Origin of the sequence: Larsenimonas salina (assembly GCF_023736155.1) — a bacterium.
Taxonomy (GTDB): domain Bacteria; phylum Pseudomonadota; class Gammaproteobacteria; order Pseudomonadales; family Halomonadaceae; genus Larsenimonas; species Larsenimonas salina.
In genome coordinates, this window is record NZ_JAMLJJ010000002.1 from 57672 (window position 1) to 288357 (window position 230686).

The window sequence follows — 230686 nt, forward strand, 5'->3', positions numbered from 1 at the left end:
CGAATAAGGCTCTGATCGAGCGTGTCGCCCAGATACAGTGTTTTGGTGGCCTCATCGAATGCCAGCCCGAACGCCTGGCCCGGCAGCGCCCAGCGTTTTTGAACCTCGAGCGAGTCCGGGTCGAGCTGATAGACCACCCCCTTGGCGTCGTCCTCGAACCCGCCGGCACTGGCCACGAACAGCGCGTCCATGGACGGACTGTAGGCAAGCTCATAAAGCGCCTGGGCCAATGCCCGGTCCGTTCGCACCTGCCAGTTGGCGGCGGGCAGGGTTTGCGTGTCGACCGCGCTCGATGCGGTGGCCGTGTCGGCCGCGCTTGCGGGCAGCGCCCAGAGCGGCAGAGTCGAAAGGGCCCCGATGAGTAGCGCGCGCGAGCGTTTGATAACCATGATGATTCCCTGCAGTTGTGTCGATGTGTGGCGTGTCGAGGTAATTCGTTGGTATGTAACTCGGCGGTTATGCCGATGCTAACGATTATGATAGTCATTGCTAAATTGTAATGATTCTCATGAGCCTATATGATCGGCGCGCGCTTTTCATCCGCAACACTTAAAAAATAAATGCAGGTACGCAGGGTCATCTCTCATGTCGACTACTTTTCCTCGCCGGCTGGGCTTCGGGACCGGCCTGCTCATGCTTGGCGTCACGCCGGCGCTCGCGCTCGAAACCGATGACACCGTAACCGTCACCTCGACCGCGCTTGCCATCCAGGGCGACACGCCGGTGCCGGTTTACGCGGGCGCTCAGGTGGCCAATGGCGCTCGAGTAGGTCTTTTGGGTGAAAAACGGGCTCAGGAGGTGCCGTTCAGTGTGATCGGCTTTACCGAGACACTGATCGAGAATCAACAGGCCGATACCCTCGGCGATGTGCTTCGAAACGATGCCGCCGTGCAGGTCGGTACCGGCTTTGGTAACTACTCGGAATCGTTCAAGGTGCGCGGCTTTGATCTCTATGGGGACGATATTTCCTACGGCGGGCTCTACGGCGTACTCCCCCGTCAGTTGATCGATACCCGCCTCATGGGGCGGGTCGAGCTGTTCCGAGGTGCGAGTGCGTTTGCCAACGGCGTGCCGGCGGCGGGCACTGGCGTGGGCGGGGCGGTCAATATCGAGCCTCGGCGCGCGAAGGATGAGCCCATCACGCGCATTACCACCGGCTATTCAGTAGACAGCACGATCGACACCACGCTGGATGTCGGGCGTCGGTTCGGCGAAGACAACGAGTACGGCGTGCGAGCGACGGCGACACGCTCACGCGGTGACGGGGCCATCGACGATGAGGCTCGCCGAAACACCGCAGCCGTGGTCGGCCTCGATTATCGCGGCCAGCGCGGGCGCGTCTCACTGGATGTGGGGCATCAGAAAACCATCATTGAAGGTGGCCGGCTCAACGTGAGTCTGGCCGGCTATGGCGGGCGTGACGTCCCAAGCGTTCCCGATGCGAGTGCCAATTACGTGCCTGCGTGGAACCGCGCAAGCCTCGAGACCAACTTCGCCATGCTTCGTGGCGAATACGACCTGAGCCCCCAGTGGACCGGATTTGCCGCCCTCGGCGGTAACCGAACGCACGAGCGAAGCCTCAGCGGATCACTGACCGTGAGCGACGAGGCCGGCAACGCCACGGTCTCTCAGATGGATACGGCCTATCAGTCGGAATCGTTTGCACATCAGCTCGGGCTTCGCGGCGAGCTCGACACCGGGCCGGTTTCCCACCAGCTCACGCTTGGTTATTCGGGCGTGTACGCCCGCAAGGACGTGGCCTACGCCGGCAATTTCGCTGGCGTAGCGACAACGCTCCATGACCCGGCGGACATTCCTGAGCGTGAGACGACCTTGAGTGCGGGCGACATGAGTGACCCCGAAACCACCGGGCGTACCCGCACCAGCGGCGTTTCGATGTCGGATACACTAGGCCTTTTCGAGGACCGCCTGTTGGTGACCTTCGGCGCGCGCTATCAGGAACTCGAGGTGACCAACTACGCATACGATGGCGGGTTTTCCAATCGGTTTCGCGCCGCGCGTGTCACGCCGGTCTATGGCGTGGTGATCAAGCCCACCGACACGCTGTCACTCTACGCCAACCACATCGAGGCGCTGCAGCCGGGGGGCAGTGCGCCTATTAATAACGGGAATGACACCGTCGAAAACGGAGGCGAGATTCTCGGCATCGTCCGCTCGACGCAGGACGAGGTGGGCGTCAAGGTCGATTACGGCACCCTCGGTGGCGGCATCAGCCTGTTCCAAATCAAACAGCCCCAGGTCGCGATCACTGACAACGTTGCCGGCTACGACGGCGAACAGCGTAACCGCGGCCTCGAACTCAATGTCTTTGGCGAGCCGATCGAGGGGGTGCGTGTTCTGGCAAGCGCAAGCTGGATGGACCCCGAGCTTCGAGGGACCACTGGCGGTGCCAACGACGGGAATGACGCCCCTGGCGTGCCCGGCTATCGCTATGTGCTTGGCGGGGAGTGGGACCTGCCGGCGCTCGATGGCCTGACCGCCACCGGGCGTGTGACCCGGACAGGGTCGCAGTACGTCGACGCCGCCAACGAGCTCAGTGTTGATGCCTGGACCCGGCTCGATCTCGGCCTTCGCTATCGCATGCCGATGAACGGCTCGGCCCTGATCTGGCGGCTCAACGTCGATAACGTGACCGATGCGGCGTACTGGGCCTCGGCCTCGACCACCGGATCGCAGACGCTGCTGCAGGGGCGGCCACGGACGGTCAAGCTTTCGGCCACGCTCGATTTCTAGCAAGTAGAGCGTTGCGCTGTTGACTATCCCCCCGCCGGCTCTGCAAGCGGGGAGGGGCTTGGCCTGGCTCAGGCCGGGTGGAGCAGCCGCCGGGTGAACAGCACCGTGCCCGAAAGACGATGCAGCCGCTTGGCCGCGGTCAGAACGCCCAGGTCGATCAAGGGTTCGAGCAGGACGACCGACAGATAGGCCACACCGAACGTCACGATGGTCTCCGCATGTTCAAGTCCCTGACCGTAGACCGCCCAGAACGCCACCCAGGCAACGATACCGCCCTGATAGGCGGTTGAGAGCGTGAGTGCCTGAGCGTAGGTCAGATCAACGTAGCGCGTCCCTTTCGAAATCACGCGCCGGGCGAGGGCGTGGATGCCCAGAAGCGGTACCAGAAGCGTGGTCACGTTCATGCCGTACTGAGGAAGATCGAACGGCGCGAACAAAAGCCCCTGTACCAACAGGCCTCCGGCCAGGCCGACGGCGGCGGGGCCGGCACCGAACAGCAGTAAAAGCGTCGAGCCTAAAATCAGGTGCACCTCCGAGACGCCGACCGGGTGATGCGGCAGCACCTGAAAGAAGCCGAACACCAAAAGCGTCGACAGCATGCTTTTGAGTATGGCGCCCGTAAGGCCGCCCCGGGAAACGCTTTTCCAGACAAGACGGGCCGAAAGCGCAAGCGCCCCTGCCGCGGTTGCGTAACTCAACAGCAGTTTGGCGCCGGTCACGACGCCCGGTTCGATATGCATGGGACTCACTCCATGGGCTGCACCCACCGCGCAGCGGTTGATAGACAGTGTCCGGTCGGTCTCCTGGCTTGCGCGTCATGGCGACCTTCGGTCTTCCCAACCGCATTGGTCAGTGGCACATCGAGGGCGCTCGTCGCTTACAGTTGCGGGGGCAGCTTCGGCGTTGCACCGAATTCCCGGGAACGCCTGAGAGGCGTTCGTACCGAACGGCCACAGCATACGCTGTTCGAAGGCCGTTACGTGTCGCCTTTTGGTACAAGAGCCGCGGGGGCCGCGTGCGGCTTACTGCGGCGCGTCTCATTCGGTTGTCAAGAGCGCGGCAATGCGGTGTTCAAGAAAGGCCCGGTGGTCGCGCACGGTGCAATCGGCGTAGGCAAAGGCCTGGGTGATGACGACCTGCCTGAAGCGCTCCGGGCGGGCGTCGATTTGGCTGCATACGCTTGTCGCAAAGCGGCCGGGGGAGTCTGGCCAGAGCGCGTGAGCCCCGCGAATATGGCTGTGCGCCAGAATGCGCCCCCACGCGGCGGCGAGTTTTCGATAGGTCTTGGCCTTTTTGACCTTGTGGGTGGGGTAATCCTTCTTGAACGGGGAGCGCTCGCGCACCGAGAACACCTGGCCGTCCATGTCGAGCCAGCCAAGCCAGCAATCGGGGTGTTCGGCAAGCGCGCGAAAGGCGGCGGCGTGACGCTCGCCCTCGTGCGCGAAGGTCTCGTGCCAGAGCGCCCGGTTTTCATCGCTCATGCGCTGATAGGCGGTGGGGGGCGTCTGCGCCTTGACGTCCAGGATGACGTCATCGTCGACATTGCCGTTGCCGAGCAGTACGTAGAAGCGGTCGATGCCGAGCGACCCGGTGCCCGCGCCGATGCGTCGGGCGGTGTCGAGCACCTTGAACGCTTCATCGCCGTCTCGTGGCTGGGTCCTCGTGGCCGGGTAGGTGTGGGTAATGGCATGGGTAAGCTGGCTTGCAAGGTGCGCCGGCAGTCGCTTGAGCTTGCCGGGGCGGTCGGCAAGACGGCGCTGGCCGTTTTCCTGTGCGGTCCATTTGGCCAGCAGGGCCGCACGGCTATTCTTGCGCGTGGTCTTTTCAAGAAACGGCAGCAGCCGCTTCGGTGCGTTCTCAAGGCTTACGGCCTCGGGCACGCCGCCCTGCTTGAAGCGGGCAAGTTCATTCTGATACGCCGCAATCAGGTGGGTGAGCGCTTTCGTGGTCGCGTCCGGGCCAAGGCCTGCATTTTCGCGCGCATCGAGCACGACGCTGATGGTCAGCCGCCAAAGATCGTACTGGTAATCGCCGATGAGGGCGTCGTCGAAGTCATCGAGGCCGTAGCGTACGGCGTCGTCATGATGGCCGTAGGCGCCAAAGTTGTAGACGTGGGCGTCGCCCTGCAGCCAGCTCTGGGTGTATTCGGTGCCCCCGAACAGCGCAAAGCGCCAGTCGTGCCACACGTCAGCCCAATAAAGGGCGTTGGCCCCTCGAAAGAACGCATACGGCGAGGCGCTCATCTTCAAAAAGCGGGCGCGTCGATCAGACTCACTCAACCAGGCCGTGTCGGCATCGAGAATATCCAGCACGCGTCGGGCGCGGTTGTGGTGCTCAAGCAGTCGGGTCATGCGGTGGCTCCTGAGGCGGCGAAACCGGCCCGAGTGGCAAGCCACAAGGGCGCGGCGGTCGACGTCAAGGGTAGCCGATCCGACGCGTGAGAAAAGCGCTTTCGGGGAAGGCCACAGACCTAACGCGTGAGGCGGTGCTCGATAAGCCCGGGTGTGTCGACGCGCATCGAAAAAAGCGACCCGGAGAGCGGCGCCTGCGCAAGTGCCGCCTCGCTCAAGCCCTGGCGGGCCGAGGTGACAAAGAGCGTTTTTCGATCCGCCCCGCCAAAGGCGACCCGGGTGGGCTGAGGCACCGGCAGGGAGTGGGTTTCGCGCAGTACGCCGTTCTCGCTGAACCGGGCAATGGCGCTGCCGCCGTAGAGCGCGACCCAGTAATCGCCGGCCTCATCGACGGCGGCGCCGTCGGCCACTCCGGCAAGGCCCAGCGCCTTGAGATCGACAAACGTTTCCCGGGGCCCCAGTTGGCCCGTTGCCGGGTCGAGCGCGAACCGCTCGATGCGTCGTGACGGGCTGTCGGTGTGATAAAGCGTCCTGCCGTCGGGGCTCAATGCCAGCCCGTTGGCGACGGTAATGCCGTCAAGGTGGGGCGTCAGTCGGCCACCGTCGAAACAGAAAAGCCCCGCTCTGGCCTCGGCCTCCCCGGCGTGCTTGGTGCCGATCCAGAAGCGGCCGGCCGCGTCGCAGCGCCCGTCGTTGCACCAGCTTATATCGGGCGCCTGTGGCCCCGCAGCCAGAAGGGCCTCCTTCGCGCCGTGCGCGTCGAGCCGCCAAAGACCTGAGCGAAATGCCCCGACAAAGCCATCTTCGGTGAGCGCCACGCACGCCAGCGGCTCGTCAAAGACGCGGACTCGGTGCGCGCCGGTGGCGGGGTCAAAGGCGTGTAGCTCGCCGCCGTTGATATCAACGAAGTACAGCGTGGCCGCGCGGTCGTCCCAGAGCGCGGCTTCGCCCAGTGAGAGCGTCAGGGTCAGGCATGTGCTTAGACAAGGGCTTGAGTCTGGATAAGAGCTTGGCATGACGGCCTCCTCAGGTGCCGATGTGCTTGAGTTTTTCGCCACGCATCAGCCGCTGCTCGATCTTCTCGAGCGAAATGCCCTTGGTCTCCGGCACCAGAAACAGCGTCAGTACGATGAAAAACAGGTTCAGACCGGCGTAGAGCCAGAAGGTATGGGCGTTGCCGAGGGTATTGAGCAGCGTCAAGAACGTCGCGCCGATGATCATGTTGGCCACCCAGTTGGTGACCGTTGAGCAGGCCACCCCGAAATCGCGCGCCTTCAGCGGCTGAATTTCCGAGCACAGCACCCACACCATCGGCGCTGCCGACATCGCGTAGCTGACAACGAACGCACCGAGCAGACCAAGGGCTGCGTACTTGGCAAACGCGCTTTCAAGCCCGTACTCATACAGCGCCCCCAGCAGGATCATGCAAATTCCCATCACGGTAAAACCGATGTAGAGAAGCGGCTTGCGTCCGGCGCGGTCGACAAAGCCGATGGCGATGAAGGTGGCAAGCGTCATCACAAGTCCGATCATGACCGTGCCCCAGAGCTGCTCGGTGGCGCTGCCGTAGCCGGCCAGTTCCAGAATGCGCGGGGCGTAATAAAGAATGACATTGGCACCGGTGAACTGCTGCATAAACTGCAAGAGCATGCCAAGCCCGACCGAGCGTCGCACGTTCGAATTGCGTCGGAACAGGCGCCAGCCGGCGTGATCGACCTTGAGGCTTTCCTCGATGCGGGCCATCTCCTCGTCGACCTCTTCTTTATTGTGGCCGCGAAGACGCATCAATACGCGCCGCGCTTCCTCCGGGCGGTTGGCACTTGCAAGCCAGCGGGGGCTTTTGGGCAGAAAGATCATGCCAATGACCAACAGGGACGCCGGAATCGCGATCACGCCGAGCATCCAGCGCCAGCCCCCCGAGTAGCTGAACGCCGCGTTGGTCAGGTAGGCCAGCAGAATGCCGCCCATGATCATCAACTGATAGAACGCGATCAGCGTGCCTCGAATGCGCTCCGGCGCGATTTCCGACAGATACATCGGCGCGATGTAGGAGGAAATACCGACCGCGACGCCAAGCAGAATGCGCGCGCCGATCAGGGCATCGGTCGACCACGCCTGCGCCGACAGCAGGGCGCCTGCCACAAATACCACCCCGCTGACCGCAAGAGTGATCTTGCGCCCCGCTTTTCGAGACAGATACCCGCCGCTGGCGGCGCCGAAGGCAGCGCCGAACATCATCGAGCTGACGATGATCTCCTGGGTGTGGTCGCTTGCGTTGAACTCATGCTCGATAAACGGCAGCGCGCCTGAAATAACGCCGATATCCATACCGAACAGCAGGCCGGCAAGCGCTGCGATGGCGCCGATTACGTACATCACAGGCAGACTCTGACGCTGCGCGGGCTCTGATGACGTCGTGGTTGTCATGACCATCTCCTCAAGGGCAAGGCTCAGTCCGAGCGCATATGTTGAACATAAGATTTAAATGTTCAACATATACCTTGGTGGCTTACACCAAAGACCAATAGGGCAGCCGCGCTGTTCGAACGGACATGGCCGCGCCGGGCCGAACAGGCGTAACGGCGTTAGGCACGTGCGGGAGAGGGCGCGCGCGAGGGGGCGTAGGAGAGGGGGCGTAGGAGAGTGGGGCGTGGGAGAGGGGGAGAGGGCGCGTGGGATAAAGCGCGCCCCGGGGTCGAAACGCGGCGGCTTAGCCTGCCGTGAATCCGGGCGTAAGCGGTGTAGCGGCCGCCTCGCTCATCTCGAAGCCAAGGGCGGTGGCGGTGGCGCTGAGTACGGTCTGTGCGGCTTGAAACGCCAAGGCCGGATCGCGGACGCGAATGGCCTCCATCAGGCACCGATGCTGCTCTAGGCTCTCTGCGGGGCTTCGAGTGCTGAGGTTCGATTCCTGCACCAGCAGTGTGATCGAGGGGCGGAGCACATGAGACAGCCGTGACCACACCACGTTGTGGGTCGCCTTGTAGATCGCGACGTGGAAGGCCACATCGTGTTCGCTGTGCAGGTGATGATCGGTCTCGCCTTCGGTGCGTTTGAAGTGGTCGGACAGTGCCTGCCACGCATCCTCGATCGCGACCAGATCGTGCGCGTTGGCCTCGCGGGCCGCCGTCATCGCAACAAATGGCTCCACCGACAGGCGAAAGGTCAGGATCTCGCGCAGAAGCTCCTGGTTGGGGCCTGCGTAGCGGGCGATCCACTGTGTGACCGTCGGGTCGAGGATGTTCCATTCGTGCCAGGGCTGAACCCGCGAGCCGTGGCCTGAAATGCGGGCGATGATGCCGTTGTCGGCAAGCAACGTCAGATGCTTTCGCACCACGGTGCGCCCAAGGCCATAGCGGCTACACAGATCAAGCTCACGCGGAATGAACGCGCCCGGCTGAAACCGGCCTGCAAAGATCTCGCTGACCAGCCATTCGGCGATATCTGGGAAATCGGGTGTGTCCGGCATGGCGGGCATGCGACCTCGCGTGAATGAATCAAGTGCACTAACAGCATGATGGGGCAACCTGTTCGAGGCAAGCGCTTCGGCGTGAGCCAGAAGCGGCAGGGGCCGGTCTGCATTTAATCAATCGTTATTAATGTAATAGGGTGCGATATTCGGCGGATTTGCCTCCGTTTCCTTTCTGAGCTGCCCTTTGGCCTCGCGCGCAAACTACCGCTCTCTGCCGTACAGGCAGTGTGTAACCAATCGCAGAGGGGCGTGCTCAGGGCCGGCCGCGACTGCGTATTTCGACAGCCGGCGTCGAAGAGGTAGAGACGCCCCAAATGCATGGGGCGCTCGATATTACGGCGATGTGGAGTAGGTGGTGGCGCTCTTGGGCGCGCTTTCCTGGCCCTCAGGGCAGGTTCGGTTGGTGGTCGAGAGCGTGCGCCCGCTTTGGCCTGAGCAGACGGTGGCCCGGTCGGGCTTACCGTCGTAATCCTCGAGCCGGTAGTTGTCGGGCACGTAATTGGAACGGCTGTGCTCGGTCTCGGGCGCGATCAGGACATTGGCGTCGAGTCGGTCGACGCGTTGGTTGTCGTGTCGTTCATTGTAACGGTGGTCGCGGCGGTGCTCGGGCGCACGCTCGATACCCTGATTGCTGACGCTGTGATCGCGCTGGATGATCACGGTCTCGGCGGTGGCCGTGAGTGAGGTGGCCATCAACGCGATCAAGAGCGGCGTGTTTAAACTACGCATGGAAAACCTCCGGTGGGGCGTTTTCTCAGTATCGGCCGAACGCGCCGGTTGTCGAGCGCATCCGCGGCCACTCTTATTACCACCCCCAGAACATCAGCCACCAGGCGGCGAGCACCGGCACCATTGACAGCATGAGACCTGCAAGTGCAAAGCCTCGCCGGCCGGTGGAGACGGTGTGGCGGGCGATGATGCGCGCCCCCAGATAAAGGCTCCAGAGCGTGCCGGCCGCGAGCAGTGCCGCGCGGGCGTCATTGAGCCAGAAAAGCGTCAGGCCATCGCCTCGAAGCAGGGTGACAGTGGTGGCGGTAAGCCCCAGAAACACCCCAAGCCCACCGAGCGGGATCAGCGCGTGTGAAAGATGCCACAGCCGCTGCCACGACCAGCGCCCGATCAGGCGATTGGTCAGCGCAAGTGCTGTGCTGATGAGCAGGCCCATGACCAGGGCGGTCGTCAGGATGTAGCCGATCAGGAGCGCGCCATCGAGCAGGTTGAACACATCGTTTTGCGCGGGGTAGTTGGTCAGAAGCCACCAGGGCGCGTGGGTGGTCAGCGGCCATAGAATGTCGTGCTCGACCAGCCACACGGCGACCGCCTGTTTGACGACCACGAACCAGGGGCTTGCCGACCAGTGAAACGCGCCGATCGCCACGCCAAACAGCCCGAACGCCAGCAGGATGAAGTCGGCTCGAGTGGCGCGGGTGGCGCTTTCGAACACGACTTCATCGGCCGATGAGCGGGCGGTCAGCGTAATGGCGCCCTTGTGGCCACTGCACTTGCCGCACATGTGGCACGGGCTTGCACTCTGGAGCTGCTTGAGCGGCACCAGCGGCGGACAGTGCACGGCTTCATGACGAATCGCCTCGCCCGAGTGCTCGCGGTTGAACGCGGCCCACTGGGTCTTGTCGGCGCGAAAGTGCACCGGCGCGAGCTTTGAAAGCAGCATGAACACGCCGTTGACCGGGCAGAGGTGGCGACACCACACCCTCGTGCCCCGGCCGTAGATCAGCCCGACTGCCACCGCCGCGACGGTCGAGCCGCCGAGCACGGCGAGCGCCCCGGTCGGGTACTGATAGACGCTTGCCATCTGACCGTAGAGCGTGGTGCCAAGAAAGCCGATGAAGGGCCAGCCCTCCCAGCGGAGCCATTTCGGAATCGCGCGGCCAAGGCCTACGCGGCTGGCGGCCTCGGTCAGGGTGCCTTCGGGGCAGAATACGCCGCACCAGACGCGCCCGAGCAGCACCATGCTGATGAGTACGAACGGCCACCAGAGGCCCCAGAACACGAACGCCGCGAACACCGTCAGATTGGTGAGAATGTGGTCCTGATAGCTCGGCAGCGGCAGCAGCGCCGGCACGATCAATAAAAACGCGTACACACCGACCACGACCCACTGCACGGCCTGAATCGGGGCTCGGTTGCGCCGCATCCAGTGGCCGAACGCCTCAAGGCGTGGCGCGCGGGGCGCGCTCTGGGCACAGCCGCCCATCAGCGTGGGCTCCCGGCCGGCTCGACCGGCGCCTGCACCCGGCGCGACTGCCAGCGAAGCAGCGCAATGACGGTGAGCCCGTAAAGCCCATAGGCGATGACCATGGTCTCGGCCGGAAAGGCCCGGTAGCCGGCAAACGTCGCCAGCAGCCCGCCAAGGCCCGTGCTGTCATCGAGCCAGGCGCTGGTGTCCCAGAGCGGGTCGATGCCCGCCGGCAGCCAGCCAAGGCCGATCAGTTTCTCGACCCCGCTGACCAGAAGCGACGAGGCCAGCAGAAGCAGCATCACTTCGGTCACGCGGAAAAACCACGTCCAGGAAAAGAGCCTGGAGCCGAGCTGCATCGCGTAGAACGTCAAAAGCGCCAGCGCAAAGCCTGCGGCCGCGGCGGTGAGAAAGCCCGCAAAGCCGCCCATCTGAAGCTGGGCCATGCCCATGCCGTAGAGAAACACCACGGTTTCGCTGCCCTCACGCGCCACTGCAATGGCGACCAGCACCGCAATGCCCCAGTAGCGTGCGCGGTCGACGCTTTTCTCGAGCCCCGCGTGAAGTTCCCGCTTGAGCGTGCGCGCATGACGTCGCATCCAAAGCACCATCTGCGTGATCAGAGCGCACGCCAGAAGCACCATCACGGCCTGAAACACATCCTGGGCTTCCCCTGCGAGGAAGCTGTCGGCGCTCATCAGGGCAACACCGAAAAGACCTGCAAGGCCGAGGCCTGCGGCCACACCGAGCCACAGATACAAAAGCCCGGTGCGGGCGCCACTTTGTGTGAGCCAGGCGTAGACGATGCCGATGATCAAGATCGCTTCGACGCTTTCACGCCAGACCACGAACAACACTTGCTGCCACATGGGTAAGACTCCTGCACGGTCGAGTGCCTATGGGGCGGTCTTGGTGCCGCCTGGGTCGGTTGGTAACGACGATTGGGTCGTTTTAAAACGAGGGCTGGGCGCTTCGGCTGGCGAGTTATTTTGCGATGAGCGTGCCGCGGGCGTCCGGCAGATGAAATTCATCGAAAAAGTCGTAGTGACCGGGCTTCAAGGGATGCACGACCACGAACGAGCTGACGCCCGGGCCCATCACCTTTTCCTTGCGCATCGAGGTGCTCTCGAACTCAACCGGCGTGTTGCCGGTGTTGTGCAGTTCAATCTTGAAACGCTCACCGGCCTTGACGTGCAGCGTTTCGGGCTCGAGCGTGCCGTTATTGAGGGTCAGCGTATAAGCGGGGAGCTTGGCTGCGTGGGCGGTGCCCACACCAAGGCCCAGAAGAAGCACGGCTAGCAGTAGAGGGTTCATCAGCGGTATCCGGTGGATGTCTTGACGTCATGCGATGTAAGCAGGGCGTCGGGACACCGCCCTGCCTGCCTGAAACTCAGTAGCCGCCTTTCTTGCCGACGCCTGCGTAGGTGAAGTCGTAGTCGACCGAAAGCGGCTCGTACCACGCACTGACGCCGGTTTCCTTGTCGACGTGGCGCTGCATCTCGGGGTGTTTGATGGTGAAGGTGAGGTGATACTTGCCGGGGCCATCGAGCTTGACGTTGGCGCCGTAGTGCGGCCCGTCGCTTGCCACCATCGGCATGAAGTCGCCTTCGATCGGCGTGTCGCTGCCGTTTTTGGTCAGCCGGTAGTGCACGCTGAGTGCCGGGATCCAGCTGCCGGGCTCGAAGCCGTTGGTGTTATCCTCCAGCGCGTGAATGTCGGCCTCGAGGTGAATGTCGGCGTCCTTGGCGGGCAGTTTCCCGGCCGGCTCCATCGTGACCGGCTGCAGATACACCGCCGCGATTTCCATGCCGTGCTCGTGCTTGGGTTTGCCGATGGGGTACTCGAGCGCGAGCGCGGAGGTTGAAATCAGGGTCAGGGCGGGCAGGGCCCAAAGCGTACGGCGAGAAATCATGGTCGGTATTCCTGCGTGAACGGCGTTATACGAAAGACCCTATCGGGTGCGAATACGCCTATGGGGCGTTAGCAAATGAGAATCATGTGCAGGGCGAATATAGCGCGCTTAGTCAAACCTTAAAAGATCAACGTTTGGCGTAGACGCGCCATCGTGCAATCGCGCCGAACGTGTCGATCAGACCGTGCATTCAAGAGGAGAGGGTATGGCGCAGGCAGAGGCCATGACGCGGGCCGACGTTCGGACCCTACAGGACAAACTCCGCGCGCGACGCCACCGGGCGCTGCTTTGGTGGTCGGGTGACCCTGACGTCCTTCGGGCGCGGGCGTGGCAATGCCTTCCAGACGCGGGGGAGGTGCTGTGGGTCGGCGCGCCGCCGGAGACGGCCGCCCATGTGCACCCGGTGACGGTGAAAGCGGCGCGCCAGTGGCTTGGGCGCGAGACCGACATGGTGGTGCTGGAGGCGTTCGAGGGCATGGACCCCGATGCGCTTGGCGCGCTTTCCGGCACGGTGCGCCCGGGCGGCGTCATGCTGCTGTTGCTGTCGGAGCAATCCGCGCAGGCCTCGCGCGTCGACGGCCGTATTCGGCGACTTCTTGCCGAGTTGCCGGCGCTTCCCACTGACGCGGTGCCGACCGGGCCTGCCGGTGAGACGCCCCTCAATGACCCGAGTTACGGCGCCGTGACGTCTGATCAGGTGCGCGCGGTCGAGGCGCTTCTGGCCTTGAAGCGTCGCCGGCCGCTGGTGATTACCGCCGATCGCGGCCGGGGCAAGAGTGCGGCGCTGGGGCTTGCCGCCGCCGAGCTGCTGCGCCGAGGGCAGACAACGCTCTACGTCAGCGCCCCCCGAAAGGCCGCGGTTGCGCCGCTCTTTGCCCGGCTCGAGGCGCAGCTTCCGGGCGGCACGCTCGAGGGCGGCGTATTTCGCTATCAAGATCAGAGCGTGCGCTTCGTGCCGCCGGATCAGCTCGGTGAGGTCGGCGGCTCTGGCACGACGCTTTTGATCGATGAGGCTGCGGCGCTGCCGGTTCAGTACCTCTCTACCGCCCTCGAGCGATTTCCCCGCATCGCCTTCGCGTCCACCGTGCACGGCTACGAAGGCGCCGGGCGCGGGTTCGAGCTGCGCTTTCGGGCCCGGCTCGATGCCCGCACCCCGGACTGGCGCGCGCTTGAGCTCACCACGCCCATCCGCTGGGCGGACGGCGACCCGCTCGAAGACGCCACCGACCGTTTGTTGTGTCTGTCCGCGCGGCCCACGCCGCTTGACCCCCATGTGACGCCCGCGACCCCATCCCCTTGGATTGAACGGCTTGACCGAGCGCGTCTGGCCTCGGACGACGCGTTGCTCGAGGCCGTGTTCGGCCTTTTGGTGCAGGCGCATTACCGCACCTCCCCCAGGGATCTGGTGCAGCTGCTTGACGGCGAGGGGGTGGCGGTGTGGGCGGCGTTTGATGGTGAGGTGGTCGTCGGCGTTGCGTTGAGCGTTGATGAGGGTGGCTTTTCCGAGGCGCTTTCCCGCGCCGTGGCTGACGGCCATCGTCGGCCCAGGGGGCACCTGATGGCGCAGTCGCTTGCCCTGCACCTTGGGCTCGAGGCCGCGGCGCAGTGCCGGCATCGGCGTGTCATGCGCGTCGCGGTTCATGAGGCGCGACGGCGCCTCGGGATCGGGGCCCGGTTGATCGAGGCGCTGGCGGCCGAGGGTCGTCGAGACGGCATCGATGCGCTGGCGGTGAGCTTCGGACTCGATGACCACCTGCCTGCGTTCTGGGCCGCGCAGGCCTTTTCGGTGGTGCGTGTGGGGCTTGGCCGGGAAACCGCCAGCGGCGAACATGCGCTGATGATGCTGCGCCCGCTGACGGACGACGGCCAGGCGTTGACGCGTCAGGCGCACGCGCGGCTGGCATCGCTCTGGTCCGAGTGGCTTAGCGTTGAACTTCAGACGTTGCCCGCGGCGCAGATGGCGTGGGTCACCGCGCATTTGACGCCCCCGGCGCTTGCACCGGATGACGATGCGCTTATCGACCGGTTTGCGCATGCCAACGCGCCCTGGGCACTCAGCCGAGCGAGCCTCAGGCGGTGGCTGTGGCAGACCGCGTTTGAGCGTTTAGCCGATGAGCGTTTGGCTGATGAGGGGATGCCAGCGGCGCTGGCGCTGTCGTTTCAGGGGCTTGAGTGCGTAACCGATTCCGCGCAGGTGCCCGAGGGTCGCGAGGCGCGCATCGGCTGGCTTCGACGCTGGGTTTCTTCCAGGCGGGGCTGAGGGCTATGCTTTGGAAACGATCAAGGAGCTTCAATCATGAATGACCATCTGGATACGCTGGCGCCCGAGCCGCTGTGGCGCCACTTTCGCACGCTGTGCAACACCCCGCGCCCGTCCGGCCGGGAGCAGGCCATCCTCAAGAAGATCACGGACTGGGCCGACGCGCGCGGGCTTGAGTACGAGTTCGATGAGACCGGCAACCTGTTGATACGAAAGGCCGCTACTCCCGGCCATGAGGACGCGCCCGGCGTGGTGCTTCAGTCCCACGTCGATATGGTGAGTCAGGCCGACAGTGACATCGATCACGACTTCGAGCGCGACCCGATCGAGACCTTTGTTGAGGGCGGCTGGCTCCACGCGCGCGGCACGACCCTAGGCGCCGACAACGGCGTCGGTGCGGCCGCGGCGCTTGCGATTCTTGAAGACGACGCGCTCACCCACGGACCGCTTGAGGCGCTCTTTACCATCGAGGAAGAGGCGTCTCTTGTCGGTGCGCGCCATCTGGCGCCGAACTGGCTGCGCGGTGAGTATCTCTTGAACCTCGACTCCGAGTTCCGCGGTGAGGTCTACATCGGCTGCGCCGGTGGCAACGACGTCAAGGTCGATCACGACTTCAAACAGGTCGAGGTCGAGTCAAACCAGCAGGTGCTCGAGGTCAGCGTCAGCGGGCTGGTCGGCGGCCACTCGGGCATGGACATCGACAAGGGGCGTGCTAACGCCAACGTGCTGCTGGCCAGCGCGCTGTGGGCGCTGCGCGATACCGGCGTGCAGCTGGTGAGCTGGAGCGGTGGCACCATGCGCAACGCCATTACCCGAGACGCCAGCGCAACCATCGTGGTGCCGGCCGAAGCCGAGACGCTGGTGGGCGAAACCCTTCGGGCGTTCGAGCAGCGTGAGCGCGGGCTGTATCAGGGCATCGACGACGGCCTTCGCATCGAGGTCACTCAGGCCGCGACGCCTGCCCGTCAGGCGCTGTCGCAAGACGACAGCCGGCGGCTGCTGGCGGTGCTCGCGGCCATGCCCTACGGGATCGATCGCATGAGCGTGGCGGTGCCGGGCGTGGCGGAAAGCTCCAACAACATTGGTGTGCTGCGCCTCGAGCACGGTCATCTGCACCTGGGCGCGATGGTGCGGGCGTTGAATCTTGACAGCGCTGAGGCGCTCAACGAGCGGTTCAGAGCGCTCTTTTCGCTGATCGACGTTGAGGCGATTGCCGGCGAGGGCTACCCCGGTTGGGCGCCGAACGCGCAGTCGCCGCTGTTGGCGCGGTTCATCGAGCTGCATGAGCGTGAAGTCGGTGCACCTGCCGAGGTCAAGGTCATTCATGCAGGCCTTGAGTGCGGCATCATCGGGGCGAAATACCCGGGGCTCGACATGATTTCCTTCGGCCCGACCATTCTCGGGGCGCATTCGCCCACCGAGCGGGTGGAGCTCGAGGCGGTCGAGGAGTTCTATCGCCTGCTTCAGGCGATGATCGAAGAGCTTGCCTGAGTGCGCGTAACTCCCTTGAACAACGCCGGCATCATGCCGGCGTTTTCGGGTCGGGCGCTTGTCGGGAGCGGGCTTCTGTGAAATACTAAGCACCCTTACTAATTAACGCTCGTGTTCGCGCCGTCTGCTGTCGGCGCTTTTTTCGTTTATTCAACGAACACTTTTGGAGTCCCCATGAACGCGCTTTGGGCTGACCGGCTGATCATGGCCTTGAAGACCGCCATTGCCGTGGTCATCAGTCTCTACATTGCCATTCGGTGCGATCTGGTGCAGCCGGCCTGGGCGATTCTCGGGGTGCTCCTGGTGACCGTGCAGCCGATGATGTTCACGGGCGCCACGCCGCCGGTGGGTGTCATGGTGCGTCGGGGTATCGCTCGGCTTATCGGCACCGTGGTCGGTGCGCTCGCGGGGGTGGTGCTGATTGCGCAGTTCGGTCAGCAGCCGATGCTGTTCGTTGTGGCGGCCGGGGCCTGGCTCGCGTTTTGCACCTATTGCGTGATGCTTTTGCAGGATGAGCCGTTGAGCTACACCATGATGCTCTGCGGCTACACCGCCACCATGGTGTCGCTGTCGGCGATCGGCCACGACCCGACGCAGGTGATCAATTACGCCATTGGCCGAACCGAGGAAACCGGGCTCGGCATCGTGGTGGGGCTTTTGGTCAATATCGTGTTTCTGCCGAAGTTCGGCAGTGACCGCCTGCCCGGTGCCATTACGGCGTTTTTGAAAGACGCCGCGCTTCAAACCCGGGACGTGCTCGATGGCCGGGTTGGAAATGACAGCCTCGAGCGCTATCGGGCACTGCTCGAGCGTCAGCGCCAGATGGATCAGACCCAGGGCATGGCGCGTTTCGAGCACTGGCGCTACCGAGTCTATCGTCAGCCGCTGGCGCGGTTTTCAAGCGAGAGCCTGACGCTTTTGTCCTCGATTCGTGATCTTGAAGGCGCGCTCGAGCGGCTTAGGCGTCAGCCCGGCGGGGATGCGCCCGCGGATCAACTGGCCGAGCGACTGGTTGCCCGGCTCGAGGCCTGGCAGAGTCTGGATGAAAACGGCCGGCTCGATGAGGCAGCGCTCGAGCGAATCGAGCCGCCTGAGCTTTCAGGGCTTGCCCCGCCGACGCAGGCGTGTCTGACGCTTGCGCTGTCCCGGCTTGAGGATATTTTGAACCGGCTGCGCCACGGGCAGAAGCTGCTGGCGACGCTTCATACCGGCAAGGCCCCGCGGGAGCTGCCGCGCCGGGTGCGCGGCACCTACCTTCATCTCGAGCATGGCGTTGCCCGCTTCAACGCGTTTCGCGTCTTTGCAGGGTTCGTGGCGCTGGGGCTTTTCTGGGTGCACAGCGGCTGGCACTCAGGGTATTTCGCCATGATGATGATGGCGGTCTTTTGCGTGCTGTTTGCCAAGGCGCCCAACCCGCACAAGATCGTCTTCCAGTTTCTGATCGGTACGGCGCTCTCGGTGCCGGTGGCGATGTTCTATTCCTTTATCCTGTTTCCGGCCTTGAACGGGTTCTGGCTGATGGCGATCAGCCTGGCCGTGCCGGTGGGGCTGACGGCGCTGATGCTGCCGTATCCGGCGCTTGCGGCCTCGCTGCCGGCGATCATTAATCTGTCGATGACGCTTAACCTGAAGCGTGAGCTTGTGATTGCGCCGGAAACGCTGATGAACTCGTCGATGGCTTCCATCGTTGGCACCGCCGCGGCTGTGGTGGTGTTCCTGCTGTTTCGTCAGCGCCCGGCCGCCGCGCGGCTCGAGGATCTCTTCAACGGGTTCTGGGAAGAAATTGCCCGGTTGGGCAATCCACGCGACGCGCTGCCCAATCTGGGGCGGCTTGAAATCCGGCTGCACGACCGGCTCGGGCGCATGCTCGCGCTTGGGGACAGCGAGCACCGCCTGCGGTTTGCAACGCTTTTGCACGGGTTGGGGCTCGGGGTCTGGCGGCTTCGCCGTCATCGCCGGGCGCTGGATGAGCGCGACGCGCGCCTCGAGGCATTCGACGCCTGGCTCAAGCGTCTGACCGAGGAGCTCAACGACGCCGAGGATCTCCAGGGCATCGATGTGGCCCGTGCGCGCAAGGGCGCCACCGAGGCCATCGACTGGGCGCGGCATTTCTATCATGAGCGTGTCTCGGGCATCGAGGTCGCCGCCGAGCTCGAAATGCTCAGCCATTTATTGAGCGAACTGGGCACGCGTGCCCCCGACGACACCCAAGGAGGCCTCGCGCATGCTCACTGACTGGTCGATGCTCGGGTTCTTGCTGCCGCCGATCGTGGTGCCGGTGATCGTGGCGCTGGTGGTGCACTATCTGACCCGGCGCCTGTGGTCCCGGCTCGGGATCTATCGGTGGTTCTGGCACCCAAACCTTGTGGACATTGCCTTTTTTGCCTTGTGGTTCTGGGTCGTCATGGCGATATGGCCCGGTCAGGCCCCGGCGCCTTTTTAATCAGTAGGGAGTAACGGATGCCGCGTATCAATCGAAAACCGTTGAGGCTGTTGTTGACCTGCGCCCTGCTGGTGCTTGCAACGATCGCCGTGGTGCAGATCTGGCAGCACTACATGCACGACCCCTGGACACGTGACGGGCGCGTGCGGGCGGACGTGGTGCGTGTAGGCGCCGACGTCTCGGGGCTGGTCGACGGCCTGTCGGTACACGACAACGAGTACGTCGAGAAGGGTCAGGTGCTCTATACCATCGACAAGGCGCGCTATCAGCTGGCGCTCGATCAGGCCAAGGCCAACCTCGATCAGCTCAAGGTGGATCTGGACAACATGCGACAGCGCTATCAGCGCCGCAGGCGGCTGAAGCAGTTTGTCTCCGCCGAAGAACGTGACGACGCCGAATTCAGCTACCGGGCGGCCCAGGCCTCGGTCAATCAGGCCAACGTCGAGGTTCGAAAGGCCGAACTTGATCTTGACCGTGCAATCGTTCGCGCGCCGGTGGACGGCTACGTCACCAACCTCCTGCTGCGCCCGGGGCAATACGTAAGCTCTGGCACCGAGACGCTGACAGTGGTCGATGCCCACAGCTTCTATGTACTGGGCTACTTCGAGGAAACCAAACTCGCACGCATCCAGCCCGGCATGCACGCGCGCATCAAGCTGATGAGCTGGGAGACGCCGATCACGGGGCACGTGCAAAGCATCGCCCGCGGCATTGCCGACAACAGCCTGACCAGCCACGCCGAGGGCCTTCAAAGCGTTGACCCGACGTTTGACTGGGTGCGTCTGGCCCAGCGTATTCCGGTGCGCATTGCCATCGACCACGTGCCGGAGGGGGTGACGCTGGCCGCAGGGCTCTCGGCCACGGTTTACATCGGAGATCCGCTGCCGGCGGATGAATCTAAGTGGCAGGCCGGGCTTCGGCGCTGGCTTGAAGGGTTTTTCAACGTCTGAGCCGGCCCGCAGCGGCGCAACGAACGCGGGACGGGCCAGAACCTGGACAGCACGGCGGCCCTGGGCCGCCTTTTTTGTGCCTCGGCGTCTATTCTATGAGGCTTATCCCAGGGCTTATCAAAATCGGCGTGAGTGCCAAGGCGAGGAGTGAGCGAGTGACATCGAGAACGCGTACGTGGCGGGAGTACCGGTGGGGCGTCGGGGTGCTATCGATGCTTTCGGTGTTGGTGGCGCTGTTGGTTGCTGCGCCTTCACAGGCGGACAATGACGCCCTCTGGCAGGCGTTTCTGGCAAAGCGCGAGGGCGTTCAGGTCGCGGGTGCAGGTACGGTGACACGGGTGCTGAAAGATGACACCCGCGGTCGTCGCCATCAGCGCTTCATCCTCGAGCTCGACCACGATCAGACCGTTTTGATCGCGCACAACATCGACCTGGCGCCCCGAGTCGAGGGGCTTGAACGCGGCGACCGGGTCGAGTTCTACGGCGAATACGCCTGGAACGCCAGGGGCGGTGTGGTGCACTGGACCCACCGCGATCCCGGCAGGCGCCACATCAATGGCTATCTGATCGTCGACGGTCAGCGCTACTGGTAATGCGGTCGTCGCCGATTCAGGCGCCGCAGCAGCGCTTGTTCTTCTTGCCGCTGCCGCACGGGCAGGGCGCATTGCGCGAGACCGGCTCAGGCGTTGGGTTTTGAACGCCGTCGAGGTAGTACCAGAGCCCATCCTCGCGCACGAACCGTGAGCGTTCGTGCATCACCTGCTCGACGCCTTCAGCCAGAAAATGAGCCTTGAATTCGACCTCGCCCCGTCGGCGCTTTTCGGTATGAGACAGCACCTCAAGGCCCGTCCAGGCCACCTCGGGGCGCGACAGGGTGTCGGCGTCGAGTGTCTTGCGCTCAAGGCTCTGGGGCGCCCAGGTCTCGAGCAGGTACGCGCCGAGTCCGCCGAGGGCGAAGGCGCTGTAGCGCGAGCGCATTAGCGCCTCGCAGGTCGGTGCCGGGCGCACGCGGTCATGAAAGATCTGGCAGCAACGGTTGTAGGGCAGGCCGGACTGGCAGGGGCAGGACGTGGTCATAACGCTCTCGTCAGGGTGTTTCGGAACTAGCCTATCAAGAATTGATCCGGGGTGCCGTTGACCCTCCCATAACATCGGTCTTAGTTCACAACGTCAACGACGAGTTCGAGCGTATCCCCGGGGAAAACGATATGGATCAATTGTTCGAAAAAATTCATCAACTGCCCAATGTGCCCGAAGTGGTCATGGAGCTTCTGGAAAACTTCAATAACCGCAACATCAGCGTCGATGAAGTCTCCTCGAGCATCAAGAAGGATCCGAACCTATCGCTCAAGGTGCTGCGCATGGCAAACTCCGCCCGCTATGGCGCCGGGCGCAACGTGGCCTCGATCGATGACGCGGTGATGCTGCTTGGCTTCGATTGCGTGAAGACGCTGGTCATCGCCTCAGGCGTCACCTGTGCGTTCAAGGAACTGCCTGGGCTTGACCGGCGAGAGTTCTGGCGGGAATCGTTCATGGTGGCCAACATCGCCAAGACCATCCTTCGCAACAGCAAGCTTAAAGGCACGCTGCCTGAAACCGCGTTTACCTGCGGCATTTTGCACAACATCGGTCTGACGCTCATGCACATCGGCGAGCCTGAAAAGATGCTTCGCATCGACAAGCTGGTCGAGCAGGGCGCGATTCGAAGTGAGCTGGAGCAGAACCAGTTCGGGTATGACTACACCCAGGTCGGCGCGGAGCTTGCCCGGCGCTGGCGCTTCCCGGAAACCATCCGCACGGCGCTCGAGTATCAGAACGCGCCCTTGAGCGCCGAGCCGTTCTCGCCCTACGCCGCGTCGGTGCATCTGGCGTCCTACCTCTACCGCTGCATCGTCAACGGCAAGACCGAGGAAGAGGCGTTGAGCCAGTTCCCGGCCGACGTTCGAAAGCCGCTGTCGCTGGATCTATTGACGCTTTATGAAGAAATCGTCGAACTGATGCGCCACGACGACGACATCGACGCCATTCTCGCCTGATTCCGGGCCGATCCTGATCCTTGAAACGAGGGCCGCCGATGCGGCGGCCCTTACTCTGAAGACGCCGCCTGTGGGCCCAACACCTTTCTCAGGAAGTTTCTCGTCCGCGGGTCCTTCGGAGCACTGAACAGCGCTTCCGGCGGCCCCTGCTCGACGATGTTGCCACCGGACATGAAAATCACCCGGTCGGCCACATCGCGGGCGAACTGCATTTCGTGGGTGACCACCAGCATGGTCTGACGCTCCTGAGCGAGCTGTTTCATGACGGAGAGCACTTCGTCGACCCACTCAGGGTCAAGCGCGGAGGTGGGCTCATCGAAGAGAATCAGATCCGAGTTCGCCGCCATGGCCCGGGCAATGCCGACGCGCTGCTGCTGTCCGCCGGACAGCGCCGCCGGGTAGGCCGTGTGCTTGTCGTTAAGCCCCACACGGTCGAGCAGCTCGCCGGCGCGGGCGTGCGCCTTCGCCTTCGGCCAGCCATCCACCACGATCAGCCGTTCGGCCACGTTCTCGAGCGCGTTCTTGTTGGCAAACAGGGCGTAGTTCTGAAACACGAACGCCGTCTTGCGTCTGAGCGTCAGTCGGTCATCGTTCGAGACGCGGTCAAAATCGACGTGATGCCCGCCCAGCGTGATATGGCCCTGATCCGGGGATTCCAGCATGTTGATGCAGCGTAAAAGGGTGGATTTCCCCGTACCGCTTGGCCCGATGACCACGATGATCTCGCCTTGCTCGATGTCGAGGTCGATGCCATTGAGCACCGGCGTATCGCCGAAAAACTTGGTGAGTCCGCGCACGGTGATCATCGTTGATAGGCCTTGTTGAGTTTGCGTTCCATCAGTTTCTGAATCCGCGACAACAGCTCGACCACTACCCAATAGATCACCGCCACCGTCAGAAACGCCTCGAAGTAGAGAAAGCTGCTGGAGGCTTCCTTCTGAGTGGCGCCCATCAGTTCGGTCACCCCAAGGGTAAAGGCAAGCGAGGTCGACTTGATCATGTCGATGAAGTAGTTCATGAGCGTCGGCACCGCGATGCGGGTGGCCTGAGGCAGCACGATCCGGCGCATCAGCTGCGACTGGGTCATGCCGATCGATAGCGCCGCCTCGGTCTGGCTGCGGTCAATCCCGACGATGGCCGCACGGATCGACTCCGCCATATAGGCACTGAAATGCAGCGTCAGCCCTAAAATGGTGGCGGTCACGCCGTCGATCTTGACCAGCGATTCGATCAGCTGGGGCAGGCCGTAATAGAACAGAAACAGCTGCACCAGAAGGGGCGTTCCGCGAAAGAAGGAAATGAACAGTTTTGCCGCGCCGTTTATAAGCGGTGGTTGAACGACGCGGACAATGGCCAGCCCCGAGGCCAGCACCAGCGCACACAGCATGCCGGCGCTGGCCATGCCGAGCGTGATGGGAAGCTTGCCGAGCAGGTAGGGAAACAGCTCGGCCATGTAGCCAAAATCAAGAATCTGCACGATCGGCCTCGTATTTACTGCTTAGGGAGAGGTGATGTCGGCGTCGAACCATTTTTCTGAAATGGTCTTCAGCGTGCCATCCTGCCTGAGCTCGGTCAGCGCCTCATCGACGCGGTCTCTGAGCGCAAGGCCGTCCTTGGTGTCACGAAACGGCAGGGCGTTTTCGATCTTGGAAAACGGCTGGCCTGCCAGTTGCAGTGGCATCGGGGTTTGCTTGATGACCTGAGTGGCGCTGACCCGGTCCATCACGAACGCGTCCGACCGGCCAAGCGCCACGTCCTGTTCGACGTTGCTGTCGTAGGTCTTGATCGTGATCTTGTCGGCGTTGGGCAGCTGTTCGAGAAGCTGTTCGTAGTTGGTGCCAAGGTTCACGGCAACGGTCTTGCCCGAAAGATCTTCCGGCCCATGGATCGAGTCGTTGCCTTTTTTGACCACGACCTGAGCGCCGTCATAGACATAGGGCTGGGTGAAGGCGTACTTGGCCTTGCGCGCGTCGGTGATGGTGATCTGGTTGGCGATGGTATCGACCCGGCCTGAATCCAGCATGCCGGCAAGGCCCGAGAAGCTTGCTGTCACGAAGGTCACGTCTTCACCGATGCGCTTGCCGACGGCGTTCATCACGTCGATCTCGAAGCCTTGAAGTTCACCGTGTTTCGAGAACGTGAACGGGAAATAGTTGCCGGACATGCCGACCTTGATGTCGGCGTGGGCCGGGAGGGCACCCAGCGTCAGTACGGTCAGGGCAAGGGTGGATGCCAGTCGTTTGAATGTCATTTGAGCACTCTCCAATTGCAAATCGGTCTAGGGAACATGGTACGACAAACATGTAATACCGTCATAAGAGAATAAATTCATATGCGATTTTGTTTTATTTGATCGGTTCTGGCTTGTCCGAAACGGATGTTTATCAAATAGGCTCCCGGTGGTTACTGAATAGAGCTTGGGTGTTTATTGAATAGAGCTTGGGTGTTTATTAAATGGTGTCGTGGTGTTTAAAATAAGAAACATCGCGTGGTTCGGCCTCCCTGCGTGTTGCGGTGGGCCGGGCCATGAACAGACAGGAGTGCTTCATGTATTGCGATACCCAGCTTTTCATTGACGGCCAATGGCGTCCGTCGGCGACGGGCGCCACCCTCGACATTGAAAACCCCGCGACCGAAACGGTTATCGGCCACGTGGCCAAAGCCTGTGAGGCTGATCTCGAGCAGGCCGTCACAGCTGCATCAAACGTCTTCAAGACCTGGAAGACGCGCTCGCCGCTCGAGCGCGCCAAGATCATGCGTCGCGCCGCCGAGCTTCTTCGTGAGCGTGTCGAGCGCATCGCCGAGCTGATGACGCAGGAGCAGGGCAAGCCGCTTGCCCAGTCGCGCGCAGAGCTTTTAGGTGCGGCGGAGACCATCGACTGGTTCGCCGGCGAAGCGCAGCGCGGCTACGGCCAGGTCATCCCGGCCCGCGCTGATGACGTGCAGCAGCTTGCGATCAAGCATCCGGTTGGCGTGGTGGCCGCGTTCACGCCGTGGAATTTTCCGGTCAATCAGGTGGTGCGAAAGCTGTCTGCAGCGCTTGCCACCGGCTGTACCATTATCGTCAAGGGCCCGGAGGAAACCCCGGCCTCGCCGGCTGAGCTTGTACGCGCCTTCAGTGATGCAGGCGTCCCTGCCGGTGTGATCAATCTGGTCTATGGCGTGCCGGCCGAGGTCTCCGAGTATCTGGTGCCGCACCCAAACGTTGCGAAGATTTCCTTTACCGGCTCGACGCCGGTCGGCAAGCACCTGGCCTCGCTCGCCGGTCAGCACATGAAGCGAGCCACCATGGAGCTGGGTGGCCATGCGCCGGTATTGATCTTTGACGATGCCGACCTTGACGCTGCCGCAAAGGAAATGGCGCAGGCGAAATTTCGCAACGCAGGTCAGGTCTGCATTGCCCCGACCCGGTTTCTGGTGCAGGCCTCGGTCTATGAGGCGTTTCTCGACAAGTTCGTTTCCGAGGTGCGCGGGCTGACCCAGGGCAACGGCATGAGCGATGGCGTGACCATCGGCCCGATGGTGCATGCGCGCGCCCGCGACAATGTGGAGGCGTTTGTCGAAGACGCCGTCGAGCGCGGCGCGACCGTGCTTGCCGGGGGCGCCCGCGGCGACGGTGCCGGCTATTTCTTCCAGCCGACCGTCTTGAAGGACGTGCCGACGGACGCCCGCGCCTGGAGCGAAGAGCCCTTCGGGCCGGTGGCGCTATTTAATCGATTCGAGACCTATGATGAGGCGGTCGCCGAGGCCAACCGGTTGCCGTTTGGACTTGCGGCCTACGCCTACGCCCGTGATCACCGCACGGTATCGAACCTCACGCGGGACATCGAAAGCGGCATGCTGACCATCAATCACAATGGCATCGGCCTTCAGGAGACGCCGTTTGGTGGCATCAAGGAATCCGGCTATGGCACCGAAGGCGGCAGCGAGGCGATCGAGAGCTACCTCGAGACCCGTTACGTCTCTCAGGGAGCGCGCTGAGTTCACGCCCGCGCCGTGCTAGACTCCACCAACGCCGGCCTTGCCGGCGTTTTTTGTTGATACAGGTGTGTCGGCGTGGATGTGGCGTACCGTCACGCCCACGTCGGCGCGTTGGTTCACGTCCGGTTCAATGGCGACTTTTTCATGCCCGAATTACCCGAAGTGGAAACCACCCGTCGAGGCATCAAGCCCTACGTCGAGGGCTTCGAGATCACCGAGGTGCGCGTGCGCTTTCCGACCCTGCGCATTCCGGTGCCATCCGGGCTTTACGAGGCGCTCGTCGGGCAGACCGTCGAGCGGGTTGGCCGCCGCGCCAAGTACCTGTGCATCGAGGCTGGACCGGCCAAGGTGCTGTGGCATCTGGGCATGTCGGGCAGCCTCCGGCTGGTCGAACTTGGCACGCCGCCGAAAAAGCACGATCACATCGACTGGGTGATGTCCTCGAACTGGGTGCTTCGCTACCACGACCCGCGCCGGTTCGGGCTGATCGATCTGGTCGATGACTGGGCAACCGATACACGCCTTGCCTCGCTCGGGCCGGAGCCCCTGTCGGAGGCGTTTGACGGCGATCATCTGTTCGAGCGCACCCGAGCTCGCCGCGCGGCGATCAAGAACGTCATCATGGATAACGCAATCGTTGTGGGCGTGGGCAACATCTACGCCAACGAGGCGCTCTTCATGGCGCACATCGATCCGCGCCGCGAGGCAGGCACTCTCGACATCGCCGAGTGCCTGAGTCTTGTCGCGGCGATCAAGAAGGTGCTTGCCGCCGCGATCGAGCAGGGCGGCACCACACTTCGCGATTTCGTAAGCGGCCAGGGTGAACCCGGCTACTTTGCCCAGCGCTTGAACGTCTATGGCCGCCGCGGCGAGCCGTGCCGCGTCTGCGGCCATGAGCTTACCGGTGAAGTGATCGGTCAGCGCGCGACGGTCTTTTGCACCTGGTGCCAGCGCTGACCGCCCGGGCACGCGCCGCTGGGTGGCCGAGCGGGTGCGCCGGGGTGGCTTACGTCGGCGGCGCAGCCGTGTATCATTTGCTCATACGCCACTGACGGCGCGTTTCGTCGTCAGGTCATACTCTGGCCTCTGGCCCCAAGGATGCGAGTGTTTCCATGTCCGATGTTTCCGTGACGCAACATTTAAGGCTCAAGAAAAACGCGGACAAGCGTTTGAAAGCCGGCCACCTCTGGCTGTATTCCAACGAGATCGACAACGATCAGTCGCCGCTCAAGGCGTTCGAGCCAGGGGCGCAGGCGATTGTTGAAGCCGCCGGCGGCAAGGCGCTCGGTGTGGCCTACATCAATCCGCACTCTCTGATCTGCGGACGCGTGGTCTCGCGTGACCCCAATGTCCGGCTCGACCGGTCGCTTTTAGTGCACCGATTCAAGCAGGCGCTGGCGCTGCGTGAGAGTCTGTTCGACAAGCCGTTCTATCGTCTGGTCTACGGCGAGGGCGATCTGTTGCCTGGGCTTGTGATTGACCGCTTTGGCGATGTGGTCGTGGTTCAGATCAATACGCTCGGAATGGAAAAGGTCAGGGACCAGATCATCGATGCGCTCAACAAGGTGATCGAGCCGTCGGTCATCGTGTTCAAGGGCAACACCACCGGGCGCCAGCTCGAGTCGATGGCGCCTGAGATCGAAGTGGTGCAGGGCACCTTGCCCGAGCGCGTGCTGCTCGAGGAAAACAGCACCCAGTTCGAAGCCCGGGTGATCGACGGTCAGAAAACCGGCTGGTTCTATGACCACCGCATCAACCGCGCGCGTCTCAATGAGATGGTCGAAGGCCGGCGCGTGCTGGACGTGTTCAGCTACACCGGCGGCTGGGGCATTCAGGCCGCAACCCACGGTGCACGCGAGGTGATGTGCGTCGACGCCTCTGCCAGCGCGCTCGAACAGGTTAAAAGCAACGCCGCACTCAACGGGGTCGAGGACAAGGTGTCGACCCTGATGGGGGATGCATTCGATGTCTTGTCGGACCTGAAGGCCGAAGGCGAGAAATTCGATGTGGTCGTGCTCGATCCGCCCGCGTTCATCAAAAAGCGCAAGGACATCGCCAACGGCGAGCGGGCCTATGGTCGGCTCAACCGCGAAGCGATGCGGCTGCTGGGCCGTGACGGCATTCTGGTCTCGGCGTCCTGCTCGATGCACCTGGCCGACGACCGGCACATCGACCTTGTGCGCGGCGCGGCGCGTCATCAGGACCGCAACGCCCAGATCGTTCACCAGGGCCACCAGGGGCCGGATCACCCGATTCACCCCGCCATTCCCGAGACCGCCTATCTGAAGGCGCTCGGTGTGCGCGTGTTCAGAGACTGAGCCGCGCTCCTGCCCGCAGGCCGTCCTCTCGATGGCGGCTCGGGCAGCGCGGTTACGTACGACTCATTCGGCCGAACGGCGTCTATCAAGGGCGCCCTTCGGCCGAATCGATTTTTAACCCTCACTCTCAGGCGATAACCACGCGCCATTAACGTGTTCGAACAGGAGGTGGGCATGGCTCGCTTGAACGTGGTGGACGGGGCCAGCCGGCGCCCCATGATGCAAAAAGGGCCGGGCGTTATGGCACTTGCTGTGCTGGCCGTCGGGCTCTTGTGGCTTGCAGGGACGGTGAGCCCTGCACAGGCCGGGCTACTTCTGACCGGCGCCGGGCTTGGCGTGGTGCTCTATCACGCCGCGTTCGGGTTTACCTCGGCCTGGCGTCGGGTGATCGTCGAGCGGCGCGGGCGCGGCCTTCGCGCTCAGATGGTGTTGCTTTCGGTGGCGGTGGTGCTGTTTTTCCCGCCGCTTGCCAGCGGGACGCTCTTTGGTCACGCCGCAGAAGGCTTTGTTGCCCCCATTGGCGTCTCGGTCGCGGTCGGTGCGTTCATGTTCGGGCTTGGCATGCAGCTCGGCGGCGGCTGCGCCTCGGGTACCCTCTTCACGGCCGGCGGCGGCAGTGCGCGCATGATGGTCACGCTTTTGTTCTTCATCCTAGGTTCGGTGCTTGCGACCGTGCATTTTGACTGGTGGATGGCGCTGCCCGCCTTTGCGCCGGTGTCGCTTCCGAAAATCCTTGGCCCAACCAACGGCATCTTTCTGAGCCTTGCGCTGTTCGGTGCGATCGCGCTGGGAACGGTCTGGCTCGAAAAACGCCGTCATGGTGGGCTGGAGGCGGTGTCTTCGCCGAAGACTCAGGGGTGGGCACGTCTACTGCGTGGACCATGGCCGCTTTTGGCCGGGGCGGTGGCGCTTGCCGTGTTGAACTTTGTCACGCTGTCTCTGGCCGGGCGCCCCTGGGGGATCACCTCGGCCTTCGCGCTATGGGGTGCCAAGGGGGCAAGCCTTGTTGGAATCGACCCGTCGAGCTGGGCCTACTGGCAGGCGCCTGATCGAGCTGCGGCGCTTGATGCGCCGGTATGGCAGGACATCACCACGGTCATGAACGTCGGTATTATTGCAGGGGCAATGCTGGCGGCGGCCCTTGCCGGGCGATTCGCGCCAAATATTCGCATTCCTGCCCGCTCGCTGATTGCGGCGGTTCTTGGTGGGCTGCTGCTGGGCTACGGCGCGCGCATTGCCTTCGGGTGCAATATCGGGGCGTACTTCAGCGGGATTGCCTCGGGAAGCCTTCACGGCTGGCTCTGGCTGGTGTTCGCGTTTGCCGGCAATATGCTGGGCGTTCGTCTGCGGCCCTTTTTCTTTCGTGCGCCCTACACGCCGTCGGTGAAGGGATGCTGATAGACGTTGACTCCAGGCGCGGCGCTTACTCGGTTAGGGCGTGATGTGACAGACAGACTCGGTTGCGCCCTGCGTGTTTCGCTTGATAAAGCGCGGCGTCGGCTGCGTTGACGGTGGTGTCAAACTGCTGAACGAGCGTGTGACTGACGGCCACTCCGATGCTGACGGTGACGTCGAGTGCGCCGCGGGAGAGCTGAAACGGGAGCTTGGCGATCGCCAGTCGAACCGCTTCAGCGCGCTGCCGCGCTGTTTCCAGGGAGACACCTGGCAGCACGACCAGAAATTCCTCGCCGCCCCAGCGGGCGATCAAATCATTGTCACGAAGCGTCTGACGAAGGCGGCTGGCGAATTCGCTCAGTACCGTATCGCCATCGTCATGGCCGTAGCAGTCGTTGACGCTTTTGAAGTGGTCGATATCAAGCAGCAAAACGGCATTGACGCGTTCATCGCTCGTGCAGGTGGCGTCGAGGCGCGTGGCCACACCGCGCCGGTTGATCAGCCCGGTCAGCGGGTCCGTTTCGGCTTGCTCGATCAACTGTTGATTGGCCCACTCGCTGGTCATCGCGATCAGACCGAAATAGACCATGATGCTTGAGACCTGATCGAAAATCATCGGCCCCTGGCCGGCGCTTGTCATGGTCACGACCTTGTCGCTCAGGGCAATCTGCACAAGGCCCAGCATGAAACTCAGTAGATAGCTTGTGAAGGCGGCGCCCACGACGTATTGCGACCAGAGGCGCTTATGTCGGGCCCGATAGATTTCGACCACGACCAGCGCCGACCCCATGCCTGCCAGTGCATAAATCAGTGCTACCTCAAGCGCCATCGACCCCGAAAGCGCCGGAAGAATCGGATAGCTGATGCCGGTCAGCATGATCAGTAAAAGCGCCCACGCAAGCTTTCCGGGCCTTTCATAGAAAAGGCGCAGCCCGCTCCAGGATAGGGCCATGCTGGCCACGTAGGCGCCGAACATGATGGCGCCTAGCGCGGGGGCGGGCATGGTGTTCTGGGGCACTGACAGCGCGATGAGCGAGCCAAGGGTCGATGCTGCAATCGCGCCGCCCCAGCACCAGAGGTAACGTGTGCCGGGGCTCTTGGCGATCATGACCGCGAAGACGATCATAAAGCCCACTCGGCTGAGCACACTCGAGAAATGAAATGTGGTGATATCAAGCTCCATACGGCGTGTGCTCTTGTCGGTGGGCCAGTCGGCAGATAATGAGCAAAGACATCACCTCAAAATCGGTAACCGATGCCTGCGCCGAGCGCCAACTGGTCCAGATCGACCTCGACGTCGAATCCGTCTCCACTGTAGCGCTGTACAGGTACGAACAGATAGGTGGCGGAGAGTCCCACGGACCAGGCCACACCGAGGTGGTAGTCGAGTCCGAGTTGTGCCACTGGAATCAATAGAGTGTTGACCTTGAACGCCCCGATACCCTCACTGGGTGATACATCAAGCGGCCAGGCGTAGGCCGCTCCTGCCCCCAGGTATGGCCGCAGGGGGCTGGATGTCGGCAGGTAATACTGAAGGCTTGCCATTACGGCGGCGGTTGTAACCTCGCCGGCATCGATGTCTCCGAAAAAGGTGTCTTTGAGGTGGACCGCAGTGGTCGAGACGCCACCCGAGAGTTGAATGGCCCACGAAGGGCTTAAAAGGCGGGTCAGACTCAGCGTCGGGGAGAGTGTTGGTGGTGCGTAGTAGTCGCCTCCCAGCTGCCCGGCGTCGGTGTCGACATCAAGTGAGCGTGACGTGACGATCTCGGCCCGAAGGAGCCAGGCTCTGGTGCTTGTCGGGTCGGTGGCGGCCTGAGCCGGCAGGCTGAAACCTCCGACAATCAGGAGGACGGCAAGCACCAGGTGTCGATTGGGCGATATCAGTCCAGCGCAAGCATTCATTGGGACGAATCACTGTTTAAGGCGGTACTTATTCTTATCGGCGAGGCAGGTTCAGGTGTTTAGCGCAAGTTGACGGTGGCGGAGGAAACGCCCGGCGTAAGCAAGTGACCGGAGAGGTGCCCAGGCAGTGGAAAAGCGAGACCGCGCCAAAAAAAAGGCGCCCGAGGGCGCCTTTGGAGGCGGGATAAGCGTTCGGGGATCAGGCCTTCAGGGCCGTCTCGAGGCCGGGCGCGTATTCGGCGCCGTGCGGGACCGTGATCGAGGAAGTCTCGAGTGCGTCGCCGATCGGCTCGAAGCGCCCGCCGAGTACGTCGGCCAGAAACGCCTCGGTGACGGCGTTGAAGGCGATGTTGTTGACCGGGCGGGCAAAACCGTGGCCTTCGTCCGGGAACAGCACGTAGGTGACCGGGATGTCGTTGGCACGCATGGCCTCGACGATCTGATCGCTCTCGGCCTGCTTGACGCGGGGGTCGTTGGCGCCCTGGCCGATCAGAAGCGGCCGCGTGATGTGCTCGGCATGCGTCAGCGGTGAGCGGTCCTTGAGCCAGGCCTGGCCGTCTTCCGTGCCGGGGTCGGCCATGCGGCGATACATCTGCTGGCGGCCGGCTTCCCAGTACGCCGGAATACTTTCAAGCAGCGTTTCAAGATTGGAGGGGCCGACGATGTCGACGCCGCAGGCAAAAACGTCCGGGGTCATGGTAAGCCCTGCAAGCGTTGCGTAGCCGCCGTAGGAGCCGCCCATGATCGCCACGCGCGTCGTGTCGGCCACGCCTTCGCTGACGGCCCAGTCGACGGCGTCAAGCAGGTCGGTGTGCATGGCGGTGCCCCATTCGCCGTCGCCTGCGCTGGTGAAGCGCTTGCCGAAGCCTGTGGAGCCGCGGAAGTTGACCGAGAGCACCGCGTAGCCCCGGTTGGCAAGCCACTGGTGGTAGCCGTTGCTGCCGTAGCTGTCCCGCGCCCAGGGCCCGCCGTGGACTAAAAGCACCATCGGAAGCGGTGCGGCCGGGCGCGAGAAGCCGCCTGAGTCACTCAGCCCGTCGGGCAGCGTCAGGTAGCTGGTCAGTGTCAGGCCATCACGGGCGGTGAGCTCCAGCGGTGTCATGCCCTGAAGCGGAGCGCCTTCAAGCTCGGGGCGGCTGACGAACAGCGAAGTGAGTGCGTTTGCGTCGCGGTCGAACAACCACGTATGCGACGGCGCGGTGATCGGGTCGTTGACCACGACCCAGTAGCGGTCGTCACGTGAGCGCGAGGTGACATGGACATCGCCTTTGAGCTCATTGTCGAGCCACGTCATGCTCGCCTCGATCGCGTCGCTCTTGAAGTGCCAGCGCTCACGCAGGTATTCCACCGACCACGCTTCGACCTCGCGGGTCTCGCGGCTCAACATCACGTCGGTGGTGTCGGCGCGGTCGTCGTGGGCGATCAGCGTCATTTCGCCGCTCGCCCAGTCCTGGGCCATGAGGGCGGCGGTGTCACGCTCGCGGCTGTCGATCCAGTAAAGGGTCTTGCCGTCGCGGGTGAAGCCTGCCGGGCCGGTGTTGCTGCTGTCTTCAAAGCCGATCGAGGCGAAGGGCTCCTTGTCGATGTCGGTGCCCTCGACCTTAAAGAAATCCTCGCCGCCATCCGGGCGGGGGCGCATGGCCAGGCGCAGGTTCAGGTTGTCGTCGGCCATGAAGCCGCCATAGCCTTCGTTTTCGAGCACGTTTTCCAGTCGGCCATCGGCAAGATACAGCCGGTAGACGTCGTGCCAGCGCGGGTCGCGGTCGTTGAGCCCGATCAGGATGTGATCACTGACATCGGCGCTGACGCCGATGACCATCACACGGATCTCGTCCTGCGGGGTCAGAAGCGTGGTGTCAGCGCTTTCCACGTCCACTGCGAACAGGCGGAAGTTTTCATCGCCGCCCTGGTCGTTGACGTAGAGAAGCTGGCGACTGTCGGGGGACCAGAAATAGCTTCGAATCGGGCGCTCGATTTCAGAGGTGAGTGCCCGTATATCGTCGGGCTGCGTTCTGGGAGCAACCCAGAGATTGAGTACGCCGTCATTGGGGGCGATCCAGGAGAGCCAGTTGCCGTCCGGGCTTAGCTGGGCACCGATGCGGGTCGGGTTGCCGAAGAGCGTCTCGCGGGGGATCAGCGGCGTCGCACCGCTTGATCCGTCATCGGTGGACGCGGCGCGCGGCGTGGTGAAAAGGGGCGTGTTCATCCAGCGCATGGCAAGACTCCTGATGGGTAGGGCGAAAAAAGCCGATCTGGGTATTCAATGATGGTGGGGGCGCGCGATCTCAAGGGCAGGGTTCGCGTCGCTTGGCAGGCTTCGGTTAAGATTGCCGGATTCACACGGCCTCGGTGTGCCTTTCGGGCCGTAGGCGTTCATGTATTGTAGACACTTTTCGAGACCCTCTTTCGATGACTAAGACACGTGTTCTGACCGGTATCACCACCACCGGCACCCCTCATCTCGGTAACTACGTCGGGGCGATCCGTCCGGCCATCGAGGCCAGTCAGGATACGTCGGTCGAGGCGTTCTATTTTCTGGCCGACTTCCACGCCCTGATCAAGGCGCAGGATCCAAAACTGGTCGAACAGTCCCGGCGCGAGATCGCCGCGACCTGGCTGGCACTCGGGCTCGATACCGATAACGCCACGTTCTATCGACAGTCCGATATTCCGGAAATTCCCGAGCTGAGCTGGTTGCTGTCGTGCGTGTGTGCCAAGGGCCTGATGAACCGGGCCCACGCCTACAAGGCGGCGGTGCACGACAATGAAGAAAACGGCAGCCCCGACCCGGACCGTGGCGTCACCATGGGGCTTTACGGCTACCCGGTACTGATGGCGGCCGATATATTGATGTTCAACGCCAACAAGGTGCCGGTCGGACGGGATCAGATCCAGCACATCGAAATGGCCCGTGATATGGCCGGGCGGTTCAACCACCTCTACAAGGGGCAGTATTTCACTCTGCCCGAGGCGGTGGTCGATGAGCGTGTCGAGGTATTGAACGGCCTCGATGGTCGCAAGATGTCCAAGAGCTACAACAACACGATTCCGCTGTTCGTGTCCGAGAAGAAGCTTTTGAAGCTGATTCGCAAGATCAAGACCAACTCGCTCGAGCCGGGTGAGCCCAAATCGACCGAGGGCTGCACGCTGTTTCAGATCTATTCGGCCTTTGCATCGACTGATCAGACCGAGGCCATGCGCACGCGCTACGCCGAGGGCATCGGCTGGGGCGAGGTCAAAAACGAGCTGTTTGAGTTGCTCAATGGGCAGCTGAGTGCGCCGCGCGAGCGCTATCAGGCGCTTCTGGAAGACCCCGGGCATATCGAAGCCGTGCTGCAGCAGGGCGCGGAAAAGGCGCGCGAGGAAACCACGCGCACACTCGAGCGGCTGCGCTCGGCAGTCGGTCTCGGTCGGTTCGTCTGATCGGTCTTTTTATAATTAAAAAAACCGCCGGGGAGCCGTGTAGGCACTGATAAAATGTCGACACACCGGCCCTCCGGCCTGACGACCGGTCGGGACTTGCTACACTGAAACGGTGCCTGTCCCCGACGCCAAGGCAACCGTTCGTCGCGTAAACGACGCCGGTACGGATTCAGCCCGGCGGCGCAGTCATCTCGTCGTACCGCCGGGGCCAATTTGTTCAACCTGGTATGCGAGAGCTCATGAGCGAACCGTCGAAACGTCCTCTGTATGTCCCCTACGCGGGCCCCACGCTTCTTGAAATGCCGCTGCTCAACAAGGGCAGTGCCTTTACGCTCGAAGAACGCATCAGTTTCAATCTGATCGGTCTGTTGCCCCATAACGTCGAGACCATCGAAGAACAGGTCGAGCGCGCCTATCACCAGTACAGCCAGTGTGCGACCAACCTCGACAAGCACATCTACCTGCGCGCGATTCAGGACGACAACGAAACGTTGTTCTTCCGTCTGATCGAGGAAAACCTCGAGGAGATGCTGCCGATCATCTATACGCCGACGGTCGGCCAGGCCTGTGAGAAATTCTCGGAAATCTACCGCAACCATCGCGGCCTGTTCATTGCCTACCCGGACCGCCACCGGATGGATGACATTCTAAGAAGCGCGACCAAGGACAACGTCAAGGTGATTGTCGTCACCGACGGCGGCCGGATTCTGGGGCTTGGGGATCAGGGTATCGGCGGCATGGGTATTCCGATCGGCAAGCTCTCGCTCTACACCGCCTGTGGCGGCATCAGCCCGGCCTATACGCTGCCGCTGGTACTGGACGTGGGCACTGATAACCAGGAGCTTCTGGACGACCCGATGTACATGGGCTGGCGTCATCCGCGTATTGGGGATGAGGAATACGCCGAGTTCATCGAGCTGTTCATTCAGGCGGTCAAGCGCCGATGGCCGAACGTGTTGCTTCAGTTCGAGGATTTCGCGCAGAAAAACGCCAATCCGCTGCTCGAGAAATACCGCAACGACATCTGCAGCTTCAACGACGATATTCAAGGCACGGCCTCGGTCGCGCTCGGCACATTGATGGCGGCCTGCAAGGCCAAGAATGAGCCGCTCAAAGATCAGGTCGTGGCGTTTGTCGGCGCAGGCTCGGCCGGCTGCGGCATTGCCGAGCACATCGTGGTGGCGATGATCGATGAGGGCCTTTCCGAGCGTGAGGCGCGAAAGCGCGTGTTCATGATCGACAAGGACGGTCTGGTGACCGACGATGCCAAGGGGCTCTATCCCTTCCAGCAGCGTCTGGCGCAATCGCGCGACGCGCTCTCTGACTGGGGGCTTGGCAACGGCAGTATCTCGCTGACCGAGGTGCTCTCCCACGCAGGCGCCACCATCTTGATCGGTGTTTCCGGTCAGAAGGGGTTGTTCTCGGAAGAGGTGATCAAGACACTTCACAAGAACTGCGCCAACCCGCTGGTGATGCCGCTGTCGAACCCGACCTCCAAGGTCGAGGCCACGCCCGAGCAGATCATCAAGTGGACCAATGGGCAGGCGCTGGTGTGCACCGGCAGCCCGTTCGACCCGGTCGAGTTCGAGGGACGGACGATTCCGATTGCCCAGTGCAACAATTCCTACATCTTCCCGGGCATTGGTCTGGGGGCGGTCGCGGCCAAGGCCTCAAAGATTACCGATGAGATGCTGATGGCGGCCTCACGGGCGCTCTCTGACAGCGCACCGATCGTCAAGCACGGCGAGGGGGCACTCTTGCCGTCAATCAAGGACGTGCAGACGCTCAGTCAGGACATCGCCTTTGCCGTGGCCAAGCAGGCCCAGAAGGAAGGGGTGGCGCTCGAGACCAGCGATGAGCGGCTCTGGGGTGAAATCACGAAGAACTTCTGGCACCCGCGCTATCGCCACTATCGCCGCGCGGCGTTCTAGTCGTTAAGCCGTTCTGGTGACGATGCAGGCGCCAGGCATGAAAAAGCCCCGACCATCGGTCGGGGCTTTTTTTGTACCGGATCGGACGCCGCATAAGGCGGCGTCCGACAGGCTCACTTGCTCAGCATGCTGCGAAGTACGTAGTGCAGGATGCCGCCGTGACGGTAGTACTCCATCTCGTTGGCAGTGTCGATGCGGCACTTGGCCGAGATGGTTTTCTCATTGCCGTCCTCGAACGTGATCGAGACGTCGACGGTGCCGCCGGGCTCGAGCTTGCCAAGTCCCTTGATCGAGATCACTTCCTCGCCGGTCATGTTCAGCGAATTGCGATCCTCACCTTCGGGGAACTGCAGCGGCAATACGCCCATGCCGATCAGGTTGGAGCGGTGGATGCGCTCGTAGGATTCGGCCAGTACCGCGCGCACGCCGAGCAGGCGTGTGCCCTTGGCTGCCCAGTCACGCGAGGAGCCGGTGCCGTATTCCTTGCCGGCGATGACGACCAGCGGTGTATCGTCTTCCTGATACTTCATGGCCGCATCGTAAATGGACATCTGCTCGCCAGAGGGAATATGGCGTGTGAAGCCGCCTTCGACGTTATCGAGCATCTCGTTTTTGATGCGCACGTTGGCGAAGGTACCGCGCATCATCACTTCGTGGTTGCCGCGACGCGAGCCGTAGGAGTTGAAGTCCTTGACCTCGACCCCGTTGTCCTTCAGGTACTTGCCTGCAGGGCTGTCGGGCTTGATCGCACCCGCCGGTGAGATGTGGTCGGTAGTAACCGAGTCGCCGAGCTTGGCGAGCACGCGGGCCTCGACCACGTCTTCGATCTTCTCGGGCTCACGGCCCATGCCTTCGAAGAACGGCGGGTTCTGAATGTAGGTCGAGTCGCTTGACCAGTTGTAGACTTCGCTGGCCTCGACATCGATGGACTGCCAGGTTTCGTCGCCGTCGAAGACTTCGGCGTACTCCTTGCGGTACATGTCCGTCTTGACCCGCTCGACGGCCTCGGCGATCTCGGCCTGTGACGGCCAGATGTCCTTCAGGAAGACGTCGTTGCCGTCCTTGTCCTGACCGAGCGGATCTTCGGTGATGTTGATCCGCATGTTGCCGGCGAGTGCAAAGGCGACGACCAGGGGCGGTGACGCCAGCCAGTTGGTCTTGACCAGCGGATGGATGCGCCCTTCGAAGTTACGGTTGCCCGAAAGCACCGAGGCCACGGTCAGGTTTTCATCCTGCACGGCCTTTTCGATGGGCTCGGGCAGCGGGCCTGAGTTGCCGATGCACGTGGTGCAACCGTAGCCCACAAGGTTGAAGCCGAGCGTGTTGAGCGGCTCCTGGAAACCTGCGGTCGCAAGGTAGTCGGTCACGACCTTGGAACCCGGTGCCAGGGAGGTCTTGACCCAGGGCTTGGACATCATGCCTTTTTCGACGGCTTTCTTGGCCAGAAGGCCTGCCGCCATCAGCACGCTCGGGTTGGAGGTGTTAGTGCAGGAGGTGATCGCTGCAATGACCACGGCGCCCTCGTCGAGGCGGAACTTGTCGCCTTTCCATTCGACGTTGGGGTTGTCGCGGTAGCTGTTGCCGACGTAAGGCGCGGTCTGGCCGCCTTCGCTCAGCCACTTGCCGTCTTCGGTGTCCTGCTCGTCACCGGACTGCTCGTCGAGCAGTTTGAGGAAAGTGGACTTCATGTCTTTCAGCGAGACACGGTCCTGCGGGCGTTTCGGGCCGGCAAGGCTCGATTCGACCTCATTCATGTCGAGTTCGAGGGTGTCGCTGAAGCGCGGCTCATGGCCGGGCTCGCGCCAGAGACCCTGTGTTTTCGCGTACTCCTCGACCAGTTCGGTCTGCTCCTGGCTACGGCCGGTGAGCTTCATGTAGGTCAGGGTTTCATCATCAAGCGGGAAGAAACCACAGGTCGCGCCGTACTCGGGCGCCATGTTGGCGATCGTCGCGCGATCGGCCAGCGGCAGATCCTTCAGGCCATCGCCGTAGAATTCGACGAACTTGCCGACCACACCGTGCTTCCTGAGCATCTGGGTGACGGTCAGCACCAGATCGGTTGCGGTAATGCCTTCGTTGAGCTTGCCGGTCAGCTTGAAGCCGACCACTTCGGGAATCAGCATCGACACCGGCTGACCGAGCATTGCAGCTTCGGCTTCGATGCCGCCGACGCCCCAGCCAAGCACGCCAAGGCCATTGATCATGGTGGTATGGGAGTCGGTGCCGACCAGCGTGTCGGGGAAGGCAAAGGTCTTGCCGTCGATGTCCTTGGTCCAGACCGACTTGCCGAGGTACTCCAGATTGACCTGGTGGCAGATGCCGGTGCCCGGCGGAACGACGCTGAAGTTGTTGAAGGCCTGCTGGCCCCAGCGCAGAAACTCGTAACGCTCGCGGTTACGCTCCATCTCGATCTTGACGTTGTCCTCGAACGCGTCGTCGTCACCGAAGTGATCGACCATGACCGAGTGGTCGATGACCAGATCGACCGGGGAGAGCGGGTTGATGCGCTCGGGCGATTCCCCCAGATTCTTGACGGCGTCACGCATGGCGGCAAGATCGACCACGCCGGGCACGCCCGTAAAGTCCTGCATCAGTACGCGGGCGGGGCGGTAGCCGATTTCGCGGGTGGACTTGCCTTCTTTCTGCCAATCGACCAGCGCCTGGATGTCATCGGCGGTGGCGGCCTCGCCGTCCTGATAGCGCAGCTGGTTCTCGAGAAGGACTTTCAGTGTGAAGGGCAGCTTCGAAATATCGCCGTACTGTTTTTCGGCTTCGGCAAGGCTGTAATAGTGGTAGGTCGCATCACCCACCTTGAGTTCGGAAATCATGTCACTTGCATCCTGGGCGCTCATGGGCCTCCTCCTCATCGTATTAAGAGGGTCAGTGTCGACGGCTCGGGCATGTTTATAGGCTACGGTCATTCCCATCGCGTCTACTTCGACGGGTGCCCGAGGTAAAGCGTAGGTGCTCTTTGGGAAATATGCGCGATTTAAGCGCGCCGCCAACTGTCGACAATCATGGTGCCAGCTCATGCAGATATCGTGAAGGGCGCGTTAGCGCGAGAAGCTTTAACAGGAAAGGTGAAATCAGGGCGGGGGAAATGCGCATCGCTCGCTACACTTCACTTTATGAATACGCCAAAAAATTGATCCCGCCGGGCGCTCAAGTGTCTGGTTGAATGAGGGCGATACCATGAACGAAGAGCTGCTTGAACCGCGTGATGTTCAATGCCCGTATTGCGGCACGATGTGCACACTCTTGATCGACGCAAGCCAGGGCTCGATCTCAACCGTTGAGGACTGCCAGCGCTGCTGTAGCCCGATGCAGGTCGCCATCGAGGTCGATGCGCTCGATGACACGGTGCTGTCGGTCACGGTGCATCGGGATGATGCCAGCGATTGGTAGCTGGGGTAGGTCGTTTGTCGTACTATCAATCCTATAGATCACGGCTATTTTGGCTATTGCCCTAATCGAATTGGCAAACTGCTTCCGGTTTAATACGATTGAGCCAGTCTTTAAATCCGATAGTTAATTCAAGATTGCAAAAGGAAAGGTTAATGAGCGTACTTGTAGGCCGTCAGGCTCCCGAATTTGACGCACCGGCGGTTCTCGGCGATGGCAGCATCGTCGACAGTTACAAGCTGTCTGAAAGCGACGGCAAATACCGCGTGGTCTTTTTCTGGCCGCTGGACTTCACCTTCGTATGCCCGTCGGAAATCATCGCCCACGACAACCGCCTGGCCAAGTTCAAGGAGCTCGGTGTCGAGGTGATCGGTGTGTCCATCGATTCTCAGTTCACTCACCACGCGTGGCGCAAGACCTCGCGCGACGCTGGCGGCATCGGCAATGTCGAATTTCCGATGGTCGCGGACGTGAAGCACGAAATCGCCCAGGCGTACGGCATCGAGCATCCGGAAGAAGGCGTTGCACTTCGCGCTTCGTTTCTGATCGACAAGAACGGCGTTGTTCAGCATCAGGTCGTCAACAACCTGCCGCTGGGACGTAACGTCGACGAAATGATCCGCATGGTTCAAGCGCTTCAGTATCACGAGAACCATGGCGAAGTCTGCCCGGCAGGCTGGGAAGAGGGCAAAGAAGGTATGAAGGACACCGCCGAAGGCGTGGCCAAGTACCTGTCCATGAACTCGTCCAACCTGTAAGGGGCGTCGGCGGACACCTTGAAGGTGGCCGCCATCGTAACCATATACCGCGTAATGCGGGCAAATGGCCTGATGGTGCGAAAGCGCTTTCAGGCCATTTTGTTATGACATGAACACGGGCAGGGCCCATTGGCTCTGCCGGGTAACGAGAGGTCTTCATGAGTGACGTTCACCACCGGTCGTTGATTATTCTAGGGTCCGGTCCTGCCGGCTATTCCGCGGCCGTTTACGCAGCACGAGCCAACCTGAAGCCCATGTTGATCACCGGCATGGAAATGGGAGGGCAGTTGACCACCACCACCGACGTGGACAACTGGCCAGGCGACGATATCGGCGTACAAGGCCCTGAGCTGATGGAGCGCATGCGCCGTCACGCTGAGCGGTTCGAGACCGAAATCGTCATGGATCACATCCAGGAGGTCTCCGTCAACGAGCGCCCGTTTACGCTCAAGGGCGGCAGTGACACCTATACCTGCGACGCCTTGATCATCGCCACCGGGGCCAGCGCGCTGTATCTGGGGCTCGAGTCGGAAGACCGCTTCAAGGGCCAGGGCGTGTCGGCCTGCGCAACCTGCGACGGATTTTTCTACCGCAATCAGGACGTCGTGGTGGTTGGTGGCGGCAACACCGCCGTGGAAGAGGCGCTTTACCTGTCCAATATCGCCAAGAACGTGACTCTGGTGCATCGGCGCGATCACCTGCGGGCGGAAAAGATTCTGCAGGACAAGCTCTATGACAAGGTCGAAAACGGCAATATTACCCTTGAGTGGAACCACGTCGTCGACGAGGTTCTGGGTGATAACTCCGGTGTCACCGGCGTTCGCCTGAAGGCGTTCAACGGCGAGGCCACCAAGGAGCTTTCTGCAACGGGGCTGTTCGTCGCGATCGGGCACAAGCCGAATACGGATCTGTTCACCGGCCAGCTCGACATGAAGGATGGCTATCTGGTGGTGAAATCAGGTCTTGAAGGCAATGCGACCGTCACCAGCGTACCGGGTGTGTTCGCGGCAGGGGACGTCGCCGATCATGTCTACCGTCAGGCCATTACCTCAGCGGGCAGTGGCTGCATGGCGGCGCTCGATGCCGAACGTTATCTCGATGGGCTGGATCCGTCGGTACCACACTCTGCCTGGTAAGCGGGACGGGTGTCGGTCGGTATCAAAAAGGAGCTTCGGCTCCTTTTTTCTTGGCGTCGTTCATGATAAAGAACGAATGTGGTTTGGGCGCGACGGTCTCAGTAATGGGATGGCCTAAGTAATGGGATGGCCTCAGTAATGCGGCGGCACATCATCTTCCGGGCGCCATGAGGGTGCGTCGTCGTCCTGAGAGGTGCGGGTGTTTTCAACGCGCTGATTCAAAATCAAGAGCTGCCGCTCGAGTCGCTCGATGTGACGCTGTTGATCGACCAGGGTGCGATCGAGCAGTTCGAGCCAATCTTCCTGGTGGGCCAGTCTGCTTTCAACTTCGGTTAAGCGGTCTACCACCTCACCGAGCGAGCTGTCAATCGGCATGTTACACTTTGTTGAGTCGCCTGAAGTGCTCATGAAGTAGAGAATTTCCGGTGAAGTGATGAGTGAGTCATGACGTAATTCCAATAAATGTAGAGATATTCAAGTATATGAATCGACAATCTTTTTTGCGCTGCAGCTTGATCAGTGCCGTACTGGCGCTGCTCTTGCCGTTTCTGATTCTTGGCCTGCTGATGCTGTTCGGCAGCGCATCGCCCGCGGGTGAGCTCATGAGCGCGCCTGCCTATCTGGCGACCGCGATTGCAGGGTTTATTGTACTGATCATTGCCACCGCCAGCATGTCTCGTCCCGCCCCGCGGTCCGTGACGTCGACAGCTATCGAGGCCGATGACGATGACCGGGAAAGCGGTATCGTCAAATGGTTCAACGTCAACAAGGGTTACGGGTTCATCACGCGCGATGTCGGCGGTGATGAAGACGTCTTTGTTCATTTCAGGGCGTTGAGGGGCAAGGGCAATCGAACGCTTGCCGAAGGGCAGCGGGTCAAATATTACGCGGTTCGAAACGATCGCGGTCTGCAGGCCGAAGATGTGACCGTGATCACCTGATCGATGTGAAAGGCGCCGAAAGGCGCCTTTCTTGAATCGACGCCAGCCATATCAGCGCCTGAACACCAAAAGCGCTTGCCTCAAAGGCCTGAATCGGGCCAGTGAAATACTTCCTCTTCGCCTCCCGCCTTGACGCGATAGAACCGGTCCGGCTCATCGCCTGGCTGCCAGCCGCCGAGTGAGCAGCGCACCTCGACGCCGAGCGCGGCTTGTGCAGCCCTTGCGCAGTCCACATCCCGCGGCCAGGGGGTGGCGCTCGAATCGAGCCAGAGGCTCGAGAAACGGTCCGCCGCATTTTCGATCAACAGCACCGGCAGTTCGCCTTCGGCCATCGTGAACAGGGTACGCCATTTGCCCTTGCCGCTTGGCTGCCAGTCGCGCGTCTGCGAGAAGGTCTCGTTCAGCCAGGCAAGGATGGTGTCCTTGTCGATCGGGGCGAGGTAAATCTCGATATCGGGAAACCGCTCCATGCTCATGATCCTAGAAGTCGTTTGAAAATCGCCAGGTAGCAGTCGCTCAGGACATCAAGATCGAGTGCACGAATGCGCTCATCGACCTGATGAATCGTCGCGTTGCAGGGGCCGAGCTCGATGACGTGCGTGCCGAGCGTGGCGATGAAGCGACCATCGGAGGTGCCGCCGCTGGTGGACAGCTGTGGCGGTGTGCCGGTCGCGTCGGTGATGCCGTCGGTCACGCTGGTCAGCAGGGCACTTTCAGGCGTCAGAAAGGGCTCGCCGAACAGCGTCCATTCGATGTCGTACTCAAGCCCGTGCTCATCGAGAATCGCCTCGGTGCGGACCTTGAGGAGCTCGGCGGTGACCTCGGTCGAGAAACGGAAGTTGAACACGACCTCGAGCGTTCCGGGAACCACGTTGGTCGCACCGGTGCCGGCGTTGATGTTCGAGATCTGAAAGCTGGTGGCCGGGAAAAACGCATTGCCTTCGTCCCAGTGTGCGCGTGCGAGCGCATCGAGCGCCGGCGCGGCCTGATGAATGGGATTACGCGCCAGATGCGGGTAGGCCACGTGGCCCTGAATGCCCTTGACCGTAAGCACAGCGCCGAGTGAGCCACGGCGGCCGTTCTTGACGACGTCGCCGACCCGCTCGGTCGAGGAGGGTTCGCCGACGATGCAGTACTCGGGGGCTTCTCCGCGCGCGCGCAACGCCTCGACCACGGCGCGTGTTCCATGTATTGCCGGCCCTTCCTCGTCGCTTGTCAGCAAAAAGGCCAGTCGGCCCGGGTGGTCCGGCTGTTGGTCGATGAAGCGCTCGACCGCCGTGACCATCGCGGCCAGGCTCCCTTTCATATCGGCCGCGCCGCGGGCGCGCAGGTAGCCCTGATCGTCGATGGACGGTGAAAAGGGCGGTTGCTGCCATTGGGCTTCGGGGCCGGTCGGGACCACATCGGTGTGGCCGGCAAGCACGAGCGTGGGCCCTTCCCCGCGGGTGGCCCACATGTTGGTGACGCCGTGGGCATCCATGGGCTCGATCGTGAACCCGAGCGCTGCAAGGCGTTCGGCAATCAGGGCCTGGCAGCCTGCATCATCGGGGGTCACCGACGGTCGAGCCAGCAGGTCGCAGGCAAGCGTCAGCGTGTCGGAAAGGGTATCGGGCATGGTATATCCGTAAACATGGCCGGCGCAGGGCCGGCCACCGATCAAGTATCAGTTGTGAGCGTGCAGGGCATCGTTCAGGGCGATGGCACTCTTGTTGGTGCGGCATTCAAGTCGCCCAGTGGTCGAGTTGCGCAGGAACAGCAGGTCGCTCTGGCCGGCAAGCTGTCGCGCTGCGACGGTTTCAGCCACCTCACCGTTTTCATCCAGTACCGCGACCTTGGCACCTGCGGTGATGTAGAGCCCGGCCTCGACGGTGCAGCGATCGCCCAGCGGAATGCCGATGCCGGCATTGGCGCCGATCAGGCAATTTTCGCCGGTACCGATGACGATGTTGCCACCGCCGGACAGCGTGCCCATGGTCGAGGCGCCGCCGCCGAGATCCGTGCCTTTCTTGAGCATGACGCCTGCAGAAATGCGGCCTTCAACCATACCCGGGCCTTCGGTGCCGGCGTTGAAATTGCAAAAGCCTTCGTGCATGACGGTGGTGCCTTCACCCAGGTGCGCGCCGAGGCGAACGCGGGCGGTATCGGCGATGCGTACGCCTTTCGGTACGACGTAGTCGGTCATTTTCGGGAACTTGTCGACGCAGTCGACCGACAGGGTGCGGCCTTCCAGGCGCGCCTTGAGCTGACGAACGGAGAGCTCGTCGATGTCGATGGCGCCTTCGCTGCTCCAGGCGATGTTCTTGAGCAGGCCGAACATGCCGGTCAGGTTGATGCCGTGCGGCTTGACCAGACGGTGTGACAGCAGATGCAGCTTGAGGTAGACCTCAGGCACGCTTGCCGGGGCGTCGTCGGTGTCGATGAGCGTCGCCACCAGCGGTCGCTGGCTCTGTGTCAGCGCCTCGGCCAGTTCGGCCTGTTCGGTGAAGCCGGCTTCGCTGAAGGCGTCGCCCAGTTTTCCGGCATCTTCCGGTAGAAAGCTTACGGCCTGATTGCCTTCGGGCAGCGTCAGTACGCGGCGGGCAGCCTCGATCAGTTTGGCGCTCGGCTCGAACTGAGGAGCCGGGTAATAGACTTCCAGCCATTCGCCCTGGGTGTTTTGTGTACCGATGCCTAGTGCAAAGCTCAGCATGTTTGATCCTCTAGAAGTGATAAAAGCGCGTGAGGGCGCCTGTTATGGGATGTGATCGATAAGCGTGTCGTAGTCGTCCGCAAGATACCCTGCTCGCGCGTCCACGTTCGGCCCGGTGAGTACGGGGCGTTTCATGAGCGAGGGGTGCGTGCTCAAGAGCTCGATTGCGGCCTGAGTGTCGTTGTCAGCGAGGCGCGCCTTTTCGGTATCGTCGAGCTGGCGCCAGGTGGTGCTGCGGCGATTGATCAGCGTGTCCACGCCCAGTGCCTCGATCAATTGAGTCAGCGTGGCGGTGTCTAGACCGTCGGCCTTTACATCGATGTAGCGGTACTCGAGTCCGGCGTTATCGAGGTGGCGGCGTGCCTTGCGGCAGGTGTCGCAGCTTTTTAGACCGATAAAGGTGAGCATGGTCGGGTCCGTGATGATGGCCTGGGGTGCAGTGTGTGCTGATGTGTAAGGCGGTCGATTATAGGCAGCCCGGGGGCTGCGCTCAAACCCCCGCCTCGGCATCGAGTACATCGCACAGGCGCTGGCTCAGGCCGTCGAGTCGGCGGCTGTCGGTAATCGCCTGGCCATCAAGGTCCATGATGAAGAATACGTCTTCGACGCGCTCGCCAAGCGTTGCGATCTTGGCGCCGGACAGGGCGATGTCACATTCCATGAAAATACGGCCCACGCGGGCAAGAAGGCCCGGGCGGTCCGCCGCGATCAGTTCGAGCACGGTGCGGTCGTTGGTGTCGTCCTGCTCGATGCGCACCCGGGTCGGGACCCGAAAGTGCTTGAGCTGGCGCGGTGTGTGGCGCGCGACGATGCGGGGGTAGTCGTCCGGGTCGTCGAGCTCATCGACCAGCTGTTGGTGAATGGCGCGAAGCCGCTCGGGGTCGCGAATCGGTTCACCGTCGTCGTCGAGCAGGATGAAGGTGTTCAGCGTCCAGAGATTACTTGATGTCGCGATGCGGGCGTCGTGGATCGACAGTCCAAGCTGTTCGATCGCTGCCGCCGTTGCCGCGAACAGGTTGTTGACCGAGCGGGTATGAATAAAGACCTTGGTGCCGCCATCGGCCATGTCCTCGGTCGGCGCGCTGATCAGGATTAACGGGGTGACCTGATAGTTGGCCTCCAGAATGCCCTGGGTATGCCAGGCGATTTCGCTGGGGGCGTACTGCAGAAAATACTCATCGCCAAGGGTTTGCCACAGCTGGTCAACGCTCTCGTCGCGGGTGCCCATGCCCGTCAGCAGTGCCCGCGCCTCGGCACGGGTCTCGTTGACCCATTCCTGACGGTCCAGCGGGTTTTCGAGCCCGCGTCTGAGCGCGCGTCGAGCTTCGGTATGGAGCTGGCGCATGAGGGAGGCCCGCCAACCATTCCAGAGGGAGGCGTTGGTGGCGCTGATGTCGGCCACGGTCAGCACGTAAAGATAATCGAGGTGGCGCTCATCGTGCATGGCGGTGGCGAATTCGCTGATGACGTCGGGGTCACTGATGTCTCTTTTCTGAGCGGTTTTCGACATCAACAGGTGATGCTCGACCAGCCAGCAGATCAGCTCGGTATCGCGGCGGCTGACGCCATGGCGTTCGCAGAAGGCGCGGGCGTCGATGGCGCCGAGGGTTGAGTGGTCGCCCCCACGGCCCTTGGCGATGTCGTGGTAGAGCCCGGCGATCCAGAGAATATCGTGGCGGGGGAGCTGCTGCATCAGTGTGCAGGCAAGCGGCGATTGTTCGTCGCTTTCACCCTTGAAGCACTGCATGCCATCGAGCAGGCGCAGCGTGTGGGCGTCCACCGTATAAATGTGGAACAGGTCGTGCTGCATCAGGCCGATCACGTCGCCGAACTCGGGCAGGTACTTTCCGAGAATGCCGTAGCGGGCCATTCGGGCAAGCTGCTGGGCGACATTGCCATCGGAGCGCAAGAGCTCCATGAACAGGCTCTTGTGGCGCACGTCCTGTCGAAAGGCGTCATCGATCAGGTGGCGGTGGTCACGAATCAGGCGAATGGTTTCCGCGCGTACGCCACCAATGCTTGGGTGCTGGGCCATCAACAGAAATAGCTCCAGCAGCGCACCCGGGCGTCTTAGAAAAACAGTGGGGTAGCGCGTCTGGATATAACCGTCTCGAATCTCGAAGCGGTTGTTGATGGGCGTGATGGTCGGGGTTTCCGAGTCGCGCAGAATCCGCTCCTCGAAATTCTGCAACAGCATGTCGTTGAGTTCGACCAGCGTTGTTACCACTCGGTAGTAACGGCGCATGAACTGCTCGACAGCAAGCCGCTTTTCCGAGTCCTGGTAGCCGAAAAGCTCCGCCACGGCGCGCTGGTGGTCGAACAGGAGCCGATCCTCGGCGCGCCCGGTCAGCATGTGCAGCGCGTAACGCACCTGCCACAGAAAGGCGCGGCCCTGGCTCAGAATGCGCAGGTCGGTGTCGGACATGAAACCCTGATCGATCACATCTTTGTAGGTGCGCACGTCGAAATGCCGCTTGGCTACCCAGCCGACCATCTGAATATCTCGAAGGCCACCGGGCGAGCTTTTGATGTTCGGCTCCAAGTGGTACTCGGAGTTATTGAACTTGTGGTGACGCGCGATCTGTTCCTGCCACTTGGCTTCGAAAAACGCAGCGCTCTGCCACATGCGCTCAGGACTTATGCGTGCGTACATCGCATCGCGCAGGCGTTCGGGGCCGGAAAGCGTTCGGCTTTCCAGCAAATTGGTGATGACGGTGATGTCATTGCGGCATTCACGCTCGCAGTCGCTCAGCGAGCGAACGCTGTGCCCGATATCGAGTCCGATGTCCCATAAAAACGTGATGAACGCGGTCAGCGCCTCGCGAAACGGCGTGTCATCGTCGTCTTCAAGCAGCAGCAGCAAGTCGATGTCGGAGCCGGGGTGAAGCTCGCCGCGCCCGTAGCCACCGACGGCGAGAAGGGTGATGCCATCGCTTGGCCAGTCAAGCCGCTCCCAGGCGATCTTCAGGAGCTGGTCAAGGCACCAGGCGCGCCCATAGATCAGGTCGCGAATGTCGTGGCCGGCCATGAAACGCCGATCCAGGCGTTCTCCGATCTCTTTCAATGCGATCTTGTACAGCGGAATCGGCGGACGGCCAGTATCGAGTGAGGCCTTGAAGGCGCTCACGTCGAACAGGTCGGTGTCGGGCACGAAGCGATAGTGGTGCAATAGCATGATCAGGTCTCAGCGTGACATCGTTCTGTAAGTGCCCGACGGGGGTGGCCGCCCGGTTGTATGGCGTCGAGGCGCGGGGTCACTCGGTCAGAAACGAGAGGTCTTCGTCCTGGCGGGTCGTGGTCACGATGCAGCCCGTATCGGTCACGATCAGCGTATGCTCCCACTGGGCGGAAAGGCTCTTGTCGCGAGTGACTGCGGTCCAGCCGTCTTTCAATACCTTGGTCGCGTACTTGCCGGCGTTGATCATTGGCTCGATGGTCAGGCACATGCCGCTTTTGAGCACGGCGTCGTTATGTCGGTCATAGCCATCATAGTGCAACACCTGGGGCTCTTCGTGGAAATTTTTCCCGATGCCATGACCGCAGAAGTCGCGCACGACACTGTAGCCGTTCTTTTCGGCGTGGGACTGGATGACCCGGCCGATGTCGGAGAGTCGAGTGCCCTCCTTGACGATCTCGAGTGACTTGTAGAGACACTCCTGAGTCACGGTAGACAGCCGTTCGCCCTTGAGGTTGTCGCCGACGATGAACATGCGGCTGGTGTCGCCGTAGTAGCCGTTCTTGATCACGGTCACGTCGATGTTGAAGATATCGCCGTTCTTGAGCTTCTTGCTGAAGTCGGGGATGCCATGACAGACCACGTGATTGAGCGAAATGCAGGTGGCGTGCTGGTAGCCGTGATAGCCGATGGTGGCCGAGGTGCAGCCCAGTTCGTTTTCAAGGTATTCCTGACACAACCTGTCGAGCTCACCGGTGGTGACGCCTGCACGGACGTGCTCGCTGATCATTTCAAGGACCTGGGCGGCGCAGCGGCCTGCAACCCTTAGATGTTCGATGTCTTCCGGTGTATTGATCGGGATGGTCATGTCGGTCTTCAACTCGGTGCTGATCGGTGCGCAGAAACGGCCCGATGGGGATGGAGAATGCCCGCTGGCGCGGGGCTCGGGCTAAGTTCGGCTTCATATTTCAAGTGTTATATGGTATAAAGCCGCGCGCTTTCCTGCAAACCATTGCCACGCCGACCTTCATGCGTCGACGGGCTCGGGAAGGTGTGTAATCAATCCTTAACGACACACACGTACCGTCACATCGTCCAGGGTGCCGCTTTGCGGTCGGATGCATGGGGTACGTGGAGGCATAACCCGATTCTGGAGAATCCTATGTCAGTTTCCATGCGTGATCTGTTGAAAGCCGGTGCCCACTTCGGTCACCAGACCAAATATTGGAACCCGAAGATGGGCAAGTACATCTTCGGTGCGCGCAACAAGATCCACATCATCAACCTCGAGCACACTCTGCCGGCGTTGAATGAAGCAACTTCCGTGATCGAGAAACTTGTTTCCAACAACAACAAGATTCTCTTTGTCGGCACCAAGCGTGCGGCAAGCAAGATCGTCAAGGAAGAAGCCAACCGCGTTTCCCAGCCGTTCGTCAACCATCGCTGGCTCGGCGGCATGCTGACCAACTTCAAGACGATTCGTCAGTCCATCAAGCGTCTGCGCGAACTCGAAGCGATGCATGAAGACGGCACCTTCGCAAAGCTGACCAAGAAAGAAGTTCTGATGGCCACGCGCGAGCAGGAAAAACTCGAGCGTTCCATCGGCGGTATCAAGAACATGGGCGGCCTGCCGGACGCGATGTTCGTCATCGACGTTGATCATGAGCGCATCGCGATCAACGAAGCGAACAAGCTGGGCATTCCGGTCATCGGCGTTGTCGACACCAACTCCAATCCGGATGGCGTCGACTACGTGATCCCGGGTAACGACGACTCCATTCGTGCGATCCAGATCTACGTTCAGGCGATCGCGAACGCATGTGGCAAGGCGAACGAAGCCTCTGCCGATGAGTTCGTCGAAGTGGTTGACGAAGAAGCCCCGACCACTTCCGAGTGATGCGTGTGACGCTATCGCGCATGCGGCAGCGTTTCACGACTGTAGTGTAAATTGTCGAGGCTCCGGTGAATGAGTGTGCCGGAGCCTCGCGTCATATTGATGATCATTGCGATCAACGAGAGGATCTAGACATGGCAGCTATCAGCGCATCTCTGGTCAAGGAACTGCGTGAACGCACCGGTCTTGGCATGATGGAATGTAAGAAGGCTCTGACCGAGGCCGACGGTGATATCGAGCAGGCGATCGAGAATCTGCGTAAGAACGCAGGTCTTAAGTCCGCCAAGAAGGCTGGGCGTGTCGCGGCTGAAGGCGGTATCATCACGCGCGTTTCTGACGATGCGAAACTTGCCGTAATGCTTGAAGTCAACTCCGAGACTGACTTTGTCGCTCGTGACGAAAACTTCCAGGCGTTCGCGTCCAAAGTGGTCGATCGTGCGTTTGAAACCAAGCAAAGCGACGTTGCCACGCTGATGGAAGGCGAGCTCGAAGACGCGCGTACACAGCTGGTTCAAAAAATCGGTGAGAACATCTCCGTACGTCGTGTCGCGATCGTCGAAGCGCAGGACGGCGGCGTGCTGGGTGCCTACGTACACGGCAGCCGCATCGGTGCGATCGTCAAGCTCAACGGTGGCGAGCAGCAGGCTGCACACGACATCGCTATGCACGTTGCCGCGATCAACCCGTCGGTCTCTCACCCGGAAAACATGCCGCAGGACGAGCTGGACAAGGAAAAAGCAATTATCCTGTCTCAGCCTGACATGGCAGGCAAGCCGGAAGAGATCGCCGAGAAAATGGTTCAGGGCCGTCTGAAGAAGTACCTGGCTGAAAACAGCCTGGTCAATCAGCCGTTCGTCAAGGACCAGAACCAGACGGTCGCCGAGTACGCCAAGGCCAGCGGCAATGGTGAAGTCGATTCCTTCGTTCGCTTTGAAGTTGGTGAAGGCATCGAGAAAGAAGAAGTCGATTTCGCCCAGGAAGTTATGGAACAGGCGCGTCGCAGCTAAGCGCGTCTCCGTTCCTGAAAGCCGCGAGGTGGTCTTGCCCGCTCGCGGCTTTCGTATATCCAGATGATAGTGATGGTGGCCCAGCCGGTGTGTGATCTGTAGGCTTGTTTCCATAAGGAAATGCCGTACGCTCGGTCAGGCCGTAGTTGTTGTCGCGATTTCATCGCCAAGATGGCAGTCATTTGCTATTGATCAGGTGCTGCGAAAGCGGACCTCAAGTTTTTAGCCCTCCAGGAGTAGTGCATGCCCCCCAATGAGCGTAGAGCCAAGTACAAACGCGTCCTTTTGAAACTGTCTGGCGAGGCCCTGACGGGCGACCAGGAGTTCGGGATCGATCCCAAGGTGCTGGATCGCATGGCGCTTGAAGTCGGTCAGTTGGTCGGTATCGGTGTTCAGGTAGGGCTGGTCATCGGCGGTGGCAACCTGTTTCGTGGCGCAGCGCTGCACGCCGCTGGCATGGAGCGCGTGACAGGCGATCACATGGGCATGCTTGCAACAGTCATGAATGCACTGGCCATGCGCGATGCGCTCGAGCGCTCCAACATTCGTTCACGCGTTATGTCGGCGATTCCGATGAGCGGCGTGGTCGAACATTATGACCGACGTACAGCTATCCGCTATCTTACCGGTGGCGACGTCGTGATTTTTTCCGCCGGTACCGGCAACCCGTTCTTCACAACCGATTCCGCTGCCTGCCTGCGTGGCATCGAGATCGACGCTGACGTGGTCGTGAAGGCAACCAAGGTCGATGGTGTTTACGACAAAGATCCGTTCACCCACGATGACGCAGTGAAATACGACCGGCTGAGTTACGATCAGGTTCTGGATCAAAAGCTCGGTGTCATGGACCTCACCGCGATTTGCATGGTGCGCGATCACAACATGCCGGTGCGGGTTTTCGATACGACCAAGGCAGGCGCGCTTTTGAATCTGGTTGTCGGTTCCAATGAAGGCACTTTGATAGACAGAGGGTAAGACGGTGATCAACGAGATCAAGAAAGACGCACAGGTGCGCATGCAAAAGAGCGCAGAATCGCTGAAGGGTGCGTTCCAACGTATTCGTACCGGGCGCGCTCATCCGACGATCCTTGAGTCGGTTATGGTCGATTATTATGGCTCTACCATGCCGATCAACCAGGTCGCCAACGTCAATGTCGAGGACGCGCGGACACTTGCGGTACTGCCGTGGGAAAAATCAATGGTGCCGGTTATCGAAAAGGCGATCATGACGTCGGATCTTGGGCTCAACCCGTCCAACAACGGCTCGATCATTCGTGTGCCGATGCCGCCCTTGACTGAAGAGACGCGCAAGAACTACATCAAGCAGGCCCGTTCCGAAGCCGAGGGCGCCCGTGTTGCGGTGCGCAACGTACGGCGCGATGCCAACAGTGAGATCAAGGCGCTTTTGAAGCAGAAAGAAATTTCTGAAGATGAAGAGCGTGAAGCCGAAGATGATATTCAGAAGCTGACCGACAAGTTCATCGCCGAGATCGACACTCAGCTTGAGCATAAAGAACACGACCTGATGCAGGTCTGAATGAAATCGGCAGACATCGGTCTGCCGATGCAGCAATGTGAGTTCTCATGACGTCATCGCCTATGCACCCAAACATGCCGAACCATGTTGCCATCATCATGGATGGCAATAACCGGTGGGCAAAGGCCCACGGCTTGTCAGGCATCCGAGGTCACCATGCCGGGGTGGAATCCGTTCGCCACGTTATAAAACGTGCCAGTGAGCGGGGTATCAAGGCTGTTACCCTGTTCGCGTTTTCGAGCGAAAACTGGCGCCGTCCGCCGGACGAGGTTCGAGGGTTGATGGAGCTGTTCATCCTGGCGCTTCGTCGCGAGATCGGAAAGCTGCATCGTAATAACGTGCGGCTGACCATTATCGGTGAGCGAAGCAAACTGCCTGAATCGCTCCAAAAGGCGATTGAGCGTGGTGAGCGGAAGACGCGCAACAATACGGGGCTCAATCTGGTCGTTGCAGCCAACTACGGTGGTCGTTGGGACATCGCCCAGGCGGCCAAGGCGCTGGCGCGTCAGGTTGAGGCCGGAACGCTCAAGGCTGAGGATATCGATGAGCATCGCCTCGATGAGCAGATCAACCTGAGCGGCCTGCCCGAGGTCGACCTGTGTATTCGTACCAGTGGCGAGCAGCGCATCAGTAACTTCCTGCTTTGGCAGCTTGCCTACGCCGAGTTCTATTTTTCTCCCCTGTTCTGGCCCGATTTCGGGGCAGAGGCCTTCGATGAAGCCGTCGATGCGTTCGCACACCGGCATCGCCGCTTCGGCATGACAGACGATCAACTAGAGGTCGAGCGTGCTTAAACAACGAGTAATCACGGCATTGGCCATCGGGCCCACGTCTCTGGTGTTGCTTTTCAGCCTTGGGGGCGGTGCGTTTGCCTGCTTTATCGGCCTGATCCTGCTGGGTGCAGGGTGGGAATGGGCTAATCTTTCCGGCGCCACGACGACTCGCGAAAAAGCGAGTTTCGTGGCGCTCTTGTTTGTGACGCTGGTCAGTTTCTGGCTGACGGGTGCCGCCTATGCCGTATGGCCGCTGGTGCTTGCATTGCTTGGGTGGTGTCTGGCGCTTTACTGGGTAGCACGTTACCCCTCGGCGACCGATCAGTGGCAGGCTTCCCTGCGACGCTATCTAATGGGTATCTGCGTTCTGGTGCCCTGCTGGGTCGGTTTTTTGCACCTGCGCGAGACCCCGTGGTGGCTGCTGTATGTACTGTTCGTGGTCTGGGGGGCGGATATCGGCGCCTATTTTGCCGGCCGCGCGTTCGGCAATCGGAAGCTGGCGCCGCGCGTTAGCCCCGGAAAATCCTGGGCAGGCGTATATGGTGGGCTGGGTGTCACCGGCGTTTTTGCCATCATCATGGGGCTTTGTCAGCAGTTGAGCTTTGCAGGTGGCTTGTGGCTGATCGTGATTTCACTGGTGGTTACTCTGGCCTCAGTACTGGGCGATCTGTTCGAGAGCATGCTGAAGCGCCACCGTGGCATCAAGGACTCGGGGAATCTGTTGCCCGGTCACGGCGGTCTTCTTGACCGTCTCGATAGCCTGACGGCGGCCGTTCCTCTGTTTGCGCTGCTTGCGCCCTGGGTCGCCTGAGATGACACGTCAACGCGTTACCGTGTTGGGTGCGACCGGCTCGATCGGCACCAGCACCCTTGATGTCATCGCGCGCCACCCCGAGCGTTATGACGTATTCGCGCTCTCGGCCGGAACGCAGAAAGAGGCGCTGTTGGCGCTTTGCGAGACCCATCGGCCAGCCGTTGCTGTGCTCTCTAGAAGTGAGGACGCCCATTGGCTTGCCGGTGAGCTGCGCAGAGCGGGCCTTGCGACCGAGGCGCGCTACGGCGAGGAGGCGCTGTGCGATATCGCCGCCGATGCTCAGGTCGATGTGGTCATGGCTGCAATCGTCGGCGGTGCCGGGCTGATGCCGGCGCTTGCAGGCGTTCGGGCCGGCAAGCGGATGCTTCTGGCCAACAAGGAAGCTCTTGTGATGTCCGGGGCGCTCTTCATGGCCGAAGTGGCGCGCTCCGGGGCGACGCTTCTGCCGATCGACTCCGAACACAACGCGATTTATCAGTGTCTGCCACCGACCCATCGCGATGGGCTCGACGCCCACGGTGTGCATCAACTGCTGCTGACCGCCTCCGGTGGCCCTTTCAGAGAGTGGTCTCGCGAGGCGCTCGGCTCTGTCACCGTTGAGCAAGCGTGTGCGCACCCGAACTGGTCGATGGGGCGAAAGATCTCGGTCGACAGCGCCACCCTCATGAACAAGGGGCTCGAGTTGATCGAGGCCTGTTGGCTGTTCAATGCGTCGGTGGACCAGGTTCAGGTGGTGATTCACCCACAAAGTGTCATTCACTCCATGGTCGCCTATAAGGACGGCTCCGTGCTCGCGCAGCTTGGCAATCCTGATATGCGAACCCCTATCGCCTACGGGCTGGCCTGGCCCGAGCGCATCGATGCCGGCGTGAAACCGTTGGATCTTTTCGACGTGGCTCGGCTCGATTTCCAGGCGCCGGATGCTGATCGTTTTCCCTGCCTGGCGCTTGCCTCACAGGCCATGCGCGAGGGCGGAACGGCACCGGCCATTCTTAATGCGGCCAATGAAGTTGCGGTTGCCGCTTTCCTCGATAAACGCCTGTCGTTCACCGGCATCGGCGAGTTGGTCGCTCGAGTGCTCGAGCAGGGCCATGTCTGTCCGGCCAGCGAGCTCGAAGCGATTGCTGAGGCCGATCGTCGATCGCGCGCGCTGGCAAATGAGTTGCTCTCCGGGTCTTTCAGCTGAAATGAGGTGACGCCATGGGCGTGCTGGAAAATGTTCTGGCCGTGATCGTCGTGCTCGGCTTATTGATCACGATTCACGAGTATGGCCATTTCTGGGCGGCGCGTCGGTGCGGTGTCCGTGTGCTTAGATTTTCCGTCGGGTTCGGTAAGCCGCTTCTGATGCGCCGTGACCGCCATGGAACCGAGTATGTGCTGGCCGCGATTCCTCTTGGTGGGTATGTGCGCATGCTCGATGAGCGTGAGTCGGACGTCCCCACAAGCGAGCAGGCTCACGCGTTCAATCGGCAGTCGGTTTACAAGCGTATGTTCATTGCCGCTGCCGGGCCGCTTGCCAATTTCCTGCTGGCCTTCATTGCCTATTGGGTGCTTTTTGTTTCAGGCACGACCGTGATCGCGCCGGTGATTGGCGGGGTTGCGCCGGATTCTCCTGCCGCCAGGGCAGGCCTCGGGGCGGGTCAGGAGATCACGCAGGTGGCCGGACGTGACACGCCGTCATGGTCGGCGGTCAATCTTCAGTTGCTGTCTGAAATCGGCCATACCGGAGAGCTTGAGGTTCAAACGCGCCCCTTTGAGGGTGATGCCCGAGCAACCACGCACGCGCTGCCTGTCACACGGTTTCTTGCCGAGCAGAAAACGCCGGACCCCTTGTCCAGTATGGGCATCACGCCCTGGCAGCCTCCCGTTCCGGCGCTGATCGGCAAGGTGCTGGATGATTCTCCTGCCGCCCGCGCAGGGCTTGAGGCGGGCGATCGTATCGAGCGCGTCGATGGGCGTACGGTTGAAAGCTGGCAGTCACTGGTCGGCACGATTCAGGCATCGGCCGGTACGCCGATGGCGCTGACGGTTGTCCGCGATGGTCAGGAGCAAACACTTACGCTCACGCCTGAAACTAAATCGCTCGAACGTGGTCGGGAGGTGGGGTACATCGGCGCCGCCGCGGCACCGTTCAGCTGGCCTGAGTCCCATCAACGCCAGATCAGCTATTCGCCGCTTGCAGCGATTGGTCAGGCGGTGCACAAGACAGGTGAAATGACCCAGCTTACGCTTGCCTCCATTGGCAAGATGATTGTCGGGCTCATTTCGCCGTCCAATCTGTCGGGCCCGATCACCATTGCCCGCGTTGCGGGGGATTCGGCCCGCTCGGGGCTTGAAACCTTCATCGGGTTTCTGGCGTACCTGTCCATCAGCCTTGGCGTGCTGAACCTGTTGCCGGTGCCGGTGCTCGATGGCGGTCATCTGCTGTTCTATCTCGCCGAGGCGATTCGCGGCAAGCCACTGCCGGAGCGGGTGCAGACGTTTGGTTTGAAGGTCGGCTTTGCCCTCATCGGCGTACTGATGGTGATGGCGTTTTACTTTGACCTGATGCGGCTTTGATCGGGAAGCGCCACTCCATGGCAGTGCTTGTCAGTAGGGGGGCGATGTGTATAAGGTGCCTGTTCACGAAGCGGTCTCGACCGGATGGGCCAGCGGTTTCAATACGTGATAAACCGTTGTAAAAGTCAATAACCTGGCTGGCCTTCAATGGCGGGCGGAATTCAGTTAAAGCGAAATGACGGCATGAAGATAAAAACCTTGGGTTTGGTAGCATGTTTGCTGGGCGGCACCCAGACGGCTTTTGCCGACAGTTTTAAGGTCTCCGATATACGAGTCGAAGGGCTCCAGCGTGTGTCGGCCGGCACCGTGTTCAATGCGCTTCCTATTTCCGCCCATGAAACCGTCGATGACCAGGAGCTTTCCGAGGCCGGCCATGACCTGTTCGAGACCGGTCTGTTCGATGACGTCAGTTTCTCGCGCGATGGTGATGTACTGATCGTCAATGTGTCGGAGCGCCCGACCATTGCCTCGATCGACATCGAGGGCAATTCGAAGATTTCAACCGACGATCTCAAGAAGGGCCTGACCGACTCCGGTATTTCGGAAGGCCAGGTGCTTCAGCGTTCGACCCTCGATGAGATGGAGCGCGAGCTCGAGCGGGTCTATCAGGCTCAGGGACGCTACAGCGCGCGCATCTCAACCTCGGTCAAGAAACAGCCCAATAACCGTGTCGAAGTCGACATCAATGTCAACGAAGGCACCACAGCGACCATCAAACAGATCAATATCGTTGGTAACGACGCCTTCGATGACGATCAGCTTCGCGACCTGTTCCAGCTTGAAGACCATCCGGGCTGGTTCCTGGGATGGTTCTCGGGGGATAAATACTCCCGTCAGAAACTCGGCGCCGATCTGGATGCGCTCAGGAATTATTACCTCGACCGTGGTTTCGTGAACTTCCGGATTACATCGACTCAGGTGTCGATCAGCCCGGACAAGGAAAGCATCTACATCACGGTGAACGTGGATGAAGGCAAGCGCTACAAGATCGGCGACATCAAGTTTGCCGGCGAGCTTCACATGGATGAAGCCGACGCGCGCAAACTCGTGAGCGCCAAGGAAGGCGAGACCTTCTCCCAGTCGGACCTGACCGCATCGAGCGAAGCGCTTCGTCAAAAGCTCGGCGCGATGGGCTTTGCCTTCGCCAAGGTCGATAGCGTCCCGCAGGTCGATGAAGACGGCGACACGGTGGATGTGACCTTTACCGTCGATGCCGGAAAACGCTCCTATGTGCGCCGCATCAACTTCAAGGGCAACACCACCACCGCCGATGAAGTGCTGCGGCGTGAACTGGTTCAGCTCGAAGGCGCGCCGGCGTCGACCGACAACATCAAGCAGTCGCAGCAGCGTCTTCAACGTCTTGGCTTCTTCAAGCAGGTTGATGTTGAAACGCGCCCGGTGCCAAACCATCCCGATCAACTGGATGTGACCTACAACGTTCAGGAACAGCCCTCCGGCAGCATCTCGGCAAGCGTCGGGTTTTCCCAGTCCGCGGGCGTGATCTACGGGGCGTCGCTTTCTCAGAAAAACTTCCTCGGTACCGGTAACCGCGTCGATATCGGTGCGCAGAAAAGCGACTACTACACCAACCTCAACTTCAGCTTTACCGATCCGTACTGGACGCTCGACGGAATTTCGCGCGGGTATAACCTGTATTACCGCAAGACCGACTACGAAGATTCCGACATTTCCACCTATTCGACCGACGCAATCGGTGGTGGCATCAACTTCGGTTATCCGATCAGCGACCTGTCCCGTCTGAACTTCGGTCTGGGCGTCGAGCATCTGGAAGTCGATTCCTACGATGACTCGCCCTTTGAGATCGTTCAGTATCTGGAAGACGAAGGCGACAGCTTCGATAACTTCAAGCTGACCGGCAGTTGGACGCGCAATAGCCTCAACCGGGGCGTACTGCCGACGGCCGGCAGCTACCAGCGCTTCTCCGTCGAGGCCTCGACCCCAGGCAGCGACGCCGAGTACTACAAGCTTCGCTACCGCGGTCAGAAGCTCTTCCCGTTGACCACCAGCGAGGAGTGGGCAATCAGGCTGCGCTCCGAGTTGGGCTATGCGGGAAGCTATGGCGACACCGACGTCTACCCCTTCTACGAAAACTTCTACTCGGGCGGTCTGGGCTCGGTGCGCGGCTTCAAGAGCAACACGCTGGGACCGAAGACCACTGAGCGCGGCAATGGTGACGACGATACGCTCGGCGGTAACGCCCTGGTCGAAGGCTCGGTTGAAATGATCTTCCCGTTCCCGTTTATCGAAGACCGTCGCCAACTCCAGAGTTCACTGTTCCTCGATGCCGGTAATACCTACCAGCGAGAGTGCATGTCGGTGCCGGCAAGAGCGCCTGCGTCGCAGTGCGAGTCGGGCATCGATCTCAGTGATCTTCGTTACTCGTTCGGTGTAGGATTGTCCTGGATTACGCCGGTTGGTCCGCTGACGTTCAGCGTGGCCAAGCCGCTTAGCGACCATGACGGCGACGATACCCAAGTGTTCCAGTTCTCGCTGGGCCAGACATTCTGATAGGTTAGCAAGACACGTATTAAGGAGAGCAGGATGCGTAAATTGACAATGGCCATGTGTCTGACAGGGCTGATCGGAAGCGTCGGCATGACCGAGCAGGCACAGGCTGCGGATGTGGCCGTACTGGATTGGCAGCAGGCCCTTCTGAACACTCAATCGGCCCAGCGCTCGATGAATCAGATGAAAAACCAGCTCGGCGGCCAGCAGCAGCAGGTCAAGGCGCTGGGTGAGCAGGTCCAGTCGCTGCAGGAAAAGCTTCAGAAAAACGGCGATGTCATGTCTGATAGCGAGCGCAATAATCTGATGCAGCAGCTGCGCCAGAAGGGCACGCAGTTCCAGCAGCAGCGCGCCGAGCTTCAGAAAAAACGCAATCAGCAGGAACAGGCGTTTCTCAAGCAGGCCAAGCCCAAGCTCGACAAGGCGATCGAGCAGGTGGTTCAGCGTCACGACGTCAAGGTACTGGTCGATCGCAACAGCGTCATCTATTCCGATGACTCGCTGGATCTGACCAAGGAAGTCACCAACGCCTTCAACTCACAGAACTGAGTACGGCGCACCTGCCGGGATCAATGACAAAGAACGCCTCTCCTTCGTATACGCTGGCCGAACTGGCCAGCCTCTTGAACGCGACGCTCATTGGTGACGGTGAGCGTCGTGTGTGTGGTTTGTCGACGTTGACTGATGCAGGTCCCGACGATATCGCCTTTCTTGCCAACAAGGCGTATGCCAAGCACCTGGCAACCACCAACGCCGCCGCCATTCTACTGCGTCCGGAGTACGCCGAGGAGTGCCCGACGCCGGCGCTTTTGCTGGACAACCCCTATCTGGCCTACGCCAAGCTGTCGCACTGCTTCGACCCGCTCAAGCGCGATGAGGCCTCAGTCACTGAAGTGCATCCTACTGCGGTCATCTCAAGTGATGTGACGATCGGTGAGGGCGTGTTTGTCGGGGCCAACGCCGTGATCGAATCAGGGGTCTGTCTGGCCGATGGCGTTCATGTCGGCGCGGGCAGTTTTGTCGGTGCGGACGTGAGTCTTGGCGCGCGCACCTACCTTCATCCCAACGTGGTGCTGTATCACGGGGTGGTTATCGGGGCGTCTTCGGTTATTCATAGCGGGGCAGTAATCGGCGGCGACGGCTTTGGTTTTGCCCACGACGGTGCTCAGTGGCACAAGATTGCCCAGCTCGGCGGTGTCGTGATCGGTGATAACGTGGAGGTCGGCAGCTGCAGCAGCATTGATCGCGGCGCGCTTGGCGACACCGTAATCGGCAACGATGTGAAGATCGACAGTCAGGTACAGATCGCGCACAACGTACACATCGGTGAGCACTCGGCGCTCGCCGGCTGCGTTGGCATCGCAGGCTCGACGCGGGTCGGGCGGCACTGCCTGCTTGGCGGCGGCGTCGGCCTTGCCGGCCATCTCGAGATCGCGGATGGGGTGCAGATTACCGGCATGAGCCTGGTCACCAACTCGATCAGTGAAGCGGGCGTGTATTCGTCGGGCACCGGTTCCATGCCAAATGGGCTGTGGCGACGCAACGCCGTTCGCTTCAAGCAGCTCGATGAGCTGTCGCGCCGCGTCACCCGGCTTGAACGCCACCGCGACTGACGCAAGGACACTGGCTGGTCGTTGCGTTTAAGACGCGTATAATGTGCGGCCAGTCACTCGGGGATCGCCCCGCAGCATGCCTGCCAGCAATGGCAGGCATTTCGTTATTTCAGAGGTTGTGCGCCAATGGTCATGGACATCAATGAGATCCGAGAGTATCTCCCCCACCGTTACCCCTTTCTGCTGATCGACCGGGTTACAGAGCTGACAACCGGCGAGTCCATCGTTGGGTACAAGAACGTCAGCATCAATGAGCCGTTTTTCAACGGGCATTTTCCAGAGCATCCGATCATGCCGGGTGTCTTGATCATTGAGGCATTGGCCCAGGCTGCGGGTATTCTCGGGTTCAAGACCGTCAACAAGCTGCCCCGCGACGGCTACATCTATTATCTTGTCGGCAGCGACAATGTGCGCTTCAAGCGCCCGGTACTGCCGGGTGATCGCCTGCGTCTCGAGGCCACCATGATCAAGGCGCGCCGGGGTATCTGGAAGTTCTCATGCCAGGCGCACGTCGACGACGAGCTGGTCTGTGAAGCTGACATCATTTGTGCCGAGAGGAAGGTCGCTTGATTCATTCTACCGCTATCATCGATCCGTCGGCGGTCATCGCCGATGACGTTGACATCGGGCCGTTCTGCATCGTCGGGCCGGATGTCGAAATAGGCCCCGGCAATGTGATCGGCCCGCACAGCGTCATTAAAGGGCCGACCCGCATCGGCGCACGCAACCGTATCTTCCAGTTCACCTCGATCGGCGAGGAGTGCCAGGACAAGAAATACGCCGGTGAACCCACGCGCCTCGAGATCGGCGATGACAACGTCTTTCGCGAAGGGGTCACGGTCCACCGGGGCACCACGCAGGATGAGGGGATCACCCGGATCGGTAGCCGAGGGTTGTTCATGGCCTACGCCCACATCGCGCATGATTGTCAGATCGGCAACGATGTGATCATGGCCAATCAGGCAACGCTTGGCGGTCACGTTGATCTTGGTGATCATGCGATTCTTGGCGGGCTGTCAGCGGTGCATCAGTTTGCGCACGTCGGCGCCCACGCCATGTGCGGTGGCGGTGCGATCGTGACCAAGGATGTGCCGGCCTACACCATGGTCAACGGCCATCCGGCGCATGCCCATGGGCTCAATCTGGTTGGGCTCAAGCGTCGCGGGTTCGAACGCAGCGTGCTTTCCAAGCTCTCTACCGCCTACAAGTGCGTTTACCGACAAGGTCTGACGCTTGAGCAGGCGCTCGAGCGCATCGAGCAGGATGAAACGCTGGCCTGCCCGGAAATGACCGTGTTCATTCAGTCGTTGAAAGCGTCCGAACGCGGCATCACGCGCTGATGGTCAAGGTGTACCTTGTGGCCGGTGAACTCTCCGGCGACTTGCTCGGTGCGGGATTGATGCGCTCGCTCAAGGCGCGCCATTCCGACATCGAGTTTCGCGGTGTGGGCGGGCCCCGCATGGAGGCCGAAGGGCTTTCCAGTCAGATCCCGCTCGAGCGGCTGGCGATCATGGGGCTTGCCGAAGTCGTTCGCCACCTCCCGGAGCTCTTTCGATTTCGCCGTCAGCTCAGAGAAGACGCGCTTGCCTGGCAGGCGGACATCATGGTCGGCATCGACTACCCCGATTTCAATTTGCGCCTGGCGCGCCAGCTGCACGATGTGGGCATGCCGACGGTGCACTACGTCAGCCCCTCCGTCTGGGCCTGGCGACAGGGTCGGGTCAAGGGCATTCGTGCGTCTATCGACCGTATGCTGACGCTGTTGCCTTTCGAGGCATCGTTTTACAAGGCGCATCAGGTGCCGGTCAGCTTCGTCGGGCACCCGTTGGCTGAGGAGTTGCCGGTCAATGATGACATGCGTGCGGCCCGTGAGGCGCTCGAGCTTTCGCCGAACGCGCGCGTGCTGGCCGTACTTCCGGGCTCGCGTCGACAGGAAATCGCCTTCAACGCCCCGGCATTTCGTGACACGGTCGAACGCCTGCGGGAGCGTGACCCGCTACTGAACGTGGTTGTGCCTGCGGCCAATGCGACCCGGGCCAGCGAACTCGATGGGCTTGGTATCAACGCGCGCTCAGGCTTTCAAGTGCTGGATGGCAAGGCGTGGCAGGCCATGACCGCCGCTGACGCAGTGCTTTTGACCTCCGGGACGGCCGCGCTCGAGGCAATGCTTTGCCATCGGCCCATGGTTGTGGCCTACCGGCATTCTAACGCCTCGCACTGGCTCGCCAAGCGGTTGGTCAAGACGCCCTGGATCTCACTGCCCAACTTGATCGCGCAAAAGGCGCTGGTGCCTGAATTGATTCAGGATCAGGCCACGCCTGACCGACTTGCAGAGACGCTGTGGCCGCTTTTAAGTGACAGTGAACAGCAGCAGGGCATTCAGGCGCGGTTCAAAACGCTTCACCAAGAGCTTCAGCGCGGGGCCAGTGACCGAGCGGCCGAGGCGGTTCTCGAGGTGCTCGATGAACGCACCTGACTGGCCGCCTATCGAGATTCCCTACCAGGGCCTTTACCTGGCTGGTGTGGATGAAGTCGGCCGCGGGCCACTGGTTGGGAGTGTGGTGGCTGCGGCCGTCATTTTAGACCCGGCCCGCCCGATCGAGGGGCTTACCGATTCCAAGAAGCTCAGTGATCGCAAGCGCCGGGCGCTGGATCTATTGATCCGGGAGCGGGCGTGCGCGTTCGCGCTCGGCGAAGCCAGCCCCCGCGAGATCGACGAGCTCAACGTCTATCACGCAACGCATCTTGCCATGCGCCGCGCGGTCGATGGCCTGACGCCTTCCGCTGAATATCTGCTGGTCGATGGCAATCGCCTGCCCGAGCATGCGCTGCCGGGACAGGCGGTGGTCAAGGGTGATCTGCGTCATCAGGCCATCGCGGCGGCCTCGATCATTGCCAAGGTGGCTCGAGACGATCAAATGCTCGAGCTCGATCGACGCTACCCCGACTACGGCTTCGCTCAGCACAAGGGCTATCCGACCAAGGCCCACCTTGAGGCCATTGATCGCCTCGGGCCGATAGCCGATCATCGTCGAAGCTTTTCCCCATTCAAGGGGCAGGTAGACCTGTTTTAAATCGAGCGGACAGAATCGGTCGTTCGCCGTTCTCTTTCTCACGAATTACGAGTGATTCAAGCGATGTCCTTCGTTCATCTTCGCGTTCACAGCGAGTATTCGCTGGTCGATGGCCTCATTCGCCTAAAGCCACTGATCAAGCACGCCAGTGCCGAGCAGCTGCCCGCACTGGCGCTGACCGATGAAACCAACCTGTTCGGCCTGGTCAAGATGTACACCTCGGCGCAGGGCGCGGGGCTCAAGCCGATCATCGGATCGGATGTCTGGATGGACAACCCGTTCGACGAGGATCATCCGTATCGGCTGACCCTAATCGCGATGGATAACGAGGGGTACCGTAACCTCACCGAGCTCATTTCCCGCGGGTGGCAGCACGGTCAACGCGATGACCGTGCGCAGCTCAAGAAGGAGTGGATCTTCGAGCAAAGTGACGGCTTGATCGCGTTGTCCGGTGCGCGTGAAGGGGAAATCGGACGCTTTCTGCTTTCCGAGCACCATGAGACCGCGCGTCAGGTGCTCACCGAGTGGCAGCGTTTCTTCCCGGACCGATTCTACCTCGAGCTCCAGCGCACTAAGCGTCCGTTCGATGAAGCCTGCGTCAAGGCAAGCGTTGAGCTTGCGATCGCAACCGATACTCCGGTCGTTGCCACCAACGACGTTCGGTTCATGACCCGAGAGGACTACTGGGCTCATGAAACCCGAGTCTCGATCGGTGAGGGCAAGGCGCTGGATGACCCGCGCCGGGAAAGCCGCTACAGCGAAGAGCAGTACTTCAAGTCGGCCGGGGAGATGGCCGAGCTTTTTGCAGACCTTCCCGAGGCGATCGAAAACTCGGTCATGATCGCGGCGCGCTGCAACGTCGATGTGCGCCTGGGCGAGTACTTTCTGCCTGAATACCCGGTGCCGGACGGTATGACCATGGAGGAGTTCTTCTGCAAGCTCTCCCATGATGGCCTCTCAGAGCGGCTTTACCGGCTTTTCGACGCCGAGCACGCCACCTATCAGGGCCGCGACCGGGCCGAGTTCGAACCGGCGTATCGTGAGCGGCTCGATTTCGAGCTTGGCATCATCAATCAGATGGGCTTTCCCGGCTACTTCCTGATCGTGATGGACTTCATTCGCTGGGCGAAGCAGAACGACGTGCCGGTGGGGCCCGGTCGTGGCTCCGGTGCCGGGTCGCTGGTGGCCTATGCGCTTGAGATCACCGACCTCGACCCGCTTGAATACGACCTGCTGTTCGAACGCTTTCTGAACCCCGAACGTGTCTCGATGCCCGACTTCGACGTCGATTTCTGCATGGAAAAGCGCGACCGGGTCATCGACTACGTGGCCGACCGCTACGGCCGCGACGCCGTATCCCAGATCGTTACCTTCGGCACCATGGCGGCCAAGGCGGTGGTGCGCGATGTGGCGCGCGCCCAGGGCAAGCCGTATTCGCTCGGCGATAAGCTTTCAAAGCTCATTCCTTTTGAGGTCGGCATGACGCTTGCCAAGGCCTGGGATCAGGAATCGGCGCTGCGTGAGTTTGTCGAGGGCGATGATGAAGCCGGCGAAATCTGGGAAATGGCTCAGAAACTCGAGGGCATTACCCGCGGCACCGGCAAGCACGCGGGTGGCGTTGTCATCGCGCCGACCAAGCTGACCGACTTCTCACCGCTTCTGTGTGACGAGGACGGCTCCGGTCTGATGGTTCAGTTCGACAAGAACGACGTCGAGGAAGCGGGGCTGGTCAAGTTCGACTTTCTGGGCCTTCGAACGCTCACGATCATCGACTGGGCGCTCGAGATGGTCGATGTGGTTCGCGCCCGCGAGGGGCAGGGGCCGCTCGACATCGCGACCATACCGCTGGACGACACGCCCACCTTCGACATGCTCAAGAAGGCTGAAACCACGGCGGTGTTCCAGCTTGAATCCCGCGGCATGAAAGAGCTGATCAAGCGCCTCCAGCCCGATTCCCTTGAAGACATGATCGCCCTTGTGGCGCTGTTCCGCCCGGGCCCGCTGCAGTCCGGCATGGTGGATGACTTCATCAACCGTAAGCACGGCCGGGCAGAAGTATCTTATCCACACCCGGATTATCAGCACGATCTGTTGAAACCGGTGCTGGAGTCGACCTACGGCATCATTCTGTATCAGGAGCAGGTGATGCAGATCGCTCAGGTGCTGGCCGGCTATACGCTCGGTCAGGCCGACATGCTTCGCCGCGCCATGGGCAAGAAAAAGCCCGAGGAAATGGCCAAGCAGCGCGCCGGATTCATGGAAGGGTGCGCCCAGAAAGGCATCGACAAGGATCTGGCCGGCAACATCTTTGACCTGGTTGAAAAGTTCGCCGGCTATGGCTTCAACAAGTCTCACTCGGCCGCCTATGGGTTGGTCTCCTATCAGACGGCCTGGTTGAAAGCGCATTATCCGGCGCCGTTCATGGCAGCGGTCCTCTCGACCGAAATGCACACCATCGAGAAAGTGGTGCCGCTGATCGAGGAGTGCCGGCGCATGGGGCTTTCGGTTACGCCCCCCAACGTCAACGTCGGCGGCTACAAGTTTACGGTCAACGACGACAACGAAGTCGTCTACGGTCTGGGGGCGATCCGGGGGGTCGGTGAGGGCCCGATTGGCGCGATCGTTGAATCGCGTGAGGCCGACGGCCCGTTCAAGGATCTGTTCGACTTCTGTCGCCGCATCGACGGCAAGCGCATGAACAAGCGCACCATCGAGGCGCTGATTCGTTCCGGTGCGCTCGATCAGCTCGGACCGTCGCGCTCGGTGCTGGCCGCAGCGCTTGATGACGCCTTGAAGGCGGCCTCGCAGAGCCACACCAACGCAAGCATCGGCATGATGGACATGTTCGGTGAGGCGTTCGGCGGTGCCGAGGACGAGGCCGACAGTGACGTCTATCAGGAGTATCGCCAGGTGCGAGACTGGACCGATCGAGAGCGTCTTGGCGGTGAAAAGGACACGCTTGGGCTCTATCTGACCGGTCACCCCATCGATGAGTACGAAGCCGAACTCAAGCGTTTTGTGAGCACGCGTATCGTCGACCTGAAGCCCTCACGCGAGCCACAGCGTGTGGCCGGACTGATCGTTGCGATGCGGACGATGAAATCCAAGCGCGGCGACACGATTGCGTTCGTGACGCTTGATGATCGCACCAGCCGCATCGAAGCGTCACTCTTCGGTGAGCTCTATGATCAGGTGCGCAATCAGCTGGCGGCCGATCAGGTCGTGATTCTTGAAGGTGAGGTCAGCCAGGACGATTATTCCGGTGGCCTCAAGCTTCGTGTGAAAGATGTAACCCCGATTGTTGCCGCCCGCGGCCGCTATGGGGAAGCGATCGAGCTCGAAATCGATGGCGCCCGGGTCAACGGTGGCCTGATCAAGACGTTGACCTCCCAGCTCTCGCCCTACGTCAATGCGGAGGGGCTTCCGGTGCGTGTGAGCTATCGCAATGCGCGGGCGAAGGGGCAGGTCGAACTGGGCGAACGCTGGCGGGTAACGCCAAGCGATGAGCTTTTCCTGGCGCTTGCCGATGTCGAAGGGCAGGACCGTGTTCGTTTATGCTATCGCTAGATAGCGCCTTTGAAACCAGCGCCGTTGAAACCAGGGTCGGCCCGGGTGACTTGCAGTCGCGGGACACCATGGGATAATGGCCCCATTTTACGCTCGTCGACAGCAACGCAGGCAGTGGCGGCGAGCAAACCCGACAGCTCCATACGGCGATGTATGATGAGCTGCCAGAGAGTGTGATAACGCCCCTATGAATCCGAACTATCTGGACTTTGAACAGCCCATTGCCGAAATGCAGGCCAAGATCGAAGAATTGCGCCTGGTCGGCAATGACTCCAAGATCAACATCAGCGAAGAAGTAGGTAAGCTCGAGGAAAAAAGCCGCAAGCTGACCGAGCAGATCTTCCGCGATCTGTCGGCGTGGCAGGTCGCCCAGCTCTCGCGCCATCCGCAGCGGCCCTACACCCTCGATTATCTCGACGCCATCTTCACCGATTTCGAAGAACTGCACGGCGACCGTGCCTTTGCCGACGATGCGGCGCTGGTCGGCGGAGTTGCACGACTCGATAACCGGCCGGTCATGGTCATCGGCCATCAGAAAGGCCGGTCGGTGAAGGACAAGGTTCGCCGCAATTTCGGCATGCCTCGTCCGGAAGGCTACCGCAAGGCGCTGCGTTTGATGGAGATGGCCGAGCGTTTCAACATGCCGGTGCTGACGTTCATCGACACGCCCGGGGCCTATCCGGGCATCGACGCCGAAGAGCGCGGCCAGAGCGAGGCCATCGCCCGCAATCTCGCCGTCATGTCCCGCCTCAAGACGCCGATCATCTCTACCGTGATCGGTGAAGGCGGCTCCGGCGGCGCACTGGCCATCGGCGTGTGCGATGAGCTTCAGATGCTTCAGTACTCCACCTACTCGGTCATCTCGCCGGAAGGGTGCGCGTCCATTTTGTGGAAGAGCGCTGAAAAAGCCTCTGAAGCCGCTCACGCGATGGGCATTACCGCCTCGCGTCTGAAGGAGCTGGGCTTTGTCGATACCCTGATCGAAGAGCCGCTGGGTGGCGCCCACCGCACGCCGGATGCCGCTGCGGAGCGCGTTCGCGGTGCTCTGAATGAAAGCCTTGATCGGTTGACGGCATTGGACACCGAGGCGCTGCTTGAGCGGCGCTACGCTCGGTTGATGAGTTACGGCGCGCCCGCGTAAAAACGGTCTGCCTGTAAGACGATGAAAAGGCGTGCTCTGGCACGCCTTTTTTTATGGGTGGCAAACGTTCGACGCTAAAAAGCGCTTGCCGACCAAGCGCTCGAGGAGGTTCTGTGACCGAGCATCAAGTGCAGCCATATCTCGAACACGGTTTTTCCATCAGTGGGGCGTGTGTCTGGGTCGCGCTTTCCGGTGGAATGGACAGTGCCTGTCTCTTGCACCTCGCGCATCGATTTTGCCCCGCACGCACCGAGCTGAAAGCGGTTCATGTCAATCATGGTCTCCACGCCGAGGCTGGTGCACTCGAGGCGGCCTGTGAGCGTCAGTGCCAGGCGCTTGGTATTGAGTTGGTGTGTCATCGGGTCACGGTCGACCCCGATGGCGATGGGCTTGAAGCGGCAGCGCGGCGAGTGCGCTACGCCGCGTTCGAGCAGACGCTCGAGCCGGGTGACACGCTTTGGCTTGCCCACCACTGCGATGATCAGGCCGAAACCGTGCTGCTTAGGCTACTGCGGGGCAGTGGGTTGACCGGCCTCGGTGGCATGGCGCCCAAGCGCGCATTAACGGCGACATGCGCTCTGGTGCGCCCGCTGCTGTCGGTGCCGCGGGCGAGTCTGGTCGAGCTTTCTGAAAACGCGGGGCTTGTGTGGGCCGAGGACCCAACCAATCGCGATACGCGCTTTGATCGCAATTTCCTGCGCCATGACGTTCTGCCGCGGCTCGAGGCGCGCTGGACGCGCGCCTCCCACGTGCTGGCCTCGACGGCCGAACTGCTTCGAGGTGAGCGCGCGGCGTTGATGCGCTTTGCCGATGAGGTACTTGAAAGGATCACGTGCGCGCCGGGCGTGCTTGAGCTTGACGCCCTTGTTGCGCGCTCACCCGATGAGCAGGCGGTGCTGATTCGGTGCGCGCTGGCGCAATTGGAGGTGCCGCTGCCGCCCAGGCGACGGCTTGCAACCCTGCTTAAGCAGCTCGATGCGCGCCCGGACGCAGAGGTTGTCGTCAAATGGCCTGGGGGGGAGGCGCGGCAATGGCGTCGTCGAGTCTATCTTGGTACGCCTTGCGCGGAGCTTGCGCCGTTCGATGCCGCGTGGGAGAACGCCACCGAGCTCACGACGCCTTGGGGCGACTGGTTCGGCGCCCTGAGCTCGACGTCCTCTGGCAAGGCGATGATTGACCGCGTCACCTCGCGCCGCGGCGGTGAACGTCTTCGAGTCAACGGTCACCGCCGGGCGCTCAAGGCGCTGTTTCAGACGTATGAGGTGCCGCCGTGGCAGCGCTCTCAGAGTTTGTTCGTGTGGGCCGGAGGCGAGCTGGTGGCGCTCGTGCTGCCCCCGGGCGCCACGCCCTCCGTGCTTACTGCAGATGGCTGGACGTGTGAGGCGAGTCGCTGGCGGGATAGGTCGAGACCGTGAGGGTCAGCCCGGTGTCGCTCAGGTAGTGGCATTCGCGCTCGGCGTCGATAATTCGAAGCAGGGCGTCGTCTGGCAGGGTCAATTCAAGCGTGTCGCCCTCAGCGGTAAGGCCGAAGTCGGTGAAGGGGTCGTCGTCACGTGAGTGGTTCAAAAGCACCGCCAGGCGCAGGATGACCGCCAGGCGCAGGAACGGGAGCCGCCGACGTTCGGGCAGGGCATTGAGTTCTCGAAGCGGGAATTTACGACGGTGCGCTCGAACCAGAAACGCCAGCAGTTGCTGTTCTGGCCGAGAAAACCCGGCCATATCGGCGTATTCAAGAATGTAGCTGCCGTGGCGGTGAAATTTCGCGTGAGAAATGGCAAGGCCCAGCTCGTGAACGCGTGCGGCCCAGTCCAGATAGCGCCAGTGGGCGTTGGTCAAAGACCAGGGCTTGGCCAGATGCTCGAAGGCCTGGCGGGCGCTCTCGCGCACGTTATGCTGTTGCTGGGTGTCGACATCGAAACGCGTGGTCAGCGCATCGAGGCTATTGTTGCGCGGGTCCTGATCGGTATCGCGGCCGATCAGATCGTTGATGACCCCTTCTCGGAGCGCGCCATTGGCGTAACGAAGCCGCTCGAGCTTGAAAACGTCGAAAATGGCGCGCAGCACGGCGACCCCGGCGGGAAAGACCCGTGCCCGGCTGGCCTTGAGTCCATCCAGTGACAGCGAGTGCAGATCGTTTTGCTTGATCAGCCGCTTCTTGAGCCAGTCAAGGCCCTCCCGAGTGACGACACCGCCTTCGGTCTGACCGTGCTGTTCGAGCACTTCCGAGGCGGCGCGGATGGTGCCGGAGGTGCCGATTGGGTCCTGCCAGCCAAGTTTCTGATAGGCGCGCTTGATGTTCGCAAGCTCTGAGCGCGCTTCTCGCTCGGCCTGGCGGAAATTCTTGTCGGTGATGGCGCCATCGGCGAAGAAGCGATCGGTGTAGACCACACAGCCCATATCGAGGCTTTCAAGCGCCAGCGGCGTAAAATGCTCGCCGATGATGAACTCGGTCGAACCGCCGCCGATGTCGGCCACGAGTCGTCGGCCCTTGCCTTCAGCAAGCGCATGGGCAGCACCCAGGTAGATCAGGCGTGCTTCCTCGCGACCGGAAATGATTTCGACGTCGTGGTCCAAAAGGGCCTGGGCTCGGGCGAGAAAGTCATCGCTGTTGCTGGCGGTGCGAAGGGCATTGGTGCCAACGATACGAATATCGTCGGCACCAATGCCGTCGATGAAGTGCGCGAACAGTTCAAGGCACGTCATGGCGCGGGCCATGGCGGCATCGCTTAAGCATCCGTCCTTGTCCATGCCGTCGGCGAGCTGCACCTTTTCGCCGCGCTTTTCGAGCGTCTTGATATGGCCGTTGCTGTACTCGACGATCAACAAGTGAAAACTGTTCGATCCCAGATCGATGGCGGCCAGTTTTTTAGAGCTGTCAGGGAGCGTATCGTCCGTCATTAAGGCATCCTGTTTCTTTGCACGGGGCGACCCCTGTGTTTGACCATGACGTGCAGGCCGGGTCGCTTTATAGTCTATGGCGTTGTGGCAAGCATAGCGCACGAACCATGACGCATTCTTGTCGCGGGCTCTTCATGCTGAAGAGCGATTCATTATTTAGGGAAAACATCATGAGCGAACGCGTTGCACAGTGGGATGAAGCCAGTCTCGAACGTGAGTTGACGGCGCATTCGGGCGCTGTGTTGATCGACTTCTGGGCCCCGTGGTGCGGGCCGTGCAAGCAGCTTGCTCCCGTGCTCGATGACATCGCAACCGAGCTTGAAGGGCGGGTTCGCGTGGCCAAGATCGACATCGATCAGTACCCGGATATTGCGGCTCGGTTCAACGTGCGAGGCATCCCCACTCTGATTCTTTTTCTGGATGGCAATGTCGAGGCGACCAAGGTCGGGGCGCTGCCAAAAGCGCAGATCCTCGAGTTTATCGAAGAGGAACTCAAGTAGCATTTTATGCCGCTGGCCTATTGCGTTGGTGGTGGAGGTTGACTACCATCAGGTCGTTCGCCTGTTCCGAATGCTTTCCGGCCGCGCCTATAGCGGTTTCCCAAGTCGTCAGTCAGCCCTCTTCTCGTGATCGTCGCGCCCCGATCAAGGCCAGTGATCTGAGTTCAGGCGAATTTAGTTACCGATCACATCCTGCATGTCTCGACCAGCGTTGTCCGAGCCGCCACGAGCCGGCCACTCAAGACATAGATGACACCCAAGAGGCTTCTGAACGCACCGGGCGGCCTTTGATTTATATTGACCGCCTCCTGTCTTGCAGCACACAGCACTTCTCTTTGCCATGCTGACACGAGCGATTTTCGAATAAACCGATGAATCTTACCGAACTCAAGCAAAAATCCGTTCCCGAACTGCTCAATCTTGCCCGCGACATGGGCATCGACAACCTGGCACGTTCCCGGAAACAGGACATCATCTTCGCCATCCTCAAAAAGCACGCCAAAAGCGGCGAAGATATCTTCGGCGACGGTGTGCTCGAAATCCTGCAGGATGGCTTTGGCTTCCTGCGCAGCGCCGACAGCTCCTACATGGCCGGCCCGGATGATATCTACGTTTCACCCTCCCAGATTCGGCGCTTCAACCTGCGCAAGGGTGACACCATCGCGGGCAAGATTCGTCCGCCGAAGGAAGGCGAGCGCTATTTCGCTCTGTTGAAGGTCAGCAAGATCAACTTCGACAAGCCGGAAAACGCCAAGCACAAGATCCTGTTTGAAAACCTGACGCCGCTGTTTCCGCAAAGCCGCCTGGGCATGGAAATCGGCAACGGCTCGACCGAGGATCTGACCTCTCGAATCATCGACCTGGCCGCGCCAATCGGCAAGGGCCAGCGTGGTCTGATCGTCTCACCCCCCAAGGCGGGTAAGACGCTGATGCTTCAAAACATCGCCAACTCCATCACGCGCAATAATCCCGAATGTCACATGATCGTGCTGCTGATCGATGAGCGGCCCGAGGAAGTGACCGAGATGGCGCGTACGGTGCGTGGCGAGGTCGTGGCATCGACGTTCGACGAGCCGCCGGCGCGTCACGTTCAGGTCGCGGAAATGGTCATCGAGAAAGCCAAGCGCCTGGTCGAGCACAAGAAGGACGTGGTGATTCTGCTTGATTCCATCACGCGTCTGGCTCGTGCCTACAATACCGTCGTGCCGTCCTCCGGCAAGGTATTGACCGGCGGTGTCGATGCGCATGCGCTTGAAAAGCCCAAGCGATTCTTTGGTGCGGCCCGTAACATCGAGGAAGGCGGCAGTCTGACGATTCTTGCCACCGCGCTGGTCGATACCGGCTCCAAGATGGACGAGGTCATTTTCGAGGAGTTCAAGGGCACGGGTAACATGGAAGTGCATCTTGATCGCAAGCTGGCTGAAAAGCGTGTGTTCCCGGCCATCAACCTGCGTCGGTCCGGCACGCGCCGTGAAGACCTTTTGTGCAGCGAAGAAGAAATGCAGCGCATGTGGATTCTTCGCAAGCTCTTAAACCCGATGGAAGACGTGGCCGCGACCGAGTTCATGATCGATCGTCTGAAGGACACCAAGACCAACATCGAGTTCTTCGAGGCGATGAAGCGCCGCTGACGGGGCGTTTGTCGGTTAATGAGGGCAGGAATGATTCCTGCCCTTTTTTGTGCCATTGTCATCCCATCGATCATCAGGGGAGCAAGAGATGCAGTATCGGGATCTCAGAGAATTTATCGATGGGCTCGAGGCGCGAGGCCAGCTGGTGCGGGTCAGGGCCGAGGTCGACCCATACCTTGAAATGACCGAGATCTGTGACCGGGTGCTTCGCGAGGAGGGCCCGGCGCTTTTGTTCGAAAACGTGAAGGGCAGCGACATTCCGGTGCTGGCCAATCTGTTTGGAACGCCCACGCGGGTGGCGCTCGGTATGGGGCAGGAAAGCGTTTCGGCATTGAAGGAAGTGGGCGAGCTGCTCGCCTTTTTAAAAGAGCCTGAGCCACCTAAAGGGTTTCGGGATGCCTGGGGAAAGCTCCCCATCTTCAAGCAGGTCATGAGCATGGGGCCCAAGCGGGTACGCAAGGCGCCATGCCAAGAGGTTGTGCTCGAGGGTGAGGCTGTTGATCTTGATCGGTTGCCGATTCAGCACTGCTGGCCCGGCGACGCCGCACCTCTGGTGACCTGGCCGCTGGTCGTGACCAAGGGGCCGCACAAGGCGCGTCAGAATCTTGGTATCTATCGTCAGCAGAAAATCGGCAAGAACCGCTTGATCATGCGGTGGCTGTCCCATCGCGGCGGCGCGCTCGATTTTCAGGAGTGGCAAAAGGCACATCCGGGTGAGCCGTTTCCGGTCGCGGTGGTGCTCGGGGCCGATCCAGCCACGATTCTCGGGGCGGTGACCCCCGTGCCTGATTCGCTGTCCGAATATGCGTTTGCGGGGCTGTTGCGTGGGTCGAGAACCGAACTGGTCAAGTGTGGCCACGCCGAGCTCGAGGTGCCTGCGTCCAGCGAGTTTGTCCTTGAAGGACATATCTATCCTGATGACATGGCCCAGGAGGGCCCGTTCGGCGATCACACCGGGTACTACAATGAGGTCGACACCTTTCCGGTCTTTACCGTTGAGCGAATCACCCATCGTACCAACCCGATCTATCATTCGACCTACACCGGTCGCCCCCCGGATGAGCCTGCCGTGCTCGGGGTGGCGCTGAATGAGGTGTTTGTACCGATTCTTAAGCGACAGTTCCCCGAAATCGTCGATTTTTATCTGCCGCCGGAGGGGTGTTCCTATCGGATGGCGGTGGTGTCGATGAAAAAGCAGTACGCAGGTCATGCCAAGCGCGTCATGATGGGGGTCTGGAGCTTTTTGCGTCAGTTCATGTACACGAAATTCGTCATCGTCGTCGATGAAGGCATCAACGTTCGGGATTGGAAGGATGTGATCTGGGCGATCACGACACGAATGGATCCGTCGCGTGACACGGTTCTGGTCGAAAATACTCCGATCGATTATCTCGATTTCGCCTCGCCGGTCAGCGGGCTCGGGTCGAAGATGGGGATGGACGCGACCGATAAATGGCCCGGTGAAACCACGCGTGAGTGGGGGCGCGCCATTTCGATGTCTGATGAGATCAAATCGCGCGTATCGGAACGCTGGGATGAATTCGCTATAGTATCGCCCACCGAAAAAAACACCGTCGAACGCTGAGGAATGTGCATGAGCCCGACCGTAGTGACCTGCCAGGTCGAAGCCGTTGAAACGTTGAGTGAGGTTGTCTACCGCGTGTTCCTGAAGGGGGAGTCTGCGGCAGTGGCTCATGCGCCGGGTCAATACCTTGAGTTGGAGCAGGAAGGCGACTGGTTGCCGTTTTCCATTGCCAATCATCATCAAGGTGACGGTGAACTCGAGCTGCACATTCAATACGCGCCTGAAAATCCCCGGTCGAAACGCTTGTTCGAGCGTCTTTTTGCCCATGAGGCCTTTCAGGTTCGATTGCCGAGCGGCGAAAGCGTACTGGACCTTGATGACGACCGGCCTCTGATGCTGATTGCCGCCGGTACCGGCTTTGCCCAGATGAAAGCGATCATCGAGGCGGCGTTGGCGCACCATCCGGACCGCCCGGTTCACCTGTGGTGGGCGGGCAAAACGCGAGAGGACCTCTATCTTGAGAGCCTCCCGCGTCGGTGGAGCACAGAGTACCCGAACGTGACGTTCACACCCGTGATCGAGGCGCCGAGCGAGACCGATTTCGACGGTATGATCGAGCGCGTCGACCGCGCGCTGCATGCTCGGGTGACCAGTACGCGCGAGGCGAGCATCTTTATTTCAGGCTCGCCGGGCATGGTCTATGCCGTAGTCGATACGCTTGATGCCATCGAGCCGCTGACTGAGCGGGTGTTTTCCGATGTCTTCAGTTACGCCCCCAGAGGCTAGTCTTTCGGCGACGTTCAAGGCATTTCAGTAAAAGATTCAGGCGCATGGTCTTGATGATCGCTAGATGATAATTACCCGGTTTTCAACCGGAAGGTGTCATCTGGCTGCAACATACGGTTGACGATCAAGGCGCGGAAGCGTAAATATAAAAAAGCGAAGCGGCGCGTAAGCGCCGTTTCGCGTTATAACGACATGTCGTTGAATAACAATTTACTGTCAAGAGGTGTCGGACCATGACAACGTTGAGGTCACGTACACGCAAGGAGCATGTTGCCCTGGCCGGTTTGATTGCAGGTGTAACAGCGCTGGGTGTTCTCACCGCCGTTCCGATGATTCTTCTCTGGCTTAAGCTGTTTTCTTGATTCAGTGCCTGTTTCTCGATGCAGGACCCAGCAGGACAACTGCTTAAGCTCTGGATAGATCCAAATAACCGATTACTGATGACTTGCCCGATGATTATGAACCAAGCCCACGTCAATAACGCCTTCATTGAAGCCAACGCCACTGGCGTTGACGCTGCAATGATCGGCTATTGGTATTGGTTTATGGACGGGCGCGCCTGATGTAATGCACTGCATAGGCCGCCCGAATCGTTTGACGGGCAGCCGAGTATCAAACCCCCTGATCGGCTTGCCCGGTCAGGGGGTTTTTCGTTTGTACGCTGTTTGCACTTCTATAACTCAATAACGGAGATCGGACCATGACGTATTTCAATGCTTGTGCCCTGTTTGCCCGCGGTGCCTTTTGGGTCGTGATCGATCCCAGTCGTCTGCCGTCCTCATTATCTCAACGCTCATAAAGGAATTTTCCCATGTTTGCCGATACACCTTCCGCTCTATCCCATACCTCGCTTCCTTCTTCTCGCGATCTGAAGGCGGCCATGCCGCTGAGTGATGCCCTCCAGACGCAAATCCGCAAGCAACGCGCAGCCATTGCAGAGATCCTTGCCGGTAGGGACGATCGCATGCTGGTGGTCGTTGGTCCGTGCTCTGTGCACGACCCTGTTGCAGCACTTGATTATGCGCAGCGCCTGGCCTCCCTGAATCAGCATCTATCGGATCGACTGCTGTTGGTCATGCGGGTCTACGTTGAAAAGCCGCGCACGATTACGGGGTGGAAGGGACTGGCTTATGATCCGCACCTGGATGGGTCGCACGACATGTCGGAAGGGCTTCGTCAGGCTCGGGAATTGATGATCGACATCGCGTCACTGGGCTTGCCGGTGTCGACAGAGCTTTTAAGCCCGGTGGTCACGCACTACCTCGACGATATTCTCTCATGGGCAGCCATTGGTGCCCGTACCACCGAGTCCCAGATCCATCGGGAACTGGTCAGTGGCCTCGATTTCCCGGTTGGCTTCAAGAATGCCACGAGTGGCAGCGTTCAAATCGCGGCAGATGCAATGCAAAGCGCCGCTCACGCCCATCACAGCTTCGGGGTTGATGGTCACGGTGTGATGTCCCGTATGCTGACCCAGGGTAACCCGCATACGCATCTGGTGCTTCGAGGGGGCGATCAAGGGCCCAACTTCGACGCTGCAAGTGTTGCCAGCGCTCAGCACTGCCTGACGCAGAGTGGGGCACCTGCCGCGCTAATGGTGGATTGCTCCCATGCCAACAGCGGCAAGGACCCGGCGCGCCAGCCCGATGTTCTGGCGCATGTGGTGTCTCAGCGCGTTCGGGGTAACAAGGCACTGTGCGCGGTGATGCTTGAAAGTTTCATCGAAGAGGGCAAGCAGCCCATTACTGCAAATGGGCTTCGTTATGGGCAGTCCGTGACGGATGGCTGTCTCGGCTGGGCGCACACCGAGCAGCTGCTGCGTCAGATGGCGACCGCGCTGGCCGCCTCCAACACCGAACTAGCGTTTTAACGCGTACGCATAGAGTAGCGTCTCTTGCGCGCTGATGGCCTCTTCATCGCCGGATGGTGTCGAGCGTTCGTAGTGGCCATCAGCGCAGAGCTGCCAGCTCTGACAGTTGTCGAGCAGGTACGTGTCCATGTCCTTTTTGATCTGACGGGCGAGCTTTTGATTGAGCACCGGAAAGCAGCTCTCGACCCGGTGGAACATGTTGCGCTCCATGGCATCGGCACTGCCGCACCAGAGCTGAGGCCGATTGGCATTGCGGAAATAATAGACGCGGGTGTGTTCGAGAAACCGCCCCACGATCGAGCGTACGCGGATGTTGTCTGAGACGCCCTCCACGCCCGGGCGCAGGCAACAGGTGCTGCGAATGATCAGGTCGCACTCGATGCCGGCCTGAGAGGCTCTATAAAGCGCCTGGATAAGGCGTGGCTCGGTCAGCGAGTTGCACTTGAACAGGATATACCCCTTGCAGCCACGCTTAACGTGCTCGATTTCACGGTCGATCAACTCGATCAGGGTGCTGTGCAGCGTGAAGGGAGCATGCAGCAGGTAGTGTGTCTGCCGCGGCTGGCCCATGCCGGCGATCTGCTGGAATATGAGGTGAACGTCCCGGCAGATCTTGTGATCGGCCGTCAGCAGGCTGTAGTCGGTGTAAAGCTTGGCGGTCGTCGCGTGGTAGTTGCCGGTGCCCAGATGCGCGTAATGACGAAGTTCGCCCTGCTCGCGACGCACCATGTGCATCAGCTTGGCGTGAATCTTGAAGTCCATCATGCCGTAGATGACGTTCGCCCCGGCTTCCTGCAGCCGTGAGGCAAGCTCGATGTTATCCGCTTCATCAAAGCGTGCCCGAAGTTCGATCACCACGGTCACTTCCTTGCCGTTTCGCGCGGCATCGGCCAGCGCACTGACAATTTCGGAGTGAGGGCCGGTGCGATAAAGCGTCTGCTTGATCGCAAGCACGTTGGGGTCGCTTGCGGCTTCCTTCAGCCAGTGCTCGACCGGCGCGAACGATTGGTAGGGGTGGTGAAGCAGAATGTCGTCCTGAGCCACCGCGTCGAAGTAGCTGCCACGTCGATGCCTGAGTGGCTTGGGCAGACCCGGAACGAACGGGCCGTACAGCAGATCGGAGCGGTGCGTGTCATTGATGACGGCCATCATGCGGCTCAAGTTGACCGGGCCATCGACCAGATAGAGGTCCTGGGCGGTGAGGCCGAATTGATTGAGCAGGAAGTCGGCCAGATGCGCCGGGCAGTTGTTGGCGATTTCAAGCCGCACGCCATCGCCATAGCGTCTCGCCAGTAGCTCGCCCTTGAGGGCTGAGGCCAGGTCCGACACCTCTTCCGGATTGACGGAGAGGTCGGCGTTGCGGGTCAGGCGGAACTGGTAGCAGCCCTTGATCGTCATGCCCGGGAATAGCGCGTCCGCGTGGGCGTGAATCATCGATGACAAAAACGCGTAGTCGACGCTGCCATTACCACTGATATCCTCTGGAAAGCGGATCAGGCGGGGCAGTGAGCGCGGCGCCGGAATTATCGCCAAGCCGCCCGAGCGCCCGAAGGCGTCGCTGCCTTCGAGCTCGACAATGAAATTGAGGCTCTTGTTGACCAGGCGCGGAAAGGGATGCGACGGATCAAGCCCGATCGGGCTGATGACGGGCTGAATCTCACGGTAAAAATAGTCGGAGACCCACTCCTTCTGGGCCTTGGTCCAGCGGCTTCGTCGAAGAAAGCGGACATTTTCCTGCTCGAGTGCCGGAATCAGAACGTCGTTCAGAATCTGGTATTGGCGCGCGACGTGCTCATGGGCAATGTCGGAAATTTCATTGAGCGTTTGTTGGTAGGTCTGGCCGTCCCGGCTGTGCGCATTTTCATCGATCAGCAGCGCCTGCTTGAGACCAGCCACACGAATTTCGAAAAACTCATCGAGGTTCGAGGAGAAAATCAGCAGGAACATGACGCGGTTGAGAATCGGGTGAGCGTCGTCGAGCGCCTGTTCAAGCACCCGGATGTGAAACTGCAGCGTGGATATTTCCCGGTTGAAGTAAAGCTGGGGATGGGTCAGTGCCATGCCCCCTTCAGGGGCCGGCCGCGCCCGGATGCCGACCTTTGTCCGGTTGACGCGAAGGGGCGGGGTCTCGTTTCCACCGTCGCTTTCGGACGTCGATGAGGCCTCGGGTGCGGAAGTGGGTTTTGTGCTCATCGGTAGCCCTTGAAGATGCCTGAATGTAAGTGCGCGCAGTTTACGTCAGTTCTGTGACACTGCTGTGTCAGGCTTTTTCAGGCCTTTGCGCGCGCTCAAGCGGTTCATTAAAGTGTAGATTCAGCATACGTCATCAACGCCATTCCCTCCTTTTTATGTTATCGGCCATACTGAGGAAACCGATACCACGGTCGTATGAACATATCGACGTATCACCCACTGTTTTCAAAGGTTGCTTATGAACAAGAATGTTGCCGTAGTACTGGCAGGCTGCGGGTACCTCGACGGGTCCGAAATCTATGAGACGACACTGACCCTGCTGCGTCTTGATCAACTCAAGATTCCCTTCACATGTTTCGCACCTGACATCGAGCAGCACGATGTGATCGATCATCGCACCGAGCAGGCAATGCAGGGTGAAACACGCAATGTGCTTACGGAATCGGCGCGCCTGGCGCGGGGGAACATCGAGGCGCTGGATGCGCTGGACCCGGAGCAGTTCGATGCAATCATTGTGCCGGGCGGGTTCGGAGCGGCCAAGAATCTGTGTGACTTCGCCATCAGCGGCGACAGCATTACGGTGCTGCCTGAGCTGGTGGAAAAGGTGCGGCCGTTTTTCGAGGCCAAAAAGCCGATTGGGCTGATGTGCATCGCCCCGGTCATGGTGCCGAAGATGCTCAGTGGCAGTGTGCCGGTCACGATCGGGGATGATGCAAGCATCGCAGGCGCCATCAGTTCGATGGGTGGGCTTCACCGAAGCTGCAGTGTCGATAATATCGTGGTTGACCACGAGCACCGCGTGGTCACCACGCCGGCCTATCTTCTGGCCGAGAACCTGGACGAGGCGTCCAAGGGGATCTTCAAGCTCGTCGACAAGGTCGCTGAACTCATGCGTTGAGCCGCTATCGGGCGTTGTCGGTAACCTCGGCGCGCCCGCCGCGCTGGCGCTTCACGCACCGGCCGAACAGAATGCCCACCTCGAACAACAGCCACATCGGAATGGCCAGCAGGCTCTGGGACACTACATCCGGAGGGGTCAAAAGCATGCCGACCACAAAGCACCCAAGAACCACATAAGGGCGCTTCTTGGAGAGCGTTTTTACATCGGTGGCGCCGGTCAAGATCAGCAAGAACGTGGCGATTGGGATTTCGAACGCCACGCCGAACGCAAAAAACAGCTTCAACACGAAGTTCAGGTACGCATTGATGTCGGTCATGACCTGAACGCCCTCAGGCGCGGCGGTCGTGAAGAACTTGAATAGAATCGGAAAGACCACGAAATACGCAAATACAGCGCCTGCGTAGAACAGCAGTACGCTCGAGCCGAGAATCGGAACGGCCAGCTTCTTTTCGTGGGTATAAAGCCCCGGGGCGATAAACGCCCAGGCTTGATACAGAAGAAACGGCACCGCCGCGAAAAGGGCGGCCACAAGGGTCAGCTTGAACGGTGCCAGAAACGGGGAGGCCACTTCGGTCGCGATCATCTGCGAGCCGGGGGGCATCAGTCCGATCAAGGGGCGTGCGATGAACTCGTACAGGTCGTTCGAGAAGCCATAAAGGCCCAGAAACAGTACAAGAATGACCACGACCGCTTTCAGTAACCGCGATCGTAGTTCGACCAGATGTTCGATCAAGGGCATGGGCTGATCGGAATCCTCGGGGGAACTCATCGCGCTTAAATATCCTTGTAAGGCTTGTCAGAGGGCGTCGTGTCGGCCGTTTCAGAATGTGGGCTTACGCGTGCACTCGAATCATCCACGTGTTCGGTACCCGCGTTCGAGGCCGGCTGCGGTGAGTATGCAGAGGGCCTGGTTGTGCGTGAGTTACCGCTCGGGCCCTGGTAGTGGCCCAGAGACTCCTCGGTATCGCGCTTGAAGCCGTCCATGCTGGAGGAGAACGCATCTTCATGCTCTTTCATCTTGCGACGAAGCTCTTCCGCTTCCAGCTGAGATGAAATGTCCTGCTGAACATTGGACACCGTACGCTTGATGCGACCGATCCAGAGCCCGGCCGTGCGTGCCGCAACTGGCAGCCGCTCAGGGCCGAGCACTAAAAGCGCGATCACACCAATCACCATCAGTTCGAAAAAGCCGACATCGAACATGGCTTACTTCCGGGTGTCGTGCTGTTCGGACGTATGTTCCTGGGTGTAGGTGTGGCTAGTGCCGTCGCTGTCCTTTTGCACCTTGTGCTGGTGCTCGGCGTCCTTTTCACCGTCGTTGACGGCGTCCTTGAAGCCCTTGACCGCAGAGCCTACATCGCCGCCCAGGTTACGTAGTTTTTTGGTGCCGAAAATCAGGATGATGATTCCAAGCACGATAAGAAGCTGCCAAATACTGATACCACCTAACATCGTCTGCTCCTGGCGGCCGTGGCCGCGTTGGTCTATTCGTCAGTGATCCTTGACGCGTGAGGCCTTTTCTTCCAGCCCTGAAACGTCGAAACGGCGCGCCAGCTCATTCAGTACATCTTGATGGGAAATATCCAGGTGCGAGAGCATGACCAGGCTGTGAAACCAGAGGTCGGCGGTTTCACTGACCAGAGACGCCTTTTCCGCACTACCAAGGTGCGCGTCCTTGGCCGCAAGAATGGTCTCGGTCGCTTCTTCGCCCACTTTCTCGAGAATCTTGTTGAGACCCTTCTGGTGAAGCTTGGCCACGTACGAGTGGTCAGGGTCGCCATGACGTCGTTCGTTCAGAACATCAGCCAAGCGCTCTAGAATATCGTCATTATGGGCGTCGTTCATGAAATCCCTGTTAAACATGTCGCGGTTTAGCGTGAATGGCGGGGGCCGGTAACGTACTCGGCATTAGCGCCAGAGCAACAGTATAAGCCCAATGGCACCGGCAATCAGTACGCCGGGAGGCTGTTGTTCGGCCCACTCGATCAGAGGCGCCCATCCAACCGCAAGGGCAATGAGGATGAGACCGACCTTGAGCTTTCGAGTTCCCTTGCGAGCCATCGTGAATTGGGTCTGAAGTTCGGTCAGTGCCTTGGTCTGCTGCTGACGTTCCTTGCGCTCGCTTTCGACCTGAGACAGGGCCTGATGAGCCAGTACCGGAAGCCCGGGCAGGCGTTGAACGAGATCCGGCGCCTGTTTTTGAAGCTCGCTCCAGAACCCCTTGGGGCCTGCGCGTTCTTTCATCCACTGCTCGAGGAAGGGTTTGGCGGTGTGCCACAGGTCAAGGTCCGGATAAAGCTGGCGCCCGAGCCCTTCGATGTTCAAAAGCGTTTTCTGAAGCAGTACCAGCTGGGGCTGAACTTCCATGTTGAAGCGTTGGGCCGTCTGGAAAAGCCCCATCAAGACTTGACCGAAGGAGATATCCTTGAGCGGCTTTTCGAGAATCGGCTCACACACGGCCCGAATGGCTGCGGCGAATTCGTTGGCGCGGGTATCTTCACCCACCCAGCCGGACTCGATGTGAAGCATTGCGACTTCGTAATAATCCTGTCTGAAAAACGCAAGGATATTACGGGCCAGATAATCCTGATCTTCTCGGGTCAAACTGCCGACGATGCCGCAGTCGATCGCGATGAACTGCGGGTCATGCGGGTGCTCGGCGGAGACGAAGATGTTGCCCGGATGCATGTCGGCATGAAAGAAGTTGTCACGAAAGACCTGGGTGAAAAAGATCTCCACGCCTCGCTCGGCCAGCTTCTTCAGGTCGATACCGAGCGCCTTGAGCGATTCGGTTTCAGCTACCGGAATGCCCTCGATGCGCTCCTGTACCATGACGCGCTTGCGGCTCAAGGACCAGTGAATGGTTGGCACATACAGAAGCGGTGAGTGCAGGAAATTTCGCTTGAGCTGGGAGGTGTTGGCGGCCTCCTTTAAAAGATCGAGCTCATCGAACAGGGTCGACTCGTAGTCGCGCACTACCTCGACCGGGCGAAGGCGCTTGCCTTCGGGCCAGACCTTCAAAAGCAGTCGTGCAAAGGTATAGAGAAGCTGGATGTCGCTTCGCATCACCCGGTCGATGCCGGGTCGAATGATCTTCACTACAACGGCTTCGCCGGTGTGAAGACGCGCCACATGCACCTGGGCGATGGAGGCCGATGCCAGCGGGTCAGGGCTGAACTCTTCGAAGATGTCGGCAACGCTTGCACCGAGTTCCTCTTCAACGGTCTGGCGGGCAACGTCGTTGGGGAAGGGCGGCACCTGGTCCTGCAGCCGCTTGAGTTCGATGGCCACATCCGGCGGGAGCAAATCGCGCCGGGTCGAGAGCATCTGCCCGAATTTGATGAAGATGGGCCCGAGCGATTCGAGCGCGAGTCGCAAGCGCTCTCCGCGGGACTTCGGGCCCTTTGGAATCAGCTTGAGCGGCGATACGGTCATTATTAACCGGACGATGTGCGGCAGGCGTTCGGCCGGCACCAGTGCGTCAAGCCGATAACGGGCCACGGTCCAGAGAATGCGCATCAGCCGCACGAATTTCACGAAGAGGCTCCTCCTTCGGGAAGCTTTTTCTGAACGGCGGTTACGCGTGCCTCGAGCCGGTCGATCGCGATCTGAAGCTGAGTGAGATGCTCGCGAGCCACATGGAACTGGGATCGCCCGGCAATCAGCTGGGCCTCTTCAAGCATGTATTCCTGGATGTCCTGGCTAAGAGCCTGAGAGGAGTGCACGCCGAATTGACCGATGCTTTTAATGCCGGTGGCAAGGCTGTGGGCCGGTACCTCACCGAACCATTCGACCAGTGCGCCTTCCCAGTCGACGTCCAGATCCATGAACAGCGCCCGAACCGCTTCGAGCCGAGCCACCTGACCGCGTGCGGCCAGCTTGCCGGAGAACATCAGATACTTGATGTCGGCGCCGCCCATGAGGCTTGCAAGCGTTTCCGGCGACAGCTCAAGCAGGATGTCGGCGTCCTTTTCCTGCACGTGGCGCAGCGTGCTCAGATGAATACCGTACGGATCGAAGCTGATGCGTGTGTTGATGTTCGGGCGTTCGAGGCAGACCACCAAGCGAAGCCCTGCCAGCGCATTGAGTCGCTCGGCCGCTGCCGGGTCACGCGACAACAGCTGATTGACGGTTTTCTCCATGCCCGAAAGCAGCACGGAAGTCAGTAACGTCATGGATTTACTCTTGCCTGATGCGCAGCCAGACTGCGTCATGAAATCATGGATCGACCGATCAGAGCTTGATGCCTCGATGCAAGGCCACTACGCCACCGGTCAGGTTGGTATATTCGACGCGCTCGAGGCCTGCCTGTTCCATCATGTGCTTGAGGGTCTCCTGATCCGGATGCATGCGAATCGATTCCGCCAGATAGCGGTAGGAGTCGGGGTCGTTAGCGACCCACTGACCAAGCTTTGGCAGTACTCGGAAGGAGTACTCGTCATAGACTTTCGAGAACACGGGATTGACCGGCTTGGAAAATTCCAGAACCAGCAGTCGACCGCCGGGTTTCAGGACACGCGCCATGGAGCGAAGCGCCTTGGCCTTGTCGGTCACGTTTCTAAGCCCGAACGCGATGGTGATGCAGTCGAACGTGTTGCTTTCAAACGGCAATGCCTCGGCATTGGCCTGTACGTATTCGATGTTGTTGCAAAGCCCCAGGTCCGTCAGCTTATCGCGGCCGACGTTGAGCATGGAACTGTTGATGTCGGCAAGGACCACTTGGCCCTGATCGCCGACACGCTTTGAAAACTTGGCGGTGAGATCGCCGGTACCGCCTGCGATATCGAGCACCTTGTGCCCACGGCGCACGCCGGAGCGCTCGATGGTGATGCGCTTCCAGACGCGGTGCACGCCCATCGACATCAGGTCGTTCATGGTGTCATAGCGTGAGGCGACGGAGTGAAAGACATCGGCCACTCGTCCGGCTTTTTCCTCGAAGGCCACCTTTTCGTAGCCAAAGTCCGTGGTTCGCTTATCCATGCTTTCCTCAAAAAGATAAAGGCCAGAAGGTGACGGCTGCCCGGAGGCGTGCGTGATGGCCGGGGCCGATGGCGGATTGCATTGTAGCGTCCACGGCGGATTTTGTCTTTGGCGTGAGCCTCAAAGCTGCTTAATCGAGATCGACATCGGCTGACGTGTCTGGCCGGCCTTCTCGAGACGTTCGAGATAGCGTGCCCAATACTGCTCTTCGTGAAGCGCAAGTTCCAGCAGGTACTCAAAGGTATAAAGCCCGCTGTCATGGTCGTCATCGAAATGTAGCTTCAGGGCGTAATGCCCGGCGGGAGTGATGTCGGTCAGCCCGACGTTCTTCTTGCCGACCTGAAGAACTTCCTGGCCTGCGCCATGGCCCTTGACCTCGGCAGACGGCGAGTGGACACGCAGATACTCGGCGCTCAGAGCGTAGTGATGGCCATCGCTGAAGGTGAGATCCAGAACACGATCTTCACGGCGGTAGTGGACATGGGTCAGGGTGGGCTCGGTCATGATCGGTCTCCTCTACCACGTTCGAGGTGCGCCCCGCAGTGAGCGGGGCGCGGCGGCTTATAGAATATAGCGCGAGAGATCGTCATCGCGGGCCAGGTCGCCAAGGCGGTCCTCGACGTAGGTGGCGTCGATGGTCAGCGGGCCTTGCATGTCGCTGCCTTCGAACAGTGCCTCCTCGAGCAAACGTTCCATGACGGTATGCAGGCGGCGCGCGCCGATGTTTTCGGTGCCTTCATTCACCTGATAGGCGATCTGGGCGATGCGGTCGATGCCTTCTTCGGTGAATTCCACCTGGAGCCCTTCGGTGTTCATCAGTGACTCGTACTGACGGGTCAGCGACGCGGACGGCTCGGTCAGAATGCGCTTGAAGTCGTCCGGCGTGAGCGCGGAAAGCTCGACGCGAATCGGTAGACGGCCCTGAAGCTCCGGAATGAGATCCGAGGGCTTGGAGAGGTGGAACGCGCCCGAAGCGATGAAGAGAATGTGGTCGGTGCGCACCATGCCGTGCTTGGTCGAGACCGTTGAACCTTCGATCAGCGGCAGCAGGTCGCGCTGAACGCCTTCACGCGAAACATCGCCGCCGGATTCGCTGCGTTTGGCGACCTTGTCGATCTCATCGACGAACACGATGCCGTTCTGCTCGACCGAGTCGATGGCGCGGGCTTTCAGGTCCTCATCATTGACCAGCTTCGCCGCTTCCTCGTCGCGTACGAGTTTCAAGGCTTCCTTGACGCTCATGCGCTTGGTTTCGCTTTGCTGTTTGCCCATGTTGGAAAACAGGTTCTGCAGCTGGCTGGTCATCTCTTCCATGCCCGGCGGGGTCATCAGATCGATGCCCTGGCCCTGAGGCGTCAGTTCGATGTCTATTTCCTTGTCATCGAGCTGGCCTTCACGCAGCTTCTTGCGGAAGGTCTGGCGCGTGGTGCTGTCCTGCTTGCCGCCGTTGTCGTATTCGCTGCCGCGCGCCGGCGGAAGCAGGGCATCGAGAATGCGCTCTTCGGCGGCGTCTTCGGCCTTGTGCTCGACCTGCTTCTTGGCCTGCTCGCGAACGAGCTTCATCGCCATCTCGACCAAATCTCGAATGATGGATTCGACGTCACGGCCGACGTAGCCCACCTCGGTAAACTTGGTGGCCTCGACCTTGATGAACGGAGCGCCGGCGAGTTTTGCAAGGCGACGGGCAATTTCGGTCTTGCCCACGCCCGTCGGGCCGATCATCAGAATGTTTTTCGGCACCACTTCGGCGCGCAGGTCTTCATCGAGCTGCATCCGGCGCCAGCGGTTACGAAGTGCGATGGCCACGGCACGTTTGGCGTCGCCCTGGCCGACGATGTATTGGTCCAGCGCGTGGACGATTTCACGGGGCGTCATCTGTTCGGTCATCGGCTTAGTCCAGAGCTTCGAGAGTGATGTTGTGATTGGTGTAGACGCAGATGTCTGCGGCAATGGTCAGGCTTTTCTCGGTGATTTCGCGGGCGGACAGATCTGTGTTGTCCAAAAGCGCGCGCGCGGAGGCATTGGCGTAGTGCCCGCCGGAGCCGATGGTGATGATGCCGTGCTCGGGTTCGAGGACGTCACCGGTGCCGGTGATGATCAGCGAGGCGTTCTTGTCGGCCACGGCAAGCATGGCTTCGAGACGACGCAAAGCGCGGTCGGTGCGCCATTCCTTGGCCAGTTCCACGGCGGCCTTGGTCAGATGCCCCTGATACTTTTCAAGCTGCGCTTCGAAGTGTTCGAACAGGGTGAAGGCGTCGGCGGTGCCGCCGGCGAAGCCTGCCAGCACCTGATTGCGATACAGGCGGCGGACCTTGCTGGCGTTGCCTTTCATGACGGTATTGCCAAGAGAGACTTGACCATCGCCCGCCAGGGCCACTTTGTCGCCGCGGCGAACGGATACGATCGTGGTCATAAGAACTCCGGATAAAAGGGGGATGTCCCCTGGTGACTTTGACGCGTTGCTGCGCCATGGGAGATGCGTGTCTCCCCTAGATGAGGTCGATGTACCCGGAACTCAAGCCGAGGGTGGGGCGATGGCCCCACCCGGGTCATTTCTGTTTCATGACCAGCGGCGTAATGCCCTGGGTCTGCATCAGGCCCTGAGCACGTGCAAGCTCGTTGCCGTCCTTGTAGGGGCCGGCCTGAACGCGGTACCAGGTGGTGTTGTCTGCCGTGGTGACGGTGGTGAGCTGAATGATGATGCCAAGGTTCTTGAGCTTGTCGGCAAGCTTCTGTGCGTCCTTTTTGGACTGAAACGAGGCGGCCTGAAGCAAATAGGTCTGCCCGGACTCGAGGTTTGCCGTGGGCTTTTCCGTACGCTTTTGCGTCGTCTGCGCCTGCTCGCTCGGGTCAGGCTCGGGCGTTTTAGGCGTCGAACGATAGGTTTTGACGTCAGGCGCGACCACTTCGGTTTCCGGCAGCAGCGTGTAGAAATCGAACGAAGGCATTTTTTCCCCGTCGTCGCCACTTTCGGAGGCATCAGAAGACGCCGCGTTTTTCGCCGCACTTCTATCGACCGGTTTCGCGATGACCGAGGCTGGCTCCGACGGTTTGGCCGGGGCTGTCTGGCTGCCGTCGTCGTGCATCAGGTAGTAGGCGAAGATGAAGCCGCCGACGATGCCGAAGGCCGCCCAGAGCCAGCCCGGGATCAACGGGCCGGTAATCGGCTTTTTCTTCTGAGCGCCGCGGCTGGACGCCCCCTTGCGTGACTGGGGGGCGCTTTTCTTACTGGGCGTGCGAGCCATTTACATCTCCTCGGGGGCGCTGACTCCCAGAATGCCAAGGCCGTTGGCCAGGACCTGCCGTACGGCAACGCCCAGCGTCAAACGCGCATCCCTGAGCGCGTCGTCCTCGACCATGACCTTCACCGCGTTGTAGTAGGAATGGAACTCGCCGGCCAGCTCCTGCAGGTACTGCGCGACCTGATACGGCTCACGCGCCCTGGCGGCGCGGGCGATCAGTTCCGGATAGGCGGCGAGTCGATTCATCAGATCCTTCTCGCGTTCCTCGGTCAAAAGCGACAGCTGTGCAAGCCCGCGTGCTTGATCGAACGGCACGCCTTCACGCTCGGCCTTGCGCAGCACGCTGCATACGCGGGCGTGGGCGTATTGGATGTAGTAGACCGGGTTGTCATTGGTCTGGGAGCGGGCCAGATCGATGTCAAACGTCATCTGAGACGTGGCGGCGCGCGCGATCAGGAAGTAGCGCGTGGCGTCGCGGCCCACCTCATCGATCAGGTCACGAAGCGTGACGTAGCTGCCGGCGCGTTTCGAAATCTTGACCTCAACGCCTGAGCGGGTGACCAGCACCATCTGGTGAAGTACGTACTCCGGAAAGCCTTCGGGGATGCCGGTCTCAAGCGCTTGAAGGCCTGCGCGCACGCGGGTGATCGTTGAGTGGTGGTCGGCGCCCTGTTCGTTGATGACCGTCTTGAAGCCGCGGTTCCACTTGTCGTGGTGGTAGGCGACGTCCGGCAGGAAGTAGGTGTAGCCGCCTTCACGCTTGCGCATGACGCGGTCCTTGTCATCGCCGAACTCGGTGGTCTTGAGCCACAGTGCGCCATCGGATTCGTAGGTGTAGCCGTTGTCGATCAAGCGCTCGACGGTGGCCTCGACCTTGCCATCGCGGTAGAGCGAGGATTCGAGGAAGTAGACGTCGAACTCGACGCCGAACGCCCGCAGGTCCAGATCCTGTTCGCGGCGAAGGTACGCCACCGCGAACTCGCGAATAGCCTGTATGTCGTCACGGTCACCCTTGGCGGTGGTCTCGCGGTCGCCGGCCTTGACGGTCTCGCCGTTCAAGTAGGCGCGGGCGACGTCCTTGATGTACTCACCGCGGTAGCCGTCCTGCGGCCAGGCGGGATCGGAGGGCTCGAGCCCCTTGACCCGAGCGGCCACCGACAGCGCCAGATTGTCGATCTGGGCGCCGGCGTCGTTGTAATAGAACTCGCGGGTAACGTTGTAGCCGTTGACGGCGAGCAGCCGGCAGAGGCTGTCACCGATGGCCGCACCGCGACCGTGGCCCACGTGCAGTGGGCCGGTCGGGTTGGCCGAGACGAATTCGACCTGCACGGCTTCGTCATTGCCCTGGGTGTTGTGACCGAAGCGCTCGCCCTCATCGAGTACGGTGCGGATGATTTCCGCGGCGGCCTCGGTGTTGGCAAAGAAGTTGATAAAGCCCGGACCTGCGATGTCGACCTGCGAGATGGCCTGGCTTTCAGGCAGGGCATCGATCAGGGCCTGAGCCAGCTCGCGCGGTTTAAGCCCCGCGGGCTTTGAAAGCATCAGCGCCAGATTGGTGGCGTAATCGCCGTGCGCCTTGTCCTTGGTCGCTTCGATCTTGATGTCAGGCGCTACATCGGCGGGCAGTGTTCCGCGTTCCTTGAGGGCGTCGAGCGCGGCGGTAAGCAGTGCGAGAATCGTCTCTTTCATGGAATTCGATCAAAGGTCCTGGTGAGGCCGACTCACCTGTGGTGTCAGAAATGACGGCAGATGCGCCATGACCGGTGTGCCATGGCCGCAGTATCGGGTTCGAGAACCCGCCATTATCAATCAAGCAGCCGCTGTGTCAAAGCCTGCGCTCAATCAAGTCCCACCGGATCGACGTCCAGTGACCACTTGAATCGACGCGCCTCGGGCCGGTGCTCAAGGGTATTGGCAAGCCATGCCGCCGCGTCGTGGAGCGGCGCTCGGTGCGCGCTCATCAGCATCAGGTGCATGTGATAGCGCCCCTGGCGGCGCTCCATGGGCGCCGGCACCGGGCCTAGGCAGTCGACGGGGCGTGCGTGTTCGCCAAGCCAGGCGCGAAGCTCTTGGCTCACCGTCTCAAGCACGGTCGTGAGCAGATCGAGGTGGGCGCTTTCACCGCGCAGCAGCACCATGTGCCTGAACGGCGGGAGCTGGGCCTGGCGTCGCTCTTCGAGCAGATTGTCGGCCAGGGTGTCGTAGCCTTCCTGCACCAAACACAGCAGGTTCTGATCGTCCGGGTGGTGGGTTTGAATCAGTACCCGCCCCGGATGCTCGGCGCGGCCAGCGCGTCCGGCGACCTGCGTCAGCAGCTGCGCGCTGGTTTCGAGTGCGCGAAAGTCGGCGCTGTAGAGCCCGCCATCGGCGTTGACTACGACCACCAGCGTGATGTGTGGGAAATGGTGGCCCTTGGCGAGCATTTGGGTACCGACCAGCAGGCACGGCTCGCCCTTGTGAATTTTCTCGAACGTCTGGCTTAGTGCGTCCTTGCGTCGGGTGCTGTCGCGGTCGACGCGAATGACCGGGGTCTCGGGGAACGCGCTGACGAGCGCGTCTTCGGTGCGCTCGGTGCCGCTGCCGAGCGGGCGCAGATCGGCGCTTGCACACGAGGGGCAGGCATCCGGCAGGCGGGTATGGTAGTCGCAGTGATGACAGATCAGCTGTGGCGGGTGACGGTGTAGCGTCAGGCGTGCATCGCAACGCGGACACTCGGCCAGCCACCCGCACTGGTGGCACGAAAGCGTTGGGGCGTAACCGCGCCGGTTGATGAAGATAAGCACCTGACGCTTTTGCTCGAGCTGTGCTGAAATTGCCTCGAGCGCTTGCGGGCATAATCCGCCTTCCAGCGGCCGAGCGCGTACGTCCAGCAGTTCGAGCGCGGCCTGAGCGCTTTCGCCCGCACGTTGGCGCAGGTGAATGTGGTGGTAGCGCCCCTGGCGCGCATGATTGAGCGTGGTCAGCGAAGGTGTGGCGCTGCCGAGCACTACGGGGATGTCATGCGTCTGGGCGCGAAAGAGCGCCAGGTCGCGGGCGTGGTAGCGAAGTCCGTCCTGCTGTTTGAAGGAGTCGTCGTGCTCCTCGTCGACAATGATCACCCCAGGCGCGGCCATGGGCGTAAAGATCGCCGAGCGGGTCCCTATGATGATTCGGGCGCGCCCGGCACGGGCGGCTTCCCAGGCGTCCAGCCGCTCGGCGTCGTTCATGCCGGAATGCAGCGTCACGATAGGCACGCTGAACCGACGCTCGAAGCGGGTGAGCGTCTGAGGCGTCAGGCCGATCTCGGGAATCAGTACCAGTGCCTGCTGCTGGCGCCGCAGTACGGCGTCGATCAGCTGAAGGTAGACCTCGGTCTTGCCGCTGCCGGTCACCCCGTGAAGCAGCGTGGGAAAGAAGGTTCCAAGCCCCGTGTGGAGGGTGGCGAGCGCGTCGGTCTGCTCACGATTGAGCGTAAGCGAGGGCTCGGCGAGGATGTCGCTGTGCTCACGTGCCGGCGCAATGGCTTGCTCGACAGCACCCTCGATCAGCCCCTTGGCACTTAATGCGTCCAGCTGTGCTCGGGTAAAACCCTGCGCCGTGATCGCCGAGGACACCATCCCATGCCGGTGAAGACGCAGCATCTCGAGAAGTTCGGCCTGTTTATAGGCTCGGCCCAGTGCATCGGCGGTGGTGGCGTGCCCCTTGGCGGTCAGCGACCATCGCTCTCGCGTGCGGGCTTCCAGCGCGCGTCCCTGGCGCAACAGAACCGGCAGAGCCTGAAAGAGTGTGTCGCCAAGGCTGTGCTGATAATAGCGCGCGGTAAACCGACACAGCGCCAGCCAGTCCGCCGGCAGCGGCGCCTGGTCGATCACGTCCTTGATGGCCTTGAGCTTGCCGGCAGGCAGGACGCTTTCGGATTTGGTGGCAACAACGATGCCGACGGCGTCGCGATGGCCGAAGCTTATCTTGACGCGCATGCCGGCGTGCCAGCCATTGGCCGGCGCGTGTGGTCCCGGCAGGTAATCGAAGGTGCGTCTCAGGGGCGTCGGTACCGCGATCTCGAGGATGCGTGCGGCGGTGGCGGGCTGTTGCAAAGATGTGGCCTCGGGGAATAAGAGCTGCTAGACTATGCGGCCTTCTGGGTCTGCACGAGTAAAACATACTCCACGCGAGATGGCATCCTGCAGACCGGGACCTTTATCTTCCAATTGACGTATGCGGTGCCTGGCATATCGATCAGGTGGCGGCATATTCGACGAGGTCAACACCATGAAACAGTCTATTCATCCTGAATACAATCACGTAAACGTCACCTGCTCCTGCGGCGCCACTTTTGACATCGGCACCACATCCAAGGGCGAGTTCTCTCTCGACGTTTGCTCTCAGTGCCACCCGTTCTACACCGGCAAGCAGAAACAGGCGACCACCGGTGGCCGCGTCGAGCGCTTCAACAAGCGTTTCGGTGCTGCGATGAAGCGTGGCTAAGACGTGAGCACGAAAGGCTCTGTCTGAAAAACCCGCCGATGGCGGGTTTTTTTATGCCCAAATAATCGTGAACGTGCTTTTTTAACGTTCAAAAAGAGGCGTTCGATAAGGTCGTCGTTATGGCTGGGGAGGGCACTCATAACGCTCTTCTGATGGGTAAAAATCCTTTTGTGGCGGTAAGTTAGCGAAGTTGTTGCCGTGTGGTGTTTTCATATATTCTGAACTGACAAACGCGACGACAAGCAGGCGACGACCTCTATGAGCGATTCAAAAAAGCAAGCGGCACTGGACTACCATGCCAAGCCGATTCCGGGAAAACTTTCCATCGAAGTGACCAAGCCGACGGTAACGTCGAAGCATTTGGCACTGGCGTATAGCCCGGGCGTGGCGGAGCCGGTCCGTGAAATCGCCAAGGATCCCGAAAACGCCTACCTCTATACCGGCAAGGGCAACCTTGTCGCGGTCATCTCCAACGGCTCGGCCATTCTCGGGCTTGGCAATCTCGGGCCGCTTGCCAGCAAGCCGGTCATGGAAGGCAAGGGGGTGCTGTTCAAGCGCTTTGCCGGCATCAATGCCATCGACATCGAAGTCGACTCGGAAAGCCCGCAGGCGTTCATCGATACCGTGGCACGTATTGCCGATACCTTCGGTGGCATCAATCTTGAGGACATCAAGGCGCCCGAGTGTTTCGAGATCGAACAGGCGCTCAAGGAGCGGTGCAGTATCCCGGTCTTTCATGATGACCAGCATGGCACCGCGATCGTGACGGCTGCTGGACTGTTGAACGCGCTGTCGATTGCCGGCAAGCACATCGAGTCGGCCAGGATCGTCTGTCTCGGCGCGGGATCGGCGGCGATTGCCTGTATGAAGCTCTTGATCGCCTGCGGTGCGCGCGCCGAGAACATGACGATGCTCGACAGCAAGGGCGTTATTCATTCCGGGCGTGCCGATCTGAACCCGTACAAGGCCATGTTCGCCACCGAGACCGAACAGCGCACGTTAAGTGATGCCATTGACGGGGCGGATGTGTTTCTCGGGCTGTCCGGGCCGAACCTTCTGAGCGCCGAGCAGCTTAAAACCATGGCGGCAACGCCTGTGGTGTTCGCTTGCTCAAATCCGGACCCGGAAATTCATCCAGACGTTGCGCACGCGGCCCGTGATGACGTGATCATGGCTACAGGCCGCTCGGACTATCCGAATCAGGTCAATAACGTGCTCGGGTTCCCGTTCATCTTCCGGGGCGCGCTGGATGTGCGGGCGAGTGAGATCAACGAGGACATGAAAGTGGCGGCCGTGCACGCGCTCAAGGATCTGGCGCGCGAGCCGGTGACTCAGGCAGTGCTCGATGCCTATGAGGTGGAATCACTCGAGTTTGGCCCGGGCTACATCATTCCAACGCCGCTTGATGCGCGTTTGCTTGATCGCGTGTCGAGCGCCGTTGCCCAGGCCGCGGTCGATTCAGGGGTCGCGACCAAGCCGTTCCCGGCGCACTACCCGCTAAAGCGCATCGAAGACGTCTACGCCTCATAAACCGAGCCGATGACGCCTTTATCGAAAAGCCCGCCATTAGGCGGGCTTTTTCATGGCTGGACGATGGGCTCGTGTCAGATGGCTTGGGTATCAGACGCCATACACCAGTGAGACCGCTGTCTTGGTGTCGGTCTGCTCTTCGGCGTCTTCCGGCGGGTTGGTGTTGTGCTCGATGTCGTAGGAGACCTTGAGCGACAGCGTGTCGTTGATGGCCACCTGCAAGGCCGTGCTCGAGCGGCCGATCACGTTCTCACGAGTGCCTTCTGCGGTGAAGTCCTGCAGGAAGGCAGCCGTATCGGACACTTTCCATTTGTAATCGACGGCCCCATACGCCAGCGGCAGATTTTCGACATCGCCATTGTTGTAGATGTCGTGGCGAACACCGGGGCCCGCCTCGAGGGTCAGGGACTGAGTGTCGGTGTCGAGCAGTTGTCGACCATAGCCGCCGGCAAGCGTCGTCTGGGAGTCATAGCCGCTGAAGCGGTCCTTGTCCCAGCGCAGCAGGCCGAAGAGGTAGTTGTCGATGTCGAGGTTATAGCGCGAGCGGCCGGAAAGAATATATTCCTCGGCAGATTGTTCGCCGTCTTCGCTTGCGCTGGTGGTCTCGCCGTGAAGGCTATAGGTCCAGGCATCGCGATACCAGGTGCCGGTGAGCTTTGCCAGCAGAGTCTCGCTTTCGCTGTTGCCGGTCAGTCGGGTATAGCCCAGTTCGGCGCTGCCATCGAAGCCGTCCTGGTCATGATGGTCGATGGATTGAAAGGTGTCCGAAAAATCGATGTCATCACGAGCGGAGGCGGACGGAGCGGCGAGCATCAGGCTCAGCGTCATGAAGGAGAGTGTGGTCAGATAAAAGCGCGTGACGCGGGTGATCATGGGTGGTCTCTACACGAAGGCAAGTAAGTACGGATTGAGGTTTGGACAGACATGCAGTCCATCGTCCTCGGTACTCTATCGTGGTCACGCGCAAGCAATGATCAAAAATTGTAAAGAATCGAAGCGGCGGTCGTGGTGTCGGTATCCACATCGGCCTCGTCGGGCGGATTACTGTTGTTTTTGATTTCATGGGAAAATTTCAGTGCCAGATTGTCATTGAGCGGCACGGAAATGGCGCTATAGGAGCGCGAGATAACGTTGTCGATCGTGGCCTCGGTCGAGAGCTGTTGCTCGAAGGTGGCGCTTTCGGACAGCTCGTATTCGTAGTCCAGTGCCCCGTAGGCCACCAGAAGGTCGCGGTCGCTGCCGCTTTCCCAGGCATCTCGGCGATAGCCCGGTCCGGTCTCGAGCGACAGATGGTGGGGGCTTGAATCAAGAATTTGACGACCGTAGCCCGCGATGACCGTGGCCTGGTAGTCATACCCCGAAAAGCGCTCCTTGTTCCAGCGCGCCAGGTTGAAAAGATAGTGCGGGCCTTCGAGCGACAACCGTTGGCGGGCCCCAAGCAGATACTCTTCCGTGCTGACGTTGCCGCTGTCCTCGACGCGTTTTGTTTCGGCTCTGAGCGTGCGCGTCCAGGGGCCCGTGTACCAGCTCAACGAGCCCTTGGCGAGCAGTGTTTCACTGTTGCTGTTGCCGGAAAGGCTGGTGTAGCCGAGCTCTGCCTTGCCGCTGATGCCGCTGCTTTCATCGGCCGCAGGCGGTGGGGCGTAGAACAAATTGTCTTCGGCATGCGCCGATGAGGCGGCCACGCCCAGGCCGGCGACAACGAGCCATAAGCCTGGCAGGGCATGATGGGGTAAAGGCTTTAGCATGGCATCGGTATCTTTTGAGAGAAGACCGCCACCGCCGTAAACGGCGGTGGCGTGGCGTGATCAGAAAATGGCGTCATAGCTGCCGGTGCCCTGAGACCCGCTCTGGTCTTCGAGTTCCGGCTGTACGGCGCGCTCCTGATAGGGCGGCAGGCGATCCTTGGGAAAGATTTCGGACACGCCGCCGGGGTCGCCGTCATGAAGACGCTTGCCGGTGGTCGGGTCGATGCGCGCGGTCACGATGTCGTCCGGACGCGGCATCTTTGCTGAAGGTGTCCCTGAAAGCGCCTTGCCCATGAAGTCCATCCAGATCGGAAGTGCGGCTTGAGCGCCGTACTCGCCGGTGGTCTCGTTGGAATCCTTGCCCACCCAGACAGAGGCCACGAGGTCACTGTTGAAGCCTGAGAACCAGGCGTCGCGCTGATCGTTGCTGGTGCCGGTCTTGCCGGCAAGGTCATCGCGACCAAGGGACTGGGCGGCGTGGCCGGTGCCCTTATTGATGACGTCTTCCATCATGCTTCTCAGCATGTAGACCGCGTCCTCGGAGGCGATGCGTTCGGCGACCGGATGAAGACGACCGTTGAACTCGACCGTGTTCTGGGTCGGGTCGCATTCAGGGCACGCTACCGGCGCGGGCGTGGTGTCCAGGAGGTTCTCGCCGTCATCGCCTTTTTGAACACGCTGGATGAACCAGGGCGTGATGCGGTAGCCGCCGTTGGCAATCTCGGCATAGCCTCGTGCAAGCTCCAGCGGGCTGATGGACGCGCTGCCAAGCGCAAGCGACAGACCGTGGGGAAGCTGTTCCTTCTTGAAGCCCATCTTCTCGAGCAGTTGGATCGTGACGTCGATCCCTGTGGCGTCGAGCGTTCTGACCGACACCAGGTTGCGGGATCTATAAAGACCAACGCGGAGCCGGGTCGGGCCGAGGAAGTTACGCTCGGCGTTCTCCGGGCGCCAGCCATCTTTCGGCCCCCCTTGCACGATGGGCGCGTCGTTGATGATGGTGCCGGGCGTCATGCCGCCATTTTCCAATGCGCTCAAATAGATGAACGGCTTGAAGTTCGAGCCTGCCTGGCGGCGTGCCTGTGTGGCGCGGTTGAACTCGCTGTGTCGGAAATTGAAACCGCCTTGAAGTGCGCGCACGGCACCACTTTGTGGGTCGAGCACCACAATGGCGGATTCGGCGTCGGGCACCTGCGCCAGGCGCCAGTGATCCTCCTGCTTCATGACGCGAATCAGGTCGCCTCGATGGGCGATGTCGCTGGCCGATGTCGGTGCCGGGCCGCGCCACTTGGTGCTCTTGAATTCGCGTGCCCAGCTGAGCCCTTGCCAGGGCAGGGTAACGACGCCGTTTCGCTTGGTCAGAACGCGCATCTGCTTGCCGTCGTTATTGATGACGATAGCCGGTTCGAGCGGGCCGTAGGTGGGCGTATCTTCCAGCACATTGACCCAGTTACTGACATCGCCATCAATGCCCGAGACCGTGGTCTGGCTGCGCTCGGCGGCCTGACGTGCGGTTTGCTCGACTTCAGGCGAGGCCGAGAGCTCCTCTTCGAGGCCGCGTCGGTCGGTGCTGCTTTGGGCCTCGGCCAGCCGCTGGGGAATGTCCTTTCGCTCCACGCCGCGCCAGCCATGGCGGGTATCGTAGTCGATCAATCCCTTGACCAGTGCCTGGCGGGCTTCGGTCTGCTGTTTGCTGTCGATGGTGGTGGTGATTTGATAGCCGCCGGTGTAGGCCTTGTTGCCGAAATGCTCCACGGCGTATTGACGCGCCATCTCGGCAATATAGGGCGCCTTGACGTCGGTATCGTCTTCGTGACGCGCCACTTCGATCGGTGTGTTGACGGCTTTCTGATAGCGCGCATCGTCGATGTACCCGAGTTCCTTCATGCGCAGCAGAATCCAGTTGCGGCGAATCAGCGAGCGGCTCGGGTTTGAAACCGGGTTCAGGCTTGAGGGCGCTTTCGGCAGGCCCGCAATGGTTGCCATCTGGGGCAGGGACAGCTCGCCAATGGGCTTGTCGAAGTAGGTCTGGGAGGCCGCGCCAATGCCGTAGGCACCCTGACCCAGATAAATCTTGTTGACGTAAAGCTCCATGATTTGCTGCTTGCTCAGAATTTGTTCCATCTGAAGCGACAGCAGGATTTCCCGAATCTTGCGGGTGAAGGTCTGATCGAGAGTCAGCAGATAGTTTCGCGCCACCTGCATGGTAATGGTGCTGCCGCCGGACTGGATGTCGCCGCTGACGCCAAGTTGCACGAAGGCGCGCAGAAGTCCCTTGGGATCGATGCCCGGGTGGTGGAAGAATCCGGAGTCCTCGGCGGCCATCAGGGCCTCAACCATTTCCTTGGGCATGTCATCGTAGTGCACCAGTTGACGACGCTGTGAGCCGAACTCGCCGATCATCTTGCCGTCGTCGGTAAACACCCTCAGCGGCATCTCGAGCTGGTAGTCCTGCAGCTGATGAACATCGGGCAGGCCGGGGGCAAAGTATATCGCGGCGCCGGTTACAGACAGGGCGACGCCTGCCGTTAAAGACAGCACAAAGAAGAGAGTTCGGAAAACGAAACGTCTGAAAAACTTCATGAAAAACGCAGTCCGTCGTTTGGGGAGGCGGTCATGCCAGGATGGATGGAGCGATCCATAGCCCGGCCATTATAAGGAGCGAGAAGGTCAGCGGCCAGCATTGCAGGGGGCGCTACCATAATTGCAGGGCGCGCTGCCATAGTGGCGCCCGGCCGAGGCGACTGATTCTGTATTCATCGGACGTTGATCCCCTTCCGATTTGTTATACGCAGAGTGCGACCACGCACTCGAACCTGTTGGGGAATGGCCTGTGCTTCGGTTCAAAAAAAAGGGCCAGGGGTTACTTGGCATCGATATTACCTCGGCCACTGTCAAACTGATCGAGCTTTCCCGCCAGGGCGGCCGGCTCCAGGTGGAAAGTTACGCCGTGCGTCCGGTTCCGGACCGTGCCGTGGTCGAGCGCCGCATCCGGGATATGGACGAGGTGGTCATGACGCTCAAGCGTGCGCTCGATCATGCCTCACCCAGTACCAGCCGCGCCGTGGTTGCCCTGCCGGTATCTGCAGCCATCACAAAGGTCATTCAACTTCCGGCCTCGTTCACCGACGATGATATCGAGTCGCGCATAGCGCTGGATTCAGACAAGCATATTCCCTATCCGTTCAGCGAGGTGGCCTTTGACTTTCAGCGTCTCGGGCCCCATCACCGCTACCCCGATCAGCAGGACATCATGCTGGTGGCCTGCCGCCTACAGGATGTCGAGCTGCTGACCACGGCGATAAGTCAGGCCGGGCTTACGCCTGCAGCCGTCGATATCGAAGGGTTCGCCATGGAACGAGCCTACCGAACTCTATTACCGAAGACCATGCCGCAGGAGGCATTCGAACACACCACCGAGGCTGTACTTGACTGCGGCTCCTCGATGACGAGCTTTCATGTCATGCGTGCCGGTCGCATCGTGTATACCCGAGACATTGTCATGGGCGGACGCCAGCTGACCGATGAGATTCGGCAAGGCTACAAGCTGACGTTCGAAGAAGCCGGTATCGCCAAGAAGACCGGAGAGCTTGACCGTTACGAAGAGCGTCTTCTCGGGCCGTTCAGGACGTCTTTGGTGCAGCAGGCGCTGCGCTCGCTCAAACTGTATTACTCGGCGGCCGGCGCCCACGAGATAGCTCGCCTGATCCTGTGTGGCGGCGGGTGCCATCTTTCAGGCTTCAAGGAAGCGCTCGCCCGGGAAAGCGGTCTGGACGTGGTCTTTGCCAACCCGTTCGCGGATATGCAGCTCGGGCGTCAGGTCGATATCAAGGCGCTTGGCAAGGATGGTACCGCCATGATGACCGCCTGTGGCCTGGCACTTAAGGATATCGAGCCATGAATACTCAGGGTCGGCTGGTCGATATCAACCTCATGCCCTGGCGGGAGTCGCTTCGTGAGCGACGAACGCGTCGGTTCACGCGTGCGCTGCTGGTGGCCGTCGTGCTTGGCTGTGGCGTGGCCGGGCTTGAATGGTGCGTGCTTCAAAGCGAGGTGGCAAACCAGGAGGCACGCCTTGAGTACATCGATCGCCGTACTGAACTGCTCGAGCACGATATTCGCTCCGTCAACGACCTCGAGGCGCGGCGCGTCAGCATGAATCAGCAGATCGAACTCATTTCCAGTTTGCAAAAGCGCCGCCCGACCTCGGCGTCACTGTTTTCAGCGCTCAAGGATACCCTGCAGGACGGCGTGGTCTACGAGCAGCTCGTTCGCACGCAGAACACGTTGAAACTGCGCGGCAATGCGCCGAGCAACCGCCAGATTTCAGAACAGCTTCGTGCCTTCGGGCGCAGTTCCGTATTTTCCGACCCCATGCTTCAGGACGTAAAAGCCGATTCCGCGGCGGGCCCGCGTCAGTTCAATGTCCAGATGACGCTGACCGAGGCGCCAGGGCCGGCGTCCAATGAGTCGGGAGGTGCGCGATGAAACCGGTGATGACACGTGCCTTCTGGATCGATCAATGGCGTCAGATCAAGGCCATGGAAAAATCCGACCTTGAGCTTGCCGGCGCCGGCAACTGGCCCTCAAGCATCAAGGGCGTGGTGTGTGTGCTGGTGGTCGGGGTGGTTTGGTTTGCGATGAACGCCCTTTTGGTCGCGGGAACAGAGCAGGAGCTTGAGGCACTTAATGCCGAGGAGGCGCAAAAACTGTCCTCGTTCGAATTACGGGCGTTTCAGGCTGCGAACCTGCCACTTCTCAAGCTGCAGATGGATGAACTCAACGACAAGATGTCGCGATTGATCGGCATGTTACCGACGGACGCTGAAATGCCGGCGCTTTTGGACGACATCAGTGAAGTTGCACGCGCTCATCAGTTGTCGATGGATTTCATCCGTCTGGAGGCGCCCACGCGCCATCCGTTTTATATCGAGCAGCCGCTGTCGATCCGGGTTGAAGGCCAATACCACCATTTGGCGGCATTTATTACCGATATTTCACGTCTCCCCCGCATCGTGACCCTTCATGATTTCACTCTTGAGAAAAAAACCGCGGACGGTGGCGAATTGGCCCCAGGCGCGCCGCTTGTCTTGAACGTGTTGGCCAAGACCTATCGCTACCAGGCCAGCGGCGAGACCGAGGGGGGCAGTCCATGACCGTACGTATATGGGGCGTTCTGGGGCTGGTGCTTCTGATGGCCGGTTGTGGAGGGGCTGATGTATCCGAACTTGAAACGCGCCTTGATACTCTGCGCGATACGCCCAAGGGGCATGTCGCGGCGCTGCCTGAAATGCCGATCTACGACGTGACGCCGTATGACCCGAACGGTCGAAGCCCCTTTGCCAGAGAGTCTGCAGCCACTGTGCCGGACAGCGGGTCGAAACCGAATCTGGCGCGTGACACTCAACGCCCGAGGGAGCCGCTGGAGGCGTATGCGCTGGAGAGTCTTCGGTACGCGGGGGCGCTTGTCAGTCGGGCAGGCGTGACAGCACTGGTGGAAACGCCCGATGGCCAGATGGCGCGGGTCAAGGTCGGTGAGTACCTCGGTAAACACGAAGGGCAGGTGGTATCGATCTCGATGCGTGTGCTGACGGTGCGTGAATTCAGAACCGATGAGCAAGGTCGGTCGGTGCCAATGATGCGCAGCCTGTCGATCGATGCACCGGATTCCAATGCGCCTTAACGACACGCCCGGTAACTACATGTTCCGTAACTACATGTTCCGTAACTACATGCTCCGTAACGATGAGAGAAGGACATGAGACATTTAATGGCAAAACTGTACCGCACGCTTTCTATGTTGCTCGTCCTGGTGGTGAGCGGCGGGGCGGGCAGTGCCTGGGCAGCCACTCTCGAGGACATGAAGGTCGTTTCAAGCGGTGACGGCAAGGTTCGCCTGACGCTTACCTTCGATGGCGCTCCGCCCCGACCGGAGCGCTTTACGCTGAGCGACCCCGAGCGGCTCGTGTTCGATTTCAAGGATACGTCGTCGGCACTTGAGCGTCGGCAGGTACCGATCAAGCGTTTCGATCTCGATCGCGCCGAACTCTTCGATGATGGGCAGCGCCTTCGAATGATCGTGTCGGCTGCGCGCCCTTATAACGCAGAGATGCGTCAAAACGGTCAAACGCTCGACATCACATTGTCGGCGTCGAACCCGGAAGGCCGTGACGCGACTGTCTCGCGCATTACCTCGATCGATTTCAAGCGTGGTCAGGGCCGTGATGGGCTGCTTGAGGTGCAGGTGTCGGCCGGTGCGGGCGGGGCGCGTCTTGAAAGTGACGCGGGTCAAGCCCGTGTCTTTCTGCCGGGAGTGCGTTTGCCCGCGGTCTGGGATCAAACACTTGATGTGAGCGACTTCGGGACGCCGGTCGAGCGCGTTACGCCGCGCCAGGTCGACGGCGGCGTTATGGTGGATGTGGCTCACCGGGGAGGGAAGCCCTTTTTGACCCAGCAGGGCCGGGCGGTCTTTCTTGAAATCGGGCCGGCCGACAGCGGTTCGGCTCCGCTTGAGCGCGGTAGCGAGCGCGACGGCGGGCCGCGTGTGACCCTGAACTTCAGCTCGATCAATGTGCGTGAGGCGCTCTCTCTTCTGGCGGAGGAAGGGGGGGTGAACCTGGTTGTCAGCGACAGCGTTCAGGGCAGCGTGACGCTTAATCTACAAAACGTCCCCTGGCAACAGGCGCTTGATATCATTTTGAAAAGCAAGGGGCTCTCGAGCCGCCAGGACGGCAATGTATTGATGGTGGCGCCCGCCGATGAGCTTGTAAGCATGACCCAGCGCCGCATTGCCGCCGATCAAGGGCTCGAGCAGACCGCCGAACTTGCGATGGACTATCTGCAGATTCGCTATGCAAAGGCGGATGATATGGCGTTGCTGTTAAGGGGCGAGGAGGGCATGGGGCTGTTGTCGCCGCGAGGCCGGGTCATGGTCGATCAGCGCACCAATACGCTTTTGATTCGCGACACTCGTGAGCAGCTGGCCGAGATCCGTCAAACGGTATCACGGTTGGATGTGCCGGTGCGGCAGGTTCAGATCGAGGCGCGCATCGTCATCGCTCGGGAAAGCGTGACTAATGAACTCGGCGTGCGCTGGGGTGCGTCAAGCGGCCCATCCAATGGAAAATTTGACCTCACCGGTGCGTCTAGTGGTACGACCGCGCTGGGCGGGTTGGCGGTCGATCTGGGCGACAGCGTGGCGCCCTCGACCTCATTCAGCTTCGGATATCTGTCAGGCGATGTCCTGCTCGATCTCGAGTTGAACGCGCTTGAAACAGAAGGCAAGAGTCAGACCATTTCCCAGCCGAAAGTCATCACGGCCAATCAGCGCAAGGCGATCATCAAGCAGGGCCAGGAGATCCCCTATCAGGAGGCCACCTCCAGCGGTGCGACCAATGTGGAGTTCAAGGAGGCGGTGCTTGCGCTTGAAGTGACGCCGCAGGTGACGCCGGATAACCGCATCATCATGGACCTTCAGATCAAAAATGATGATGTGTCGAATACGCAGTATGGCGGGGCGCCGGCCATCGATACCAATGAAATTCAGACCCAAGTATTGGTAAATGATGGCGAAACGGTCGTCTTGGGGGGTATTCTGTCCACAGAGCAGTTGAGAAACCTGTACAAGACCCCTTTCCTTGGTGACATTCCCCTGTTGGGGCAGCTGTTTCGCTATACCGAGGAATCGAATTCAAAGGTAGAATTGCTCGTGTTCATAACACCTAAAATCATCGATGACAGTTTGACGTTCCGCTGATGCAAGAGCTACCCAACATCTTTCTTATCGGGCCCATGGGCACGGGAAAAAGTACGATCGGCCGCCTATTGGCGGCCGAGTTGCATCGTGTTTTCTATGACAGCGATCACGAAATCGAGCGTCGATGCGGCTGCAATATTCCCTGGATTTTCGACGTTGAAGGCGAGTCCGGCTTTCGCGACCGTGAAACTCAGGTGATCGACCGCCTGACCCTTCGCCAGGACATTGTCATGGCAACCGGAGGTGGTGCCATCCTGCGTGAGTCCAATCGGCAGATGTTGCGCGAGCGTGGCGTGGTGATCTATCTGCGTGCCTCGGTCGAGCAGCTTGTTCGACGAACGGCGCGCGATCGCAACCGGCCCTTATTGCAGTGCGCTGACCCGGCGGCGAAACTCAGAGCGCTCTTGCACGAGCGTGAACCCATGTATCGATCTACAGCCGATCTTGTAATTTCGACGGACCGCCGAAGCCCGCGCCATGTCATTGCGGCGATCAGGCGCGAGGTAGTGCAGTACGTCGGGTCGCTCAATCAGGAAACCTAGCGGATCAACGAACGTTATAAGGATAATGCGATGCAGACGCTTACGGTCGATCTCGATACACGAAGCTATCCGATTCATGTCGGGCCCAATCTTTTGGAGCGTCAGGAACTACTGGCGCCCTACATCGGTGGACGTCAGGTGATGATCGTCACCAATGAAACCGTCGCGCCGCTGTATCTTGATAAGGTCAAGGCGATGCTGCCTGACCATATGATCGTGAGTGAGGTCATCCTGCCTGATGGCGAGCAGCACAAAAGCCTGGACAGCGCCTCCCTCATCTGGGACGCCTTGCTTGAGCAAGGGTTCAATCGACGCTGCACGCTAATTGCACTTGGTGGCGGCGTGATCGGTGACGTGACCGGGTTCGCGGCTGCAACCTATCAGCGCGGCGTGGAGTTCATTCAGATCCCGACCACGCTGCTGTCTCAGGTGGACTCCTCGGTTGGGGGTAAAACGGGCATCAATCATCCGCGCGGCAAGAACATGATTGGCGCGTTCTGGCAGCCAAGGGTTGTGTTGGCTGATACGTCAACGCTTGAAACGCTGCCTGATCGTGAGTTTTCGGCGGGGCTTGCCGAGGTGATCAAGTACGGTTTGATCTATGACGTCACGTTTCTCGAGTATCTCGAGGCTCGAATGGATGATATCCGCGCCTATGACGACAGCGTCTTGACGGAAGTGATCGTTCAAAGCTGTCAGATCAAAGCCGATGTCGTGCATGAGGACGAAACCGAGCAGGGTGTGCGGGCGATTCTCAACCTGGGTCACACGTTTGGCCATGCGATCGAAAATGCGCTGGGTTATGGGTCGTGGTTGCACGGTGAGGCTGTGAGTGTCGGTATGCTGATGGCGGCCACGCTTTCGCGTTCGCTTGAGTGGCTCGATGACAACGATGTGGCACGCGTCAAACGGCTTCTCGAGCTGGCTGGGCTGCCGGTTGAGGCGCCTGCGAGCGTCGATACTGCACGCTTTATCGAGTTGATGCGGCTCGATAAGAAAAACATCAGCGATCGGCTACGGCTCGTGCTGCTACCCACGCTGGGTGATGCGCGAGTGACCGAAGAGGCGCCGGCGTCGATGATCGAGGCGACTATCGACCATTTCCCCAAGCGGTAGAAAAAAGACTGTAGTAACAAGACTGTAGTAACAAGAAGCTGCCTTCGGGCAGCTTTTTTTGTGACCGAACCATCGCGCTTATTCGTTTATTGGCATGGCGTATGCGTAATCTGTATGGGTTTGTGTTGGCTTATTAAACCAAAGTATAAGTTAGTATTTGTTTATATATTTGGCGCTAACAGGCTGAGATAGAAGGCTTTTTAAGCGAGGTGGCTGCGTAACTTATGGTTTTTAGAAGGGTTTGAGGGCGGGTGGGTAAAAGCCGTTTGCGCTGAATTGGCTTGTGCGGGTAAGCTCAACCCCCTTTTTAACGGTAAGAATCAAGCGCCTACGCACCGCTTGAGAATAATAAAAAACCTTAAAGAATAACTCTGCATATTACTGGATACAACCATTTTGATGAGAGGCACGCCCATGATGAGAGGTCTACACCGGCCTGGCGAGTTCCGTGACAACTGTGGCTTTGGCCTTATTGCGCATATGGAAGGACAGGCCAGTCATCATCTGCTACAGACCGCGATCGAATCGCTGACCTGCATGACCCACCGTGGCGGCATTAACTCCGATGGTAAAACCGGCGATGGGTGTGGTCTTTTGATCAAAATGCCGGACGCCTTCATGCGTGCCAAGGCCGAAGAGGCTTTGGGTGAAACGCTTGGGGCCCAGTACGCCGTCGGCTGTGTCTTTTTTCCGAACGACGATCACAAAGAAGCACATGCGCGCGCGGTGCTCGAAAACGAGCTGACTGCCCGTGGGATCGTGGTTCACGGTTGGCGCGACGTGCCGGTCAACTCCGACGTCTGTGGCCCGATCGCCCGCGACTGCCAGCCACGCATTCGACAGCTTTTCGTTGCCCCCAACGGCGCGCGAAGCGATGATATGGCGTTCAATGTCGACCTGTTCATGGCGCGGCGCCACGCCGAGGAAAAGCTCGCCTCCGATGACGAGTTCTATATTTGCTCGCTCTCCTCCAAGGTCATCTCCTATAAGGGACTGATGATGCCGGTGGATCTGAGCACGTTCTATCCGGATCTGAGCGATGAGCGTCTCACCACATCGATCTGCGTCTTTCACCAGCGTTTTTCGACCAACACCGCGCCGCGTTGGCATCTGGCTCAACCGTTCCGATTCATGGCGCATAACGGCGAGATCAACACGATCGAGGCCAACCGAAGCTGGGCCAATGCGCGTAAGGAAAACTTCGTCAACGAGCATTTGAGCGACATTCAGGAGCTCAACGAAATCGTCAATACGACGGGGTCGGATTCCTCAAGCATGGATAACATGCTGGAAGTGCTTCTGACCGGTGGGATGGATCTCTACAAGGCCGTACGGTTGATGGTGCCGCCGGCCTGGCAGAACGTGGAAACCATGGATGGTCAGCTGAAGGCCTTCTATGAATACAACTCCATGCATATGGAAGCCTGGGACGGGCCGGCCGGCATTGTATTGACCGACGGACGGCATGCGGTTTGTATGCTCGATCGAAACGGGTTGCGCCCGGCGCGCTGGCTCATGACTCGTAACGGCTACATCACGCTGTCTTCTGAAATTGGCGTCTGGAGCTATAAGCCGGAAGATGTGGTGGCTAAAGGCCGTGTCGGCCCCGGTCAGATTCTGTCGGTAGACACAGAAACCGGCGAAGTGCTGCACACGCACGATATCGATGAACGCCTGAAGGCGTCTTACCCCTACAAGACGTGGCTCAAGGAGCAGGCCAACTATCTCGAATCCGCCTTGACCGAACTTGCGCGTTTTCAGCCGATGGATGCTGATCAGCTCAAGGTCTACGAGAAGATGTTTTTGGTCAGCTTTGAAGAGCGTGACCAGGTGCTTCGACCGCTGGCCGAGGCTGGCCAGGAGGCGGTGGGCTCGATGGGTGACGATACGCCGATGGCGGTCCTGTCTCGTCAGCCAAGGCTTTTAAGCGACTATTTTCGTCAAAAGTTTGCGCAGGTCACGAACCCGCCGATCGACCCGATCCGCGAGTCGATCGTGATGTCGCTCGAAACCTGTCTGGGCGCCGAAATGAACGTGTTTCAGGCCTCGCCCGAGCACGCTCATCGGCTGGTCTTGACCACGCCGATCCTATCGCCGCGCAAGTTCACCGCGATGACCACCCAAAGCTCATCAGGGCTTGAGTGTGAGCGGTTCTCGATGCTTTATGACCCCGCGCACCAAGGTCTCAAGCAGGCACTCGAAGGCTTGTGTGAAGCCGCCGAGCACGCAGCGCGTAACGGCAAGGTCCTTCTGGTTCTGAGCGATCTGGGGCTCGAAAAGGGACAGCTCCCGATTCATCCGGCTTTGGCGGTCGGCGCAGTGCACCACCATCTGGCCAAGAAGGCTCTGCGGCCGCGCGTCAATCTGATCGTCGAGACCGGCTACGCCCGCGACGCGCATCAAATGGCGGTGCTGTTCGGGGTGGGCGCGACAGCGATCTATCCGTATCTGGCCTATCAGGTCATGGCCGACATGTACCGTGCCGGTGAGGTGCTGGGCGATCCGGCCGATGGTCGCGAAAACTATCGCCGTGGCATGCAGAAGGGCATCTTCAAGATTCTGTCGAAGATGGGGATTTCTCACATTGCCTCTTATCGCGGCGCACTCTTGTTCGAGGCCGTCGGGCTCGACTCCGACGTGATGGGTATGTGTTTCCCGGGCATGGCGTCACGCATTGAGGGGACTGGCTTTGCCGAAATCCAGATGCAGCAGGAGTTGCTGGCGAAGGATGCGTGGATTCCGCGCAAGTCAACGCGCCACGGTGGGCTGCTCAAGTACGTTCACGGGTATGAGTACCATGCCTACAACCCCGATGTCGTCACCGTACTGCAGCAGGCGGTTCAACAGGGTGATTACCAAAAGTGGAAAGCATTCGCCAAGCTGGTCAATGAGCGGCCGGTCGCGACCATCCGTGATCTTTTGAACTTGAAGCCCGGTGAACATGCCGTACCGATCGAAGACGTCGAGCCGGTCGAGGCGCTTCTGCCGCGCTTTGATAGCGCAGGCATGTCACTCGGTGCATTGTCGCCGGAGGCGCATGAGGCGCTGGCGCAGGCGATGAATGAGACGGGGGGACGCTCTAACTCCGGTGAGGGTGGTGAAGACCCCGCCCGCTACGGCACGATCAAGAGCTCCAAGATCAAGCAGATTGCGTCTGGCCGCTTTGGCGTGACGCCTGCCTATCTGGTCAACGCTGAAGTTCTCCAGATCAAGGTGGCGCAGGGCGCCAAGCCCGGTGAGGGCGGCCAGCTGCCCGGTGGCAAGGTTAACGATCTGATCGCACGGCTTCGCTACGCCGTGCCCGGGGTGACGCTGATTTCACCGCCGCCGCACCACGATATCTACTCGATCGAAGACCTGGCGCAGCTCATTTTCGATCTGAAGCAGGTCAACCCCACGGCTCAGATTTCGGTCAAGCTGGTGTCGGAGCCAGGCATTGGTACCATCGCGACAGGGGTGGCCAAGGCCTATGCGGATCTGATAACGGTCTCGGGGTACGACGGCGGTACAGCGGCCAGCCCGCTAACGTCGATCAAGCACGCAGGAAGCCCTTGGGAACTGGGTTTGCCCGAAGTGCACCAGGCGCTTCGGATCAATGGTTTGCGTGACAAGATCCGGCTTCAGACCGATGGCGGCCTGAAAACCGGGCTCGATGTGATCAAGGCCGCTATCCTCGGCGCCGAAAGTTTCGGTTTCGGAACCGCACCGATGGTGGCGCTTGGCTGCAAATACTTGCGTATTTGCCACTTGAACAACTGTGCCACCGGTGTTGCCACGCAGCACAAGGCGCTGCGCGATGAGCATTTCCGCGGCACGGTCGATATGGTCAAGCACTACTTCCGCTTCATTGCAGAAGAGGTGCGCGAGCTGATGGCGATGCTTGGTGTTACTCAGTTGGCCGATCTTATCGGGCGTACGGATCTGCTCGAGAAGATCGAGGGCACAACGGTGTCTCACGGCAAGCTCAATCTCGAGTCGCTTCTTCAAAACGACTGGGTGCCGAAAGACGCCCCGCAGTACTGCACGCATGATCGCAATGACCCGCATGATAAGGGGGCCAAGAACCATGAAATCTTGGACGCGCTCAAAGCTTCGATCGATGCCAAGGCCGGTGGCGAGTTCAGCTTCAGTGTCACCAACTGCGACCGCTCCGTCGGGGCAATGACTTCAGGCTACATCGCCAAGCGCTACGGTGAGGCGGGGCTTGAGGATGCACCAATCACATTGCGGCTGAGCGGTGTCAGCGGCCAAAGCTTTGGTGTCTGGAACGCACGCGGGCTCAACATGTACCTCGAAGGCGATGCCAACGATTACGTCGGCAAGGGCATGAACGGGGGCAAGCTTGTGGTGACGCCGCCGAAGGAAAGCCTGTTCAAGAGTCAGGACACCGCGATCATCGGCAACACCTGCCTCTATGGGGCCACAGGTGGCACGCTTTACGCCTCAGGGACTGCCGGAGAGCGTTTTGGGGTGCGTAACTCAGGCGCGCACGCCGTGATCGAGGGCGCAGGCGATCACTGCTGCGAGTACATGACCGGTGGCCTGGTCTGTGTGCTGGGTGAGACAGGGCTCAACTTCGGTGCCGGCATGACCGGCGGCTTTGCCTATGTGCTCGACTTGAATCGCAACTTTGTCGACCGCTATAACCATGAATTGGTGGAAATTCATCGCGTCAATACCGAGGCGATGGAAGCGTATCGTCGTCACCTGCGCGAGGTGATTTCCGCCTACGTCGAAGAGACCGGGTCACGCTGGGGCGCTGAGATCCTGGATGATTTTTCCGACTATGTGCGCCATTTCTGGCTGGTCAAGCCCAAGGCGGCCAGCTTGAACGGTCTATTGGCCGAGTCGCGTCGTCGTCCGGAATAAGGAGATAGAAAGATGAGTGAACGATTATCCAACGATTTCCAGTTCATTGATGTCGGCCGCCAGGATCCCGCCAAGCGCGACGCTCGTCGGCGTGCTCAGGAATTTGCCGAAATCTATGAGCCGTTTCGCCCGCAGGAGGCGGCCAACCAGGCGCATCGCTGCCTGCACTGTGGCAACCCGTACTGCGAATGGAAGTGCCCGGTGCACAACTACATTCCGAACTGGCTGAAACTGGTGTCCGAGGGCAATATTCTCGAGGCGGCAGAGCTTTCACACCGTACCAACTCCCTGCCGGAGGTGTGTGGTCGGGTTTGTCCTCAGGACCGGCTCTGTGAAGGCGACTGTACCCTCAATGATGGCTTCGGAGCCGTGACCATCGGCTCGGTCGAGAAGTACATCACCGATACCGCGTTCGCGATGGGCTGGCGGCCCGACATGAGCGGTGTCGAGAAGACCGACAAGCGCGTGGCCGTGATCGGGGCGGGGCCTGCCGGGCTTGGCTGCGCCGATGTTCTGGTTCGAAATGGGGTGACGCCGGTCGTGTTTGATCGCTACCCCGAGATCGGCGGTCTGCTGACCTTCGGTATCCCCGAGTTCAAGCTCGAAAAACACGTCATGAAGCGTCGTCGCAGTGTGCTTGAGGAAATGGGCGTCGAATTCCGGCTCAATACCGATATAGGCACGGACATCACCATCGACGAACTGGTTGATGAGTTCGATGCAGTGTTCATGGGTATGGGGACCTATAAGTATATGGAAGGTGGGTTTCCCGGCGAGCAGCTTCCGGGGGTCCACAAAGCGCTGGATTTCCTGATTGCAAACATCAATCACAACCTGGGCTTTGAAGCTAACCCGGCCGACTACGTTTCGATGCAGGGGCAGCGGGTGGTGGTGCTCGGCGGGGGCGACACGGCAATGGACTGCAACCGCACCTCCATTCGTCAAGGGGCTGATCGTGTGATCTGTGCCTATCGCCGTGATGAGGCCAATATGCCCGGTTCCAAGCGTGAAGTGGCCAACGCGCGTGAGGAGGGCGTCGAGTTCCTGTTCAACCGTCAACCTGTTGCGGTCGTGGGTGATGAGAAGGTCGAGGGCGTAAAGCTTGTGCGTACCCGTATGGGTGAGCCGGATGAGCGCGGGCGTCGTCGTGCCGAGGTCGTGCCCGGTTCTGAAGAGATCATTGCCTGTGACGCCGTGGTGATTGCGTTTGGTTTTCAGGCGAGCCCGGCTGAGTGGTTCAAGGGCGCACGGGTCGATGTCGATGACCGTGGCCGCGTGACTGCCCCAGAGCAAGGTGAGTATGCCTATCAGACCTCCAACGAAAAGATCTTCGCCGGTGGTGACATGGTTCGCGGTTCTGATCTTGTAGTGACGGCGGTTTACGAAGGACGCCAAGCTGCGGAAGGTATTCTCGATTACCTGGGTGTTTGATGGCGATCAGTATGTAAGATGAGTGGTTTTAAAGGCTGCCTTATAGGCAGCCTTTTTTATGCACAGTCCAGCCTAGCTCGAAAGAGTGAATGACGTCAGTATATTAAGCTCACAAAGAAGTGGCCGATAACGCAGGTGAGTGATAACAATGGTAGTAAAAGTGGCTTTCCCGATTGGGTGCCATGTCCTGGTTTTTTCGGTCATTCAAGCCGTCCTCTTTTCTGACGCTAGAGGCTAACCCCGTGGGAATCGAACAGTAACGTGTACGTTTTTTGTCTAAAGCGTTTGGTCCAGGTAGGGTTACTCTTTTTCATGCTGCTGGGCAGCGCCAAGGGCGCTCAGCACGAAGAGACCATTGTACTGATCGCCAATAAGCAAAGCAGTTTTGCCTCACTCAGTACCGAGAGTGTCAGAGCTATCTTTGCCATGCGCCTTAGAACATTTCCTGGGGGGCGGGCTGCGCACGTCTTTGTGTTGCCCGATAATAATCCCTTGCACGATGTCTTCTGCAAACAGCTCTTGAACGTCTACCCGCACCAGTTGCGCCTCGCCTGGGATCGTGCCGTATTCTCAGGTACAGGCCAGGCGCCCAATACGGTTGAATCAATCAGTGACATGCTCGACCTGGTGGCTACCACGCCAGGAGGGATCGGTTATGTAAAGAAAGGACAGGCGGATGACCGTGTGCGCATCATATCGTTGGATTGAAAAAAGCCTTTACGGCGCGTTATTGCTCATGTGTTCTGCATACGCCAAGGCTCAACCGCTCGAAAACGCCTGGGAAACGTTCCAGGTGCATGGTTTTCTGAGTCAGGCGCTCGTGGTGTCGAGCGCCAATGATTTTTTTGGGCCCAGCAGCTCGAGTGGCGGCAGCCTCGAATTTTATGAGCTGGGTCTGAATGCATCGATGCGACCGACCGACAATCTGTTGATGTCGGCACAGGTGCTGAGCCGGCGCGCGGGAGGCGACGCCAGCGATGCATCCCCAAAGCTTGATTACGGTCTGATCGATTACCAGATTCATTCAGACGTTGATGAAACGTTTGGTATTAAAGTGGGTCGTGTAAAAAATCCGTTTGGATTCTATAACCAGACTCGAGATGTTCCTTTTACTCGGCCAAGTATCCTGCTGCCTCAGTCAATTTACTTTGACCGGACACGTGCTCAATCGCTGTCAGGCGATGGGATTGTTGGTTACTTCGATCATCGGTTCGATGACAGCAGCATTCGCTTCCAGTTGGGCTGGGGGGTGCCTCAGGTCGATGAAGATGTCGAAGATACGGTGTTGATGGACATCTTGCCGGGGTCGCTAGAGGCTGAACCTTCGCTGATCTCACAGCTGCTTTATGAATACGATGGCGGACGATTCGTTGCGGCACTGACGTATGCAGAGGTCAAGGCGGATTATAAATCAAGCGTTGATGCGCTGGGTGATGGCCGCTTCAGCTATACGCCCATCGTTCTATCGCTTCAGTACAATAGCCTCAATTGGAGCCTTACCTCCGAATATGCCTACCGCGATCGAAAACTCAGTCATATGGGTAACGATTTACTTAACGTAAATACGATAGGTGAGAGTTGGTATGTGCAATACGTCTATCGATTCAATAGCGATTGGCAAGGTCTTCTGCGCTACGACGTCATGATTTCGGACAGGGACGATCCTGATGGTCACGCGTTTGAGGCGGCGGGGTTCGGGAAAAGCTACTCACGCTATGCCTATGACCATACGGTTGGGGTGCAATGGTCGGCAACGTCTCAATTTTTGCTGTCTGCCGAATATCATAACGTCGAAGGAACCGGTTGGCTGCTTAATGCCGAGCGTGAAAGCGAATCCAAGTACTGGGGATTGTTTCTGCTTCAAGCCTCATACCGTTTTTAATGAGGCAAAAGATGCGGTTTCTGAAAAGTGCGCCCAGGTTTTCAAGTCTTAGGCTCAAGGTGCTCTTCGCCACCTCGGTGATTCTTGTTCTTCTGGCTCTGACCTTTTATCGCGTCAGTCAGATGGAGCTCGAGGGGCAGCTGAACGAGCGCCAGCTTCTCAGTTACCAGCGCCAGCAGCTGGATATCGTCAATGCCTTAAATAATTCTGAAGCCAGTTTGAAACATATGGCGAGCATACTGGCGGCGACGCAGGGGCTTGGTGAGTCGGTCGAATTCACGGACCGCACGCGGCTGGATGACAAGATCGTGGCGCAGTGGCCCACACTTCAGCTTGATGTGGGTGTGGATGAGGTCAAGGTGTTTGATCGCCAAAGCCGTCAACTGGCGCAAAGAGGGCATGTCGCAACACCTGACAACAGTAGAGAGCATTTTTTCAGCTATTGGGTCCAAAAGGTGCTAGAGAAAGAACAGCCTTTATCCCGGCTGGTTTGCCGCACCACATGCCGACAATACGCCTTCTCCCCGATTCTTCGGGGAGGGCAAAGTGTTGGCGTGATCATGCTATCCGTGTCCATTGCCGATATCGCACGTTACATCAATATCAACAAGAAAAGCGCGCTGGCCATCATGGTCGACAACGTTTACTCCAGTAGCTCCGAGGAGCTGCCTGCCTGGGGCGCCAACGTGGTGGCCGCCACCGACCGGGCAACTACCCTCGAACGTTTGGCTCTGTGGTCAACTCAGTATGACAAGAACGCTCTGCGCAAAAGCCCGGTACGCGTTCGTTTCGACGATCAGTACTACCATCTGATGGCCTTCCCCTTAAATGATCAGCTAAATGGGCTCAATAATACCGCCTACGTTGTAATCATCTCGGACATCACTGAAAGCTACTCGAGTATTCAGTCCGATTCCCGGCGTGTGTTCATGATCGCGATACTTGGCTGGTTATTGGCTGAAATGGCGGTGTTTCTTCTTTTGTGGCGGCCAATGTCGAATCTAAGACGGGTGATTGGGTCGCTGCCCTTATTGTCTCAAAGCCGGTTTCATGAGTTTTCGGAGGCGGTGCAATTAAAAGGGCGCGTAAGAGATGAGGTTGGCACACTGCAGCGGACGGCCATTGAGGTGGCCAGTCAGCTTCAACGTCTCCAGCAGGCCCTTTATAAAAGCAATGATGACCTGACCCAACACGTCAAGGAGCTGGCCCACGAGAAAGAGTTCGTGGATCGGCTGCTGTTTACCGCCAATGCGTTCATTGTCACGCATAGCGAGACGTCCGGCATCGTGCTTGCCAACCAGTTCGCGCTTGGCAAGCTTTCCTGCCCCATGACTGAGTTGAAGGGGCGATGCTTCAGGGATGTATTTCTTCAGGTCGAAAGCTTCGATTACGGCAATGTCTCCTTTCATACCGAAAGCCGTGTGCCAGGCAAGAAGGACATGGTCATCGAGTGGTATCACTCGCCGATCCAGAATCTGTCCGATGATGAAGAGGGGTATTGGGTTTCCGTCGGGGTCGACATTACCGAGAAAAAGGCGGCCGAGTCTCGCTTGATCTGGCTGGCCAACAGGGACCCGTTAACAGGCCTTTATAACCGCCGCTATTTCAATGTGTGCCTTCAACAATCACTCGAGGCCAAGGCATCGGGTGCCGTCTTCTATCTGGATCTGGATCAGTTCAAGGAAGTGAACGAACTCAGCGGCCATGGCGCCGGCGATCGTCTGCTGTCGATGGTTGCCCAAAAATTGACCCAACTTCTGCCGGAAGAAGCCGTCATTGCCCGGTTGGGAGGCGATGAATTCGCGGTTTTGCTGGAAGGTTATGACTGTGAGCGTGCGGTCACGGTGGCCCGCAGCATCAATAGCGGTCTCTCGGACATCAATTTCATCATCGAGGAGCGTCGACACCGCGCCATGGCGAGCATCGGTGTCGCCATCTACCCCGAGCACGGTGATACCACCGAGGCCATCATGGCAAACGCTGATTGCGCCATGTACATCGCCAAGGAAAACCCGTTACGCGATTGGTACGTCACCACAGCCCAGGATCTTGATAAGGCCATGCTGGAAGATCGGGTCTACTGGAATGATCTGATCAAGGCCGCGCTGGATGAAAAGCGGTTTGAATTCTTTGTGCAGCCAATCATGACAATTGCGAGCGAGGATGTGCGGCACTACGAGCTTCTGTTGCGTCTTCCGGATGGCGACGGCGGTTTTTTCTCACCCGGCCAGTTCATTCCGGTGGCTGAGCGTAATGGGCGCATCATCGATATTGACCGCCACGTTATCGATGCGGGCGTGCGGTACCTATCAGGTCTTGGCGATATTTCGATGTCCATCAATATCTCGGGTAAATCACTTCGAGATCAGGATCTTGCGCAGTATCTCGAGACATGCCTGGCCACGCATGGGGCCGATCCCGCTCGGCTAATCATCGAAATTACCGAAACCGAGGCAGTCATCGACTTCGGACTTGCGCAGGCGACACTAAGCAAAATTAAGTCGCTTGGGTGTTCAATTGCCCTAGACGATTTTGGCTCGGGGTTCAGTAGCTTCAAGTATTTGAATCAGCTTCCCTCTGACTATGTAAAGATCGATGGTGAATTCATTATCAATTTGTACAAATCGTCAGAAAACAAGATTATTGTTTCTGCCATCGCTGAAGTATGTCGCTCATTCGGTAAGCAGGTTATTGCCGAATTTGTGGAAGACAAGGCGACATTCGATTATTTAAAAGCGATTGGCGTGGAGTACGCACAGGGGTACTGGGTAGGTCGCCCCGCTCATATAGATACAATTACAAGGCCATATAATGAATAGGGAAGCGATAGACTTCTTTCTCGAAAATTTCGAGTTTTTGATTGCAAGTCGCTACGATGATTATATTTCCGGATGCTCGCTAAGGCGCAATATATACCACGACAAGTTCGGCTATCTCTCGGGCGATAACATAGAAGACGAGTGGGATGTTTTTGACGATAAAGCCGTTCACTTCATTATTCGGCATAAAAAAAGCCAGACGCCCATCGGTTACTTTCGAATTGTCACTCCCGTAGAGGGAAAGGGCTTGCCCATTCAGCATCTGCTTGAAAACAATTTCGATGACCAGCGCGACCCATCCACGTTTTCTGTCGATACCATTTGCGAGCTGTCTCGGTTCTCTCTCCTTACCAGTACGCTTTACCAAAAGCGAGGCTTCGACTTCCTCGAAACCACGGCCGAACGAGAATGCTTTCGTCATGCCCGCGACGCCCTCTGGATCGGCATGGGCTCGGTCGCAAGCCTACTGGAACGCTATCACGGTTTTGCACTGATCGAGCCTCGGTTCGCACGATTGATCAAGGGGTCGCATGTGCGTTTCGAGCGCGTTGGCAGCTTTCAGGACCTTTACGGTCAGCGTGCGCCTTACTACATCAATTATCATGAATTGATCACGTCATTACCCGAAGCGTCGCTTTACATGATGGAAGCCATCAAGGCGCGTATCGCCCCCAAGTACTATCAGGAATTTCTAGAGCTCAGCTCGGACGCAACGTTCAGTTGGCGTAACGCGTTTCTAAGCAAGGCGCTCGAGTAAGCCTGATCCGCCTCGAACTTGAACAGGTTCAGGGCTTTAGCTTTCCACGAACAATCATTCGCGTACCTCCTCCCACATCATGGCGCGTCGCCTGAAGCGCCATGGACAGAGCCCTCGCCGCCATTTCGTCGGTATCAAGCCGCATGCAGGGAATATGCATCCCGAACACATCGGCAAGACCAACCTCATCGATGCTGAAAAGGGTGATGCCGCGCCCCGGGTAAAGCTTTTGTTCCGCGCAGGCTTTCAGAATGCCCAGTGAAATCTGATTGTTGATGCCGATAATCCCCTTCGGGGGCGGGGCTTCCTGCAGACGCTGTTTCATGAGGTGATACGCTGGGTCCATCGTGAAATCCGCGTAGCGGACGTCGACCTGAGCTGCACTCCCCAGCGCTTCGCGTATGCCTGACGTGCGGCCAATGGACACCAGCGAGTCCGAGGGGCCGGACACCACCAGGACGTCGTCGATGGACTGATCGATCATCCATCGCCCCGCCTGATACCCGCAGTCCAGGTTGTCTATATAGACCCCCCCGAAATGCGGCACATTGATTTCACGGTCCACCAGGATCAACGGAATCCGCGCCGCCTCAAGGGCCTCAAGCCACTGTGGCTGTCGAGTCTGATACATCACATCGGATGAGATGACCGACAGGATGATGGCATCGACCTTCTGCGCGATCAGACGATGAATGATCCGGTTTTCCTGAGCCTCTGACTCGAATGAGTCATACATCACGATATCGATGTCTTCCTCAAACCCCAGGCGATTGATCGAACTTGCGATTCGACCGAAGAACGGATTGTCCATGTCGGGGCTGACTACCCCGATCCGCCGTGCTGTGGGCGCGTTCTGGGTCGAGGCGGGCGCACGCTTGGGGCGATAGCCAAGCTCGGCGGCCGTACGCAGTACGTGATCGAGCGTGTCCGTTCGCAGCCGTTCGGGGTTCGAGAACGCTCGGGATACGGTAATCCGGCTGACACCGGCGGCGTCAGCGACAGCGTCAAGAGTGATACGAGAAGAAGCGCACATAGAGGGAGTCCATTGAGAAAGTTTCAGCCGCATCAATGGCCGTTTTATCCAAGAGTATCATTTTTATCATCGGGCTGGTGTTCGATCCGGTGTGCGACGAGATTAAGCGACTATTCTGTTTCAAGTTGTTGATTTTTAACTATATTTTATGATCATATGCGCCGATCTGTGTTCCTTTGATGCTCATTTAGGGGGGCTTTAATGAGATTTTTTATGGTTTAGTTATGATACCAAATGATAAGTGAATCATTTTGTGTCCAGGTTCATGCTCTCCCTACTCGATGCTGAATCGTCTCAACGCCCTACGCGCGAGAGTGAGCCAGCGTCATAAAGAACGATAAAGGAGACGCAGATCATGAAATGGGCATTGATCGTCACGAGTGCCGGGCTGATTGGCTCGGCAATGGCAGGCAGCGCACTGGCGGATACCACAATCACGGTCGCCACCGTCAATAACCCCGATATGGTAACCCTTCAGAAAATGGCGGGTACGTTTGAAAAGGCCAATCCTGGCGTCCATGTCAACTTCGTGACGCTGCCTGAAAACGAGCTGCGACAGAAGATCACCACTGACATCGCAAGCGGTGGCGGCCAGTATGACGTCATTACCGTCAGTAACTATGAAACGCCAATCTGGGCCAAGAACGAATGGCTTCGCCCGATGGACGATCTGCCGGATGCCTACAACGTCGATGATTTGGAGCCTACGGTTCGAAAGGGCTTGTCCGTCGATGGCACCCTCTATGCGCTGCCGTTCTACGCCGAATCGTCGATGACCTATTATCGCAAGGATCTGTTCAAAAAGGCAGGGCTCGACATGCCCGAGCGCCCGACCTGGTCTCAGATCGAGGATTATGCCGCCAAGCTCACGGACGCCTCCAACGGCACCTACGGCATCTGTCTGCGCGGGCTTCCCGGCTGGGGGCAGAACATGGCCCTGTTCGGCACCATGGTCAACGGCTTTGGTGGGCGCTGGTTCGATCAGGACTGGAACGCACAGTTGACCACACCGGCCTGGAAGAACGCCGCAGAGACCTACAAGACGCTAGTCACGAAGTATGGCCCGCCGGGCGTGACCTCCAACGGGTTTACCGAATCGGAAACCATGTTCTCCAACGGTCAGTGCGCGATGTGGGTGGATTCGACGGTCGCTGCAAGCTACGTCTCCGACCCCAAGGTCTCGAACGTCGCCGAAAGCGTTGGCTTCGCTCAGGCGCCCTATCAGGAAACCACCAACGGCACCAACTGGCTTTACGCCTGGGCGTTGGCCGTGCCCAAGTCTGCCGCCCATCCTGATGCTGCTCAGAAATTCGTGAGCTGGGCAACCTCTGAAGACTACATCCAGGACGTCGCCGATGAAAAAGGCTGGCTTGGCGTTCCTCCCGGTACCCGCAAGTCAACCTACGAAAGCGCGGACTATCAAAAGGTCGCGCCGTTCTCGAGCTTCGTGCAAAAAGCGATTGAAACTGCAGATACCTCCAACCCCACAGCGGATCCGGTGCCCTATACCGGCATCCAGTTCATCAGTATTCCCCAGTTCCAGGCCATCGGCACGCGGGTCGGTCAGCTTCTTGCTGGCATTGCCTCCGGTCAGATGAGTGTGGATCAGGGCCTTGAACAGGCCCAGCAGTTCACCACACGCATCATGGAGCGCTCTGGCTACACCAAGTAGTCCGAATGCTTAGGTCCCGGCGGCGACCGTTGGGGCCTTTCATGAACTCACTCGATCGCGATGTGCGCTTTGGAGGCGCAGCAACTCATGAGTAATGATGCAGTGGCGAACGCCGGCGACACCGCCTCGCACCAGGGGGCCAAGCGCCATGGCCCGCCCGTCAAGCGCCTGATGGCGCCCGCCGTGCTCTTTTTGATGGTGTGGATGATCGTGCCGCTGGCAATGACCGTCTACTACGCGTTTGAAAACTACAATTTGATGATGCCGACCATGCGCGGGTTCGCAGGGCTTGGCAACTTCGAGATCCTTTTGACCGATGGCACCTTTTGGGCCGCTCTCGGCCACACGCTGACGCTGGTCATGGCGTGTCTGGCCATCACGGTCTCGCTCGGACTGGTACTGGCGCTTCTATTCAACAAGACCTTTCTCGGCCGCGGCGTTGCCCGCACGCTTGCGATCTCGCCGTTTTTTGTCATGCCGGTGGTGACCGGGCTCTTGTTCAAGAACATGCTGCTGCACCCGGTCTATGGCATCGTCTCCTGGGCGATGCGCACGCTTGGCTTCGAGCCCATTGACTGGTTCGCTCACTACCCGATGTTCTCGGTGATTTTGATGATTTCCTGGGAGTGGACGCCGTTCGCGCTCCTGATTCTTCTGACCGGGTTGCAGTCGCTGCCGGAAGACCAGATCGAGGCGGTGCGCCTCGACGGCGCGAGCCGCCTGCAGGAGTTTCGTCACATCGTGATTCCACACCTGGGTCAGGTGCTGTACGTGGTCGTCATGCTCGAGAGCATCTTCTTTTTGACCTCGTTCGCTGAAATCTACGCCACCACCAGTGGCGGCCCGGGCACCGCGACCACCAATCTGCCGTACTACATCTATCAGAACGCGTTCTTCCAGTACGACATTGGGCTTTCATCGGCGGCAGCCATCGCCGCGGTCATTCTGGCCAATATCTTCGCGTTCTTTTTGATTCGATTTGTGGCAGGCAACCTCAACGCCGGAGGGCAGCGCTGATGGAACAGAAATCCTCACTCGGGCTTGCCGTCATAGGCTGGCTGGTCGCGATCGTGATGTTCTTCCCGATCCTCTGGATGGTGCTTACCGCGCTCAAGACCGAGCAGTCGGCCTTTTCGATGGTGCCGGAATTCGTGTTCACACCCACGCTTGAAAGCTTCAAGACCGCGCTTTCACAAAACGCCGGTTACTGGCACTACGCCTTTAACTCGCTCTTCACCTCGGTGATGTCGACGTTGATCGGGCTGGCGCTTGCGATCCCGGCGGCGTATGCGATGGCGTTCTATCCCTCCAAGCGCACCGATTTCACACTGGTGTGGATGGTCTCGACCAAGTTTATCCCGGCGGTCGGCGTCTTGATTCCGATCTTTCTGGTCTACAAGACGCTCGGGCTGATCGACAACAACTGGGGGTTGATTGCGCTGTTCGTCGGGATGAACCTCCCGATCATGGTGTGGATGGTGTACTCCTACTTCAAGGATGTACCCAAGGACATCGTCGAGGCCGCCGAGATCGATGGCGCCAGCACGCTTGCGACCATGTTTCGCGTCATTCTGCCACTGGCGTTGCCGGGGCTTGCCTCCACCGGGCTTCTGGCCCTGATTCTTGCCTGGAACGAGTCGTTCTGGAGTCTGACGATGGCCGACCACAACGCAGCCACACTTGCGGCCTTCATCGCCTCGTTCAAAAGCGCCGAGGGGCTTTTCTGGGCCAAGATGTCCGCCGCCTCGGTCATGACGGTTGCGCCGATCATCGTGCTGGGCTGGTTCGCCCAGAAGCAGATGGTTCGCGGCCTGACGTTCGGCGCCGTCAAATAGCGCTCACGCACACTGAATAACGGGCGGCGTCGCCCACTGGATCAAGGAGAGTCGAAATGGCGGTCGTGGAACTCAAGGGCGTGGCCAAGAACTATGGTGGTGCCCACAAAAACGCGAAGGCGGCCAACGCGGTCGAAAATTTCAATCTAACCACCCGTGACGGGGAATTCATCGTACTGGTCGGGCCGTCCGGGTGTGGTAAATCCACCACCATGCGAATGATTGCGGGGCTCGAGGCCAACACCGACGGCGAGATTCGTATCGATGGGCGCGACGTCAGTCAGGTGGCCGCGCGGGACCGTGACATCGCGATGGTGTTTCAAAGCTACGCGCTGTACCCGCACATGACGGTCTACGACAACATGGCGTTCGCGCTCAGTCTCAAGAAGGTGCCGAAACCGGAGATCGAGCAGCGTGTGAACGACGCCGCCAGCATCCTCGACATCACGCATCTTCTGGATCGAAAGCCGCGGGCGCTGTCCGGCGGCCAGCGTCAGCGCGTGGCGCTGGGCCGGGCGATCGTGCGTGACCCGCAGGTGTTTCTGATGGATGAGCCGCTGTCGAACCTCGATGCAATGCTCCGGGTCGATATGCGCGCCGAGATCATCAAGCTGCACCGAAAGCTCGGGGTGACCACGTTTTATGTGACCCACGATCAGACCGAAGCGATGACGATGGGCGAGCGAATCGTCGTCATGCGTGATGGTCACATTCAGCAGATCGACACCCCGAACGCGCTGTATCACGCCCCGAACAACGTCTTCGTGGCAGGCTTTATCGGTACGCCCTCAATGAACTTCCTGAAGATGACACTGGGCGGTGACGGCAAGACCCTCACCGGCCAGACCGCCCGCATGGTGGCCTCCTCCGAGCGTCAGTCGATCGAGGCGCATAAGGGCCGTGACCTGATGGTCGGTGTGCGCCCGGAGCATCTGGTCCTCACCACCGACGAGGCGGCCGCCAACTTGATCAAGGGGGAAATCGACGTGGTCGAGCCGCTTGGGTCGGTCACCATGGTGCAGCTCGAGGTCGATGGACACCGCATCACGGCGCAGCTCGAGGGCGACACCTCGGTTCGAATGGGGGATGCGATCATGCTGACCTGCGACAGCGCCCGGCTGCACCTGTTCGATGCTGAGACCGAGCAGGCGCTGCCCCGCCATGAACACCGCACAGAGACGGCCTGAGCGCCTTTATTTTCAAACGACGGCCACGGAGTCCGATCATGCCCACGCTTTCCAACGAGCACCTCGCAGCGCTTGAAAACGTTGCTCGCCCGACCTATGACCGCAGTCAGGTCTCGGTCGGCATCATGCACTTCGGGGTCGGTGGCTTTCACCGCGCCCACCAGGCCATGTACCTGGATCAACTGATGAACGAGGGCCGCGCGCTCGACTGGGGCATTTGCGGCGTTGGCGTCATGCCGGGCGACACCCGCATGCAGGAGGCGCTCGAGGCCCAGGACGGGCTGTACACGCTGGTGGTCAAGCACCCCGACGGCAACTATGACGCCCGGGTGATCGGCTCGATCGTCGATTACATGTACGCACCGAGCGATCCCGAAGCGGTGATCGAGCGCATGGCAAGCGAAGCCATTCGTATCGTGTCGCTGACAGTGACCGAAGGCGGCTACAACCTGCATCACGTGACCGGCGAGTTCAATACGGCTGCCCCGGACATACAGCACGACCTCGAGCCCGGTGCCACGCCCAAGACCACCTTTGGCCTGGTGTGCGAGGCGTTAAGGCGGCGCCTGGAGCGGGGCCTTGCGCCCTTTACCGTGATGTCGTGTGACAACATCCAGGGCAACGGCGATGTGGCGCGCACGATATTCACGGCGTTTGCCGAGCTCAAGGCGCCGGAGGTAGCGCGCTGGATGAAAGAGACCGTGTGCTTCCCCAACTCGATGGTCGATCGCATCACACCGGTTACCACCGATGAGGACCGTCAGGCGCTTGAACAGCGTTTTGGCATTACTGATCGCTGGCCGGTGGTGTGCGAGCCGTTCACGCAATGGGTGCTCGAGGACCACTTTAACCAAGGCCGCCCGCCGTTCGACGCGGTCGGGGTGCAGGTCGTCGATAACGTCATGCCGTACGAGCTGATGAAGCTGCGTCTTTTGAACGCAAGCCATCAGGCACTGACCTACTTCGGTTATCTGGCGGGTTACCGCTACGCCCACGAGGTTTGCCAAGACCCGCTCTTCGTCGAGTTCCTGCTCGATTACATGAACGAGGAAGCCACGCCGACGCTGTCGCCGGTGCCGGGGGTGGATCTCGAGGCTTACAAGCACACGTTGATCGAGCGTTTCGCCAACCCCGAAATTCGCGACACCCTGGCGCGACTCTGCGCCGAGAGTTCGGATCGAATCCCCAAGTGGCTGTTGCCGGTCGTGCGCGAACAGCTCGAGCGTGACGGCGATATCGCGCGCTCGGCGGCAGTCGTTGCGAGCTGGGCCCGCTACGCCGAAGGCGTCGATGAAGACGGCGCGCCGATCGATATCGTCGATCGGCTGAAAGACGACCTGATGGCCAGCGCCGCGAAAAACCGGGACGACGCGCTGTCGTTTCTCAGAAATCGCGACGTGTTCGGCGATCTGATCGATGAGCCGCGCTTTGTCGAGGCCTACCTCTGGGCGCTCGAGCGTCTGCATACCGGCGGTGCACGGGCGACGCTCGACGCACTCCAGAAACGCTAGGCCGGGGAGGCAGCATGTATCTTGGCGTGGATTGCGGCACACAAAGCACCAAAGTCGTGGTGTTCGACCCGGATGCCGGGCGCGTGATCGGCGAGGGCCGAGGTGCCCACCGCTTGATCAGCGAGGCGAATGGCCGTCGCGAGCAGGATCCGGCCTGGTGGGTCGAGGCGTTCGAGCATGCGCTTGCCCAAGCGCTCTCAAGCGCCAACATCGACGGCCGGGCGATTCGTGCCATGGGCGTCTCGGGCCAGCAGCACGGCATGGTCGCGCTCGATAAGGCGGGCGTGCCGGTCTATCCCGCCAAGCTCTGGAACGATACCGAGGCCTACCGGGAATGCGAGGCGCTGATCGAGCAGTTGGGCGGGGAGCAGGGGTGTCTCGACCGGCTGGGCATCATCCCCCAGCCGGGCTACACCGCGCCGAAGCTTGCCTGGCTCAGGGCGCACCACCCCGACGCCTACCGGCGCATCGACTGTGTGCTGCTGCCCCACGATTATCTTAATTTCTACCTGACCGGCGAGCGCACCGCCGAATTCGGTGACGCCTCGGGCACCGGCTACTTCGATACCCGAACGCGTGAGTGGGCAACGGACGTGTTCGAGCGCCTCGCCCCGGAGCTTGATGCCGGTCACGTGCTGCCGCGGCTGATTGAGGCGTGCTCGCCGGTGGGGCGTCTGCGTCCGGACCTTGCCGCGCGGCTCGGGCTCGAGCCGTCGGTGCTGGTTTCAAGCGGAGGCGGCGACAACATGATGGGCGCCATCGGTACGGGCAACATCACCCCCGGCGCGCTCACCATGAGCCTGGGCACCTCCGGCACTGTCTATGGCTGCTCGGACGCCCCCGTGATTACCGACAACGGTCTGGCGGCCAATTTCTGTTCGAGCCACGGCAACTGGCTGCCGCTGATCTGCACCATGAACGTGACCTCGGCCACCGAGCAGGTGCGCGCGCTTCTAGGGTGCTCGCTCGAGGACTTCGGCGCGGCGCTCGAGCGCAGCCCGATCGGCGCGCAGGGCGTACAGGTACTGCCGTTTTTCAACGGCGAGCGCGTGCCACGTCTGCCGGACGCCACCGCAAGTTTTCTCGGGCTCTCATCAAACAACACCACCGGTGACAACCTGTGCCGGGCGGTGATGGAAGGCGCGACTTTCGGGCTTCGCTATGGGCTTGACCTGCTCTCGGCGCAGGGGCTTAAGCCCAGCGAGATTCGACTCGTCGGCGGCGGCGCGAAAAGCCCGCAGTGGCGCCAGATGGTGGCCGATGTCATGAACACGCCGGTGGTCTGCCCGCGCATCGGTGAAGCGGCCGCGTTCGGTGCGGCCCTTCAGGCGCAGTGGTGTCATCTGAACGATCAGGGAGAGCCTGTGGCGCTTTCAGACCTGTGCGTGAAGGCGGTGTCGCTTGATGAGGCGACCTCGGCGGCGCCTGTGCGTGAGCGGGTCGAGGCCTATGAGGTGGCCTATCGCCGTTATCTGGCAACACTCCGGGCGCAGGGAATGATCTAGGCGCACTGGCGCGGCGCGTCTTTCGAAACGCGATGGTTGAGGTATCATGACGCCGCCTCGGCGCTCGTCGGCGGCCTTCCTGTTACCTTCATTCGGAGTTCTACCATGCCAGGGTCCTGGTTCCCTCACTGGACGAAAGTCGGCGCCTCGGAGACAACACTTGTCGCGCCGGATGAGCGTCTATCTGCCCCGCAAACACTGATCATGGGGCTTCAGCACACCGTAGCCATGTTCGGCTCGACGGTGCTTGCGCCGCTTCTGATGGGCTTTGACCCGAACCTGGCCGTGTTCATGTCCGGCATTGGAACGCTCTTGTTCTTCGTGCTGGTGGGTGGGCGTGTGCCGAGCTATCTCGGCTCGAGCTTTGCGTTTATCGGTGTGGTGATGGCCGCCACCGGCTATGGCGGTGAGGGGCTCAATCCGAACCTGGCGGTGGCGCTTGGAGGCATCGTTGCCTGTGGCGCGCTCTACGCTTTGATCGGGGCACTGGTGATGGCGACCGGCACCGGCTGGATCGAGCGGCTGATGCCGCCGGCGGTCACCGGGGCCGTGGTCATGATGATCGGGCTTAATCTGGCGCCCGTGGCGGTCAAGAGTGTGGCTGGTTCACCGTTTGAAAGCTGGATGGCGCTGGCCACGGTACTGTGCATCGGCGGGTCGGCGGTGCTCACCCGTGGCGTGTTGCAGCGTACTCTGATCCTGGTCGGGCTGGTGGCGGCGTATCTGGTCTATCTGGTCGCTGCCAACGGTGTCGGGCTGGGTAAACCGATTGATTTCAGTGCGGTGAGTGAGGCGCCCTGGTGGGGCATACCGCAGTTCACCGCGCCGGTGTTCGAGTGGCGGGCAATCGGGCTGATCGCCCCGGTCGCGGTCATTCTGGTGGCGGAAAACCTTGGGCACATCAAGGCCGTCGGTGCCATGACCGGGCGCAACCTGACGCCCTATACCGGCCGCGCCTTTGTCGGCGATGGCCTTGCGACCATGCTGTCCGGAAGCGTTGGCGGTACCGGTGTGACCACTTACGCCGAGAACATCGGTGTCATGGCCGTCACCCGGGTCTATTCGACGCTGATCTTCGTGGCGGCGGCGCTGATCGCGATCGTCATGGGCTTTTCGCCCAAGTTCGGCGCACTGATTCATACTATTCCAGGCCCGGTGATGGGCGGGGCATCGATCGTGGTGTTCGGGCTTATTGCGGTCGCGGGTGCGCGCATCTGGGTGCAGCATCAGGTCGATCTGAGCGACAACGCCAATCTGATCACGATTGCCGCGATTCTGGTGCTGGGGGCGGGCAACTTCTCACTGCATCTGGGCCAGTTCACCCTCGATGGCATCGGCACCGCCACCTTCGGCGGCATCGCGTTGCACGCGCTTTTGCGCCGTCAGCGACTGGACACCTGACCCGGCTCGGCTGTTCGGACCGTGCGTTTGGGACCACACTGAAAGAACGCACTGTCCGGAGGGCTCATGATCCGTTCTGAACGCAACGCCATTCCATCGCTTTCCATTACCCGGGACGTGCTCGAGCGTGACCAGCTCCGAGCACATTTCGCGCGCCACCACCCAGAGATCGAGACGTTGGACGATACCGCGCTCACCGCCTCGATTCGCACGCTGCTTGACCATAAGCCCGTCGATACCGACACCGACGGAGTATTCCTCTTTGCCTATGGCTCTTTGATCTGGAACCCGTGCGTTGCGGTCGGCGAGCGCCGGGCGGTGCGCCTTCATGGCTATCACCGAGCCTTTTGTCTGCGTTTTGAGCACGGCCGCGGGTCGCTTGAGGCGTCAGGGTTGATGCTTGGGCTGGTCGACGGTGGTCACTGCCAGGGCATGGCGCTTGAAATCCCGGGCGATCAACTCGAGCACGAGCTTTTACTGGTCTGGCGCCGGGAAATGCTGACCGGTGCCTATGTGCCACGCTGGGTGAGTCTTGAGAGCGAGGCTGGGCTGTTCTCGGCCATCGCCTTTATCGCCAACTCAGACGATGAAAGTTTCGTGGGCGAGCTCACCGATGAGGAAACCATCGAGATGCTGGCCCGTGGGGCGGGAACGCTTGGCACCTGCCGTGACTATCTGAGCAATACGGTCACCGACCTTCGTGCACTCGGCATCCACGATGCTCAGCTCGAGGTGTTCGCGCACGCCCTCGGTGTGACGCCGTGAGCGGGCCTCAGGGCCTGACCGGTACATCCGAAAAAATGCATAATATTTCTGCCCGTTTCGGAAAAAGTGTGTGGCAACGCGCCCGCGAACGGGAAAAGTCGCGTCCATGGATGCACTAGGGTGAGTGATACACGTCATTTATCCGGAGGTGTTGCATGGAATTGAATGATCCGCGCTTGTTTCGTGAACTGGCCTACATCGATGGGCAGTGGATGGCAGGCGATCAGGGCCGCGATCTGGCCGTGGACGATCCGGCCACTGGCGAAATCCTTGGGCATGTCGCACTGCTTGAGCGCGAGCAGATCAGCCACGCCGTGACCGCCGCCGAGCGTGCCTTTCCGGCGTGGCGGGCGCTCGGGGTCAATCGGCGCGCCGAAATCTTGAGCGCGTGGTGTCGTCTGCTGCATGAGCACAAACGCGACCTGGCCAACATCATGACGCTCGAGCAGGGCAAACCCCTGAGCGACGCCCGGGGAGAGGTCGAGTACGGCGCGAGTTTTCTGCACTGGTTCGCCGAAGAGGGCAAGCGCGCCTACGGCGCCACGATTCCAAGCCATCTCGAGGACGCGATGCTCGGCACGATCAAGGAGCCGGTCGGCATCTCGGCCATGTTCACTCCGTGGAACTTTCCGTTGGCCATGATCACGCGCAAGGCCGGCGCGGCGCTCGCAGCCGGCTGCCCGGTAGTGGTCAAGCCGGCCGGCGAGACGCCGTTTTCCGCACTGGCGCTTGCAGAACTTGCCGAGCGGGCTGGGGCGCCTAGAGGCGTATTCAATGTCGTGATGGGCGAGCCGGAAGTGGTCTCCGAGGTGCTCTGCACCGATGCGCGGGTACGCTCGGTGTCGTTCACCGGCTCGACCCGTGTCGGCAAGCTGCTGCTCGAGCAAAGCGCGTCGAGCGTCAAGCGCGTGGCGCTCGAGCTTGGTGGCAACGCGCCGTTCATTGTCGGCCCGGACATGGACCCTGACGAGGCCGCCGCCGCCGCACTCGCCGCCAAGTTTCAGACCGCAGGCCAGGACTGTTTGGCCGCCAATCGAATCTTCGTGCATTCAAGCATTTACGAGCGATTCATCGAGTGTTTTGCGGCCCGCATGAAGAAACTGAACGTGGGCAACGGTGTGATGGATGTCGACATCGGGCCATTGATTCATGCGCGTGCGGTCGATACCGCCAGGGCGCTGGTCGACGATGGCGTGGCCAAGGGAGCCCGGTTGATCGCGGGAGATCAGTCGATGGCGCCTGGCACCAATTTCTTCATGCCGACGCTTCTTGCCGACATCACGACCGACATGCGGGTCTTTCGCGAGGAAACGTTCTCGCCAGTGGCAGCGGTGTGCGCCTTCGATGACGACGATGAGGTGATTTCGCGTGCCAATGACACTGAATACGGACTTGCCGCCTACGTTTATACCCATGACATTCGCCGCATCTATAAATACCTGCGCGGACTCGAGTACGGCATGGTCAGCGTCAATACGCTCAAGATGACCGGCGCGCCGGTGCCGTTCGGTGGCGTCAAACAGTCGGGGCTCGGGCGTGAAGGTGGGCACCTGGGGCTCGATGAGTATCTGGACACCAAGTACTTCTGCATGGGGGGCGTGCCAAGTGTGTCTGGAAGTTGAGTGGCAAGGCGGGACGTGGGCGGGTAGGGCGCGTCGTGCCGGTCCCGCTTTTTTATGCGTATTTTCTTAATTTTAATTAGCATTGTTACGGCCGTGATACCAAACCCCTGTGGTGTTTTTTTCCTCTCGAACTAGGGTGTTATAAATAAACGCTAAATGGGCTTGATCAACGAGTCCGATAAACCGAGGGGAATGTATGGGGCTTGATTCGCAATCTCGTCATGTGCTCGAACAGGACGCTCGGCTGGCGCCGAAGCAGCCCAGTCTTCTGCCGGCCGATCTGCGGGCTCAAACGCGGGAACGATCCAAACGCTACGGCCTGGCGCCCGAAAAGGTGGGTCGGGTGGAAGAGTACGCGATTGCAGGCGAGGGTGGTGATATTGCGGTGCGCGCCTATCAGCCCTCCGAGACGCCGCCCGAGACCGGCTATCCCACGCTGATCTACTTTCACGGCGGTGGGTTTGTGGTGGGCGATCTTGATACGCATGACGGTCTTTGCCGTTTTTTGTGTCATCACGCGGAGGTTCAGGTAATTGCGGTGGATTATCGGTTGGCGCCGGAGGCAATCTTCCCCGCGGCGCACGATGACGCGCTGGCCGTGTTCGACGCCATCACGATGGCGCCGGTCGATCATCAGGTGGATCTGTCGCGATTGATCGTTGGGGGTGACAGCGCCGGTGGCAATATCGCCGTGACGCTCGCCCATCGAAGCATCGGCCGCGATGATGTGATGCTTGCCGGCCAACTGCTTCTGTACCCATGGTTGAAGCTCAGCCCAGCGCCGGATTCGCCCTCCAAGCGCCACTTCGGTGAGCGCAACGGTCTGGATCTCGCCTCGCTCAACCAGTTCGCCTTGATGTATGACCCGCGGCTCAACTGGGAGCACCCCAAGGCGTCGCCGTTTTTCCTGAACGATCTGTGGGGGCTGCCGCCATCGTTTGTGGCCTCCATCGAGCACGACCCGCTCTGCGATGAAGCCGAAGTGTTCGCCATGCGGCTCGCCCAGCAGGGCATTGGTGTTACCTGGCGGCGTTATCTTGGCACGATCCACAGCTGTGCGGTCATGGCCGGCGCCATCGATCAGGGGCGGTATATGCTCGAAGACGCCGTTCAATGGCTTCGGGGCGCGTGCCATTAAGCCCCCGCGAGCCGATTAGATCGGCTCGTCGGTCCAGTGGGGCGCCGCACTCTGGTGCTGGTGCCACCACTGCCGGTACGCCATGCATTCGCCTTCATCGTTGAACTGCGCCAGGAGCACGCCGTCCATATCGATGTGGGTCTCGTTGGGGTGCATGAGCAGGCTCGCCCGCCAGCGTGCGTAGCCAAGCGCGTGCAGATCATTGCGCTCGAAGGTGATCGCCTGGGCATTGAACCGGGCCGAGGACGCCCGGCTCCAGACGGTGTCCAGCCAGTAGCTCGTGACGTCTTCCCGCCCAATGAGCGGCGGGTCGAACGGCGTCAGATAGCAGTGAACATCCTCGCTGAACAGCGCCGCAAGCCCGGGCGAGTCCCCGTTGACCCAGTGGGTGGTGAAGGCGTCCAGCCAGGCCTGAAACTCAGTCATTGACGTCATCCGTGTCTTCCTCCTGTCCTGTAGTGTTGTAATGCGCCATGTCCTTGATCAAGCCTAGCACGCCCCTCGTCATGACCCACATGGGTACCCTTGCCGACGCCGACCGGGGGCCAGGCCCCTATTCGTCTGATCTCAATCCCAATCCGCTCCCCGAGGCGATGCTCGCGCTTCAGACGCATGGCGCTCGAGTGAGCTCGCCGATGGTGCGGGTCGGCTGGCGCGAAGGGGATCGCGGCGCTCGGCGCGGTGAGGACCGGTTCGAGCCGGTCAGCTGGGCGGCGGCGACGCGTCTGGTGCACGATGAGTTGACGCGCGTATCGACGACGCATGGCAACGAGGCCATCTACGCAGGCAGTTACGGCTGGGGCAGCGCCGGGCGGTTCCACCATGCCCAGAGCCAACTCAAGCGTCTGTTGAATCTGTATGGGGGCTTCACCGGCTCGAAACACACATACAGCTACGGAGCCGGCGCCGTCATCGTGCCGCACGTGCTGGGCCAGGAGTACGGGGGCACCAATGCCTGTGCCCCGGCGTGGGCGCACATCGAGCGTCACACCGACCTGATGGTGGCGTTCGGCGGTTTTCGAGCGGGCAACACCCGCTGCGACGCCGGCGGCGTACTGAGCCATGAGGCCAGAGGCGCCCTGGCGCGGGCCTGCCGGCGCGGCATGACCTTGATCGTGGTCTCGCCGGACGCTGCTGACGCGCCCGACTTTCCAAACGTTCACCATGTCCCGATTCGCCCGACCACCGATGCGGCGCTGTTGCTCGCACTGTGCACGTGGCTGATTGACCATGGCCGGGCTGATCGTGCGTTCGTGAATCGATTTTGTGTCGGTGGGGGCGTGCTCGCCCGTTACCTTGAAGGCCGCGATGACGGTGTCCCCAAGACCGCGGCGTGGGCCGAGGCCATTACCGGCGTGCCCAGAGCGCGGATCGAGTGGCTGGCCGAGCGGCTTGCCCGTGCCACGCGCCCGCTGGTTGCGCTGTCCTGGTCGCTTCAGCGCGCCCGCTTCGCCGAACAGCCCTATTGGGCCGCCATCGCGCTGGCCTCGCACCTGGGTGCGATCGGAACCCCCGGCGGTGGCGTGGCCTTCGGGCTGGGCTCGGTCAATTCGGTCGGTCTGGGCGGCCCGGCGATGGCCGCGCCAGGCGTACCGCAGGGCCATAACCCGGTCACGAAGGCGATACCGGTGGCCGCCCTTGGCGAGATGCTTGCCCGCCCCGGCGAGGCGCTTTTGTTCAACGGCGAGACGCACTCATTGCCCGAGATCAAGCTGGTCTACTGGGCGGGCGGCAATCCGTTTCACCATCATCAGGATCTGAACCGCCTTCATGGGCTCTGGCAGCGCCCGGAAACCGTGGTCGTGCATGAGCCGGTCTGGAGCGCGACGGCAAGGCGCGCCGATATCGTGCTGCCGGTCACGCTGCCTTCTGAGCGCGCCGACATCGCAGGCTCATCGTTTGATCGCCATCTGGTCTATTCGAGCGCGCTGCATGAACCCCGCGGGCAGGCGCGTACCGACCACGCCATCTGCACTGCCATCGCCGCGCACGGCGGCAAGGCAGCGGCCTTCACGGACGGCTTGACGGTCGAGGGCTGGCTCGAGCGGCTTTACGGCGGTTATCGGGCCCGCCACCCCGAGCTTCCCTCGTTCGAGACGTTCAAGGCACATGGCGCGGTGTCGCTGACAGCTGCCGAGCCCGAGCGTCTCACGGTACCGCTCAAGGCGTTCATCGACGCGCCCGAGCATGCGCCGCTGTCGACGCCGTCGGGCCGAATCGAGCTGTTCAGTCAGACGATCGAGGGCTTTGGCTGCATCGACTGCGGCCCGCACCCGCGCTGGCAGGCGCCGGAGGAGTGGCTTGGTGGCGCGCTCGCCCGCCGCTTTCCACTGCATCTGCTGTCACCGCAGCCGCATCATCGGCTGCACAGTCAGGGGGATCCGGTCGGCGAGAGCGCGGCGCACAAGATCGAGGGGCGTGAGGCCGTGACGTTGTCACGCCAGGACGCCGATGCGCGCGGCCTGCGCCCTGGCCAGACCGTGAAACTCTTCAATGACCGCGGCGCGTGCCTGGCCGGGCTCTCGGTATCAGACACGCTCATGCCCGGGGTGGCCGTGCTTCCGACCGGGGCGTGGCTTGAATACGCGTTGGGCCTTTTTGCACAGAACGGTTCGCCGCTCGAGTGCGCCGGCAACCCCAACGTTCTGACCGCGGATCGCCCGAGCTCGACGCTCTCCTGGGGCTGTGGCGCCAACAGTTGCCTGATTGAGGTGGTCGCGGCCACCTCCGGCGAGTGCGCTGCGCGCCCGGCCCGACATATCGACTAGGCTGAATGAGGTTCGACCCACCGCGCAGGCGGTATCACAACAATAAGACAATGTAAGGAGCAGGTTCATGGAGTGGCTCTTTGACCTCGAGCGGGGCTTCAACGCACTGGCCGACCCGATCAGCAATTTCATCTGGTCATTTATTCTGGTGTATCTGCTGCTGGGCGTGGGGGTGCTGTTCACGCTCATGACCCGCGGCATGCAGTTTCGGCTTTTAACCCACATGGCGCGCGTGACCTTTACCCGACAAGGCAGTGGTGAGGGTGTGAGCGCGTTTCAGGCGTTTTCCACCTCGCTTGCCGGTCGTGTTGGTACCGGCAATCTGGCCGGCGTGGCGCTGGCGCTTTGGGTCGGTGGGCCCGGGGCGATTTTCTGGATGTGGGTGACAGCACTCGTGGGGCTTGTCACGGCGTTCGTCGAGTCGACGCTCGGTCAGGTGTACAAGTCCCGTCACCAGGACGGCGCCTTTCGCGGCGGCCCGGCCTACTATATCGAACGCGGGCTGGGGCAGCGCTGGCTTGGGTGTGTGTTCGCGGTCTTTTTGATCATCGCCTTTGGCCTTGCGTTTTGCGGGGCGCAGTCCAACACCATTGCTCGGGCACTGGACAGCGCGTTTTCGATTCCCGACTGGGTGACCGGGCTTGTGCTGGTCGCCTTGACCGCACTGATCATTTACGGCGGCGTACGCTCGGTTGCGCGGGCGGCGGAGAAAATCGTGCCGTTGATGGCGGTGGCGTATCTGCTGGTGGCGCTTTATATCCTGGCCGTCAACATCACCGAGGTGCCCGCGATGCTTGCGTTGATCGTCAAGAGCGCCTTTGGCTTCGGGCCGGCGGTTGGCGGCGCGGCGGGGTTTGCGATCAAGACCGCGATGGAAAATGGCGTCAAGCGCGGTCTTTTCTCCAACGAGGCCGGCATGGGCTCGGCGCCGAACGCGGCCGCAACCGCCTCGGTCAAGCACCCGGCGGCGCAGGGGTTGGTGCAGTCGTTTGGCGTGGTGTGCGATACCCTGATCATCTGCACGTGTACGGCGGTGGTGATCTTGCTGTCCGGGGTGTATCAGACGTTGATGGCAGGCTCGCCTGGGGCCGATATTCAGGGCATTCAGCTGACTCAGGACGCCATGAGCGATCATTTGGGAAGCTTTGGCACCTGGTTTATCGCGGTCGCGATTTTCCTGTTCGCGTTTACCTCGATCCTTGCCGATTACGCCTATTCCTCGATCAACATCGAGTACCTGTTTCCAAACCACAAACGCCTGGCCGATCAGATCCTGCGGGTGGTGGTGCTTTCAATGGTGATGGTCGGCGCGGTGGCCTCACTCGACTTCATCTGGCATTTCGCCGATCTGGCGATGGGGCTGATGGCGACCATCAACCTGATTGCGATCGTACTGCTTGCGCCGACGGCGCTGAGAGTGCTTAACGATTACGAGCGCCAGCGCCGCGACGGGGTGCGTGAGCCCGTCTTTTCACCGACCGCGCTCAAGCGTCAGGGGGGAATCGACAAGGACGTGTGGCCAGAGTCGTGACGACGACGCCAGGATGAAAAACGCCGCCTCGATAGGTTCGAGGCGGCGTGATCGTTTTAGGGCCGGTTGCGTTTAAAGCTCGTCGAAGCCGTCGCCGAAATCATCGAAGCCGCCGCCCATATCGCCGTCGTCGAAGCCGGTATCCTGCAGGCCGCCATCCTGACCTGGGTCGTTCATGTCACTGGTGTCCATGTCCGCAGGCGCCATGCCGCCATCGCCTGCGCCGCTGTCGGCGGCGTCCGGAGTGTCATCGATGGATTCGACGATCTCCTCGGGATGGTCCTGATCGAACATGTCCATCATCAGGTTGCCAAGCATGACACCACCGGCGACCCCGGCGGCGGTTTGAAGCGCGCCGCTCAGAAACCCGCTGCCGCCGCCTCGGCCCATGTGCGACCCCATCCCACCGGGCTGAGTGCCCTGCGCGCCCCAGCCGGGGGCGGACGACGGGCCACTCTGGCGAGCGCCTCGGTTTGAGGCGGGCCGTTGGGCGGCTTGAGCGCTATTGTCGCTGCCGCCTCCGAACAGGCCGGCAAGAAAGCCGCCGCTGGCAGGCGCGCTCTGGCTCTGGTTCTTCTCGAGCTCGTCGACCCGTGCTTTCAGCCGCTTGAGGGTGGCCTCCTGCATGATGATGGTCTGGGCCATGTAGTAGGGCGCGGCTGGCTGGTTGGTGACGTGCTCGCGAATGCGGCTCTCTGCCGCTTGGTCGCGCTCGCCGCTTTGACGCTCGGCTTTTTCAAGACGTCCGAACATATCGTCGATCAATCGGTTGGCATCGTTTTCCATCATGGTCTTCCGTGCGTGGTGTACTCAAGGGTTTGACGTCTTCAAGACGAGTCCGTTCCCGGTGCTCAAGCCGATCAGTGGCGTTTGATCACGCGCTCGATCGCCGATGGCAGTTCGCGCATGTGCGTGATCGCTGCCGCGCCCTCGGGCGTGGTTTCGGTCTCGGGGAAGCGATTGATGTGGATGACCGGCATGCCGGCCATTAGCCCAGAGTCTACCCCGACCGCGGCGTCGTCGATCACGATGGCGCGCTCGGGTGGAAATCCCATCGCCCTGGCGGCGTGCTGGTAAAGGCGAGGGTCGGGCTTGTGGTGGCCGATCTCGTAGGCCGAATAAAGGTGTTCGCCGAAGAAGTCGCCAAGCCCGGAGGCCGCCATCGAGCGCTGGATCTTCTCGAGCGGCCCATTGGAGACCACCGCCATCGGGTAGGGCAGTTGTTTGATGGCCTCGAAAATGCCGTCGATGCGGGGCACGCCCTCGTCCATACGCGCGTAGAGTCGTTCACGCATGGCGGGCATGGCGGCGTCACGCCGTGGGTCGGAGAGCGTGCCGTGCTCGGCCTCAAGCGTTGCCAGAATGGTCGGGAAGGCGGTGCCCCGATAGCGCGTCATGTAGTCCTCGGGCACAAAGGGAAAGCCCAGCGCGTTGAAGGTCTCCGTCAAGACCTCCGCCAGCAGCGGTTCGCTGTCGACCAGGGTGCCGTCGCAGTCAAAAAGCAAGCAGTAATCAGCCATGGGCCTCTCGCTCGGAATCGGTATGTAAGGCGCTCAGTATGGCCGGGCCCGGGGGCAAGTGCCATGACACGTCGCACGCCTTCCAGGCGGCAGTGGGCGAGACGCGCGCGTTCGACCACACTGAAGGCCACAAGAGCACAGGCTTTATGAGTGCGGCAGGCTTTCATACGGCCGGGCACAATCATGGCCAACCCATGAAAAATGAAGGGTCCTGCGGGGAACCTTGTGGTTTTGTTTCTGTCTGTAACGAAAGGGCGCATCAATGCGTTCTGTTTTCAACTAGGAGTGCGCCATGCTGATTTATCGTCGCCGTCCTCACGATGTCTCGGAAGCGGACGTTACCCCGGAATCAATCTACCGAAGTCGTCGTGCGTTCATGGGGACGCTGAGCGGGCTTGGGCTTGCCGCCTCGTTTGCGCCGTCGGCGTGGGCCAAACCGCCCTACGAGGGCGTTGGCGAGGCCGATGCACCCAAGTGGTTCGCCGCCAAGAAAGCCGATGCCCGGTGGGACGCGGTGGTGCCCGCAGACCCCTCAAAAGACAAGACCACGCCGTTCGAGGACGCAACGCACTACAACAACTTCTTTGAGTTCGGCACCGACAAGGACGACCCGGCGGCCCGCGCCGGACAGCTCACGACAGCGCCCTGGAGTGTGACGGTCGATGGGCTCGTCAATGCCCCGGGGGCGATTGCGCTGGAAGATCTGATCGGCCCGAGTCAGCTCGAGGAGCGCATCTATCGGCTGCGCTGTGTCGAGGCCTGGTCGATGGTGATTCCCTGGCTCGGCATCCCGCTTGCGGACGTGATCAAACGCGCCGACCCGAAAAGCGAGGCCCGTTATGTGCGTTTCGAAACGCTGGTACGGCCCGAGGAAATGCCGGGTCAGCGCTCGCGCTTCGGTTTGATCGACTGGCCCTACATCGAAGGGCTGCGACTTGATGAGGCGATGCATCCGCTGGCGTTTCTGGCGGTGGGTAATTACGGTCGAGTGCTGCCAAATCAGAACGGCGCGCCGCTCAGATTGGTGGTGCCGTGGAAGTACGGCTTCAAGAGCATCAAATCGATCGTTCGGATCTCGCTGGTCAAGGACGCGCCGATGAACTCTTGGCAACAGATCGCGCCCAACGAGTATGGCTTTTACGCCAACGTCAATCCGGACGTGGATCACCCGCGCTGGAGCCAGGCCACCGAGCGGCGATTGCCGAACTCGTTGTTCAGTCCCAACCGCATCGACACTCGTCTGTTCAATGGCTACGACGAGGTGGCGAGCCTGTATGCGGGCATGGACCTTCGGAAGCACTTTTGATGCAGACTTCTCCCAGACTCATCCTCCTGTGGCGAGTGCTCGTGTTTTTCGCCGCGCTTTCACCACTGGGGTACTGGAGCGCGCAGGTGGCGCTCGGCCACGCAGGCCCGGAGCCCGGCCAATACCTCCTGTTGAAGTTAGGCCTCTGTGCGCTGGTGGTGCTGCTCTTGACGCTTGCATTGACGCCCTTGACTCGGCTGACCGGCTGGCGCGGCTTTACCGCTATCCGGCGCCAGCTCGGGCTCTGGTGTTTCGCGTATGCGCTGCTGCATCTGACAAGCTATGTGCTGTTTATTCTGGGCCTCGATGTCTCACTGCTTTGGGACGACATTCAGCGCAGGCCCTACATCATCGTTGGGGCCTTGGCGCTTTTAGGGCTTCTGGTGATGGCTGTGACCTCCAACCGCGCCTCGATGCGCCGGCTTGGCAAGCGCTGGAAGCGAGTGCATTCGCTGGTTTATGGGATGCTCTTGCTGGTGCTTCTGCATTTTTTCTGGGTGGTGCGCGCCGACATGGCCGAGTGGGCCGGCTATGCACTTGCCGGGGCTGCGCTGCTGCTTTTGCGGCTTGACGCGCTTTCGCGGCGACTGCCTGCGCTTGGCCGACGGTTGCGGCTTCGTTAGCCGGGTCTAGAACAGTCCGAGCTGCATCAGTTCCTGCGGCGGCACCAGCCTGACGCCGACGCCCAGCAACCGCACCGGACGGGCCTTTCGCTGCCAGGCCTCGCCGAGCAGGGCCTCGAAGGTGGCGAGATCCGGCGCGTGGCCGCCGGTTTCAAGCGTGGTGATGCTGAAGTCGTTGAAGCGCACCTTCACGAACACCTTGTTGGTGGCCGGCCGGTCGTGTCGGTCAAGGCGTTCGTCGAGCTTGTCGACCAGAGCCGGGAGCGCGCGGCGGCAGGCATCAATATCCGGCAGGTCGTGATCGAAGGTGGTTTCGACACTGACCGACTTGCGCTCGCGCTCGGTCTTGACCTCTCGGCGGTCGATGCCGCGGGCTAGCTCGTAAAGCCGGTGGCCGAACTTGCCGAATTGCTCGATGAGCGTTGGAAGCGCCAGTGCCTTGAGTTCCTGACAGGTGGTGATGCTTAGCCGCTCAAGCTTGGTCTGTGTGGCAGGGCCCACCCCATGGAGCTTACTGACCGGCAGCCGTTCGATGAACGCCTCGGCCTCCTCGGGAGGAATGACGAACAGGCCGTCCGGCTTTTCCCAATCGCTTGCGATCTTTGCCAGAAACTTGTTGGGCGCCGCTCCCACCGACACGGTGATGCCGGTGCGCGCGTTCGCCTCGCGCTTGAGCCACTGGGCCATCCAGGTTGCGCTGCCCTGAAAGCGGGGCGTGTCGGTGACGTCCAGGTACGCTTCATCGAGCGACAGTGGTTCGACCTTGTCGGTCAGCTCGAAAAAAAGCGCCTGAATCTGTTGGGAGACCTGGCGGTACTTGTCGAAATCGGGCTTTACGATCACAAGTTCCGGGCAGCGCTTGACCGCCTGTGCCATCGGCATTGCCGAATGAATCCCAAAGGTGCGCGCCGGGTAGTTGCAGGTGGCCACCACGCCTCGGTGCTCGGGCCGCCCGCCCACGGCGAGCGGCCGCTCGAGCAGGTCGGGGTTGTCCCGCATTTCAACGGCGGCGTAAAAGCAGTCGCAATCGGCGTGCAAGATCTTCACGGGCTAGTGCTCTGGACGCTCGGCCTTGCGGCGGCGTATACGCGCAAGTGCGCAAGCCTTGTCCGCGTCGCTGAGCGAGCCCCAGGCGACGATCTCGTCGATGTGGCGATAGCAGCCCGTGCAGAGCTGCTCGTCGTTGAGTCGGCAGTGATTGCGACAGGGCGACTCGATCATGCGCTCAGCCTTTGGTCGCGTCGCGCTTGGCGAGTATATCGAGCAGCGGGTCGAGCCGGCCCGGCATCAGGGCGTCCTCGACGGCGCTGATGCGTAAAAGATGCCCGAGCGCTGGATGAGGGGGCCGATGAACGATGACGCCGGCCTCCAGTAGCGCGTGCTGCCCGTCAGTGGCGGTCTCGGCATCGTCGGTCACGATCGTCACGAAGTTGGTAACGCTTGGCAGCACCGACACGCCGTGCGCTCGAAGATTCGCGCTCAGGCGCTCACGGCGAGCGATCACGTCCTGAATGTGGGTCTGCACTTCCTCGTCGTGATCGAGAAGCGTCGTGGCCGCGTCGAGGGCAAGCGAGGAGACGGCGTAATGAATGCGCACCGCATTGAGCGCGCGCACGGTCTCGGGCTCGGCAAGGGCGTAGCCGATGCGAAGTCCGGCCAGGCCGTGCGCCTTGGAGAAGGTGCGAAGGCGAATCACGCCTGGCAGGGGCCGACTTTCGATCCGCTCGGCACAGAAATCGAAGTAGGCCTCATCGAGCAGCAACCAGCACTGCTCGGGTAGCCGCCGGGCCAGTTCTTCAATGCGCTCGACCTCGATCAGTGCGCCGGTCGGGTTGTCGGGGTTGGCCAGATAGACCAGCCGCGCGTTTGAGGCATTCGCGCGCGCACACAAGGCGTCGATGTCCGGCATCAGTGCGCCGCCCTCGAGGCCATAGGGCACCTCCTCGAGCGCGCAGCCGTGGCCTCTGGCGAAATAGGCAAACGTCGGGTAGGTGCCAGCGCTTGTTACCACGGTATCGCCCGGGGCACAGCAGGCGCGAAGCGTAAGCGCCATCAGGCTGTCGGCGCCGGCATCGACCATGAGCGTCTCGAGGGCTACATCAAGGCGACCGGCCAGACGCGTTCGTACCTCGAACGCCTCGGCGTCGCCGTAGGCCCGAGCCAGGTGCGCGGCGCGCTCGCCGAGCACGGCCGCGAGCGCGTTATGGGGCATGTCGAGGCCTTCGTTGGAGCCAAGCTGGTGGGGCAGTGTACGCCCAAGCCGGCGCTCGAGTGCCTTCAGGCCGGGAAACGGGTTTTTGGGGTGCTCATCATCGAGCTGGGGCGCGAATCGGGACACGGTGCCTCCTGAGCGTGGAACGTGGGAAATGCGCGCGGTACCGCTGTCACCGTTTTGGGCTCAGTAGCGGCGGGTGGTATTCAGCGCCTGCTCGTCGAACGCGCCGCTTGAACGGGTCTGCCAGACCGGGTCGTCCTGACCGCTGCGGTAGAGCTGCATGGTGAGGGTGTAAGGGTAAAGCGTCCGGTCGGAAAGCGACAGGGGGGCGCGGGCTTCAAGCGAGGTTTCAAGCAGCCACTGATTGGCCTGGGTCGGCCTGGGGGCGGGGCCTGGCCAGGCGATGACCTGAAGCGTCTCGCTCTTGGCCAAAAGCGCCCGCGCCAGCGCGTCTGTGAAGTGGCCCACAGGCGTCGGGAAATGTTGATCGATGGTGGTCGGTGGCACCACCAGTACCGGCTGTGCGGCGCCTTTTTGCCAAAGGGGCGTCCTTTCGAGCGTGAGCGCGGCCTGGCGGCCGAGGCCGTTCAGCGGGTCGCGTTCACGAAACGTCGGTGAAGACGAGAACAGCGAACAGCCGCTGACAGTGAGCACAAGTACAAGGGCCAGCCATCTCAGCCTCATGAGGCGGCTTCCTGCGCTGTGGGCGGTGCATCGATGAACCGCACCAGCCGGTCGAACAACGGCGTTCGGATGTCCGGCAGTTCATTGACCAGATGGTGGCGGGCGCGGTCGTGACAGACGGTCTGGGCGTTGGGGAATTTTCGCTCGAGCATCGGCAGGTTGTACTGCCAGTCCACGGTCAGGTCCTGTGTGCCTTGGAGAATCAGGGTCGGCATGGGCGAGGGCGGCAGCGCCTTCAGATCCGCCATCCAAAGGCGCATCGCACTGACCCAGGAAACTGACAGGAATGCCGGCTGCAGCGGGTCGTCATGGTGGAGAAAACGGGCAAAGTGCTGGTCGTTGCTATTGGCGCGAAACTTGCGCTTCAGGGTGCGGACAAACGGTTTTAGTGCCGAGTGCAGCCAGCGGGACTGATTCCAGCCAAGGGGTCTAACCAGCGGCGCCAGCAAACACAGGGATTGCCAGGGCGTCTCCGGGTCGCTCAGTGCGTCGGTTGCAAGAATCGCGCTGCCGGTGCTTTGGCCGATGCCGCTCCAGGGTTTGGGGGCAAGGTCGCGCTCATTGAGTGTGCTTCGAATCACGCGAAGGCAGCCGACATAGTCGTCGAAGGCATCGATCGAGGCCCGGGCGCCGTTTGACAGGCCGTGGCCGGGCAAATCCCACAGCACCACTTGCCACTGTGCGCGCAAAAGCGTTTCCAGCAGATGCCCATAAAGGCCCAGATGGTCGAAGTAGCCATGCACGACAAACACGGTGCCTCGAGGCGCGGGTGGGCACCAGACCTGGCTCCAGAGTGTCCAGCTCCCCGCCTCGATCATGCCGCTGTAGACGGTATCGACCAGGGGCAGGCAGCGACTCAAGTCGTAATAGGCCATGTACTCGCCCAGAAGCCCGCTCGTGTCCTTGACCGGCGCGGGCGGGCCTGATTGTGAAAGCAGGCTGAAGTCGGGCAGTGAGTGCGTCATGGGGACCTGGGGCTGCGTCTTGATCGAATGTCCATGCCCTTAGTGTAACGCCTTTGATGGGTTTTTGGACACTGTTCGATTTGTTCGGCCGCAGGTGAAGTACCCATGAATCGGCTCGGTTTATCCAGATACTGACCTTAGACCTCACCTTCAGAGCGAGCGGGCGTCTCGTGTCACACCATCGAGTGCGGAATTGCTGGTGCCGCGCTCGAGAATCACGCTGAAGCTGCCATCGGTTTCAAGCACGACGGCGTAGACCTGATCGACGTCAGCGACGCCCTTGGCGCGGATCGCGGCGCGCACCTCGGCTTCGGCTACCCGCTCGCGCTGCAGGGCGCCCTCGAGATAGCGGCCTTCATGCAGTAAAAGCGTCGGGGTGGATTTGATCAGATTCTTGAACCACGTCGAGCGCACCGAGGTGAAGGTCATGGTGAACTGAAGCCCGATGATCACCAAAAACGCGGTGATGCCCTGAACCAGCGAGACGTCGGAAGACGTCAGCGCGGTGGCAAGCGTCGACCCAAGCGCAATGGTTGCGACGAAATCGAAGGCGTTCCACTTCGAAAGCGTCCGTTTACCGGACAGTCGCAACAGGACAACCAGTGCGAGATAGCTCATGACGCCGACGATGAGCGTGTGCAGGATCGGGGGCATTGATAGACATCCAGAGTGAGTGAAACCGGTAAGGCTTGAAGCAGTGAAGGCTTTAAGCGCAGAAGGCTTAAAGCGTAGGTGGTGTGCTCATCGCTGTCAGGGTCATCGCTTTCAGGGGTGCCTCTGATAGAGGTCTCCCTGACAGGGGCACTTCAAGGCGCGCGTCGGCTTATTGATCGGCCTGCGGCGATGTACTGGTCTTCAACGTGGCGACCGCCATGATCAGCCAGCCAAGCAGTAAAAGTGCGCCGCCGATGGGGGTCACCGGTCCGATGAATGACGGCGCGCCAAGGGCAAGGGCGTAGAGCGAGCCTGAAAAGAGCACGATGCCCGAGAACCAGCAGCGAATGGCAAGGCGCCGGGCCTTTGGAGTGCGACTTTGGCAGAACAGAAGCAGCGCTATCGCAAGCGTATGCCACATCTGATAGCGCACGGCGGTTTCCCACGCCTGCAGCATCGTTTCGCTGAGTCGACCGTCGAGGCCGTGCGCCCCGAACGCCCCGGCGGCAACCGCCATGAAACCACTAAAGTAGACGGCGCACCGTTCGAATTTTTCCCGCATCATGTACACTCCCTCACCGCACAATTCAGTAACGCCCAACAAGATAGATAAAACCCGTTGTTCACTCGGTTTAACGAGTGAATTGAGCAGGTAAACACTGGAGCCCCTCACTAATGGAATTCCTACAACAGATCGAGGCCGCGATCCATGTGGTCATGGACCCGATCAGCAATTTTATCTGGAGCTATATTCTGATCTACCTCCTGCTCGGCGCAGGACTGTTGTTTACGGTATTCACTCGGTTCATGCAATTCAGACTGCTTGGGCACATGGGGCGTATCACGTTTTCAAGCCGCAGCAGTGGTGAAGGTATCAGCGCCTTTCAGGCTTTCGCCACCTCGCTTGCCTCTCGCGTGGGTACCGGCAACCTGGCCGGTGTTGCGATTGCGCTGTGGGTCGGTGGTCCGGGCGCGATCTTCTGGATGTGGATGACCGCGCTTGTCGGTCTTGCCACGGCGTTTATCGAGTCCACACTCGCTCAGGTCTACAAGGAACCTCATGAAGATGGGTCGTTCCGCGGTGGCCCGGCCTATTATATGGAGCGCGGACTCGGCAAACGCTGGATGAGTGTCATCTTTGCGGTCTTTCTGTTGATTGCCTACGGTCTTGCCTTCAACGGCGCACAGGCCAACACCATTGCCCAGAGCATGGAGCAGGCCTTCAGCATTCCGACCTGGGCCACAGGCGTTGTGCTGATGGTACTGACCGCCATGATCATCTTCGGTGGGGTTAAATCGGTTGCCCGTACTGCCGAGAAGATCGTGCCGGTCATGGCGATCATCTACCTGCTGATCGCGCTGTTGATTCTTGCCATGAACATCAGTGAAGTGCCTGCGATGCTCGCGCTGATCGTCAAGAGTGCGTTTGGCTACGGCCCGGCAGTTGGCGGTGCGGTGGGCTACACCATCAAGATCGCGATGGAAAACGGCATCAAGCGTGGCCTGTTCTCCAACGAGGCCGGCATGGGCTCGGCCCCGAACGTTGCCGCCACGGCCACGGTCAAGCATCCGGCGGCGCAGGGTCTGGTTCAGTCGTTCGGCGTGTTCGTCGATACGCTGGTGATCTGCAGCTGCACGGCGGTCGTGATCCTGCTGTCCGGCGTCTATGGCGATTTGATGAGCGCCGGTGGCGGTCAGGACATCGAGGGCATCACGTTGACCCAGCAGGCGATGAATGATCACCTGGGCGCCTTCGGCACCTACTTCATTGCCATCGCGATTCTTCTGTTTGCGTTTACCTCGATCATCGGCAACTACGCCTACGGTGAAATCAACATCGGGTATCTGTTCAAGCGTAAGCCGAAGGCTGCAATCATGGCGCTTCGTATTGCCGTGCTTGGCATGGTCATGGCAGGTTCGGTCGCAAATCTCGATTTTGTCTGGAGCTTCGCCGACTTCGCGATGGGCCTGATGGCAACCACCAACCTGATTGCCATCATTTTGCTGGCGCCGGTGGCGTTTGCGGTGCTCAAGGATTACGAGCGTCAGCGCAAGGCCGGTACGGTCGAGCCGGTGTTCGACCCGAACACGCTCGAGCAGCTGGCGGGTCACTACAAGAAAGACATCTGGTAAGCGCGTTTTGCCACGATGTCGACAAGGGCGAGCACTGTGCTCGCCCTTGTTGTTTTCGTATACTTGAGCGCCCAATATCCGGGCCGGGACCTAACGGAGAGTGATATGCACGTGCTGCTCAATGGCGAGTCGCGCCAGTTCGATGACATCAAGACGGTCGCCGAGCTGGTCGAGCGGCTTGGTCTTGCCGGCAAGCGGATCGCGGTCGAACACAATGAAATGATCGTGCCACGCTCGCGTCACGCCGAAACCGAACTCAGTGACAACGATCGTATCGAGATCGTGCACGCGATCGGCGGGGGGTGATGGCCGCACCTTCCGCGCTTTAGCTTCTATTCTCTGATGGAGACAGCAATGACAGATATGCAACGGATGGACGTTCCGCTTACCGTGGCCGGACGTACGTTCTCTTCCCGCCTGCTGGTCGGCACCGGCAAGTACCGCGATTTCGACGAGGCTCGAGCGGCCATCGAGGAAAGTGGCGCCGACGTCGTCACGGTCGCCGTGCGTCGCTCCAATCTGGGGCAGGACCCGGACGCGCCGAACCTGCTCGATGTCATTTCGCCGACACGCTACACGATCCTGCCCAACACCGCCGGCTGCTTCAACGCGCGAGACGCGGTGCGTACCTGTCAGCTCGCCCGGGAGCTGCTCGATGGTCATAACCTGGTCAAGCTCGAGGTGCTCGGCGATCAGAAAACGCTGTATCCCAACGTGATGGAAACCCTGAGCGCGGCGCGCACGCTGATCGACGACGGCTTCGACGTCATGGTTTATACCAGCGACGACCCGATCGTTGCCCAGGAGCTTGAATCGATGGGCGCCAGCGCCATCATGCCGCTTGGGTCGTTGATCGGCTCCGGTCAGGGGCTTTTGAACCCCGACACGCTCGCGCTCATTCTCGAGCACGCTCGCGTGCCGGTACTGGTCGATGCAGGCATCGGCACTGCCTCCGACGCCGCGCTTGCTATGGAACTCGGGTGCGATGGCGTGCTTTTGAATTCCGCGATCGCCCACGCCAAACAGCCGGTACTGATGGCGCGTGCTATGAAGCGTGCGGTCGAGGCCGGCCGTGACGCCTATCTGGCCGAGCGGATGCCGCGGCGTCAGGAAGCCCGTGCATCATCGCCCACACGCGGCCTGATTACTGAATAAGCCGCTCGTCCAATACTCTTTTAACGTGCAATGAGCCAGACATGATCGATTCTACGGATTCCACCCCTTCGTCTTCCGAGCAGGGCGACGCCCCCCGTCGGGAAATCAAGAGCTATGTGCTTCGGGGCGGGCGCATGACCGCCGCCCAGGCTCGCGGATTCGAGGAGGTCTTTCCAAGACTTGGGCTGACGCTCGAGCACGGCCGGCTTGATCTAAACGCCGTGTTCGGCCGCGAAGCGCCGCGTGTGGTCGAGATCGGCTTTGGTATGGGCGGATCGCTTTTGGAGCAGGCCATGGCCAACCCGAATACGGATTTCATTGGCATCGAAGTGCATCAGGCCGGTGTGGGCAAGCTGCTTGATGAAGCCGACAAGGCTGGGCTTTCCAACCTGCGGGTCTACCGAGAAGATGCGCTTAAAGTGCTTGATGACGCTCTGCCGGAAAACAGCATCGATACGCTTCAATTGTTCTTTCCAGACCCCTGGCCCAAGAAGAAACACCACAAGCGCCGCATTGTGCAGCCGGCGTTTCTTGAAAAGGTCGCGCGGGTGCTGAAATCTGGCGGCACCTTCCACATGGCGACCGACTGGGCACCCTATGCCGAGCACATGGCCGAGGTCATGAGTGAGGCGCCGGGCTTTGAAAATACCGCTGCACCCGGCGAGAGCTTCGTGCCGCGCCCGGAGTTTCGCCCGTTGACCAAGTTCGAGCAGCGCGGTGAACGGCTCGGGCATGGGGTGTTCGACCTGATCTTTCGGGTGTAGCAGCCCCGCAGAGCGCGCGTTCGCGGCCGGGTATCTTTGAAGCCCAACGTGCAGGCATAAAAAAGCCGCCAGGGAAGGCGGCTAAAATGGTTGTGCAAAGAATGCGATGAGCGTGCATTACTCATCGAATTCAGAATAACACGGTGTCTAGCTATAACTTGTAGCATTACGTGTCGTTGTGTTATCGCCTGTCTCAATAAGCGCCTTGATTTTCCATCTCTTTCTCGGCAATCAAGCCGCATCAGCACTCAGGCTTTTTCATTCTGAGCGGACGATGTTAGACTTATTTTTTAACCACGGTTTAAACTATATACTCAGGTATAGATAGACAGAGGCACTCAGAAGTCATGCGTTCGGAGACATCCCAGCCGGATCGTCTGCCCGGAGAGGGCGCAGCGATCAGCGCAGCGCAGGCCGCACTTGATGGTAACCAGCGTGGTCTCAAGCGATTGCTGCCGTTTTTGGGGCCGGCGTTCATCGCCTCGGTGGCCTACATCGATCCAGGCAATTTCGCGACCAACATTCAGGCCGGGTCCTCTTATGGCTATATGCTGTTGTGGGTGGTTTTGGTCTCGAACCTGATGGCGATTCTTATTCAATCGATGTCTGCCAAGCTCGGCATCGCCACCGGCAAAAATGTGCCGGAAGTTTGCCGGGAGCGCTTTCCACGCCTGGTCACGTTCGCGCTTTGGGTACAGGCCGAAATCATCGCCATCGCAACCGATCTGGCCGAGTTCATCGGCGGTGCGCTGGGGCTTCATCTGCTGTTCGGTATTCCGTTGTTTCCGGCCGCGGTCATTACCGGCCTCTTTTCGTTTGGGTTACTTGAACTTCAGCGCCGCGGGTTCAGGCCGCTCGAGGCGGGCATCACGGCGCTGGTCGGCGTGGTGGTGGTGGCGTTTTCCTACGAGGTGGTCGTCGCCCGACCGGACGGCGCAGCGCTTCTGGCAGGCCTTACGATCCCGCGTTTCGAGGACGGCAACAGCGTCATGCTGGCTGCCGGTATTCTTGGCGCCACGGTCATGCCGCATGTGATCTACCTGCATTCGGCACTGACTCAGCGCCGCGTGGTCGGTCGCACCGAGTCCGAGCGTCGGCGCATCTTTCGTTTCGAGTTCGTGGATATCTTGATCGCGATGGGCATTGCCGGCTTCATCAACGGCGCGATGCTTGTGATGGCAGCGGGGCTCTTTTTCGGATCCGACATCACGGTCAGCACCCTTGAGGGCGCGTTCGAACAGCTTGACGTACAGGTCGGAAGTCTTGCCGCCATTCTGTTTGGCGTCGGGTTGCTGGCGAGCGGCTTTTCGAGCTCATCCGTTGGCACCATGAGCGGTCAGGTGGTCATGCAGGGCTTTCTCAAGCGTCAGATCCCGCTGTATCTTCGCCGGTTGATCACGATGGTGCCGGCGCTTGCGATTCTGGGGGCCGGGGTCGATCCGACCACCGCGCTGGTCATGAGTCAGGTGGTGCTGTCGTTCGGGATTCCGTTCGCCCTGATTCCGCTTTTGATGTTCTGCTCGAACAAGGCCGTGATGGGCTCACTGGTCAATCACCGGGTGACCACGGTGCTCGCCTGGGCGATCGCGGCACTCATCATTGCGTTGAACGCGTTTTTACTGCAGCAGACGCTTTTTTGAAAAAAAGAGGGCTTGGCCTCAAGTTCCAGGCGGTAGCGCCGTTAAGCCCAGTGTCATGTTTTATGTGCGTTACCCGCGGCCTCTGGCCGCGGGTTTTTTTATGCCGGAACGAATCTCAGGAACGCGCCTCAGCGCGCCTCGTTCTGACGGTCTCTGAGCGTGTCGCGTGAGCGCTCGAGCTGAATGCGATCGCGTTGTCGATTATCGCGGTCGATCACATCGTGAGGCATGGGGTCTCGCGCGCTTCGGCGCTGGTCGCGTTGAAGCTCCCGCGCCTGACGGTCGACCGTGCGGCGTTGCTCCTGAAGCTCACGCCGCGCCTGCGCCTTGTTGGTGTCGAATCGGTCGGCGCCGTTATCGCTCTGGTCATAGGCGGGGCTTGAGAGGCTCAGCAGTAAGCCTGCAAGACCTGCCATCACGAGCGCACCCGTTTTGACGTATCGAAAGATCATGGTGAACCTCCGTAATGTGTAGCGACACCATGGCGCGATCAAGACGCGGCGTCCAGTTTGGTGTCAGGTGTTCTACACTGGGCCCTGAACGTTCGCATTCTGGAAAAGGAGACTTCCATGGCAGACAACGACGGCATTCGCCCGACTCGAGATGACGACGCCTATACCGCGCCCGTCACCGCCTCCGACAATGAAACCGAGCGCTTCGAGGATGAGATCAGCCTCGAGCAAAGCGGCACCGCCGACACCCAGGACGCCGAACAGCTTCCCCAGGAGTTCGAAGACGAGGCCGAGATCGCCGAGCAGGGCAACCGCGACCGCGATGAAGAGCGCCTGCTCGAGAAGGAGCGCCAGCTCGAAAATGAGCTCGAGGTGACCGACGCCGACGAAGAAGGTCTGGAAGGCCACATCAAAGAGCTGGATTTCAGCGACGATGAGGATCTAAGCGGCGTCGAACAGGTGGCCGAAGACACCGACACCCCGGACGATCTCGAGGATCAGCTGCCCCGATGACGCCATCCGACGCCCCGGTTACGGGGCGTCTTTATAGGAGGCGTCGTATTTATCCTGATACTGTTCGGCCATTTCCTGGCAGTTTTCCTCGGCTCTGGTGCGATGCGCCGAATCCTCAAGCGTCTCGAGCCGCTCGAAACAGCGAACGACGGTCTGGCGTTCCTGGGCCTGGTTTTCGGGCGTCTGGTTGCTCTTGATCAGAAAGATCAAGATGGCGTAGATGATGGCGATGAAGGCAATGGCGCCAAGCATCAGCAGCAGGCAGCCGCGCTTTTGTCGCGGGGAGGAGGGTTGGTCGCTCACGGCGGTCATCCTGTTGATGAAACGGGTGGCTTAATGTATCAGATTCGCACGCGCTGCGGCGACGATGGGGAGCGACCGAACGGCGCACTGTCATCGGGCAGGCACTCGTGCAGCGCCTTTACTTCAAGGGGCCCTGATCTAACCCCGTACGACGCGTTCTCTGCCTGAGACGTTTCCAACAGAGTCAACATAGCCAATACAGAGAGAGTCATGGCCCGCGCGGTACTCGATGACCCCTTTTATTACCTTGCCAATTTCACCTTCGTGCTCGACTGGCTCAGCGCGCGCTACGACGATGTGCAGCGCCCGGATGAACGGGCGTTCATTCAGGACTTTGCGCACTGGCCGACGCCGTCGCAGGCGCTGTTCGTGCGCATGGCCATGCGAAAGGGCGACCATTTTCGCCTCGAAAAGCTTGCCTACGAGGAAATCGGCGACAGCCGCGCGGCACTCGCACCACTTTTGGCATCGCCCTGGGTGACCGACGCCGCACCGCTTGGTGTTAGTGCCTTGGCGCGGCTTCTTTCGAAGGATGACGTGGCCGTTCTGGCCCGCCGCGCGGGCCTTCCCGTAAAGGCCAAGGCCATCATGGTCGAGGCGCTTGCCGCGCATTACGAGGGTATCGAGCAGCCGGTTCACGCCTGGCACGTCCTCGATGACGAGGTGATAAGCCTGACCTGTACGGCGCTTCTGGAGCGTTTTCGGCTGATGTTCTTCGGCAATCTGCGCCAAAACTGGTCGGAGTTCGTATTGGCCGAGCTTGGAATCAATCAGTTCGAACCGGTCGAGCTTTCCGGCAGCGCACGCCCGTTTCAACAGGCCGAGGACATCGACCTTTACATGGCGTTGAGTACGCTTCGTGACCGGCTCGAGGCGGGCGAGGCGCCTCGAGATCTTCTGGCCGATGTGCCGGCGCTCCCTGAAAACAACGCCTGGCTCGAGGCCCGGCGCGACCGTTTACTGTACGCCCTTGGGCGCCAGGCCGAGCGGGTGCGAGATACCGAAACCGCCCGAGTGGCGTTTAAACATAGCGGCGCGCTCGATGCCCGCATGCGCCGCATTCGCCTGCTCGAGAAATCACACCCCGAAGACGCCTGGGCGCTGTGTGAGGCGGCGCTGAAGGCGATCGAAAGCGAGGCCGAGGCGCAGCAGCTTGCCCGAGTGCGGCCGCGCCTTGCCCGAAAGCTTGGGTATGCGCCGGTTGAGGCTATTGCGGCCCCGACGGTTTCCTGGATAACACTTTCGCTTTCGAAAACGAGCCAGGTCGAGCGCGGCGTGGCCGAGGCTCTTGCCACGCCCACCGCACCGGTGCATTACGTGGAAAACGCGCTGTTCACGACGCTCTTTGGTCTGCTGTGCTGGGAGGCCATCTTCGCGCCGGTACCGGGGGCCTTCTTTCACCCCTTTCATCGAGGCCCGGCTGACCTGTATCGCCCCGGGTTCGTCGCGCGGCGGGCGCAGGTGTTCGAGCGGGCGCTGGCCCGGCTCGAGGACGGCACCTACCGTATGCACATCCTTGAGACGCTTAAGGCAAAAGTCGGGCGCCAGTCGCCGTTCGTGGTCTGGGGGCTGCCGCGGGAGATCCTCGAGCAGGCGCTCGACTGCATTCCGGCGGCGCACCTGCGCGCGCTGTTCACGCGCCTTCTCAAGGATCTGAAGGCCAATCGCGCCGGGTTTCCCGATCTGATCCAGTTTGATCTTGAGCGTCAAAGTTATCGGCTGATCGAGGTCAAGGGGCCGGGGGATCGGCTTCAGGACAATCAAAAACGCTGGCTTAGGGAGTTCGAGCGCCACGCCATGCCGGTCGTTGCCTGTCAGGTCGTGTGGGACGACGCCAGTGAGGCGATGTCATGAGTGGCTCGGGCGAGTCTTTATCGCTTCGTGTCGGGGTGCGAACACTCTGTGCGTTCGGGGCGCGCTCGGGCGACATTGACCTGCGGTTTACGCCGTCGCCCACGGCGCTTGAGGGGATACTCGGCCATCAGCGGGTGGCGGGCCGTCGGCCTGACTCGTTCGAGGCGGAAGTTACGCTTCGGGCCGAGATCGACGGACTCGAGGTGGTCGGGCGCTGCGATGGCGTGGATATGCAGGGCGTTGACGGCCCCGAGGTGCAGGAAATCAAGACCCACCGCGGCCGGCTCGATCAGCAGCCAGCCAACCAGCGCGCGCTGCACTGGGCGCAGGCGCGAGTCTACGGCGCGCTGCTCTGCCGCGCGCGTGCACTTCCCCGCATCGTGCTGGCGCTGGTGTACGTCGATATCACCTCCGATGACGAGACCCGCCTATCTGAGACCGCCACCCGCGATGAACTCGAGACGTTTCTTAAGGCGCTGTGCGGGCGCTACCTCGAGTGGGGGCGTCTTGAACAGCAGCACCGCAAGCGGCGCGACGAGGCGTTATCCCGACTTGCGTTCCCGTTTGACGAGTTTCGCCCGGCCCAGCGGCCGCTGGCCGAATCGGTGTACAAGTCGGTCATGCTGTCGCGTCATGCGCTGCTCGAGGCGCCGACCGGGCTCGGCAAGACGCTCGGCACGCTGTTTCCGATGCTGAAAGCGATGCCCAATCGGCCACTCGATCGGGTGTTCTTTCTGACCGCGCGCACCACCGGGCGCCAGCTTGCCCTCGACGGGCTCGAGGCGCTGGCCTCAAACACACATCCACCGGTGCGAGTGCTCGAACTGATCGCTCGAAGCAAGGCCTGCGAACACCCGGACAAGGCGTGTCATGGTGAGTCATGCCCGCTGGCCCGCGGGTTTTACGACCGCCTTCCGGCAGCGCGCGAGGCGGCGGCGGATACCGGCTGGCTCGATGGCGCCTCACTTCGCGCCCTGGCGCATTCGCACGAGGTGTGCCCGTATTATCTGGGGCAGGAGATGGCACGCTGGAGCGATGTCATCGTGGGAGACGTCAGTTACTACTTCGATTTCAGTGCGATGCTGTTCGCGCTCTCCTGCGAGCAGAAATGGCAGGTCGGGGTGTTGGTGGATGAGGCGCACAATTTGATCGAGCGGGCTCGCGGCATGTACAGCGCCGAGCTCGATCAGACCCGACTTCGGGCCGTTCGACGCGAGGCGCCCAAACCGGTTCAACGCGGGCTGGACCGGATTCAGCGAGCGTGGCGAGCGCTCAATGCCGAGCGTCTCGACGACGCGTCAAACAAGGCCCCGGTTACGCTTGAGACCGTGCCCGAGGCGCTTGAAGGGGCACTCAAGCGGTTCGTATCGATCATGAGCGAGACGCTGAGCGAGGCGCCGATACCGATTCAAAGTGCGCTACTGGACTGTTATTTCGAGGTACTGCATTTTTTGAGGGTGCTCGAGGTCAGTGACGAGGCGCATTTTCTGCTCGATGTACGGCCGGGCGCACTTCGCCGACAGGGCGTCGACAGCCGGCTGGCGCTTCGAAATGTGGTGCCGGCGCCGATGCTTGCGCCCCGGTTCGCAAGCGCGGCCTCCACGATACTGTTTTCTGCAACGCTCAGCCCATCAACCTATTATCGGCGGCTGCTTGGCCTTGAGAGCGACGTCGCCTATCAGCGGCTGCCCTCGCCGTTTTCAAGTGAGCAGCTTGAGGTCGTCATTCATCGTCGCCTCTCGACGCGCTACCGCGACCGGGCTGCGGCCTTGCCTGATATCGCCACACTGATGCGCGACCAATACCGCGCTCGCCCCGGTAACTATCTGGCCTTTTTCAGCAGCTACGCCTTTTTAGAGCAGGCGCGGGCGGCGCTCACGTCGCTCGACCCCGGCCTCGAAATATGGGCGCAGGACACCGGCATGAGCGAGGCGGCGCGCACCAAGTTTCTGGCCCGGTTCGAGTCAGGTGGGCAGGGCATCGGCTTTGCGGTGCTGGGGGGCGCCTTTGCCGAAGGCGTCGATCTGCCGGGGGACCGGCTGATCGGGGCGTTCATTGCAACGCTTGGACTGCCCCAGTTCGACGCCGTCAATGAGCGCATGCGTGAGCGCATCAGTCAGGCCGGTGGTCAGGGCTATGAGGATGTCTACCTCTATCCCGGGCTTACCCGGGTGGTGCAGGCCGCTGGCCGCGTCATTCGAGGCCCTCTGGATACCGGCGTGGTGCACCTGATGGATGACCGGTTCGCTCGGCCCGACGTGCAGGCGCTGCTGCCCGAGTGGTGGTCGGTGTCGTTTTCGTGAGTATGCCGCGATAAAAAAGGCGCCGCGAGCGGCGCCGTGTCGATGTGGAACCGGCCGAGCCGGCGTGGTGTTTCATCTCTTGTGATCAGGCCATGTCCGTGTGCCGGGCGGCAGTCGACGCCTTTCTGGCCGGTGTGACCGCGTCGGAGTGAGGCTCGTGCGCGGCGTCCTGTGCGAGGGTGTCGCTTACGGTGTAGTGCGCAATCAGCTCATTCATTTCGACGGCCTGATCGTCGAGCAGCTTGCTGGCCGCGGCGATTTCCTCGACCAGGGCCGCATTACGCTGGGTTGTGTCATCGAGCTGTGAAATGGCCTGGTGGATCTGGCCGACGCCGTCGGACTGCTCGGAGGCGGCGGTCGAAATTTCGGCCACAAGCACCGCCACTTCCTTGATGCGGGCGCGGATGTCGGTCAGCGCCTTATGGGTTGAGGTGACGCGCTGGTTGCCTTCCTCGATGGTTTCGGTGCTTTGCTTAATCAGAGTGCGTACTCGGCTCGCTTCCTCGGCACTGCGGCTTGCAAGCTGCCGGACTTCAGCGGCGACGACCGCGAATCCCCGGCCCTGTTCGCCGGCGCGCGAGGCCTCGACCGAGGCGTTCAACGCAAGCAGATTGGTCTGAAAGGCAATGCTGTCGATGGCGCTAACCACGGCCGCCACCTGCTGGTTGGCGTCCTGAATGCGGCCCATGGCTTCGCGGGTGCTTTCGGCACTGTCGAAGGCGGCGGCCGATTCCCGCTCGGCCTGCTCGGAGAGCTTTTTGGCCTGCGCGGCATTGTCTGCGGTATGACGCACGGTTTCGGTGATCTCGGTCATGCTGGCCGCGGTTTCTTCAAGCGAGGCCGACTGCTCCTCGGTGCGGCTTGCAAGATTGGCATTGCCCTGAGCGATTTCATGGCTGGCGTCGCTGACGGTGTGGGCATTGTATTTGATGTTGCCGACCAGCCGCTCGGTTTCCTCGCTTGCGGTGTTAAAGCTCGAGTACAGCCGTGAGAGCTCATCGCTTCCAGGCACGGCAAGGCGCTGGGTGAGGTCATTACCTCGATGCTTGATGATCTTGAGCGCGGCCAGAAGCGGGCGGTTGATGGCCTGTACGATGACCCAGGTCAAAGCAAGCGTGATCAAAAGGATGGCTGCTGTAAGAATGACGTAGGTCCACATGCTGGTGATCGAGGCCGAGCGCAGCGCTTCGACCTTGGTCATGATGTCAGCGACCGCCTGATTTTCGATGCGCTTCATGATGTCCATCTTGGTTGCCAGCAGACCGAACCAGGTGTCGGGGGAGCGGTTGAAGCCGCCAACGTCGAGCTTGGACATGATGTCTTGTCGGATCGTTCGGATCGCGGCGATGTCAGGAACCGCCATGAGGTCGTTGTACTGCGCGACCACTGACGGATTCGCCAATGCCTTGAAGGTTTCGAGGTAGGCCTGTTCTCGGCCGATCAACTGCATCCACATCTGCTGTTGGGGCAGTGGCATCTGATTCATGGCGAGTGCGCCGGCCACAAGGCCCCGCTCGGTGCCGGTCAGATCCTTGGCGGCCAGGAAGCTGTAATACGCGGAGATGCGCCCGGCAATGTCGGCGTCTTTCGGCAGGTGCGCGACCTGGCCGATGATGGCGATCAGTCCGGTGGTTTCGCGCGTGAATGCATCGGCCGCCTGGGGCGGGCTGATGCCACCGGCATCCACGTCACTTCGAAGCGCGTCGAGCTTATTCAATGACGTCTTGGCGGCGTCGACAGGGCCAGCAATTGTCTGGTCTTCGGTGCCGGTAAGTTCCCCAATGGCGTCTTTCCAGCGGGTGAGCTCGGTATCCACCTGCCGACGCTGCTGGCTAAGGGCTTCGCCGAACTGCTGACGATTATTGGCAAGATACCCCGCCGACAGATTGCGTTCGCCTTGAAGTGCATGCACTAGGTCGCCGGTTCGCTCGGCAATGTGGGTCACGGTGACCAGATGGTCGGTTTCCTGAATAGTCATCCAGCGGGTATGGATGCCACTGATTGAGAAAAAGGCCATGGCCAGAATGGGCAGGCCAAGGGCCAAGAGAAATTTGCTTATGATGGGAAGGCGGTGAAGTAATGACATGGAAGGCGCTCATCATTGAGTGGATCGAATAAACCGAAATGTAGTTAGGGAACTATCGGTACCGCCGTCTCAAACCTTGATCATGAAAATGCTGATACTTTGGCAGGGTATAACCGTTATCGCCTCGCGTGCGACAAGCTCGAGCGCGGCGTCTCGGTCAGGGCCTTGTGGCGCGCTCGGCACACTAGGTGCAGTAGCAGTCCGCTCATGAGCACAAGGCCTGCCGCCACGCCGAACGCACAGCGGTTCACAAGGTCTCTGGCGTGCTCGTTGCGTGCGTCAATGAGCGCTTCAAGCTCTTCCACGACAACCGTCTCGAGACGCCCGAGGGCATCGACCCGCCGCGACATCAGTTCGAACCAGGCGCTCGGGTCTCGGTTCAGGGCGTTGGGAACCCCTGCGTTTTTCATCACCCAAAGCCGCTCATTTTCAAGCGCGCTCAGCCCGTTGCCGGACAAAAGCGCCTGGCTTTGCTCGGCAACGCGTGCCGCGGCGTTGGCGCGAAAGATATCGAGGTAGGCGTATTCCTGCTCGAGCACCTGCATGTAGCGACGAAACATTGGCCCGTGCATGGTGTCGGCGGCGTAGGCGTGCGCCACCAGGGCGCGCTCGAGCCCGGCGAGGTCCTTCGCCATCACTAGGCTGTGCCAGCTCGTCAGGCGTTGGGCGGTTTTAGTGTGCTCCGACTCGGCGCTCAGGCGGCTGATGTGGTTTAAAAGCGTGAGGTTCACGCCGGTGTAATGCTCAAGAATCAGTCTGGCAGGCAGCAGGCGGTCGTCGATGTCACTTCGGATCTCCTCGAGGGCGCCCAGACTATCTGCGGTGCGGTCGAGCTGAGGTGACGCGGCCAGAAACGGTGCGGCTTTCGCCAACCACTGCGCGATGCGTGCATCGGTGAGGGTACGCTGGTGCTCGAGCGCGGTGTCGAAGTGGTCATCGGTGCTTCCGGCACGGCCAAACGACAGGCCGCGCTCACGCTGAAGTGCATGCACCAGAGTGCTTCCGGCACGGGCCACATCAATGTGTTCAAGTAGATGCCGCGTGGTATCGCGTGTCGCGCGTTGCTCGAGGGTGTAAACGCCAAGAGCCACGGTGGCAATGGCGCCTATAAAAAGGCCCAGCAGAAGGGCGAGCACGGGCCTTGACGTAGCAACCGGTCGATTCATGGGCGCGGCTCGAGTAAGTGATAAGCAGGATGTGTTTCATTACTATCGAGCCAATCCCTGTTTTCTTGAGCCGCGCCGACCGTCTGTCAGGCTTGAGTGTCCCGGTAGCGAGCGTTGACGAAGCAGTAAAGGCCGTAGGCGAGAAGCCCAAGGGCAACCACGATCAGAAGCGCCGGGCCGAACGGTTGCTGGGCAAGCGTGACCAGTGCACCGCCAAGCCCCTTGGCCTGATCGGGGTTGGCGGTCCAGGAGGCAATGACCAGAAACCCGCCGATGATTCCAAAGACCACACCCCGTGCACACAGGCCCCAGCGGGCCACCGTATCGGCTATTGCCAGCTGGTGCTGCGGCATGCGGTGCGTGCGCCAGGATTTACGGTAGTGCTGCTTGATCGCGCGCTGGAACTGACGAAGGCCCACACAAAAGAACACCACGCCAACGATTGCGACAGCAATCTGTCCGCCGGTGTGGCTCATGAGCGTGGCGGTTCGAGACGAGGCCGTGGAGTTGCCGCCGCCACTTGACGTCAGGAGCTCGATGCAGCGATACCCGAGCATGCCGTAGATCGAACCACTGATGACGTAGCCGATACGCACGCAGATGCCCTTGAGAGAGTGGCCCTTGTCGTCTGCGTCAAACAGCGCCTGAATCCAGCGCCAGAGGGTGTAACACAGAAGACCGACCGTCATGGCGATGAGCATGAGGCTGCCGAAGGGTTGACCGGCAAGCTGGGTCACGGCTTCCGAGGCGCCGCCGCGCTGACCACCCAGATCGAAGGCGGCCATGGTGGCCAAACCGCCAATCAGGATATAGACCACGCCTTTGGCAGCGTAGCCCAGGCGGGCCGTCAGCGTGACCAGACGCTGGGTAATACCGGTCGGGTGTTTCACAAAACCTCCAGGGCGTGCATTGGTGTAAGCGTGTGTGAGTGTGCAAAGCGTAGGTTAATACGTCAGACAGTGCGTGCTCGATTGCGCCTTTATGACAATGCGCTACCCTTGATCTCGTTTTTTGCCCCCTTGAGGATGTGCCCCATGAGTCAGACGAGCGAAGCGCCGTTGAGTCGAGCGCTGGTGCTGTTGATGGCGATCACCACCGGCGTGGCGGTGGCCAGCAACTACTATGCCCAGCCGCTTCTGCACACGATTGCTGGCCAGCTCGGGCTCTCCTTTGCCGATGCCGGTGTCATCGTGACCGTCGCCCAGGCCGGCTACGCGGCAGGCCTTCTGTTTCTGGTGCCACTGGGTGATCTGCTGGATCGGCGGCGAATGATTGGAGTGATGATGCTTTTGGCGGCCTGCGGGCTTTTCATCAGCGCAAGCGCTGTGAGTCTACCGGTGCTTTTGATGGGCACGGCGCTTACCGGCATGTTTTCGGTGGTTGCTCAGGTGCTGGTGCCGTTCGCGGCAACGCTTGCCGAGCCTGAAGAGCGGGGGCAGGTGGTCGGTACCGTCATGAGCGGGCTGCTTCTCGGAATCCTGCTGGCGCGCACGGTCTCGGGGGCGCTCTCCTCGCTTGGTACCTGGCGCACCGTCTATTGGGTCGCGGGTGTCTTGATGCTGATCAACGCGGTGGCGCTTTACAGGGCGTTGCCGTCGTATAAAAGCGAGACCCGAATGTCCTACGCCGCGCTTCTGGCCTCGATCGGTCATCTTTTCAGGGCGCACGCGCTACTGCGGCGTCAGGCACTGATCGGATTTCTGGTGTTTGCGATGTTCAGCGTGTTCTGGACCTCCATGGCCTTTTTACTTTCAAGCCCCCCGTTTCATTACAGCGACGCCGTGATCGGGCTGTTTGGCCTTGCCGGGGCGGTCGGGGCGCTTGCCGCTCGCCAGGCCGGACGTCTGGTGGATCAGGGGCGTGGTCATCAAACCACCCTTGCCGGAGCGGTGATGCTGCTGATTGCCTGGGGGCTTCTGTGGTGGGTGCCGCACGAGCTCGTGGGGCTGATCGTTGCCATCGTGCTGCTGGATTTGTCGGTTCAGGCGATGCACATCACTAATATGAATCTAATCTATGCCATCGATCAGGCCGCGCGCAGTCGTCTGAACGCGGGCTATATGACCTGTTATTTTCTGGGCGGGGCGTTCGGGTCGCTGACGTCTGCGTGGATGTATCAGCACTACGCCTGGGACGGTGTCGCGCTTTTGGGCGGGGCGATTGCGGTGGTGACCGCCGCAGTCGGTATGGCCTCGCATGTCGCACGTCAGGCGCGTGCCTGACGTGCGTAGTCGGCTCTAGGTGCCCCCGGCGAATCCGCCGGGGACAGAGCTTAGAACCTTGCAGTGAGCGTGGTGTAGAACGATCGGCCCGGCTCGTTATAGGTGGCCGCACCAGCATCGCTTGAGTTGCCTTCACGATACAGCCGTTTATCGAAGATATTGCGGATGCCGAAGCTTCCGTGGAGGTACTCGTTAAACGTATAGCCGGCATTCCAGCTGACGACGCTATAGGGCGAGCGGCTGTCGTCATTGATGCCGGTGCGTTCCTGAAGCGCGATGGTGGCGTTCGAGGATGCTTCCTGTTTACCGTACCAGGTGAGGTAGAGCTGGGTATCGAGCCGCTCGTTGACGGTCCAATCCAGTGACGAGTTCAGCGTGTACTCTGGAATCACCGAGAGCGGATTGCCGGTGTCCTTATTTTCGTGCTCGAGCATCCAGGTCAAATTGTTGGTCCAAAGCAAGGACTCGGTTAAGGGCATCTGGAATGTGCCCTCGATTCCTCGAATGACGGCGCGGTTGGCGTTTTCCCACCGAAGGATGGCGCTGTCGCTTGTCGTTCGGCTTAATACATCGGTGCCAGCGACGATCTTGTTCTTATAGTCATTATGGAAGTAAGTCAGTCCGGCGACCCAGTCGTCGTTACGGTATTGGATGCCGATTTCCTTGTTGATGCTGGTCTCGGCCTCGAGTTCATCGTTGCCCAATAAATAGCACGGGCCATCCACGCCGATCGGGCAGCCGTTGCCGCGGGTGCGCAGTAAATAATTGCCATTGCTTTGATAAAGATTCGGAGCTTTGAACGCTTTGGCGATGCCGGCTTTCAACGTGATGTGTTCGCTCAACGCCTGCGATGCGTTAAGGCTTGGGCTCCATTGGTTGCCGAAGGCGGTGTGATGATCGAACCTAAGGCCTGGTGTAATGACTGTGCCGCGCCAGGGCTCGACGTTGTCTTCCAGATAAACGCCGATCTGCTCGGCACTGGTTGCGCCGGTCGCGCTGTTACTGTAACCGGCAATGGACTCAGTGGCGTCGGCGGTTTGAGCCATGGAGCCCGGGTCGTCCAGGGTGTCTCTTGTCCATTCGGTACCGACTGTGATGACTTGATCCAGCGCGGTTTGTGCATAGTAATCGGCATCGGCGCTCAGTCGATAGCTGTTGAGCTCGCTGGTGTTGTAGTCATCGGACGTATTGATGGTGCCTTCGCCGCTGCCCGCCAATCCCTCTGCCAAGCGCGTATTGCGGGTATTTTCGTACTGAGCGCTGACGCGGGTATCCCAATTATCCCAGCGTCCTTTGTGCGTGATTCGAACATCTTGGCGGTAGATGCGGTTGGTTTCGGCGCCATCTTCCGCCAGGGCTTCGGTCGTGTCAGTAGGGCGGTTGTTCTGGCTGTCCCCAGCGTAGATATTGCCTTGACGAGAGTACCCTGCCTTGAATTCGAGGGTCTGGTGATCGGTCAATGCCCAGTCGAGCAGCGCATTGATGTCCTTGTTGCGGACGCCCTCGTTACCTGCGGTGTTGCTTTCGGTCGCGTCGGCATTGATGTCGGGGGCATCTCCATCGGTCTTGTTGATGCTGCCATAGACTCGAAACGTGACGTCGCGGCTTAGTGGGCCGCTCAAGCTGAAATTCGCCCGTTTGGTCGCCCCTTCGTCATCGGATTCCGGCAGGTTGTTATACACGCTCAACGACCCATGCCAATCTTTAGTGGGCTGTTTGGTAACGATGTTTACTACCCCACCCATCGCTCCCGAACCGTAGCGCGCAGCCGCCGGGCCTCTGAGTACTTCGATGCGTTCGACCTGCTCCGGCGGCACCCAGTTGGTATCGCCCCGGGTATCACGCTCGCCGCGCCAGCCGTAGCGCACGGAATTACGCGAGCTTACAGGCTCGCCGTCGATCAGAATCAACGTGTTTTCAGGGCCCATGCCGCGAATGTCGATCTGGCGGTTGTTGCCGCGCTGGCCCGAGGCGCTGTTGCCGGTGAGATTGACGCCCGGCATGCGGCGAATGATGTCGGACAGATCATTGACCGGCGGTCGTTTCTCGATGTCTTCGGCTGTAATGACCGAGACGCCCGGCGCCTGCTTGAGGGTCTCGAGCGCGGTAGAAAGCACAACGATCTTATCTTCGGATACGACGGCGTTATCGCTGTCGCTCGCGGTCGGGGTGTCGGCGTTGGCGGTGGTAGAAAGTACGCACAACGACCCTAGAGCGATGGCGAGCGCTCGGGATCGCTGATCTTTATTATGTGTCATTCCCTGTTCCCTGCGAAAAGTAAATGCGGGTCACGGTGTCATGTTTTTATTATTAAATGATAAGTATTTTCATTTTTATTTACAATATTGATCCTTAGCTATTGCTGAATCGAATAAAACTTAGCCTGTGCCCGTCCACGGATGAGGCGGCGCCAGGCTTGGCGTCAAGCTTTTGACCGCTATGAAAAGCTGTTTCGTCGAGCCAAGAGACCGTTTAGTCAAGATGGAGAGCGTTTAGTCAAGATGGAGAGCGTTGACTCGGCGATGAAGGGCGCGGCGTTTCAGATCAGATCCAAGGAAGGTCGGTATCTATAAGGGTTGGCATTGAGGAGGGTCGGTATCGAGGAGGGCAAGGGTCGGTATCTGGAGAGGGATCTGCCGAGGCGAAAGTGGGTATTGCCCCGGCAGATCAAAGGGTGCCAACGTGGCCTTAATCCGGTTGAGCCAGTGCCTTGAGTGCCCGAGCAATCGCTTCGGCGCCCGGATCGACTACGCCCTCCAACCGGTCTCCTGGAATATAGGATGCGCGCCCGGCGCGGGCTTCCTTCATCTCGGCGGTGGCATCGGCACCTTGGCGCGCGGCGTGCGCCATGGCCTTGATGTCGCCGCCGTCGCGGACAGCGTCCATGGCCGGTATCAACGCGTCGAGCATGGTGCGATCGCCCTTGCGTGCCCCGCCGTAGGTTTGCATTCGCTCGACCCCTTGAGCGAGCGCGTGGCCCCAGTCACCGTCGGATTCCTCGAGCGCGGCGCTGGTGGTGGTAAATAGAATCGAAAGCAGTACGCCGCTCGAGCCGCCCATGTCCCGCGCCAGAAGTTCGCCGATGCCCTTGAGTGCGGGCACCCAGCGCTCGGTTGGAAGGCGCGCGTCGTCGAGGGCCTGCTCGATGGCCTTGGCCCCTTGCTCGAAACTGGCGCCGGCGTCGCCGTCGCCGCTTTTGGCGTCAAGCGCATCGAGTTCTTCACGGGCATCGATCAGCGCCGCCGTTACCCGCCTGAGCGCTGCGGCGATGTGGTCGTCCTGTGGGGCGTTGTCGGTCAATACCGAGTTCTGATCAGACACATCAGGCTCAAACCGGTCCGGTGTAGTGACGTGGCGGATCCCTGGCCAGCCCGGCGCGGTGGCGGGCGCGCTCAGTGCGGTTTCCAGGTCGCTTTCAAACGGCAGCAGCGTGATCGAAAAGCCGTGCATGTCGAGCGACGTCATCATCGGCGCCGGGCCGATCAGCATCGGCAATCGGTCAGGGCCAAGTGTCTCGAGCAGTGCATGAGTGAGCACCATCATTTCCTGGGCGGTGCAGCGCCCAAGGTTATTAAGGAGCGCAATGACCTGCACCTTCGAGCCGTGGCGCGACTGCATGGCCTCCATCAGAGGGGCGAGCACCAGCGTCATCGCTTCGCGGGCGCTTTCGGGCGAGACATCCTTGGCGCCGGTCTCGTTGTGGATGCCAAGACCGAGCTCGGGCGAGCGCGGGGAGGGCTCCTGACCCGGAAGCGTTGCGCCGTCGAGCGCCATGCCAAGCGAGGCCAGCCGCGAGGCGGCGTCATCGACCAGCGGGCGCAGCTCGTCAAGCGAGGTGCCCTGGGCGGCGTAGTAGCCCGCGATCTTGTGAATGGCGATGGTGCCGGCAATGCCGCGCGGCTGCGGGGCATCATCGAGTGCGATGTCATCGGCCACGATCACCATATCGACCTTGAGCCCTTCAGCGCGCGCCCGCTCGGCGGCCAGCCCGAAGTTGAGCCGGTCGCCGGTGTAGTTCTTGACGATCATCAAACAGCCCGCCTCACCGCAGACCTCTCTGAGCCCGGCCATCACGGCGTCGACCGAGGGCGAGGCGAAGACGCTGCCGGAGACGGCGCACGTGAGCATCCCCTCGCCGACAAAGCCTGCGTGGGCGGGTTCGTGGCCCGCACCGCCGCCCGAGAGCAGGGCGACCTGCGTGCGGCCCTGATCGTTCTTGTCCCAATCGTCTCGCACCAGAATGCGCATGCCGCTTTTTCGGCTCGATAAACGCACCGAGCGCAGGTGGGCGTCGGCTTCGAGCACTTCGTCCACCATCTGCTCGGGGGCATTGTAAAAACGCTTCATCGATTTCTCGCCGTGATGAGTGTGCCTACAGCGTAGCGCGCATTCAACGCGTTGAGGATGGGAAGGCGGCGTTCTTTGGTGGCAGGGCGTCGTACTTGACCTTGGTCTGATACGCCAAGGTCTAATAGGGGCTTAGGTATGATGTATGACAAATTAGCTGGCCTGTACTGTTCAGCCACCCACCGGAGACCTTTACATGGCCATGAGTTCAACGCCGACGATTACTGACATGATGGTCATTCCGGTGGCAGGGCGTGACAGTATGCTGCTCAACATCGGCGGTGCCCACGCGCCCTATTTCACCCGCAATCTGGTGCTTCTGACCGACAGCGCCGGCAACGTCGGCGTCGGAGAGGCGCCCGGCGGCACCACGATTCAGACTTCGCTCGAACAGGCGCGCCCGCTGATCGTTGGCCAGTCGCTTGGCAAGTTGCGCTCGATGGTTGCCTCGCTTAACGGGGTTGGCCGGCGCGCCGATTTCGAGGATTTCGGCAAGGGTTCCTGGACGTTCGAGCTTCGAATCAACGCCGTGGCGGCGATCGAGGCCGCACTTCTGGACTTGATGGGCAAGTGTCTTGGCGTGCCGGTGTGTGAGCTTTTGGGCGAGGGGCGCCAGCGCGACAGCGTAGAAGTACTGGGGTATCTGTTTTTCATCGCCGACGGGGAGGCCACGCCGCTTGAGTACCGGCGCGGCACCGACGGCGGTGATCATGACTGGTACCGCCTGCGTGACCGGCCCGTGCTAACGCCCGAGCATCTGGTCGAGCTCGCCGGCGCAGCAGAAGACCGGTACGGCTTCAGAGACTTCAAGCTCAAGGGCGGGGCGCTGGCCGGTAAGGCGGAAATCGAGGCGGTAACGGCGCTGCACAATGCTTTCCCCGAGGCGCGCGTCACCCTCGACCCCAACGGCGCCTGGTCGCTGGAGGAGGCCATAAGGCTCTGCAAGGACATGCACGGCGTGCTTGCCTACGCCGAAGACCCCTGCGGCGCGGAACAGGGGTTCTCGGGCCGCGAGATTCTGGCCGAGTTCAAGCAGGCCACCGGCCTGCCGGTCGCGACCAACATGGTGGCGACCAATTGGCGCGAAATGGGCCACGCGCTGATGCTGCGCGCGGTCGATATTCCGCTGGCCGACCCGCACTTCTGGACCCTGTCCGGGGCGGTGCGGGTCTCGCAGCTCTGCAGGGACCACGGCATGACCTGGGGCTCGCACTCCAACAACCACTTCGACATCTCGCTTGCGATGTTCGCGCAGGTCGGGGCCGCCGCCGTCGGCCGAACGACCGCGCTCGATACCCACTGGATCTGGCAGGAAGGCGACGCCCGGCTGACCAAGAACCCGCCGCACATCGTCGATGGGCGGGTCGAGGTCACCGACGCGCCCGGCCTGGGCATCGAGATCGACCGTGCCCAGATCGATGCGGCGCACGCGCTGTACAAGCGCCTGCCGGACACCGGGCGCAACGACGCCATGGCAATGCAGTATCTGATCAAGGATTGGGCGTTCGATCCCAAACGCCCGGCGCTGGTGCGCTGACATGTTTTAAAGGTTCACTGGCCACGTTCACCCGACCACGCTCAAGAAGGAAGACAACAATGAAAAAACTCCTCGGTACACTCACGCTCGCGGCAGCCGTTATCGCGGCGCCGGCCCTTGCCGCCGACTACCCGACTAAGAAAATCGACATGATCGTGCCGTTTTCCGCCGGCGGCGGTAACGACACCTTTATCCGCGCCCTGCAGCCACTGCTTGAAAAGCGTCTGGGTGAGGATCTGGTGATTCGAAACATTCCCGGCGGCGGCGGAGCGGTCGGCATGTCTCGTGCGGTCAGCTCCAGGGCCGATGGCTACACCCTGCTGGCGGCGAGTAACGCCATGCTGACGCTCGAGGCGATGGGCAACGTGCCGTTCACTCACAACGACTTCGATTTCATCGCCAAGGTGGTCGAAGAGCCGTACGTGGTCGCGGTCAACAGTGACGGCAAGTACAAGGATCTGAAATCGCTGGTGGACGGGGCAACTTCAGACGCGCCCATTCGCATCGGATCGTCGGGCGTAGGCTCCTCGGCCTACATTACCGCCAAGGCGGTGGCCGACATCACCGGCGCCAATTTCAATCTGATTCCCTATCCGGGCGGCTCGGAAGCCATTTCGGCGGCGATGGGCAATCACGTCGATGCGGTGGTGCTTGGCGGCTCCGAGCTTCGCTCGGCGCTGAAATCCGGCCGACTCAAGGGCGTGGCGATGAGTTACGCCGAACGCAGCGACTCGTTGCCGGACGTGCCGACCTTTCAGGAGCAGGGCTATGACCTGACCCTGACCGTCTGGCGGGGGATCGCCGCGCCCAAGGGCACGCCCGAGGCGGTCGAGCAGAAGTGGGTCGAGGCCATCAAGCAGATCGTTGCTGAAGGCGCCTATGACAAGACCGCACGTAACCTCGGCACGGAAGTGTCTCCGCTTTATGGCGAAAAACTCGATGAGTTCATCGACCATTCCGCCGAGGTCATGAGCGCGGCGGCCGGGGACCTTGCCAAGTAACTGCGCTTGAAAACGGCCGCTTGAACGCGGCCTATGGGCCCGGCAATTGGCCGGGCCTGCTTGATTCATCACGTCGTTGGAGGGATGCGTCATGGAACGCGATCTCGGAAAGCCGCTGTTCGATCTGGTGCTGCTGATTGCCTCGGCGGCGGCCTTTGTCCATGCCTCGGCCCTGCCGAACATTGACATCGTGGGGGATCTGTCGCCGGCGTTCTTTCCGCAGCTGATCTCGGCCGCCGTCTTTGTGTTGGCGACCCCCTGCTTCATTAATGACCTGCGCGAATGGCGCAGTGCCGCACGCGGTGAGCGCACCAACGGCCATCGCCGCGCGGTCGTGCAGTGGCTTCTGGTGGTGGCGCTGACGCTTGGCTACACCCTGGTGTTCGAGCGACTTGGGTATATCCCGAGCACGGCGGTGTTCACGTTTTGCTGTGTGGTCGGGTTTGCCGTGACCAGCGGCGGCCTGAGTGCGCAGTCGGTGGGTGGAAAGGTCAAGGCGCTGGCGGCGGCGGCGCTGTTCGCCGTGGTGCTCGCATCAGCGGTGTATTACGTCTTCACTGAGCTGTTCGACATTCCGCTGCCGGGCTGAGCGGCCTCGTGCACCGGTGCATTGGGAGAGTGACATGATTTCCGGATATCTGGACGGGCTTGAGATGGTGCTGCAGCTCGGCACGCTTCTTGCCATCGCCGGCGGTACGCTGCTTGGCATCATCATGGGGGCGCTGCCGGGCCTCACCTCGGCCATGGCCATCGCGCTGCTGCTGCCGGTCACCTTCGGCATGCCGCCGGTCATGGGCATCGGCATGCTTTTGGGCGCGCTGTGCGGCGCCGGGGCCAGTGGGTCGATCCCGGCCATCCTCTTAAACATTCCCGGTACGCCGTCTTCGGTCGCGACGACCTTTGATGGCTTTCCGATGGCGCAAAAGGGGCAGGCCGGCCGTGCGCTGGGGCTGTCCATCGTGGCGTCGTTCTTCGGCGGCGTCGCCAGCATGGTGATCCTGAGCCTTTTGGCCCCGCCCATCGCCGAATTCGCGCTGCGCTTCGGGGCGGCCGAGTATTTCTCGCTGAGTATCTTCGGGCTGGTGATCATTGCCTCCGTTGCGGGCAAATCCTTGATGAAAGGCTTGATTGCCGGGCTTCTGGGCTTTTTTGCCTCGACCATCGGCACCGACCCGATCACGGGCGTTGGCCGGTTTACCTTCGATCAGCTGTCGCTGCTGACTGGGATCAACCTGCTGCCGGCGCTGATCGGGCTGTTTGCGGTATCGCAGGTGTTAAAGGACGCCTTCGAGTACGACCCCACTGCGCGCCTCAAGGCGAGCGAGCACCGAGTGGACATTGCCCGGCCGCGCTTTCTCGAGACCCTTAAGCATTGGCGGGCGCTGATGGCGGGGATTTTATCGGGCTCCATCGTCGGGCCGGTGCCCGGGGCGGGTGGCAGTATCGCCTCGCTTGTGGCCTACGACCAGGCCCGGCGCTTTTCGAAATCGCCCGACAAGTTCGGCACCGGCCACGCGCCGGGTATTGTCTCGGTCGAAAGCGCCAACAATGCGCTGTTGGGCGGGGCGCTTATTCCAACGCTTGCGCTTGGTATTCCGGGCGAGGCGGCCACCGCCGTGCTGCTCGGGGGGCTGATGATTCAGGGCATCACGCCCGGGCCGATGCTGTTCGATAACCACGATGGCACGGTGTATGGCATCTTTCTGGCGTATCTGGTGGCCAACGCGTTCATGCTGTTGATCATGTGCCTCGGGATCAAGGTGTTCATTCGGGTTCTGATGGTGCCGCGCAAGCAGCTTCTGGCCTCGATTCTGGTGTTTTGCTTCATCGGGGTGTATGGCGTGGATGGCGATACGTTCAATCTGTACCTGATGCTTGGCTTCGGGGTGTTGGGGTATTTCCTCAACCGCTATAACTTCGGTACGGCGCCGGTCATCCTCGGACTCATTCTCGGCCCGATCGCCGAATCCAATCTTCGACGCGGGCTTCAGGCCTTTCAGGGCGACTGGACGCCGTTTTTCACCCGTCCGATCAGCCTGACGTTTCTGATCATCGCGCTTTTACTGCTGGTGATTACCATCTGGCAGAACCATCGAGCTCGGCGGCCCGTCTGACCGGGTCGGTACATCCTTTCTTCCTGTTGTCCTGATGTGTCGTCGCTTCGGAAAGTGCCTCCCCGGAGCGACGGCCTCTGCCCTGAACGCGCCGTTTGGCGCATGGAAAGCGCGCTCGGTTTGCGATTTCAACATGATCGATACCGACTACGTCATCGTTCAGGACAATTTTCAGGGACGCATGCTGTTCAATGTGGACCTGCACGGTAAGGTGTTCGGCATCTCGTCACTGTTGATCGTGGTGTTTGTCATCCTGACGCTGACGCTTCAAAGGCAGATGGAGCCGTTCTTCAACGGCATTCGGGATTGGTTGACCGCCAACCTGTCTTGGTTCTTTATGCTGTCCACCGCGATTTTCGTGATTCTTGCCGTCGGTCTGATCTTTAGCCCGTTGGGTCGGGTGCGACTCGGTGGGGCCGAGGCCAAGCCCGATCACAACTACATCAGCTGGTTTGCGATGCTGTTCGCGGCCGGTATGGGCATCGGGCTGATGTTCTACGGTGTGTCCGGGCCGATCTCGCACTATACGGCGTCGATGGATGGGATCTCGGTCGAGAACGGCGTTCGAGCCGACAGTGCACCGCTGGGCGGTGCCGAAGGCAATGAAGCCGCCGCGCGCCAGCTCGGCATGGCCTCCACTATGCTGCATTGGGGGCTTCACCCGTGGGCGATCTACGCCATGGTGGCGCTGTCGCTGGCGTTGTTCTCCTTCAACAAGGGCCTGCCGCTGACATGCGCTCGATCTTCTACCCGGTATTGGGTGAGCGCGTATGGGGTGGCCTGGCCATGTCGTCGACATTCTGGCGGTATTTTCCACCCTGTTCGGGCTTGCAACATCGTTGGGGCTGGGCGCTCAGCAGGCGGCGGCCGGGCTTCACTTCCTGTTCGATGTGCCGGACACCGACACCACGCGGGTACTTTTGATCGTCGCGATCACGACCATCACGCTGTGTTCGGTGGCCGCAGGCGTCGACGCAGGGCTTAAGCATCTGTCCGAGCTGAATATGGCTCTGGCGTTTGCACTGATGTTGTTCATTCTGTTTACCGGGCCGACGATGGATCTGGTAGTTGGATTTTTCAACAACATCTGGGCCTACGTGACCTATCTGCCGGAACTCTCGATGCCCTTCGGCCGTGACGACGTCAACTACAGTCAGTCGTGGTCTGCGTTCTATTGGGCGTGGTGGATCAGCTGGTCCCCGTTCGTTGGCATGTTCATCGCACGCGTCAGTCGCGGGCGTACCGTGCGTGAGTTCTTGATCGCGGTGCTTCTGGTGCCGACCATCGTCTGCATTTTGTGGATGACGATCTTTGGCGGTGCGGCCATCTTCCAGGTCGATTCAGGCTATACCGAGGTGGCCAATGCCGCGCTCGAGCTCAAGCTATTCGCGATGCTCGGCAATCTGCCGTGATCGCGATTGCCCTGATGCTCGGCGGTGGTCTCGGCGCGCTTCAGGCCATGGTCATCTCGACCGGTCTGCCGTTTGCGGTCGTGCTTCTGATCGGCTGCTTTGGCGTGATCAAGGGCTTGATGTCCGAGCCGCGTGCGAAGTAATGGCGTAATCTCGTGAGTACGGCGCGCAACGTGCGCGCCCAATGTGAAAAAGGCGGCCTTCGGGCCGCCTTTTTTGTGCTGCGGTCTCGCGGGTTGCCGCCGCGGGAAACCCGTCGACCCTTTTTTTGCGTTTTCAGGCAGTTGAGAGCCAGGGGCATGCCTGCTCAGTGCGCGGGACCTTGGTCTTATAAGCCATCGTCTAATGGGATTAAACGTATGATGTATGACAAATTACTTTCATCAACATCGTATGTTCCATGAATAATTAATGAGGCGAGCCATGGCGTTTTCCAGACAGGCGGTTACCGACGCGGTTGGCGACGGACTGCTCTCTTTTCCTGTCACCGACTTCGATGCACTCGGCAACTTCGACGCGGCGTCCTACCGCGCGCGCATCGAATGGCTGCTCGAGTATGAAATTTCCACCCTGTTCGTGGCGGGCGGCACCGGCGAGTTCTTCAACCTGTCACTTGATGAGTTCAAAGAGATCGTAACGATTGCGGTCGCGGCCACCAACGGCAAGGTGCCGGTCATCGCAAGCGCCGGCATGAACGCGCATCTGGCCCGCCAGTACGCGCGCATCGCTGAAGAGGCGGGCGCCGATGGCATCCTCCTGATGCCGCCGTATCTGACCGAGTGCCCGCAGTCCGGTCTTTTCGAGTACGCCAAGTCAGTGTGCGACTCGACCGACATCAACGTGATCTATTACAACCGCGCCAACGGCCTGATGAACGCCGAAACCGTCAAGGCGCTGGCCGATGCCTGCCCGAATCTGATCGGCTTCAAGGACGGCAAGGGCGACATTCAGGCGCTCAACACGATCATCAAGACCGTTGGTGACCGTCTGGTCTACGTCGGCGGCGTGCCGACTGCCGAAATCTTTGCAGAAGCCTATCTTTCCATCGGGGTGAACACCTATTCCTCGGCGGTGTTCAACTTCGTCCCCGAGATGGCGGTGTCGTTCTACAAGGCGCTGCGCGCTGGCGATTCCGAAACAGTGGCGCGTCTGACCCGCGAGTTCTTCATCCCGTTCGTGCAGCTGCGTGACACCTGCCCGGGTTACGCGGTCAGCCTGGTCAAGGCCGGGGCGTCACTGGTCGGTCATCCGGGCGGCAACGTGCGTTCCCCGCTGATCATGCCCTCCGAGGATGAAACCCGGGTGCTCAAGCAGTTGATCGACGGTGTCGAGAACGCGTCCTGACGCGGGCGAGCGCACTGAAAAATAGACACCCACACAATGACAGTAATTGAGGTGACTCCATGAAAACGTCGAGGTTAACGTTTGGTCTGGTCGGCTCTGCCTTTATGGCATCCCTGGCGCTTGCGCCCATTGCGGCGGCAGCCGATGGCCCGCTTAGAGGCAATGTTCGTGTCGTTATCGGATCGACTTCCACAGGCGGCGATACGTATCAAAACGCCAGTATCGTAGTCGATGCGCTTTCCAAGAAGCTGGACTTGAACATGAAGGTGGATGCTGTCGGCTTCAGTTCTGCCTATCGCGCCCTGGACCGTGACCCTCGCGGCAACACGTTGATGATTTTCCATGACCAGTCCTATCTGGGTCACCTTTACGGGGTGGAAGGCTATAAGGATCCGTTCACGAACTACACCGTGGGGCCAACCATTGCCATAAACCCCGGAAACGCCTACCTGGTGCCCAAGGACTCTCCCTACCAATCGCTTGATGACATCATCAAGGCGGCGGGGGAGGGCAAGACCATTCGCGTTGCCATTCAGCCGGGCGGGGTGTCTGAAATCGGGTATACCGCCCTCAAGAACGCGATTCGCATCGAGCATCCGGGCGCGGAAGATAATCTTGTAGCGGTAAATACCGGCTCGCAGTCTGACAAGAACCAGCTGCTGTTCGATGATCAGGCGGATTTGATCAATGGATCAGTGCAGGCCAATGAGCAGTATACGCGGCTGCCTGAAAGCGATCAGAAGGCCATGCGCTTTATTTGGCTTACGGCCACAAGTGAAACGTTGCAGCAGGCGCCGGAAAACGGTCTGGGGCAAACGGATCGAGCGACACTGCTTGAATACGCAGAACCCAACGTCAAGGTGACGATGGGTGGGGATAAGAACTTCGCCTTCGATAAGGAATTCTTTTTCCTTTACAACAAGAAAATGAACCCCGCAATCATCAAGCAGATCGATGACACGCTGGAAGAAATCTACGCCGAAGGCGCTATCCAGAAGGTTCAGAAGAAGTCGTTTTTCATTCCCGATTTCAAACCCTCGTCAAAGGCTCAGTCCCACTTGAAGGAAAAGGCTGATCGCTACGAAACAATCATAGAAAGCATCAATAAATAGCGTTGGGCCGGCATATGCGTATGCCGGCTTTTTAGTGTTATCTGCGCTTCCCGATTATTTGAGTTCTTTACGGAGTCGATATGGAATCCGGGACTACAAGCCCACTGAGTGTTTCGATTGATTTTCAAACATCTCATTTGTTTTTTCCCCATATCATTAATTGGACGATAGGCCTCCTGTTTGTCCTGGTTCTTGTTTTTAGAGTTGTTCCTTTCCTTAAAAAGGTGAAGCGAGGCGAGAGAGCGTTGCCCTTTATCGGAGAATCGATGGATGGCTTTCGGTTCGTGGGCACACTGGTATTGCTTGTCGCGTATTTTTATCTGATGTCGGTGGTTGGTGATTATTTCCCCTATACGGGCTATGGCTTCCTGTTTACCTCAATTGGCTTTCTGTTTCTTATGTCGCTGCTTTATATGCATACGCGCACAAAGCGAAAGATCATTGTTGCAGGTATCAATGCCTTACTTGCGCCCGCCCTCGCTTGGGTCGTTTTTGCCAAGCTGTTTTACATCACCTTGCCCTAGCGGAGTGCTCTCATGATGGATGTTCTGTCATCGCTTGATATCACCTTCTTTTTACTGACAGCGCTGGGTGCACTGGTCGGCATTATATTCGGGGCCATCCCTGGCATGACGGCCACCATGGCGGTCGCTGTCTGTCTTCCCCTCACGTATGCCCTCGGTCTGGAACATGGGCTTGCGCTTTTGCTGGGCCTTTATGTCGGTGGGATTTCCGGCGGAATGGTACCGGCGGTCTTGTTGAATATTCCGGGCACCCCGTCCTCGATCACGACCACATTTGATGGGTACCCCATGGCCCAGCGGGGCGAGGGTGAGCGGGCGCTTCGTATTTGTATTGTCGCCTCGCTGGTGGGCGGTCTGATAAGTGCGGTCGTACTGTTCTGGTTTGCGCCAATGCTTGCGGAGTTTTCGATCAAGTTTTCCTACGTGGAAAAGTTTCTGATCATCCTTCTGGCGTTGTCGGTGATCGCGTCGATGTCCAGCAATATGCTGGTGGGGCTGTTCAGTGGTGCAATCGGTATCTGGTTGAGCCTGATCGGCACGTATAGCCTTTCCGATGGCGGCAATGGAAAAACCCGCCTCATGTTCGACTTTATGGAACCCTACTTGTTCGAAGGCTTTTCCCTGTTGCCGGTGTTGATTGGCATCTTTGGAATTTCGACCGTGCTTATCGAGGCCGAGCGTGGCATCAGCGGAGGGCTCAAGGGCACGAATGTGGAAGTGAGCAAGGAGAAGCGTTTTTCGCTGTCCGTGTTCAAGGGCGGCATAACCAACCTGGTTCGCTCTTCGTTTATCGGAACGTTTGTAGGCATGTTGCCCGGGGTAGGCGGCAGCGCGGCTTCCGTACTGGCCTATACGCAGGAAAAGAACCTGTCTCGTGATTCCAGTCAGATGGGTAAGGGGGCACCGCAGGGGCTGATTGCGTCGGAGTCGTCCAATAACGCGCTGACCGGCGGCGCTTTGATACCGCTTCTCTCCCTCGGTATCCCGGGGGACTCGACAACCGCTGTTTTGATCGGTGCCTTTACACTGCAGGGCATTCAGGTCGGCCCATTGTTCATTCCTGAAAATCAGGACACCTGGTACGTCATGATGGCGGCGCTGGTCTTTGCCAACTTCGTCATGTTCTTTCTGATGTTTTATGCCATCAAGCATATCGCCAAGGTGGTGCTGGTTCCCAAGTACATTCTGTTTCCCATCATCGTAATGATGTGCGTCATTGGCGCCTACGCGATCAATTACGGCATCATGTTCGATGTGTGGACACTGCTTATCTTTGGAATCATCGGCTACATCATCCAGAAGATCGGCCTTGAGGTCGCCCCTTTGATCATCGGCTTCATTCTGGGCGGGTCTGCCGAGGTTTACTTCGTCAAATCCCTCGAATCCTTCGGGACGTATTCGATCTTCTTCACCAAAAGCCCGATCGCAGTTGTGCTTTGGGGACTGATTGCAGCGTCCATCGCCCTGTCAGCGTTCATCGGCTTTAAATCCCGCAAACGCGGCATGAGGAACGTATCATGACCAATGCGCTGGAACAGCCTCGCATCATTTGCATTCACCCAAGCGATAACGTGGCCATTGTCGTGACCTCAGGAGGGCTTCGTGCGGGAACCCGGTTGCCGGATGGGCTTGAGCTGGTCGTGGATGTGCCTCAGGGGCACAAGGTTGCCCTGAGCGATATCGCGCAGGGCCAGAACATCATTCGCTATGGCGAGGTCATCGGGACGGCGGTATCGGATATTGCCAGGGGCGAGCACGTCAACGAATCGAACGTGCAGCTGCCCACCCCCCCTGCGCTTGATAACCTTCCGATGGCCTCACGGCCAAGCCCTGCGCTCGAGCCTCTTGAGGGATATACCTTCGAAGGCTATCGCAACGTCGATGGCTCGGTGGGTACCAAGAACGTGCTTGGGATCACGACCAGCGTTCAATGCGTTGCGGGCACCCTCGAGCACGTCGTCGAGAGGATCAAGAAAGAGCTTTTGCCCCGGTTTCCAAACGTCGATGACGTGGTCGGACTCAATCACAGCTATGGGTGTGGCGTCGCCATCGGCGCGCCTGCGGCCATCATTCCCATTCGAACCCTGACAAACCTTGCACGAAACCCGAATTTTGGCTGTGAAATCATGGTTTTGGGGCTTGGGTGTGAAAAGCTTCAGCCTTCGACCCTGGTCGAGGATCAGCCGGTAAAACTGTTCAATCATTCCGATGAGGCTGAAACCAGCGCCAGCACGGTCAGCCTCCAGGATGAGTCCTTTTCCGGTTTCAGCGAGATGATCGACGGCATCATGCGTGTCGCTGAGCGCCATCTGCAGCGACTTGACCAGCGCCAGCGTGAAACCTGCCCGGTCTCTGATCTGGTGGTTGGAATGCAGTGCGGGGGGAGCGACGCCTTTTCCGGCGTAACGGCCAACCCGGCGGTGGGGCATGCAACGGATCTTCTCGTGCGTGCCGGTGCAAGCGTCATGTTTTCAGAGGTGACCGAGGTCCGCGACGCGATCCACCTGCTTACGCCGCGTGCGGTCTCACCAGAGGTCGCGCAGATGCTGATCGATCAAATGGCCTGGTACGACGACTATCTGACGCTTGGGCATGCCGACCGCAGCGCCAACCCCTCTCCGGGCAACAAGAAAGGGGGGCTCAGCAATGTGGTTGAAAAGGCCCTTGGCTCGGTCATCAAGTCCGGAAATTCCCCGATCGTTGATGTGATCGGCCCCGGTGAGCGGCTTAGAACGCGCGGGCTTACGTTTGCAGCCACGCCTGCCAGCGACTTTATCTGTGGCACCCTGCAAGCCGCAGCCGGCATGAACCTTCAGGTGTTTACCACCGGTCGAGGCACACCCTACAACCTGGCCATGACGCCGGTCATCAAGGTCTCCAGCAATACCACGCTCAGCCAGCGTTGGCATGATCTGATCGATCTCGATGCCGGCCGTATTGCCACTGGTGAGGCCACCATCGAAGAGACAGGCCGGGCACTTTTTGACTTGATTTTGGAGGTGGCCAGCGGCCGGACCACCGTTGCGGCAGAAAAACTGGGGCTCTACAACGATTTGGTGTTGTTCAATCCGGCGCCGGTAACCTGAAGCGAGGGTGGGCAGCGTGTGCCTGTCGGTGGGCCGGTGGGCGGATGTCGTGTCGGTAGGCAAATGTCGTGTCGACATACTGATGATGAACAGGAGGTTCCATGGATCAATCAAGCAGTAAAGACGGTGCAACCAGGCGCGGGTTCGTGAAGCAGGCCATGGCGCTTTCTGCAGGTGCCGTAACCATGAGTTATCTCGGGCGGGCCAGCGCGGAGCCTCTTGGCCTTCGCTACCCCGATGCCGCCGTCGAGGTGCTGGACGACTCATTCCTGAAATACCGGCTGTTCAACGCAAGTGTTGAAAAACTGGCGACGGGAATGCGCTGGGCCGAGGGGCCTGTCTGGGTCGCCGACGGGCGCTATCTGCTGGTCAGCGACATCCCCAATAACCGCATCATGCGGTGGGATGAAATCACCGGTGCGTTTTCGCCCTATCGTCAGCCATCCAACTTTTCCAATGGCATGTGCCGCGACCTTCAGGGGCGCTTGATTGTCTGCGAGGGGTCCACCACTGAAGGTCTTGGGCGGCGTGTCACGCGGACCGAGCACAACGGCAAGATAACGGTGCTTGCGGATCATTATCAGGGCAAACGGTTCAACTCGCCCAACGATGTCGTGGTGCGAAGCGACGGCTCTATCTGGTTTACCGATCCGCCGTTTCAGACGGGCAATGACTACGAAGGCCATCGAATCGATACCGAGCTGCCTCATGGGGTGTATCGCGTCGATGGCGAGAGTGGCGAAGTGCGTCAGGTCATCGACAATGTCGCAGGCCCCAATGGGCTTTGTTTCTCACCGGATGAAACCACCCTGTACCTGGTCGAGGGGCGGGCCAAGCCGAACCGGCTGGTGTGGGCCTATTCGGTGAACGACGATGGGTCGCTCGGAGGCAGACGCCAGCACATCAAGGCGGAAGGGTATGGGGCGCTTGACGGCATCAAGTGTGACGAGGATGGCAATCTTTGGTGTGGCTGGGGCAGCTCCGGTGACCCCAGGGGGCGTCCCGAAGACCTCGATGGCGTCATGGTCTTCAACCCCGAGGGCAAGGCGATCGGGCATATCAGGCTACCGGAGCGGTGCGCGAACCTGTGCTTTGGTGGCCGCGAGGGCAACCGATTGCTCATGGCCGGCAGCCACTCTATCTACGCACTTTATGTGAATACCCGCAGCGCCCTGAGTTGATGATTCTCTGACGCATTAGACTTTTTTTGTGTAGTCGACCACGCATGTAGTTTGTATGATGTATTACCTTTAAGGGCTAAACGAGTAGCCCGGCAACGCGATTACAAGGAATATCTTGATGACACACACTGTTGACCAGATTCGCCAAGCCCTGAGTGATGGCCTGCTGTCGTTTCCGATTACCGATCTGACGCCTGAAGGTCGGTTCGATGTCGATAGCTACAGTGACCGAATCGAATGGTTTGTCGACCAGGGCGTCTCGAGTATTTTCGTGGCAGGAGGCACCGGCGAATTCTTCTCCCTGTCGATGGATGAGTACGCGCAGATATGCAAGGCCGCGGTGGACGTCGTTGCCGGGCGTATTCCTGTTATCGCCAGTGCCGGGAAAAGCATTCCCGATGCCCAGGCTTACTGCCGCATGGCCGAAGAGGCCGGAGTGGATGGCATTCTCCTGATGCCGCCCTACCTGACCGAATGCCCGGCGGATGGTGTGATCAAGTACGCCGAAGCCGTCATCAACAGTACCTCGTTGCAAGTGGTCTACTACAACCGCGCTAACGGTGTGCTGGATGCGGAGAGCGTCAAGTCACTGGCCAGCGCCTGTCCGAACCTGATCGGGCTCAAGGACGGGGTCGGGAACATCGCGGCGTTGAACGACACCATCAAAACCGTTGGAGACCGTTTGGTTTATATCGGTGGCGTGCCGACGGCCGAAATTTTCGCCGAAGCCTATCTTTCGATTGGCGTAAACACGTATTCCTCGGCGGTGTTCAACTTCATGCCGGAAATGACCATGGCGTTCTACAAGGCCTTGAGACAGGGCGACCAGGCGGCCGTTACCCGAATCATTCAGGACTTCTTTATCCCGTTTTGCCGTTTGCGCGACCGCAAGAAAGGGTACGCCGTCAGCCTGATCAAGGCCGGTGCAGATTTGATCGGTCGACCTGCAGGCGACGTACGTGCGCCCCTGACCATGCCGACCGAGGCCGAGAAAGCCGAGCTTTCCGAACTTATCAAGGCCAGCCGCTGACTTTTCAATAAATAGGCAGTGTCATGTTCCCAACCCTGAAACGTATAACCATCACGCCCGTGGCCGGCTACGACAGCTTTCTTTTGAACCTGAGCGGCGGTCACGCCCCCTGGTTCATTCGCTGCGTGCTGATGATCGAGGACAGCGCCGGCAACACCGGCGTGGGCGAGATTCCGTCAAGCGAGGGCATTCTAGCCGGGCTCGAGCAGTGCCGAGATCTGATCGAGGGCCAGAGCCTGCGCGATTTCCGTCAGGTGCTGACGCAGTGCAAGGCCCGCCTCGAAGGCAACGGCCCGGAAGAGCGCGGCCAGCAGACGTTCGATCTGCGTGTGGCGGTGCATGTATTGACCGCCATCGAATCGGCGCTGTTCGATCTCTACGGCCAGCACGTCGAGCTGCCGGTGGCGGATCTGCTTGGCCGGCTCGGGCGCCAGCGCGACGAAGTCGAGGCGCTTGGGTATCTGTTCCTTCTGGGCGACCCGGACAAGACGGATCTGCCGTACCCGAAGCCGCCTGAGTCACCGCGCGATGACTGGGACGTGGTGCGCTGTCAGGAAGCGCTGACCCCCGAGGCGGTAGTGCGGCTTGCGAAAGCGGCGCACGCCCGGTACGGCTTCAAGGACTTCAAGCTCAAGGGCGGCGTACTGAGCCCTGAGGCCGAGGCCGATTGCATTCGCGCGCTTTACGAGGCGTTTCCCGATGCGCGGCTCACGCTTGATCCCAACGGCGCCTGGACGCTCGATCAGGCCGTGAAGGCCCTGACGCCGATCCGACACATGCTGAGCTACGCCGAAGACCCCTGCGGCCAGGAAGGCGGGTATTCCGGCCGGGAGACCATGGCGGAGTTCAAGCGCCGTACGGGGCTGCCCACCGCCACCAACATGATCGCGACCGACTTCAAGCAGCTCCAGTTCGCGGTCGCCCTCAATTCGGTCGACATTCCGCTGGCCGACTGCCATTTCTGGACCATGCAGGGTGCCGTCATGGTCGGTGAGCTCTGTAACGAATGGGGCATGACCTGGGGCTCGCACTCCAACAACCACTTCGACATCTCGCTTGCGATGATGACCCACGTGGCGGCGGCGTGCCCGGGCGAGATCACCGCGATCGACACCCACTGGATCTGGCAGGATGGTCAGCGTCTGACCACCGAGCCGTTCCAGATCAGGGACGGCAAGATTTCGGTGCCCAGGACCCCCGGGCTTGGCATCACGATCGACAAGGCGCAGCTCGAGGCTGCGAACCGACTTTATCAGTCGCTGGAGGTTCGCCAGCGCGATGACGCCATGGCCATGCAATATCTGATTGATGGCTGGCAGTTCGATCCCAAGCGTCCGACGCTTGTACGGGATTGAGACTTCATGGAGAGACGTCCATGCACACCTTTCATGGAAAAGATCCATGCACACTAGCGGAGGCAGTATGCAATTGACTGGGGAACTACTCATCGGCCAGACGGCGGTCAAAGGCAGCCAAAAGACGGTGAAGGCCATCAACCCGGCCACGGGCGAGTCGCTCGAGCCTGGCTATCCCGGCGGAACACGGGCCGAGGTCGATCACGCCTGTGAGCTGGCCTGGGCCGCATTCGATGCGTTCCGCGAAACCTCGCTTGAAGACCGGGCGCGCTTTCTTGAAACCGTCGCCGATGAAATCGAGGCGGTGGGCGATCAGATCACCGAGCGCGGCGTTCAGGAAACCGGCCTGCCGGAAGCGCGGTTGAACGGTGAGCGCGGACGTACCTGCAATCAGCTTCGCCTGTTTGCCCGCGTAGTGCGCGACGGCGAGTGGCTCGACGTGCGCGTCGACCCGGCCAAGCCCGACCGGGCACCGATGCCGCGCGCCGATCTGCGTCAGCGCCACATCGCGCTCGGCCCGGTCGCCGTGTTTGGTGCCAGCAACTTCCCGCTGGCGTTCTCGGTGGCCGGTGGTGACACGGCCTCTGCGCTGGCGGCGGGCTGCCCGGTGATCGTGAAGGCCCACGGCGCACATCCGGGCGTGTCCGAGCTGGTCGGCCGTGCGATTCAGAGCGCGGTGGCCAAGTGCAACCTGCCGGAAGGCGTGTTCTCACTGCTCTACGGCTCTGGTCGCGACATCGGCACCGCCCTGGTGACGGATTCCCGCATCAAGGCAGCCGGCTTTACCGGTTCTCGTCAGGGCGGTCTGGCGCTTTGGAAGGCCGCGCAGGAGCGCGCCGAGCCGATCCCGTTCTACGCCGAGATGAGCAGCATCAATCCGGTGTTCCTGATGGCCGACAAGCTCGAACGCGAGGCGCAGGCGCTCGGTGAGGCGTTCATTGGCTCACTGAACATGAACGCCGGTCAGTTCTGCACCAACCCGGGGCTGGTGGTGGCGGTCAAGGGCGAGGCGCTCGAGACCTTCAAGCGCTCGGCCGTGGCCGCGCTTGATAACGCCGCCGCCAACACCATGCTGACGCCAGGCATTCATGAGGCCTACGTTGAGGCGGTCAAGGCGCTGGACGCCTCCAACACCGCCGAACGGCTCGGCCAGGGACCTGCGGGCGAGGGTGAAAACGCCTGTCAGGCGGGGCTATTCGCGACGAGCGCGCAGCACTTCATCAATGATGAAACGCTGTCTCAGGAAGTGTTCGGTTCGACGTCGCTGATCATCGAGTGCGACTCGCTCGACGAGGTCACGCAGGTGGCCGAGCATCTGGAAGGCCAGCTCACCGCGACCCTTCAGATGAGCGACAGCGACCACGCCGACGTCAAGGCGCTTCTGCCGACGCTCGAGCGCAAGGCGGGCCGTATTCTGGTCAACGGCTGGCCGACCGGCGTGGAAGTCTGTGACGCCATGGTGCACGGCGGGCCGTTCCCGGCAACGTCTGACACCCGCACGACCTCGGTCGGCACGGCGGCGATTCATCGCTTCCTGCGCCCGGTCTGCTATCAGAGCCTGCCGGACGCACTGCTGCCGGACGCGCTCAAGGAAAGTAACCCGCTGGGTGTGCGTCGCCTGGTGGATGGCTCACGCGAGCACTGATCCTGCAAGGTCCTGTCGCTTTCCCGGCCATGGGAATCAGGCCCGGGAGGGCGACAGCCGCTGCAGGGAGGCCGCCATGTCGTTGAAGCGGTCGCCCTGCAGGCGGACATGATCCATCAATTCGCGACGCGCCGTCTCGGTGTCGCCCTCCATGAGCGCATGAACAATGCGCTCATGCTCCTCGAACGACTCGTTCACCCGATTGCGCACATGAAGCTGAAGCCGACGGTAGGGCTTGAGCATAGCGTGTAGTCGCCGCGCTTCCCTGGCCAGAAAGTCATTGTGGCTGGCGGCGTAGATGCACTCGTGAAATACCCCGTTTCGGTAGTAGTACTCATCGCTGTCGCCGGCATCCCGAGCCTGACGGCAAGCCTCATGCGCGGTGTTCAGTTCGGTCAGCTCATCGGCGGTAATGCGTCGCGCCGCCAGGCGTCCACACATGCCTTCCAGTTCGGCCATCACCTCGAATCGCTCGACCACCTCCATAACATTTAGTCGTGCGACGAAGGTCCCCCGTTTTGGCTTGACCTCCACCATGCCCGTCGTGGCCAGTTGCTGCAGCGCCTCACGCACAGGAGTGCGCGAGCACTGATATTCAGTGGCCAGCGCCTCGGGATCCAGTCGGTCTCCCGGCGCGTAGACACCTTCCACAATGGCGTCTTCCAACTGATCTTTCAGGCGTTGCGAGTGAGGTATCCGAGACATCTTAGACTTTCTCCCATGTTGACACCCCGTCGGTGCAGGCTGATTGTTATATACAACATACCATTTTGAAGAATACAAAAAGACCGATTTTCAAGTCCAAATAACGGCATGGACGCACGGCTTCGAACGCTATTACCGGTGGGGAGATACAGCATGAACGTTAACATGAGTTTCCTGCAGGACTTGCTCTCGAGTCTTGAAACCAAGGCGCGTCAGAACGGCATGTTCGTCGGCAGACAGGGCGGTCGGGAAGAAAGCCCGCTTGCCAGGCTGGACGCGGCCTGCGATACCCTGATGCATCACGGCGGCGAAGCCTCTCGTATCCTGATCGCCAGACAGGCGCTGACGGCCTATCGCGCGCTTGACGCTGATCAGCGGCGGGCGTTTTTCCAACTGCTGGCCGACCAGTACGCTGCGGATCCGGCCGCGATTCATGCCGCCTACGCACGCTACCGCGAGACAGAAGACAATCAGGCGCTCGAGGCGCTTGGCAGTGCCTGCGAGCCACGGCGACAGTCCCTGCTGCGTCGGCTCAACCAATGCCCCGGTGGCACCTATGAGCTGGTTCAGATGCGGGCTGACCTTCTGGCGATGCTGAAGGAGGCGCCGGAGCTTGCGCCGCTCGATGCGGATTTCGCCCACCTTTTTGCTTCCTGGTTCAACCGCGGGTTTCTGATGCTGGAGGCCATCGACTGGAACACCTCGGCCGCCGTGCTCGAAAAGGTCATCCGGTATGAAGCGGTGCATGCGATTCACGACTGGAATGACCTGCGCCAACGGCTGGACCCCGGGGATCGGCGCTGTTACGCGTTTTTCCACCCCGCGACCGGCGACGAGCCTCTGATCTTCGTCGAAGTGGCCCTGTGCCGGGGAATTCCCGACAACATCCAGTCGATCCTTGACGGCGACGAGCATGTGGCGCCGGAGGAGGCCGATACGGCGGTGTTCTACAGCATCAGCAACTGCCAGGCCGGCCTCAAGGGCATCTCCTTCGGCAATTTCCTGATCAAGCAGGTGGTCGAGGAGCTGCAGCGTGAGCTTTCGCAGCTCGAGAACTTCGTCACGCTTTCGCCGGTGCCAGGGCTCAGAAAGTGGCTGGATCAGACGCGAAAGGACGGCGGCCTGCCCGGCAGCAGCGATCTGATCGAGCGGCTGGAGTCCGAGACCTGGCGCGAGGACAAGGCTTCCCGCAGCAAGATGGCCTCCGACGTGACGGCGCTGGCCGCGCATTATCTGCTGGATGCCAAGCGCCACGGCGCGCCGGCAGACCCGGTCGCGCGGTTTCACCTCGGCAACGGCGCCCGCCTTCACCGCATCAACTGGCCCGGCGATACCTCGGTCAAGGGCCTCCAGCAGTCGCATGCCGTCATGGTGAATTACCTCTATGACCCCAGTCGCATCGAACAAAACCACGAAGCGTTCAGTCGCGAGGGCACCATCGCCTGCTCCTCCGAGGTCAAGCGCGCGGCCAAACAGGGTCAGCAGCGCTTTACCCGCAGCAAGGACAGGGTCTGACAGCAGGGACAAGGTCTGACACCGCTTATCTCAGGAGACGTACCGTGAATCATAATCTTTATCTACAGTTTCAAACGCATTTCGATCAGCAGCCGGACAAGGTGCTGATGGCCACCACCGGCGGTGAAGCCTACACCTATGCAAACGTTCAGGACACGGCCATGAAGATGGCGGGTGCGCTGCGCCGGCTGGGTGTGACCCAGAGCGATCGGGTCGTGGTGCAGGTCGAGAAGAGCGCTCAGGCATTGATGCTCTATCTGGCTTGCCTGCGGGCGGGAGCAGTCTATTTGCCGCTCAATACCGCCTACACCGACAATGAGGTGGCGTACTTCATGCAGGACGCCGAGCCCCATCTGGTGGTGTGCGATCCGTCGCGGCGCAAAGGGCATCAGGCCCTGGCCGAGGCCCATGGCGTTGCCCATGTGGAAACCCTCGACACCAGGGCGGGGGGCAGCCTGATGGAGAAGGTTGCGCAGGAGGCGCCGGATCAGACCATAGCCAAGCTCGAGGCCGACGATCTGGCCGCGATCCTGTACACCTCGGGAACGACAGGGCGCTCGAAGGGCGCCATGCTGAGCCACCAAAACCTTGCGGCCAACAGCCAGGCGCTGGTGGACACCTGGCAGTTCACCCAAGACGACCATCTGCTGCATGCGCTGCCCATCTTTCACACCCACGGCCTGTTCGTTGCCTGCAACATCATCTTGACAGCAGGCGCCTCCATGACCCTGCTGCCAGGCTTTGACGCCGAGGCGCTGCTGTCGCTGATGCCCAAGGCCACGGTGCTGATGGGCGTGCCGACCTTTTATACCCGCCTGCTCGATCAGCCTGGTCTTGATCGCACCAGCACCGCCACCATGCGGCTGTTCATTTCAGGCTCGGCGCCGCTTCTGGCCGAGACGCACCGAGCGTTCAAGGCCCGCACCGGCCACACGATTCTGGAACGCTACGGCATGACCGAAACCAACATGAACACCTCCAACCCCTACGACGGCGAGCGTCGGCCAGGCACGGTCGGGTTTGCGCTGCCGGGGAGTGAGGTGCGCGTGGTCGACCGGGACAGTGGTGCCGAGCTTCCCGCCGGGCAGAACGGGCTGGTGGAGGTTCGAGGCCCCAATGTCTTCCAGGGCTACTGGCGAATGCCTGAAAAGACCCGGGAAGAGTTTCGTTCTGATGGCTTCTTCATCACGGGGGATCTCGGGATGATCGATGATGAGGGGTACCTACACATCGTCGGCCGGGACAAGGATCTGGTGATTTCCGGCGGCTACAACGTGTACCCGAAGGAGATCGAGCAGTTCATCGATGAGCTGCCCGGCGTCAACGAATCGGCGGTCATCGGCCTGCCTCATCCGGACCTGGGGGAGGGCGTGGCCGCCGCCGTGGTCTTGAACGAAGACGCGAAGGTAACGGAAGACGACATCATCACTGCGCTGGCACCGCATCTTGCCCGCTACAAGCAGCCGCGCCGGGTGGTGTTCGTGGATGAGCTTCCGCGCAACGTCATGGGCAAGGTGCAGAAAAATGCGCTGCGCGAGGCGTACGCCGACCTTTATCGGGCCGGCACGGCGGTACCGAGTGAGTAGCATTTGGATTGCCACTTCACGATGACCCAGCCGGCCGCGGTCGCGGCCGGCCCGGCATAACAACAATGATGGGGAAACACTCATGGTGATTTACGGGGTAGGACTCCTGGCCGGCTGCATGCTGGTCGGGCTTGTAACCGGGGATATTCTCGGGACGCTACTGGGCATCGACGCCAACCTTGGTGGTGTTGGCATCGCGATGCTGCTGTTGATTCTGGTGACCGGCATTCTCAAGCAGCGCGGTCATATGCCTGAAAGCACCGAGCAAGGCATCAACTTCTGGAACGCCATGTATATTCCGATCGTGGTGGCCATGGCGGCCAGTCAGAACGTGGCCGCGGCGTTCAGTGGCGGTCTGGTTGCTCTGCTTGCCGGGGCGCTGGCGATGGCGCTGGGGCTGTTGTTGGTGCCGGTACTGACCGGGCATCGTCGTGAACCGCTGCCGCCGAGCGACGCCGACGCTCCGTCGACCGCCATCGGCCGGACGCACTGAGGAGCTTGCCATGAACGATTCCATCATGACGGTATTCGACAAGTATCATCTGATCGCGGCCTTCGCCGTGATCGGGCTGACCATGTTTATTGCGCACTGGGCCAGCAAGCGTCTGACCCGCGGCCGGCTGCACGGCTCGGCAATCGCGATTCTTGTCGGGCTGGCGCTGGCCTGGCTTGGCGGGGTATCGACCGGTGGCAAGCATGGACTGGCGGACGTCAGCCTGTTTTCAGGCCTCGGGCTAATGGGCGGCGGCATGCTGCGCGATCTTGCCATCATCGCGACCGCCTACGGTGTGCGGTTTCAGGAGATCAGGCAGGCCGGTATCCGCGGCGTCATTGCCCTGTTTGCGGGGGTGCTGGTGTCCTTTATCGCCGGTGCGGTCGTGGCCGTGAGTTTCGGCTACACCAGCGCGGTCGACATCACCACCATCGCCGCGGGCGCCGTGACCTACATCGTCGGGCCAGTAACCGGCGCAACGCTTGGCGCGAGCTCCGAAGTGATCGCACTGTCGATTGCCGCCGGGCTAGTCAAGTCGATCCTGACAATGGTCTTTACCCCGCTGACGGCCAAGTGGATCGGGCTGGACAACCCGCGCTCAGCGATGATCTTTGGCGGCCTGATCGGCACCACCAGCGGGGTCGCGGCAGGCCTTGCGGCCACCGATGCCCGCCTGGTGCCCTATGGCGCAATGACGGCGACCTTTTATACCGGGCTTGGCATCCTGCTCGCCCCAACCGTGCTGTTTCTGGCGGTGCGGGCGCTGGCGTAGCTCATTTTTTACACCAGGTTGAAAAGCCCGCCGATGCCTGGGTGTCATGTCGGCATGAACCGGTGGTCGGTTCATGCCGTTTTCGTATGCTGACTTTTTCTGGATTCGCTGACCTATTTCCGACTGCGCTGGCCCCCTTCCAGATACGCTGGCCTCTTTCTAGGCTCTGGCCTGAACGCGTGTCTTTCAGACTTGGTTCTCAGCAAACGCTTGCCTATACCCTGGGGTTCCCAGGTCAGATGAACCGAGCTTTCTACTTTAGTAGTTAAGTAAACTAAAGGCGCACTGATAAATCGCGTTAGCCGAGTATTCTGATAGTTGTATGATGTATTACTAAAAGGATGCTGAAACGTGATGATGATCAAAGCGCTTGGAAAAAAACCTCTAATCAATGCCTTGTCGCTCGGGCTTGCGCTCGCGGTGACCTCGGCACATGCCGCTGACTTCCCCGATGACGACATCAAGTTCATTTCGCCTGCCGCGCCCGGCGGCGGTTCCGATTACCTGATCCGCTCGCTGCAGCCGAGTCTCGAAAAGCAGTTTGGCGTCAACATCATCCCTCAGTACCTCTCCGGCTGTGGTGGGGCATGCAGTCATTGAACGCGCGACCGAACGGTCTGCCCGATGTCCCGACGCTCAAGGAAAAGGGCTACGACATCAACATCTCCAACTGGCGAGGGGTCGCTGCGCCGCAAGGGCTTGATGACGACGTTCGGTCGCGTTGGGTAGCCGCACTCAAGCAGGCGTCGGAAGACCCGGCGTTTCAGAAGCGCATCGAGCAGCTTGGCATCGATGTCGACTTCCGCTCCGGCCCCGAATTTCAGGACTACGTCGAATCGCTTTCGAGTCGGCTGATTCCGGTGGCGCAAGCGGTTGCCAGCGAGAACCGCTAAGGAGGCCCGCATGAACGGGTCTATCCAGGAAACGTGTCTGAGCCTGTTGCTGGCGGCGGTTGCTGCCGGCCTTGCGGTCACGGCGATGGGCATTCTTCTGGGCGCCTTGCCGGGGCTGTCCGAGGCCATGGCCGTGGCGCTGCTGTTGCCGATTACCTACGGCCTCGACCCCATCTCCGGCATCGGGTTACTGCTCGGTGCGTTCTGTGGTGCGGTGGCCGGTGGGTCGGTGCCGGCCATCCTGCTCAACATGCCAGGCACGCCCGGTTCGATCGCGACCACGTTTGATGCCTACCCGATGGCGACCAACGGCCGCGCCGGCAAGGCGCTGGGGCTTTCGGTGGCGTCGTCGTTCGTGGGCGGGATGATCAGTGCGGCCATCCTGATTCAGGTGTCACCGCTGATTGCCGCCATCGCCCTTAAATTCGGCGCGGCCGAGTATTTCTCGCTGAGCATTCTCGGGCTGATGATCATCGTGTCACTGGCGGGGGCCTCGTTGATCAAGGGGCTGATCGCGGGGCTTGTCGGGATGCTTTTATCGACCGTGGGCGCCGATCAGGTCACCGGCGCGCTGCGGCTGACCTTCGATCAGATGTCGCTTTTGATGGGGGTGAGCCTGCTTGCCGTGATTGTCGGGCTGTTCGCGGTCTCGCAGCTTCTGACCGATCTGGAGAAACTGCATGAGCCGCGCACCTCGATGAAGGTCGACAACGCCCTCGACGGCGCGTTCCCGCGGCTTCGTGAAGTGTTAAGAAACTGGAAGCTGACGCTGATGACCTCGTTGGTCGGCACCGGGGTGGGCGCGGTACCGGGCGCCGGGGGGAGCATCGCCTCCATCATGGCGTATGACCAGGCCAAGCGCGTTTCGCGCACGCCAGAAGCCTTTGGCAAGGGCGCACCGGAGGGCGTGATTGCCTCGGAATCGTCCAATAACGCCATGGTCGGCGGGGCGTTGATTCCGATGCTGACACTGGGTATTCCGGGCGAGGGCGCGACCGCCGTGTTGATTGGCGGGTTGATGATTCAGGGCATTCAGCCGGGGCCGACGCTCTTCGACACCCAGTCAGGGCTTGTCTACGGCATTTTCGTGGCCTTCCTTCTGGCCAACATCATGATGCTGTTCGTGCAGTGGTGGGGCATTCGCTTGTTCGTGCGTCTGCTTCGGGTGCCACAGCATTTTCTGCTGCCGCTGATCTTCATCTTCTGCGCAGTGGGGGTCTTCAGCATCAACAGTGATTTCTTCGATGTCTATCTGATGATCGCGCTCGGCGTGCTGGGCTTTTTGCTGGCCCGGTTCGGCTTCGGTGTGGCGCCGGTGGTGATCGGGTTGATTCTCGGCGGTGTGGCCGAAACCAACCTGCGCCGTGGTCTTCAGACCTTCGATGGCAGTTGGATGCCGTTTCTGACCCGGCCGATCAGCCTGGCCTTTCTGGTGCTGGCCCTGGTGTTTCTTTTGATGTCACTGCGCCGCAATTATCAAACCGCCAAGGCGTGAGCCCCGGCAGGGCGCAAGTAAATGTTTAATTAATAATATATTAATGAATGTCGTTTTTAGAACAAAACAATCCTTTCAGGAGATAGTCGATGAAACCCAATGTCGTCATTGTGCATGAACTCTACCCAGAGCTTCTCAAGACGCTTGAGCAGCATTACAACGTCGTGCACTTCACACGGCTGAACAGCGACGCCGACCGGGCCGATTTCAACGCGGCCATGGCCGAGGCGGATGCCTTTCTCGGCTCGAACGTGAAGTTCGACGAGGCGCTGATCGAGCGCTCACCGCGGCTCAAGGTGATCGCAAGTGTCTCGGTCGGCGTTGATGCCTACCCGCGCGAGGCGCTCAAGGCGCGGGGCATTGTCCTGACCAACACCCCGGAGGTGTTGACCGATGCCACCGCCGACACGGGCTTTGTCCTTTTGATGATGGCCGCCCGGCGCGCCGGCGAGATGGAACGCAAGGTGCGTTCAGGGAACTGGTCGACCTCGCTCATGAGCCAGGATTTCGGGGTCGATGTGACCGGCAAGACGCTCGGCATCGTCGGGATGGGGCGCATCGGGCAGGCGGTCGCCAAGCGCGGGCATTTCGGCTTCGACATGCCGGTCATCTTTCAGAACCGAAGCTCCAAACCCGAGGTCGAAGCGGCACTCGATGCCCGCCAGGTGGATCTTGATACCCTGTTCGAGACCGCTGATTTCATTGTGGTGACCGCCGCGCTCAGCGATGAAACGCGCGGCATGATCGGCCGGGCACAGCTCGAGCGAACGCGTGAAAAGACCATCTTGATCAACATTTCACGCGGGCCGGTGGTGCGCGAGCAGGAATTGATCGAGTGTCTCCAGGAAGGCGTGCTGTATTATGCGGGGCTTGATGTTTACGAACGTGAGCCGCTTGATCCGTCGTCGCCGCTTATGGGCCTCGACAACGTCGTGCTGCTGCCGCACATTGGGTCATCGACCGTGGAAACGCGCGGCGCGATGTGCGATTTGGCCGCGGATAACTTGAACCGGGTGCTGGCCGGTACCTCGCCGTTGACGCCTGCCTAGGCAACGCCCCGCGCGAGGGGATGCGTTTAGACGGTGTGTCCGTGTCAGCTAATATGCGTCGACGAGCCCGCCTCCAGCCATTGTTATCATGGGGGCGGCCGTCGACGCGTTTTCCTTTGAGCCGAGCATATAGAGACCGATGACCGAGAAGACGAAAGCTCTGAACCTTGAACGCATCAATCAGCAGGGCAGTCTGTCCAGTCAGATCGCGCGTCAGCTCGAGGCGCTGATCAACAGCGGGCAGATCGAGGTCGGCGAGAAACTGCCGACCGAAAGCAAGCTGTGCGACCTGTTCGGGGTTAGCCGTACGGCGGTGCGTGAGGCCATCGCGCACCTTCGCTCCATGGGCCTGATCGAGACGCGGCGCGGCGTGGGAACCCGGGTACTTCGCACCGAACCCGAGCGGGTGTGGCCTGCGCAGGACATCAGTGCGACCACGGTCGAGGACATCCTGTTCGTGCTGGAGCTTCGGGTGACGGTCGAACCGCGCGCGGCGGAACTCGCCGCGAGCCGCCATACCGACGAGGATGCCCGGGCGCTTCAGGCCGCCCATGATGCGTTCGTCGGGGCGTGCCACCACAAGACGCTCGGGCGCGGGGAAGACTACGCGTTTCACCACGCCATCATTCAGGCCACCCACAACCCCTGTTTTCTGGCGTTCTATGACCCGTTGCACAAGGGGGCGATTCCCCGGGCGCAGCTCCTGAACGCCGAGCTTGATACCGAGGCCGCGCACACCTACCTCGAGCACGTGGCTGTCGAGCACAAGCGCATTCTCGATGCGATTCTCGCCCGTGACCCGGAGGGCGCGTTTCAGGCGATGGAGCAGCACCTTCTGCGCGCGACCCAGACCTACCGCACCTACCTGCCCAGTGACTGAGGCCTGCACCGATGCTGCGTAACGCGATCGAGCGCCGTATTCACGGTATTTCCGGGTTGGCGCTCGGCGGCATCGATTATAGCCAGCCTCCGGGCGATCCGGGGCTTTTTGGCCCGGGCTCGATGGTATGGCGCGTGCACGGCGATTTCACGTCCATGCTCTGCGGCGGCGTGTCGGCGCTTTTACTCCAGATGATGCATCCGCTGGCCCTTGCAGGCGTCTGGGATCACTCCAACTTTCGAGACGACATGCTCGGCCGGCTCCGGCGCACCAGCCAGTTCGTGGCGGCGACCTCGTTCGGGCCGACCGCGGACGCCGAGCGGCTGATCGAGCGAGTCATCAGTATTCACAGGCACGTAACAGGCACCTACACCGATGGCCGCGCCTACCGCGCCGATGACCCGGAGCTTCTGACCTGGGTGCACGTGAGTGAGGCTCGAAGCTTTCTCGCCGGGTGTCTGCGCTACTACCAGACAGAGCTCTCCATCGAGGAGCAGGACCGCTACTACCGGGAAAGCGCGCTGACTGCCTACCGGCTTGGCGCGACCTGGGTGCCGGAGACCGTCGGTGAGGTGGAAGCCTACCTCGAGCGGATGCGGCCCGAGCTTATCGTGGACGCGCGCACCCGCGAGGTGGTGCGGCTTCTGTGGGCAGGCAGCCCCCAGTTCAGGCAGGTGCGGCTGTTTTACCGGCTGTTTCTTCGCGGCGGGGCGGATCTGTTGCCTGACTGGGCGCAGGACGCGCTCGAACTCAGGGCCTCGCCGGCCGGCCGCCGGGCAACGCGGGCAAGCGTCAATACCCTGGCCCCGGTGCTGCGCTGGGCGGTGCGCGATGGTGCCCGCGCCCGTGCAACCGCCCGCATGAGCGCAGCCGACGCCTCTGAGTCTCGATAAAAAGGTCCTCTTTAAAAAGAGCGCCGCGATAAAAAGCGCACCCATAAAAAACAGCGCCCGAAGGCGCTGTTTTATCGAGAGGGGCGTACGCCGTTCAGTTACGAGGTTGAAACGGCGGCCTCGCCTGACGCCGCGCTCTTGCGACGGTCTTTCGGGAAGAACGTGCCGGCCTTGAGGTCGGCCTCGATCTGCTCGAGCGAGCGGCCATTGGTTTCGGGGATGTAGCGAATCACGAACACCAGCGCCAGTGTCGAGATCAGCGCATAGAGCCAGAACGTGCCGGAGGTGCCGAGCGCGTTGATCAACGTAAGCGTTGTGAGCGTGACGATCAGGTTGAAGATCCAGTGGCTGAAGGCCCCGACGCTTGCGCCCTTGCCACGCACGAACAGCGGATAGACCTCGGCGTTGATCAGCCACAGGCAGACCCCGAAGCTGCAGTTGAACGCCATGTAAAGCGCCAGACACGCCACCAGTGTCCACTGGCCGGCCGCGGACGTCGGTGCGCCGCCCATGAACAGAATGCCCATCACGATCAGCGCGACGATGGAGCCCGGCACCATCCAGATCAAAAAGCGCTTGCGGCCGATCTTGTCGACCATCAGCACGCCGAATACGGTCGCGATGTTAAGAAGCACCGCCCCTCCGATGGAGGCGAGAATAGAGGCGTTTTCATCAAAGCCCGCGTTACTGAGAATGGTCGGGGCGTAATAGATGATGGCGTTGTTGCCGGTGATCTGGGAGAACATCGCAATGCCGAACCCCGCGATCAGCGCCGGGCGCACCCAATCACTGAAAAGATCCCGCCAGGTGCCTTCGGGACGGGCGGAAATTTCCTTGATTTCATCGAGTTCCTGACGAGCACCCTGACGGCTTTCACGCACGCGCTCGAGAATGCCGAGCGCCTCTTCTTCACGGCCCTGACCCAAAAGCCAGCGTGGGCTTTCAGGCAAAACGATCATGCCAAGCATCAGGACCACCGCCGGAATGGTGCCGAGCGCGAACATCCAGCGCCACGCATCGCCGAGGGCGAAGCCTGTGAGGTAGGCTACCAGAATGCCGAACACCACCATCAGCTGAAACATGACAACCAGCTTGCCGCGGTGCTTGGGCGGGGTTACTTCGGCGATGTAGACCGGAATGATCTGAGTGGCGCTACCGGCAGAGAGGCCGAGCAGAAAGCGCGCCAGAATCAGCACTTCAACGCTTTGCGCCACGGCCGAGAGCACCGAGCCGATCACGAACACCAGCCCGAGCAGCACGATGGAACGGCGTCGGCCCAGACGGTCGGACAGGGGCCCGGTGCCGAGGCAGCCGAAAATGGCGCCGAAGATGATCGCGCCGGTCACGATCTGCTTCATGGTGTCATCCATCACGAACTGCTTCGAAAGCCCGAGCAGGGCCACACCGATGATGCCGGTGTCATAGCCGAACAGCAGCCCGCCAAGGGCGGCCACGATGGAGACCAGGATGACGAGCGTCTTTCCGCTCGGGCCCCGATGCGACGGGGCGTCACTGACGTGTGTCATTGGGAGGTTCTCCGATTGGCTGAAACGATTCAGCAAAAAGAGCGCATAAATGCGCGTTTAATGATGGATTCAGGGTAATTAAAGCTTGGGTAAATCACTAGGCGAGTTAGACCATAGTGGTATCAAGAGAATTTAAACTACATATGATGAACGCTGGTGCGGCGGTTTATGTAGTTTCGGTAATGTCGGACGCATTCTGGCGCGTATTGGCGCGTCTCGGGCGACATCGCGTGTTGGAGGTTGAGGATGCCGTGCTCGATCAGTAGCGCACTGGCGGGGCAGAAGGGCACGAACTCGACCAGCATCGCGGTCTTTTCTGACGCTGCTGTTAGTGCCGTGCTCGTTGCTGTCAGTGTTGTGATCAGGAGTGGGCGTAGGAAGGCCCAGCCGGGTAGGGGCCGCGACGCCTTGCCCTGCACCCAGGTTGGGCTAGGGTGAAAGCATCACCGCGCGGCTGCGTTATGTTGTTAGCGTGCTAATTATGTTATGCTTCGCGCCGATTTCAATCACGGATCAGGAGGCCTCCAATGAGCCAGCCCAAACTACTGATGGTACTGACCTCGCACGACCAGCTCGGCGACACCGGCCACAAGACCGGCTTCTGGGCCGAAGAGTTCGCGGCGCCGTACTACGCCTTTCTGGACGCCGGTTGCGACGTCACGCTTGCCTCGCCCAAGGGAGGTGCCGCGCCGATCGACCCCAACAGCGAAGGCGAGGATGCCCAGACCGACGACACCCGCCGCTTCTACGCCGATGAAGCCGCCCAGCAGGCCATTCGCGAGACCCAGGTGCTCTCAGGCGTTGACGCCTCCGAGTTTGACGCCGTGTTCTACCCTGGCGGCCACGGCCCGCTGTATGACTTGGCCGGTGACGAAGACTCCATCGCGCTGATCAAGACCTTCCTAGAGCAGGGCAAGCCGGTTTCCGCCGTGTGCCACGCACCTGCGGTCTTTTTGAACGTGAAGGACGCCCACGGCGAGTACATCATCAAGGGCAAGCGCCTGACCGGCTTCACCAATGAAGAAGAAGCGGCGGTGGGCCTGACCGATGTGGTGCCGTATCTGCTGGAAGACGAGCTTGGCAATCGCGGTGCTGACGTCAAAAAGGTCGCGGCGTTTTCGCCGTTTGCCATCGAGGATGGCCTCTTTGTCACCGGCCAGAACCCGGCAAGCTCCCGCGCCGTGGCGGATTCGCTGCTGGCGCGCTTCAATCGCTGAGCCGGCGCTAAGTACCTCTTTGCGCTAAGTAATTCATCGGGGTATGCAAGGTTCGGCTTTACGAAGCCGAACCTTTCCCGGTAGACTGTGCTCCGTGCCCGAATAGCTCAATTGGATAGAGTACCGGCCTTCGAAGCCGTGGGTTGCAGGTTCGAGTCCTGCTTCGGGCGCCACCCCCTCCCTGCATTTCCCGTACGTTCTCACACGTCTCACATCGCTTTCGCAGAACCCGCTTACGTATAAACCACGCAGGTATAAATCACGTGCGTACGAACTGTATGTGCACAAACGGGCGCCATCGTGTCTTGCGCAGCCATGCCGCGTTACCCAGCCCGGCGCCGTTGGGTGTCATGACAACAGTTGCTTACAGCACTTCCCACACGCGAATGATGACGGACGGATCGGTCTTGAAGTTCGGCCCACGCTCGACCGTGCCCAAGAAGATCGACTTGTTCATCCACTCATAGGGGCTGCCGATCGGCGCTTCGAAGCCCAACACACTGCGCACGTAGTCGTAATCCGGGTTCTTTTCCGTCGGGCGGTGATCGATGAGGGCGTTGTTGGTCACCACGATGGTATGGCCGTCGTCGGTCTTGATCGCGTAACGTGCGGTTAGATCGAGCACGCCATCCGGGCGGCCGAGCTGCCAGTCGCCGCCGCCGGGCAGCACGCTACCCTTGATTCGCGGGCCTTTCACGTCACCGCCGGTGATCCAGACGATGCCGCGTTCGCCGTACTTGCTCTGGCCGACCGTCGCACGATTTTTATCGATGGTTACGTGAGATTCATACACGAACCGGGTTTCCAGCCGGTTGTCCCGGTTAGGATCCTTCTCGGCACTGAGCGCATTAAAGCTCGTCATCGCAAGCACCAGGGTTAGAAGAAGCGTCAATGTTTTCATTCGGGAGTGCCTCTGTTGTGTTGTTGTTGAGGTAATGCCGTCGCAGGGCCAAAGGCCCCGCCACCTCTGAACCTACCGCAGTTACCCAGCGTACCAGTATCCAGTATTGGCAAACCCGTACTTGCGTACGCCCCGGTACCTGCGCTTAAGCTTTACTGCGTTCTTCGTATTCAATCGCATTCTTCACTGAAGGAGCCTTGCCATGTCTACCCCGCGCCTGCCGTACGCCTCGCTCTCCCCGGACGCCTACAAGGGGCTGAGTGCCACCAAGCAAGCCCTCGATGACAGCAGCCTCGGCAAGGAACTGATCGAGCTTGTGTACCTGCGCATCTCGCAGATCAATGGCTGCGCCTTCTGCCTCGAGATGCACGCCGACGCGCTGCGGGCGAAAAACGTGCCTGACGCCAAGCTCGATAGCCTCGCCGGTTGGCGCGTCAGTGCCCGGTTCAGTGAGCGCGAACGCGCTGCGCTTGGCTGGGCCGAGGCGTTGGTGAACATCACCGGCTCCCACGCCGCCGACAAGGATTTCGAGCCGCTGAAGACCCACTTTTCTGATGCCGAGATCAGTGACCTTACCTTCGCGGTGTCTCTGATGAGCGCCTACAACCGCCTCGCCATCGGCATGCGCCAGTAGAGCGGGTGGTTATTTCGTCCTCAAGTCGTCATCCTAGGCGCTGCATCCTCACTGGCAAAGACATCTAACCCCAACTCTCCGGCGTTCTATCCCACCGCCGCGCCCATGCGCGGCGTTTTATGTGTGTGGCCCACCTGCGGCAATGCACCGCCGCCAAAAGGCAGTTAATCGCCCTTTTTGTAATTGAGTGTAAAATTTTAAAGGGGTAGCTTAAGAATGAGACACCGTTAGCCGATGGCGTTTGGTGCGTATATGTGATGGAACTTAGCTTGGAATCGAATGATTGATAAAGATTTAAATAATATAATTAATTGGCTGCGAATTAATTTTTTATGAATTATAGAGAATTAGATAACTTCATGCCCCGATATTAATTGCTATTAAATTAATTTTTTTAAAAAAGCAAGCTTTCTGGTGAGGTTTATGCACAAACAGTCTTTCTCTCAAAAAAATCTTAGGAATGTGTTCGATGACGAAAACAAAAAAGGCCGATATTTAGAAGGTGATTTTTTTCCTGAAATAGATCAGATCTCAAAAGAAGTAAAGAGTGCAAGGCAATCTCTTTTATACGTTAATAAAAAGAAAAGCTATTACTCCCAAAAAACTTTCGAAGAAAGAAAGAGCCGTATTTTGGCTATTTTGAGATATAGGAAAAATAACCGATCTGAAAAAATAAATGAAAGCTTATTTAAAGTGGCGGATAGGATTAATCATAAGTCCTTTGCCCTTGCCATAAAGTCGGGAGTAGTCCGTTCGAATAAACCTACATATTGCATAGGTGATAAGGCTGAAGATTTTTTTGCGAGCAAGCAGTTGCAGAAGAACATCGGCCTGGCTTTTGGGGTAAAACAGTCAAATCGTCATTTTATTATCCCTCAAGTTATTAGTATTTTAAAAGACGATTTACCTAAAATAGTTATTAGAACTGATATTTCAAGTTTTTATGAAAGTTTAAATCATAAAATGCTATTTAGTATTATAAATGCCAATGATTCTTTATCGTTATCGTCAAAAAAGATGTTAGGCCGACTCTTGTCTGATTATTCAAATATATCTGAAAATTTTGGAAAAGGAGTGCCTAGGGGGGTAGGGGTAAGTGCGGTATTGTCAGAGGTATATATGGCGAATTTTGATTCGGAGGTACGAGGTTTAAAGGAAGTAGTTTATTACGCGAGGTATGTGGACGATATAATTGTGGTTTTTTGCCCGCCTGTACCGAGTAAAAAAGAATCATATTCTGAATCGATACGAGATGCTTTAAAAAAGTATCATCTGAGTATGAATGAATCGAAAACTAGAGTGATCGATTTACAGAGGCCTGAAAGTAAAGATGAATTCGAGTTTTTAGGGTATAAGTTTAATACAGGTAAGAATGTTCATGTTGACCTCAGTAGGAGAAAAATAGAATCTTATCAAGAAAAACTAGATGTTGCATTTGAGAAATTTTTAGAAGGAAGTAGGGCGAAGCCAGAAGAGAAACTACTAGTAAAGAGAATTCGTTTTTTGACAGGCAACACTAAGTTAACAAATAATAAAGGTGGAGCTTTCGTTGGTATTTATTTTTCTAATAGATTTTTAAATAGCTTTTATGGCATTGACTTTCTTGATGTTTATTTGGTTTTGAAGATAGATGAGTTGCCTAAGCCCTCACTTATAAGAAGGCTTAAGAAAATAAGTTTTAATGATGGTTTTCATAATAAATCTTTTAGAAAGTTTACAACTAAAGAATTGTCATATATTACTAAAGTGTGGAAGTGATGAACAAGATTAAGTTAGCCCGTCAAAAAGAAAGAATGATTCTTTCGGATGTACTTCCATATGAAACGCCTGTATCTTTTTCTAATAAGGGGTTTTATAAGTTTCTGTTGAAGTATGAGGTTTCAATGCAAGAAAGCCATGTTTATTGGAAGGCTTCTAGTAAAGAATTAGATGCGTTTGTCGCAATAATTTTTGGGTTCGAAATTTCTGAAGCGCAAAGGGCTAATGATGAACAAGGCTATAAAAAATTAAAAATTTCAAATGAAATAATAACTATTCCTTTTCATTATTTTATAAAGCACCAGCCTACTGAGTTGAGGAGACTATCTATATTGCATCCTAGAAATCAAGTGGCAGCTGCGAGTTTCTATGATCAGTTTAAAGAGCTTATTTTGTACAGCTCTAGCTTAAGTAGGTTTAGCTTGAGAAGGCCCGCTAAAATAGCAAAAAGTGTTTACTGGAACGATAAGAAAAGACTTAAACCTCTCCATAGTTTAGTCGAAGAGAATGACGGTGAAGAAAGCAACCTAAAATCTTTTTTTGTTTATAAGGATATAAGTAATATTTTCAAGTTCTTTGAATCAAAAGAATACCATCGCTGTGAAAAGATATACAACAATATGGCCAAGCTTGATGTGGCTAAATGTTTTGATAGCATTTATACACACTCTATTTCATGGGCGATGTATGGAAAAGACACAGTAAAGAATATACTGTCTAAGACTTTCCCAGGTAATGTTCAGTTGAAGAAAAGTTTTGGCCAGGAATTCGACGAGCTTATTCAGAAATCTAACTATCAAGAAACTAACGGCATACCTATAGGCCCTGAAATTTCTAGAATTTTTGCTGAGATTATTTTCCAAAGGATAGATGATGATGTCTTTGAGGAACTTCGAAGATTAGGGTTGGAGTGGAAAATAGATTATGAAATATTTAGGTATGTAGATGATTACTTTGTTTTTTACAATAATCTGGATGATTATTGTAAAATAGTTGAGTCCCTGACGGTATCGTTGAAAAAATATAATCTTTCTTTAAATTCAGATAAAGCGATTTTCTACAATAAGCCAATAATAACTGAAGTTACTATCGCTAAAAAATATATTTCAGAAATGTTGGATAAGAAAATAGCTTATCAGCTTGAGGAGTTTGAGTTAGAAGGGGATGGTAACAAGGCCTTTAAGGGGAGTATATATATAAATCAAGGAGACTTAATAACCTCATTTAAGTCCATAATAAAAACGAGTAAAGTGGAGTATGAAGCGGCTTTAAATTATACTTTTGCAATTCTCGAGGTCAGGATTCAACGGATATTGAGTGATTATCAAGGTATAGAAAAAAGTAATTCCTCGGCAAGACAGTTAGGCCAAGCTTTAATTTCAATTGTAGGGTTTATGTTTTTTATTTACGCTTCATCTCCTAAGGTTAATACTACAGTCAAATTGTCGAGGGCTCTATATATATTAGTTGATTTTGTACGTAGTAAAGAGCTTGAGCGTGATGATGCGAATGCTGTTTTTAATAAAATATATGAAAACATAAATTTTGTTCTAGCCAAAGAGGCTGTAACTAATAATGCTCAGGTGGAGACGTTGTATCTCCTTAATATTCTCTCTTGTCTAGGGCGTTATTATAGGCTTTCAGAAGATAAGCTGGCGCAATTTTTAAATATTAAACATGATGTTGTTACAGGTAGTTTCAAAGTTGATGGTAGATTGAACTATTTTGTAGTAACTACAGCTCTTTTTTTTATGAAGAACTTGTCTAGATATAAAAGTTTGCGTAATTTCATTGAGGATCATTCAATTGAAATGATTGAGGAAAGCCTGGTTCCTGTGTCAAAGATGGCGGAATGTACTTTCATGTTCTTAGACCTGTTATCTTGTCCATATATTTCCGATGAGGGAAAAATCCGTCTGATGAAGGTTTGGAAAGTTCATGGTAAAGTTAAGAAAAAGAATTTTTTGGCTATAAATAATTATTGGTTTACCAAATGGACTGGTTTTGATCTTGCTGAAGAGCTTGACAGGAAAAAAAGTTTAGAAGTATATTAATAAAACGTGCATCGCTCAAACCTAAATGGCTGTAGGCAGCCACACACACACGCGCGAAGGTTCATCTGCATCCTTGGAACAGGACTGGTGGGCTGGGCAGCCCGAGCGAGCTGCCCTTATTATTTATGTACTTGGTCAAATTTACAAAATCAAAGGGTGAAGTTTAGTTTTTAAGTTTTGGTAATCAAGCTGTCTCTTTTAAAAAGCTGAATTTTATTTAGCGATAACCATAGCTATTTCTTAAACTTCTTTCGTTGATTGAAAAACCACCTAGTCACTGCCACGCGTAATCTCTTACTCGATCCTTTCCTTCTATGTCTCATCCGGCGGGGTGCCTACTGTGGCACATCGTGCACTTGTGCAAAGTCGTGGCCCAAATGGGATGAGTGTGCGGCTTAAATCATTACGGCGTCTGCTCGCTAAAGGCATAAAAGCTAGGCGGTAGATGGTTCGCTCAAGCCTGCTTAGCCCAGCCTTGATACGACAAATACACCACCTGATTTCGCCCGTTGGCCTTGGCCTGATACAGCGCTTCGTCCGCGCGCTTGAGCAGTCGCTTTGAGTCGTCGGTGTGGGAGCGTAGGTCGGCGTGCTCCGTGCTTGCGACCCCGATGCTTACGGTCACCACGGCGTGTTCCCCAAGGCCCCTGTTGGGAATGCGCAAGCGCTCGATGGCGCTGCGTAGCCGTTCGCACAGCACGCGTGCTTCCTGTTCATCCGTGCCAGGCAGCACCAGCGCAAATTCTTCTCCGCCGTAGCGCACCGCGAGAGCCGGCGGCTGGGAGAGCATGCCCCTGAGCACGTCCGCAATCTGCTGGAGGCAGCGGTCACCGCCGTCGTGGCCGTGGTGGTCATTGAAGCGTTTGAAGTGATCCACATCGCACATCACGGTTGTGAGTACGCCTGAATGCCGGTCAAGCCGAGCCCACTCCCGGTTGAGTGTCTCGCCCAGCGCCCGCCGGTTGCCAAGCCCGGTCAGGGGGTCGGTGTTGCTCAGGTCTTCAAGGTAGCGGTTGTTGAGCGTCAGTTCCTTTTCGGCCCGGTCAATCTCGAGATGAAACAGGTAGAGCAGGGTGCCGGAGAGCATGAGCACGCCCGCTACGCTTCCGGCGTACATGGCCTCAAGCCACGGCGAGGGCACCGGCGTTCGCGCCGCCTCGGCCGGAAAAAGGAACTGCGCCATCAGGTACAAAAGGCCGATGGCGGCCAGGAGGGCGGCGTAGGTTCGCCGTCGAAGGTTCTGGTAAAGAAAGATAATCACGAAGGCAAAGGTGAAGTAGAACAGGCTGACGCCGGCCCCGGTGCCGATGAAGAAGGTCACCACAAAGAGCTGGGTGCAGCTGTTAAGCACCAGAGCGGTACTGGCAGCCGTGTGCAAGCGCAGGTGGTTGAGCAGCAGTACCGATAGATAGACCGTGATAAAGACAAGATTGAACAGAAAGACGCTGCGGTATGCAGCGAAATCATAGAAGTAATAGAAAAGCTGGTAGGGCATGGTGGCGGCCGTACAGAAAAGCCCCAACTGGTTGCAGAGTTCGATTTGTCGGCGCAGTGCCCCCTGGGTGCCTGCCGTCCCCGGAGACCAGCATGTCTTGATCATTTCGATCATCGATTCACCCTGTAAAGCGCGCTGGAAGCCGTAGTGGCTTCCCTACTAATGACTGGCGAGTGCCGTCGTGTCTGCGCGCGACAGGCGACCGAACCCTCACTGTTGCCCTGTTGGCGTCAGCGTTTTTACCTTATCGGCGAGCGGGTTGGTTACATTAGCCCGCCGAAATGGATAGGGTTCGAAAGTGTGGGGGGGAGTGGTGGCCTGTTATTGGTTGCTCTGCCGTTTCTGGCTCAGCAGGTCGGTCTCGTCACTGCCTCGGGCAATTTCCTCCTCGACCTTTTCCTTCAGTTTCTCATCCGGGCGGGCATCGAACAGGGCATCGGCGGTGGGGTCTTTAAGAATACTTTCGGCTCGCGCTTTCGCGGGGTGGGCGGGGCTGCCTTCGGCCTGTGCCGGCGGGGCGTCGTGTGCGTGTTCGGTGTCGCTTTTTGCATGGGCGGGAAGTGCGCCCTGAAGCCGTTCCAGCGCCTGCTCGAGGGAGGCGTTGAAGCGCAGGCGGTAGATGGGTTCGGGCAGGCTGAAGCCGGTGCGCTCGAGGGCGTGCTTGGTCTCGCGAATGGCGATGCTGCGGGCCTTGGCGAAATCGGTGTTGGATTGGTTTACCCACACCTGGAACTCGAGCACGATGTTGGAATCGCCCACGTGAGTGATCAGCGCGGCGGCCTTGGGCTCTGTGAGCACGAACGCGAGCTGGTTGACGGCGTCGAGCCCGACCTTGATGGCGGCGAGCGGGTCGTCGTCGGCGTCCACCCCCAGTTCGAACGTGAAGCGCCGCTCGGGGTTCTGGGTGTAATTGAGGATGGTGCCCTTGAACACCTCGGCATTGGGGATGCGCAGCTGGTTGCCATCAAGCGTCATCAGAATCGTCGCGCGGGAGGTCAGGCGCACCACGATGCCTTCCTGGCCGTTGATCACGACTTGGTCGCGGGCGCGAAAGGGCTGGCGAATGCTCAGCATGAGCGAGGCAATGTAGTTCTCGATGGTGTCCTTGACCGCAAAGCCCACCGCAATACCGATCACACCGGCGCCGCCTAAAAGCGTGCCGATGATGGTCTCGGCGCCCATCAGGCTCAGCGCCAGAATCAGGGCGAACACGATGAACACCACCTTGACGGTCTGCGAGAGCAGTTCGGCAACGAACGGGTTGGGCGTGAGCCGTTGCCACAGGCGCTTGCGCCGTGAGAGCCACGCGCCGAACCACGCCACCACACCAAACACCACGATACCGACGCCCAAAAGCGGCAACGCCTTGATCAGGTTTCTGGTCTGAGCGGCGAGGCCGTGGGCGGCGGTCGCGACGTTGTCCTGCACATCAAGCGTGCGGGTGATGGCGTCATTGACGGCGACCACGTCGGTCAGCCGGTTGGCAAGGCCGAGCGCCTGCTGGGCTTTTCGGTCGTTGGCGGTCTCGCCTTCAAGCGTGACCACGCCCTGCGTCACGGTGACCGTGACGGCCTCCATCCCCTCGAGCTCTGAAAAGATGCCCTCAATGCGCGCTTGAATCGCCCGGTCCTGCTCGGGGGTGGGGGCGGTTTCAATGCCGCCCCCGGCCTCGGATGCTGCGCTCGAGCCGGCCTCGCTCGTCGTGCCGGAGAGCGCCCCGGCGGCGCTTGAAAGCTCGTCGGCGGCGTAACTCGGGGCTGTGATCAGCGTGCCCAGCATCAGGGCGAGAGCGAGATAAAGGCGGCGGGCGCGGGATTTTGAGGTCGAGCGTGTAGCGGGTGAGCGCGTGAATGAGGCGGCCATGGCGTTCCTGTCGGTCGGGCGAGGGGCAATCGGTTGGGTCAGCGTCAGTGCAGGGCGCGAGGCCGTGAAAGAGTGAGCGCGTTTCGAGTCACTCTAGTCGAGGTCTCCGATGTGCGGCCATTTTTTCGGCGCCGGGATCTCGAGCCGTAGCGGTCAGGGCGTCTCGCGCCGGGGGTGCGGGCAGCTGACGTCGCCTTCCTCGCACTGGCTGTAGCCCTTAAGCGTTTGTTGACGCGCATCAGATAGCGCGGTCTTGCACTGCGCGACCACCAGCGCGTGGATGGAGCCGCCAGCCGAGGGCACGCCCTGAAACTGGCACTCGGCGTCGCGATAGGCCGCCCAACGGCGCTGGGCGGTTTCAAGCGCTGCGCGCTCGGCGGTCGGGCCCAGTGCGTCCTTGAGGCTCTGGTAGGTGGTAGTCAGCCGGTGCTCGGCGTTCTGAAACGCCTTGGCCGCGCACTGGTTCATTGCCGTCTGGGTTTGGGCGTCGTGGCACTCAGCCTGGGCGGGCGTAGGGGGCGCCTGAGTGGACATGGCGTAGGTGGTCGTGGCGTGCATCGAAACAGCGAGGGTAAGCGCCATCACGGCCGCGCCGGACAGAAAGTGCGTCATGAGGTGTGCTCCGAGGTCGGCATTGGTTGGGCGAAAAAGAGAAACGGCAAGGTGGTTTTAGTGTAGCGCACGCGCCGCCCGGCTATCTCTGAATGCACGCGTGGTCAGCACGGGGCGGTGGTTAGCGGAGGGTGGTGGCTAGTGGGGCGCAATGGCTAGCGGGGCGCAGTGGTGAGGGCGCGCCAGCGGGCGGGGGTGACGCCGTAGGCGCGCTTGAACGCTCGGCTCATGTGGCTCTGGTCGGCGAAGCCACTGGTGAGTGCGGCATCGGTGAGCGAGGCGCCGCCGGCGATGCGGCGCTTGGTGTCATCGAGGCGTCGAAGGGTGAGGTAGCGGTAGGGGCTGGTGCCGTAGAGCGTGCGAAAGTCCCGCGAGAGCGACCAGCGCTCTCGCCCGCTGATCATTTCCAGCGTCTCGAGGGTGGCGCCGTGAAGGAGGTTGTCGTCCAGGTACTGGCGGGCGCGTTCGGCGGCGAGGTGGTCAAGCGCGTGGCGGCCTTTCGTGGGGCCTGCGTCACTGTTGTCGGCCAGCGCCATCGTTAAATCAAACAGGCCGTCGGTTTCTTCGAGCGCGCCGGGGGCATGGTCCATGTCGAGCAGAAGCGTTCGAACGGTGCGCACGAGCCGGGCGTCGGTCGAGAGGCCGCCGGTCAGAAACGGCAGTGGCCGGCCCTTGAGCATCGCCTGCATCAGCGCGGGCTTTACGTAAAGCATGCGGTAGAGAAAGCCCTCGGAACAGCCGGCGTGGCCGTCGTGGAGTTCGTCGGGGTGCAGCACGATCACGGTGCCGGGCAGGCTGTGGCAGTGGCTTCTGCGGTAATGAAAGCTCTGCACGCCCTCGAGCGTAATGCCAATGGCGTAGGTGTCGTGGCGGTGCGGGCTGAAGGCGTGGCCCTGAAACCGGGCCTCGAGCCGCTCGAGGCGCTCGGTCGGGGCCAGGCGAAACCAGTCTGCGCTCATTGGGGCCATGTTCAGTGCGCCTCGATAATCGGCATCAAAGTGTATTCCAGCAGCATCGTGGCCGCCACCAGCACCAAAAGCGCGGCCATCGCACGGTTGAGCACGCGGTAATAGCGCGCGTTGCCAAGCCACTGGGCAAGCCCCTTGCCGGCGGCGCAGTAAAGCGCAGGCGCCCCGGCACCGCCCAGGGCAATGCCCGCCGACCACAGAATCAGCGCCGTATCGGCAATGCCTCGGCCGGGAAACAAAATGGTGGTGATCGGCACTACCAAAAGCGAATTCTTGGGATTTAAAAGCTGCATCAGAAAGCCGTCACGAAAGCGCAGCCGGCCGTGATCCACCGGGGGCGACTCGGCGGTTGAAGAGGCAGGCGACGGCGGCGCGGCCCGGTAGAGGCTGTAGGCCAGATACAGGATGTAGGCGCTGCCAAGCGCTGCGAGGTAGGGCAGGGCCGCGGCAACCACCAGGCGCTGCCCAGCGTAACCGATCACGAGAAACCAGAGAAAGATCGCAAGGCCCACGCCGCCGAAAAAGCCCAGCGAGCGATACATGGGCCGTTGAAGGCCGGCGTTGAGCCCAAGCAGATTGACCGGGCCTGGGGTGTACATGACGGTCAGGGCGAACAGCACGATGTTCATGAGGGCCTCGTTCGATGCGTAAAAGCCCGAGACTAGGCCAGCTCAAACGGCGGGTCTTGAACGATCGTGCATCGAGTGCAAGGCGAACGGCGGCGTTTAAAGAAGAGGCTTTCGTCGAATCGACGATTTATCTAGAGCCGCATTCTGCGCGGTGATGTGCCGTTCACACGTCACGTTATGGCGTTGTCTGTCTGATATAGGGTGCAATGTTATCGGCTGCAGCACCCATGAACGCTGGGTTTTTAACGCGCGTTAACAGTGTGTCGTGGGGGTAGGTAATGCACCCGGGGTCAACGGGTGTATCTATCGTCAACTTAGGTTCCGATGAGAAAGAGTGTTATTCGTTGATTTTCAGGCAGTTGACGCCGTAGCGTGGTCGAAAACACCAATTGGCAACCCTCATGCGCATCTATTCACTCTTCTTTCTCGCACTCGCCATGTCGACGGACGCCTTTGCCGCGTCTCTGGCCAAGGGTGCCGACAGCGCCGAGCGTGTTTCCTGGTGGCGGGCGCTTCGTATCGGCGCGCTGTTTGGCACCATTGAAGGGCTGACACCGCTACTTGGGTGGGCGGTGGGGTCGATGGCAAGCGTCTACGTGGCCCAGTGGGATCATTGGATCGCGTTCGTGCTGCTGGTGGGGCTTGGCGGCAAGATGGTGGTCGATACCCAGCGCCGCCAGGTGCCGTGTGAGGACTGCAGCTGCAAATTGTCGAAGCGCTGGTGGACATTGCCGCTGCTTGCGTTGGCAACGAGCCTGGACGCGCTGATCGTGGGCGTCAGCCTGAGTTTTGCAGGCGTCAACATCGGCTATGCGGCGCTGGCCATCGGTTTGACCACGGCGGTGATGGTCACGTTCGGTGTGGTGCTGGGCGGTATGGCCGGGCGGTTCATCGGCAAGAAGGCGGAGCTTTTTGGTGGGTTGATGCTGATCGCGATCGGCACCAGCATTCTGTATCAGCACCTTTCTCAGTAGGTTTCTCAGTAGGTTTCCCGGCAGTTTCCCAGTAGCTTTTTTAATTGAACAGTTGTACGAAAAAAATTGTTCAACTCTTGTTGAAAAATAGCACATTCACCGGTTTCTCATGGAAAGCATAACATAGGTTAAGTTTCTGCTTTGAAAAGAGAAATTGGGTGAATTTTTCCTTGCACATGACTTATACAAAATCCATAGTGTCCGGGCTGCGCCAGATAGGGAATTGGCGAACCGGGAACACAGGGAAGTGACGGAGTTCACTCGGTCATCAGAAATGATGATGTTCGTCAGGGAAGACGACCCGGTGGATAGGTTGGTAAGGATGCCCGGCACCAAAAGAGACCATGACGAGACAAGGAGTGTTTCAGATGGATTACGAACTCTATTGCCACCAGTGCGGTAGCGAAGCCGTCGGGAATACGACGGACTTGATGGTCGACCAGACCGTCGACTGCACCAAGTGCAACACGTTCCTGAGCACCATCGCCGATCTCGAGAACCGGCCGATGGGTGTCGACGAGACACAGCCTAAGGATCTTTCCAGCAAGCTTTCGCGCCAGATGGCGTGCGAAGCGGCCCATATTCGAAAGCATTTGAGCCAGCCTGTGAGCTAAGCTCGAATCGAGACAGTCAAGCGTTAGACGATGATCGGCCGTCAGGGAAACCTGACGGCCGATCGCGTAGTACGGCCCTGTATTTTCCTCATGCCTTTCTGACAGCCTTCTCAATGAAGGTGCAGGGTGGCCTCAGTAAGGCTCGAGCCCGTAATCGTGCGGGCGGGCCGAGCAGGCAATCTCCCCCATCTGATCGAAATCGACCCGAGAGAGAATCGTGCTCAGGGCGCCTTCTGAATCATTGAGGTTCTTGACCACATGCACCTGAGTTGGCTCACCTCGGGCATCCACGCTCATTACCCACGCAAGAAACCCGCGCGAGAAATAGACCAGGCTCCCGATGGGGTAGACGCCGTGGCGCTGCACGTAGCGAATCACACAGTTCGGGTCGTAGACATCACCCTGGGCATAAATGGCGCGGTAGGCTTCCAGCGGGATGATGTCGGCCTGAGTGCGGGTAAACGGCCTCAGCAGCACATTGACCCGCTTCACCACGTTGAAGAGCTTCACAATGCGGGTGATCGTGTCGTCGTCGGTGCCCCAGCCCGGCGCCTCGCCCAGCGGCGAGTGCTGGCCAACCGCGATCATCCGGTGAATCAAGGGGTCGTTGAGCCAGTGTTCCTGTGCGATGCGCTCATAAAGCCGTGCCCGGTGGCCATCAAGCCTGCGCTTTTGTGTGTCGGTCAGCTCGCACTGAAGTGAGGGCATCGATTCATCGATCATGAGCGGCTTGCCCAGATTGTGAAGCATGGCGCCAAGGATGGCGTTGCGGGCGTGGGCAATCAGGGCCGGGTCGGCAAGCACCAGGTCACCGAGCTGCATGGCGCTTCGAAGCGCCTGCTGCAACAGCGGCGGTTCATCCGTCAGACAGCAGATGGCGTACAGGCTTTGATGCGGCTTGCGCTCAAGCATGTGAATCATTGTTTCGGCGCAGTCGATCAGTGAGGCCTTGGGCAGTGGCTCGTCGTTTCGTACCGCGATCAGGTTGCCGTGCATGCGCCGCGCCACTTCACGCATCGCGCGAAGCAGTGGAAGGGTCGGGTGTTCTTCACTGGTGGCATGCGCCGCATCGCCGGGGCTGTAGCTGCTCTTGAAGAGTTCGGAGCTGTGCGCGGCCCGTGAGTTCATGCCAAGGCGAAGCGCCAGCTCGCTTTCCATTTCGTTAAGCACGTACTTTAGCTGGCGCACGACCTCATTGTCGGGCGCGTCGAACTCGATGCCAAGGTGCGCGAAGTGGGTGCGCCCGGCCTGATGCAGGTGGCTGATCTTGCCGGTGGTGGTGATGCTTTCGCCATTGGGAAACTCGAGCACCACTTCATGCAGCGCCATTCCGACCTGAAGGGTCAGGCTTTCCGACAGCGGCAGCTCCACCATGCACCCACCGAGTGAGAGGTTGCAGGGCTCGGCCTTGATAACGGCGTCATTGGCGTAGGGGCGAAGAAAGGTGTTGGCGTGCAGGCCTTGAATGAAGGGCACGCGCATTTCGCCGCGTTTGGTGGTGCTGAAAAACGAATTGGGGAGCGTGCACCGAAGCACGGTGCCGTGATCGAGCTGCGCCAAGGCGAGCGGTTGCACTTCGTCAAAGCGCAGATGCTCGGCGCGGGCGTGATTCGTTGCGGGCTGGCGCACTTCGAGGATCAGGCTGCCCTGTTTCAGGGTGCGCTCGGTGAGCGTGGCCTCGAATTCGATCAGCTCGAGCGAGAGGGTCTTGTCGTGTTCGTTGACCTGCGTGATACGGCCGACCATCGGCAGCTTGGCGCTGTCCATCAGGATCGACACCTCACGCTTCTCATGGGCCAGCGTTTCAAGCTTTGAAAGGATGCGCTTTAAATTGTCATCGGCAATCGGCGGCGTCGTGGCGTTTGTTGTCGCATCAGAGGGGTCTGACAGGAATTTATGCATCGCGCGATCTTTTTTTGAATGAAGCTGCTTACGACCCGGTGGGTCGTGCTTTAAAAGCGCCTGCCGTACGACAGGGTTTTTTTAAATCAACGGTCGTATGGGTGATTTTCTTGAACGTGGGGTGGGTACTCTCTGAGAAAGGCGGTTGCATGCCGTGGGCTATTTCTATACGTTTGGAATTAATTTCGATGAGTTTGGAAATATGGAAATAAACGACGCGACAGCGATCTTTGGGGCGCTTGCCCAGCCCACGCGGCTCAACATTGTGCGGCTGTTGATTCGCCGCGAACCAGACGGCGCCGCGGCCGGTGACATCGCCCGCGCGCTCGAGGTGCCGAACGCGACGCTTTCAGCGCACCTCAAGGTGCTGACCCAAGCCGGGCTGGTCGCACCGCGCCGCGAGAGCCGCTCGATCATTTACCGGGCGGAGCTTTCAGCGATCGAGGCGCTGATCGGGTTTCTGCTGCGCGACTGCTGCGCGGGCGACCCGAGCATTTGCGGCCCGCTGATGGCCTCGCTGAGCGAGACAGCGCCCGAGTGCGCTTCATCCGACACGCCTTCTTTCGATTCCACGTCTTCCACCCCCTTGTCTTCCAATCCCTCATCTTCCAAGCCAACCCCCACGGAGACCTGACCCATGCTGTGTGTGATCTACCACAACCCCGACTGCGGCACCTCGCGCAATACGCTTGCGATACTGCGTGACTCAGGCGTTGAGCCCCACGTCATCGAGTATCTTAAAACGCCGCCGAGCCGCGAAATGCTGGTGTCGCTGCTTGCCGGGATGCAGATCACCCCGCGTGAGCTGCTGCGCCAGAAGGGCACGCCCTACGACACCCTCGGCCTTGCCGACGAATCCATCACCGACGACGCCCTGATCGATGCCATGGTCGAGCACCCGCTGCTGATCAACCGCCCGATCGTGGTGACGGAAAACGGCGCGCGCCTGTGCCGGCCGTCGGAGGCCGTGTTCGAGCTGCTGCCGAACCCGGTTTCGAGCTTCACCAAGGAAGACGGCGAGACGGTAAGCCCGGGCGAGGGCGGTGCATGAGCCTTGATACGTCAAAGCTTCCGGCCATTGATGCCGACGAGCTTCACCCGATCGATGTCAGGGCGCTGGCCGGCCCCGGTGACCCGGGCCATCCGCCGCGGATTCTGGTGCTCTATGGGTCGCTCCGCGAACGGTCCTATTCTCGCTTTCTCGCCGAAGAGGCCGGGCGGCTGTTGGAAGCGCTGGGCTGTGAGGTGCGCACCTTCGATCCCACCGATCTGCCGCTGCCCGATGAGGCCAACGCCGAGCACCCGAAGGTAGTGATGCTTCGCGAACTTGCGATGTGGAGCGAGGGCATGGTGTGGGTCAGCCCCGAGCGCCACGGCGCGATGACGGCGGTCATGAAGGCCCAGATCGACTGGCTGCCGCTCGCGCTGGGCGGGGTGCGCCCGACCCAGGGCAAGACGCTTGCCGTGATGGAGGTCTCCGGGGGCAGTCAGAGCTTCAACGCGGTCAATCAGCTTCGCATTCTCGGGCGCTGGATGCGGATGGTGACCATCCCCAATCAGTCGTCGGTGCCGAAGGCGTTCAACGAGTTCGATGATACGGGCCGCATGCGCGCGTCCCCGCTTTATCAGCGGGTGGTCGATGTCTGTGAGGAACTTACGAAATTCACCCTGATGGTGCGCGGGCGCAGTGAGTACCTGACCGCGCGCTATTCCGAACGGGTGGAAAGCGCTGAGGCGCTTTCAGCGCGGGTCAACCAATCGACGTAGTGCGTGAGTGACGCTCCGGCATATCCGGGGCATTTTGCGTAACGCCCCGTCATATCGGGGGCATTTTGCGTGACGCCCCGGCATACCGGGGCATTTCAGGAGCAGAGCACATGCTTGCCTTCGCACTTTTTCTGATCACGCTGATATTGGTGATCTGGCAGCCCAGGGGGCTTGGCATCGGCTGGAGCGCGCTGGGTGGGGCGGTGGTTGCCCTGGCAACCGGCGTGGTCGACTGGGGCGATGTGGCCTACGTCTGGCACATCGTCTGGGACGCAACGCTTACGTTCGTTGCCTTGATCATCATTTCGCTGATTCTCGATGAGGCCGGCTTTTTTGCCTGGGCGGCGCTGCACATCGCCCGCTGGGGCGGTGGCAGCGGCCGACGGCTCTTTCCCCTGATCGTGGTGCTTGGCGCCGTGATTGCGGCGCTGTTTGCCAACGACGGCGCGGCGCTCCTGCTTACCCCGATCGTGATCGCGATTCTGGCGCGTCTTCAGGTGCCACCGCCGGCGGCGCTTGCGTTCATTATCGCCACCGGCTTCGTTGCCGACACCACCAGCCTTCCGCTGGTGATCTCGAACCTGGTCAATATTGTCAGCGCCAACTACTTCGAGCTGGGGTTTGCCGAATACGCGCAGGTGATGGTGCCGGTCGATCTGGTCGCGCTTGCGGCCACGCTTCTCGTGCTGTGGCTCTATTTCCGCCGGGTGATTCCAGCCCGCTACGACCAGACGCGCCTTGAATCGCCGCGGGCCGCGATCAAGGACATGCGGGTATTTCGGGCGGCGTTTCCGCTGATCGGGGTGCTGTTGGTGGCGCTCTTTGTCACCGCGCGCTGGGACGTGCCGTTTTCGCTGATCATGGGGCTCGGGGCGCTTTTCCTGATCGCGATTGCGGCCCGGGTCGGGCGCCGCGAGGCGCGGGTGATTCCCCTCGGTGAGGTCATGCGTGGCGCGCCATGGCAGATCGTTCTGTTCTCGCTTGGCATGTATCTGGTGGTCTACGGGCTTGGCAATGCCTGGCTGACCGACGCGGCCGCCTCGGTCATGACCTGGCTGGGCGGGCAGGGGCTGGTGGTCGCAACCCTTGGCACCGGTGTGCTCTCGGCGGTGCTGGCATCAGTCATGAACAACATGCCGTCAACGCTTGTGGGGGCGCTTGCGATCGATCACGCGCAGGTTGCGCCGCTCGTTCGCGAGCTGATGGTCTACGCCAACGTCATCGGCAATGATCTGGGGCCGAAGTTCACCCCGATCGGGAGCCTTGCAACGCTTTTGTGGCTGCATGTGCTGGCAGGCAAGGGCCATCGGATCAGCTGGGGGCAGTACATGAAGGTCGGTTTGATCATCACGCCGCCGGTGCTTCTGGCAACGCTTGTGGCGTTGTCGCTGTGGGCGCCGGTGGTGCTCAGGTAGACCAGCGCTTGGCGTGGCGGCGAGTCTGAGCCATGGTGAGAGACCGGCCCGGTGGTGTGGCCGGTCTTTTACGCTCATTCAGGAGGCTCCATGATCAAGGTGCATCACCTCGACCAGTCGCGCTCTCAGCGCATTCTCTGGCTGCTCGAGGAACTCGGGCTCGAGTACGAGCTTGTCTGTCACTCCCGCAACCCCGTCACGATGCGTGCGCCGGACTCCCTCAAGGCGGTGCATCCGCTCGGCAAGGCGCCGGTGATCGAGCATGACGGCGTCGTGGTCAGTGAATCCGGCTACATCATCGAGTACCTGTGCAGCCGCTTCGACCCCGATCATCAGCTGATGCCGCGTGCGGGAACGCCGGCGTTCGAGCAGTGCCGCTATTGGCTTCATTACGCCGAGGGCTCGGCCATGCCGCCGCTTGTGATGTCGTTGATCTTCTCGAAGCTCGGCAAGCCGCCGGTGCCGTGGTTTCTGCGTCTGCCCGGGCGGCTTCTGGGCGAGGGCGTGCGGCAAAAGCACCTCACCCCCGAGATCAAGACCCACATCGCCTACTGGGATAAAACGCTCACACACACAGGCTGGTTTGCCGGCAACGCACTGAGCGCGGCGGACGTTCAAATGAGCTTTCCGGTCATGGCTGCCGCGTCGCGCGCGGGGATCGAGGGGGCCCCGGCGGTGGCGGATTGGCTCGAGCGCGTGCGTGCGCGACCGGGCTGGAAGCGGGCGCTCGAGCGTGGCGGCCCCTTCGCCTATTGATCGCGGCGGATCGGCCGTTTACTGGAGATGCGCCAATCCAAACGGGCGTTTGATCTAACGATTTGATTTCATGGACAATTAAGCAGAATCGACTAGTCTGAACCCGTCAACAAGTCACGTGCTATCGCGTTCACGGAGGAACGGATCATGTCAGACCAAGTGGTTCAGACGTACCCCACCATCAGCTTGAGTGCGGCCGAGGCGGTGCTCGATGCCGCAACAGATGCTGCCGCCGAGCAGAACGTGCATGTCTCGATTGCGGTCGTCGACCGAGGCGGGCATCTGGTGGCGTTTCGGCGGATGGATGGCGGCGTCAGCGGCGGCGTCGACGGGGCGCTTGGCAAGGCGGTCTCGTGCAGCAAGTTCGAAAGCTCGATGGTCGAATTTTCCGAAAAGGCCCGCGAGCAGAGCTGGATCGGTGACCTGCCGGGCATGATTCCGCTCGGTGGCGCCGAGCCCCTGAAACTCGACGACGAGCTGGTGGGCGCGGTCGCGGTCAGCGGCGCCGACGAGCCCGAGGAGCAGGTGGTCGCTGAGGCGGCCGTCAAGGCATTCCACGCGCAGGGGTGAGGTTTGAAAAAGTGCCCCTTCGAAAAAGCGCCCTTGAGGGGCGCTTTTTTTGTGGGCGTATGGTGGGTGCTTCGGGTGCCGGGTTATTTGAGGTCGACCATCAGCATGGGGGCGCCCCAGCCAGCGAGCTCCCCATGGCTCTGGTCGAAATACGCGTTCCAGAACGTTCGAAGCGCCTGCATGGTCGATTCACTGCGGTAGCTTTTTGAGGTGTTAATTAGCCCCGCCCCCAGGACATAAACCGCTGCCCCGTCCCAGTTCGCGGTGATGTTCGAGGCCTCAAGGCGCTCAAGTTCTTCCGTTGGCGCGATCTTTCGAACGCTGCCGCGGTGATAGAAGCTGGTGATGTCGGAATTTTCGAGCATGTCTGAAAACAGGAGCACGACCTTACGCTTCGCCTCGGAGTGGCGTACGAGTTCGCTTAACGAGGCGAGGTTGCCAAGCAGCTCGGTTTTCGGAATGTCTTTATCCGGTGCGCCAAAGCTCTTGTCGATGGCCGCGGCCAGTTTCTTCTTAACAAACAGTGCCTGACGCTGGTAGCAGGTATCGAACTTGGACAGCGCCCGTTTCGAGATGCTGAAGCGCGCGTCCTGATCAAGCTGTGGGTCGATCCGCCCTGAGAAGGGCTGAACCGTGTAGTGGTCGTCGATGTAGGCGCCAAAACGCACCACGTGCAGTTCATCGCCTGGGCCGATGAAGTGCAGTGCCTTTTTGATCGTGGCGGCTTTAAGCGCCTCATCGGCGTTCACAGTTTCATCGACCATCACATAGAGCGCTCGCGCAGGGGCGCTCGTCGATGGCGCGTCACTGCCGAGTGCGCCATAGCAGCTTGGAATGTCGTTTCGGGCGTACGCATTGGAGGTTGCCAGAAGCCCCATCGTCATCAGGGCGGTCAGGGTGGCGCGCAGCAGGCGGTGTCGTTTCATGAGGAACTCCGGCTGTCATCAAGGCCCATTTCCCGGCGAAGCTGGGCTTCGTATTCGGCGTCCAGTTCGTCCTGCGTTTTGCGTTTCGCCGCTTCCTTCTCCGCCTTTTCGGCCTCAAGGCGCTTTCGAATGGCAGCGCGGCGGGCGTCCTGGTCGTCGTGCCCGGCTGATGCCTGTGCGGTCGATGCCTGCGCTGAGGCCTCTTTTTCGGCGCGCTCGGCCTCGAGCTTTTGCCGAATGGCGGCCTGACGAGCGGCGTGCTCATCGTGTTCACGCGCATCGGACGCGGCCGCTGCCTTTTCCGACGCGACGGCTTCGGGGCCTACAGGGGCGTGGCTGGCCTCATCCTGGTGAGCGCGCGCGATTTTCTGCTGCCTTGCGTGCCCTCGAAGGTGATCGTCGAGGCTTTCTTCTTCCTTTTCGTTGACGAAGGTCTGGAAGGTGCGCTCGCCGGCGCGTTGCAGCAGTTTAACGGTTTCACCGTCCACGCTTTCACGCCGGGCCCGGTTAAGCATTTTTTTTTGAAGCGTCGACAGATGGTTCTGAGAAATATGAATGACCTGGTTGCGCTTTCGTTCATGGTAGGCCCGGAACTCATCGCTGTTTTGGAAGTTGCCGATGTTCTTGCGCGCACGTGAGGACTCCTTGCCGGCAAAGCCTGTAAAAAAGCCCAGCATGATGCCCATGATCTGCAGGAACACGAAAATGCAGGCCAGAACGATAAACGTGCCCCAGCCGCCTTTTCGCTGATGGTCCACGATGCTCTGCTGGGTCGTTTGGTCGGCGTCCTGCTGGATTTGTGACAACTCATCGGGCAGGGCGCTGTCGCTGTAGGGGTCGACGTAGTCGCCTCCGCCCGCACTTGAGGAAATCTGCTGGCTCGAGAGCATTTCATCGAGCGCCTGACCACGCACGTAGGTCGCACCGATTGCGATCGCTACGATAAACAGCGCCGTGACGGCCGTAATGCCCCAGCCCTTGGAGACCTTGCCGTTGGTGTCGAGTCGGTTGATGAGCTGCTCGTAGTTGGGCGCGTCATCGTCGATCTTATTATTATGTTGAGGACCTAAATCATCGAGGTTTACGTTATTGTTTGGAATCAGCTTTTCAGTGCGATTATTTGACCAGGCATGTGCTTTACCGATCAATCGGTTCTTGTGAATCTCATGGCCTGTCTTGTGGGTGAGGTAGACCAGCAGCGTGGATATAAGAAACGCGATGCCGATGGCGCCTTGCTGCTGCAGCGCTTCACTAGCGCCGGGGATGGTCCAGCCGGCCAGCACATAGGAAAACCCCATCGCCTCGACAAACACCATGGCAACGATCAGCACCCAGCCGAAAAACGGCAAATGGCGGCGCCCTGTTTCCTGAACCTTGTCGAGATAGCGTTTGCACTGAATAAAGAAATCGGGATCACCTCTGACGAGCTTTTCAAGATGCGGGTTAAATTGGTTACAGAGGTATTGTTCGCTGCTGAACCAGCCGCTCTGGCGGTCGAAGGAATCACAGTCCTTCGACGCGCGCGCGATCTTTCCGACCACCGGCATCGCGGACCAGATCCTCAGCCAGAAAAAGCTGACCTGATTCCAGAATTTATAGATAACCACCGTGGTCAGTATCAAAAGGGCGATGGCCCCCAATAGGATCCGGTAACTGTTGATCAGTGAGAGCAAGTCGTTCATGGCGCACCTGGTTTATACGTTTGGTCGTTATTAAGGGGCATCGGTTATTGCCGTTGCGGGCGTGCCGGACGGTACGTCGCGGTCATGAGACCATCGGGGCCCTGATAGAAAAGCCGCCCGTCTTCCGCTCGATTGCCGCCCTGTTTGTCGAAGGCGACATCAAGGCAGGATACCTGCGAGTCGGGCTGCTCGATGAAGATGCGATAGAGCAGCAGATCCTTGCCTTCATACACGTTGACCTTGCCGGCAAGCTTCAGGTCGGCGCGTTTTGACTGGGCGCGTTTGTAGATGAAAAGCGTTGGATCGTTGGTGGGCGTGTAATCCTTGAGAAGGCCCACCGGCCCGATGGCGACGAGGGCGTCTTCGAGTTTGGCCGTGAATACGCTCTTGTTCATGCCGTGGAGGTAGTCCGACGCGTCCTTAATATCCGTGCCACGCGCGAGGGACTTGATGCCGCCGCTGGGTCGGTAGCTGTCCATGTAGCAGGCGTGCTGAAGCTGTTCGAGCGAGCCTGCATTGGCAGTTCTGATCGGCGAGAGCCGTTCGAGCAGGGAGGCATTGTTTCTGGTGTCAAAGCGGGCGTAGAGGGAGAGGTCGGCCCGGTCAACCGGGGTGCCTCCAAGTGCCAGGTACTCCCCTGAAGCCAGGTGATCTCCTGACGCCGGGCGCTCTTTTGAGGGCGCCGAGCGGCGTGCCTGCGAGCTTGACTCCGAAGCCACGGTACGCCGTTCCTGATCTGAGGCATCCGCCGTTGAGGAAGGTGCCGAGCGCGCCGGTTCTTTCGCCGCGTTTTGTCGGTCGATGGCGGCCACGCGCTCTTTCGACTGCTCGACGGACAGGGTCGAGTGATCGAGGTTGGCCATTTCCCGGCGGCGACGTTGGCTGTAGTGCGCAAGCCCCTCTTCAGAGGCGATCTCGACAATTTCGACCCGTCGGTTTTCGGCGCGCCCCTTGACGGTCTCGTTGCTGGCTATGGGCTGAGAGAGACCGGCGCCCTGATAATAAAGCCGCTCGGACGCGATGCCGTTTTGCTCAAATACTCTGGCAACGGCCCTGGCGCGCTGTTCGGAAAGACGTTGATTGAGTGCCCCCGAGCCGGTGGCATCGGTATGCCCGACGATCAACAGTTTCTGGGGCGTGTTCTTGTAAACCCGGGCAAGGTCGGTGAAGGCGCGTTTGGCTTTCGCGGTGAGGTGCGCCGAGCCTGACGGGAACATGGCGGCATCGTTGATGCGGGTGCTCAGGCCCTTTTCCTGGCCGGACGGCAACGACGCATCGATCTCTTCATAGGCCACGAGCATATCGTTTCTTCGAGCCACATCCTCGATCGCGCGTCGTCGCTCATCGATCCAGCTTCCGATGGCCCAGCCTGCGGTTGCGCCGGCGGCCATGCACGCAGCCTTTTTGGCGTCACTCTTGTTACTGCAGAGCAAGTACCCTGCGCCTGCGCCAATCGTTGCACCGGCCGCGCGTCCTGCGTAGTCGGACATCGTGTTCAATGTGTTTTCCATCGAGGCGCAACCGCTTAACAGGCCAGGAAGCAGGCATAGGGTGACCAAGGCTCTTTTCATGAGATTCCCGTGCGGTATTTCTGATGTAGTTTTTTTCGAATCAGGACTTTAAGGTAAACGCCCCCCTGTTTCAAACGTGGGCGCCGCCACTGGGTATTTGTGCGACTAAAGCGATTTTTTCACGCCTTTTTGTCGGTTTTTACGTATGTTTGCCATGCTTGGCCCTACATTCTTTTATGGACTGCTTAGATGCCTCACCTCTTTACCAATCGCCCCCGGCTCGCCTCGGTCGGCTCAACCAAGCGTCAACGTTCGATCGACGTGCGATGGGAGTTCGCCAATGCGCTGTTGTACGAGCTGGGCGGGGTGCTGTTCATGGTGGGCAGCGTGTTCTTCTTTCCCTCCCTCGAGCATTTGAAGGACATCGGGGCGTGGCTGTTTTTCGTGGGGTCGCTGGTGTATCTGATCGTGCTTTTGCACGACATGGTGGAGGTCCACCGGTTCTGGCCCAAGCAGAAGCTGTCGCCGAGCCGGACGCTCGAGGTGGTGGCGATCTGGGCGTATTTGCTCGGAACGATTCTGTTTACGGTGGGTAGCCTTTTGTTTCTGTCGTGGATCGATTGGGTCAAGATCGGTGCCTGGACCTTCGTGGTCGGCTCGGCGCTGTTCGTGATCGGGGCAAGCGTCAACGTCATGATGGTGATTCGAGCCTCCTCCTTGATGACACTTCAGCTGATGAACCTGACCGCGGTGATGTTCGTGGTGGGTTCGGGGCTCTTCGTGGTGGCGTCCATTCCGTATCTGTGGGAGTTCGAAAGCCCGGCGGCAAAAGCCCAGACGCTTGCGTTTCTGGCCTGGCTGTTTCTGATTGGCAGCGGGTTTTTCCTGGTGGGTGGACTGTTCAATCATCAGCGTTCGCGGCTCGTGATCCGCTATCGGCTCGATGCGATCGCCAAGGACGAACAGGCCGATGAGCGTCTGCTTGCGTTTTTGCGCGGGGAAATCAGCGAGATCGATTACCGCTCCTCTCACCCGCTGCCAAATGGGTCATAGCGGCGCGTTAGCCTTTAAAAAAGCTGAAGGCGCACCCGTGCGCTCGGGTATAAGGTCGCAGGGCGTCGAAGTCGAAGCGGGGCTGATTTAGACTGCGGCCTTCCCGGATGGTATTTGCGAGTCAATCAGGAGCGAGTGATGAACCATAACGACGCGGTTGCCAATTACGACACCTACCACTGGTTCCTGCAGGGCGGGCTGGTGTTCGCCTACTTCCTGCTTTTTTCGGCCATCGCTGGCACGTTGTATCTGGTGTTTCGCAACAAGAAGAAAAACAAGCGCCAACGCGAGCAACAGATGCAGCAGTCCAACCGCGGCGAACCCCAGAAACAGAACCGATAAGCGCGTGTGTTTCTGCTGAAAACCGGCCCCGTTGGGCCGGTTTTTTTATGGCGTGGCTGTCGCCCGGCGCACGAGGCGCTCAGGGTGTGGTGGTCGAGTCGGCCGGCCGGTCGTGGTGGTAGAGGTGTACGTCGCGCTGGGGGAAGGGGATGGTGATGCCTTCGGCGTCGAAGCGTCGCTTGATCGCCTCGGTCATTTCCCAGTACACGCTCCAGTAATCGCCTGCCTTGACCCACGGGCGCACGATCCAGTCGACGGTCGAGTCGTTCAGGGCGTTCATGCGAATGTTGGTGGCAGGCTCTGGAAGCACGCGCGGGTCGGCGGCGACCACCTCTTCGAGCAGCCGGCGCACGGTGTCGATGTCGTCGTCGTAGCTGACGCTTGCGACCAGATCGACCCGGCGGGTCTCGAACGCCGAGACGTTGGTGATCGCGCCGCTGGTCATCTTGCTGTTGGGCACGATGATCTTGCGGTTGTCACCGGTCTTGAGTTCGGTGGTGAAGATCTGCACGTCGATGACGGTGCCGGCGACGCCGCCACCCTCGATGTAATCGCCAATCTTGTAGGGACGAAAAATGATGACCAGCACGCCGGCGGCGAAATTCGAAAGCGAGCCCTGAAGCGCAAGGCCAATGGCAAGCCCCGCAGCACCGATGACCGCAACGAACGAGGTGGTTTGAATGCCGAGCTTGCCGATGGCGGCGAGCGCCACGAACACCACAAGCGCGGCGTAGGCGACGTTGGTGCCGAACTTGACCAGAAGCGGGTCGGCGTTGGCGCGCGTCATGGCCTTGGTGATCAGGCCTCTCAACCATTTGGCAAGCCACAGCCCCACAACCAGAATGATCAGCGCGTAGGCCAGATTAAGGGCGATCACGCTGCCCTTGTACTGCACAAGCTCCCACAGCGCATCGATGTTCATATCCATAGTAAACGACTCTCCAGCGGTTACGGTGAAAACAGGCCCAGCGTACGTCACGGCCAACGATGGGCAGCAACTCATACGTTCGACGGATACCGGACGAGAGAATAGTGGGTTTCACCGGTCGATCATAGGGATGCGCCGTGGGCGCTGGCGGGGCACGGCGGTCGATGGTCACGCCGGGTGGGCCTTTTACCTGGGTGGGCCTGTTATAGTGGCGGGGCGTGTCCGGTGAGGCGTTTCCGGGCCGGTAGACTCATTTCAGGGAGAGGTGCATGACGTTCGACAAGACAGACATACGCGCGGTGGGTGCAATCCTCAAGCGTGCGGCGACGGAAGAGATCATGCCGCGTTTTCGAAGCCTCAGGGCCGATCAGATCAGAGAGAAAAGCTCACTGTTCGATCTGGTGACCGAAGGCGACGAGGCGGCCGAGCGGCTGATCACCAGTGAGGTGTGCGCGCGCTTTCCTGAGGCCATCGTGATTGGGGAAGAGGCCACCGCGAAGGATGAAACCCTGCTCGAGCGCATCGATGAGGCGGCGCTTGCGGTGATTGTCGACCCGATCGATGGCACCAAGAATTTCGCCTCCGATCTGCCGTTGTTTGGGGTCATGGCGGCGGTCACGCAGTTCGGGGAAGTGGTGGCAAGCGCGATCCTTGACCCGATCTGCAACGACATTGCCTACGCCGTGAAGGGCGAGGGCGCGTGGCTCGAGTACCAGGACGGCAGCACGCGCGAGCTTAAGGTGGCCGAGCCTGCGCCGGTCGATCAGATGGTGGGCTTTCTCTCGACCGGCTCGCTTTTGGAGCCGCAGCGCAGTCAGGTCAATGGCCGGTTCTCAAGGTTCGGCATGGTTCAGCTGCTTCGCTGCGCCGCGCACGACTATCGACAGGCCGCGCAGGGGTTCAGTCATGTGCTGTTCTACAACAAGCTAATGCCCTGGGATCACGCCGCGGGCTGGCTGTTGCACCAGGAAGCGGGCGGCTTTAGCGCGCACCTGGATGGCACGCCGTACCGGCCATCCCAGCGCACCGGGGGCCTCTTGTGCGCGCCGAACCAGGCAAGCTGGGAAGCGGCGCGCCGGGCGCTTTTTGAGGACTGATTCGGGCGCTTGATCTGCCCGCGGCCCTTGGCCCCCAACTTTCAGCCCTTCGCTAATACACAAGTTTGAGACGCCAAGTACTGACAATGGCCTGCGTGTTTCTATACTTCGAGGTGAAGGTCGCGAAGGATGAAGTGAAGACCATCGCTGGATTCTGCCGATGTGCGACCGTCGGCTTCCTAGGAGGTGTCTCATGATTCATCACGTATGGGGGCTGTTGGCCCACCCGAACCGAGAGTGGCGCCAGATCGAGCATGAGGGCGAATCGGTGGTAGAGCTCTATGCGCACCACGTTCTGCTCCTGGCGCTGGTGCCGGTGGTGTGTGCGTTCATTGGCACGACCACCTTCGGGTGGCATTTCGGCGAAGGGCGCTATGTTCCCCTTGAATTCACGACGGCGCTGACACTTGCCATCGTGTTCTATCTGGCCATTCTGGGCGCTGTCGCCCTGGTGGGAACCGTGCTTCACTGGAGCGCCCGCCGTTTTCCAGGCCGCCCCAGCCGCAACCGGTGTATCACGTTTGCAGGCTATGTCGGCACGCCGATGTTTCTAAGCGGCATCGTGGCGCTGTATCCGCTGGTCTGGCTCTGCTCGCTGGCCATCGTCGTCGGGCTTTGCTACACCGCCTATCTTCTTTATGTCGGGCTGCCGGCGTTTTTCAACATTACCCGCAAGGAAAGCATGCTGGTATTCAGTACCACCATGGCGATCGGGGTGTTGGTGCTCGAGGCGCTGCTGGCCATTACGGTGGTGCTGTGGGGCTACGGCGCCATGATTGTCGGGTGAGCAGGCCGAGATTCTCCAAGGCTTATCAATGCAGGCATTTGTTGTCCTCTGATGAAAAGCGCGCCTGTTGGGCGCGTTTTTCGGGAGTGCACTCGCGGAATGAGATTGTTAGACTTGGCCTCGTTTCGAACGCCGAGCTTTCTCTTGTCCGACAACCGAAAGGCAGACTTCGATGCTCTCGACATCTTCCAGTAAAGCGACAGGGCAGATCGTTCCGCCCTAGCATCGCATCCCACCTCCTGGGGTAACTCCCGGAACAAGCGCGCCCGCGCTTGTCACTCCTGGCGCATGCCCATGAGTGACGTGACCGATTACGCATAAAACGACAATGTTGCTTTAACAGGCTGTACCGGCTCACCGGTGACGCGCGCGTTAGACACGTGTCGACTTCAACTATAAAGACGTGGAAAGAACAAATGATTGGCTCATTAAGGCAGCACTGGTTTTCTAATGTGCGCAACGATGTCCTCTCCGGACTAGTCGTGGCGCTTGCACTGATTCCCGAAGCGATCGCATTTTCGATCATCGCAGGGGTCGACCCTGCCGTGGGGCTTTATGCCTCGTTCTCTATGGCGTTCGTCATTTCGCTGGCCGGCGGCCGGCCGGCCATGATTTCCGCCGCAACCGGTGCCATGGCGCTGGTCATCACCAGCCTGGTTAAGGACCATGGCCTGGATTATCTCTTAGCGGCAACGATTCTGACCGGTCTGATCCAGATCGTGTTCGGGTACATGAAGCTCGGGCGCTGGATGCGCTTCGTGCCGCGCTCGGTGGTGACCGGGTTCGTCAACGCGCTCGCCATCATGATCTTCATGGCGCAGCTGCCGGAGCTTTTCGGTCAGCCTGATGCGGTCTGGTGGATCTGCGCTGGTGGCCTTGCGATCATTTACCTCTTTCCCTATGTGCCGGTCATCGGCAAGGCCATTCCCTCGCCGATGGTATGCATCGTGGTGATGACGGCGGTAGCGCTGATGTTCGGCATTGAGGCCAACGAGAGCTTTCGAACGGTCGGGCGTTTGGGCGAGTTGCCTGACAGCCTGCCGACCTTTCTGATGCCGGATGTGCCGTTCACCCTCGACACCCTCATGATTATCCTGCCGTACTCGCTTTCGCTTGCGGTGGTGGGCCTGATGGAGTCGATGATGACGGCCACCATCGTTGACGACCTGACCGATACCGACAGTGACAAGAACAAGGAGTGCCGCGGTCAGGGCATCGCCAACGTCGCGACCGGCTTCATCGGCGGCATGGCCGGGTGCGGCATGATCGGCCAGACCGTGATCAACGTGAAATCCGGCGGGCGTACTCGGCTGTCGACCATGGTGGCCGGTGTCGGGCTTTTGATCATGGTTGTTTTTCTTGGCGACTGGGTGGCGCTCATTCCGATGTCGGCGCTGGCTGCGGTCATGATCATGGTGTCGATCGGTACCTTTGACTGGGGCTCGATCCGGGAGCTGCCCAAGAAACCGATGACCACCAACATTGTCATGCTCGCGACTGTGGCGGTCGTGCTTTATACCCACAACCTCGCCATTGGTGTGGTGACCGGTACGCTAATCGCGGCGATTTTCTTCGCCAACAAGATCGCACACTACCTGCACATCACCTCCACCCTCGATGAGGGCGGTGAAACGCGGCATTACGACGTGCGCGGTCAGGTTTTCTTTGCCTCGACTGAAGCGTTTACCAACGCGTTCGACTTTAAGGAATCGCTGGCCCATGTTCATATTGACGTAAGCCATGCGCATTTCTGGGACATCACGGCCGTGGACGCGCTTGACCGCGTTGTCCTCAAGTTTCGGCGAGAAGGCTGCGAGGTCGAGGTGCATGGCCTCAACGAGGCCAGCCAGACCCTGGTCGACCGCCACGGGGTGCACGACAAGCCCGACGCGCTCGATAAGCCGATTGAACACTGAAGTGAGGAGAACAAGCGATGAGTGAACGTATTCTGGCCTGTATCGATGCGTCCCGGTTCGGCGAGCTGGTCTGTGACTACGCCAGCTGGGCGAGTCACGCACTCGGCGCACCGTTGACCTTTCTCCATGTGCTGGATCGAAAGCTCTACCCGGAAGAAGCCGACCGTTCCGGTAACATCGGCTTTGGCACCCGCGAGCATATGCTCGAAAGCATGGTGTCGCTCGATCAGGAGCGGGCGCGCATCGCGCGGGAAAACGGCAAGCTGATGCTCAAGGCCGCGTCGGCGCGGGCGTCCGAGGATGGTGTCGATACCGCTGAATCGCTGCAGCGCCATGGCGACCTGGTCTCGACCCTTGAAGACCTCGAGGGCAGCGTGCGGCTGTTCGTGGTCGGCAAGCGCGGTGAAACCGCCCACGGCGCCAGCGGCCACCTGGGCTCGAACCTGGAGCGGGTGCTGCGATCGGTGCACAAGCCTGTATTGATTGCTGCCGGCGAGGCGTTCAAGGCGCCTGAGCGGGTATTGTTCGCCTTCGATAACAGCGCCTCGACCCGCAAGGGCATCGAGCGCCTGGCGGCCAGCCCGCTGTTTCGGGGCACCACGGTGCACGCAGTGGCGGTCGGCAGTGACTCAGACGCCTCGCGCAAGGGCTTGCCCTGGGTGGAAGGCGTTTTGAGTGACGCAGGCATTGACACGGTCTGCGCGGTGCGCGACGGCGACGATGTGGAAAGCGTGCTGTATGACTACATCGAGGAAAACGACATCGATATGACGGTCATGGGGGCGTATGGGCATTCGCGCATTCGTCACCTGCTGGTCGGAAGCACCACGACCGCGATGATTCAGCGCACCAGGATTCCGCTGCTGGTTCTTCGCTGAGCGCTGACCGCTCAGTATTAAAAACGCGCGCCAATCAAGGCGCGCGTTTTTTATGCAAGGATTACGCGTTTGGGTCGACCAGATAGCGGCCCGACGTAGTGCCTTCGAGCATCGACTGGGCTGTCTCTTCGAGGGCGTCGAATCCGAGCACGCCAGCTTGCATCGGCCCGAATGCGCGGGCATCGAGCCCGGCCAGACGCTGCCACGCTTTTTGGCGTTGCTCAAAAGGCGCGCGGACGCTGTCGATGCCCAGCAGCGAGACACCGCGGAGGATGAACGGCGCCACCGACGTATCGAGATCCATGCCGCCGGCCAGTCCAACCGCGGCGACGTTGCCATGATCGTGCGTGCGTGAGAGAAGCGCCGCCAGCACGGAGCTTCCAACCGTATCCACGCCGCCTGCGTAACTGGCCTTGTCGAGTGGACGAAGCTTTTCGGTGAAGGCGTGGCGATCGACAATCTCGGAAGCTCCGAGCGCCTTGAGGTGATCGGCCTGATCCGGTTTTCCGGTCAGCGCATGTACCTCGAATCCGGCTGCAGCCAACAGCGTGATGGCCCACTGACCCACCCCGCCGGTCGCGCCCGTGACCAGTAGCGGCCCGGCCGAAGGGGGCTGCTTGAGCGTTTCGAGCTTCATCAGTGCAAGCATGGCGGTGAACCCGGCGGTGCCGGCGGTCATGGCGTCCTTCGCGGCCAGACTGTCCGGGCAGAGCACGAGGGTATCGGCGTCAAAGCATTGGCGGGTGGTGTAGCCGCCATCGTGTTGCTCGCCCACGCCCCAGCCGGTCATGATCACGCGATCGCCTGCGCGGTAGCGCTCATCCCGGGAATCTGCCACGACGCCTGCGGCGTCCACGCCCGGCGTCAGCGGGTAGTGTCGAATGATCTTGCCCTGGCCGGTCAACGCCAGCGCGTCCTTGTAGTTCAGCGCGGAGTACTCGATGTCGACGGTGGCCTGGCCCTGGCCGGGCACCGGGTCCTCGATGTGCTCGATCCTCACTCGCGGCGCGGTGTCGAAGACTCTTACTGCCTGTGCCATGACTCCTCCTGTGTGGGTGGCTTGCCAACCACCATAGTCTATTGCTGTGAGGCTCTGCTAGGATTAGCGCAGCGAGTAGCCGTCGCTCGGGCAGCTACAGCGTTTTCTCCTTGATTTCGATGATTCCTGCTATGCCTTCGATGAAACCCCAGCACACCGGGTTCAGCCGGTTGTTGCATTCGACACGCTACTCCCTTCAGGGCCTTCTAGCTGGCTGGCGGCATGAGGCTGCTCTGCGCCTTGAGCTGGTGCTGCTGGTCGTGTTGTTTCCCATCAGCTTCTGGCTCGCCGACACTCTGATGCAGTGGATGATGCTGATGATGAGCGCGCTGTTCGTGATTTCGGTGGAGCTTTTGAATTCGGCCATTGAGGCGGTGGTGGACCGTATCGGGCTTGAAAAGAATGAGCTTTCCGGTCGGGCCAAGGACTTCGGCTCCGCCGCTGTGTTGACCGCCTCGCTCATGGCGGCAACCGTTTGGGGCGGGCTGTTTCTGATGCGCTTTGGTGTGCTTTGACACACGCTCTGGGCGCTTTTGGACCCGCGCCTTGGACGTTTGATGGCAAGCGCCATAAAGGGATGACGTACACGCGCGGCTTGAGACTTTCGTGATCACCCCCATACTCTGATCAGGCGATGCCCGCTCGGGCCGCCCTGGTTCGTTTAAAGGAGGATGTCATGAGTGAAGTCAAGCTGGGCGATACCCCGGTCACGGTCGAGGGTCAGTTTCCACAAAAGGGTGACAAGGCCGCGGCATTCACGCTGACCGGTCAGAGCCTCGAAGACACGACGCTTGAGTCGTTCAAGGGCCAGCGCAAGGTCATTTCCATCATCCCAAGCGTGGATACCGGCGTCTGCGCGACATCCACCCGCCAGTTCAATCAGCAGGCCTCGAGTCTTGAAAACACCGTGGTGCTGGTGGTGTCCGCCGATCTTCCGTTCGCGGCGGCGCGTTTTTGCGGGGCCGAAGGGCTTGAAAACGTCAAGACGCTTTCCACGTTTCGCCATCCTGAATTCCAGACCGATTATGGCGTGCTGATCAAGGACAGCCCGATGAAGGGACTGTGCGCCCGCGCCGTTGTGGTGCTCGATGAAGACGATCAGGTGCTTTACAGCGAGCTGTGCCCGCAGATCAAGGCCGAACCCAACTACGATGCCGCGCTTTCCGCGCTCGCCTGACCGGCTCGAGCTGATCCGCTGGCAAAGGTGGTGTGATTGGCTACCCTTACATCACAGTCGGACCCATTTGTTCATGGAGGAAGTATGAGTATCAAGAAGTACGGTACCGCACATTGGGAAGGCAGCCTCAAGAAAGGCAAAGGCGTTGTATCCACCGAAAGTGGTGCCCTCAAGGAAAACCCCTACGGATTCAATACCCGCTTTGAAGACCAGCCGGGCACCAACCCTGAAGAACTGATTGGCGCTGCACACGCAAGCTGCTATTCCATGGCGCTTTCGATGATTCTGGGTGAAGCCTCGCTCGAACCCAAGCGCATCGACACCAAGGCAACCGTGACGCTTGAGCAGGACGACAGCGGTTTTACGGTCACCGCGATCCACCTGGAGACCGAAGCCGAGGTCCCCGGCGCCAGCCAGTCCGATTTCGACGACGCCACGCAAAAGGCCAAGGAAGGGTGCCCGATTTCCAAGCTCTTCAACGCAAAGATCACGTTGGACGCCAAACTGGCTTCCTGATCCTTGCAGCCTTTAAAAACGCCTCGCTCCTGCGGGGCGTTTTTTTATTCAGATACCGCCTCTTGCATGATAAAAAAGAGTCCGTTCGGTCACTTCATCATCTAACGAGGACGAAAGCCCATGATGTCTACCCCCGTCGAGCTTCGCCAGCAACTCGAGCACGCCGTTGACGAAATCATCGCTGGGCTTCCGTCCAAGGTGGACAGTTGGCTCGAGCCCGAGCGGCGAAAGCAGCTCAAGACGGTCGTGTTGGCGTCGCCGTTCGTGGGGCAGCTGATCGTTCGTGATGTCGAGATACTCACTCGGCTTTCCGAGCACGATGAATGGGCGGTCGAACCTTCCCGCGAGCACCTGAAGACACTGCTCGAGACGGCGCTTGACGCCGCCGAGGATGAAGTGGCGCTTTATGCAGCCCTTCGACGGTTTAGGCGCACCCGCATGGCAGGCATCATCTGGCGTGACCTCACCGGCCAGGCCGATGCCTGGGCCACCGCGCGCGCCGTAACGCTCCTTGCCGAACTGTGTCTTGACGGCGCCCTGACCTGGCTTGAAAACCACTACGCGCAACGGTGGGGTCGGCCTGCGCTGATGGACAACGGGGAGCGCACCCGACTGGTGGTGCTCGGGATGGGCAAGTTCGGTGCCGGTGAGCTCAATCTCTCCTCCGACATCGATCTGATTTTCGCATTCGAGCGTCGGGGCGTGACCGAGGGCGGGCGCCGGTCGCTCGATCATCAGGAATATTTCACGCGCATCGGTCAAAAGCTGATCGCCGCGCTCGATCAAATTACCGCCGATGGCTTCGTATTTCGGGTCGACATGCGGCTGCGCCCGCTCGGCGACGGCGGGCCGCTGGTCAATCCGTTCTCGACCACCACCAGTTATTATCAGGACCAGGGGCGCGAGTGGGAGCGCTTCGCGCTTCTGAAGGCGCGCCCCGTGGCCGGGGACCGCGCCGCCGGTGCGCGACTGCTCGATGAGCTCAAACCGTTTATGTACCGCAAGTACATCGATTTCGGGGCGATCGAATCGCTTCGCGAGATGAAGGGCTTAATCAACCGAGAAGTGCGCCGACGCGACATCGAGGACAACATCAAGCTCGGGCGGGGGGGTATTCGCGAAGTCGAGTTCGTGGTACAGGCCTTCCAGCTGATTCGAGGTGGGCGCGACCGCGAGCTGCAAACGCCGTCGCTCAAACAGGCGCTCGATGTTTTAAAACCGCTCGAGCTGCTGCCGGCCAGCGCCGTCGATGAGCTGCACGACGACTATGTCTTTCTGCGCGATCTCGAGCACGCGATTCAAGCCCAGTACGACCGCCAGACCCAGGCGTTGCCCGAGGAGGCGCTGGACCAGCTTCGGCTGGCGTATGCCATGGGCGAGCCGAGCTGGGCGGCGTTGTTTGATCGGCTTGAGCAAAGCCGCGCCCGCGTTCGGACTCATTTCGACGCCGTCGTGGCGGCACCCGATGAGGACGCCGACGCGCGAAGCGCCCTCGATCCGGCGCTTGAGCAGTGGCGCTCGTTGTGGGAGCAGAGCCTGTCAGACACCGAGGCGCTCGCCCTCATGGCGCGTCACGGCTTTGATGATGCCGAGCGTAGCCTGAACCGGCTGTATCGGCTCAAGCACGGCAAGTCGGTGATCAACATGCAGCGGGTCGGGTTCGAGCGCCTCGATGCACTGATGCCGATGTTGATTGCCGAAGTGGCCGCCACCGAGGCGCCCACGCGCACCTTGGAGCGGGTACTGCCCTTGATCGAGGCCGTGCTCAGACGCACCGCCTATCTGTCGCTCTTGCGCGAAAATCCCGATGCCCTGCGCCAGTTCG

General features: G+C 60.1%; 202 protein-coding genes, 1 tRNA gene, 2 pseudogenes and 1 riboswitch (2 of these 206 only partly in view). Of the genes and pseudogenes, 129 read left to right on the plus strand and 76 right to left on the minus strand.

The window, feature by feature from the left end; all coding sequences use genetic code 11:
• Positions 1–389, minus strand: partial view of a YncE family protein gene (locus NAT23_RS05555; RefSeq protein WP_251926255.1) — the 5' end (the start) only. 745 nt of this gene lie to the left of the window's left edge; 389 of the gene's 1134 nt are visible here — the first part of the coding sequence; the start codon lies at positions 387–389; its stop codon lies off the left edge, out of view.
• A gap of 196 nt (positions 390–585) precedes the next feature.
• On the opposite strand from NAT23_RS05555, the gene NAT23_RS05560 reads away from it, so the two are divergent.
• Positions 586–2754: a TonB-dependent receptor gene (locus tag NAT23_RS05560; RefSeq protein ID WP_251926256.1), complete on the plus strand. Its 2169-nt coding sequence runs from the start codon at positions 586–588 to the stop codon at positions 2752–2754.
• Between the two features lie 68 nt (positions 2755–2822).
• On the opposite strand, the gene NAT23_RS05565 is transcribed toward NAT23_RS05560, so the two are convergent.
• The 10 genes from NAT23_RS05565 to NAT23_RS05610 all read right to left on the minus strand — a co-directional run bounded on the left by NAT23_RS05565 (position 2823) and on the right by NAT23_RS05610 (position 12683).
• Complete coding sequence (locus NAT23_RS05565) at positions 2823–3494, minus strand: energy-coupling factor ABC transporter permease (protein WP_251926257.1); 672 nt, start codon at positions 3492–3494, stop codon at positions 2823–2825.
• 36 nt (positions 3495–3530) lie between these two features.
• A riboswitch (cobalamin riboswitch) is annotated at positions 3531–3716 on the minus strand.
• 75 nt (positions 3717–3791) lie between these two features.
• Entirely contained in the window at positions 3792–5105 is a 1314-nt protein-coding gene (locus NAT23_RS05570; RefSeq protein ID WP_251926258.1) for a DUF2252 family protein, read from the minus strand.
• A gap of 119 nt (positions 5106–5224) precedes the next feature.
• Entirely contained in the window at positions 5225–6121 is an 897-nt protein-coding gene (locus NAT23_RS05575; protein WP_251926259.1) for an SMP-30/gluconolactonase/LRE family protein, read from the minus strand.
• Positions 6122–6131: 10 nt separating this feature from the next.
• Entirely contained in the window at positions 6132–7532 is a 1401-nt protein-coding gene (locus tag NAT23_RS05580; protein ID WP_286009958.1) for a sugar porter family MFS transporter, read from the minus strand.
• 283 nt (positions 7533–7815) lie between these two features.
• The gene (locus NAT23_RS05585) at positions 7816–8580 is read right to left on the minus strand and encodes a FadR/GntR family transcriptional regulator (protein WP_251926260.1); all 765 of its coding nucleotides are present in this window, start codon (positions 8578–8580) and stop codon (positions 7816–7818) included.
• Between the two features lie 327 nt (positions 8581–8907).
• A complete protein-coding gene (locus NAT23_RS05590; protein ID WP_251926261.1) occupies positions 8908–9303 on the minus strand; it encodes a hypothetical protein in 396 nt (131 codons plus the stop codon).
• 76 nt (positions 9304–9379) lie between these two features.
• Positions 9380–10789 (minus strand): 4Fe-4S binding protein, encoded by a 1410-nt coding sequence (locus tag NAT23_RS05595; protein WP_251926262.1) that lies wholly within the window; start codon positions 10787–10789, stop codon positions 9380–9382.
• Positions 10789–11640, minus strand: coding sequence for an FTR1 family iron permease (locus NAT23_RS05600; protein WP_251926263.1), 852 nt, complete (start codon positions 11638–11640; stop codon positions 10789–10791). The genes NAT23_RS05595 and NAT23_RS05600 overlap by 1 nt, the downstream gene beginning before the upstream one ends.
• A gap of 115 nt (positions 11641–11755) precedes the next feature.
• A complete protein-coding gene (locus tag NAT23_RS05605) occupies positions 11756–12085 on the minus strand; it encodes a cupredoxin domain-containing protein (RefSeq protein ID WP_251926264.1) in 330 nt (109 codons plus the stop codon).
• Positions 12086–12161: 76 nt separating this feature from the next.
• Positions 12162–12683 carry an iron transporter gene (locus NAT23_RS05610; RefSeq protein ID WP_251926265.1) on the minus strand — a complete coding sequence of 174 codons (522 nt, stop codon included), beginning with the start codon at positions 12681–12683 and terminating at the stop codon, positions 12162–12164.
• Between the two features lie 205 nt (positions 12684–12888).
• On the opposite strand from NAT23_RS05610, the gene NAT23_RS05615 reads away from it, so the two are divergent.
• The 6 genes from NAT23_RS05615 to NAT23_RS05640 all read left to right on the plus strand — a co-directional run bounded on the left by NAT23_RS05615 (position 12889) and on the right by NAT23_RS05640 (position 20420).
• Positions 12889–14943, plus strand: a complete 2055-nt coding sequence (locus NAT23_RS05615) for a tRNA(Met) cytidine acetyltransferase TmcA (protein ID WP_251926267.1) — start codon at positions 12889–12891, stop codon at positions 14941–14943.
• Positions 14944–14979: 36 nt separating this feature from the next.
• Complete coding sequence (locus NAT23_RS05620) at positions 14980–16434, plus strand: aminoacyl-histidine dipeptidase (RefSeq protein WP_251926269.1); 1455 nt, start codon at positions 14980–14982, stop codon at positions 16432–16434.
• 174 nt (positions 16435–16608) lie between these two features.
• Positions 16609–18669 carry an FUSC family protein gene (locus tag NAT23_RS05625; protein WP_251926280.1) on the plus strand — a complete coding sequence of 687 codons (2061 nt, stop codon included), beginning with the start codon at positions 16609–16611 and terminating at the stop codon, positions 18667–18669.
• Positions 18659–18877, plus strand: a complete 219-nt coding sequence (locus NAT23_RS05630; RefSeq protein ID WP_251926282.1) for a DUF1656 domain-containing protein — start codon at positions 18659–18661, stop codon at positions 18875–18877. The genes NAT23_RS05625 and NAT23_RS05630 overlap by 11 nt, the downstream gene beginning before the upstream one ends.
• A gap of 17 nt (positions 18878–18894) precedes the next feature.
• Positions 18895–19827 carry an efflux RND transporter periplasmic adaptor subunit gene (locus NAT23_RS05635; RefSeq protein ID WP_251926284.1) on the plus strand — a complete coding sequence of 311 codons (933 nt, stop codon included), beginning with the start codon at positions 18895–18897 and terminating at the stop codon, positions 19825–19827.
• 155 nt (positions 19828–19982) lie between these two features.
• Positions 19983–20420: a DUF3465 domain-containing protein gene (locus NAT23_RS05640; protein ID WP_251926286.1), complete on the plus strand. Its 438-nt coding sequence runs from the start codon at positions 19983–19985 to the stop codon at positions 20418–20420.
• A gap of 16 nt (positions 20421–20436) precedes the next feature.
• On the opposite strand, the gene NAT23_RS05645 is transcribed toward NAT23_RS05640, so the two are convergent.
• Positions 20437–20904 carry a YchJ family protein gene (locus tag NAT23_RS05645; RefSeq protein WP_251926288.1) on the minus strand — a complete coding sequence of 156 codons (468 nt, stop codon included), beginning with the start codon at positions 20902–20904 and terminating at the stop codon, positions 20437–20439.
• A gap of 131 nt (positions 20905–21035) precedes the next feature.
• Between NAT23_RS05645 and NAT23_RS05650 the strand changes: the two genes are divergently transcribed.
• Complete coding sequence (locus tag NAT23_RS05650; protein ID WP_251926290.1) at positions 21036–21863, plus strand: HDOD domain-containing protein; 828 nt, start codon at positions 21036–21038, stop codon at positions 21861–21863.
• A gap of 50 nt (positions 21864–21913) precedes the next feature.
• Here NAT23_RS05650 and NAT23_RS05655 read toward each other — a convergent pair whose 3' ends face one another.
• The 3 genes from NAT23_RS05655 to NAT23_RS05665 are packed head-to-tail and all read right to left on the minus strand — an operon-like array spanning position 21914 to position 24114.
• Positions 21914–22669 carry an amino acid ABC transporter ATP-binding protein gene (locus NAT23_RS05655; RefSeq protein ID WP_251926291.1) on the minus strand — a complete coding sequence of 252 codons (756 nt, stop codon included), beginning with the start codon at positions 22667–22669 and terminating at the stop codon, positions 21914–21916.
• On the minus strand, positions 22666–23316 hold the full coding sequence (locus NAT23_RS05660; protein ID WP_286009971.1) for an amino acid ABC transporter permease: 651 nt from the start codon (positions 23314–23316) through the stop codon (positions 22666–22668). Before NAT23_RS05660 ends, NAT23_RS05655 begins: the two co-directional genes overlap by 4 nt.
• A gap of 45 nt (positions 23317–23361) precedes the next feature.
• Positions 23362–24114 carry an amino acid ABC transporter substrate-binding protein gene (locus NAT23_RS05665; RefSeq protein WP_251926295.1) on the minus strand — a complete coding sequence of 251 codons (753 nt, stop codon included), beginning with the start codon at positions 24112–24114 and terminating at the stop codon, positions 23362–23364.
• Between the two features lie 296 nt (positions 24115–24410).
• Between NAT23_RS05665 and NAT23_RS05670 the strand changes: the two genes are divergently transcribed.
• The 4 genes from NAT23_RS05670 to NAT23_RS05685 all read left to right on the plus strand — a co-directional run bounded on the left by NAT23_RS05670 (position 24411) and on the right by NAT23_RS05685 (position 29560).
• Positions 24411–25844 carry an NAD-dependent succinate-semialdehyde dehydrogenase gene (locus NAT23_RS05670; protein ID WP_251926297.1) on the plus strand — a complete coding sequence of 478 codons (1434 nt, stop codon included), beginning with the start codon at positions 24411–24413 and terminating at the stop codon, positions 25842–25844.
• Between the two features lie 144 nt (positions 25845–25988).
• Positions 25989–26801, plus strand: a complete 813-nt coding sequence (gene mutM / locus NAT23_RS05675; RefSeq protein WP_251926298.1) for a bifunctional DNA-formamidopyrimidine glycosylase/DNA-(apurinic or apyrimidinic site) lyase — start codon at positions 25989–25991, stop codon at positions 26799–26801.
• Positions 26802–26971: 170 nt separating this feature from the next.
• On the plus strand, positions 26972–28162 hold the full coding sequence (locus NAT23_RS05680; protein WP_251593569.1) for a class I SAM-dependent rRNA methyltransferase: 1191 nt from the start codon (positions 26972–26974) through the stop codon (positions 28160–28162).
• A gap of 216 nt (positions 28163–28378) precedes the next feature.
• Positions 28379–29560: a YeeE/YedE family protein gene (locus NAT23_RS05685; RefSeq protein WP_251926763.1), complete on the plus strand. Its 1182-nt coding sequence runs from the start codon at positions 28379–28381 to the stop codon at positions 29558–29560.
• Between the two features lie 25 nt (positions 29561–29585).
• Here NAT23_RS05685 and NAT23_RS05690 read toward each other — a convergent pair whose 3' ends face one another.
• The 3 genes from NAT23_RS05690 to NAT23_RS05700 all read right to left on the minus strand — a co-directional run bounded on the left by NAT23_RS05690 (position 29586) and on the right by NAT23_RS05700 (position 33674).
• Positions 29586–30740, minus strand: coding sequence for a GGDEF domain-containing protein (locus tag NAT23_RS05690; protein WP_251926300.1), 1155 nt, complete (start codon positions 30738–30740; stop codon positions 29586–29588).
• Positions 30741–30796: 56 nt separating this feature from the next.
• Positions 30797–31459, minus strand: a complete 663-nt coding sequence (locus NAT23_RS05695; RefSeq protein ID WP_251926302.1) for an OmpW/AlkL family protein — start codon at positions 31457–31459, stop codon at positions 30797–30799.
• A 199-nt stretch (positions 31460–31658) separates the two neighbouring features.
• Entirely contained in the window at positions 31659–33674 is a 2016-nt protein-coding gene (locus NAT23_RS05700; RefSeq protein WP_251926308.1) for a S9 family peptidase, read from the minus strand.
• A gap of 194 nt (positions 33675–33868) precedes the next feature.
• Between NAT23_RS05700 and NAT23_RS05705 the strand changes: the two genes are divergently transcribed.
• The gene (locus NAT23_RS05705) at positions 33869–34882 is read left to right on the plus strand and encodes a tryptophan--tRNA ligase (RefSeq protein WP_251926309.1); all 1014 of its coding nucleotides are present in this window, start codon (positions 33869–33871) and stop codon (positions 34880–34882) included.
• A gap of 239 nt (positions 34883–35121) precedes the next feature.
• On the plus strand, positions 35122–36813 hold the full coding sequence (locus NAT23_RS05710; protein WP_251926310.1) for an NAD-dependent malic enzyme: 1692 nt from the start codon (positions 35122–35124) through the stop codon (positions 36811–36813).
• 113 nt (positions 36814–36926) lie between these two features.
• Here NAT23_RS05710 and acnA read toward each other — a convergent pair whose 3' ends face one another.
• Positions 36927–39665, minus strand: a complete 2739-nt coding sequence (gene acnA / locus NAT23_RS05715; RefSeq protein WP_286009959.1) for an aconitate hydratase AcnA — start codon at positions 39663–39665, stop codon at positions 36927–36929.
• A gap of 340 nt (positions 39666–40005) precedes the next feature.
• Here acnA and NAT23_RS05720 point away from each other — a divergent pair, with 340 nt between their 5' ends.
• The 3 genes from NAT23_RS05720 to trxB all read left to right on the plus strand — a co-directional run bounded on the left by NAT23_RS05720 (position 40006) and on the right by trxB (position 42109).
• Positions 40006–40218 carry a zinc ribbon domain-containing protein gene (locus NAT23_RS05720; RefSeq protein ID WP_251592798.1) on the plus strand — a complete coding sequence of 71 codons (213 nt, stop codon included), beginning with the start codon at positions 40006–40008 and terminating at the stop codon, positions 40216–40218.
• Positions 40219–40370: 152 nt separating this feature from the next.
• Positions 40371–40973: a peroxiredoxin gene (locus tag NAT23_RS05725; protein ID WP_251592797.1), complete on the plus strand. Its 603-nt coding sequence runs from the start codon at positions 40371–40373 to the stop codon at positions 40971–40973.
• Positions 40974–41131: 158 nt separating this feature from the next.
• A complete protein-coding gene (trxB, locus tag NAT23_RS05730) occupies positions 41132–42109 on the plus strand; it encodes a thioredoxin-disulfide reductase (RefSeq protein ID WP_251926311.1) in 978 nt (325 codons plus the stop codon).
• A 132-nt stretch (positions 42110–42241) separates the two neighbouring features.
• Here trxB and NAT23_RS05735 read toward each other — a convergent pair whose 3' ends face one another.
• On the minus strand, positions 42242–42484 hold the full coding sequence (locus tag NAT23_RS05735; RefSeq protein WP_251592792.1) for a SlyX family protein: 243 nt from the start codon (positions 42482–42484) through the stop codon (positions 42242–42244).
• Between the two features lie 107 nt (positions 42485–42591).
• Here NAT23_RS05735 and NAT23_RS14740 point away from each other — a divergent pair, with 107 nt between their 5' ends.
• Positions 42592–43050: a cold-shock protein gene (locus NAT23_RS14740; protein WP_286009960.1), complete on the plus strand. Its 459-nt coding sequence runs from the start codon at positions 42592–42594 to the stop codon at positions 43048–43050.
• An 80-nt stretch (positions 43051–43130) separates the two neighbouring features.
• On the opposite strand, the gene NAT23_RS05745 is transcribed toward NAT23_RS14740, so the two are convergent.
• The 6 genes from NAT23_RS05745 to map form a co-directional block, all read right to left on the minus strand.
• The gene (locus tag NAT23_RS05745) at positions 43131–43520 is read right to left on the minus strand and encodes a hypothetical protein (protein ID WP_251926312.1); all 390 of its coding nucleotides are present in this window, start codon (positions 43518–43520) and stop codon (positions 43131–43133) included.
• Positions 43521–43522: 2 nt separating this feature from the next.
• A complete protein-coding gene (dapE, locus tag NAT23_RS05750; RefSeq protein ID WP_251926320.1) occupies positions 43523–44665 on the minus strand; it encodes a succinyl-diaminopimelate desuccinylase in 1143 nt (380 codons plus the stop codon).
• A gap of 48 nt (positions 44666–44713) precedes the next feature.
• Positions 44714–45739 carry a 2,3,4,5-tetrahydropyridine-2,6-dicarboxylate N-succinyltransferase gene (gene dapD / locus NAT23_RS05755; protein ID WP_251926322.1) on the minus strand — a complete coding sequence of 342 codons (1026 nt, stop codon included), beginning with the start codon at positions 45737–45739 and terminating at the stop codon, positions 44714–44716.
• A gap of 42 nt (positions 45740–45781) precedes the next feature.
• Positions 45782–46147, minus strand: a complete 366-nt coding sequence (locus NAT23_RS05760) for a Spx/MgsR family RNA polymerase-binding regulatory protein (RefSeq protein ID WP_251926324.1) — start codon at positions 46145–46147, stop codon at positions 45782–45784.
• Between the two features lie 82 nt (positions 46148–46229).
• Entirely contained in the window at positions 46230–48914 is a 2685-nt protein-coding gene (locus NAT23_RS05765) for a [protein-PII] uridylyltransferase (protein WP_251926326.1), read from the minus strand.
• A 79-nt stretch (positions 48915–48993) separates the two neighbouring features.
• Positions 48994–49782, minus strand: coding sequence for a type I methionyl aminopeptidase (map, locus tag NAT23_RS05770; RefSeq protein WP_251926329.1), 789 nt, complete (start codon positions 49780–49782; stop codon positions 48994–48996).
• 294 nt (positions 49783–50076) lie between these two features.
• On the opposite strand from map, the gene rpsB reads away from it, so the two are divergent.
• The 18 genes from rpsB to tilS all read left to right on the plus strand — a co-directional run bounded on the left by rpsB (position 50077) and on the right by tilS (position 70834).
• Positions 50077–50811 carry a 30S ribosomal protein S2 gene (gene rpsB / locus NAT23_RS05775; protein WP_251592774.1) on the plus strand — a complete coding sequence of 245 codons (735 nt, stop codon included), beginning with the start codon at positions 50077–50079 and terminating at the stop codon, positions 50809–50811.
• A 131-nt stretch (positions 50812–50942) separates the two neighbouring features.
• Positions 50943–51815 carry a translation elongation factor Ts gene (gene tsf / locus NAT23_RS05780; protein ID WP_251926331.1) on the plus strand — a complete coding sequence of 291 codons (873 nt, stop codon included), beginning with the start codon at positions 50943–50945 and terminating at the stop codon, positions 51813–51815.
• 243 nt (positions 51816–52058) lie between these two features.
• Positions 52059–52790 carry a UMP kinase gene (gene pyrH / locus NAT23_RS05785; protein ID WP_251592766.1) on the plus strand — a complete coding sequence of 244 codons (732 nt, stop codon included), beginning with the start codon at positions 52059–52061 and terminating at the stop codon, positions 52788–52790.
• Between the two features lie 4 nt (positions 52791–52794).
• Positions 52795–53352, plus strand: a complete 558-nt coding sequence (frr, locus tag NAT23_RS05790) for a ribosome recycling factor (RefSeq protein ID WP_251592754.1) — start codon at positions 52795–52797, stop codon at positions 53350–53352.
• Between the two features lie 47 nt (positions 53353–53399).
• A complete protein-coding gene (gene uppS, locus NAT23_RS05795) occupies positions 53400–54146 on the plus strand; it encodes a polyprenyl diphosphate synthase (RefSeq protein ID WP_251926333.1) in 747 nt (248 codons plus the stop codon).
• Positions 54139–54936, plus strand: coding sequence for a phosphatidate cytidylyltransferase (locus tag NAT23_RS05800; RefSeq protein ID WP_251592751.1), 798 nt, complete (start codon positions 54139–54141; stop codon positions 54934–54936). The genes uppS and NAT23_RS05800 overlap by 8 nt, the downstream gene beginning before the upstream one ends.
• Position 54937: 1 nt before the next feature.
• A complete protein-coding gene (ispC, locus tag NAT23_RS05805) occupies positions 54938–56125 on the plus strand; it encodes a 1-deoxy-D-xylulose-5-phosphate reductoisomerase (protein WP_251926335.1) in 1188 nt (395 codons plus the stop codon).
• A gap of 14 nt (positions 56126–56139) precedes the next feature.
• Positions 56140–57498, plus strand: coding sequence for an RIP metalloprotease RseP (gene rseP / locus NAT23_RS05810; RefSeq protein ID WP_251926337.1), 1359 nt, complete (start codon positions 56140–56142; stop codon positions 57496–57498).
• A 183-nt stretch (positions 57499–57681) separates the two neighbouring features.
• Complete coding sequence (gene bamA, locus NAT23_RS05815; protein ID WP_251926339.1) at positions 57682–60027, plus strand: outer membrane protein assembly factor BamA; 2346 nt, start codon at positions 57682–57684, stop codon at positions 60025–60027.
• Positions 60028–60060: 33 nt separating this feature from the next.
• Entirely contained in the window at positions 60061–60573 is a 513-nt protein-coding gene (locus NAT23_RS05820; RefSeq protein ID WP_251926341.1) for an OmpH/Skp family outer membrane protein, read from the plus strand.
• Positions 60574–60596: 23 nt separating this feature from the next.
• Positions 60597–61637 carry a UDP-3-O-(3-hydroxymyristoyl)glucosamine N-acyltransferase gene (lpxD, locus tag NAT23_RS05825; protein WP_251926342.1) on the plus strand — a complete coding sequence of 347 codons (1041 nt, stop codon included), beginning with the start codon at positions 60597–60599 and terminating at the stop codon, positions 61635–61637.
• 126 nt (positions 61638–61763) lie between these two features.
• Positions 61764–62207 (plus strand): 3-hydroxyacyl-ACP dehydratase FabZ, encoded by a 444-nt coding sequence (gene fabZ, locus NAT23_RS05830; RefSeq protein WP_251592723.1) that lies wholly within the window; start codon positions 61764–61766, stop codon positions 62205–62207.
• Positions 62204–62977: an acyl-ACP--UDP-N-acetylglucosamine O-acyltransferase gene (gene lpxA / locus NAT23_RS05835; RefSeq protein WP_251926344.1), complete on the plus strand. Its 774-nt coding sequence runs from the start codon at positions 62204–62206 to the stop codon at positions 62975–62977. The genes fabZ and lpxA overlap by 4 nt, the downstream gene beginning before the upstream one ends.
• A complete protein-coding gene (gene lpxB / locus NAT23_RS05840) occupies positions 62977–64113 on the plus strand; it encodes a lipid-A-disaccharide synthase (RefSeq protein WP_251926346.1) in 1137 nt (378 codons plus the stop codon). The genes lpxA and lpxB overlap by 1 nt, the downstream gene beginning before the upstream one ends.
• Entirely contained in the window at positions 64100–64711 is a 612-nt protein-coding gene (gene rnhB, locus NAT23_RS05845; RefSeq protein ID WP_251926348.1) for a ribonuclease HII, read from the plus strand. The genes lpxB and rnhB overlap by 14 nt, the downstream gene beginning before the upstream one ends.
• A gap of 63 nt (positions 64712–64774) precedes the next feature.
• The gene (gene dnaE, locus NAT23_RS05850) at positions 64775–68278 is read left to right on the plus strand and encodes a DNA polymerase III subunit alpha (RefSeq protein ID WP_251926350.1); all 3504 of its coding nucleotides are present in this window, start codon (positions 64775–64777) and stop codon (positions 68276–68278) included.
• Positions 68279–68465: 187 nt separating this feature from the next.
• A complete protein-coding gene (gene accA, locus NAT23_RS05855; protein ID WP_251926352.1) occupies positions 68466–69419 on the plus strand; it encodes an acetyl-CoA carboxylase carboxyl transferase subunit alpha in 954 nt (317 codons plus the stop codon).
• A gap of 113 nt (positions 69420–69532) precedes the next feature.
• Positions 69533–70834 (plus strand): tRNA lysidine(34) synthetase TilS, encoded by a 1302-nt coding sequence (gene tilS / locus NAT23_RS05860; RefSeq protein WP_251926353.1) that lies wholly within the window; start codon positions 69533–69535, stop codon positions 70832–70834.
• Here the strand turns inward: tilS and ppx are convergent.
• Positions 70776–72317, minus strand: a complete 1542-nt coding sequence (gene ppx, locus NAT23_RS05865) for an exopolyphosphatase (RefSeq protein ID WP_251926355.1) — start codon at positions 72315–72317, stop codon at positions 70776–70778. The two genes, tilS and ppx, sit on opposite strands and share 59 nt — an antisense overlap.
• A 170-nt stretch (positions 72318–72487) precedes the next feature.
• On the opposite strand from ppx, the gene trxA reads away from it, so the two are divergent.
• The 6 genes from trxA (at position 72488) to NAT23_RS05890 (ending at position 78629) form a co-directional block, all read left to right on the plus strand.
• Entirely contained in the window at positions 72488–72817 is a 330-nt protein-coding gene (trxA, locus tag NAT23_RS05870) for a thioredoxin (protein ID WP_251592711.1), read from the plus strand.
• A gap of 371 nt (positions 72818–73188) precedes the next feature.
• Entirely contained in the window at positions 73189–74448 is a 1260-nt protein-coding gene (gene rho / locus NAT23_RS05875) for a transcription termination factor Rho (RefSeq protein WP_251592708.1), read from the plus strand.
• An 88-nt stretch (positions 74449–74536) separates the two neighbouring features.
• Positions 74537–76033, plus strand: coding sequence for a 4-hydroxy-3-polyprenylbenzoate decarboxylase (ubiD, locus tag NAT23_RS05880; protein WP_251926357.1), 1497 nt, complete (start codon positions 74537–74539; stop codon positions 76031–76033).
• A gap of 9 nt (positions 76034–76042) precedes the next feature.
• Positions 76043–76759, plus strand: a complete 717-nt coding sequence (locus NAT23_RS05885; protein ID WP_251926359.1) for a ferredoxin reductase domain-containing protein — start codon at positions 76043–76045, stop codon at positions 76757–76759.
• A 233-nt stretch (positions 76760–76992) separates the two neighbouring features.
• Positions 76993–77121: a hypothetical protein gene (locus tag NAT23_RS14745; protein ID WP_286009962.1), complete on the plus strand. Its 129-nt coding sequence runs from the start codon at positions 76993–76995 to the stop codon at positions 77119–77121.
• Between the two features lie 449 nt (positions 77122–77570).
• Positions 77571–78629: a 3-deoxy-7-phosphoheptulonate synthase gene (locus NAT23_RS05890; RefSeq protein WP_251926361.1), complete on the plus strand. Its 1059-nt coding sequence runs from the start codon at positions 77571–77573 to the stop codon at positions 78627–78629.
• On the opposite strand, the gene ppk1 is transcribed toward NAT23_RS05890, so the two are convergent.
• A complete protein-coding gene (ppk1, locus tag NAT23_RS05895; RefSeq protein ID WP_251926362.1) occupies positions 78618–80822 on the minus strand; it encodes a polyphosphate kinase 1 in 2205 nt (734 codons plus the stop codon). The genes NAT23_RS05890 and ppk1 overlap by 12 nt on opposite strands.
• Before the next feature lie 238 nt (positions 80823–81060).
• Between ppk1 and elbB the strand changes: the two genes are divergently transcribed.
• On the plus strand, positions 81061–81720 hold the full coding sequence (gene elbB, locus NAT23_RS05900; RefSeq protein ID WP_251592683.1) for an isoprenoid biosynthesis glyoxalase ElbB: 660 nt from the start codon (positions 81061–81063) through the stop codon (positions 81718–81720).
• A 4-nt stretch (positions 81721–81724) separates the two neighbouring features.
• Here the strand turns inward: elbB and tatC are convergent, their stop codons facing one another.
• From tatC to NAT23_RS05965, 13 genes are all read right to left on the minus strand, one after another.
• On the minus strand, positions 81725–82492 hold the full coding sequence (tatC, locus tag NAT23_RS05905; protein ID WP_251592681.1) for a twin-arginine translocase subunit TatC: 768 nt from the start codon (positions 82490–82492) through the stop codon (positions 81725–81727).
• Positions 82493–82497: 5 nt separating this feature from the next.
• Entirely contained in the window at positions 82498–82926 is a 429-nt protein-coding gene (gene tatB, locus NAT23_RS05910) for a Sec-independent protein translocase protein TatB (RefSeq protein WP_251926363.1), read from the minus strand.
• Between the two features lie 3 nt (positions 82927–82929).
• Complete coding sequence (tatA, locus tag NAT23_RS05915) at positions 82930–83175, minus strand: Sec-independent protein translocase subunit TatA (RefSeq protein WP_251592671.1); 246 nt, start codon at positions 83173–83175, stop codon at positions 82930–82932.
• A gap of 39 nt (positions 83176–83214) precedes the next feature.
• The gene (locus tag NAT23_RS05920; RefSeq protein WP_251592670.1) at positions 83215–83568 is read right to left on the minus strand and encodes a phosphoribosyl-ATP diphosphatase; all 354 of its coding nucleotides are present in this window, start codon (positions 83566–83568) and stop codon (positions 83215–83217) included.
• A gap of 63 nt (positions 83569–83631) precedes the next feature.
• The gene (ubiB, locus tag NAT23_RS05925; protein WP_350028315.1) at positions 83632–85260 is read right to left on the minus strand and encodes a ubiquinone biosynthesis regulatory protein kinase UbiB; all 1629 of its coding nucleotides are present in this window, start codon (positions 85258–85260) and stop codon (positions 83632–83634) included.
• On the minus strand, positions 85257–85898 hold the full coding sequence (locus NAT23_RS05930) for a ubiquinone biosynthesis accessory factor UbiJ (RefSeq protein WP_251926365.1): 642 nt from the start codon (positions 85896–85898) through the stop codon (positions 85257–85259). Before NAT23_RS05930 ends, ubiB begins: the two co-directional genes overlap by 4 nt.
• Before the next feature lie 58 nt (positions 85899–85956).
• Positions 85957–86703, minus strand: coding sequence for a bifunctional demethylmenaquinone methyltransferase/2-methoxy-6-polyprenyl-1,4-benzoquinol methylase UbiE (gene ubiE, locus NAT23_RS05935; protein WP_251592666.1), 747 nt, complete (start codon positions 86701–86703; stop codon positions 85957–85959).
• Between the two features lie 120 nt (positions 86704–86823).
• On the minus strand, positions 86824–87207 hold the full coding sequence (locus NAT23_RS05940; RefSeq protein WP_251926367.1) for a gamma-butyrobetaine hydroxylase family protein: 384 nt from the start codon (positions 87205–87207) through the stop codon (positions 86824–86826).
• 57 nt (positions 87208–87264) lie between these two features.
• Positions 87265–88590: an ATP-dependent protease ATPase subunit HslU gene (hslU, locus tag NAT23_RS05945; protein WP_251926369.1), complete on the minus strand. Its 1326-nt coding sequence runs from the start codon at positions 88588–88590 to the stop codon at positions 87265–87267.
• Positions 88591–88594: 4 nt separating this feature from the next.
• Positions 88595–89116 (minus strand): ATP-dependent protease subunit HslV, encoded by a 522-nt coding sequence (gene hslV / locus NAT23_RS05950; RefSeq protein ID WP_251592660.1) that lies wholly within the window; start codon positions 89114–89116, stop codon positions 88595–88597.
• 136 nt (positions 89117–89252) lie between these two features.
• The gene (locus tag NAT23_RS05955; protein WP_251926372.1) at positions 89253–89948 is read right to left on the minus strand and encodes an SPOR domain-containing protein; all 696 of its coding nucleotides are present in this window, start codon (positions 89946–89948) and stop codon (positions 89253–89255) included.
• Positions 89949–91634 (minus strand): arginine--tRNA ligase, encoded by a 1686-nt coding sequence (argS, locus tag NAT23_RS05960; protein ID WP_251926374.1) that lies wholly within the window; start codon positions 91632–91634, stop codon positions 89949–89951.
• Between the two features lie 149 nt (positions 91635–91783).
• The gene (locus NAT23_RS05965) at positions 91784–94018 is read right to left on the minus strand and encodes a primosomal protein N' (protein ID WP_251926376.1); all 2235 of its coding nucleotides are present in this window, start codon (positions 94016–94018) and stop codon (positions 91784–91786) included.
• Between the two features lie 175 nt (positions 94019–94193).
• Here NAT23_RS05965 and rpmE point away from each other — a divergent pair, with 175 nt between their 5' ends.
• A complete protein-coding gene (gene rpmE, locus NAT23_RS05970) occupies positions 94194–94409 on the plus strand; it encodes a 50S ribosomal protein L31 (RefSeq protein ID WP_251592653.1) in 216 nt (71 codons plus the stop codon).
• A gap of 258 nt (positions 94410–94667) precedes the next feature.
• Positions 94668–95939, plus strand: a complete 1272-nt coding sequence (locus NAT23_RS05975; RefSeq protein WP_251926378.1) for a malic enzyme-like NAD(P)-binding protein — start codon at positions 94668–94670, stop codon at positions 95937–95939.
• Between the two features lie 90 nt (positions 95940–96029).
• Here the strand turns inward: NAT23_RS05975 and NAT23_RS05980 are convergent, their stop codons facing one another.
• From NAT23_RS05980 to NAT23_RS05990, 3 genes are all read right to left on the minus strand, one after another.
• Positions 96030–96812: a DUF481 domain-containing protein gene (locus tag NAT23_RS05980; protein WP_251926380.1), complete on the minus strand. Its 783-nt coding sequence runs from the start codon at positions 96810–96812 to the stop codon at positions 96030–96032.
• 101 nt (positions 96813–96913) lie between these two features.
• Positions 96914–97687: a DUF481 domain-containing protein gene (locus NAT23_RS05985; RefSeq protein ID WP_251592648.1), complete on the minus strand. Its 774-nt coding sequence runs from the start codon at positions 97685–97687 to the stop codon at positions 96914–96916.
• A gap of 60 nt (positions 97688–97747) precedes the next feature.
• Positions 97748–100270: a penicillin-binding protein 1A gene (locus NAT23_RS05990; RefSeq protein ID WP_251926381.1), complete on the minus strand. Its 2523-nt coding sequence runs from the start codon at positions 100268–100270 to the stop codon at positions 97748–97750.
• Positions 100271–100520: 250 nt separating this feature from the next.
• Between NAT23_RS05990 and pilM the strand changes: the two genes are divergently transcribed.
• The 14 genes and pseudogenes from pilM to NAT23_RS06060 all read left to right on the plus strand — a co-directional run bounded on the left by pilM (position 100521) and on the right by NAT23_RS06060 (position 118859).
• Positions 100521–101588: a type IV pilus assembly protein PilM gene (gene pilM, locus NAT23_RS05995; RefSeq protein ID WP_251926382.1), complete on the plus strand. Its 1068-nt coding sequence runs from the start codon at positions 100521–100523 to the stop codon at positions 101586–101588.
• Positions 101585–102175: a PilN domain-containing protein gene (locus NAT23_RS06000; protein WP_251926383.1), complete on the plus strand. Its 591-nt coding sequence runs from the start codon at positions 101585–101587 to the stop codon at positions 102173–102175. Before pilM ends, NAT23_RS06000 begins: the two co-directional genes overlap by 4 nt.
• Complete coding sequence (locus NAT23_RS06005; protein WP_251926384.1) at positions 102172–102843, plus strand: type IV pilus inner membrane component PilO; 672 nt, start codon at positions 102172–102174, stop codon at positions 102841–102843. The genes NAT23_RS06000 and NAT23_RS06005 overlap by 4 nt, the downstream gene beginning before the upstream one ends.
• Complete coding sequence (locus NAT23_RS06010) at positions 102840–103370, plus strand: pilus assembly protein PilP (RefSeq protein WP_251926385.1); 531 nt, start codon at positions 102840–102842, stop codon at positions 103368–103370. Before NAT23_RS06005 ends, NAT23_RS06010 begins: the two co-directional genes overlap by 4 nt.
• 87 nt (positions 103371–103457) lie before the next feature.
• Positions 103458–105443 (plus strand): type IV pilus secretin PilQ, encoded by a 1986-nt coding sequence (locus tag NAT23_RS06015; RefSeq protein ID WP_251926386.1) that lies wholly within the window; start codon positions 103458–103460, stop codon positions 105441–105443.
• On the plus strand, positions 105443–105985 hold the full coding sequence (gene aroK / locus NAT23_RS06020; RefSeq protein ID WP_251926387.1) for a shikimate kinase AroK: 543 nt from the start codon (positions 105443–105445) through the stop codon (positions 105983–105985). Before NAT23_RS06015 ends, aroK begins: the two co-directional genes overlap by 1 nt.
• Positions 105986–106015: 30 nt before the next feature.
• Positions 106016–107101 carry a 3-dehydroquinate synthase gene (gene aroB / locus NAT23_RS06025; RefSeq protein WP_251926388.1) on the plus strand — a complete coding sequence of 362 codons (1086 nt, stop codon included), beginning with the start codon at positions 106016–106018 and terminating at the stop codon, positions 107099–107101.
• A gap of 414 nt (positions 107102–107515) precedes the next feature.
• The gene (gene gltB / locus NAT23_RS06030) at positions 107516–111970 is read left to right on the plus strand and encodes a glutamate synthase large subunit (RefSeq protein WP_251926389.1); all 4455 of its coding nucleotides are present in this window, start codon (positions 107516–107518) and stop codon (positions 111968–111970) included.
• Between the two features lie 12 nt (positions 111971–111982).
• The gene (locus NAT23_RS06035; protein ID WP_251592621.1) at positions 111983–113401 is read left to right on the plus strand and encodes an FAD-dependent oxidoreductase; all 1419 of its coding nucleotides are present in this window, start codon (positions 111983–111985) and stop codon (positions 113399–113401) included.
• 312 nt (positions 113402–113713) lie between these two features.
• Complete coding sequence (locus NAT23_RS06040; RefSeq protein WP_251926391.1) at positions 113714–114109, plus strand: type 2 periplasmic-binding domain-containing protein; 396 nt, start codon at positions 113714–113716, stop codon at positions 114107–114109.
• On the plus strand, positions 114078–115283 hold the full coding sequence (locus tag NAT23_RS06045; protein ID WP_251926393.1) for a hypothetical protein: 1206 nt from the start codon (positions 114078–114080) through the stop codon (positions 115281–115283). The genes NAT23_RS06040 and NAT23_RS06045 overlap by 32 nt, the downstream gene beginning before the upstream one ends.
• Positions 115284–115294: 11 nt before the next feature.
• On the plus strand, positions 115295–118102 hold the full coding sequence (locus NAT23_RS06050; protein WP_251926395.1) for a bifunctional diguanylate cyclase/phosphodiesterase: 2808 nt from the start codon (positions 115295–115297) through the stop codon (positions 118100–118102).
• Positions 118095–118388: pseudogene (locus NAT23_RS14800) on the plus strand (GNAT family N-acyltransferase); the annotation flags it as partial. The gene NAT23_RS06050 and the pseudogene NAT23_RS14800, both read left to right, overlap by 8 nt.
• A gap of 159 nt (positions 118389–118547) precedes the next feature.
• A complete protein-coding gene (locus NAT23_RS06060; protein ID WP_251592612.1) occupies positions 118548–118859 on the plus strand; it encodes a lysophospholipid acyltransferase family protein in 312 nt (103 codons plus the stop codon).
• A 28-nt stretch (positions 118860–118887) separates the two neighbouring features.
• On the opposite strand, the gene NAT23_RS06065 is transcribed toward NAT23_RS06060, so the two are convergent.
• Positions 118888–119892 (minus strand): LacI family DNA-binding transcriptional regulator, encoded by a 1005-nt coding sequence (locus NAT23_RS06065; RefSeq protein ID WP_251926399.1) that lies wholly within the window; start codon positions 119890–119892, stop codon positions 118888–118890.
• A 355-nt stretch (positions 119893–120247) separates the two neighbouring features.
• Here NAT23_RS06065 and NAT23_RS06070 point away from each other — a divergent pair, with 355 nt between their 5' ends.
• The 10 genes from NAT23_RS06070 (at position 120248) to NAT23_RS06115 (ending at position 132528) form a co-directional block, all read left to right on the plus strand.
• Positions 120248–121564: an ABC transporter substrate-binding protein gene (locus tag NAT23_RS06070; RefSeq protein ID WP_251926409.1), complete on the plus strand. Its 1317-nt coding sequence runs from the start codon at positions 120248–120250 to the stop codon at positions 121562–121564.
• Between the two features lie 171 nt (positions 121565–121735).
• Entirely contained in the window at positions 121736–122581 is an 846-nt protein-coding gene (locus NAT23_RS06075) for a carbohydrate ABC transporter permease (RefSeq protein WP_251593563.1), read from the plus strand.
• Positions 122581–123399: a carbohydrate ABC transporter permease gene (locus NAT23_RS06080; RefSeq protein ID WP_251926411.1), complete on the plus strand. Its 819-nt coding sequence runs from the start codon at positions 122581–122583 to the stop codon at positions 123397–123399. Before NAT23_RS06075 ends, NAT23_RS06080 begins: the two co-directional genes overlap by 1 nt.
• A gap of 56 nt (positions 123400–123455) precedes the next feature.
• The gene (locus tag NAT23_RS06085; RefSeq protein ID WP_251926412.1) at positions 123456–124586 is read left to right on the plus strand and encodes an ABC transporter ATP-binding protein; all 1131 of its coding nucleotides are present in this window, start codon (positions 123456–123458) and stop codon (positions 124584–124586) included.
• 38 nt (positions 124587–124624) lie between these two features.
• The gene (locus NAT23_RS06090) at positions 124625–126097 is read left to right on the plus strand and encodes a mannitol dehydrogenase family protein (RefSeq protein WP_251926413.1); all 1473 of its coding nucleotides are present in this window, start codon (positions 124625–124627) and stop codon (positions 126095–126097) included.
• A gap of 14 nt (positions 126098–126111) precedes the next feature.
• The gene (gene xylB, locus NAT23_RS06095; protein WP_251926414.1) at positions 126112–127602 is read left to right on the plus strand and encodes a xylulokinase; all 1491 of its coding nucleotides are present in this window, start codon (positions 126112–126114) and stop codon (positions 127600–127602) included.
• A gap of 105 nt (positions 127603–127707) precedes the next feature.
• On the plus strand, positions 127708–129003 hold the full coding sequence (locus NAT23_RS06100; protein WP_251926415.1) for a solute carrier family 23 protein: 1296 nt from the start codon (positions 127708–127710) through the stop codon (positions 129001–129003).
• A gap of 66 nt (positions 129004–129069) precedes the next feature.
• Positions 129070–129768, plus strand: a complete 699-nt coding sequence (locus NAT23_RS06105) for a gamma-glutamylcyclotransferase (protein ID WP_251926418.1) — start codon at positions 129070–129072, stop codon at positions 129766–129768.
• 155 nt (positions 129769–129923) lie between these two features.
• The gene (locus NAT23_RS06110) at positions 129924–131390 is read left to right on the plus strand and encodes an NAD-dependent succinate-semialdehyde dehydrogenase (RefSeq protein ID WP_251926419.1); all 1467 of its coding nucleotides are present in this window, start codon (positions 129924–129926) and stop codon (positions 131388–131390) included.
• Between the two features lie 196 nt (positions 131391–131586).
• Positions 131587–132528 carry an alpha/beta hydrolase gene (locus tag NAT23_RS06115; RefSeq protein WP_251926420.1) on the plus strand — a complete coding sequence of 314 codons (942 nt, stop codon included), beginning with the start codon at positions 131587–131589 and terminating at the stop codon, positions 132526–132528.
• A 15-nt stretch (positions 132529–132543) separates the two neighbouring features.
• On the opposite strand, the gene NAT23_RS06120 is transcribed toward NAT23_RS06115, so the two are convergent.
• Positions 132544–132963, minus strand: coding sequence for a nuclear transport factor 2 family protein (locus tag NAT23_RS06120; protein WP_251926425.1), 420 nt, complete (start codon positions 132961–132963; stop codon positions 132544–132546).
• A 71-nt stretch (positions 132964–133034) separates the two neighbouring features.
• Here NAT23_RS06120 and NAT23_RS06125 point away from each other — a divergent pair, with 71 nt between their 5' ends.
• Complete coding sequence (locus tag NAT23_RS06125) at positions 133035–135296, plus strand: molybdopterin-dependent oxidoreductase (protein ID WP_251926427.1); 2262 nt, start codon at positions 133035–133037, stop codon at positions 135294–135296.
• 67 nt (positions 135297–135363) lie between these two features.
• Positions 135364–136827 carry an alanine/glycine:cation symporter family protein gene (locus NAT23_RS06130; protein WP_251926429.1) on the plus strand — a complete coding sequence of 488 codons (1464 nt, stop codon included), beginning with the start codon at positions 135364–135366 and terminating at the stop codon, positions 136825–136827.
• A 72-nt stretch (positions 136828–136899) separates the two neighbouring features.
• On the opposite strand, the gene NAT23_RS06135 is transcribed toward NAT23_RS06130, so the two are convergent.
• Both NAT23_RS06135 and NAT23_RS06140 read right to left on the minus strand, forming a co-directional pair.
• A complete protein-coding gene (locus tag NAT23_RS06135; RefSeq protein ID WP_251926430.1) occupies positions 136900–137616 on the minus strand; it encodes a DUF2076 domain-containing protein in 717 nt (238 codons plus the stop codon).
• A gap of 71 nt (positions 137617–137687) precedes the next feature.
• Complete coding sequence (locus tag NAT23_RS06140) at positions 137688–138347, minus strand: HAD family hydrolase (RefSeq protein WP_251926432.1); 660 nt, start codon at positions 138345–138347, stop codon at positions 137688–137690.
• Positions 138348–138639: 292 nt separating this feature from the next.
• Here NAT23_RS06140 and msrP point away from each other — a divergent pair, with 292 nt between their 5' ends.
• Together msrP and msrQ are read left to right on the plus strand one after the other, a co-directional pair.
• Positions 138640–139653 carry a protein-methionine-sulfoxide reductase catalytic subunit MsrP gene (gene msrP, locus NAT23_RS06145; protein ID WP_251926433.1) on the plus strand — a complete coding sequence of 338 codons (1014 nt, stop codon included), beginning with the start codon at positions 138640–138642 and terminating at the stop codon, positions 139651–139653.
• Positions 139653–140276 carry a protein-methionine-sulfoxide reductase heme-binding subunit MsrQ gene (gene msrQ / locus NAT23_RS06150; protein WP_251926435.1) on the plus strand — a complete coding sequence of 208 codons (624 nt, stop codon included), beginning with the start codon at positions 139653–139655 and terminating at the stop codon, positions 140274–140276. Before msrP ends, msrQ begins: the two co-directional genes overlap by 1 nt.
• A gap of 6 nt (positions 140277–140282) precedes the next feature.
• Here msrQ and dinB read toward each other — a convergent pair whose 3' ends face one another.
• The 7 genes from dinB to NAT23_RS06185 all read right to left on the minus strand — a co-directional run bounded on the left by dinB (position 140283) and on the right by NAT23_RS06185 (position 145359).
• Complete coding sequence (gene dinB / locus NAT23_RS06155) at positions 140283–141323, minus strand: DNA polymerase IV (RefSeq protein WP_350028316.1); 1041 nt, start codon at positions 141321–141323, stop codon at positions 140283–140285.
• Positions 141324–141326: 3 nt separating this feature from the next.
• Positions 141327–141497: a DUF1289 domain-containing protein gene (locus tag NAT23_RS06160; protein WP_251926436.1), complete on the minus strand. Its 171-nt coding sequence runs from the start codon at positions 141495–141497 to the stop codon at positions 141327–141329.
• A gap of 4 nt (positions 141498–141501) precedes the next feature.
• Positions 141502–142614: a pyridoxal phosphate-dependent aminotransferase gene (locus NAT23_RS06165; RefSeq protein WP_251926438.1), complete on the minus strand. Its 1113-nt coding sequence runs from the start codon at positions 142612–142614 to the stop codon at positions 141502–141504.
• A gap of 60 nt (positions 142615–142674) precedes the next feature.
• Positions 142675–143175 (minus strand): hypothetical protein, encoded by a 501-nt coding sequence (locus tag NAT23_RS06170; RefSeq protein ID WP_251926440.1) that lies wholly within the window; start codon positions 143173–143175, stop codon positions 142675–142677.
• On the minus strand, positions 143172–144140 hold the full coding sequence (locus NAT23_RS06175; protein WP_251926442.1) for an alpha/beta hydrolase: 969 nt from the start codon (positions 144138–144140) through the stop codon (positions 143172–143174). The genes NAT23_RS06170 and NAT23_RS06175 overlap by 4 nt, the downstream gene beginning before the upstream one ends.
• A gap of 150 nt (positions 144141–144290) precedes the next feature.
• On the minus strand, positions 144291–144794 hold the full coding sequence (locus tag NAT23_RS06180) for a DUF421 domain-containing protein (protein ID WP_251926452.1): 504 nt from the start codon (positions 144792–144794) through the stop codon (positions 144291–144293).
• 169 nt (positions 144795–144963) lie between these two features.
• Positions 144964–145359 carry a DUF423 domain-containing protein gene (locus NAT23_RS06185; RefSeq protein WP_251926454.1) on the minus strand — a complete coding sequence of 132 codons (396 nt, stop codon included), beginning with the start codon at positions 145357–145359 and terminating at the stop codon, positions 144964–144966.
• 110 nt (positions 145360–145469) lie between these two features.
• Here NAT23_RS06185 and NAT23_RS06190 point away from each other — a divergent pair, with 110 nt between their 5' ends.
• The 5 genes from NAT23_RS06190 (at position 145470) to NAT23_RS06210 (ending at position 150486) form a co-directional block, all read left to right on the plus strand.
• The gene (locus tag NAT23_RS06190; protein ID WP_251926456.1) at positions 145470–146927 is read left to right on the plus strand and encodes an alanine/glycine:cation symporter family protein; all 1458 of its coding nucleotides are present in this window, start codon (positions 145470–145472) and stop codon (positions 146925–146927) included.
• Between the two features lie 105 nt (positions 146928–147032).
• On the plus strand, positions 147033–147233 hold the full coding sequence (thiS, locus tag NAT23_RS06195) for a sulfur carrier protein ThiS (RefSeq protein ID WP_251926457.1): 201 nt from the start codon (positions 147033–147035) through the stop codon (positions 147231–147233).
• Positions 147234–147281: 48 nt separating this feature from the next.
• Complete coding sequence (locus NAT23_RS06200; RefSeq protein WP_286009963.1) at positions 147282–148082, plus strand: thiazole synthase; 801 nt, start codon at positions 147282–147284, stop codon at positions 148080–148082.
• 41 nt (positions 148083–148123) lie between these two features.
• A complete protein-coding gene (trmB, locus tag NAT23_RS06205; protein WP_251926458.1) occupies positions 148124–148846 on the plus strand; it encodes a tRNA (guanosine(46)-N7)-methyltransferase TrmB in 723 nt (240 codons plus the stop codon).
• A 347-nt stretch (positions 148847–149193) separates the two neighbouring features.
• Positions 149194–150486: an Nramp family divalent metal transporter gene (locus NAT23_RS06210; RefSeq protein WP_251926460.1), complete on the plus strand. Its 1293-nt coding sequence runs from the start codon at positions 149194–149196 to the stop codon at positions 150484–150486.
• Between the two features lie 128 nt (positions 150487–150614).
• On the opposite strand, the gene NAT23_RS06215 is transcribed toward NAT23_RS06210, so the two are convergent.
• Entirely contained in the window at positions 150615–150938 is a 324-nt protein-coding gene (locus NAT23_RS06215; protein WP_251926463.1) for a hypothetical protein, read from the minus strand.
• A 117-nt stretch (positions 150939–151055) separates the two neighbouring features.
• On the opposite strand from NAT23_RS06215, the gene NAT23_RS06220 reads away from it, so the two are divergent.
• The gene (locus tag NAT23_RS06220) at positions 151056–151451 is read left to right on the plus strand and encodes a hypothetical protein (RefSeq protein WP_251926465.1); all 396 of its coding nucleotides are present in this window, start codon (positions 151056–151058) and stop codon (positions 151449–151451) included.
• An 18-nt stretch (positions 151452–151469) separates the two neighbouring features.
• Here NAT23_RS06220 and NAT23_RS06225 read toward each other — a convergent pair whose 3' ends face one another.
• Positions 151470–151754, minus strand: a complete 285-nt coding sequence (locus NAT23_RS06225) for a hypothetical protein (RefSeq protein WP_251926467.1) — start codon at positions 151752–151754, stop codon at positions 151470–151472.
• Between the two features lie 210 nt (positions 151755–151964).
• Between NAT23_RS06225 and NAT23_RS06230 the strand changes: the two genes are divergently transcribed.
• Positions 151965–153608, plus strand: a complete 1644-nt coding sequence (locus NAT23_RS06230) for a VRR-NUC domain-containing protein (protein ID WP_251926468.1) — start codon at positions 151965–151967, stop codon at positions 153606–153608.
• The gene (locus NAT23_RS06235; RefSeq protein WP_251926470.1) at positions 153605–155911 is read left to right on the plus strand and encodes a helicase C-terminal domain-containing protein; all 2307 of its coding nucleotides are present in this window, start codon (positions 153605–153607) and stop codon (positions 155909–155911) included. The genes NAT23_RS06230 and NAT23_RS06235 overlap by 4 nt, the downstream gene beginning before the upstream one ends.
• 85 nt (positions 155912–155996) lie before the next feature.
• Here the strand turns inward: NAT23_RS06235 and NAT23_RS06240 are convergent, their stop codons facing one another.
• From NAT23_RS06240 to NAT23_RS06250, 3 genes are all read right to left on the minus strand, one after another.
• A complete protein-coding gene (locus NAT23_RS06240; RefSeq protein ID WP_251926471.1) occupies positions 155997–157997 on the minus strand; it encodes a methyl-accepting chemotaxis protein in 2001 nt (666 codons plus the stop codon).
• A gap of 116 nt (positions 157998–158113) precedes the next feature.
• Entirely contained in the window at positions 158114–159163 is a 1050-nt protein-coding gene (locus NAT23_RS06245; RefSeq protein WP_251926473.1) for a nitrate- and nitrite sensing domain-containing protein, read from the minus strand.
• 86 nt (positions 159164–159249) lie between these two features.
• Positions 159250–160053, minus strand: a complete 804-nt coding sequence (locus NAT23_RS06250; protein WP_251926475.1) for a DUF1206 domain-containing protein — start codon at positions 160051–160053, stop codon at positions 159250–159252.
• A 144-nt stretch (positions 160054–160197) separates the two neighbouring features.
• Between NAT23_RS06250 and NAT23_RS06255 the strand changes: the two genes are divergently transcribed.
• On the plus strand, positions 160198–161385 hold the full coding sequence (locus NAT23_RS06255) for an MFS transporter (protein WP_251926477.1): 1188 nt from the start codon (positions 160198–160200) through the stop codon (positions 161383–161385).
• Between the two features lie 50 nt (positions 161386–161435).
• On the opposite strand, the gene NAT23_RS06260 is transcribed toward NAT23_RS06255, so the two are convergent.
• Together NAT23_RS06260 and NAT23_RS06265 are read right to left on the minus strand one after the other, a co-directional pair.
• Complete coding sequence (locus NAT23_RS06260) at positions 161436–163643, minus strand: FepA family TonB-dependent siderophore receptor (protein WP_251926479.1); 2208 nt, start codon at positions 163641–163643, stop codon at positions 161436–161438.
• A 430-nt stretch (positions 163644–164073) separates the two neighbouring features.
• Positions 164074–165732: a dihydroxyacetone kinase subunit DhaK gene (locus tag NAT23_RS06265; RefSeq protein ID WP_251926481.1), complete on the minus strand. Its 1659-nt coding sequence runs from the start codon at positions 165730–165732 to the stop codon at positions 164074–164076.
• A gap of 196 nt (positions 165733–165928) precedes the next feature.
• Between NAT23_RS06265 and NAT23_RS06270 the strand changes: the two genes are divergently transcribed.
• The 14 genes and pseudogenes from NAT23_RS06270 to NAT23_RS06335 all read left to right on the plus strand — a co-directional run bounded on the left by NAT23_RS06270 (position 165929) and on the right by NAT23_RS06335 (position 183073).
• Positions 165929–167269, plus strand: a complete 1341-nt coding sequence (locus tag NAT23_RS06270) for a glucarate dehydratase family protein (RefSeq protein ID WP_251926483.1) — start codon at positions 165929–165931, stop codon at positions 167267–167269.
• Positions 167270–167328: 59 nt separating this feature from the next.
• Positions 167329–168270: a tripartite tricarboxylate transporter substrate binding protein gene (locus NAT23_RS06275; RefSeq protein ID WP_251926484.1), complete on the plus strand. Its 942-nt coding sequence runs from the start codon at positions 167329–167331 to the stop codon at positions 168268–168270.
• Between the two features lie 91 nt (positions 168271–168361).
• Complete coding sequence (locus NAT23_RS06280) at positions 168362–168859, plus strand: tripartite tricarboxylate transporter TctB family protein (RefSeq protein ID WP_251926486.1); 498 nt, start codon at positions 168362–168364, stop codon at positions 168857–168859.
• A 34-nt stretch (positions 168860–168893) separates the two neighbouring features.
• Positions 168894–170384 (plus strand): tripartite tricarboxylate transporter permease, encoded by a 1491-nt coding sequence (locus NAT23_RS06285; RefSeq protein WP_251926488.1) that lies wholly within the window; start codon positions 168894–168896, stop codon positions 170382–170384.
• A 133-nt stretch (positions 170385–170517) separates the two neighbouring features.
• Positions 170518–171939, plus strand: a pseudogene (locus tag NAT23_RS06290) (BCCT family transporter).
• Positions 171940–172219: 280 nt separating this feature from the next.
• On the plus strand, positions 172220–173140 hold the full coding sequence (kdgD, locus tag NAT23_RS06295) for a 5-dehydro-4-deoxyglucarate dehydratase (protein ID WP_251926490.1): 921 nt from the start codon (positions 172220–172222) through the stop codon (positions 173138–173140).
• Positions 173141–173199: 59 nt separating this feature from the next.
• Entirely contained in the window at positions 173200–174252 is a 1053-nt protein-coding gene (locus NAT23_RS06300; protein ID WP_251926492.1) for a type 2 periplasmic-binding domain-containing protein, read from the plus strand.
• An 80-nt stretch (positions 174253–174332) separates the two neighbouring features.
• Positions 174333–174776, plus strand: a complete 444-nt coding sequence (locus NAT23_RS06305; protein ID WP_251926493.1) for a tripartite tricarboxylate transporter TctB family protein — start codon at positions 174333–174335, stop codon at positions 174774–174776.
• 12 nt (positions 174777–174788) lie between these two features.
• On the plus strand, positions 174789–176297 hold the full coding sequence (locus tag NAT23_RS06310; RefSeq protein ID WP_251926495.1) for a tripartite tricarboxylate transporter permease: 1509 nt from the start codon (positions 174789–174791) through the stop codon (positions 176295–176297).
• A complete protein-coding gene (gene garD, locus NAT23_RS06315; RefSeq protein ID WP_251926498.1) occupies positions 176294–177862 on the plus strand; it encodes a galactarate dehydratase in 1569 nt (522 codons plus the stop codon). The genes NAT23_RS06310 and garD overlap by 4 nt, the downstream gene beginning before the upstream one ends.
• A gap of 101 nt (positions 177863–177963) precedes the next feature.
• Entirely contained in the window at positions 177964–179043 is a 1080-nt protein-coding gene (locus NAT23_RS06320) for an SMP-30/gluconolactonase/LRE family protein (RefSeq protein WP_251926500.1), read from the plus strand.
• Positions 179044–179161: 118 nt separating this feature from the next.
• Entirely contained in the window at positions 179162–180073 is a 912-nt protein-coding gene (gene kdgD, locus NAT23_RS06325; RefSeq protein ID WP_251926502.1) for a 5-dehydro-4-deoxyglucarate dehydratase, read from the plus strand.
• A gap of 23 nt (positions 180074–180096) precedes the next feature.
• Positions 180097–181428 (plus strand): glucarate dehydratase family protein, encoded by a 1332-nt coding sequence (locus NAT23_RS06330; protein WP_251926504.1) that lies wholly within the window; start codon positions 180097–180099, stop codon positions 181426–181428.
• Positions 181429–181495: 67 nt separating this feature from the next.
• A complete protein-coding gene (locus NAT23_RS06335) occupies positions 181496–183073 on the plus strand; it encodes an aldehyde dehydrogenase (NADP(+)) (protein ID WP_251926506.1) in 1578 nt (525 codons plus the stop codon).
• Positions 183074–183109: 36 nt separating this feature from the next.
• Here NAT23_RS06335 and NAT23_RS06340 read toward each other — a convergent pair whose 3' ends face one another.
• Positions 183110–183778 carry a GntR family transcriptional regulator gene (locus NAT23_RS06340; protein WP_251926508.1) on the minus strand — a complete coding sequence of 223 codons (669 nt, stop codon included), beginning with the start codon at positions 183776–183778 and terminating at the stop codon, positions 183110–183112.
• Positions 183779–183931: 153 nt separating this feature from the next.
• Here NAT23_RS06340 and NAT23_RS06345 point away from each other — a divergent pair, with 153 nt between their 5' ends.
• From NAT23_RS06345 to NAT23_RS06390, 10 genes are all read left to right on the plus strand, one after another.
• A complete protein-coding gene (locus NAT23_RS06345) occupies positions 183932–185293 on the plus strand; it encodes a malonyl-CoA decarboxylase (RefSeq protein ID WP_251926510.1) in 1362 nt (453 codons plus the stop codon).
• Between the two features lie 44 nt (positions 185294–185337).
• Positions 185338–186879, plus strand: a complete 1542-nt coding sequence (locus NAT23_RS06350) for a malonate--CoA ligase (RefSeq protein WP_251926512.1) — start codon at positions 185338–185340, stop codon at positions 186877–186879.
• Between the two features lie 82 nt (positions 186880–186961).
• Positions 186962–187372, plus strand: a complete 411-nt coding sequence (madL, locus tag NAT23_RS06355) for a malonate transporter subunit MadL (protein WP_251926514.1) — start codon at positions 186962–186964, stop codon at positions 187370–187372.
• Positions 187373–187382: 10 nt separating this feature from the next.
• The gene (madM, locus tag NAT23_RS06360; protein ID WP_251926516.1) at positions 187383–188144 is read left to right on the plus strand and encodes a malonate transporter subunit MadM; all 762 of its coding nucleotides are present in this window, start codon (positions 187383–187385) and stop codon (positions 188142–188144) included.
• 351 nt (positions 188145–188495) lie between these two features.
• Entirely contained in the window at positions 188496–188744 is a 249-nt protein-coding gene (locus NAT23_RS06365) for a hypothetical protein (RefSeq protein WP_251926518.1), read from the plus strand.
• The gene (locus NAT23_RS06370) at positions 188732–189037 is read left to right on the plus strand and encodes a tripartite tricarboxylate transporter substrate-binding protein (RefSeq protein WP_251926520.1); all 306 of its coding nucleotides are present in this window, start codon (positions 188732–188734) and stop codon (positions 189035–189037) included. The genes NAT23_RS06365 and NAT23_RS06370 overlap by 13 nt, the downstream gene beginning before the upstream one ends.
• Before the next feature lie 10 nt (positions 189038–189047).
• Positions 189048–190532, plus strand: a complete 1485-nt coding sequence (locus tag NAT23_RS06375; RefSeq protein WP_251926522.1) for a tripartite tricarboxylate transporter permease — start codon at positions 189048–189050, stop codon at positions 190530–190532.
• Positions 190533–190621: 89 nt separating this feature from the next.
• The gene (locus tag NAT23_RS06380) at positions 190622–191581 is read left to right on the plus strand and encodes a 2-hydroxyacid dehydrogenase (protein WP_251926524.1); all 960 of its coding nucleotides are present in this window, start codon (positions 190622–190624) and stop codon (positions 191579–191581) included.
• A 139-nt stretch (positions 191582–191720) separates the two neighbouring features.
• On the plus strand, positions 191721–192461 hold the full coding sequence (locus NAT23_RS06385; protein ID WP_251592487.1) for a FadR/GntR family transcriptional regulator: 741 nt from the start codon (positions 191721–191723) through the stop codon (positions 192459–192461).
• Between the two features lie 11 nt (positions 192462–192472).
• A complete protein-coding gene (locus tag NAT23_RS06390) occupies positions 192473–193354 on the plus strand; it encodes an oxygenase MpaB family protein (protein WP_251926526.1) in 882 nt (293 codons plus the stop codon).
• A 98-nt stretch (positions 193355–193452) separates the two neighbouring features.
• Here the strand turns inward: NAT23_RS06390 and NAT23_RS06395 are convergent, their stop codons facing one another.
• On the minus strand, positions 193453–194880 hold the full coding sequence (locus NAT23_RS06395) for a sugar porter family MFS transporter (protein WP_251926528.1): 1428 nt from the start codon (positions 194878–194880) through the stop codon (positions 193453–193455).
• A 527-nt stretch (positions 194881–195407) separates the two neighbouring features.
• On the opposite strand from NAT23_RS06395, the gene NAT23_RS06400 reads away from it, so the two are divergent.
• Together NAT23_RS06400 and NAT23_RS06405 are read left to right on the plus strand one after the other, a co-directional pair.
• Positions 195408–196097 carry a type 1 glutamine amidotransferase domain-containing protein gene (locus NAT23_RS06400; RefSeq protein ID WP_251926530.1) on the plus strand — a complete coding sequence of 230 codons (690 nt, stop codon included), beginning with the start codon at positions 195408–195410 and terminating at the stop codon, positions 196095–196097.
• Between the two features lie 96 nt (positions 196098–196193).
• Positions 196194–196270 (plus strand) — tRNA-Arg (locus tag NAT23_RS06405).
• A gap of 191 nt (positions 196271–196461) precedes the next feature.
• Here the strand turns inward: NAT23_RS06405 and NAT23_RS06410 are convergent.
• Complete coding sequence (locus NAT23_RS06410; RefSeq protein WP_251926532.1) at positions 196462–196998, minus strand: DUF3237 family protein; 537 nt, start codon at positions 196996–196998, stop codon at positions 196462–196464.
• Between the two features lie 202 nt (positions 196999–197200).
• On the opposite strand from NAT23_RS06410, the gene NAT23_RS06415 reads away from it, so the two are divergent.
• The 3 genes from NAT23_RS06415 to drt3b all read left to right on the plus strand — a co-directional run bounded on the left by NAT23_RS06415 (position 197201) and on the right by drt3b (position 201444).
• Positions 197201–197632 carry a carboxymuconolactone decarboxylase family protein gene (locus NAT23_RS06415; protein WP_251926534.1) on the plus strand — a complete coding sequence of 144 codons (432 nt, stop codon included), beginning with the start codon at positions 197201–197203 and terminating at the stop codon, positions 197630–197632.
• A gap of 423 nt (positions 197633–198055) precedes the next feature.
• On the plus strand, positions 198056–199390 hold the full coding sequence (gene drt3a / locus NAT23_RS06420; protein WP_251926536.1) for an antiviral reverse transcriptase Drt3a: 1335 nt from the start codon (positions 198056–198058) through the stop codon (positions 199388–199390).
• Positions 199390–201444, plus strand: a complete 2055-nt coding sequence (drt3b, locus tag NAT23_RS06425; RefSeq protein WP_251926537.1) for an antiviral reverse transcriptase Drt3b — start codon at positions 199390–199392, stop codon at positions 201442–201444. Before drt3a ends, drt3b begins: the two co-directional genes overlap by 1 nt.
• 454 nt (positions 201445–201898) lie before the next feature.
• Here the strand turns inward: drt3b and NAT23_RS06430 are convergent, their stop codons facing one another.
• The 5 genes from NAT23_RS06430 to NAT23_RS06450 all read right to left on the minus strand — a co-directional run bounded on the left by NAT23_RS06430 (position 201899) and on the right by NAT23_RS06450 (position 207011).
• Positions 201899–203053, minus strand: coding sequence for a GGDEF domain-containing protein (locus tag NAT23_RS06430; protein ID WP_251926539.1), 1155 nt, complete (start codon positions 203051–203053; stop codon positions 201899–201901).
• 207 nt (positions 203054–203260) lie between these two features.
• Positions 203261–204802, minus strand: a complete 1542-nt coding sequence (locus NAT23_RS06435; RefSeq protein ID WP_251926541.1) for a mechanosensitive ion channel family protein — start codon at positions 204800–204802, stop codon at positions 203261–203263.
• Positions 204803–204955: 153 nt separating this feature from the next.
• Positions 204956–205414: a lysozyme inhibitor LprI family protein gene (locus NAT23_RS06440; protein ID WP_251926543.1), complete on the minus strand. Its 459-nt coding sequence runs from the start codon at positions 205412–205414 to the stop codon at positions 204956–204958.
• A 155-nt stretch (positions 205415–205569) separates the two neighbouring features.
• Positions 205570–206382: an AraC family transcriptional regulator gene (locus NAT23_RS06445; RefSeq protein ID WP_251926545.1), complete on the minus strand. Its 813-nt coding sequence runs from the start codon at positions 206380–206382 to the stop codon at positions 205570–205572.
• 2 nt (positions 206383–206384) lie between these two features.
• Complete coding sequence (locus NAT23_RS06450) at positions 206385–207011, minus strand: LysE family translocator (RefSeq protein WP_251926547.1); 627 nt, start codon at positions 207009–207011, stop codon at positions 206385–206387.
• Between the two features lie 401 nt (positions 207012–207412).
• Here NAT23_RS06450 and NAT23_RS06455 point away from each other — a divergent pair, with 401 nt between their 5' ends.
• Together NAT23_RS06455 and NAT23_RS06460 are read left to right on the plus strand one after the other, a co-directional pair.
• The gene (locus NAT23_RS06455; protein ID WP_251926548.1) at positions 207413–207985 is read left to right on the plus strand and encodes a manganese efflux pump MntP; all 573 of its coding nucleotides are present in this window, start codon (positions 207413–207415) and stop codon (positions 207983–207985) included.
• A 368-nt stretch (positions 207986–208353) separates the two neighbouring features.
• On the plus strand, positions 208354–208599 hold the full coding sequence (locus tag NAT23_RS06460) for a hypothetical protein (protein ID WP_251926550.1): 246 nt from the start codon (positions 208354–208356) through the stop codon (positions 208597–208599).
• A gap of 132 nt (positions 208600–208731) precedes the next feature.
• On the opposite strand, the gene NAT23_RS06465 is transcribed toward NAT23_RS06460, so the two are convergent.
• Positions 208732–210501 carry a PilZ domain-containing protein gene (locus NAT23_RS06465; protein WP_251926552.1) on the minus strand — a complete coding sequence of 590 codons (1770 nt, stop codon included), beginning with the start codon at positions 210499–210501 and terminating at the stop codon, positions 208732–208734.
• A gap of 202 nt (positions 210502–210703) precedes the next feature.
• On the opposite strand from NAT23_RS06465, the gene NAT23_RS06470 reads away from it, so the two are divergent.
• From NAT23_RS06470 to NAT23_RS06495, 6 genes are all read left to right on the plus strand, one after another.
• Complete coding sequence (locus NAT23_RS06470; protein ID WP_251926554.1) at positions 210704–211135, plus strand: ArsR/SmtB family transcription factor; 432 nt, start codon at positions 210704–210706, stop codon at positions 211133–211135.
• Between the two features lie 3 nt (positions 211136–211138).
• Entirely contained in the window at positions 211139–211552 is a 414-nt protein-coding gene (gene arsC, locus NAT23_RS06475) for an arsenate reductase (glutaredoxin) (RefSeq protein WP_251926557.1), read from the plus strand.
• Complete coding sequence (gene arsH / locus NAT23_RS06480) at positions 211549–212268, plus strand: arsenical resistance protein ArsH (protein WP_251926559.1); 720 nt, start codon at positions 211549–211551, stop codon at positions 212266–212268. Before arsC ends, arsH begins: the two co-directional genes overlap by 4 nt.
• Before the next feature lie 110 nt (positions 212269–212378).
• Positions 212379–213683, plus strand: coding sequence for an arsenic transporter (locus NAT23_RS06485; protein WP_251926561.1), 1305 nt, complete (start codon positions 212379–212381; stop codon positions 213681–213683).
• Positions 213684–213773: 90 nt separating this feature from the next.
• Positions 213774–214439, plus strand: a complete 666-nt coding sequence (locus tag NAT23_RS06490; RefSeq protein ID WP_251926563.1) for a glutathione S-transferase — start codon at positions 213774–213776, stop codon at positions 214437–214439.
• Between the two features lie 147 nt (positions 214440–214586).
• Entirely contained in the window at positions 214587–215009 is a 423-nt protein-coding gene (locus NAT23_RS06495; RefSeq protein ID WP_251926564.1) for a GlcG/HbpS family heme-binding protein, read from the plus strand.
• An 83-nt stretch (positions 215010–215092) separates the two neighbouring features.
• Here NAT23_RS06495 and NAT23_RS06500 read toward each other — a convergent pair whose 3' ends face one another.
• Genes NAT23_RS06500 through NAT23_RS06510 form a run of 3 tightly spaced genes read right to left on the minus strand, consistent with a single transcriptional unit; the run spans position 215093 to position 219107 of the window.
• On the minus strand, positions 215093–215935 hold the full coding sequence (locus tag NAT23_RS06500) for a hypothetical protein (RefSeq protein ID WP_251926566.1): 843 nt from the start codon (positions 215933–215935) through the stop codon (positions 215093–215095).
• Complete coding sequence (locus tag NAT23_RS06505; RefSeq protein ID WP_251926567.1) at positions 215932–217617, minus strand: hypothetical protein; 1686 nt, start codon at positions 217615–217617, stop codon at positions 215932–215934. The genes NAT23_RS06500 and NAT23_RS06505 overlap by 4 nt, the downstream gene beginning before the upstream one ends.
• 44 nt (positions 217618–217661) lie before the next feature.
• A complete protein-coding gene (locus tag NAT23_RS06510; protein WP_251926777.1) occupies positions 217662–219107 on the minus strand; it encodes an OmpA family protein in 1446 nt (481 codons plus the stop codon).
• A gap of 270 nt (positions 219108–219377) precedes the next feature.
• Between NAT23_RS06510 and NAT23_RS06515 the strand changes: the two genes are divergently transcribed.
• Entirely contained in the window at positions 219378–220181 is an 804-nt protein-coding gene (locus tag NAT23_RS06515; protein WP_251592405.1) for a YrhK family protein, read from the plus strand.
• 138 nt (positions 220182–220319) lie between these two features.
• Positions 220320–220523 (plus strand): hypothetical protein, encoded by a 204-nt coding sequence (locus NAT23_RS06520; protein ID WP_251926569.1) that lies wholly within the window; start codon positions 220320–220322, stop codon positions 220521–220523.
• Between the two features lie 79 nt (positions 220524–220602).
• On the opposite strand, the gene NAT23_RS06525 is transcribed toward NAT23_RS06520, so the two are convergent.
• On the minus strand, positions 220603–221451 hold the full coding sequence (locus NAT23_RS06525) for a mechanosensitive ion channel family protein (RefSeq protein ID WP_350028317.1): 849 nt from the start codon (positions 221449–221451) through the stop codon (positions 220603–220605).
• A gap of 269 nt (positions 221452–221720) precedes the next feature.
• Between NAT23_RS06525 and NAT23_RS06530 the strand changes: the two genes are divergently transcribed.
• From NAT23_RS06530 to NAT23_RS06545, 4 genes are all read left to right on the plus strand, one after another.
• Positions 221721–222548 (plus strand): inositol monophosphatase family protein, encoded by an 828-nt coding sequence (locus tag NAT23_RS06530; RefSeq protein WP_251926571.1) that lies wholly within the window; start codon positions 221721–221723, stop codon positions 222546–222548.
• A 193-nt stretch (positions 222549–222741) separates the two neighbouring features.
• Positions 222742–223335, plus strand: a complete 594-nt coding sequence (locus tag NAT23_RS06535) for a Yip1 family protein (protein ID WP_251926573.1) — start codon at positions 222742–222744, stop codon at positions 223333–223335.
• A gap of 416 nt (positions 223336–223751) precedes the next feature.
• Entirely contained in the window at positions 223752–225251 is a 1500-nt protein-coding gene (locus NAT23_RS06540) for a SulP family inorganic anion transporter (RefSeq protein WP_251926574.1), read from the plus strand.
• Positions 225252–225268: 17 nt separating this feature from the next.
• Entirely contained in the window at positions 225269–226129 is an 861-nt protein-coding gene (locus tag NAT23_RS06545) for a universal stress protein (RefSeq protein ID WP_251926576.1), read from the plus strand.
• Between the two features lie 61 nt (positions 226130–226190).
• On the opposite strand, the gene NAT23_RS06550 is transcribed toward NAT23_RS06545, so the two are convergent.
• A complete protein-coding gene (locus NAT23_RS06550; RefSeq protein WP_251926578.1) occupies positions 226191–227168 on the minus strand; it encodes an acrylyl-CoA reductase family protein in 978 nt (325 codons plus the stop codon).
• A 131-nt stretch (positions 227169–227299) separates the two neighbouring features.
• Between NAT23_RS06550 and NAT23_RS06555 the strand changes: the two genes are divergently transcribed.
• From NAT23_RS06555 to glnE, 4 genes are all read left to right on the plus strand, one after another.
• Entirely contained in the window at positions 227300–227683 is a 384-nt protein-coding gene (locus tag NAT23_RS06555) for a diacylglycerol kinase (protein ID WP_350028318.1), read from the plus strand.
• Positions 227684–227844: 161 nt separating this feature from the next.
• The gene (gene tpx, locus NAT23_RS06560; RefSeq protein ID WP_251926581.1) at positions 227845–228345 is read left to right on the plus strand and encodes a thiol peroxidase; all 501 of its coding nucleotides are present in this window, start codon (positions 227845–227847) and stop codon (positions 228343–228345) included.
• Positions 228346–228429: 84 nt separating this feature from the next.
• Positions 228430–228861 carry an OsmC family protein gene (locus tag NAT23_RS06565; protein ID WP_251926583.1) on the plus strand — a complete coding sequence of 144 codons (432 nt, stop codon included), beginning with the start codon at positions 228430–228432 and terminating at the stop codon, positions 228859–228861.
• Positions 228862–228981: 120 nt separating this feature from the next.
• Positions 228982–230686: the 5' portion of a bifunctional [glutamate--ammonia ligase]-adenylyl-L-tyrosine phosphorylase/[glutamate--ammonia-ligase] adenylyltransferase gene (gene glnE, locus NAT23_RS06570; RefSeq protein ID WP_251926585.1), read on the plus strand. Its footprint extends 1211 nt past the window's final position; the window shows 1705 of its 2916 coding nt (coding positions 1–1705); the start codon lies at positions 228982–228984; its stop codon lies beyond the right edge, outside the window.

Excerpts from the sequence above, each read along its gene's own strand:
- NAT23_RS05560 (WP_251926256.1), top strand. The coding sequence starts at position 586 with ATGTCGACTACTTTTCCTCGCCGGCTGGGCTTCGGGACCGGCCTGCTC.
- NAT23_RS05565 (WP_251926257.1), bottom strand. The coding sequence starts at position 3,494 with ATGCATATCGAACCGGGCGTCGTGACCGGCGCCAAACTGCTGTTGAGT.
- NAT23_RS05570 (WP_251926258.1), bottom strand. The coding sequence starts at position 5,105 with ATGACCCGACTGCTTGAGCACCACAACCGCGCCCGACGCGTGCTGGAT.
- NAT23_RS05575 (WP_251926259.1), bottom strand. The coding sequence starts at position 6,121 with ATGCCAAGCTCTTATCCAGACTCAAGCCCTTGTCTAAGCACATGCCTG.
- NAT23_RS05580 (WP_286009958.1), bottom strand. The coding sequence starts at position 7,532 with ATGACAACCACGACGTCATCAGAGCCCGCGCAGCGTCAGAGTCTGCCT.
- NAT23_RS05585 (WP_251926260.1), bottom strand. The coding sequence starts at position 8,580 with ATGCCCGCCATGCCGGACACACCCGATTTCCCAGATATCGCCGAATGG.
- NAT23_RS05590 (WP_251926261.1), bottom strand. The coding sequence starts at position 9,303 with ATGCGTAGTTTAAACACGCCGCTCTTGATCGCGTTGATGGCCACCTCA.
- NAT23_RS05595 (WP_251926262.1), bottom strand. The coding sequence starts at position 10,789 with ATGGGCGGCTGTGCCCAGAGCGCGCCCCGCGCGCCACGCCTTGAGGCG.
- NAT23_RS05600 (WP_251926263.1), bottom strand. The coding sequence starts at position 11,640 with ATGTGGCAGCAAGTGTTGTTCGTGGTCTGGCGTGAAAGCGTCGAAGCG.
- NAT23_RS05605 (WP_251926264.1), bottom strand. The coding sequence starts at position 12,085 with ATGAACCCTCTACTGCTAGCCGTGCTTCTTCTGGGCCTTGGTGTGGGC.
- NAT23_RS05610 (WP_251926265.1), bottom strand. The coding sequence starts at position 12,683 with ATGATTTCTCGCCGTACGCTTTGGGCCCTGCCCGCCCTGACCCTGATT.
- NAT23_RS05615 (WP_251926267.1), top strand. The coding sequence starts at position 12,889 with ATGGCGCAGGCAGAGGCCATGACGCGGGCCGACGTTCGGACCCTACAG.
- NAT23_RS05620 (WP_251926269.1), top strand. The coding sequence starts at position 14,980 with ATGAATGACCATCTGGATACGCTGGCGCCCGAGCCGCTGTGGCGCCAC.
- NAT23_RS05625 (WP_251926280.1), top strand. The coding sequence starts at position 16,609 with ATGAACGCGCTTTGGGCTGACCGGCTGATCATGGCCTTGAAGACCGCC.
- NAT23_RS05630 (WP_251926282.1), top strand. The coding sequence starts at position 18,659 with ATGCTCACTGACTGGTCGATGCTCGGGTTCTTGCTGCCGCCGATCGTG.
- NAT23_RS05635 (WP_251926284.1), top strand. The coding sequence starts at position 18,895 with ATGCCGCGTATCAATCGAAAACCGTTGAGGCTGTTGTTGACCTGCGCC.
- NAT23_RS05645 (WP_251926288.1), bottom strand. The coding sequence starts at position 20,904 with ATGACCACGTCCTGCCCCTGCCAGTCCGGCCTGCCCTACAACCGTTGC.
- NAT23_RS05650 (WP_251926290.1), top strand. The coding sequence starts at position 21,036 with ATGGATCAATTGTTCGAAAAAATTCATCAACTGCCCAATGTGCCCGAA.
- NAT23_RS05655 (WP_251926291.1), bottom strand. The coding sequence starts at position 22,669 with ATGATCACCGTGCGCGGACTCACCAAGTTTTTCGGCGATACGCCGGTG.
- NAT23_RS05660 (WP_286009971.1), bottom strand. The coding sequence starts at position 23,316 with ATGGCCGAGCTGTTTCCCTACCTGCTCGGCAAGCTTCCCATCACGCTC.
- NAT23_RS05665 (WP_251926295.1), bottom strand. The coding sequence starts at position 24,114 with ATGACATTCAAACGACTGGCATCCACCCTTGCCCTGACCGTACTGACG.
- NAT23_RS05670 (WP_251926297.1), top strand. The coding sequence starts at position 24,411 with ATGTATTGCGATACCCAGCTTTTCATTGACGGCCAATGGCGTCCGTCG.
- mutM (WP_251926298.1), top strand. The coding sequence starts at position 25,989 with ATGCCCGAATTACCCGAAGTGGAAACCACCCGTCGAGGCATCAAGCCC.
- NAT23_RS05685 (WP_251926763.1), top strand. The coding sequence starts at position 28,379 with ATGATGCAAAAAGGGCCGGGCGTTATGGCACTTGCTGTGCTGGCCGTC.
- NAT23_RS05690 (WP_251926300.1), bottom strand. The coding sequence starts at position 30,740 with ATGGAGCTTGATATCACCACATTTCATTTCTCGAGTGTGCTCAGCCGA.
- NAT23_RS05695 (WP_251926302.1), bottom strand. The coding sequence starts at position 31,459 with ATGAATGCTTGCGCTGGACTGATATCGCCCAATCGACACCTGGTGCTT.
- NAT23_RS05700 (WP_251926308.1), bottom strand. The coding sequence starts at position 33,674 with ATGCGCTGGATGAACACGCCCCTTTTCACCACGCCGCGCGCCGCGTCC.
- NAT23_RS05705 (WP_251926309.1), top strand. The coding sequence starts at position 33,869 with ATGACTAAGACACGTGTTCTGACCGGTATCACCACCACCGGCACCCCT.
- NAT23_RS05710 (WP_251926310.1), top strand. The coding sequence starts at position 35,122 with ATGAGCGAACCGTCGAAACGTCCTCTGTATGTCCCCTACGCGGGCCCC.
- acnA (WP_286009959.1), bottom strand. The coding sequence starts at position 39,665 with ATGAGCGCCCAGGATGCAAGTGACATGATTTCCGAACTCAAGGTGGGT.
- NAT23_RS05720 (WP_251592798.1), top strand. The coding sequence starts at position 40,006 with ATGAACGAAGAGCTGCTTGAACCGCGTGATGTTCAATGCCCGTATTGC.
- NAT23_RS05725 (WP_251592797.1), top strand. The coding sequence starts at position 40,371 with ATGAGCGTACTTGTAGGCCGTCAGGCTCCCGAATTTGACGCACCGGCG.
- trxB (WP_251926311.1), top strand. The coding sequence starts at position 41,132 with ATGAGTGACGTTCACCACCGGTCGTTGATTATTCTAGGGTCCGGTCCT.
- NAT23_RS05735 (WP_251592792.1), bottom strand. The coding sequence starts at position 42,484 with ATGCCGATTGACAGCTCGCTCGGTGAGGTGGTAGACCGCTTAACCGAA.
- NAT23_RS14740 (WP_286009960.1), top strand. The coding sequence starts at position 42,592 with ATGAATCGACAATCTTTTTTGCGCTGCAGCTTGATCAGTGCCGTACTG.
- NAT23_RS05745 (WP_251926312.1), bottom strand. The coding sequence starts at position 43,520 with ATGGAGCGGTTTCCCGATATCGAGATTTACCTCGCCCCGATCGACAAG.
- dapE (WP_251926320.1), bottom strand. The coding sequence starts at position 44,665 with ATGCCCGATACCCTTTCCGACACGCTGACGCTTGCCTGCGACCTGCTG.
- dapD (WP_251926322.1), bottom strand. The coding sequence starts at position 45,739 with ATGCTGAGCTTTGCACTAGGCATCGGTACACAAAACACCCAGGGCGAA.
- NAT23_RS05760 (WP_251926324.1), bottom strand. The coding sequence starts at position 46,147 with ATGCTCACCTTTATCGGTCTAAAAAGCTGCGACACCTGCCGCAAGGCA.
- NAT23_RS05765 (WP_251926326.1), bottom strand. The coding sequence starts at position 48,914 with ATGCTATTGCACCACTATCGCTTCGTGCCCGACACCGACCTGTTCGAC.
- map (WP_251926329.1), bottom strand. The coding sequence starts at position 49,782 with ATGACCATCCCGATCAATACACCGGAAGACATCGAACATCTAAGGGTT.
- rpsB (WP_251592774.1), top strand. The coding sequence starts at position 50,077 with ATGTCAGTTTCCATGCGTGATCTGTTGAAAGCCGGTGCCCACTTCGGT.
- tsf (WP_251926331.1), top strand. The coding sequence starts at position 50,943 with ATGGCAGCTATCAGCGCATCTCTGGTCAAGGAACTGCGTGAACGCACC.
- pyrH (WP_251592766.1), top strand. The coding sequence starts at position 52,059 with ATGCCCCCCAATGAGCGTAGAGCCAAGTACAAACGCGTCCTTTTGAAA.
- uppS (WP_251926333.1), top strand. The coding sequence starts at position 53,400 with ATGACGTCATCGCCTATGCACCCAAACATGCCGAACCATGTTGCCATC.
- ispC (WP_251926335.1), top strand. The coding sequence starts at position 54,938 with ATGACACGTCAACGCGTTACCGTGTTGGGTGCGACCGGCTCGATCGGC.
- rseP (WP_251926337.1), top strand. The coding sequence starts at position 56,140 with ATGGGCGTGCTGGAAAATGTTCTGGCCGTGATCGTCGTGCTCGGCTTA.
- bamA (WP_251926339.1), top strand. The coding sequence starts at position 57,682 with ATGAAGATAAAAACCTTGGGTTTGGTAGCATGTTTGCTGGGCGGCACC.
- NAT23_RS05820 (WP_251926341.1), top strand. The coding sequence starts at position 60,061 with ATGCGTAAATTGACAATGGCCATGTGTCTGACAGGGCTGATCGGAAGC.
- lpxD (WP_251926342.1), top strand. The coding sequence starts at position 60,597 with ATGACAAAGAACGCCTCTCCTTCGTATACGCTGGCCGAACTGGCCAGC.
- fabZ (WP_251592723.1), top strand. The coding sequence starts at position 61,764 with ATGGTCATGGACATCAATGAGATCCGAGAGTATCTCCCCCACCGTTAC.
- lpxB (WP_251926346.1), top strand. The coding sequence starts at position 62,977 with ATGGTCAAGGTGTACCTTGTGGCCGGTGAACTCTCCGGCGACTTGCTC.
- rnhB (WP_251926348.1), top strand. The coding sequence starts at position 64,100 with ATGAACGCACCTGACTGGCCGCCTATCGAGATTCCCTACCAGGGCCTT.
- dnaE (WP_251926350.1), top strand. The coding sequence starts at position 64,775 with ATGTCCTTCGTTCATCTTCGCGTTCACAGCGAGTATTCGCTGGTCGAT.
- accA (WP_251926352.1), top strand. The coding sequence starts at position 68,466 with ATGAATCCGAACTATCTGGACTTTGAACAGCCCATTGCCGAAATGCAG.
- ppx (WP_251926355.1), bottom strand. The coding sequence starts at position 72,317 with ATGACGGACGATACGCTCCCTGACAGCTCTAAAAAACTGGCCGCCATC.
- trxA (WP_251592711.1), top strand. The coding sequence starts at position 72,488 with ATGAGCGAACGCGTTGCACAGTGGGATGAAGCCAGTCTCGAACGTGAG.
- rho (WP_251592708.1), top strand. The coding sequence starts at position 73,189 with ATGAATCTTACCGAACTCAAGCAAAAATCCGTTCCCGAACTGCTCAAT.
- ubiD (WP_251926357.1), top strand. The coding sequence starts at position 74,537 with ATGCAGTATCGGGATCTCAGAGAATTTATCGATGGGCTCGAGGCGCGA.
- NAT23_RS05885 (WP_251926359.1), top strand. The coding sequence starts at position 76,043 with ATGAGCCCGACCGTAGTGACCTGCCAGGTCGAAGCCGTTGAAACGTTG.
- NAT23_RS14745 (WP_286009962.1), top strand. The coding sequence starts at position 76,993 with ATGACAACGTTGAGGTCACGTACACGCAAGGAGCATGTTGCCCTGGCC.
- NAT23_RS05890 (WP_251926361.1), top strand. The coding sequence starts at position 77,571 with ATGTTTGCCGATACACCTTCCGCTCTATCCCATACCTCGCTTCCTTCT.
- ppk1 (WP_251926362.1), bottom strand. The coding sequence starts at position 80,822 with ATGAGCACAAAACCCACTTCCGCACCCGAGGCCTCATCGACGTCCGAA.
- elbB (WP_251592683.1), top strand. The coding sequence starts at position 81,061 with ATGAACAAGAATGTTGCCGTAGTACTGGCAGGCTGCGGGTACCTCGAC.
- tatC (WP_251592681.1), bottom strand. The coding sequence starts at position 82,492 with ATGAGTTCCCCCGAGGATTCCGATCAGCCCATGCCCTTGATCGAACAT.
- tatB (WP_251926363.1), bottom strand. The coding sequence starts at position 82,926 with ATGTTCGATGTCGGCTTTTTCGAACTGATGGTGATTGGTGTGATCGCG.
- tatA (WP_251592671.1), bottom strand. The coding sequence starts at position 83,175 with ATGTTAGGTGGTATCAGTATTTGGCAGCTTCTTATCGTGCTTGGAATC.
- NAT23_RS05920 (WP_251592670.1), bottom strand. The coding sequence starts at position 83,568 with ATGAACGACGCCCATAATGACGATATTCTAGAGCGCTTGGCTGATGTT.
- NAT23_RS05930 (WP_251926365.1), bottom strand. The coding sequence starts at position 85,898 with ATGACGTTACTGACTTCCGTGCTGCTTTCGGGCATGGAGAAAACCGTC.
- ubiE (WP_251592666.1), bottom strand. The coding sequence starts at position 86,703 with ATGGATAAGCGAACCACGGACTTTGGCTACGAAAAGGTGGCCTTCGAG.
- NAT23_RS05940 (WP_251926367.1), bottom strand. The coding sequence starts at position 87,207 with ATGACCGAGCCCACCCTGACCCATGTCCACTACCGCCGTGAAGATCGT.
- hslU (WP_251926369.1), bottom strand. The coding sequence starts at position 88,590 with ATGACCGAACAGATGACGCCCCGTGAAATCGTCCACGCGCTGGACCAA.
- hslV (WP_251592660.1), bottom strand. The coding sequence starts at position 89,116 with ATGACCACGATCGTATCCGTTCGCCGCGGCGACAAAGTGGCCCTGGCG.
- NAT23_RS05955 (WP_251926372.1), bottom strand. The coding sequence starts at position 89,948 with ATGGCTCGCACGCCCAGTAAGAAAAGCGCCCCCCAGTCACGCAAGGGG.
- argS (WP_251926374.1), bottom strand. The coding sequence starts at position 91,634 with ATGAAAGAGACGATTCTCGCACTGCTTACCGCCGCGCTCGACGCCCTC.
- rpmE (WP_251592653.1), top strand. The coding sequence starts at position 94,194 with ATGAAACAGTCTATTCATCCTGAATACAATCACGTAAACGTCACCTGC.
- NAT23_RS05975 (WP_251926378.1), top strand. The coding sequence starts at position 94,668 with ATGAGCGATTCAAAAAAGCAAGCGGCACTGGACTACCATGCCAAGCCG.
- NAT23_RS05980 (WP_251926380.1), bottom strand. The coding sequence starts at position 96,812 with ATGATCACCCGCGTCACGCGCTTTTATCTGACCACACTCTCCTTCATG.
- NAT23_RS05985 (WP_251592648.1), bottom strand. The coding sequence starts at position 97,687 with ATGCTAAAGCCTTTACCCCATCATGCCCTGCCAGGCTTATGGCTCGTT.
- NAT23_RS05990 (WP_251926381.1), bottom strand. The coding sequence starts at position 100,270 with ATGAAGTTTTTCAGACGTTTCGTTTTCCGAACTCTCTTCTTTGTGCTG.
- NAT23_RS06000 (WP_251926383.1), top strand. The coding sequence starts at position 101,585 with ATGAATACTCAGGGTCGGCTGGTCGATATCAACCTCATGCCCTGGCGG.
- NAT23_RS06005 (WP_251926384.1), top strand. The coding sequence starts at position 102,172 with ATGAAACCGGTGATGACACGTGCCTTCTGGATCGATCAATGGCGTCAG.
- NAT23_RS06010 (WP_251926385.1), top strand. The coding sequence starts at position 102,840 with ATGACCGTACGTATATGGGGCGTTCTGGGGCTGGTGCTTCTGATGGCC.
- NAT23_RS06015 (WP_251926386.1), top strand. The coding sequence starts at position 103,458 with ATGGCAAAACTGTACCGCACGCTTTCTATGTTGCTCGTCCTGGTGGTG.
- aroK (WP_251926387.1), top strand. The coding sequence starts at position 105,443 with ATGCAAGAGCTACCCAACATCTTTCTTATCGGGCCCATGGGCACGGGA.
- aroB (WP_251926388.1), top strand. The coding sequence starts at position 106,016 with ATGCAGACGCTTACGGTCGATCTCGATACACGAAGCTATCCGATTCAT.
- gltB (WP_251926389.1), top strand. The coding sequence starts at position 107,516 with ATGATGAGAGGTCTACACCGGCCTGGCGAGTTCCGTGACAACTGTGGC.
- NAT23_RS06035 (WP_251592621.1), top strand. The coding sequence starts at position 111,983 with ATGAGTGAACGATTATCCAACGATTTCCAGTTCATTGATGTCGGCCGC.
- NAT23_RS06040 (WP_251926391.1), top strand. The coding sequence starts at position 113,714 with ATGCTGCTGGGCAGCGCCAAGGGCGCTCAGCACGAAGAGACCATTGTA.
- NAT23_RS06045 (WP_251926393.1), top strand. The coding sequence starts at position 114,078 with ATGACCGTGTGCGCATCATATCGTTGGATTGAAAAAAGCCTTTACGGC.
- NAT23_RS06050 (WP_251926395.1), top strand. The coding sequence starts at position 115,295 with ATGCGGTTTCTGAAAAGTGCGCCCAGGTTTTCAAGTCTTAGGCTCAAG.
- NAT23_RS06060 (WP_251592612.1), top strand. The coding sequence starts at position 118,548 with ATGGGCTCGGTCGCAAGCCTACTGGAACGCTATCACGGTTTTGCACTG.
- NAT23_RS06065 (WP_251926399.1), bottom strand. The coding sequence starts at position 119,892 with ATGTGCGCTTCTTCTCGTATCACTCTTGACGCTGTCGCTGACGCCGCC.
- NAT23_RS06070 (WP_251926409.1), top strand. The coding sequence starts at position 120,248 with ATGAAATGGGCATTGATCGTCACGAGTGCCGGGCTGATTGGCTCGGCA.
- NAT23_RS06075 (WP_251593563.1), top strand. The coding sequence starts at position 121,736 with ATGGCGCCCGCCGTGCTCTTTTTGATGGTGTGGATGATCGTGCCGCTG.
- NAT23_RS06080 (WP_251926411.1), top strand. The coding sequence starts at position 122,581 with ATGGAACAGAAATCCTCACTCGGGCTTGCCGTCATAGGCTGGCTGGTC.
- NAT23_RS06085 (WP_251926412.1), top strand. The coding sequence starts at position 123,456 with ATGGCGGTCGTGGAACTCAAGGGCGTGGCCAAGAACTATGGTGGTGCC.
- NAT23_RS06090 (WP_251926413.1), top strand. The coding sequence starts at position 124,625 with ATGCCCACGCTTTCCAACGAGCACCTCGCAGCGCTTGAAAACGTTGCT.
- xylB (WP_251926414.1), top strand. The coding sequence starts at position 126,112 with ATGTATCTTGGCGTGGATTGCGGCACACAAAGCACCAAAGTCGTGGTG.
- NAT23_RS06100 (WP_251926415.1), top strand. The coding sequence starts at position 127,708 with ATGCCAGGGTCCTGGTTCCCTCACTGGACGAAAGTCGGCGCCTCGGAG.
- NAT23_RS06105 (WP_251926418.1), top strand. The coding sequence starts at position 129,070 with ATGATCCGTTCTGAACGCAACGCCATTCCATCGCTTTCCATTACCCGG.
- NAT23_RS06110 (WP_251926419.1), top strand. The coding sequence starts at position 129,924 with ATGGAATTGAATGATCCGCGCTTGTTTCGTGAACTGGCCTACATCGAT.
- NAT23_RS06115 (WP_251926420.1), top strand. The coding sequence starts at position 131,587 with ATGGGGCTTGATTCGCAATCTCGTCATGTGCTCGAACAGGACGCTCGG.
- NAT23_RS06120 (WP_251926425.1), bottom strand. The coding sequence starts at position 132,963 with ATGACGTCAATGACTGAGTTTCAGGCCTGGCTGGACGCCTTCACCACC.
- NAT23_RS06125 (WP_251926427.1), top strand. The coding sequence starts at position 133,035 with ATGACCCACATGGGTACCCTTGCCGACGCCGACCGGGGGCCAGGCCCC.
- NAT23_RS06130 (WP_251926429.1), top strand. The coding sequence starts at position 135,364 with ATGGAGTGGCTCTTTGACCTCGAGCGGGGCTTCAACGCACTGGCCGAC.
- NAT23_RS06135 (WP_251926430.1), bottom strand. The coding sequence starts at position 137,616 with ATGATGGAAAACGATGCCAACCGATTGATCGACGATATGTTCGGACGT.
- NAT23_RS06140 (WP_251926432.1), bottom strand. The coding sequence starts at position 138,347 with ATGGCTGATTACTGCTTGCTTTTTGACTGCGACGGCACCCTGGTCGAC.
- msrP (WP_251926433.1), top strand. The coding sequence starts at position 138,640 with ATGCTGATTTATCGTCGCCGTCCTCACGATGTCTCGGAAGCGGACGTT.
- msrQ (WP_251926435.1), top strand. The coding sequence starts at position 139,653 with ATGCAGACTTCTCCCAGACTCATCCTCCTGTGGCGAGTGCTCGTGTTT.
- NAT23_RS06160 (WP_251926436.1), bottom strand. The coding sequence starts at position 141,497 with ATGATCGAGTCGCCCTGTCGCAATCACTGCCGACTCAACGACGAGCAG.
- NAT23_RS06170 (WP_251926440.1), bottom strand. The coding sequence starts at position 143,175 with ATGAGGCTGAGATGGCTGGCCCTTGTACTTGTGCTCACTGTCAGCGGC.
- NAT23_RS06175 (WP_251926442.1), bottom strand. The coding sequence starts at position 144,140 with ATGACGCACTCACTGCCCGACTTCAGCCTGCTTTCACAATCAGGCCCG.
- NAT23_RS06180 (WP_251926452.1), bottom strand. The coding sequence starts at position 144,794 with ATGCCCCCGATCCTGCACACGCTCATCGTCGGCGTCATGAGCTATCTC.
- NAT23_RS06185 (WP_251926454.1), bottom strand. The coding sequence starts at position 145,359 with ATGATGCGGGAAAAATTCGAACGGTGCGCCGTCTACTTTAGTGGTTTC.
- NAT23_RS06190 (WP_251926456.1), top strand. The coding sequence starts at position 145,470 with ATGGAATTCCTACAACAGATCGAGGCCGCGATCCATGTGGTCATGGAC.
- thiS (WP_251926457.1), top strand. The coding sequence starts at position 147,033 with ATGCACGTGCTGCTCAATGGCGAGTCGCGCCAGTTCGATGACATCAAG.
- NAT23_RS06200 (WP_286009963.1), top strand. The coding sequence starts at position 147,282 with ATGACAGATATGCAACGGATGGACGTTCCGCTTACCGTGGCCGGACGT.
- trmB (WP_251926458.1), top strand. The coding sequence starts at position 148,124 with ATGATCGATTCTACGGATTCCACCCCTTCGTCTTCCGAGCAGGGCGAC.
- NAT23_RS06210 (WP_251926460.1), top strand. The coding sequence starts at position 149,194 with ATGCGTTCGGAGACATCCCAGCCGGATCGTCTGCCCGGAGAGGGCGCA.
- NAT23_RS06215 (WP_251926463.1), bottom strand. The coding sequence starts at position 150,938 with ATGATCTTTCGATACGTCAAAACGGGTGCGCTCGTGATGGCAGGTCTT.
- NAT23_RS06220 (WP_251926465.1), top strand. The coding sequence starts at position 151,056 with ATGGCAGACAACGACGGCATTCGCCCGACTCGAGATGACGACGCCTAT.
- NAT23_RS06230 (WP_251926468.1), top strand. The coding sequence starts at position 151,965 with ATGGCCCGCGCGGTACTCGATGACCCCTTTTATTACCTTGCCAATTTC.
- NAT23_RS06235 (WP_251926470.1), top strand. The coding sequence starts at position 153,605 with ATGAGTGGCTCGGGCGAGTCTTTATCGCTTCGTGTCGGGGTGCGAACA.
- NAT23_RS06240 (WP_251926471.1), bottom strand. The coding sequence starts at position 157,997 with ATGTCATTACTTCACCGCCTTCCCATCATAAGCAAATTTCTCTTGGCC.
- NAT23_RS06245 (WP_251926473.1), bottom strand. The coding sequence starts at position 159,163 with ATGAATCGACCGGTTGCTACGTCAAGGCCCGTGCTCGCCCTTCTGCTG.
- NAT23_RS06255 (WP_251926477.1), top strand. The coding sequence starts at position 160,198 with ATGAGTCAGACGAGCGAAGCGCCGTTGAGTCGAGCGCTGGTGCTGTTG.
- NAT23_RS06260 (WP_251926479.1), bottom strand. The coding sequence starts at position 163,643 with ATGACACATAATAAAGATCAGCGATCCCGAGCGCTCGCCATCGCTCTA.
- NAT23_RS06265 (WP_251926481.1), bottom strand. The coding sequence starts at position 165,732 with ATGAAGCGTTTTTACAATGCCCCCGAGCAGATGGTGGACGAAGTGCTC.
- NAT23_RS06270 (WP_251926483.1), top strand. The coding sequence starts at position 165,929 with ATGGCCATGAGTTCAACGCCGACGATTACTGACATGATGGTCATTCCG.
- NAT23_RS06275 (WP_251926484.1), top strand. The coding sequence starts at position 167,329 with ATGAAAAAACTCCTCGGTACACTCACGCTCGCGGCAGCCGTTATCGCG.
- NAT23_RS06280 (WP_251926486.1), top strand. The coding sequence starts at position 168,362 with ATGGAACGCGATCTCGGAAAGCCGCTGTTCGATCTGGTGCTGCTGATT.
- NAT23_RS06285 (WP_251926488.1), top strand. The coding sequence starts at position 168,894 with ATGATTTCCGGATATCTGGACGGGCTTGAGATGGTGCTGCAGCTCGGC.
- kdgD (WP_251926490.1), top strand. The coding sequence starts at position 172,220 with ATGGCGTTTTCCAGACAGGCGGTTACCGACGCGGTTGGCGACGGACTG.
- NAT23_RS06300 (WP_251926492.1), top strand. The coding sequence starts at position 173,200 with ATGAAAACGTCGAGGTTAACGTTTGGTCTGGTCGGCTCTGCCTTTATG.
- NAT23_RS06305 (WP_251926493.1), top strand. The coding sequence starts at position 174,333 with ATGGAATCCGGGACTACAAGCCCACTGAGTGTTTCGATTGATTTTCAA.
- NAT23_RS06310 (WP_251926495.1), top strand. The coding sequence starts at position 174,789 with ATGATGGATGTTCTGTCATCGCTTGATATCACCTTCTTTTTACTGACA.
- garD (WP_251926498.1), top strand. The coding sequence starts at position 176,294 with ATGACCAATGCGCTGGAACAGCCTCGCATCATTTGCATTCACCCAAGC.
- NAT23_RS06320 (WP_251926500.1), top strand. The coding sequence starts at position 177,964 with ATGGATCAATCAAGCAGTAAAGACGGTGCAACCAGGCGCGGGTTCGTG.
- kdgD (WP_251926502.1), top strand. The coding sequence starts at position 179,162 with ATGACACACACTGTTGACCAGATTCGCCAAGCCCTGAGTGATGGCCTG.
- NAT23_RS06330 (WP_251926504.1), top strand. The coding sequence starts at position 180,097 with ATGTTCCCAACCCTGAAACGTATAACCATCACGCCCGTGGCCGGCTAC.
- NAT23_RS06335 (WP_251926506.1), top strand. The coding sequence starts at position 181,496 with ATGCAATTGACTGGGGAACTACTCATCGGCCAGACGGCGGTCAAAGGC.
- NAT23_RS06340 (WP_251926508.1), bottom strand. The coding sequence starts at position 183,778 with ATGTCTCGGATACCTCACTCGCAACGCCTGAAAGATCAGTTGGAAGAC.
- NAT23_RS06345 (WP_251926510.1), top strand. The coding sequence starts at position 183,932 with ATGAACGTTAACATGAGTTTCCTGCAGGACTTGCTCTCGAGTCTTGAA.
- madL (WP_251926514.1), top strand. The coding sequence starts at position 186,962 with ATGGTGATTTACGGGGTAGGACTCCTGGCCGGCTGCATGCTGGTCGGG.
- madM (WP_251926516.1), top strand. The coding sequence starts at position 187,383 with ATGAACGATTCCATCATGACGGTATTCGACAAGTATCATCTGATCGCG.
- NAT23_RS06370 (WP_251926520.1), top strand. The coding sequence starts at position 188,732 with ATGCAGTCATTGAACGCGCGACCGAACGGTCTGCCCGATGTCCCGACG.
- NAT23_RS06375 (WP_251926522.1), top strand. The coding sequence starts at position 189,048 with ATGAACGGGTCTATCCAGGAAACGTGTCTGAGCCTGTTGCTGGCGGCG.
- NAT23_RS06380 (WP_251926524.1), top strand. The coding sequence starts at position 190,622 with ATGAAACCCAATGTCGTCATTGTGCATGAACTCTACCCAGAGCTTCTC.
- NAT23_RS06385 (WP_251592487.1), top strand. The coding sequence starts at position 191,721 with ATGACCGAGAAGACGAAAGCTCTGAACCTTGAACGCATCAATCAGCAG.
- NAT23_RS06390 (WP_251926526.1), top strand. The coding sequence starts at position 192,473 with ATGCTGCGTAACGCGATCGAGCGCCGTATTCACGGTATTTCCGGGTTG.
- NAT23_RS06395 (WP_251926528.1), bottom strand. The coding sequence starts at position 194,880 with ATGACACACGTCAGTGACGCCCCGTCGCATCGGGGCCCGAGCGGAAAG.
- NAT23_RS06400 (WP_251926530.1), top strand. The coding sequence starts at position 195,408 with ATGAGCCAGCCCAAACTACTGATGGTACTGACCTCGCACGACCAGCTC.
- NAT23_RS06410 (WP_251926532.1), bottom strand. The coding sequence starts at position 196,998 with ATGAAAACATTGACGCTTCTTCTAACCCTGGTGCTTGCGATGACGAGC.
- NAT23_RS06415 (WP_251926534.1), top strand. The coding sequence starts at position 197,201 with ATGTCTACCCCGCGCCTGCCGTACGCCTCGCTCTCCCCGGACGCCTAC.
- drt3a (WP_251926536.1), top strand. The coding sequence starts at position 198,056 with ATGCACAAACAGTCTTTCTCTCAAAAAAATCTTAGGAATGTGTTCGAT.
- drt3b (WP_251926537.1), top strand. The coding sequence starts at position 199,390 with ATGAACAAGATTAAGTTAGCCCGTCAAAAAGAAAGAATGATTCTTTCG.
- NAT23_RS06430 (WP_251926539.1), bottom strand. The coding sequence starts at position 203,053 with ATGATCGAAATGATCAAGACATGCTGGTCTCCGGGGACGGCAGGCACC.
- NAT23_RS06435 (WP_251926541.1), bottom strand. The coding sequence starts at position 204,802 with ATGGCCGCCTCATTCACGCGCTCACCCGCTACACGCTCGACCTCAAAA.
- NAT23_RS06440 (WP_251926543.1), bottom strand. The coding sequence starts at position 205,414 with ATGACGCACTTTCTGTCCGGCGCGGCCGTGATGGCGCTTACCCTCGCT.
- NAT23_RS06445 (WP_251926545.1), bottom strand. The coding sequence starts at position 206,382 with ATGGCCCCAATGAGCGCAGACTGGTTTCGCCTGGCCCCGACCGAGCGC.
- NAT23_RS06450 (WP_251926547.1), bottom strand. The coding sequence starts at position 207,011 with ATGAACATCGTGCTGTTCGCCCTGACCGTCATGTACACCCCAGGCCCG.
- NAT23_RS06455 (WP_251926548.1), top strand. The coding sequence starts at position 207,413 with ATGCGCATCTATTCACTCTTCTTTCTCGCACTCGCCATGTCGACGGAC.
- NAT23_RS06460 (WP_251926550.1), top strand. The coding sequence starts at position 208,354 with ATGGATTACGAACTCTATTGCCACCAGTGCGGTAGCGAAGCCGTCGGG.
- NAT23_RS06465 (WP_251926552.1), bottom strand. The coding sequence starts at position 210,501 with ATGCATAAATTCCTGTCAGACCCCTCTGATGCGACAACAAACGCCACG.
- NAT23_RS06470 (WP_251926554.1), top strand. The coding sequence starts at position 210,704 with ATGGAAATAAACGACGCGACAGCGATCTTTGGGGCGCTTGCCCAGCCC.
- arsC (WP_251926557.1), top strand. The coding sequence starts at position 211,139 with ATGCTGTGTGTGATCTACCACAACCCCGACTGCGGCACCTCGCGCAAT.
- arsH (WP_251926559.1), top strand. The coding sequence starts at position 211,549 with ATGAGCCTTGATACGTCAAAGCTTCCGGCCATTGATGCCGACGAGCTT.
- NAT23_RS06485 (WP_251926561.1), top strand. The coding sequence starts at position 212,379 with ATGCTTGCCTTCGCACTTTTTCTGATCACGCTGATATTGGTGATCTGG.
- NAT23_RS06490 (WP_251926563.1), top strand. The coding sequence starts at position 213,774 with ATGATCAAGGTGCATCACCTCGACCAGTCGCGCTCTCAGCGCATTCTC.
- NAT23_RS06495 (WP_251926564.1), top strand. The coding sequence starts at position 214,587 with ATGTCAGACCAAGTGGTTCAGACGTACCCCACCATCAGCTTGAGTGCG.
- NAT23_RS06500 (WP_251926566.1), bottom strand. The coding sequence starts at position 215,935 with ATGAAACGACACCGCCTGCTGCGCGCCACCCTGACCGCCCTGATGACG.
- NAT23_RS06505 (WP_251926567.1), bottom strand. The coding sequence starts at position 217,617 with ATGAACGACTTGCTCTCACTGATCAACAGTTACCGGATCCTATTGGGG.
- NAT23_RS06510 (WP_251926777.1), bottom strand. The coding sequence starts at position 219,107 with ATGTCCGACTACGCAGGACGCGCGGCCGGTGCAACGATTGGCGCAGGC.
- NAT23_RS06515 (WP_251592405.1), top strand. The coding sequence starts at position 219,378 with ATGCCTCACCTCTTTACCAATCGCCCCCGGCTCGCCTCGGTCGGCTCA.
- NAT23_RS06520 (WP_251926569.1), top strand. The coding sequence starts at position 220,320 with ATGAACCATAACGACGCGGTTGCCAATTACGACACCTACCACTGGTTC.
- NAT23_RS06525 (WP_350028317.1), bottom strand. The coding sequence starts at position 221,451 with ATGGATATGAACATCGATGCGCTGTGGGAGCTTGTGCAGTACAAGGGC.
- NAT23_RS06530 (WP_251926571.1), top strand. The coding sequence starts at position 221,721 with ATGACGTTCGACAAGACAGACATACGCGCGGTGGGTGCAATCCTCAAG.
- NAT23_RS06535 (WP_251926573.1), top strand. The coding sequence starts at position 222,742 with ATGATTCATCACGTATGGGGGCTGTTGGCCCACCCGAACCGAGAGTGG.
- NAT23_RS06540 (WP_251926574.1), top strand. The coding sequence starts at position 223,752 with ATGATTGGCTCATTAAGGCAGCACTGGTTTTCTAATGTGCGCAACGAT.
- NAT23_RS06545 (WP_251926576.1), top strand. The coding sequence starts at position 225,269 with ATGAGTGAACGTATTCTGGCCTGTATCGATGCGTCCCGGTTCGGCGAG.
- NAT23_RS06550 (WP_251926578.1), bottom strand. The coding sequence starts at position 227,168 with ATGGCACAGGCAGTAAGAGTCTTCGACACCGCGCCGCGAGTGAGGATC.
- NAT23_RS06555 (WP_350028318.1), top strand. The coding sequence starts at position 227,300 with ATGCCTTCGATGAAACCCCAGCACACCGGGTTCAGCCGGTTGTTGCAT.
- tpx (WP_251926581.1), top strand. The coding sequence starts at position 227,845 with ATGAGTGAAGTCAAGCTGGGCGATACCCCGGTCACGGTCGAGGGTCAG.
- NAT23_RS06565 (WP_251926583.1), top strand. The coding sequence starts at position 228,430 with ATGAGTATCAAGAAGTACGGTACCGCACATTGGGAAGGCAGCCTCAAG.